126 protein-coding genes and 1 other annotated feature are annotated in these 162959 nt (G+C 49.9%); of the genes, 92 read left to right on the top strand and 34 right to left on the bottom strand.

Annotated features, from left to right (window positions below; all coding sequences use genetic code 11):
* Nucleotides 1-160: 160 nt before the first annotated feature.
* Complete coding sequence (locus tag CFI03_RS30705) at nucleotides 161-916, bottom strand: response regulator transcription factor (RefSeq protein ID WP_248762872.1); 756 nt, start codon at nucleotides 914-916, stop codon at nucleotides 161-163.
* A gap of 260 nt (nucleotides 917-1176) precedes the next feature.
* Between CFI03_RS30705 and CFI03_RS30700 the strand changes: the two genes are divergently transcribed.
* The 20 genes from CFI03_RS30700 to CFI03_RS30605 all read left to right on the top strand — a co-directional run bounded on the left by CFI03_RS30700 (nucleotide 1177) and on the right by CFI03_RS30605 (nucleotide 27215).
* A complete protein-coding gene (locus tag CFI03_RS30700; protein WP_248762870.1) occupies nucleotides 1177-2592 on the top strand; it encodes an extracellular solute-binding protein in 1416 nt (471 codons plus the stop codon).
* 92 nt (nucleotides 2593-2684) lie between these two features.
* The gene (locus CFI03_RS30695; RefSeq protein ID WP_248762867.1) at nucleotides 2685-5576 is read left to right on the top strand and encodes an extracellular solute-binding protein; all 2892 of its coding nucleotides are present in this window, start codon (nucleotides 2685-2687) and stop codon (nucleotides 5574-5576) included.
* A 16-nt stretch (nucleotides 5577-5592) separates the two neighbouring features.
* Nucleotides 5593-6558, top strand: a complete 966-nt coding sequence (locus CFI03_RS30690) for a carbohydrate ABC transporter permease (RefSeq protein ID WP_248762865.1) — start codon at nucleotides 5593-5595, stop codon at nucleotides 6556-6558.
* A gap of 29 nt (nucleotides 6559-6587) precedes the next feature.
* Nucleotides 6588-7433, top strand: a complete 846-nt coding sequence (locus CFI03_RS30685) for a carbohydrate ABC transporter permease (protein ID WP_127490658.1) — start codon at nucleotides 6588-6590, stop codon at nucleotides 7431-7433.
* Between the two features lie 13 nt (nucleotides 7434-7446).
* Nucleotides 7447-8913 (top strand): hypothetical protein, encoded by a 1467-nt coding sequence (locus tag CFI03_RS30680; protein WP_248762864.1) that lies wholly within the window; start codon nucleotides 7447-7449, stop codon nucleotides 8911-8913.
* Nucleotides 8885-9520, top strand: a complete 636-nt coding sequence (locus CFI03_RS30675) for a YIP1 family protein (RefSeq protein WP_041613544.1) — start codon at nucleotides 8885-8887, stop codon at nucleotides 9518-9520. Before CFI03_RS30680 ends, CFI03_RS30675 begins: the two co-directional genes overlap by 29 nt.
* A gap of 16 nt (nucleotides 9521-9536) precedes the next feature.
* Complete coding sequence (locus CFI03_RS30670) at nucleotides 9537-12089, top strand: DUF5696 domain-containing protein (protein ID WP_248762863.1); 2553 nt, start codon at nucleotides 9537-9539, stop codon at nucleotides 12087-12089.
* Entirely contained in the window at nucleotides 12086-13000 is a 915-nt protein-coding gene (locus tag CFI03_RS30665) for a carbohydrate ABC transporter permease (protein ID WP_248762862.1), read from the top strand. The genes CFI03_RS30670 and CFI03_RS30665 overlap by 4 nt, the downstream gene beginning before the upstream one ends.
* Before the next feature lie 22 nt (nucleotides 13001-13022).
* A complete protein-coding gene (locus CFI03_RS30660; RefSeq protein ID WP_397369637.1) occupies nucleotides 13023-13961 on the top strand; it encodes a carbohydrate ABC transporter permease in 939 nt (312 codons plus the stop codon).
* Between the two features lie 130 nt (nucleotides 13962-14091).
* On the top strand, nucleotides 14092-15327 hold the full coding sequence (locus CFI03_RS30655; protein ID WP_248762859.1) for an endo-1,4-beta-xylanase: 1236 nt from the start codon (nucleotides 14092-14094) through the stop codon (nucleotides 15325-15327).
* 100 nt (nucleotides 15328-15427) lie between these two features.
* Nucleotides 15428-16579, top strand: a complete 1152-nt coding sequence (locus tag CFI03_RS30650) for an SGNH/GDSL hydrolase family protein (protein ID WP_248762857.1) — start codon at nucleotides 15428-15430, stop codon at nucleotides 16577-16579.
* 207 nt (nucleotides 16580-16786) lie between these two features.
* Nucleotides 16787-18148, top strand: a complete 1362-nt coding sequence (bioA, locus tag CFI03_RS30645; protein ID WP_248762855.1) for an adenosylmethionine--8-amino-7-oxononanoate transaminase — start codon at nucleotides 16787-16789, stop codon at nucleotides 18146-18148.
* Nucleotides 18145-18900: a dethiobiotin synthase gene (bioD, locus tag CFI03_RS30640; protein WP_248762852.1), complete on the top strand. Its 756-nt coding sequence runs from the start codon at nucleotides 18145-18147 to the stop codon at nucleotides 18898-18900. Before bioA ends, bioD begins: the two co-directional genes overlap by 4 nt.
* Nucleotides 18890-19879: a biotin synthase BioB gene (gene bioB / locus CFI03_RS30635; protein ID WP_248762850.1), complete on the top strand. Its 990-nt coding sequence runs from the start codon at nucleotides 18890-18892 to the stop codon at nucleotides 19877-19879. Before bioD ends, bioB begins: the two co-directional genes overlap by 11 nt.
* A 12-nt stretch (nucleotides 19880-19891) precedes the next feature.
* The gene (bioF, locus tag CFI03_RS30630) at nucleotides 19892-21067 is read left to right on the top strand and encodes an 8-amino-7-oxononanoate synthase (protein ID WP_248762848.1); all 1176 of its coding nucleotides are present in this window, start codon (nucleotides 19892-19894) and stop codon (nucleotides 21065-21067) included.
* Nucleotides 21067-21810, top strand: coding sequence for an alpha/beta fold hydrolase (locus tag CFI03_RS30625; RefSeq protein ID WP_248762877.1), 744 nt, complete (start codon nucleotides 21067-21069; stop codon nucleotides 21808-21810). Before bioF ends, CFI03_RS30625 begins: the two co-directional genes overlap by 1 nt.
* A 49-nt stretch (nucleotides 21811-21859) precedes the next feature.
* Entirely contained in the window at nucleotides 21860-22612 is a 753-nt protein-coding gene (gene bioC, locus CFI03_RS30620; protein ID WP_248762846.1) for a malonyl-ACP O-methyltransferase BioC, read from the top strand.
* A 257-nt stretch (nucleotides 22613-22869) separates the two neighbouring features.
* Nucleotides 22870-23793 carry a sulfate adenylyltransferase subunit CysD gene (gene cysD / locus CFI03_RS30615; protein WP_248762844.1) on the top strand — a complete coding sequence of 308 codons (924 nt, stop codon included), beginning with the start codon at nucleotides 22870-22872 and terminating at the stop codon, nucleotides 23791-23793.
* Nucleotide 23794: 1 nt separating this feature from the next.
* On the top strand, nucleotides 23795-25453 hold the full coding sequence (locus tag CFI03_RS30610) for a GTP-binding protein (RefSeq protein ID WP_248762842.1): 1659 nt from the start codon (nucleotides 23795-23797) through the stop codon (nucleotides 25451-25453).
* Nucleotides 25454-25736: 283 nt separating this feature from the next.
* On the top strand, nucleotides 25737-27215 hold the full coding sequence (locus tag CFI03_RS30605; protein WP_248762840.1) for an Lsa family ABC-F type ribosomal protection protein: 1479 nt from the start codon (nucleotides 25737-25739) through the stop codon (nucleotides 27213-27215).
* 97 nt (nucleotides 27216-27312) lie between these two features.
* On the opposite strand, the gene CFI03_RS30600 is transcribed toward CFI03_RS30605, so the two are convergent.
* Complete coding sequence (locus tag CFI03_RS30600; RefSeq protein WP_248762837.1) at nucleotides 27313-29058, bottom strand: sensor histidine kinase; 1746 nt, start codon at nucleotides 29056-29058, stop codon at nucleotides 27313-27315.
* Complete coding sequence (locus CFI03_RS30595) at nucleotides 29055-30611, bottom strand: helix-turn-helix domain-containing protein (RefSeq protein WP_248762835.1); 1557 nt, start codon at nucleotides 30609-30611, stop codon at nucleotides 29055-29057. The genes CFI03_RS30600 and CFI03_RS30595 overlap by 4 nt, the downstream gene beginning before the upstream one ends.
* A gap of 168 nt (nucleotides 30612-30779) precedes the next feature.
* Between CFI03_RS30595 and CFI03_RS30590 the strand changes: the two genes are divergently transcribed.
* The 3 genes from CFI03_RS30590 to CFI03_RS30580 all read left to right on the top strand — a co-directional run bounded on the left by CFI03_RS30590 (nucleotide 30780) and on the right by CFI03_RS30580 (nucleotide 33968).
* Complete coding sequence (locus tag CFI03_RS30590) at nucleotides 30780-32147, top strand: ABC transporter substrate-binding protein (protein WP_248762833.1); 1368 nt, start codon at nucleotides 30780-30782, stop codon at nucleotides 32145-32147.
* A gap of 90 nt (nucleotides 32148-32237) precedes the next feature.
* The gene (locus CFI03_RS30585) at nucleotides 32238-33149 is read left to right on the top strand and encodes a carbohydrate ABC transporter permease (protein ID WP_248762831.1); all 912 of its coding nucleotides are present in this window, start codon (nucleotides 32238-32240) and stop codon (nucleotides 33147-33149) included.
* The gene (locus tag CFI03_RS30580; RefSeq protein WP_248762829.1) at nucleotides 33150-33968 is read left to right on the top strand and encodes a carbohydrate ABC transporter permease; all 819 of its coding nucleotides are present in this window, start codon (nucleotides 33150-33152) and stop codon (nucleotides 33966-33968) included. It abuts the gene before it with no gap.
* 56 nt (nucleotides 33969-34024) lie between these two features.
* Here the strand turns inward: CFI03_RS30580 and CFI03_RS30575 are convergent, their stop codons facing one another.
* Genes CFI03_RS30575 through CFI03_RS30555 form a run of 5 tightly spaced genes read right to left on the bottom strand, consistent with a single transcriptional unit; the run spans nucleotide 34025 to nucleotide 38868 of the window.
* Nucleotides 34025-34933, bottom strand: a complete 909-nt coding sequence (locus CFI03_RS30575; RefSeq protein WP_248762828.1) for an aldo/keto reductase — start codon at nucleotides 34931-34933, stop codon at nucleotides 34025-34027.
* Between the two features lie 32 nt (nucleotides 34934-34965).
* Nucleotides 34966-35871, bottom strand: a complete 906-nt coding sequence (locus CFI03_RS30570) for an RraA family protein (RefSeq protein ID WP_248762827.1) — start codon at nucleotides 35869-35871, stop codon at nucleotides 34966-34968.
* A 34-nt stretch (nucleotides 35872-35905) separates the two neighbouring features.
* Nucleotides 35906-37291 carry a mandelate racemase/muconate lactonizing enzyme family protein gene (locus CFI03_RS30565; RefSeq protein WP_248762826.1) on the bottom strand — a complete coding sequence of 462 codons (1386 nt, stop codon included), beginning with the start codon at nucleotides 37289-37291 and terminating at the stop codon, nucleotides 35906-35908.
* Between the two features lie 39 nt (nucleotides 37292-37330).
* A complete protein-coding gene (locus tag CFI03_RS30560) occupies nucleotides 37331-38074 on the bottom strand; it encodes an SDR family NAD(P)-dependent oxidoreductase (RefSeq protein ID WP_248762825.1) in 744 nt (247 codons plus the stop codon).
* Entirely contained in the window at nucleotides 38071-38868 is a 798-nt protein-coding gene (locus CFI03_RS30555; RefSeq protein ID WP_248762824.1) for an SDR family NAD(P)-dependent oxidoreductase, read from the bottom strand. The genes CFI03_RS30560 and CFI03_RS30555 overlap by 4 nt, the downstream gene beginning before the upstream one ends.
* A gap of 250 nt (nucleotides 38869-39118) precedes the next feature.
* On the opposite strand from CFI03_RS30555, the gene CFI03_RS30550 reads away from it, so the two are divergent.
* The 8 genes from CFI03_RS30550 (at nucleotide 39119) to CFI03_RS30515 (ending at nucleotide 46840) form a co-directional block, all read left to right on the top strand.
* Nucleotides 39119-39772, top strand: coding sequence for a GntR family transcriptional regulator (locus CFI03_RS30550; protein WP_248762823.1), 654 nt, complete (start codon nucleotides 39119-39121; stop codon nucleotides 39770-39772).
* A 52-nt stretch (nucleotides 39773-39824) separates the two neighbouring features.
* Nucleotides 39825-40973 carry a helix-turn-helix domain-containing protein gene (locus CFI03_RS30545; RefSeq protein WP_248762820.1) on the top strand — a complete coding sequence of 383 codons (1149 nt, stop codon included), beginning with the start codon at nucleotides 39825-39827 and terminating at the stop codon, nucleotides 40971-40973.
* A gap of 58 nt (nucleotides 40974-41031) precedes the next feature.
* Entirely contained in the window at nucleotides 41032-42024 is a 993-nt protein-coding gene (locus CFI03_RS30540; protein WP_127490637.1) for a mannonate dehydratase, read from the top strand.
* Nucleotides 42025-42210: 186 nt separating this feature from the next.
* Nucleotides 42211-43167, top strand: coding sequence for a carbohydrate ABC transporter permease (locus CFI03_RS30535; RefSeq protein ID WP_127490636.1), 957 nt, complete (start codon nucleotides 42211-42213; stop codon nucleotides 43165-43167).
* Nucleotides 43164-44000, top strand: a complete 837-nt coding sequence (locus tag CFI03_RS30530) for a carbohydrate ABC transporter permease (RefSeq protein ID WP_248762818.1) — start codon at nucleotides 43164-43166, stop codon at nucleotides 43998-44000. Before CFI03_RS30535 ends, CFI03_RS30530 begins: the two co-directional genes overlap by 4 nt.
* A 47-nt stretch (nucleotides 44001-44047) precedes the next feature.
* The gene (locus CFI03_RS30525) at nucleotides 44048-45370 is read left to right on the top strand and encodes an ABC transporter substrate-binding protein (protein WP_248762817.1); all 1323 of its coding nucleotides are present in this window, start codon (nucleotides 44048-44050) and stop codon (nucleotides 45368-45370) included.
* A 132-nt stretch (nucleotides 45371-45502) separates the two neighbouring features.
* On the top strand, nucleotides 45503-46072 hold the full coding sequence (locus CFI03_RS30520; RefSeq protein WP_248762816.1) for an SF0329 family protein: 570 nt from the start codon (nucleotides 45503-45505) through the stop codon (nucleotides 46070-46072).
* Between the two features lie 168 nt (nucleotides 46073-46240).
* The gene (locus CFI03_RS30515; protein ID WP_248762815.1) at nucleotides 46241-46840 is read left to right on the top strand and encodes a hypothetical protein; all 600 of its coding nucleotides are present in this window, start codon (nucleotides 46241-46243) and stop codon (nucleotides 46838-46840) included.
* 46 nt (nucleotides 46841-46886) lie between these two features.
* Here the strand turns inward: CFI03_RS30515 and CFI03_RS30510 are convergent, their stop codons facing one another.
* On the bottom strand, nucleotides 46887-47603 hold the full coding sequence (locus tag CFI03_RS30510) for a DUF421 domain-containing protein (protein ID WP_248762814.1): 717 nt from the start codon (nucleotides 47601-47603) through the stop codon (nucleotides 46887-46889).
* Between the two features lie 109 nt (nucleotides 47604-47712).
* On the bottom strand, nucleotides 47713-48645 hold the full coding sequence (locus CFI03_RS30505) for a cation diffusion facilitator family transporter (protein ID WP_248762812.1): 933 nt from the start codon (nucleotides 48643-48645) through the stop codon (nucleotides 47713-47715).
* A gap of 265 nt (nucleotides 48646-48910) precedes the next feature.
* Here CFI03_RS30505 and CFI03_RS30500 point away from each other — a divergent pair, with 265 nt between their 5' ends.
* The 6 genes from CFI03_RS30500 (at nucleotide 48911) to CFI03_RS30475 (ending at nucleotide 56645) form a co-directional block, all read left to right on the top strand.
* Nucleotides 48911-50509: a xylulokinase gene (locus CFI03_RS30500; protein ID WP_248762810.1), complete on the top strand. Its 1599-nt coding sequence runs from the start codon at nucleotides 48911-48913 to the stop codon at nucleotides 50507-50509.
* Nucleotides 50510-50635: 126 nt separating this feature from the next.
* Nucleotides 50636-51733, top strand: coding sequence for a GntR family transcriptional regulator (locus CFI03_RS30495; RefSeq protein ID WP_248762807.1), 1098 nt, complete (start codon nucleotides 50636-50638; stop codon nucleotides 51731-51733).
* 97 nt (nucleotides 51734-51830) lie between these two features.
* Nucleotides 51831-52523 (top strand): L-ribulose-5-phosphate 4-epimerase, encoded by a 693-nt coding sequence (araD, locus tag CFI03_RS30490; protein ID WP_127490761.1) that lies wholly within the window; start codon nucleotides 51831-51833, stop codon nucleotides 52521-52523.
* 198 nt (nucleotides 52524-52721) lie between these two features.
* On the top strand, nucleotides 52722-54332 hold the full coding sequence (locus tag CFI03_RS30485; protein ID WP_248762806.1) for a spore germination protein: 1611 nt from the start codon (nucleotides 52722-52724) through the stop codon (nucleotides 54330-54332).
* 14 nt (nucleotides 54333-54346) lie between these two features.
* Nucleotides 54347-55471, top strand: coding sequence for a GerAB/ArcD/ProY family transporter (locus CFI03_RS30480; RefSeq protein WP_248762805.1), 1125 nt, complete (start codon nucleotides 54347-54349; stop codon nucleotides 55469-55471).
* Complete coding sequence (locus tag CFI03_RS30475) at nucleotides 55458-56645, top strand: Ger(x)C family spore germination protein (RefSeq protein WP_248762804.1); 1188 nt, start codon at nucleotides 55458-55460, stop codon at nucleotides 56643-56645. Before CFI03_RS30480 ends, CFI03_RS30475 begins: the two co-directional genes overlap by 14 nt.
* Here the strand turns inward: CFI03_RS30475 and CFI03_RS30470 are convergent.
* Nucleotides 56632-57165 (bottom strand): hypothetical protein, encoded by a 534-nt coding sequence (locus CFI03_RS30470; protein WP_127490624.1) that lies wholly within the window; start codon nucleotides 57163-57165, stop codon nucleotides 56632-56634. The two genes, CFI03_RS30475 and CFI03_RS30470, sit on opposite strands and share 14 nt — an antisense overlap.
* 154 nt (nucleotides 57166-57319) lie before the next feature.
* Nucleotides 57320-58396 carry a GntR family transcriptional regulator gene (locus CFI03_RS30465; RefSeq protein WP_248762803.1) on the bottom strand — a complete coding sequence of 359 codons (1077 nt, stop codon included), beginning with the start codon at nucleotides 58394-58396 and terminating at the stop codon, nucleotides 57320-57322.
* A gap of 435 nt (nucleotides 58397-58831) precedes the next feature.
* Between CFI03_RS30465 and CFI03_RS30460 the strand changes: the two genes are divergently transcribed.
* The 4 genes from CFI03_RS30460 to CFI03_RS30445 are packed head-to-tail and all read left to right on the top strand — an operon-like array spanning nucleotide 58832 to nucleotide 66063.
* Nucleotides 58832-59749: a glycoside hydrolase family 43 protein gene (locus tag CFI03_RS30460; protein WP_248762801.1), complete on the top strand. Its 918-nt coding sequence runs from the start codon at nucleotides 58832-58834 to the stop codon at nucleotides 59747-59749.
* A 19-nt stretch (nucleotides 59750-59768) separates the two neighbouring features.
* Nucleotides 59769-62381 (top strand): glycoside hydrolase family 38 N-terminal domain-containing protein, encoded by a 2613-nt coding sequence (locus CFI03_RS30455; protein ID WP_248762799.1) that lies wholly within the window; start codon nucleotides 59769-59771, stop codon nucleotides 62379-62381.
* Nucleotides 62347-65385, top strand: coding sequence for an alpha-mannosidase (locus tag CFI03_RS30450; protein WP_248762798.1), 3039 nt, complete (start codon nucleotides 62347-62349; stop codon nucleotides 65383-65385). The genes CFI03_RS30455 and CFI03_RS30450 overlap by 35 nt, the downstream gene beginning before the upstream one ends.
* A gap of 15 nt (nucleotides 65386-65400) precedes the next feature.
* Nucleotides 65401-66063: an SGNH/GDSL hydrolase family protein gene (locus CFI03_RS30445; protein WP_248762797.1), complete on the top strand. Its 663-nt coding sequence runs from the start codon at nucleotides 65401-65403 to the stop codon at nucleotides 66061-66063.
* A gap of 48 nt (nucleotides 66064-66111) precedes the next feature.
* On the opposite strand, the gene CFI03_RS30440 is transcribed toward CFI03_RS30445, so the two are convergent.
* Nucleotides 66112-67077: an MTP-1 family protein gene (locus tag CFI03_RS30440; RefSeq protein ID WP_248762796.1), complete on the bottom strand. Its 966-nt coding sequence runs from the start codon at nucleotides 67075-67077 to the stop codon at nucleotides 66112-66114.
* A gap of 144 nt (nucleotides 67078-67221) precedes the next feature.
* Between CFI03_RS30440 and CFI03_RS30435 the strand changes: the two genes are divergently transcribed.
* From CFI03_RS30435 to CFI03_RS30390, 10 genes are all read left to right on the top strand, one after another.
* Entirely contained in the window at nucleotides 67222-68091 is an 870-nt protein-coding gene (locus CFI03_RS30435; protein ID WP_248762795.1) for a helix-turn-helix domain-containing protein, read from the top strand.
* 397 nt (nucleotides 68092-68488) lie between these two features.
* The gene (locus CFI03_RS30430; RefSeq protein WP_127490616.1) at nucleotides 68489-69403 is read left to right on the top strand and encodes an ABC transporter permease; all 915 of its coding nucleotides are present in this window, start codon (nucleotides 68489-68491) and stop codon (nucleotides 69401-69403) included.
* Between the two features lie 13 nt (nucleotides 69404-69416).
* Complete coding sequence (locus CFI03_RS30425) at nucleotides 69417-70313, top strand: carbohydrate ABC transporter permease (protein WP_248762794.1); 897 nt, start codon at nucleotides 69417-69419, stop codon at nucleotides 70311-70313.
* A 95-nt stretch (nucleotides 70314-70408) separates the two neighbouring features.
* Nucleotides 70409-72064, top strand: coding sequence for an extracellular solute-binding protein (locus tag CFI03_RS30420; protein WP_248762793.1), 1656 nt, complete (start codon nucleotides 70409-70411; stop codon nucleotides 72062-72064).
* A gap of 35 nt (nucleotides 72065-72099) precedes the next feature.
* Nucleotides 72100-72867 (top strand): sugar phosphate isomerase/epimerase family protein, encoded by a 768-nt coding sequence (locus CFI03_RS30415; RefSeq protein ID WP_248762792.1) that lies wholly within the window; start codon nucleotides 72100-72102, stop codon nucleotides 72865-72867.
* Between the two features lie 148 nt (nucleotides 72868-73015).
* Nucleotides 73016-75001: a discoidin domain-containing protein gene (locus CFI03_RS30410; RefSeq protein WP_248762790.1), complete on the top strand. Its 1986-nt coding sequence runs from the start codon at nucleotides 73016-73018 to the stop codon at nucleotides 74999-75001.
* 26 nt (nucleotides 75002-75027) lie between these two features.
* Nucleotides 75028-77037 carry a discoidin domain-containing protein gene (locus tag CFI03_RS30405; protein WP_248762788.1) on the top strand — a complete coding sequence of 670 codons (2010 nt, stop codon included), beginning with the start codon at nucleotides 75028-75030 and terminating at the stop codon, nucleotides 77035-77037.
* A 153-nt stretch (nucleotides 77038-77190) separates the two neighbouring features.
* Complete coding sequence (locus tag CFI03_RS30400) at nucleotides 77191-78072, top strand: nicotianamine synthase family protein (RefSeq protein WP_248762787.1); 882 nt, start codon at nucleotides 77191-77193, stop codon at nucleotides 78070-78072.
* 74 nt (nucleotides 78073-78146) lie between these two features.
* Nucleotides 78147-78722 (top strand): LysE family translocator, encoded by a 576-nt coding sequence (locus tag CFI03_RS30395; protein WP_248762786.1) that lies wholly within the window; start codon nucleotides 78147-78149, stop codon nucleotides 78720-78722.
* Nucleotides 78723-78740: 18 nt separating this feature from the next.
* Nucleotides 78741-79520 carry an AraC family transcriptional regulator gene (locus CFI03_RS30390; RefSeq protein ID WP_248762785.1) on the top strand — a complete coding sequence of 260 codons (780 nt, stop codon included), beginning with the start codon at nucleotides 78741-78743 and terminating at the stop codon, nucleotides 79518-79520.
* A gap of 15 nt (nucleotides 79521-79535) precedes the next feature.
* On the opposite strand, the gene CFI03_RS30385 is transcribed toward CFI03_RS30390, so the two are convergent.
* Nucleotides 79536-80417, bottom strand: coding sequence for a helix-turn-helix transcriptional regulator (locus CFI03_RS30385; protein WP_248762784.1), 882 nt, complete (start codon nucleotides 80415-80417; stop codon nucleotides 79536-79538).
* A 151-nt stretch (nucleotides 80418-80568) separates the two neighbouring features.
* Here CFI03_RS30385 and CFI03_RS30380 point away from each other — a divergent pair, with 151 nt between their 5' ends.
* Nucleotides 80569-81606 (top strand): glycoside hydrolase family 88/105 protein, encoded by a 1038-nt coding sequence (locus tag CFI03_RS30380; RefSeq protein WP_248762783.1) that lies wholly within the window; start codon nucleotides 80569-80571, stop codon nucleotides 81604-81606.
* Between the two features lie 203 nt (nucleotides 81607-81809).
* Here CFI03_RS30380 and CFI03_RS30375 read toward each other — a convergent pair whose 3' ends face one another.
* The 4 genes from CFI03_RS30375 to CFI03_RS30360 are packed head-to-tail and all read right to left on the bottom strand — an operon-like array spanning nucleotide 81810 to nucleotide 87773.
* Nucleotides 81810-82913: a Ger(x)C family spore germination protein gene (locus tag CFI03_RS30375; RefSeq protein WP_248762782.1), complete on the bottom strand. Its 1104-nt coding sequence runs from the start codon at nucleotides 82911-82913 to the stop codon at nucleotides 81810-81812.
* Nucleotide 82914: 1 nt separating this feature from the next.
* Nucleotides 82915-84000, bottom strand: a complete 1086-nt coding sequence (locus CFI03_RS30370; protein ID WP_248762780.1) for a GerAB/ArcD/ProY family transporter — start codon at nucleotides 83998-84000, stop codon at nucleotides 82915-82917.
* Nucleotides 83997-85412: a spore germination protein gene (locus tag CFI03_RS30365; RefSeq protein WP_248762778.1), complete on the bottom strand. Its 1416-nt coding sequence runs from the start codon at nucleotides 85410-85412 to the stop codon at nucleotides 83997-83999. Before CFI03_RS30365 ends, CFI03_RS30370 begins: the two co-directional genes overlap by 4 nt.
* A 57-nt stretch (nucleotides 85413-85469) precedes the next feature.
* The gene (locus CFI03_RS30360; RefSeq protein ID WP_248762776.1) at nucleotides 85470-87773 is read right to left on the bottom strand and encodes a helix-turn-helix domain-containing protein; all 2304 of its coding nucleotides are present in this window, start codon (nucleotides 87771-87773) and stop codon (nucleotides 85470-85472) included.
* 313 nt (nucleotides 87774-88086) lie between these two features.
* On the opposite strand from CFI03_RS30360, the gene CFI03_RS30355 reads away from it, so the two are divergent.
* From CFI03_RS30355 to CFI03_RS30340, 4 genes are all read left to right on the top strand, one after another.
* Complete coding sequence (locus CFI03_RS30355) at nucleotides 88087-89676, top strand: extracellular solute-binding protein (RefSeq protein ID WP_248762774.1); 1590 nt, start codon at nucleotides 88087-88089, stop codon at nucleotides 89674-89676.
* A gap of 78 nt (nucleotides 89677-89754) precedes the next feature.
* Complete coding sequence (locus CFI03_RS30350; protein ID WP_248762772.1) at nucleotides 89755-90654, top strand: ABC transporter permease; 900 nt, start codon at nucleotides 89755-89757, stop codon at nucleotides 90652-90654.
* Between the two features lie 19 nt (nucleotides 90655-90673).
* Entirely contained in the window at nucleotides 90674-91543 is an 870-nt protein-coding gene (locus CFI03_RS30345; RefSeq protein WP_248762771.1) for a carbohydrate ABC transporter permease, read from the top strand.
* 175 nt (nucleotides 91544-91718) lie between these two features.
* Nucleotides 91719-96272, top strand: coding sequence for an Ig-like domain-containing protein (locus CFI03_RS30340; RefSeq protein ID WP_248762770.1), 4554 nt, complete (start codon nucleotides 91719-91721; stop codon nucleotides 96270-96272).
* Nucleotides 96273-96488: 216 nt separating this feature from the next.
* On the opposite strand, the gene CFI03_RS30335 is transcribed toward CFI03_RS30340, so the two are convergent.
* From CFI03_RS30335 to CFI03_RS30325, 3 genes are read right to left on the bottom strand one after another with little or no spacing between them, the layout of a single operon-like run.
* Nucleotides 96489-97469, bottom strand: a complete 981-nt coding sequence (locus CFI03_RS30335) for an alginate lyase family protein (RefSeq protein ID WP_248762769.1) — start codon at nucleotides 97467-97469, stop codon at nucleotides 96489-96491.
* An 18-nt stretch (nucleotides 97470-97487) separates the two neighbouring features.
* Nucleotides 97488-101462 carry a glycoside hydrolase family 2 protein gene (locus CFI03_RS30330; RefSeq protein WP_248762768.1) on the bottom strand — a complete coding sequence of 1325 codons (3975 nt, stop codon included), beginning with the start codon at nucleotides 101460-101462 and terminating at the stop codon, nucleotides 97488-97490.
* Entirely contained in the window at nucleotides 101459-102130 is a 672-nt protein-coding gene (locus CFI03_RS30325; protein ID WP_248762767.1) for a hypothetical protein, read from the bottom strand. The genes CFI03_RS30330 and CFI03_RS30325 overlap by 4 nt, the downstream gene beginning before the upstream one ends.
* 115 nt (nucleotides 102131-102245) lie before the next feature.
* On the opposite strand from CFI03_RS30325, the gene CFI03_RS30320 reads away from it, so the two are divergent.
* On the top strand, nucleotides 102246-103118 hold the full coding sequence (locus CFI03_RS30320) for an AraC family transcriptional regulator (RefSeq protein WP_248762766.1): 873 nt from the start codon (nucleotides 102246-102248) through the stop codon (nucleotides 103116-103118).
* 14 nt (nucleotides 103119-103132) lie between these two features.
* Here CFI03_RS30320 and CFI03_RS30315 read toward each other — a convergent pair whose 3' ends face one another.
* Entirely contained in the window at nucleotides 103133-104002 is an 870-nt protein-coding gene (locus CFI03_RS30315; RefSeq protein WP_248762763.1) for a helix-turn-helix transcriptional regulator, read from the bottom strand.
* A gap of 158 nt (nucleotides 104003-104160) precedes the next feature.
* On the opposite strand from CFI03_RS30315, the gene CFI03_RS30310 reads away from it, so the two are divergent.
* From CFI03_RS30310 to CFI03_RS30295, 4 genes are all read left to right on the top strand, one after another.
* On the top strand, nucleotides 104161-106134 hold the full coding sequence (locus tag CFI03_RS30310; RefSeq protein WP_248762760.1) for a beta-galactosidase trimerization domain-containing protein: 1974 nt from the start codon (nucleotides 104161-104163) through the stop codon (nucleotides 106132-106134).
* Between the two features lie 34 nt (nucleotides 106135-106168).
* Nucleotides 106169-107296 carry a serine hydrolase domain-containing protein gene (locus CFI03_RS30305; RefSeq protein ID WP_248762758.1) on the top strand — a complete coding sequence of 376 codons (1128 nt, stop codon included), beginning with the start codon at nucleotides 106169-106171 and terminating at the stop codon, nucleotides 107294-107296.
* Nucleotides 107297-107432: 136 nt separating this feature from the next.
* Entirely contained in the window at nucleotides 107433-108473 is a 1041-nt protein-coding gene (locus tag CFI03_RS30300; protein ID WP_201002019.1) for an NAD(P)-dependent alcohol dehydrogenase, read from the top strand.
* A gap of 40 nt (nucleotides 108474-108513) precedes the next feature.
* Nucleotides 108514-108909: a MerR family transcriptional regulator gene (locus tag CFI03_RS30295; RefSeq protein ID WP_248762756.1), complete on the top strand. Its 396-nt coding sequence runs from the start codon at nucleotides 108514-108516 to the stop codon at nucleotides 108907-108909.
* Nucleotides 108910-108948: 39 nt separating this feature from the next.
* Here the strand turns inward: CFI03_RS30295 and CFI03_RS30290 are convergent, their stop codons facing one another.
* Nucleotides 108949-109290 (bottom strand): hypothetical protein, encoded by a 342-nt coding sequence (locus CFI03_RS30290; protein ID WP_248762754.1) that lies wholly within the window; start codon nucleotides 109288-109290, stop codon nucleotides 108949-108951.
* Complete coding sequence (locus CFI03_RS30285) at nucleotides 109209-110582, bottom strand: glycosyltransferase family 4 protein (RefSeq protein ID WP_248762752.1); 1374 nt, start codon at nucleotides 110580-110582, stop codon at nucleotides 109209-109211. Before CFI03_RS30285 ends, CFI03_RS30290 begins: the two co-directional genes overlap by 82 nt.
* Before the next feature lie 289 nt (nucleotides 110583-110871).
* On the opposite strand from CFI03_RS30285, the gene CFI03_RS30280 reads away from it, so the two are divergent.
* From CFI03_RS30280 to CFI03_RS30260, 5 genes are read left to right on the top strand one after another with little or no spacing between them, the layout of a single operon-like run.
* Nucleotides 110872-112146 carry a nucleotide sugar dehydrogenase gene (locus CFI03_RS30280; protein WP_248762750.1) on the top strand — a complete coding sequence of 425 codons (1275 nt, stop codon included), beginning with the start codon at nucleotides 110872-110874 and terminating at the stop codon, nucleotides 112144-112146.
* A 12-nt stretch (nucleotides 112147-112158) separates the two neighbouring features.
* Nucleotides 112159-113136: an NAD-dependent epimerase/dehydratase family protein gene (locus CFI03_RS30275; protein ID WP_248762748.1), complete on the top strand. Its 978-nt coding sequence runs from the start codon at nucleotides 112159-112161 to the stop codon at nucleotides 113134-113136.
* An 18-nt stretch (nucleotides 113137-113154) separates the two neighbouring features.
* Complete coding sequence (locus CFI03_RS30270) at nucleotides 113155-114375, top strand: glycosyltransferase family 4 protein (protein WP_248762746.1); 1221 nt, start codon at nucleotides 113155-113157, stop codon at nucleotides 114373-114375.
* Nucleotides 114372-115736 carry a glycosyltransferase family 4 protein gene (locus CFI03_RS30265; protein ID WP_248762744.1) on the top strand — a complete coding sequence of 455 codons (1365 nt, stop codon included), beginning with the start codon at nucleotides 114372-114374 and terminating at the stop codon, nucleotides 115734-115736. The genes CFI03_RS30270 and CFI03_RS30265 overlap by 4 nt, the downstream gene beginning before the upstream one ends.
* A 27-nt stretch (nucleotides 115737-115763) precedes the next feature.
* Nucleotides 115764-116999: a sialidase family protein gene (locus CFI03_RS30260; protein ID WP_248762742.1), complete on the top strand. Its 1236-nt coding sequence runs from the start codon at nucleotides 115764-115766 to the stop codon at nucleotides 116997-116999.
* Between the two features lie 58 nt (nucleotides 117000-117057).
* On the opposite strand, the gene CFI03_RS30255 is transcribed toward CFI03_RS30260, so the two are convergent.
* Genes CFI03_RS30255 through CFI03_RS30245 form a run of 3 tightly spaced genes read right to left on the bottom strand, consistent with a single transcriptional unit; the run spans nucleotide 117058 to nucleotide 118467 of the window.
* Entirely contained in the window at nucleotides 117058-117516 is a 459-nt protein-coding gene (locus CFI03_RS30255) for a hypothetical protein (RefSeq protein WP_248762741.1), read from the bottom strand.
* 29 nt (nucleotides 117517-117545) lie between these two features.
* Nucleotides 117546-117992 carry a hypothetical protein gene (locus CFI03_RS30250; RefSeq protein ID WP_248762739.1) on the bottom strand — a complete coding sequence of 149 codons (447 nt, stop codon included), beginning with the start codon at nucleotides 117990-117992 and terminating at the stop codon, nucleotides 117546-117548.
* 22 nt (nucleotides 117993-118014) lie between these two features.
* On the bottom strand, nucleotides 118015-118467 hold the full coding sequence (locus CFI03_RS30245; protein WP_248762738.1) for a hypothetical protein: 453 nt from the start codon (nucleotides 118465-118467) through the stop codon (nucleotides 118015-118017).
* A 134-nt stretch (nucleotides 118468-118601) separates the two neighbouring features.
* On the opposite strand from CFI03_RS30245, the gene CFI03_RS30240 reads away from it, so the two are divergent.
* Nucleotides 118602-119240: a class I SAM-dependent methyltransferase gene (locus CFI03_RS30240; protein WP_248762737.1), complete on the top strand. Its 639-nt coding sequence runs from the start codon at nucleotides 118602-118604 to the stop codon at nucleotides 119238-119240.
* 57 nt (nucleotides 119241-119297) lie between these two features.
* Here CFI03_RS30240 and CFI03_RS30235 read toward each other — a convergent pair whose 3' ends face one another.
* A complete protein-coding gene (locus CFI03_RS30235; RefSeq protein ID WP_248762736.1) occupies nucleotides 119298-120212 on the bottom strand; it encodes an NAD-dependent epimerase/dehydratase family protein in 915 nt (304 codons plus the stop codon).
* Nucleotides 120213-120574: 362 nt separating this feature from the next.
* Between CFI03_RS30235 and CFI03_RS30230 the strand changes: the two genes are divergently transcribed.
* Nucleotides 120575-124246 (top strand): glycoside hydrolase, encoded by a 3672-nt coding sequence (locus tag CFI03_RS30230; protein WP_248762735.1) that lies wholly within the window; start codon nucleotides 120575-120577, stop codon nucleotides 124244-124246.
* Between the two features lie 255 nt (nucleotides 124247-124501).
* Here the strand turns inward: CFI03_RS30230 and CFI03_RS30225 are convergent, their stop codons facing one another.
* A complete protein-coding gene (locus CFI03_RS30225) occupies nucleotides 124502-124924 on the bottom strand; it encodes a hypothetical protein (protein WP_248762734.1) in 423 nt (140 codons plus the stop codon).
* Between the two features lie 20 nt (nucleotides 124925-124944).
* On the opposite strand from CFI03_RS30225, the gene CFI03_RS30220 reads away from it, so the two are divergent.
* The 5 genes from CFI03_RS30220 (at nucleotide 124945) to mnmH (ending at nucleotide 129379) form a co-directional block, all read left to right on the top strand.
* Nucleotides 124945-125178, top strand: coding sequence for a hypothetical protein (locus CFI03_RS30220; protein WP_248762733.1), 234 nt, complete (start codon nucleotides 124945-124947; stop codon nucleotides 125176-125178).
* 175 nt (nucleotides 125179-125353) lie between these two features.
* Nucleotides 125354-126385 carry a YheC/YheD family endospore coat-associated protein gene (locus CFI03_RS30215; RefSeq protein WP_248762732.1) on the top strand — a complete coding sequence of 344 codons (1032 nt, stop codon included), beginning with the start codon at nucleotides 125354-125356 and terminating at the stop codon, nucleotides 126383-126385.
* A 269-nt stretch (nucleotides 126386-126654) separates the two neighbouring features.
* Nucleotides 126655-127188 carry a GNAT family N-acetyltransferase gene (locus CFI03_RS30210; protein WP_248762731.1) on the top strand — a complete coding sequence of 178 codons (534 nt, stop codon included), beginning with the start codon at nucleotides 126655-126657 and terminating at the stop codon, nucleotides 127186-127188.
* An 81-nt stretch (nucleotides 127189-127269) separates the two neighbouring features.
* Nucleotides 127270-128319, top strand: coding sequence for a selenide, water dikinase SelD (selD, locus tag CFI03_RS30205; protein WP_248762730.1), 1050 nt, complete (start codon nucleotides 127270-127272; stop codon nucleotides 128317-128319).
* Between the two features lie 25 nt (nucleotides 128320-128344).
* Nucleotides 128345-129379 carry a tRNA 2-selenouridine(34) synthase MnmH gene (gene mnmH / locus CFI03_RS30200; protein WP_248762729.1) on the top strand — a complete coding sequence of 345 codons (1035 nt, stop codon included), beginning with the start codon at nucleotides 128345-128347 and terminating at the stop codon, nucleotides 129377-129379.
* A gap of 57 nt (nucleotides 129380-129436) precedes the next feature.
* On the opposite strand, the gene CFI03_RS30195 is transcribed toward mnmH, so the two are convergent.
* Nucleotides 129437-129841, bottom strand: a complete 405-nt coding sequence (locus CFI03_RS30195) for a VOC family protein (RefSeq protein WP_248762728.1) — start codon at nucleotides 129839-129841, stop codon at nucleotides 129437-129439.
* 222 nt (nucleotides 129842-130063) lie between these two features.
* On the opposite strand from CFI03_RS30195, the gene CFI03_RS30190 reads away from it, so the two are divergent.
* On the top strand, nucleotides 130064-130540 hold the full coding sequence (locus CFI03_RS30190) for a hypothetical protein (protein ID WP_248762727.1): 477 nt from the start codon (nucleotides 130064-130066) through the stop codon (nucleotides 130538-130540).
* Between the two features lie 68 nt (nucleotides 130541-130608).
* On the opposite strand, the gene CFI03_RS30185 is transcribed toward CFI03_RS30190, so the two are convergent.
* Nucleotides 130609-131103 carry a pyridoxamine 5'-phosphate oxidase family protein gene (locus tag CFI03_RS30185; protein ID WP_248762726.1) on the bottom strand — a complete coding sequence of 165 codons (495 nt, stop codon included), beginning with the start codon at nucleotides 131101-131103 and terminating at the stop codon, nucleotides 130609-130611.
* A gap of 205 nt (nucleotides 131104-131308) precedes the next feature.
* Nucleotides 131309-131560: a binding site (T-box leader), on the top strand.
* Nucleotides 131561-131621: 61 nt separating this feature from the next.
* Here CFI03_RS30185 and CFI03_RS30180 point away from each other — a divergent pair.
* Nucleotides 131622-133298 (top strand): glutamine--tRNA ligase/YqeY domain fusion protein, encoded by a 1677-nt coding sequence (locus CFI03_RS30180; protein ID WP_248762724.1) that lies wholly within the window; start codon nucleotides 131622-131624, stop codon nucleotides 133296-133298.
* Nucleotides 133299-133469: 171 nt separating this feature from the next.
* Entirely contained in the window at nucleotides 133470-133823 is a 354-nt protein-coding gene (locus CFI03_RS30175) for a hypothetical protein (protein ID WP_248762722.1), read from the top strand.
* Nucleotides 133824-133888: 65 nt separating this feature from the next.
* Here the strand turns inward: CFI03_RS30175 and CFI03_RS30170 are convergent, their stop codons facing one another.
* Nucleotides 133889-134398 (bottom strand): hypothetical protein, encoded by a 510-nt coding sequence (locus CFI03_RS30170; protein ID WP_248762721.1) that lies wholly within the window; start codon nucleotides 134396-134398, stop codon nucleotides 133889-133891.
* A 523-nt stretch (nucleotides 134399-134921) separates the two neighbouring features.
* Between CFI03_RS30170 and CFI03_RS30165 the strand changes: the two genes are divergently transcribed.
* The 7 genes from CFI03_RS30165 (at nucleotide 134922) to CFI03_RS30135 (ending at nucleotide 142469) form a co-directional block, all read left to right on the top strand.
* A complete protein-coding gene (locus tag CFI03_RS30165) occupies nucleotides 134922-135350 on the top strand; it encodes a hypothetical protein (protein ID WP_248762720.1) in 429 nt (142 codons plus the stop codon).
* An 85-nt stretch (nucleotides 135351-135435) separates the two neighbouring features.
* A complete protein-coding gene (locus CFI03_RS30160; RefSeq protein WP_248762719.1) occupies nucleotides 135436-135993 on the top strand; it encodes a VanZ family protein in 558 nt (185 codons plus the stop codon).
* 112 nt (nucleotides 135994-136105) lie between these two features.
* A complete protein-coding gene (locus tag CFI03_RS30155; protein WP_248762718.1) occupies nucleotides 136106-136591 on the top strand; it encodes a hypothetical protein in 486 nt (161 codons plus the stop codon).
* A gap of 49 nt (nucleotides 136592-136640) precedes the next feature.
* A complete protein-coding gene (locus tag CFI03_RS30150) occupies nucleotides 136641-136793 on the top strand; it encodes a hypothetical protein (RefSeq protein ID WP_248762717.1) in 153 nt (50 codons plus the stop codon).
* Between the two features lie 271 nt (nucleotides 136794-137064).
* Nucleotides 137065-138459, top strand: a complete 1395-nt coding sequence (locus CFI03_RS30145) for a glycoside hydrolase family 30 protein (protein WP_248762716.1) — start codon at nucleotides 137065-137067, stop codon at nucleotides 138457-138459.
* Between the two features lie 26 nt (nucleotides 138460-138485).
* Complete coding sequence (locus CFI03_RS30140; RefSeq protein WP_248762714.1) at nucleotides 138486-141245, top strand: beta-galactosidase; 2760 nt, start codon at nucleotides 138486-138488, stop codon at nucleotides 141243-141245.
* A 192-nt stretch (nucleotides 141246-141437) separates the two neighbouring features.
* Nucleotides 141438-142469, top strand: a complete 1032-nt coding sequence (locus tag CFI03_RS30135; protein ID WP_248762712.1) for a LacI family DNA-binding transcriptional regulator — start codon at nucleotides 141438-141440, stop codon at nucleotides 142467-142469.
* 59 nt (nucleotides 142470-142528) lie between these two features.
* On the opposite strand, the gene CFI03_RS30130 is transcribed toward CFI03_RS30135, so the two are convergent.
* Nucleotides 142529-143125, bottom strand: a complete 597-nt coding sequence (locus tag CFI03_RS30130) for a TetR/AcrR family transcriptional regulator (protein ID WP_248762710.1) — start codon at nucleotides 143123-143125, stop codon at nucleotides 142529-142531.
* A 299-nt stretch (nucleotides 143126-143424) separates the two neighbouring features.
* Between CFI03_RS30130 and CFI03_RS30125 the strand changes: the two genes are divergently transcribed.
* From CFI03_RS30125 to CFI03_RS30115, 3 genes are all read left to right on the top strand, one after another.
* The gene (locus CFI03_RS30125) at nucleotides 143425-144855 is read left to right on the top strand and encodes a DHA2 family efflux MFS transporter permease subunit (protein WP_248762876.1); all 1431 of its coding nucleotides are present in this window, start codon (nucleotides 143425-143427) and stop codon (nucleotides 144853-144855) included.
* A 127-nt stretch (nucleotides 144856-144982) separates the two neighbouring features.
* Nucleotides 144983-146533 carry a spore germination protein gene (locus tag CFI03_RS30120; protein WP_481857726.1) on the top strand — a complete coding sequence of 517 codons (1551 nt, stop codon included), beginning with the start codon at nucleotides 144983-144985 and terminating at the stop codon, nucleotides 146531-146533.
* On the top strand, nucleotides 146530-147747 hold the full coding sequence (locus CFI03_RS30115) for a Ger(x)C family spore germination protein (protein WP_248762708.1): 1218 nt from the start codon (nucleotides 146530-146532) through the stop codon (nucleotides 147745-147747). The genes CFI03_RS30120 and CFI03_RS30115 overlap by 4 nt, the downstream gene beginning before the upstream one ends.
* A 6-nt stretch (nucleotides 147748-147753) precedes the next feature.
* Here the strand turns inward: CFI03_RS30115 and CFI03_RS30110 are convergent, their stop codons facing one another.
* Entirely contained in the window at nucleotides 147754-148842 is a 1089-nt protein-coding gene (locus CFI03_RS30110) for a GerAB/ArcD/ProY family transporter (protein ID WP_248762707.1), read from the bottom strand.
* Between the two features lie 206 nt (nucleotides 148843-149048).
* Between CFI03_RS30110 and CFI03_RS30105 the strand changes: the two genes are divergently transcribed.
* The 6 genes from CFI03_RS30105 (at nucleotide 149049) to CFI03_RS30080 (ending at nucleotide 162726) form a co-directional block, all read left to right on the top strand.
* Nucleotides 149049-151328: a helix-turn-helix domain-containing protein gene (locus CFI03_RS30105; protein WP_248762706.1), complete on the top strand. Its 2280-nt coding sequence runs from the start codon at nucleotides 149049-149051 to the stop codon at nucleotides 151326-151328.
* Between the two features lie 341 nt (nucleotides 151329-151669).
* Nucleotides 151670-153310: an extracellular solute-binding protein gene (locus CFI03_RS30100; RefSeq protein ID WP_248762705.1), complete on the top strand. Its 1641-nt coding sequence runs from the start codon at nucleotides 151670-151672 to the stop codon at nucleotides 153308-153310.
* Nucleotides 153311-153382: 72 nt separating this feature from the next.
* Nucleotides 153383-154297: an ABC transporter permease gene (locus tag CFI03_RS30095; RefSeq protein WP_248762704.1), complete on the top strand. Its 915-nt coding sequence runs from the start codon at nucleotides 153383-153385 to the stop codon at nucleotides 154295-154297.
* Nucleotides 154298-154322: 25 nt separating this feature from the next.
* Nucleotides 154323-155222 (top strand): carbohydrate ABC transporter permease, encoded by a 900-nt coding sequence (locus CFI03_RS30090; RefSeq protein WP_201001943.1) that lies wholly within the window; start codon nucleotides 154323-154325, stop codon nucleotides 155220-155222.
* Between the two features lie 20 nt (nucleotides 155223-155242).
* A complete protein-coding gene (locus CFI03_RS30085) occupies nucleotides 155243-157777 on the top strand; it encodes a LamG-like jellyroll fold domain-containing protein (RefSeq protein ID WP_481857725.1) in 2535 nt (844 codons plus the stop codon).
* A 290-nt stretch (nucleotides 157778-158067) separates the two neighbouring features.
* Nucleotides 158068-162726, top strand: coding sequence for a X2-like carbohydrate binding domain-containing protein (locus tag CFI03_RS30080; protein ID WP_248762702.1), 4659 nt, complete (start codon nucleotides 158068-158070; stop codon nucleotides 162724-162726).
* Nucleotides 162727-162959 lie beyond the last annotated feature (233 nt).

Genomic DNA, 162959 nt, shown 5'->3' with positions numbered 1-162959 from the left:
CGTCATTTTCATGACTTATGGGACACCCCCTTTGTTCTGGCTTCAATGAGACCTATGAGAAAAACCGGTCAAAGTCCGGGACTTAAGGATAAGTCCAAAGACATGACCGGTTTCTTATTGTTTGCAAGCGCTTACCGAAATAAAGATTCCTATAAACTCATTAGGCATAGATCGTACTTTGTTTGCGGTACTCATTAGCGCTTGCTCCCGTGTATTCCTTGAATTTCTTATAGAACCAGTCAATTTCCGTGTAGCCTACTTCATTGGCAATCTCGTAGATCCTCATATCCGTTTTCTCCAGAAGGAGCTTTGACTTCTCCATTCGCTGCTGAAGAAGATATTCGTTAAACGACATGTTTTCCTGGTCTTTGAATTTCTGGCCAAGATAGGCACAGTTGAAATGCAGCATGTTCGAGATTTTTTTCAAGGTAATATTTTCATGCATATGCTCCTGGACGTATTGCTTGACGAGATCAATGATGGATGGATTCCGGCTTCTTTTATTCTCGTAACTTAAGGTTAACCGTTTGGAGTGAACGGATTGAAGGTCAAGCTCTTTCTTTACCTTGCACAGGCTGGCAGCCAGATCTTCCGGCTGTACGGGATCCGCTATGTAATCGCTTACTTGAAAGGCCATTGCTTTTCTTAGCAGCTGGAAATCATGACTGCCTCCCAAAAGAATAATAGAGACACGGCTAAGCTCGCGGATTTGTTCGCAGAGCTGCATTCCCGCAGCCTGTGAAGGTTTAAGATCTATAAGAATGAGGTCGAACATCCGAGTGCCAAGAAGAGTTTGAGCGTCAGAGAGAGAATCCGCATAGGCATGAAGCTGGAAGCCATGCTGCTCCCATGGAAGCAGCAATCTGGTTTCCTCTCTCGAAATCTTGTCGGTCTGAACAAGTAATGCTTTATACATAAAGCTGAACCTCGCTTTCCGTAGGATTGTCTCTGACGGATTATGGTTTTTATTATTGTTCATGACCCCAGCAGGTGACAATGTGCATTTCTTTATCCATCATCCATTTGTTTACCTCTTGCAAACAAAGCATCCCGGGAGCCCGCACTATTCCTCGAAACCTATAAATTGACAGGTCATTGACCTATCTGCTGGCAGGTTGTTGACCGGAAATGTAAGCGCTACACTTTTTCCTGTAAACCAATTTAGGGGGGACCAATGTGAGAGTAAGAAAGACGATTATGATGCTTTCGACTTTGATGTTAGCGGCTTCATTAACGGCATGCAGCGGGGGAAGCGGCGGCAACGGTGGCAACAGCGGCAACGGCAATGCAAGCGGGAACGGCAATAATGCCGATGCGACAGCAAGCAATAATGCCACAGCCTCCAATAATGCCGCAGCGTCGAATAATACCGGCAGCGCGGAAGAGGATACTTCGTCTCCGGAGATGGATTTCGACATGGGAGGCAGAACGATCAAGGTCGTCTCCTGGTGGGATATGACCATCGGAGAGGACAATCCGGACAATATCCAGCGCAAGAAGAACCTGGAGGAGCTTGAGAAGAAGCATAACTTCAAGATGGAATTCGTAGCGGTTGATTACGGCGAATACCAGCAAAAAGTTGTCGCATCGCTTCTTGCCGGCGAACCGCTAGGCGATATTGTGAGACTGGGCAAAAACTACACCATTCCTTCCCTGGTTCAGCAAGACCTGTTATGGCCGGTTGACGAATACACGAAAAACACAAAGGTGTTTAATCCAAAGGCTACCGAATTCATGTCGTACAACGGCCGAGGCTACGCCTTCTCCGAGGGGCAAGGCAACCTGATTACCGGTATTTTCTATAACCGTACCCTCCTTAACAAGCTTGGTATCAAGTCTCCTCAGGATTACGTGAACGAGGACAATTGGAACTGGGATACCTTTACTCAAGTAGCGAAAGACGCGAACAAGGATACGAATAATGACGGCAAGCTGGATACATGGGGACTTGCGTCTGCCGGGTTTATGGATCCTGCTCTCGTCTCCAATGAAACAAGCCTGACGAGTGGCGATAAGCAAAATCTGGATGATCCAAAAACCGTTGAAGTCTTTAACTTCCTGTCCAAGCTGGCAACCGAGAAAGTGGCTCGCCCAACCGAAGGCGGGGACTGGACGGAACCGGGGCAATTTTTCCGTCAAGGCAATACGCTTATGTATGCCGGGGCTATGTATGAGATCGGCGGCTTGAAAACGGATATGAAAGACTACGATATCGGTTTTGTACCATTCCCGAAAGGGCCAAGCGCTACCGCGTACCACTCTGCCGAGGGAGCTTTCCAGGCTTTGACCATTCCGAAGAGCGTAGAAAATCCGGATCAGCTGGTATACATCTGGGAGAAAATCAACGATATCGATTCCATCTACGATTACGCGGATCAAGCTTCGCTTGAGAGCAACTTCACAGATGAGAAGGATATCCAGAACGCGCGCGACGCGGGCGCAGGCATGCTGGTGCTTGACAGCGGTACGTTCCCGAAATTCCCTTACTATGAAATGATTGGCGAACTGACTTCAGGAAACTCGGTGTCAACCGTGATCGACAAGTACAAAGCGCAGGCTCAAGCTGCTATTGATGAGGTTTACAAAAAGTAACGTTTAAAGCTAATGCCAACGGTCCCCATTAGAATCATCACAATGGGGACTGTTGCTAAAGCGTAATCTCTTGCCGCAGGAGGGGAGAAAAGTTGAGCAACAAAAAGCGCTACGGAATTGCCATACTGGTTCTACTTGTATTTTTTTTGTCCATATGGGCGTTCTACCCTTCGGGTCAGCCGCATAACGGACGCGCTCAGGCAATGGGCGGATTTCAGGCGGTTACGGATTCCGATAAAGGCGGCTATAACGAGTATTTGAAAAGCTATTCTGCCGATGACAGACCGTCTCAAGTGATCCGAATAGAAGGCGAAAGCTTTTCCGCTGCCGTTGGAGAAGGCTTTAAGGTGGCCGATGGTCCGGAGGGTCTGAGCGGAAAAGCCGTTATGACGCCGGATGCCGGCTCGATAAGCTGGAACGTTCCCGTTGAGCAAGCCGGACTTTACAATATCCGGATTCATTACTACCCGATGGAGGGGAAAAGCTCCGCCATTGAACGCAAGCTCACGATTAATGACGAGCAGCCGTTTTCAGGAGCTGAAGATCTGTTGTTTGACCGGCTATGGGGCAACCGTGATGCCGGGATTCAGAGAGACGACCGGGGAAATGATCTCCGTCCAAGGCAAATCGAGAAGCCGGCTTGGCAGCTCAAATCATTTATGGACAGTGAAGGCTATTATGCGGAACCCTATTTGTTTCACTTCGACAAGGGTGTGCAGAAGCTTACGCTGACGGCTTCGCGGGAGCCGATGGCCATCGACTATATCGAGCTGTATCAGGATCAGGTCGTCAAGTCCTACGAGGATATAAAAAAGGATTATGAAGCGGAAGGCTTAAAGCCCGCGAAGGATCAATATATGATGATTCAGGCAGAGGACGCGGTGCTAAAATCGTCTCCTACGCTATATCCGTTGTCAGACAAATCAAGTCCTTCCGTTATTCCGTACGATGTGTCGAAAATCAGGGTTAACGCAATCGGCGGCGTGAACTGGAAGCTGCCGGGGCAGTGGCTGGAGTGGGATGTGGATGTACAAGAGGATGGATTGTATCAGATCGCATTAAAAAGAAAGCAGGATCAGCTTCGCGGTGTATACAGCACACGCAGTCTGATGATTGACGGGGAATATCCGTTTAAAGAAATGAAGCAGATTCCGTTTAATTTCGATATGGACTGGAAGATGGATGTCATGGGCGGCGATGAGCCCTATTTGTTCCATTTGACCAAAGGCAAGCATAAGCTCCGTCTGTCCGTATCCCTGGGCGAGATCGCTCCGCTGCTCCAGACGATTGAATCAAGCGTCCTGCAGCTTAATGAGATATACAGAAAGATTCTGATCATTACCTCCAACTCGCCTGATCCTTACCGCGATTACCAGCTGGAGAAGCGGATTCCGGAGATGACGGAGGTGTTCAAGACACAAGCGGCTACCATCAAAAGCGTGGCCGATTATCTCGAACAATCGACAGGCGAGCAAAGCGATAAAGTAGCGGTTCTCCATACGATGGTTAATCAGCTTGAAGAGATGGCTGCCAAACCTGAAACGGTTGCTAAACGGCTGGCCGCTTTCAAGATTAATGTCGGAGGACTTGGTACTTGGATATTAAACGTAAGAGTACAGCCGCTTACGCTGGACTATTTAGTTGTATCATCTCCGGAAGCCAAGCTTCCGCGGGCAAGCGCGACCTTCTTCCAAAAGGTTAAGCATGAGCTCGGAGGACTGGTTGCTTCTTACACGGAGGATTACGACAGCATTGGCAATACCAAGCAAAGCGGCAAGTCGATCACGGTATGGATTACGACCGGCCGGGACCAGGCCCAAGTATTAAAGAGCATGATCGATGAGAGCTTCACGCCGGAGTCGAACATATCCGTGAAGCTGAGGCTTGTTCCGGCCAATATTCTGCTTCCCGCAACGCTGGCCGATGAGGGACCGGATGTGGCCATGCAGATTGGGGAAGATGTGCCGGTCAACTATGCGATGAGGAAAGCGGCGGCGGATTTGTCCGTATTCCCCGACTTCAAGGAAGTTGCTTCCAGATTCAACGAAAGCGCATTGGTTCCTTATGAATTCAGCAATGGCACCTATGCCTTGCCGGAGCAGCAGACCTTCCCGATGCTGTTCTACCGGAAAGACGTGCTTGCAGAGCTTGGCTTAACACCGCCTAAAACCTGGCAGGAAGTATACAATATGATCTCCGTGCTGCAGAAGCATAATATGGAATTCTGGCTTCCAATCGATGACGTAAAGAATAATGCGAATCTGACACCGAACGCAACCTTTTCGATGATGCTCTATCAGAATAACGGCAAGTTCTATAGGGATGATGACAAGAAGAGTGCGCTCGATTCGGACATTTCCATGGAAGTTTTTAAGAAATGGACGCAGTTCTATACCAACTATAAGTTTCCGCTGATCGCGGATTTCCCGAACCGGTTCCGTACCGGCGAGATGCCGATTGGGATCGCGGATTATACGACTTACAACAATTTGGCGGTAATGGCGCCCGAGATTAAGGGGCTCTGGGATTTTACGATGGTACCGGGGACGGAAATGCCTGACGGCACGGTAAATCATGAAGTGGCCAGCCATACAACCGCAGTAATGATGCTGGAGAATGCCAAGGATAAGGATGCGTCATGGGAGTTCATGAAATGGTGGACCAGCAAGGAAACGCAAATTGCTTATGGCCGCGAGATGGAAGGACTGCTCGGGGAGGCAGCTCGTTATCCGACTGCCAATATAGAAGCGCTCGAGGAGCTGCCTTGGCCGGTGAAGGATTATCAGAATCTTGAAAGCCAGTGGCAATGGGTAGAGGGGATTCCTCAGGTTCCGGGCGGATATTTCACAGGACGCCATCTGGACAATGCCTTCCGCAAAGTCGTCAACGGCAATGAGAATCCACGCGAGGCATTATCCGATTATCTCTTGTATATCAATGACGAAATCGCGATTAAGAGAAAAGAATTTAAATTACCGAACTAGCTTGGGGGTGAAATCAATGCCTGATCAAACCGTATCCGTTCCTGTGCCTGCGCCCAATCTCGTCCAGCAGCCGGTTAAGGTATCCAGATGGACGCAATTGTTCAAAGAGATTAGGAGAAACAAGCACTATTATATCCTGATGAGCCCGTACATGATTATTTTCACCCTGTTTACGATCATTCCTGTTTTATTCTCGATCTGTCTTAGCTTCTTCTATTTCAATATGCTCGAATTTCCAAGGTTCGTTGGTTGGGATAATTATTCCAGGCTGTTCTTGAATGACGATGTCTTTATGGTTGCCTTGCGCAATACATTCATGTTCGCCGTTATTACAGGACCAATCAGCTATTTCGCCTGCTTTCTGTTTGCATGGATAATCAATGAGTTGTCTCCGAAGATCCGGGCTGTTATGACCTTGATTTTTTACGCGCCATCCATTTCGGGAAATGTCTATTTCATATGGCTGATCGTATTTTCCGGAGACCGGTATGGTTATTTGAACGGTTTCCTGATCAAATTCGGTTTTATTCTGGAACCGATTCAATGGCTTACGAATGAGAAATATATTCTGACCATCGTCATTATCGTTCAGTTATGGCTAAGCCTTGGTACCAGCTTCCTTGCTTTTATCGCGGGGCTTCAGACCATTGACCGGTCTCTGATAGAAGCTGGCACGGTAGATGGAATCCGTAACCGGTGGCAGGAGCTATGGTTCATTACGCTTCCATCCATGAGACCGCAGCTGTTATTCGGCGCAGTTCTTCAAATTACGGCTTCGTTTGCCGTTGCGGATGTTTCCATTGCCTTGGCGGGCTTTCCGAGCGTTAACTACGCAGCGCATACGATCGTCACGCATTTGATGGATTATGGCACGATCCGTTTTGAAATGGGCTATGCATCGGCCATTGCAACCGTTCTCTTCCTGATCATGGTGGGTGCCAACAAGCTGACCCAGAAGCTGCTTAGAAAGGTCGGTGAGTAACGTTGAACAGTTGGACAGCGGTTTTCCGAATGCAAAGAAAGCTTAACCGCTCCTTTACCGTCAGCTTTTTATTATTTCTGCTCCTTGCCGTATTTGGCCTGTTTATGGCCATACCGCTTGTATATGCGATTAACAACGCGTTCAAACCGCTTGATGAGCTGTTTATATTCCCGCCGCGGATTATGGTTAATAATCCTACGCTGGATAACTTTTTCGACTTGTTTGCGTTAATGGGAAATTCCTGGGTTCCGCTGTCGCGCTATATTGCGAATACGCTCGTTATTACGCTTGTAGGAACGTTTGGGCATATCCTGCTCGCGTCGGCGGCAGCCTATCCGCTAGCCAAGCACAAATTCCCGGGTTCCCAGATTATTTTCTCGACGGTCGTTCTGTCCTTGATGTTTTCCGGTACGGTTACGGCCATCCCGAACTATATGATGATGTCATGGCTAGGCTGGATTAATACTCATTTATCGATCATTATTCCTTCCCTTGCGTTCCCGCTCGGACTATTCCTGATGAAGCAGTTCATGGAACAGATCCCGGACGCGCTCGTGGAAGCCGCCAAGATTGACGGAGCCAGCGAGTACCGGATCTATTGGCAAATCGTTATGCCGAATGTGAAGCCGGCCTGGCTAACCCTTATGATTCTGCAATTTCCTATGCTGTGGGGCTCTGACGGAGGCAACTTCATATACAGTGAGAATCTGAAGACCCTTCATTATGCATTAGGCCAAATCGCGCTTGGAGGTATTGCCAGGGCAGGCGTTGGCGCGGCAGTTGCGCTTATTTTAATGGTCGTTCCTATTACGCTCTTCATCCTATCCCAGAGCAGTGTCATCCAGACGATGGCAACTTCAGGGATGAAAGAGTAGAAGGGGGCGAAGCATGATGCGAATACAGAACAAATTGTACCTCCTCCTTGCCTTAACCTTGTTATTAGGCATAGGCACGGGAGGCACTAAGGCGCGGGCTGCGGATGGCGCAGAATCCTATAACTATTCTTACTGGGGATTAACGACCGCGGCTCCGGCAGCTTATCAGGCTAACGTATTGTGGAACGGGGAAAGCATGGGGGCAGGTGCTTTCAAAGATCCAAGCGATTTTCAGGTGACCGGGGATAAACAAATCTATGTATTGGATTCAGGCAATAACCGGGTCGTTGTGCTGGATGACAAGTTTCGTCTCGTGAGGACGGTCAGCTCGTTTGTCCGAAACGGGAAAGAGGAATCCTTCAATAACCCTCAAGGGTTGTTCGTTACCGAAGGCAAAGAGCTTGTTATAGCGGACACCGGCAATAAACGGATTGTTCAACTGGATCAGAACAACAATCTGGTAAAAGTTATTGAGGCTCCCAAATCGGATATGCTGTCCGAGAAATTCGATTTTCAGCCGGTACGGGTTGTTGTCGACAAGGCGCAGCGGATATACGTCATGTCAACCGGCGTTTATGACGGCTTTATGGAATTTAGTCCGGACGGCACGTTTACCTCGTTTGTCGGCGCGAACAGGGTCTCCTTTAATCCAACGGATTATTTATGGAAGATGCTGTCGACCAAAGCGCAGCGAAGCCAAATGGTTATGTTTACGCCGACGGAGTTCACCAATCTGGACATTGACAGGGAAGGTTTTATTTATGCAACGAACGGGCAGGACAGCGGGAATGTCAAAAAGCTGAATGCCCAAGGCAATGATATATTGCGGCGAGAAGGCTACTTTGCTCCCGAGGGCGATATCCGTTACATGAGCGCAACCGGACCATCCCGACTGATCGATATAGACGTTGGCGACAGCGAGATTTATTCCATCCTTGACGGCAAGAGGGGCAGAATTTTCACTTATGACGGAGATGGCCACTTGCTGTATGTTTTTGGCGGGCTTGGCAATCAGATGGGACAATTTAATACCCCGGTAGCCATTGAGCGGCTTGGCGATGAATTCCTCGTACTCGATAAAGCACTTGGCGAGATAACCGTCTTCCAGACAACCGAATACGGCCGCACGCTGAATGAGGCTGTCAGAGCTTATTACAATGGCGACGAGGACAAAGCCTTTACGTTGTATCAAAAGACAATCAGTATGAACGCCAATCTGGAATTTGCTTATGCGGGGATTGGCAAAGCACTGCTTCGTCAAGGCGATTATCATGAAGCCATGAAATATTTCAAGAAGAGCATGGACCAAAAAGGGTATTCCAAGGCATTCCTGCTTTATCGGAAAGAAGTGCTTCGCGAATACTTCCCGGGCATTATGACAGGTATTCTCTTGCTTCTTGTCTGCTGGTTTGGAATAAGCAAATACCGGAAATGGAAAGGAGGGAAAAAGGTTGCCTTTATTAAGCAGAGAGCTGTATAAATATCCGTTATATCTGATTTTGCATCCCTTCAACGGCTTCTGGGAATTGAAATACGAACGCAGCCGGAAGCTGAACCTGATCATTTCCTTTGCGATATTGTTCCTGCTGATTGTCATGAAGATTATGCAGACGCAGTACAGCGGATTTCTTGTCAACATTGTTTATCCGGACAGTATAAACAGTCTGATGGAGAGCTTGTACGTGATCGTACCCGTCTTGTTCTGGTGTATCGCCAATTGGTCGCTGACCACCTTGATGGACGGAGAAGGCAAATTTGTCGATATTTTCACCTCGACTTGCTTTGCCCTGGTTCCGCTTCTGGTTATTCAATTTCCCTGGATAGGCCTGAGCAATCTTATTTCGCTCGAAGAAGTATCCTTTTACCATTTCTTCAGTAATGTGTCCGTGCTTTGGTGTGCCTATCTTCTGTTTGTCGGCAATATGACCGTGCAGCAATATTCGCCGTCAAAGACAATCGGAACAATCATTCTCACCATTGCGGCAATGGCATTTATGGCTTTCTTATGTTTATTGTTTTTTAGTTTGATTCAGCAGATGGTTGCGTTTGTGCAGGTTATACACCAAGAAATCGTGCTCAGGCGTTAGTAAAGGAGGCAAGAAGATGAATAAGGCCAGAATGGCCCTGCTAACCGCATGCTGTCTGGTTGGGATCCTGCTTGCCGGATGCTCGGATTCAGCTTCGGGCAAGCAGGCGGGAGAAGCTGACCAGGCCGCAATGACATTTACGCAGGGAAAGGCTCTGAGCGCTTCCTTCACGGATCCCCTTTTTACTGACATGAAAGGGGTTGCCGAGAATGATCAGCTTCGATTATTCGCGGATGATCAGACTGGCGCTATTGCTATTCTTAATAAGCAAAGCGGAGAGATTTGGCGCAGCAACCCCCCGGGGAGCAGCGAAGACGCCATTGCCGCCGGCGTGAACAAGGATTTATTATCGTCCCAGATCAAGCTGGATTTCTATAATGATTTCGGGCAGCTTAATTCGATTAATTCCTATACGGACAGCGTTGTTAATAAACAGATTAGCATGGAGAAGCTCCCTAATGGGCTCAGCGTTACCTATCAATTCGGCAAGGTGGAGAAAACGCTGGAAGATATGCCGAAGATGATGAGCAAAGAACGCTTTGATGCGGCAAACAAGAAGTTGGATAAAACCGGGCAGCGCGCGTTAAAAATCGCCTATAAAGAAAATAAGGAACAGACCGCCTATGAACGGAATGACAGTGCGTTAAACGGGCTGCAGCTGGACCGGGCGCTGAAAGCCCTGGAAGCCGCAGGTTATACGGAGGAAGATCTGAAGAAGGACATGGAGGAGCTGCATTTCACCCAGGTGAAAACAGCCCCGAGAATATTCGAGGCGACAATCAAATACACCTTGGATGGCAACAGTCTTGTCGCTGCCGTACCGGTGGCCGACATCCATTATCCCGAAGAGTATCCGGTAAACAGCGTTTCTTTTCTAAATTTCTTTGGGGCAGGCGGAACGGGGGACAAGGGCACCATGCTTGTTCCGGATGGCTCTGGCGCGCTTATTCGCTTTAACAGCGGGAAAACCCGCTATCCGTCCTATCAGCAGCTTGTCTACGGCCAAGACAACACGATGGCAAGAACCGAAGATACGTCAAGAGAAGAAGCGGTAAGACTTCCGGTATTCGGTATCATCCGCGAGAACGGCGCTTTTCTAGGCATTATTGAGCAAGGGGAGTCTGTTGCAACGATTAATGCGGATATAAGCGGCAGGCTGAACAGCTATAACTATGTTTACCCGAGCTTTAATGTCATCAACAAAGGTCAAGTAACGCTGGATGCGAACGGCCAGCAGCGCTCGCTTCCGAAGTTTCAGGAAAATCCGATGAAGTCAGACTTTGTTGTCCGGTATGCTTTCCTGAGCGGAGAGGATGCCAGCTATCAAGGAATGGCCAGCTACTATAAAGAGTACTTGGTTAATAATAAGGCTTTGCCCGTTCAGGAGAAAGCGGCAGATGAAGAGAATATCCCGTTCTATCTCCAGCTGGACGGAAGCATTTCGGATAAGAAGCATTTTATGGGCATTCCTTACCGTGCGCTAGAGACACTGACGACCTTCAAGGAAGCCAAGTCTATTATCAATCAAATGAAGCAGCTGGATATTCATAATATTAAGTTGAAATATGCCGGATGGTTTAACGGGGGACTTGATCATAAAGTGCCCAAATCGATTTCGGTAGACGGGGAAATTGGCGGAAGCCAAGGGCTGAAGGATCTGGCATCGTTTGCGGCAGGCAACGGCGTTACCCTTTATCCGGACGTAGCGTTTCTTACAGCCAATACCGGCAATGATTTTAATGAATCCAAATCGGCATCACGAACGCTAAGAGGGGATCCGGCAGCGCTATATCCGGCAGATTTGGCGTTGAACCGGCGAGATAATTCCAAGTCTCCGTCTTATATTGTTTCGCCTCGGCTTGTGGATCGTTTCGTAGATTCGACCTTGAAAGGCATGAATAAGTTTAATGCGAACGGTATCTCGGTCAGGGATCTTGCCGATCAACTAAACAGTGATTACCGGAAGCATAACCAGATCGACAGGACGGAATCCGAAGAGATTTCCAAAGCAGCGATGGCAAAGCTGAAGGATCAGAAGCTGCAAGTGATGGGTAACGGCGGCAACGCCTATGCGCTTCCGTACCTGTCCGATCTCACGAATGCTCCAATGGGCAATAGCGGATTCAAGCTGGAGGATGAACAGATCCCGTTCTATCAGATGGTGATCCGCGGGAGTGTGGAATATACGGGCGCGCCGTATAACCTTTCGAACTATACGAACGACAAGCAATATATTCTGAAGTGCCTGGAATTTGGCTCTAACGTGTATTTCGAATGGATTTACGAACCGAACTATTCCGTTAAGGATACGGATCATAACGAGCTATACGCCGTGAACTATAAGCTGTGGATGGATAAGGCCGCAAGCATGTACCAGGAAGTAAACAAGGTACTGAAAAATGTGAGGAATGAGCCGATTACCGGACATGAGAAGCTGCAGCAAGGCGTGTATAAAACGGTATACGGAAACGGCTTGTATGTCATTGTCAACTATAACCGCTCACAAGTGACGGTAGAAGGCAAAAGCATTGAAGCCGAGAGCTACTTGACGGGTGGTGACCAATCTTGAAACGGATAGCAAAGCTCGGCATGAAGCATCGAACCTATGCGGAGCAAAAGGCGCTGTTAGGCTTTCTATTTGTATTGCCTTGGCTGCTGGGGTTTATCTTGTTCTTTATCATTCCGCTGGTCAACTCTTTCCGTTACAGTCTCAGCAAGATTGAGGCCAATTCATCCGGAATAAAGATCAGCTATATTGGATTCGAGAACTATATTAACGCTTTGACCGTGAATACCAGCTTTAACCGGACATTAACCGAGGCCATCCTTAACATGGTTGTAAACGTGCCGCTGATCGTCATTTTCAGCTTGTTCCTGGCCGTTCTCCTTAATCAGAAGTTTATCGGTCGCTCGATTGCCCGTTCGATTTTCTTCCTGCCGGTCATTTTGGCATCGGGGGTGATCATGACTCTGGAGACGTCCAGTCTCGTGCAAGCCGTTAATGACCAGAACCAGGGTTCGGGCGGCGCCATTCACGCTTTAGGCGCTTACGAGCTGGCAGGGCTTATGATGGACGCAGGCGTCAGCGAGAGCGTCGTTGATTATTTGACCGGCGCCGTAGAGCGAATCTACCAGATCGTCAGTCAATCCGGCGTGCAGATACTGATCTTCCTTGCCGGCATTCAGACGATCTCGCCTCAGCTGTACGAGGCTTCCAAGATGGAAGGGGCAACCGGCTACGAGGCGTTCTGGAAGATTACTTTTCCGATGGTCAGCCCCCTAATTCTTGTCAATATGATTTATACCATTATTGACTCGTTCTCAAGAAACGGGATGACGGATTTGATTAAAGAGACGGGTTTTACCAACTTCGATTTCGGACTTAGCTCGGCCATGGCGTGGTTATATTTTGCCTCTATTATGCTGATCCTGCTCGTCAGCTCCTATATCGTTTCGAAGAAGGTCTTCTACCAAGAATAGAAAGAAGGTGAGCTCATTGATTATGGCCCGATTGTTATCGTTTGAAAGCTGGAAGCGCTGGATTTGGTCATTTGTCAGACTCGTGCTGATTGCCGGACTATCCTTTGTTATCCTGTACCCGATTATTCAAAAAATATCGACAGCGATAAAAGCAAAAACGGATCTTTACTCGCCGATTGTGGTATGGATTCCGGAGCATTATTCGCTCGAGAACTTCAAGAATGCCATCTCCATTATGGATTACTGGAAGACGCTTCTGAATACGTTCACGCTCTCGGCAACAACCACGATTCTGACTGCGATATCCTGCGCTCTGGCGGGCTACGCCTTCGCGAGACTGAAATTCAGAGGCAGCAACCTGCTGTTCGCGGGCGTCATTCTGACGATCATGGTCCCGCCGACAACGATACTGATTCCGATGTACCTGAATTTGAAGGACTTCAGCCTGATGGGGCTTATTCCTCTCATTACGGGAAAATCCGTCAATTTACTGAACTCCTACTGGCCGTTTATCTTAACCTCCATTACGGCGAATTCCTTGAAAGCCGGATTATATATCTTTATTTTCCGGCAGTTTTTCCGGGGCATTCCACGGGAGGTTGAAGAAGCTGCCTATATGGATGGAGCGAGTGTCGGTCAAACGTTCCTGCGCATCATGCTGCCTAACGCGATTCCTTCTATTATTACGGTACTGCTTTTCTCGTTCGTCTGGCAGTGGAACGACAGCTTTTTCACGACCACCTATCTCACCTCGAGCAACGTGATGTCAACGCAGCTGTCGTCCTTGCCTTATAACCTTTCTATTATTCTTGGCAATGACGCGAATGCCAAAGATCCGTTTTATCTTAGCATGGTTCAGGATACAGGCATTTTACTGGCTATTCTGCCTCTTGTTATTCTATATCTGTTCGTACAGCGATATTTTGTTGAAAGTATCGAAAGAACCGGACTCGTCGGATAAAAGGTTTCGATGTCAGTCGAGAACGGGAGTTTTATTTAGAGAGGATAGAACCTACCTCTATACGCGGTCGCTCATCTACCGAGAGGCCGAGGGTAGAGGTTTTCTCATTTCACAAGAAAGCGGGTTGCCAATGTTTCGTATACGCAAAATTGTGCCGGCGGCTATCCTTATAGTCATTGTTCTGATACTGGTGTTGAACAAGTCCGGAGAACCTGGTCAGACTACCGTAGCCAACGTTCAATCAACTGATCAGGCAGCAGCTGCTGCTCCGGAAGAACCGTCGAAGCAGCCGGCTGAAGACGTTGCGCCTTCCGTACAGATGGATATACCTTCGCTGGCGGATACCTTCAAAAATGATTTCGCTATCGGAGCTGCCATTGAGCCAGACCAATTGAATGGATTATCGGCTGATCTTATGAAAAAGCAAATAAATATAATCGTTGCCGAGAATGTGATGAAGCCGGCTTCGATCCAGCCGGCAGAGGGCCAATTCTATTGGGATCAAGCGGATCGGATTGTCGCTTTCGCCAAGGCAAATAACATGGCGGTCCGTTTCCATACGCTTGTATGGCACAGTCAGGTGCCGGACTGGTTCTTCAAAGACGTTGACGGCAAACCGATGACGGATGAGACCGATCCCAAGAAGCGGGAAGCTAATAAGAGGCTGCTGCTGGACCGGCTGGATGCTCATGTCCGGGCTATTGTTGGCCGTTATAAGGATGACATTACATATTGGGATGTCGTGAACGAAGTAATTGAACCAGCGGATCCGGACGGCATGCGAAGCAGCAATTGGTACAAAATCACGGGCACCGACTATATTGCGACTGCCTTCCGCGCTGCAAGAGAGGCTGGCGGTCCCGGGATTAAGCTGTATATTAACGATTATGGAACGGATGATCCGAAGAAGCGGGATCGATTGTACGATCTTGTGAAAGAGATGCTCGGGAAAGGTGTTCCGATTGACGGTGTTGGTCATCAGACGCACATCAGCGTTTATAACCCGTCGGTTACGAACATTGTTGATTCCATGAAAAAATTCAGGGAGCTGGGGCTCGATAACCAGATTACCGAGCTTGATATGAGCGTCTATAACTGGAACGACCGGACCAACTACGGAGCTGCCGTGCCGGAAGATATCCTGCAAAAGCAGGCACAGCGCTACAGGGAGTTATTCGAAGCATTGAAGTCCAATGCCGGACTGGTCAGCGCTGTCGTGTTCTGGGGGATCGCTGATGATCATACCTGGCTAAGCACGTTTCCGGTCACGCGGACCGAAGCGCCGCTTCTGTTTGACAAGCAGCTGCATGCGAAGCCTGCATTCTGGGCCATCGTGGATCCAAGCTATAAAGTGAATCCGTCCTAAATCGCTGACGCAGTACAATCGAACCGATGAGAGGCGAATAACGATGATAGAATCCGCAAATGCTGCAAAAAATGATTTTAGCACGGAGAGTTATCGCCAAATGATTGCCAGATCTTTGCTTGACAAAGGCAATAATAAGAGACTGAAAGCCGCAATCGCAAAGGCGAAGCGAGGCGATGACGTTACCCTGGCTTTTATTGGCGGATCCATCACGCATGGGGCAGGAGCGGAGCCCCTCCATACCGCCTGCTATGCTTACCTGACCTATACCGCTTTTAAAGAAAGGTTTGGCAAAGACGGCGGCGATCACATCCATTTCATCAAAGCGGGATTGGGAGGAACGCCTTCCGAACTGGGAATGATTCGTTATGATCGCGATGTTCGGAGAGATGGCGCGGCTCAGCCCGATATTGTTATCGTCGAGTTTGCGGTCAACGACGCCGACGATGAAACAAATGGGGTTTGTTACGAAAGTCTCGTACTGAAAGCTCTAGCCGCCGACAATGGACCAGCCGTTGCTTTGCTGTTCAGCGTATTCGAGAACGATTGGAATCTGCAGGACCGCCTTTCCCTTGTCGGCAAGCATTACGGGCTGCCCATGGTAAGCATAAAGGATGCGGTGACGGAACAGTTTTACCAATCAAGAGAAGAGGGCCATGTTATCTCCAAGAAGCAATTTTTCAGCGACATTTATCATCCTACCAACGCGGGGCACCGCATCATGGCCGATTGTTTAAGCTGGCTTTTTTATGAAACCGATCGTCATGCTCCAAATGAAGAGGATATCGTTATGAATAAGCCGCCCGTTTACGGCAAAGATTTTGCGCATATTCAATTGCTGGACCGCAGCAATTACCAGGAAATAGCCAGGTTCTCGGAAGGCGGTTTTAATGCATCTGATTCCGAATTGCAGTATGCGGAAATGGATGATCATCCAACCGGCACTCCGCAATTCCCTTACAATTGGATGCACACGCCGGCAACCGGAAGCGAGAGCTTTATTATGACGATTCATAGCAAAAGCCTTTTTCTTATTTATAAAAATTCCGGAAGCGATGATTTCGGAAATGCCGAAATCTGGGTTAATGGAAAGCTTGCGAGAGTGGCCGAATCCCATACAGTCGAGTGGACGCGCTGCCACGCCTTGATTCTGTACCGGGAATCTGAATCCAGCGAGCATACGGTGGAGATCAGAATGGCCGCTGGACATGAGGGCAAGCGATTTACGATTCTGGGTTTCGGATTTATATAATCATAGCCGGAGCTAGGTTTGGCGAATCGAGACAATTTACTCTTTGGAGTAGATTGTCTCTTTTTCATGAATTACGCCAAAGTTACAGGCGTTTACTCCGCCCTTTACTGCAGCTTGACAGTCTGTTAAACTACTCTTCGAGCAATTGTTAACCTAATTTGATGATACTAGGTTAACAATTAAATTTCAACAGGCAGGTGATTTTAAATGTCGTTGCAGTATTATGAACGTCTGTCCAATAAGAATAAGGCATACTTATGGCATCCTTTTACCCAGATGAAAGACTACAATCGTTCAGATCCGCTTATTATCGAGCGTGGGGAAGGTGTTCGGTTGTTTGACGTTCAAGGGAATGCGTATTTCGACGGTTTTTCGTCAGTCTGGCTTAATGTTCACGGGCATAACATACCGGAACTAAATAAGGCCATTACGGATCAGCTGGGACAACTAGCCCATTCTACACTGCTGGGAATGGCGAATGTTCCTGCGATCGAGCTTGCGGAGAAACTCATCCAGCTGGCGCCGAGTGGTTTAAACAAGGTATTTTATTCGGACTCAGGCGCAACCGGTGTTGAAATCGCGATCAAAATGGCCTTTCAATATTGGCATAACCAGGGATGCCACCAGAAAAAGTCTTTTATAACGATGAACCAGGCTTATCACGGAGATACGATTGGGGCGGTAAGCGTTGGCGCAATTCCTTTATATCACGATGTGTTCCGACCTATGCTTTTTCCATCGCATACTATTCCTTATCCTTACGCTTATCGCCATAAAGGCGGAGCTGCGGGCGCTAAGGAAGCTACGTTAACGGCTTTACGCACATTGCTTGAAACGAGAAGCGACGAGATTGCTGCCCTTATCGTAGAACCAATCGTTCAAGGAGCCAGCGGGATCATCGTTATGCCGCCAGGCTGTTTACGCGAAATGGCTTTGCTCTGCAGACAATATGACGTGTTGTTTATAGCCGATGAAGTAGCTACCGGATTCGGCCGTACCGGAGCTATGTTTGCCTGTGATCTAGAAGGCGTGTCGCCGGATCTTATGGTTATCGGCAAAGGATTGACGGGGGGATATCTGCCTGTTGCGGCAACCCTTGCGACTGATGAGATATACGATGCGTTCTATGCCGATTATGAGGAACAAAAAACATTTTTCCATGGTCACTCCTTTACGGGGAATCCGCTGGGCTGTGCAGTGGCGATAGCCAGCCTCAAGCTATTCGAAGAACGTAATCTTCTAACCACCGTACGAACGAACGCCTCATTTGTGGAGAGGAAGCTTCATATGCTTATGGAGCGCCCTCATGTGGGTGAAATACGGCAAAAAGGTCTGATGATTGGGATTGAACTCGTACGCGACAAGGCTTCACGCGAGCCATACGATTGGGCTGACCGGATCGGAGTTCGAGTAACCATGCGTGCCAGAGAATTAGGTCTGCTTACAAGGCCACTTGGCAATGTCGTTGTGTTTATCCCCCCGTTAGCAAGCACGTCTGATGAATTGGATGCCATGCTCGATATTTTGGCGGAATCCATTATTGACGTTACCGAGGGAGATGCGGCATGAGTGTATTTCCCGGAGTATTCTTTACCGGTACGGATACGGGTGTCGGTAAAACATTCGTGATGGCTGCGCTAGCGGCAGCGTTTCGAGCTGAAGGGTTGAATATCGGAGTTTGGAAACCCGTGCAATCTGGCGGACAAATAGGCTCGGGAGAAACGGATGCAGAGCGTCTTATTGAAACATCCGGAGTAATCGAAATGCCGGAGGCTGTAGCCCCTTATTCGTTTAATGAGCCGCTTACTCCATTTTTGGCCGCGAGGCACGAGGGTATAAACCTTGCTTTGAAGGAGATTTACGAGTCCGCGGAGCCGCTTGCGAAGCGTTATAAAGCCTTATTCGTCGAAGGAGCCGGCGGGGTTGCTGTGCCGCTGACAGAAGATGCGCTTATGATTGATCTTATATCCGAGTTGCGAATCCCGGTTATTATTGTAGCTCGTTCAGGTCTTGGCACGATTAATCACACGCTGTTAACGGCCTCATTTTTACGCCAACGAAAGATTCCGATAATTGGAGTTATTATGAACGATGGTAATCTTCGGAATTTACATGAAGATCCAAGCTTAGTGGCGAACGCTGATCTTATAGCGCGTTATGGGGGATTAGAGATACTTGGCCATTTTCCGGCAATGAGCGGGAAATTAGATACTGAAGCATTGATCCGTACGGTGTTAACAAAAATTCAGTTGACTCCGATTAGAAAGGCTATCTTATCTAGAAACTTCGAGAATGGGGGCATTGGGGACGATGGAAAATGACTCGAATTGGAAACTGCTCGCGGACAAAGCCATGCATGGGGAAATGCTGACGCGTGAAGAAGGGCTATCCGTACTTGAGGCCCATGATGATCAGACTCTCTCCTTGATGCATGCTGCATTTCAAGTGAGAAAGCATTTTTATGGCAAGAAAGTAAAGCTGAATATGATCATTAATGCAAAAAGTGGACTATGTCCCGAAGATTGCGGTTACTGCTCCCAATCCATTGTATCCACAGCACCCGTGAAGAAATACGCGATGCTGGATAAAGACACGCTAGTAGACGGTGCACGCGAAGCGATGGTTCGAAAAGCAGGGACGTATTGTATTGTTGCTTCCGGAAAAGGACCTACCGAAAAGGAACTGGAACAAGTCGTATCCGCGGTTAAAGAAATTCGCGATACTATGCCGCTAAAAATTTGCGCATGCCTAGGGATATTAAGAGATGATCAAGCAGAAAGGCTTGCTGAAGCCGGCGTCCACAGGTATAACCATAACTTGAATACGAGCAAAGCCAATTATCCATCGATTACGTCAACCCATACATACGATCAACGTGTAGAAACGGTAGAACAAGTGAAATTAAGCGGCATGTCCCCTTGTTCCGGCGTCATAATCGGTATGGGGGAGACGGATCGGGAAATCGTTGAAATGGCTTTTGCGCTAAATGAACTGGATGCGGATTCCATTCCAATCAATTTCTTAAATGCGATTCCGGGAACTCCACTTGAGAATGCCGGCCGAACGCCGGCTTTGAAAGCTCTAAAGGTACTGGCTTTGTTCCGGTTTATCTGTCCGTCTAAAGAAATACGAGTGGCCGGTGGGCGCGAAGTTAACCTAAGGACATTGCAGCCCTTGTCTTTGTATGCGGCTAATTCGATCTTTGTTGGCGATTATTTGACCACTGCCGGTCAAGAGGTGACGGCTGATCATCAAATGATTGAAGACTTGGGCTTTGAAATTGAGTTAGATGCTTTATAAGGCGTGATTATTATGAAATGGATTGAGGAAGAACTTCATGAAATAGAGAAAACATCTTTAAAGCGCCGTTTGCGGAAGACGGTTCCAATTGTTGATAAGCCGGGATTTATAGCTCGTGGGGGAAGAACTTTACTGAATTTATCCTCTAATGATTATTTGGGACTCGCCCAGCATCCTGGGATTGTCGAGGCGATGCGAGATTCACTTCTCATAGAAGGTGCGGGGGCAGGGGCATCCCGCTTGGTTACCGGCAATCGGAAGCCGTACGCTTTGCTCGAGGAAGCGATTGCCGAATGGCAGAGGTCCGGCAAGGCACTTGTTTTCGCGAACGGATACATGGCCAATATCGGTGTGATTAGCGCAATCGTTAACCGATATGATGCGGTATTTAGCGACCAGCTCAATCATGCCAGCATTGTTGACGGCATCATACTCAGCCGGGCAGAGCATGCAAGATATCGTCATAATGACATGGAGCATTTACGTTATTTATTAAATAAACATCGGAATAAACGACGCAAGCTAATCGTTACGGATTCCGTTTTCTCCATGGATGGTGATCAGGCGCCTTTGCATGAACTCGCTAAACTCAAACAGGAATACAATGCCATATTGATGGTGGATGAAGCACACAGCGGTGGGATTTACGGGCTTTACGGCGAAGGATTAAGCCATGCATTAGGGCTGAAGCATATGGTGGATATTCATGTGGGGACATTCAGCAAAGCGTTCGGCATGTATGGCGCTTACGTATGCGCGAGCGACACGCTCGTTAATCTTTTAGTGAATAAAGCAAGATCTTTCATTTACTCGACGGCATTACCACCCGCTGTCGTAACCGGCATCAGGAAAGCACTGGACTATGTTGTGCGCGAATCTTGGCGCCGAGAACGTCTTTTCGAATTAAGCAGCTCTTTTCGTTCCTCTTTGTGCGAGGCAGGTTTTAAAGTTGGAGACGGTGACTCTCCAATCATCCCTCTGATTCTAGGAGAAAATGATACAGCGCTTCGATTCAGCCATGCGCTTGAAGAAGAGGGGATTGCAGCAGTTGCCATACGTCCCCCAACGGTTCCAAAGGGTACGGCAAGAATTCGATTTTCGTTATCGGCCGCGCTAACACCTATCGAGGTTAGGGACGCTGTCTTAAAGATCTCGAAAGTTGGGCATCAACTGGGGGTTTTAAAGTGATGCAACAAGAGGCAAAGAACACTATTATGTGGCTGACGGGATGGGGAATGCCTAACACCGCTTTTGATCGCCTTAGCGATTTGCTGCCAGAGTTTGAACATCATGCCGCCGATTACAGCAAAGCCGCCTCGGTTGAAGAATTTTTCCAAATCACGGAGAACGCTGCAAAAAATCTCTTGTCCGCAAACTCCGGTAAACTGCTCATCGCGGGTTGGTCGCTAGGGGGGATATTGGCCCTTAAGTTGTCGATTCAAGGGCTAGCGGACGGACTTATTCTTTTCTCGGCAACAGCTAAATTTACGCGGCCAACAGAGCAAACGGATTATGGTTGGGCAGACAGTTATGTGAGACGGATGATCAGGGGAATAGGGAAGGACAGGCAGCTTACGGAAAGAAAGTTTAGACAGCTAGCGTTTACCGAGTTCGAATCGACTCTTTTACACCCGACGGGGACTTGGACAACCACCGCATTAAGCGCCGGACTGGAAGTATTAAGATTAGTTGATTGCTCGACTCAACTGCCGAACATAAGTCAACCTGCTCTTTTGGTGCATGGTACCGAGGATAAGGTGTGTCCTTACAAGGCTGCGGAAGAAATGCTCGCACAACTGCCGTTAGCAACCTTGGTGAGTATTCCAGGCCGAGGACACGCTGCTTTTCTTAAGAATGAGATCTGCTTGGCTGAATCAATTAGGAGTTGGTGGCATGTGCGAGAGAAAAACAGGGATAGGGCGTCAATTTAGCCGCAGCGCAAACGGTTCATACGATGTACACGCCCGCGTACAGCGTAATATGGCCAAGCTGCTTGCTTCATCCCTTAAGCAATGGACAAAAAAAGGAGATAAAGACGAACTTAGTATCCTTGAAATTGGATGCGGCACCGGCAAATTAACCGAGCTGCTCAAGAGAGAATGGCCGAATGCATCGATTATCGCAATTGATATGGCTCCCGCAATGATTAAAGCTGCCGAGGAACGAATTGGCCTTGGCTCAACAAATTCTCGTATTCACTTCTTGCTGGGCGATGCTGAGTTATGGGCAGCGAATGCACCTGCGTCCTCGTTTGATCTGGTTATTTCCAATGCTTGTTTTCAATGGTTTAGCGACCCTAAACGAACTTTGGAACACCTTGAGCGTCTGCTTCGCGCCGATGGTTTATTGGCATTCGCTACGTTTGGACCAAATACGTTTCATGAACTTCATACGTCTTTTGATGAAGCGTACCAGGCACTCGGAACGGAGCCTCAACGTCATGGTCTATCCTTTTTATCCGCGGATCAGTGGAGAGAATATTTAATTGAAGCAGGCTTTTCTGCGATTCGGCAAGAACCGATGGCTTGGAGCGAGAAATATCCTTCGGTCAGAGATTTCCTGTATTCTGTCAAAGCGCAAGGAGCCAGCGCTAGCGAAGCGGCACAATACGGGCGCAACGTGTCGCGTCATCTGTTTTCCGCAATGTACAAAGCCTATGAAAATAGATTCAGCGTGCCAGGAGGAGTAAAGGCGACGTACGATGTTCTTTTTGTGAAGGCAAGCAAGGGATAGGCTGTAACTTCAAAGGGAGTGTCCCATGTCATCGTGACTTTTGGGACAGCTCCCTATTTTTTCGAACACTCGCTTTTTTCTAAAATGGAATCATACAATCTTGGTTGCATGCGGCTGCGTCCCCCTTGTTTAGGAAAACAAGCGTCTCAAAAAAATAAAAGAAAATACTTTATTCCACTTTGCAACAAAGTGAAAATCTGATACGATATAAAATATAGCCTATAGATTTAGTAAGGATTAAAGGGAGGCACTTTTTCATGGACAAATTGATGCTTGATTCCATAGATGCAACAACACATCTGGATCAACTCGAAGCTGAAGCGATTTATATTATTAGAGAAGTAGCGGCGGAATGTGAAAATCCCGTGATGCTGTACTCGATCGGTAAGGATAGCTCCGTGATGCTGCATTTGGCGTTGAAAGCATTTTATCCGGAGAAGCCGCCGTTTCCATTCCTTCATATCGATACAACGTGGAAGTTCAAAGAAATGATTGAATTCCGCGACCGCAAGGCGAAAGAATTCGGAATCAAAATGCTTGTTCACTCCAATCAGGAAGGGATTGAGCAAGGGATCAACCCGTTCGACCACGGTTCCGCCTATACGGATATTATGAAAACCCAAGCCCTGAAGCAAGGCTTGGACAAATACGGATTTACGGCTGCTTTCGGCGGCGGAAGACGCGATGAGGAAAAATCGCGCGCCAAGGAGCGGATTTTCTCATTCCGCAACAAGAATCACGCCTGGGATCCGAAAAATCAGCGGCCGGAAATGTGGAAGCTGTTCAACACCAGAATCAATAAGGGCGAGAGCATTCGCGTATTCCCGATTTCCAACTGGACGGAAAAGGATATCTGGCAATACATTCGCAGAGAGAACATTGATATTGTTCCCCTCTATTTCGCGAAAGAACGGCCTGTCGTCAACCGTGACGGGCAGATGATTATGGTGGATGATGAGCGGATGAAGCTCCAGCCGGGCGAGAAGATTGAAATGGCAAAGATGCGGTTCCGCACGTTAGGCTGCTATCCCCTTACTGGCGGTGCACCGTCAGAAGCAGACACGCTGGATGCAATCATTGAAGAAACGCTTGGTGCGGTATCCTCCGAACGGACAACAAGGGTGATCGACCAGGAAGAAGCGGGAAGCATGGAAAGACGTAAACGGGAGGGCTATTTCTAAGATGAAGAGTCTGCTTAAATTTATTACTTGCGGAAGCGTGGATGACGGTAAATCCACCTTGATTGGACATATGCTTTACGAGGCTAAGCTCTTGTTCGCCGACCAGGAGAGAGCGCTCGAGTTAGACAGCAGGCTGGGAAGCCGCGGCGGCAAAATTGACTACTCCTTGCTTCTCGACGGGCTGCTTGCGGAACGCGAGCAGGGGATTACGATTGATGTGGCTTATCGGTATTTCACGACGGATCACCGTTCGTTCATTGTAGCGGACACGCCGGGGCATGAGGAATACACGCGCAACATGGCCGTAGGCGCATCTTTCGCCGATCTTGCCGTTATTCTGGTGGACGCAACCAAAGGAATTATTACTCAAACCAAGCGCCATACCCGGATATGCGCCCTTATGGGGATTAAGCATCTGGTATTGGCGGTAAACAAAATGGATCTGGTGGATTTCGATACGGATAAATTTGACGCAATCAAAGAAGAATTTGCGCGCATAACCACTGAATTCCGGTTCGAGAGCATTCAGGTGATCCCCGTTTCCGCAACGGAAGGGGATAATATTACGACGAAATCGCCAAATACGCCTTGGTACAAAGGTCTTGCTCTGCTGCCGTATTTGGAGAGTGTTGAAGTACATGCAAGCGATGACGTGAAGCCATTCATGATGCCTATTCAGCGGGTATGCCGTCCGGACCACACCTTCCGCGGATTCCAAGGCCAGATTGAAGCCGGCAGCATCGCAGTTGGCGACGAATTGATTACTTTGCCTAGCCATGAGAAGGCGAAGGTTAAACGAATCCTAGTAACGGACCAAGACCGAAATTCGGCCCATGCGGGGCAACCTGTTACGATTCAATTAGACCGGGAAGTCGACGTATCGCGAGGTTGCGTGTTTACGAAGGACAATGAGCTACAAGAGGCAGACAGCTTCAGCTCAACGATTCTTTGGATGGATGATTCTGTCCTGACGCCGGGCAAAGATGTTCTGGTGAAGGTTGGCACGAAGATTCTTCCCGGCACTGTGACGGGAATTAAACACAAAATTGATATTAATACAGGCAATACGGTTACAGCCGATCATGTAGTGAAGAATGAATTGGCTAGATGCGAATTCTCATTATCGGATAGTATTGTTTTTGACAAGTTTGAAAAAAATAAAAGCATCGGTGGCTTTATACTCATTGATCGCGTAACGAATATGACTTCCGCTTGCGGCGTTATTGACGAAGCTCTTCAAAGCTCTGACAGTGTCAACCGGATCGATACCGAAATTACCAGAGAGGCTCGCGCCCAGCAAAAAGGACAGCAGCCTTTAACGATCTGGCTTAAAGGTTCCGGTCTGGACCATTCGGTACTCGCCAAGGAAATCGAGAAACGTCTCGTGGCAAGAGGTTATCATACGATGCTGATTGATAACCGTTCAGGAGAATCTTTGCGGCAAATCGTAGCCTATGCCACTTTGCTGAACAATGCGGGACTTCTTGCGATAGTACCTGCAGGTTTTACGAACGACAACGACCAAGCCATTGCGCAAGATATCATTGGTCAAGCTTTCCTGCCAATCGAGGTTGCTGCAAATTCTTCCATCGAGGAAGCGGCCAAAGATACCGTGAAGCGTGTTGTGAAGGCTCTCATTCAAGACAGTTATTCCATATAAAAATAAAAAGGAGCGCTGTTAGAGCAGTGCTCCTTTTTATTTGTAATTAGCTTTAACCTTGTTGAACTTTGAAATTCGGTATGCTAAAATTATTATTTTTTATGCGCGATTAGCGGAATAGAAAAGGAGGGGGAACATGAGTACAGACACGGTGGTTACGCATGATTTACTCCGTATAAGTCGGTAAGTATCCATTCCATTTATACGGAGTAAATGAAGGTCGATGGATATGTGCCGACTTTTTATAAAGAAGCAAGTTGTTTATAAAAAGGAGGAACTTACCATGTCAATGATTCATGTACAAAACCTGACATTTTCTTATCCCAGCAGCTTCGATCCTATTTTTGAAGACGTTAGCTTTCAAATCGACACGGATTGGAAGCTTGGATTTATTGGCCGCAACGGTCGAGGCAAGACAACTTTTTTCAATCTGTTATTAGGGAAATACGAATACAGCGGTAATATTGTCTCGTCGGTAGAATTTAATTATTTTCCGTATCCGGTTTCGGACAAAAGCAGACTCACCTACGAAATATTGGAAGAGATTTGTCCTCAAGCGGAGGATTGGCAATTTCTTCGGGAAATATCTTATTTGGAAGTCGATGCTGAAGTGATGTACAGACCGTTCGAAACGTTATCGAATGGGGAACAAACGAAGGTTTTGCTGGCTGCGCTTTTCTTGAACGAAGGGCAATTTCTATTAATCGACGAACCGACCAATCATTTGGATACCCATGCAAGGAAGATGGTTGCCAAATATTTGAAAAGGAAAAAAGGGTTCATATTAATTTCGCATGATAGAAAGTTTTTGGATGGCTGCGTAGACCATATCTTGTCCATAAACAGAGCCGATATAGAGGTTCAAAGCGGTAATTATTCCTCTTGGAAGCTGAATTTCGATAGACAGCAGGAACATGAGGAAAAAACGAATGAGCGTTTACAGAAAGACATTGGAAGGCTGCAGCAATCTTCCAAGCGTTCAGCTAATTGGTCCAATCAAGTGGAAGCCTCCAAAAATGGCACAACGAATTCGGGTTCGAAGTTGGACAAGGGGTTTGTTGGACATAAAGCCGCAAAAATGATGAAACGCGCAAAGAGCCTGGAAGCAAGGCAAAATAAAGCAATCGAAGAGAAGTCTACGCTGCTTAAAAACGTGGAAAAAACGGAGTCTTTGCAATTAGAACCTCTGGAATACAAATCAAAAGAACTGATGCAGTTATCGGACGTGTCCGTTATGTATGATGGTGAATTCGTGAATAAGCCATTAAGTTTTAAGGTGGAAGCGGGAGACCGGATCGTGCTTGATGGCAAAAACGGCAGTGGAAAGAGTAGTATTCTAAAATTAATTTTAGGGGAGCCACTGCAGCATACGGGCACAGTGAACGTTAGCTCCAGCCTCGTCATTTCGTATGTACAGCAGGATACCTCTCATTTAAAGGGAAAGCTGTCCGACTTTATTGAAGAACATCAGATTGACGAACCGATCTTTAAATCCGTTCTGCGAAAGATGGACTTTGACCGGATCCAGTTCGACAAAGATATATCCCACTATTCCGGCGGCCAGAAGAAAAAGCTGCTTATCGCTAAAAGCTTATGCGAGAGAGCCCATTTGTATATTTGGGATGAGCCGCTAAACTTTATCGATGTTTATTCACGCATGCAAATTGAAGAGCTTATTAAAAGCTTTAATCCAACCATGGTTTTTGTTGAGCATGACCGGATCTTCCAAGAGGAAATTGCAACGAAAACGGTAGTCCTATAGTTATGCCTTTAACTTAACGGTTGCCTTGAGACCACAAGACAGCTGCCGACCATTTATCGGCAGCTGTCTTTCTTTTAACGGGATAGAGCCGAGCATACTACTTGCTTACCTTAGGCAGCCGAATGAAGACGCGAGTCCCCTGGCCGACTTCGCTCTCAATCCGTAAGGACGCAAGGCTTCCGAACAGATGCTCCAGCCGCCTCTTCGTATTGCTAAGGCCGATGTGCCTCAGCCCGGGGCTGCTCTTTTTCTCATGCGATTCCCAAATCCTCTGCAGCCGCTCCGGCTCGATGCCGATTCCATCGTCCTCGATGGTGATCATAAGTTGGCTTTCGGATTCACAAGCGGCAATACGAATGGTGCCGGGCTCGTCCTTTGGGCATATGCCATGGAAAATGGCGTTTTCGACAAACGGCTGAATCAGAATGCGCGGCACGAGATAAGGAAGCGATTGCTCTTCCAGCGACCACTCCACCTTGAACATATCGGCGTACCGGTACGATTGAATGTCAATGTAATCCCGCAGCAGAGCGACCTCATTGTGGAGCGGGACAAGCGAATCGTCTCCGCCCGTCTTCACCGCGTCTTGAAGCACGCGAATAAAAGCGGAGACCATGCGGACGATGTCCTCATTCCCTTGTTTTTGGGCCATGTAAATAACGGCATTCAGCGTGTTGTAAACAAAATGCGGATTAAGCTGCGACATTAGCAGCTCCATTTGGAGCTCGCGTTTGTCTTTCTCGTGCTGGATGGATTCCTCGATGTGAGTCCTCAGCTGGCTTGTCATCCGGTTGAACCCGTTCCCTAGCTTTTCTATCTCGTCTCCGGTATCGATCTGCACGGACACCTGCAAATTACCGCTCGATACCGCATTCATCGCATTATACAGCCGCATGACAGGACGGGTAATGCGGAGGATGGCCGGAATCATCAGGGCAAGGATAAGCGAGGTGCTGACAAGCGTGAAGAAGCCAAGCAGGTACAAGACGATCTTGGCGCGGTCGAACAACGATGCCTGCGAGATGAAGGAGGCCAGCCGCCAGCCGGATGTTTCGAACCGGTCGACAAGCAGGTAGCCGTTGTTCACGCGGTATGCGCCTTCCGTGCCCGTACCGTCATCTAGATCTTGAACGAGACGGGCTATTGCTTGCTCGCCGTCATTCGGCTTCACATAGAGCGCGTCCCCGGATTCGCTAAGCCAGGTTAAGTTGCCGAAAGGACTGAAGTCGAGCAGCGACTGAAAGTGGCTGTAGTCGAGATTAACGATGAATTTACCAATCGTCTGTCCGGGCTTCTCGATATCCCGCACCGTCACGACATAGCTAATGATGGTCGTCTCGGATGACGGTTTCTGGTCTGCAAGCATACGGTGGGGCTCGGTGAAGCCGTACTCGGTTCCCGATTGGACGAAATTCAAGTACCACGGCTCCTTCAAGCGTTCGCTGAAATAGCTGTCGTTGCCGGCTGCGTTCCAGAACACTCGTCCGTCCGGCAGCACAAGCGCATAGCTCGTTACCTCCTTGCGCAGCCCTTTGTAACCGTCGACGAACTTGAACGTACTCTGCAAAGCCTTGAACTGATCAAACGTGTCGAGCTGATCGTACGTTTTGTAGAACTCCTGCAGCTGCTCGGCAATGATAAGAGTTAACGTAAATTTCGAAATATCATCGGACATGTAGTCGAGCTGCCGTACCGTCTGGCTCAGCTTCGCTTTGTCCTCCTGCATCATTTGGCCAATCAGGATATGATTATAGTAATAGTAGGTAAAGGCTATGGACAGCAGAAAACTGACGGCGGCGACGATAACGATTCTCCAGAAAATGACGGTGCGAAGCCTGGTCATCGGGCCTGCTCCTTAGCACGGAACTGGTGGGGGAGAACGCCGGTCAGCCGCTTGAACACCTGACTGAAATGCTGGGGGGAACGATAGCCGACCCGAGCGGACACTTCGGCCATTTTGGCGTCCTCGCGCATAAGAATGAATTTAGCCTGCTTAATTCGGTATTCGGTCAAGTAGTCAAGAAAGGTGCGGTTGAGCTCCCGCTTAAATAGCTCATGCAAATACCTAACGCTAATGCCGGTTGCGGCAGCGGCATCCTCGACCCCGATCTCGTCCTGGAAGTGAGCATGGAGGTAACGTATGGCTTGCAGGAGCTTCGGGGACAGACGTTTACGGGCAGTTGATCCCTGCTCGTTCAGCTCGCCGAAAGCATGAAGGAACCGGTTGCGTATATCGGTTACGTGATACAGGGGACCGAACGTTAATGGATCCAGCGGATCCGCCTCGGGAAGTCCCGCTGCCGCAAGCCGTTCGCGATACAGGGTTGTCAGCGCGCGGATGGCTTCGTACAAACCGTTCAAGTTCCATTCCGGCTGCGCGAGACTGTCGAACCATTCGTTGATAACGCTTTCAAAACTGCCGTAATCCTCTTGTGCGATACAGGCCGCCAACGCCTCAAGCCACCGGCGGCTGCCATCCATATTCGCAGGTGCCATACGGATTGGCAGGGGAAGATCATGCGCGCAAGCCATAGTATTGCGGCCGGAAAAAACGGTGTGTCGCGCGGCTTCTTCCAGCTTGCGTATCAAGGCGGGCAAATGCGCCGCATCGGCGTATTCGAACGCGAAATAGAAAGAGACGGTATAACCAAGCCGACCTTCGAACTCCCGCTGCGCAGTCGAGGCGATTCTATGAAAAGCTTCACGCTGCACGGAGACGCTTTTATCGCGCTGCTCAAACAATGCAACCAGCCTGCCGGGTCCATGCGCGAATTCCCCGACTAATTCCCAGTCGGCGGTTGTCTCCGCATGCTTAAAGCCTTCCGTCCATCCTATTGTCCCGCTGGCATCGGGCGACGCTGCGACGGATGGAATTGTCGTGAACGGCACATCTGCTTGCAGGAGCAGCGCGCATAGCGGTGGACGCGCGATGTGAGCGCCCTGCTTGGCAGGTGGACTGCTGGCGAAAAACGCTTCCTTCAGTTGTTCGGATCGGGAGAGCTTGCGCTGCCGCTCATTCATTTCCCAAGCTAGCTTTGCTTTCGCAAGTTCCTGCATAAGCTTGTCTCGATTAACCTCGTGCTTAACAAGGTAGCTCGACACGCAGCCGAGCGATATCGCCTGACGGGCATAATTAAAATCCTCGTATGCGCTCATTACGATGAAGTTGACGCCCCATCCGCGTTCGGCTACCGCCCGAATGAGCTCAAGTCCATCCATAACCGGCATGCGGATATCCACGATCATGATTTGGGGACGATGCTCTTCGCAGAGACGCAGCGCGCTTCGGCCGTTTGTTGCCGCGGCTGCGATCTCATATCCATTCTCTTCCCATGGTATTAGCGTTCGTATATGCTCCAGGGCAATGCGTTCATCATCCACCAATATGATCTTCATCGAAGGGAGCCTCCCATGTCCATATTTGAATCCATTATACTCTACGCAATAAGGGCGGTGAAGCAAAGTGCAGAATCCCGACCAAAAATGCAGTTTTGTTATGTTTACGCTTTCATAGGCACTTGTATATGATGAGAGCGTAACCAAAAACCTAAGGGAGGATTTGGGATGCGTCGTTCGAAATGGGGAAGAGGAATCGTGCAGGCAATGACTGCTTTGACTCTTGTTAGTTTGCTAGCCGCATGTTCAGGCGGAAGCGGCGGCAATAGCGGAGGCAACAACGGCGGAAACGTCAAAACGAGCACACCGGCGGCAGAAACAGAGAATAACGGTGCTGCGGAGGACGGAGGCAACAAGGAGCTTAAAGGGGAGTTCGTGCTCTGGACTTGGGAGCCGGAGCATCCGACGGCGCTGGCGGCTTTTAACGAGAAATATCCGGGGATCAAGGTGAAGAGAGTACAGGTCGAAGCGGCCGATGTTCCGAAGAAGCTGCAGACGACGATCGCCTCGGGCGGCGAGCTGCCGGACGTTATCCGGATCGAGCGCGGGCAGAAGGCAAAGATCTTCAGTATGGATATTTTGCAAGATTTAGAGGCCGACCCTTATAATGCGGACCGCAACGTGTTATTCGAGTATGACGCTCCGGCATTCTCCATGAATGACCATCTGGTCGCTATTCCGGATGATATGAGCGTTGCCGGCGTTGCCTACATCAAGTCGCTCGCCAAGGAGTATCTGGGTACGGACAATCCCGAAGAGATGGAAGCGATGCTGCCGGACTGGGATGCATTTATCGCCAAAGGCGCAGAGGTGCTCGACAAGAGCGGCGGTAAGGTCATGATGTTCCCAAGCCTTGGCGGTGTCTACGATATTCTGAAGGGTCAGCGGGATCAGCCGTACTTCGAGGGCAACAAGTTAAACGTTCAGCTGCTTCAAAGCGTCGTAACGCGGCTTGTCCAGTTCCGCGATGCGGGCATTGTAGACAAGCTCGACCAATGGACGCCGGCCTGGAACGCCTCGTTTGGCGGCGATAAGTACATGTTTACGCCAAGCCCGGTCTGGATGCCGCAATACGTCATCGGACCAAACGACAAGAAGCCTGACCGCTGGGCGTTGATGGTAGCTCCGGATGGAGGTTATATCCGCGGCGGTTCGTCGCACGGCATTCCGAAAGGCGCCAAGAACGCCGAGCTGGCTTGGAAATGGATCGAGTTTACTTCGATGTCGCAGGCAGGCGCGGAAGCGCAGAAGAAGGACGGCGTGTTTACCCATTACAAAGAGGCTTACCAGAATAAACAATTCTCGAATTGGACGTGGGAGAATTTCGGCACCCAGGATATTGGGGAGAAGTTCTTCGTGGACATCTCCGGGGTAACGACCGACGTTGCCGAGAACGTGAACGACCAGGTGCTTGACGAAGCGATGAGCATCGTGCTGCAGACTCTATCGAAGGATAAAAGCTTCGGCGTGGAGCAGGCGATGGACCGGATTCAAAAAGAGCTGAAGGCGAAAGTGCCGGACGTTACGTTCGGTTAACGGCGAGCACGATGCGGAAGAGACGCTGGGAGCGGCCGGGCGGCCGCTCTTTGCGCTTTCCTTGACCTTATAACGATCGGAGTGGGAATAATGGATGTGGTGAAGCGAAAATGGGCGCCGTATCTTTTTCTGTCACCGTATATGCTGTTTTACGCGGCCTTTGGCCTGATTCCAATTTTGTTTTCGTTCTACGTGAGTCTGACGAGCTGGAACGGGATCGGAAAAAAAACGTTCGTTGGGCTGGACAACTATGTTTTTCTGTTTAATCCCGACTCTTACTTCTTCACCTCGGTCGGGAATACGCTGCTGTTCGTGGCCGTATCGCTGCCGCTTCAAATGGCGTTTGGCCTTGCGATTGCTTCACTGCTTTACAGCAAATTCGTCAAGTGGAAAGCCTTTTTCCAGCTTGTCAACTTCCTGCCGTACATCGTCACGCCGGTTGCGGTCGGCCTCATGTTCAACCTGCTGTTCGATTGGCAGGCCGGTTTCGTCAACAAGCTGCTGCTCGAATTCGGTCTCATCGACGAAGGGATCTATTGGCTTGGCGAACCGATGTATGCCCGTATCGTCATTATTCTGATGCTGTTTTGGAAGGGCTTTGGCTACACGATGATTTTTTATCTGGCAGGACTTGCCAACATATCGAAGGATTTGCACGAGGCGGCTGCCGTTGACGGCGCAACCGGCATGAAATCGTTCTGGACCATAACGCTGCCCTTGCTTCGCCCGGTCACAACCTTCGTGGCCATTACGGGAATTATCGGCGGCTTTCAATTGCTCGAGGAACCAATGCTGCTGCTAGGCGGCGCGGGAATGGGCTCGGCGTCTGCCGTCATCGGCGGACCGGAACGATGCTGCCTGACGACCGTCTGGAATATGTATGACACGGCATTCGGCAGCACAACTCGTTACGGACTAGGCGCGGCGATCGCTTACGGACTTTGCGTCATTATTGCCGTGTTCTCGTTTGTTGGCACCAAGTTTTACAGGGAGGAATCCTAAATGAGTACACGATCGCGTACGGTTACTGCGACGGTCGGTATCGCGCTGCTGTCGATCGTCGCCTTGCTGCCGTTTTACATTATGGTTGTTATGGGCACTTACAAGAACGAGGACCTTTTTACGAAGATCGTACTTTATCCGGGCAACTACCTAGCGGAAAACTTCAAGACGGTTGCGGCGAGCCGGTTCGATCTGGCCTACTGGAACAGTTTTGTCGTCTCGGCTGCCAGCACGCTGCTGTCGGTGTTCGTCAGCGCGCTTGCCGGGTTTGCGTTCGCGAAATACGATTTTAAGTTTAAATCGAAAATTTTCGGGGCTGTTCTGCTGACGATGATGATCCCTGGCCAGCTTGGCCTGGTCGCGTACGTGATCGAGATGCGTTATCTGAACCTTTCCGATACGTTGATGCCGCTTATCCTGCCTTGGGTGGCAAACGCGTTTGGCGTGTACTGGATGACGCAGTTCATTCGCGGCGCGGTACCGGTCGAGGTGATCGAGAGCGCGCGCATCGACGGCTGCTCGGATCTCGGAATCTTTTTCCGGATCGTGCTGTCCTTTATTTATCCGGCATTAACAACGCTTTCCCTGCTGGTCTTCCTCTGGTCGTGGAATAATTACCTGCTGCCGTTAATCGTAATTAACAAGCCGGAGATGTACACGATCCCGCTTGGCATCACGACGCTGGGCTCCGCGTACAGAACCGATCTTGCGGCGCAAATCCTTGGACTGTCGATCGGAACGCTGCCGGTGCTTGTTCTATTCGCAATTGGTTCGAAAAGCTTCATTCGGGGGCTGACCGCCGGATCGGTAAAAGGGTAAACGCTGAATATAAAAACGAGCCAATGGAATTTGAATTCCATTGGCTCGTTTATGTTTTATTTCGCGATTTCCGTCCGCCCGATGGCGTCCAATCGTTTCTTTGCTTCCTCGTAGACGTCGCCTGGAAGCGGGCCAAGCTCGGCGTAACGGAGATTTTCCGCCAAGTGGGAAGGATTCTTGGTGCCCACGATCGTTGTCGTCATGGAAGGGTGGGAGAGAGTGAAACGAAGCAGAAACCCTGTCCGCTGCTCGCCATGTTCCAAGAGGTCGTCCAGCTTCGCTTGCTCCCATGCGCTCCAGCGTTCCTCCGAACCTCGCCCGATACCCGGTTCGCCTTGTCCCACGCCGCCGCGGACAATGATGCCTGCTCCGGTGTCCGCGGCTTTTGTCACCCAATCCTCGTGTTCTCGTTCCAGAGCGGAGTAGGGCAGCTGGAACGTATCGAATGCTTCCCAGTCCACGAAGGCCGGTAGATTCGGAAGGTAAGAGGATACGCCGATGTAACGGGCTTTGCCGCTAGCCTGAATTTCCTTCAGTACGTCGACCAGCGCGCCTTCTTCGGCTTGCTGCACCGTAGGTCCATGAAGCTGCAAGACGTCGACATAGTCGGTTTTCATGCGCTTTAAGCTTGTATCGATGTTATGAAGCAGATTATCGCGCGTCCAAATATGGGACGTCTCGTCATGATCGCCGCGGTTCGTGACGCAGCAGCCGCATTTTGTCGCCAGAATAAACTCGCTCCTGCGGTGGCTGATGAAGCGGCCGATTAATTCTTCGCTGCGGCCGTAATCGTAAGAGGTGTCGATCAGATTGATACCCGCATCGAGCACGGTATTCAAGATGAGGCCCGCATCGGCATCCTCGACCGGTCTTCCGTTCCATACGCGGGGTCCGCGTATTTCCATGGCGCCGTAGCTTAATTTCGTAACCTGCAAACCGGTACGGCCTAATATCGCTTTATCCATCAATTAAGCTCCTTTTTTATTCCTATATTACCTTATAACCGGACATCGCTGGAAGGGCCGTTATTTTCATTGCGGCGCGCTTCTTCGAGCTCCTGCTCCCATGTCAAATGCCGGTATGGCACGGCAGCTTTGTCAGTGTCGAACCATTGAATGAAGTCCTGCCACATGGCCGTTGTCCATGCTGCATCGATTTGCGCCGTCGTATAGGTTCTGCTGTTCAAGCGGGCAAAGCCAAACACGTCGCGGACCTGCGATTTTTCCGCATGGGTAGCCGTCAGCTCCGCCAAATGGGCAGGGATGAAGATGACGCCTGCCGGCGTGCCAAGCACAACGTCGCCGGGGAGGCAGACGGCCCGGCCAATGCGGGCGGGAACGTTCATGCCGACCATCGTGACATCTGCTATTGCGGTTGGGTCGCTGCCCCGATAGAAAACATTGATGTTTTCGATTTGCTGAACCTGCTGATTGTCGCGTATACCGCCCCAAATAACGGCGCCTCCGGTTTTCGTACGGGTTGAGATAGCGGTGGACAGGTTTCCTCCCACGTAGGTGCCTTGATAGATTTTATCGAACATATCGATGACGGCGACATCTTCTTCCTCCAGCGAATCGATTACCCATTGGTTAAAAAAGCCTCTGCGATCCTCTTGCTCATGACCGTAATTCAGCAGCGTATCGTGCAGATCCGGACGTTTCGGCACCATAACGGCCGTAACCGCGCGGCCCACCATCACCTTGTTCGGGTGAATGATTTTGAAATCGCCCTCGAATTGATAATGATATCCTCTCGACCACAGGGGGCCCCAAGCCTCCTCGAGCGTGATCCTGCCTAGTCGGGCAAGAACACTGGACGGCACTTTGGGACGGCCGTCCGGGAAGCGCTCGCCTTGCCATAGCGGCGATAACTGAATGGTATCTTCGGCATTATTAAATTTCATATCGGACACCTCGCTTTATTTTTTGTCTTGCTGCTTAGCTCCAAAGTCGGTCGTTGGACCAGTAGCCGTTCCATTCGTCGGTAGGGAGCCAGAGTCCTGGAATTTCAGGGTGCAGATGCAGCGCGATAACCTCGTCGTTAAGCGATTCGATGCCAAGGCCAGGCGCATCGGGCACATGAATGAAGCCGTTCTGGACCAGCGGCTTTGGCAGCTTGCTGACGATCAGATCGTCCCACCAATCGACATCGACGGAATGGTATTCGAGCGCCAGGAAGTTTTCCGTGGCGGCTGCGGCATGCACGGCTGCGAGGCAGGCGATAGGGCTCTCCGCCATATGAATGGCCATCGCGACGCCGTATTCCTGGGCCATGTCGCCGATTTTTTTCGTTTCCAGAATACCGCCCGTCGTCAGCACGTCGGGATGGATGACGGATACGCCGCCGTATTCCAGAAGCGGCTTGAAATTCTCCTTGAGATAGATATCCTCTCCGGTGCAGACCGGAGTCGTCACCGCGCTTGCGAGCTGGGCATATTGATTCGTGTATTGCCACGGAATCATGTCTTCCATCCAAGCCAGGTTGTACTTTTCGATGCGGCGGCCCAGCTTGATGCAATCCTGCAAGCCGATATGCCCGAAATGGTCTACGGCAAGAGGGACCTCGTAGCCGACCACCATGCGAACGTCGGCAACGTATTGCTCCAGCATGTCAAGACCCTTCTCCGTCACATGGATGCCCGTAAACGGATGCGCGATGTTATAAATATCGTAGTGGCGGCTGCGTATTTCCCGCAGCTGGTGCTCGGAGAGGTTCGAATGCTTTCGGGAATACCAGGCTTTGGACAACGCTTTCATATCCTCCAGGAAGCCAAGAGGGGCGCTTAACGTGCCGGGCTCATTAATAATCTGATTGATGCCCAGATCCATCTTAAGGAAGGTGTAGCCCTGCTCCATTCTTTTTTGCAGCGCCAGGCCCATAGCTTTACCCGTATCTTTACCGTCAACGTCGGTGTCGCAATACATGCGGATCTTGTCGCGGAATTTGCCGCCCAGCATTTGATAGATGGGCATGCCGTAAGCTTTGCCGGCAATATCCCAGAGGGCGATCTCGATGCCGCTTACGCCGCCGCCTTGCCGGGAATGTCCGCCGAATTGCTTGATTCTGCGGAACAGCTTGTCGATATTGCACGGATTTTCGCCCAGCAGCCTGCTTTTGAGCTGAAGGGCAAACTGTTTGTCGGCGCCGTCGCGCACTTCGCCGAAGCCAACGATGCCTTGGTTCGTGAACACCTTGATCAGGCTGCAGTGCATGGGAGCGCCTGCGATATCGGCAAAGCGAATGTCGGTAATGCGAAGCTCCGAAGGCTTGGAGTAGGTGTTGACGTGAGCTAACGTGCTATCATAGGTTTCCTGTTGAGTCATGGGCAATGCTCCTTTGCGGGAATATGGGTATTGGGCAGATTACATCAACATGCCGGCACCATCCATGCGGATGGTCGAGCCGGTCATAAACGAACTTTCGTCCGAGGCCACGTAACAGACGAGCGAAGCGATATCCTCAGGCAGTCCGACGCGTCCAAGGGGAAACTTTTTGCGATTTGGTTCCTTATGAGAGGCCTTGAATTTGCCGACGTCGACCGCGCCTGGCGCAATTGTATTAACTGTTATGCCATAACGCGCCAGTTCAATGGCGCTTTCCCTCCCGAGCATTTTGATGCCGCCTTTCGACATGCAGTAGACCACGTCGAAGTCGGTAGGTCTTTTGCCATGCACGGATGAAATATTAATAATGCGGCCGAAATGCCGTTCCTTCATATAAGGGATAACCGCCTGCATGCATTGCCAGTATCCTTTAAGGTTGATGTTCATGACGCGGTCGTATAGCTCCTCCGTATAATCGAACCAGTCAAGATTAAGCTGAAGCGCGGCATTGTTGACCAGAATGTCGATGCCGCCAAGCTCAGCCGCGGCCGTATCGACCATGCGCCCGATCTGCTCCCGTTCCGCGACGTCGGCTTGCACGGTTACGCATTGGCCGCCAAACTCCTCGATCCGGTGCTGCGTATCCTTGGCTCCGGCATCGCTGGAATTGTAGTGAATGGCCACTTTCGCGCCGCGCCTTGCCAGCTCCAAGGCGATACCCTTGCCGATGCCCGTTCCCGCGCCGGTGACAAGTGCCGATTTTCCTGTCAAGCTGTGGCTCATGGCGTTCGCGTCTCCTCCTCGGCCGGCTTGTTCATGCGATGATCCATGTAATGCAGGAGAAAACCGCCGTCCAGCCGTATATCTGCGCCGTTCAAATAGCCGGCTTCATCTCCGGCCAGGAAGAAGGCAAGCTCGGCCAATTCTTTAGTCGTCCCAAGCTTTCCGCCTGGCACCTTGTAGCGGTAATCGTCGTAAAGTCCGGACACCAGGCTGTGGAACGTCATGTCCGAACCTTCGACAGGGCCCATCTCAATTACATTGACTCGGATTCCGGATCGGCCGAGAAACAAGGCCGCTTCATGAGCCAGCATCTTCACCGATCCTTGCGAGGCGCTGTAAGCGAAGGAGGAACCAGTAGGCTTCTCGTTATGAATGGAGCTGACGAAGATGATGCTTCCGAAGCCTCTTGCCGCCATCCGTCTGCCTAGCGCTTGGGTACAGAAGAAGGCCGATTTGGCATTTTTCCTCATGATTTCGACAAACTCCGCTTCTTCGCAGCTTTCGACAGAGGCGGGACTTAACGCACAGCAATTGTGAATCATGACGTCGACTGGGCCAAGCAGCTTCTCGGCTTGATCGAGCATTGTTGATATGTCGCCGCTGCTGCTAAGGTCGGCATGGGTAACAAGCACGTTTGAGCCAGCGGCATTGCAGCTAACGAGCAAGTTGTCCCATTCCTTATCCTCGCGTGAACTATTCAGAATGAGTTTCGCACCATCTTGACTAAACCGTGCGATAAGTCCCTCGGCGGACCAGCTGTCGGCATCCGCGATAAAGACCACTTTCCTCTTCAAATCATGTACACCCCCTCATGAATACTGGACTCTTTTCGGCAGGCGATTTGCTTTACATGACCATCTTACCGACCGATTGAAGCGAAAAGCCATGCCGCAAAATTATGATTTTGTTTGTTTTTTTACGGTTGATTCAGCTTGAAAAAAGTGGGAAATTTTCATCTTGACTTTCCAGTCCGAAGCGACTAGCATCGAATTATCGATTATCGATAATCCGTAAAATTTCCAAATCCCAAGGTGGTGAGAGCACGTGTCCATCGAAACAGCCAGTTCAGAGCAAAGTCCAATCTCTCTTAGCGAGCATGTCTATATCGCCTTAAAGAAAAAAATTATGAAAGGTGAACTGCTGCCCGGACACCGCATGATCGTTTTGGATATCGCCAAACAATTCAACGTCAGCCAAGCTCCCGTCAGGGAAGCGCTCGAGAGGCTGAAGCAGGAAGGTCTCATTGTAGGCAAAATGAATAAAGGCTCGGCCGTTTCTGAGATTACGGCCCAGGAGATACGGGACATTTACGAGCTCCGGCAAATGGTTGAGGGCGAGGCGCTTCGCAGAGCGATGATGGTGCTGGATGAGAAGGATATCGCTTACCTGGAAAGCGTTATTGCCGGCATGCGGGATGCGATCGACAAGGACGATCCTTACCGGCTGGTCGAGCTGGATATGCTCTTTCACGGTTATTTTTATTTGAGGAGCGGCAATGCTCTTCTCTACGACATTTGGAACAGCATCAAAACGAAAGTTATGCGTTTCATTACGGTAACGAACAAGGATCATCCCGGCCATACGCTTTCTGACTCCCATACCGAAATTCTGGATCTCATTAAATCGGGCGACGTTGATCAGACGGAAACGAAGCTGATAAGGGGACTCGATTTCTATAAAAACTATATCGGAGAGTAGCCCTTCAGCCGCATTCTTTTATTCATCCTTTCTCAAGAGAGGAGTGCCGATTATGAAGCAAGGGGTTATGGAACGAGCTCAGACGCTAAACGACCTGCTTCCCGGCGGCAGCTTTGAAGCCGGAGAAATGAAGAGGAGGCTGGAAGAGTGCGGGCTTCACGCTTATTACTCTTATCCGGCTCTAGCCCTGTTTGGCGTTAGCCTCCCGGAGGCGGATTTATGGTCCCGAAGATACGCCGTGGATGAACTCTATGCGGTCATCAAGCGCCATGGACCGGACAACACCGCTATTTTGCCAGATGACAAGGGAAATGTCGGAGTTCTATTTTCCTGGGACGACCGCGAATCCATCATGAAGCTATACGGCAGCATTTGCAAGCAAGAGCATAGCTTTAACCCTCAATTGATCTCGCTAGGCATCAGCAATCCTACTTCGCAATTATCAAGTCTGCATCATGGATACGAACAAGCCCTCTTCGCCATGAAACACCGATTCTATCAAAACCATTCGCAGCCCATTTACTACAGCAGTATTCCCGAGTATGCAACGGACGCCGAATATCCCCGGGATAAGGAAGACGAGCTTCTGCGTCTCTTGACTAACGATTCCATTACCGAACAATCATTAAACCGGCAAGCGGTAGAAAACTTCTACCGGAAGCTCACTCGCAACGGTCCTCTGCCGGTCAAGAAAGTCGTTGACGCGACGCTTCAGCTGCTGGTCAGCCTGCAGCTTCGGGTCAAATACGAGCTTGGACAGTCCCATTTATGCAACACGCCCGATATGACGGCGCTTATGCAGCTGAATACACTGGAAGAAATGACGGATGCCGTTTGCCAGGCGATAAAAGGAATGGGAGGAACGCCTTGCAGCGCCGACAGCCTAAATCGCAACCTAATTAAGAAAGCGGTTACATTGATGGAGGAGGAATACGATAAGGCATCCCTGCATTACGTCGCCGATAAAGTATTTATTACTCCCGCCTATTTAAGCTTTCTATTCAAATCGAAAATGGGAGTCACGTTTATCGAGCATCTGACCCGCATCCGAATAACCCATGCCAAAAAACTGCTCAAGCAGACCCATCTGCGAAACTATGAAGTCGCCGAGCGTGTCGGCTACCAGGACTCTCGTTATTTCAGTCAAATTTTCAAAAAGAAGGTAGGTTTGTCGCCAAGCGAATTCCGGGATGCAAATTAACCAGCTATTCATCATCTCATTGGGGGTTATTTACGATAATGAAGGAGTGTACAAGGTTATGAAACTAGCCGAGTTTTTCACTTCCCATCCGAACCAGCTATGGCATCTGGCGAAGCAGATGGGCGTCGATTACGCCGTTGGCCCGCTGCCGAAGGAAGATAACGGCATGAAGCCTTGGGATTATATGAACCTGCTGCACATGAAGCAGCGTTACGAGAATCACGGAATCCAGCTGCTTGTTATTGAATCGGCACCGCCAACCAATAAGATTAAGCTTGGCTTACCGGGACGAGACGAAGAAATTGAATGGATGGGCCAGCTCATATCGAATATGGGCGCTCTTGGCATCCCGGTCTTATGCTACAATTTCATGGCGCAGTTCAATTGGTTCCGCACGTCGACAACGACGCGTACGCGCGGCGGAGCGCTTGTGTCGAGCTACGATCATTCCTTGATGCAAAGCGCGCCGCTTACGGAAGCGGGGATCGTAACGGAGGATCAATTATGGAACAACCTGCGATATTACTTGGAGAGAATTGTGCCGATTGCCGAGAAGGCGAAGGTCAAGCTGGCTTTGCATCCCGACGATCCGCCTATAAGCCCGATTCGCGGCGTATCGCGCATTCTCCGGAATAGCGAGGCTTTGCAGCGCGCCATTGATCTCGTGCCAAGCGAATACAGCGGAATTACGTTATGCCAAGGCACGCTTGCGACCGCTGGCGAGCATATCCCGGATGTCATCCGCCATTTTGCGAATCGGAACAAGTTATTTTTTGTGCATTTCCGCGACGTCGTGGGCACGCCGGACAAATTCCAGGAGACGTTCCACGATGACGGCAAGACCGATATGTACGAAGCGATGAAAGTGTATTACGAGGTTGGATTCGACGGACCGGCAAGACCGGACCATGTTCCGACAATGGAAGGGGAGGACAATGCGAATCCCGGCTACGAAACGCTTGGACGACTGTATGGCGTAGGGTACATTAAAGGGTTGATGGAGGCGGCTACGGCGGAACGAAGGGCGCTTGCGGGGAATCTGAACGGATAAGCAGGTTTGATAGGGAAGAAGCTATGCATGCTGCGGCTGCATAGCTTTTTTGTGTTCGAAAGAGCTTTTTAAGGTCGCTTAAGAGTGTAAAAAAACAAACCAATTCATAAATCTATCGCATGTACACATGTAAGCGATTTCAATAGAATGAGCCTTATAGATGCTGTGAGGGGGGATGAACATGAAATGAAGGCTGAAGCTATGAATAAGCCGGCAACGGCAACAAAGCTGCGCTTGACGAAGAAGCTCAAAGGAACCAACGATAACAATCTGGCAGGCTACATTTTCATTTCACCTTGGTTAATAGGCTTTTTATTGCTTACCGCATGGCCAATCATCCAGTCTTTTTATTTGTCCTTTACGGAGTATTCGCTGCTCGAGGCTCCGACCTGGACCGGTACGGATAACTACGCCAACATTTTCACTAACGATAACGATTTCAAGACATCGCTGAAAGTCACCTTTATCTTCGTGTTGTTTTCCGTCCCGCTGAAGCTTTTCTTTTCCTTAATGGTCGCGATGATGCTGAATAAAAATGTGAAGGGCATGAATCTGTACCGGACGGCGATCTATTTCCCTTCTCTCATTGGCGGGAGTATTGCCGTAGCGGCACTGTGGCGCAACATGTTTAATCTGAACGGTTATTTCAATCATGTGCTTTCCTGGTTCGGCATTCAAGGCGTCGGGTGGATAACGAATCCGCATACCTCGCTTGGAACTCTGATTCTGCTGAATACATGGCAATTCGGCTCGACGATGGTTATCTTCCTGGCCGGGCTGAAGCAGATTCCGGGCGAGCTTTACGAATCGGCATCGGTTGACGGCGCATCGAAGCTGAGAAAGTTTTTCCACATCACGCTTCCGATGCTGTCGCCGGTCATGTTTTTCAACTTGGTGCTTGGCATTATCGGCTCCTTCCAAATGTTCACCTCCGCGTTTATCGTTACGCAGGGCGGCCCGATCAATTCGACGTATATGTACGCGCTGTTCCTCTACGAGAAGGCGTTTAAGCATTATCAAATGGGATATGCCTCGGCGCTTGCCTGGATTCTGCTCGTTATCGTGGCGCTGATGACCGCCATTAACTTCCTGGTATCGCGCTACTGGGTATTTTACGAGACGGACGGAGGGAAGCAAAAGTGAACAAAGCGCTTAAGAATCATAAGGTTGCCAGCCATGTGCTGCTGATTGCGTTCTCACTCCTGATGCTTTACCCGGTTATCTGGTGGGTGGGCGCTTCGCTCAAAACGACGGCCGAGATGAGCTCGCCATCTATCTGGCCTTCAACGCCGATATGGGAAAATTACACCAAGGGCTGGCAATTCTCCCCTGAATTTACGTTTGGACGTTTCTTCGGAAATACGCTGCTTATGGAGTTCTGGAACGTGCTGGGAGGCGTTCTTACAAGCGCGATCGTCGCTTACGGCTTTGCCCGTCTGAACTTTAAGTTTCGCGGTGCGTTATTCTCCATCCTATTGCTTACGATGATGCTGCCCGGACAAGTGACCATTGTTCCGCAGTACATTCTCTACAATAAGCTTCAGTTCATGGATAGTTACATACCTTTAGTTCTTCCTCATTTCTTCGGCGGCGGCGCATTCTTTATCTTTTTGCTCGTGCAATTCATAAGGGGCATTCCGCGGGAGCTGGACGAAGCGGCCAAGATCGACGGTGCTTCCGTCTACGGTATTTTCTATCGGATTGTTTTACCGCTGATTAAGCCTGCTTTGGTGACCGTGGCGATCTTTACGTTTATATGGAGCTGGGACGATTTCTTCGCGCAAATGCTGTACTTGAATTCGGTTGGCAAGTTTACGGTTGGTCTGGCGCTGCGCATGTACGTGGATCAGTTCGAGATCCAATGGGGCAGGCTGCTTGCGATGTCGCTGCTTTCGGTTATGCCGTCCGTCATTTTGTTTTTCTTCGCGCAGAAGCAGTTCGTCGAAGGGATTGCAACGACGGGATTAAAAGGATAACGGCTTGCGGATCCAAGTTCAAAATACAAGGTAAAGGGGAAAAAAAGATGAAGCGAAACGTATACAAAGGATTCACGTTATTAATGCTTGCCGCCACACTGGGCTTGTCGGCTTGCGGGAACGGCGGCGCGAACAACGGGGAGGCGAATGCTTCGAACGCTGGCGGCAATGGCGCCTCCAATGCTCCGGTGAAGCTCAAAATCATGTGGCAAGGCGCGGATATCCGGCATCAGGCGATGTTGAAAACGCAGGAGGTCTATACGAAATTAAATCCGTCGGTTACCTTCTCGCCCGAATACATGGCATGGGACGATTATTGGAAAAAGCTTCCGACATTGGCCGCTTCCCATTCGCTGCCGGATGTCCTTCATATGGACGGGGCATACATTCAAGAATACGCGACTAGAGGCACGCTGGAGGATTTATCGGATATCGATCTCACAGGCGTCATCGACGATAAAACGCTCGAAAACTTGAAAATCGGCGGCAAGCTTTACGGCATTCCGATCAGCCGCAATGCGCAAGGCATGGCGTTCAACAAGGAAGCCCTCGAGGCTGCCGGCATCGAACTGCCGAAGAAAGACTGGACGTGGGACGAATATTTCGACTTTGCGAGAAATGCCCGCGCCAAGCTTCCGGATGGCGTCTATCCGATCAGCGACACGGATACGTGGGATTTCTACCAGTATTATCAAATGTCATACGGCAAAGGCCGGATTATTCAAGAGGACGGCAAGAAGTTTAATCTGGACAAAGACTTGTTCATGAAATTCTATGGCATCCATGCGGAATTCCGCGAAAAGAAAATCGTTCCTCCTGCGGACATGGTTAGCGCATTTAAGGAAAACGACCCGCAAGCGGACCCGATGGCAAGCGGCAAAGTGATGACGCGGGGCGCAACGGTTGGTTCGGTAGGAGCGCTTGAGCAGTTAATGCCGGGGAAAATAGACGTCGTCAATCTTCCGGTAGGGCCGGAAGGCGGCGGATGGGCGCAGCCGACAATCTTCCTAAGCGTAAGCACCGACGCCAAGCATAAGGATGCGGCGAAGGCTTTCATCAAATGGTTCGTGACGGATCAGGAAGCTGGCAAAACGTATGGCACGAACTTCGGCATTCCGATCTACGACGAGATCTATGCAGCGCTTGAACCTACCTTGCAACCGAAGGAGAAGCTGGGCAAGAAATTATACGATACGTCGATTGATAAAGCCATGCCGTTCTCCCCGGCTGCCGCAGGGTGGACGGAGTGGGTAGACAACTATAAGAAAACGATGGATGCCGTAATGTACGGCCAGAAATCGATTGAAGATGCCTATAACGACATTTCCAAGTCGGGCAACGCGATCGCAGAGAAGCAAGCCGCGAAATAATTATTTTTGAATACGAGTTAACGAAAAGGCGGCTAACCTATCCGGGTTTGCCGCCTTTTCGTTAACATTAGTGGGATTGAGGTGCATATTCCTGTATGATAGACAAGAAGTATTGAAATTTTGGAGGTTTACATGTCCTGGAGCAAAATGAAGCAGCAACTGGAGAGCTTTCTTAGTCCGGCGTTATCGGGGAGGGTGGAATACCGGTCAACCAGCTACCGTTATTTACCCGATAAAGCAGGGCTTTGTTATATAGCCGTAGATAAGAAGAACGTATTTAATATGAATGATGCAACTACATTGATCAGATGGTATCAGACCGAGCAGGAAATCAAGAATGACCCGTTGCTTCAAATTCCGATCAGCAAGGATGAGATTGAAGCCGTCAGAGCGGATACCAAAGGACTTGTTCCGGAGGATCGTCTAAAGGTTATGGCAAGAGGCAGAAAAATCGGCGAGCTAGCAAAGGAGCTTTTGTCGGCGCAGACATCCCTAAGCAAATCGAATTTCGTGGTTATAGCCAATAAATTTTTATCTCTTTCCATTGAAGAGAGCATGGAGAGCAAGGATATCTTATTGAATATCCTTGCGTTGATTGACAGAAGGGTCGGGAAAAAACGGCTTCAAAACATGAGCGATACAATCAAGTTAAAGCATCCCGTCGTTCAGTATTTTTATGAATTGCGACTTGGCGCGATGTGAGTACATGAAGGCATAACAATGGTTTAACCAGTAACCGATTACCGTCTCCTGCGGTGAACGGTTTTTTTTATGGAATCAGAAATAATAAGTGAATAATAAATTTTTAAGATCTTTTTAATACCTGCCTTCTATACTGATTCAAACGTTGAAGAGAGAAGGGGAATGCACATGAAACCTGGTCGTAGCGTATTTGTTCCCGCCGTAGTTGTGGCACTGGCAAGTCTTGCCTTGATCTTCTACGCATTTTTTGGCACAATCCATCAGGGCCCTCCCGTAATAAACCCTGAAGAAAGAGGCAGCGAAGGCTTATTCAAGACCATGGGAACGATCGCTGTCTGGTGCGCCGCCGTTAGTTACGCGTGGCTGCGATTGAAGCGCAAGCGCAAATCGCCGTCTCCTCTTGTGAAGAAGCTGGTCAAGCTATTTGACAAAGCGCATCGACTTGCCGGATACGCCGTAATCGTCTTAATTTCTGCGCATGGCATCTATTTTTTGACGCAATCGAGAATAAAAGACGACACTTATACAGGTATCGCAGGATTTGCGCTGCTGCTTTCGTTAGGGATCTACGGTTTTCTAATCCGCCGAGTAAAGAACAAGCATTTACGAAAAATTCATTTCTTGCTGGCAACCGCCTTTGCCGTTGCGGCGGTTATTCATGCAGGCGGTTCGGCGATTGTCGCGATGCTCAGCACAATCGTGTTCTGGGGATTGGTTTGGTTGATTGAACGAAGGGCAGCCCAGCAGACCGGGAAGAGAGCAGCCTAATCTTTCAGTGAACTCACTGCGGGCAGTTACGCTGTGAGTTCCTGGTTTACATATCTTTTGGACGATCTAGTTGGTCTTGATAAAAATCAAAATACAGTTTCCCATCCGTACCTTTTACAGCGTAAAACACATCGGCAAGAATGTGTCCTTTCTTTTGCACAGCCTTCTCGATCATTTCAGTCTTTATATTTGCTTCATGCAAATGTTCGTAAATAAACTTGCCTTCTTTTATGAGTTCCACAGGAACGTTTATTGGTTTTGGCGGGTATGCTTTTTCAACATTTAGTAAATGCAAATTAAGATGCCGATATTCTTTCTTTCTCAGAACGGAGAGTTTGCCGCTGTTTTCAAGTAAGGCATACTCTACTTCGGCAATGTCGAAAATCTCCTTCTCCCGGAGCATCTCGTTTAAGGAATCCAGTGTTAATTTGTTTTTCTTCATGTTTTCCTGAAGTAATACTCCTCCATCTACGACGACGGATGGTTTTCCAAATAACCATCTCTCCACATTTCTTCCTTTTAAAGATAAAAGACTAAGCAGCCACGAAGTGACAGTAAACACACCTAGTGAAATGACAAGATGGGATAGAACGATCTTCTCGTTAAACGCAATGTTCGCCGCTATGGCGCCTAGGATAATCGCGGTTACGAAATCATGGCTATTCATGTTTGATAATGTTTGTTTGCCAATCAATCTCGTGATGATTAAAAGGAGGATAAAGGAAGAGATACTCCTTATAAAAATGACAAAGTATTCAGACATTTAGCTCCTCCAAAAATTGTATTTAAATTAATTTTTCTTCAAGCGCTTTTATTTATTCAGACACAAAAAAAGACCAGCCTATATGCTGATCTCAAGGTTTGTAGTTTCATTAGGTTAAAGTCAAAAACTGTCGTCCGTATTCGCCATGATGATGAATGGCGGCATGCTCGATTTGGATGGTCGAGTGGACGATGCCGTATTTCTCCTTCAATAATTCGTTCAAGGCAAGCGTAATGCAATACGGCTGGGTATCCGAATGCGCAAGGACATGGGCTGTTAAGGAATAATGGTCCGTCGATATTGCCCACAGATGCATATCATGCACGTCCAATACTCCTGCTATGCTGCTCAAATCCCGGCGTATCGCCTCCAGATCAAATTGCTCCGGCACAGCCTCCATTAGAATAACGTAAGACTCCCGGATAATTTTTGCGCCGCCGATCGCGATAATGCCGCCGATCACCATGCTTATAAGAGGATCGAATATAAGAATGCCAGTGACTTTCATCAGAATGGCGGATACGATTACTCCCGCCGAGCTGAGCGTATCGCCTATGAAATGCCATAAAGCGCTTTTAACATTCAGGTTTTCTTCTTCTTTCGTGCTTCGGTGAAGCAGCAAGGTGAGTACGACATTCACGACTAATCCGATCACCGCAATGCCAAGCATGAGCCCCATATTTACCGGCTCAGGATGGATTAGCCGCTGAACGCCTTCGTACCAGATGAACACGGCTATAGCCACTAGCGCAAGGCCATTCAAGAAGGAGGCCATAATCTCGAAACGCACGAACCCGAAGGTGTATTTGCTGGTAGGCTGCCGTGATGCCATATAGATGGCGAACATGCTTAAGCTAAGCGCGAGCACATCGGATACCATATGCGCCGAATCGGAGAGCAAAGCAAGTGAGCCGGAAAATAAGCCGCCGATTATTTCAATTGCGGTAAAGATTGAGGTTAACGTCAAGGTGAGCCACAGCGTTTTTTTGGATGTGGACTGCTCTTTTACATGCGGAAGATGATGATAATCCCCTTTGTTCATCTCATTCACTCCTTTACTCTAGATTAGAATTATTATAAATAAGTAATGTAGCTTAAGTATATGCCCTCCACAGCCAAATGTTCAAATGAACATTATATGGATAACAGAAGGAATTCTCATTCTCATAAACTTCTTCTCTATTTTCACAAAAACCTTTTCAACTTTCACATGTACATACAAGTTGCGATGATGTTATACTGTCTACAGACAAGTTAGATATGCTGGATATCATACAAATTCATTATTCATAAACGGAGGAACAAACATGAGTCTTGATGTGAGAGAGGCTATTAAGAACGGCAAAACGGTACTTGGAATCGAGCTGGGCTCAACCCGGATTAAAGCAGTTCTCATCGGGGAAGACAATACGCCAATTGCATCGGGCAGCCATGACTGGGAGAACAGCTACCTCCATAATATTTGGACGTACAGCCTGGAGGATATTTGGAAGGGCGTTCAAGACAGCTATCGGAAGATGGCGGACGATGTGAAGGAGCGGTATGGCACGGCTTTGCAGACCATTGGCGCCATTGGTTTTAGCGGGATGATGCATGGCTACATGGTGTTTGATCAGGCCGGCAATCAGCTTGTTCCTTTCCGTACATGGAGAAATAATATAACGGAGCAGGCTTCGGCTGAGCTGAGCGAATTGTTTGATTTCCATATTCCCCAGCGCTGGAGCATTGCCCATCTGTATCAAGCCATTTTGAATCAGGAAGCGCATATTTCCGATATTCATTTCCTGACGACGCTGGCAGGTTACATTCATTGGAAATTAACCGGGCAGAAAAATCTCGGCGTAGGCGAAGCTTCCGGCGTATTTCCAATTGATATCCATACGGGAAGCTTTAGCGAGGTTATGATTAATCAGTTTAATGAGCGGATTGCGGCAAAAGAGCTTCCTTGGAAGCTTGAGGATATTTTGCCTCAAGTATTGGTTGCGGGCGAACATGCGGGAGTACTGACTGAAGAAGGCGCGAAGCTTCTGGACGCGACAGGAGAGCTTCAGGCTGGAATTCCGTTCTGCCCGGCAGAAGGGGACGCCGGAACCGGCATGGTTGCAACGAACAGTATTGCGAAGCGCACGGGCAACGTGTCGGCGGGAACTTCGGTATTTGCGATGGTCGTTCTGGAGAAGGAGCTGTCCAAGGCCTATGATGAAATCGACCTCGTTACGACGCCTACCGGCAATCTGGTTGCCATGGCTCACTCCAATAACTGTTCGTCGGATCTGAATGCATGGGTGGGCTTGTTTGACGAATTTGCCAAGGTTATGGGCCTGGATGTTGACGCCAACAAGCTGTACGGTACGCTATACAATCTAGCACTGCAAGGCGATCCGGACGGCGGCGGACTGCTGGCTTACGGTTACCTCTCGGGCGAGCACATGACGCATTTCGAAGAAGGCCGTCCATTGTTTGTCCGTTCCTCGGAGAGCAACTTCAATCTGGCGAATTTCATGCGCGTTCATCTGTTTACGGCGCTTGGAGCGCTTAAGATCGGCATGGATATTCTTCTCAAGCAAGAAGAAGTTAAGCTTGACCAGATCCTTGGTCATGGCGGCTTGTTCAAAACCGAAGGCGTAGGGCAGAAAATTATGGCAGGCGCCCTGAACGTGCCGGTCTCCGTCATGGAGACGGCCGGCGAAGGCGGAGCATGGGGGATTGCCCTGCTTGCTTCCTATATGATGAACAAAGCAGAGAACGAGACGCTGGAAGACTTCTTGAATAAGAACGTATTCGCAGGCAAAGCCGGCTCGCAGGTTTCCCCTGATCCGAAGGATGTGGAAGGCTTTGAAGTCTTTATGAAACGGTATAAGACGGGACTTTCCATTGAAAGAGCCGCGGTTGAAAATTTGAAATAAGCCGTTATCTGGAGCATGCGGATAGAAAGAACGATTGGAGCCGGGAGTAGTATTTCCTGGCTCCGATTTGTTAATCTATACTCATATCGCAGAATCGTACAGACAAGCTAGCAAAGGGGCAAGTTCATGAAAGAAAAATCATTGCCGAAATACATTCAGCTCAAGAAAGAAATATTGGTATGGCTGGATACGGGGAAGCTGCAGCCCAATGAGCAGATGCCGTCGGAGAACGAAATATCCGAACAGTTCGGACTAAGCCGGCAAACGGTCCGCCAAACGCTTGGGGAGCTTGAGAAGGAAGGCAGGCTGTACCGCCTGCAGGGAAAGGGGACTTTCGTAGCGGATGCGCGGGAAAGCGAGAGCCGCGTGGAAACTCAGACGATAGGTCTCATAACGACTTATATTTCGGATTATATCTTCCCGCATATCGTCCGGGGGACGGAAGCGGCGATTCGCGCCAAAGGCTACCGGCTGCTGCTCTCCAGCACGGACAACGATAAGGGCAGGGAGCGGGAAAGCCTGTCGATGCTAACCAGCCAGCCGCTTAGCGGCTTGATCATCGAACCAACCAAAAGCGCGGAAGGGAACCCGAATCTCGCTTATTTTCTCGCGCTTAATAACCGAAGAATTCCTTACGTGATGATAAACGCCAGATATCCGGAAATCAGCTGTCCTTCTCTTGTTATTGACGATGAAGAAGGCGGCAGTACGGCTGCGCAGCATTTGCTCGAGCTGGGGCATCGGCGGATTGTCGGATTTTTCAAGACGGATGACCAGCAGGGCGTGCTGCGCCTGAAAGGCTTCATGCGCGCGCATCAGCAGGAAGGCTGCCTGCTTCAGCCGGAATTTGTGGTGGCTTACCGGACGGAGGAGAAAGCGGAGAAGCCGATTGCCGAAGCGGCAAGACTTCTGGACCTTCCCGAAGAGGAACGGCCAACGGCTTTTGTCTGCTACAATGACGAGCTGGCTCTGCAGCTGCTTGAGGTTATCCGCCAAGCCGGGTTATCCGTACCGCAGGATATATCCATTGTTGGATTTGACGACTCCCCGCTTGCGACGGCATCCGAAGTGAAGCTGACAACGCTTGTTCATCCGAAGGCGGAAATGGGTGAGGATGCGGCAAGGCTGTTGTTCGAGCTGATCGAGAGCGGCGGCGCCATGATTCCGGAATCCAAAACCTACAAGCCAAGTCTGATTATTAGAGAATCTACCCGCAGGATGTAATGACAAGTCGTACGTTAAGCTAAAATAAATGTAGAAAACATGTACGTACAAGTGTATAATGACAATGAAAATGAGGATCGACGAAAGGATGAGCAGCATGCTGGAGCGGTTAAAGCAAGAGGTATTGGAAGCCAACTTGGATTTGCCCAAGTATGGTCTTGTTACATTTACCTGGGGAAATGTGAGCGGTATCGATCGGGAAAGCGGCCTTGTGGTCATCAAGCCTAGCGGCGTGCCTTACGATAAGCTGAAGCTCGAGGATCTCGTTGTTGTTGATCTTGAGGGGAATAAGGTGGAGGGCGAGCTTAAGCCATCCTCGGATACTCCAACCCATCTCGTCTTATATAAAGCATTTCCGCAGGTTGGCGGAATCGTGCATACGCATTCTCCTTGGGCAACAAGCTGGGCGCAGGCCGGCCGGGGGATTCCCGCGCTGGGAACCACGCATGCCGATTACTTCTACGGCGAAATTCCGGTTACCCGCGCCATGACGCGCGAGGAGATCGAAAGCGCTTATGAGCTCGAGACCGGGAACGTGATTGTCGAAACGTTTAAGGATAAAGATCCCATGATGATTCCAAGCGTGCTTGTGAACAGCCATGCGCCGTTTAACTGGGGCAAAGATCCGCATGAAGCCGTTCATAATGCGGTAGTGGTGGAAGAAGTCGCGAAGATGGCCCTTCATACTTATAATCTTAATCCGGACATTCAGCCGATGGATCAGGCTTTGCTCGACAAGCATTTTCTCCGGAAGCACGGGGCTAATGCCTATTACGGCCAGACCAAATAACGAAGATGAGAGCCCAAGACAATTTTCTTCTGGTTACAGAAGGAATTGTCTTTTTTTGTGCTGACCGTCAATGGGGTCTGAGGGAGTCCTGCTCCTGTATATTTGAAGCCAGATTAGGAATATTATTCTTACATTGCCATTGGCCCTAGTCTGCGTTCCCGAAAGAATGAGTTAGAGTAATCAAAGGAATGATTAAGGATGTTATCCTCTATTAAATCCCATATTCCGGGATGGAGTGTGTTTTTCCAGGCGCTAATTACTCTTGTCGTTCCCCTATTGATATACCGGATTTATAAGGCGCTGACCTCTTTAGCGGATGATAAGCTGGTCTCTTCAGGCGGGGCTGACTCTTCTTCGGACGAAGAGCCGACTCATCCCATTTCCGCAAGTTACGATGCCAATATAGACGAAATCAGGAACACGATTGGGATAAACAGCGACGTTGTGATCCGCGAATTGACGATGGGAGACGCCAAGGTCCGTGCAGCTCTTATATTTGTTAAGGGCATGCAGGAGGATCAATTGCTAAAGATGGAGATTATGAGGATGCTGCGGGATACGGAACCCGATCATCCTCTCCCGATTATTGAGCGATTGCCGACGAATGCGGCACATACGATCTCCACGATGGAGGAGCTTACGAAAGCCGTTTTATTCGGCTATTTGGCGCTCATGATTGACGGTCGCGATGAAGGCTTCCTGATTAATCCGCCTAGCGGACCTGCCCGCGATATAACGGAGCCGGTATCCGAATCTCTGCTGCGCGGATCGCGTATTGGCTTTACGGAAGATATAAACGTAAATACCGCCATGCTGAGAAAGCAAGGCGTGACGGATAAACTGCAAGTCCGAAGCTTTATGGTTGGCCACACGATTCAGAAGGAGCTGGCTATCCTTTATTTGGATCAAATCGTTAACCCGGATTTACTCCGCGAGGTTATCGACCGGATTGAGAGAGTAAAGCTCGATTTTGCCGCGGAGTCCGGTTATATCGAACAAATGATCGAGGATAATTATTTAAGTCCTTTTCAGCAAACCCAAAACACGGAGCGACCCGACCGGGTTATCGCGGCGCTGCTCGAAGGCAGAATCGCGATTTTGCTGGACGGAACGCCATTTGCGCTTATCGTCCCGGTCACCTTCAGCATGCTCCTGCAGTCTCCGGAGGACTATTTCGAACGCTGGATGCCCGGTTCCTTATTGCGTATTCTCCGCTTTCTGGCGGCCTTTATCGCTCTAATGGCGCCATCCTTGTATATTTCATTTATTTCGTTTCATCCGGGTTTAATCCCGACGGAGCTCGCTTTAACGATTATTGAGACGCGGCAGGGCGTTCCGTTCCCGGCTTTGATCGAGGTTATGATTCTGGAGATTTCCATCGAGATATTGAGAGAAGCGGGTATTCGGCTGCCCAAGCCGATTGGACCCGCAATGGGCATCGTTGGCGGACTTGTTATTGGAGAGGCGGCCGTGAAGGCGGGCATCGTAAGTCCTTTTCTCGTTATCGTAGTTGCGGTCACGGCGATTTCATCCTTTTCGATTCCGATGTACAGTGCCGGGATTACGCTTCGGCTTCTCCGGTTCGTGGGTATGCTGTTCGCCTCGATATTGGGCATGTTCGGAACCATTTTGTTCTTCTTGCTGATCTGTTGTCACCTATCCAAATTAAAAAGCTTTGGTGTCCCTTATCTCACCCCGCTAACGCCATTCCGCTGGAGTGACTGGAAGGATTTCTTTGTGCGCGTGCCGATCTTTCTGATGAAGAGGAGACCAAAGTTAATGAAAACGATGCAAAACAAACGCAGGTAGAATCGAGGGAAACTATGTCCGCTTCCAAATCATTTCTTTCGCCGGAAGATAAAATTACGTCTTCGCAGGCGGCGCTGGTGTTAAACAACACGATGTTGGGAGCGGGGATCCTGACATTGCCTAGAAGCGTAAGCGAGACGGTGAAAACGCCGGACAGCTGGATTTCCGTGCTTTTAGGCGGCCTGATTATTATGCTTGTCGTCGTTCTGATGATCAAATTAAGTCTGCGCTTTCCCGGGAAGACTGTGTTTCAGTATACGCAAATCGTGATTGGCCGGTATCCCGGCATTTTATGGTGCCTGTTATTGATTCTGTATTACATTGTAATCGCAGGCTTCGAGATTCGCGCGATGTCGGAGGTGACGGTGTTTTACCTGCTTGAAGGCACGCCGGTATGGGCGATAACGATTCCTTTTATTTGGCTGGGTGCTTATTTGGTCCGGGGAGGCATCAATGCAATCGCCCGGGTAGGTCAGATTGTTTTTCCCATCAGCTTGTTTATTCTGATTGTTTCCTATTTGCTGAGCTTGAGGTTATTTCATCTCTATAATCTAAGACCCGTTCTGGGAGACGAAATCTTTCCGGTAATCATGGGGTTAAAATCAACGATTCTTGTCTATTCGGGGTGCGAGGTTGTAATGACGTTGGTGGCACAATTGGAAAATCCGAAGCAGGCTTTTAAAGCCATGCTTATCGGAATTGGTATTCCGATTGGATTGTATTTCATTACCATTATTATGGTGATCGGTGGGTTGTCCGTCGATTCGGCTGTAACCAGCACATGGCCGACCATCGATCTGATCCGGAGCTTTGAGATTTCCGGATTTCTGTTCGAACGTTTCGAATTTCCGCTTATGGTGATTTGGCTAATGCAGATGTTCTGTAACTACAGCAGCTTCTTTTATAATTCTTCCCTTGGCCTGTCGCAATTGTTTAACCTTCCTTATAAGTCGGTTATCTTTGCGCTTGTGCCCTTTATTTTTCTTGCCACCATGGTTCCCAAGAACATTAATGAAGTGTTTTCGCTTGGAGATAACATCGGATATCTAAGTATCCTTTTATTTATTCTGTTCCCGGTAAGTCTCTCTCTCATTGCGCTAATGCGGTCAAAAGGCGGGATGCAGCATGAGAAGCCGTAAATATCTGGCATTGCTGATTGCTGCTTTCTTTCTGATCACGCAATCCGGCTGTTGGAGCAGTAATGAGATCGAAGACCTCGCTGTATATGCGGGCATGGCGTTAGACGCTGGCAATGAGAATCCGGAAGAAAAGGCATTAGAACAAGAGGGCGGAAGCTATTCCAAAACGAACAAAATAACGGTAACCGTTCAAATTGTGCCGCTCAAGACGGGATCAAAGGATGAAGTGAAGGGTAAGACTTCGCCCTATATGAATATTTCGGGAACCGGCGACTCCATTCTTGAGATTTTTCGCCAATTCTCCCTGCGCTTGAATAAGCCTATTATCGGTCATCACTTGAAAATTATCGTGATCTCCTCGCAACTGCTGCAAGAAAGAAACATTAAGCAGGTGACCAACTTTATGCTACGGGATAACGATATTCGGCCCAGCGTAAAAATCTTTCTAAGCTCGGGCAATGCGCAGCAAGCTTTATCCATAAAAACGCCCGATGAGGTTCCTTCCTTCTATATTAACGATGTGGTGAAGAATCAGTTCCGGACAAGCAAGCTTATGGACGCTGTTCTGCTGACGGATCTGGATGCCATGATGCATTCCAAACAAAGCTTTATCCTTCAGAATATTATTCAGGCCAAAAAACATATCGAATTCTCCGGAGCCGGCATTATCAAAGGGGATACCGGACGCTGGATCGGGAATTTGACGCAGGAAGACGTGGAATGCATCGACTGGCTGACCAACCAAGGGGATAGCGGAACGATCAAAACCTACGACGAGCAAGGTAATCCCATCACTTACGAGATGAAAGCCATGAAAACCCGCATCCGGGTGGAGTCGGATCAAGACAATCAGCTTACCTTCCAAGTCCATGTTGAAACCAAGGGCAGAATCAGCGAGGATTGGGATATGGAGGGGAACCCAGCCTTGAGGTCCTACCAGAAAGAGATAGAGAAGTTGTTCAAGAGCAAGCTGACAAGCATGATCGAACATCTGCTGAGCGCCATGCAGAACCGTTATAAGGTAGATGTAGCCAAGTTCTGCCAAGCTGTGAGGATTCAGAAGCCGGGATTATGGAAAGAGGTCAAGTCCAACTGGGATGAAGCGTTTAGCGCTTCGAAAATCAATTTGGATATCGACCTGCAAATAACGGATTTTGGCTCTACGACAAAATAGATGACAGCGCCGCCTCCCGCGCGGCGTTGTGGGCGAGCCGATGCAGGTGATTGTTTTTCTTATGCTTGCTTATGTATTTAATCTGGAGGTTAATGTCCGGAAATTTGCGATTAAACCTATCCAAGGCGGCTGACAGCTCGTTTCTTGCGGATGCGTTTCGGGTTTGCGGGCGGGTTGGCTGTGCAAGCAAATGGGAGATGCGGATACAGTCGGTGTATACGACGGCGATTTTAGGCGGCTGCTCCAGCTCTGCATAAGCGGCAGTCAGGGTATCCAGGCTGAAAATAATCGCCAATACCTCGCCATAGTTCGAACCGTAATCCTTGGAGATCGGCAACTTTTTGGCGGATAAACCGATCATCCGGTTAAAAACGGTACAACAAGCAGCGCCGTAAGCGTTGTGCGCGGCGAAGCCCGCGTAATCGCAATAAAGGAACATGGTTCCCTTATTGAAGAGGTATTGTCTTAATTGGGGACTCGCATAAGCTTTTTTAACCAGCAGATTATTGCTTAAATCCATGCGCGCATCTCCTATGAATATAGTACGGGGTAAGGGTATTCTAAGGGTATTCGATCAGCATTTACCGATCGTTCTTTTTTTAAACCTTATCACGTCTGCTTGATTGCCGATAAAAAAGACTGCTCCCATATCGGAGAACAGTCTTTTTGCTTTGTTAGACCGGTCTAACGGTATCCCGGATAATCAGACTGGTAGGCAGCATGACCTTTTTGTTCCCATAGGAATTTCCTTCGCTGATTTCAAGCAGCAGCTTGGCGCTTTCGTAACCCAGCACGTCAAAATACTGCTTCACCGTACTTAGAGCGACCTTGGCGAACTTGGAGCTTTCGAAATCGTCAAAGCCCATTAGCGAAATCTGATCCGGAATCCGGATTCCCCGGCTGGTCAGCTGCTCGAGAACTTCAAGGGCGCGTTTGTCGTTCGTGCAAAAGAGGGCCGTAATCTCTCCCTCGTGAATTTGCCGCGCGAGCGTATCGTAATCCAGTTCCTTCTCCAGATAGAGAAGTTTCTTGTTAATGGGCAGGGAAGCGTTAGTCATTGCGTTATTATAGCCGTTGTAACGGTCTACCTCCGGACTGAGGTGGAAATCGTAAGCGGCAAATCCGATCCGCTTATGACCGTTCCGGATTAAATATTCAACGGCTTCATAGGCGCCGTCGTGATTGTTGCAAGTCACGACGTTAACCGGATAACCTGCCGGCGAGCGGTCAAGCATAACGAATGGAATCGATTTCTTCCGAATGTCATTCAGATAGCTTTTCGCCGCAACCGGATCCGAGGAGTAAATAAGAAGCCCCCTGATATCGGATTGGATTAACCGTAAAATAAGCTCGCGTTCCTGTTCGAAATCGTTTTCCACGAATTCAATGATCAATTTGCAGTCATGCTTGCCGAGGAAGGATTGAATGCCCTTCATAATCTGCATATAGGAGCTGTCGTACATTTCAACGCCGGAAATAACAAAGGCAACGAGATTGGAAGCCTTCTCGGCTACGGCGGTTTGGCCGGCGGCCACAAAGCTTCCTTTTCCCCGAACGCGGTAAATCACTCCTTCGTTCACGAGCTCGGATAGCGCCTTTCTAACCGTAATGGAGCTTACATTTAACATCTTGGAAAATTCCGATTCGCTTGGGATGCGGTCATCCTTGGAAATTTCCTGATTCTCGATTTGCGCGAGCACGTAATCCTTCACGATTTGGTACTTCGGTAGTCCTGGCTCTTTTTCACTCATTATTGAGTCACCTCATAACAACATTTCTTTGATTATAACCTAACTTAGGTTATATTGGTATACTAACTTTTCACGGCATAAAAAATATGACGAGCATACTGGCCAGGAATTGATTTGCGGAGTAGGAAGATGCTCCTATTTACACAAAAAAGGTTTGAAAAATTTAGGAGTTCGTATTACTATAGGTTCAAAGATAGTGTGTGAACTTGTCGTGCTTAGCATAATAAGTTAAATGAGAAAACGACAAGAATCGTTGGGAGGTTAGGATAAAGAAGCTAATATTCGGTTTATGTAAGCGCTTAATCAAAAGATTGGTAAATGAAAGTACTATAAATTAACGACAGGAAGTCTGGAAATACAGGACACTTCTACTGTGTTTCTCGCTTCTTCGTATACTTACCTACTACATGGATATCTACTAGGAGGAATATTTTCATGAATAATAACCTAACATCCGGCAATCCCGTATTTCCCGGCTGGTATGCCGATCCTGAAGCAAGAATCTTCGAAGGGCGGTATTGGATTTATCCGACTTATTCGGCTCTTTACGGAGAACAGCTTTATCTGGATGCCTTCCATTCCGACGATCTGGTCAACTGGACCAAGGTTGAACGGGTATTGGACGAGAAGGATTTCCAGTGGGCGCATAAAGCGGTATGGGCGCCTTCGCCAATCGAGAGCAACGGAAAATATTATATCTATTTCTCCGCGAACGATATTCAAAGCAATGATGAGCTTGGAGGCATTGGCGTCGGAGTTGCTGACCGGCCGGAGGGACCGTTCCTCGATGCGATCGGCAAACCTCTAATTGACCGGTTCCACCATGGCGCGCAGCCTATCGATCCGCATGTTTTTCGGGATGAAGACGGTCAGGTATACCTGTACTACGGAGGCTGGGGACATTGCAATGTCGTTCGTCTCGGCGAGGATATGATCAGCCTGCTTCCTTTCGAGGACGGAACCGTCTACCGGGAAGTGACGCCGAAAGACTATGTGGAAGGCCCGTGCATGATCAAGCGGAACGGCCGGTATGTCTTCATGTGGGCGGAAGGCGGATGGGGCGGCCCTCATTATCGGGTAGCTTACGCGCTTGCGGAATCGCCGCTTGGTCCATTCGAGAGAATCGATACCATCTTGCAGCAGGATCCGGAAGTGGCAACCGGGGCAGGACATCACGGATATCTTCAAATCCCGGATACGGACGAATATTATATCGTTTACCATAGACGCCCGTTGACCGAAACGGCTGCGAACCACCGCGTGGTGTGCATCGATAAGCTTACCTTTAATGAAGATAATACGATTCGTCCCGTGAAAATCAGCTTTGAAGGTGTTGCGGCCCGTAAACTTTAATCTGCGGACAGGTGATCAAATGGATCCATCGAAAAAGGCTTATTTCGTAGACGGCTATCATGGCGGAATCAAAGGCCATATGCCATTAGGGTCATGGGCGGATGTAATTCGCCGGCTGGAGCAGAATCCGGATTGGAAGCTTTCCCTGGATATCGAACCGATCTCCTGGGAAGCGCTGCGACGGACGGATCCGCGTTCCTATGACGCAATCAAACAGCATCTGCAAAGCCATGCCGGGCGCGTTGAAATGGTGGCGGGCAGCTACGCCCAGCCCTACGGCTGGGTCATTGGCGGCGAAAGCAATATCCGCCAGCTCATACGCGGCAGAGAAATCATCCGGGAGCATTTTCCCGAGACTGTTGTTGATACCTATGCCTCTCAAGAGCCTTGCTGGAGCAGCAGCTACCCTCAAATTCTCCGTTCGCTTGGCTATAAGCGCGCCGTGCTTAAGAATCCGGGAACGGGCTGGGGCGGCTATGCTTCCGGCATCAATCACGAAACGGTGCTATGGGTTGGCCCGGACGGGACGTCCATCCCTTGCGTGCCAAGATACGAATGCGAGGAGCTTCTAAACTGCTGGGAGTCGGAAGCGGGTTACATGAAGCCTGAATTCGTGGAGAAATGCAAGGCATACGGGATTGCGCATCCGGCAGGCAGCTTCCTTCAGGATCTGGGCTGGATGGCCAGGCCGTGGCTGAATGAGGACTACATTCAATATACGACCTGGCGCGAATACATAGAGGAGATTGCCGCCAAACCGGCGGAAGCCTGGTATTTCACCCAAGAGGATATCCGCTGCACGCTGCCGTGGGGAGAAGGGACGCTTCAGCGGATGTCGCGTGAGGTCCGGGCTGCGGAGCAGGCGGTTGTATCGGCGGAGAAGCTGGCTTCCCTCTCAAGCGTGACGGGGAATTTCGCTTATCCGAAGGAGAAGCTGCGCGAGGCTTGGGATCAGCTCCTGCTGTCCCAGCATCATGATGCCTGGATCTGTGCCACAACAAGAACCGGACGGGAGAAGTGGGCATGGCAGGCAGGAACGCAAAGCTGGCTGGCGGAGGAGATTGCTGGCGATATCCGTTTCCGGGCGATGAGCGGCATGGTTCAGGAACCGCAAGACGAAATTGAGCCTCAAACGTATGGCGTCCGTGTATTTAATACTTCGGGCATTGCCCGCAAAGAACTAACCGAGATCGAGGTTCCGGGAGCCGGAGGAACCGCTTTGATTCGGGTCTTGGACGCCGATGGAAGGGTCGTTCCCAGCCAGCTGGTTCCGACAAGAGTATCTCAGGAGGACGGCAGCGTTTTTGCCGGCAAGCTGCTTTTTGAGGCGGAGACGCCTGCCATGGGTTATCGGGATTATAGGCTTGAATACGTGAAGCGGGAGGACGCGGAAGCTGCCGGCAAGCAGCAAGAGGAAAATGCTGCGTCTGTTCAAATCCATGACGATTATGCCATCCTGACGACCGATTTGTACCGGATCGGAATCGATACCAAGCGCGGCGGAGTAATTACGGAGCTATACGACTTGACGAATAACCGGCCGCTGATCGCTCCTGGCAACCCGTTTAATGAGTTAACCGGTTATTTAATGGAGGAAGCTCGCTGGGCGAGCAGCATGGAATCGCCGGTTGCGTTGAAAGTCGTAGAGAACGGTCCGCTTCGGGTCACCGTCGAGATGAATGGCCAATTTGCGGGTACCGGCTTTGTTATGACTTTATCGGCAGCCAAAGGCCTGCGCAGGATCGATTTCCATGCGCGTTTCCTCTACGAGAGAGACACATGGATTGGCGACCCTTGGGAAATGGCGCCGGAGAACCGCAGTACCGAGCGGCGGAAGTCCCATCATAATACCCGCTATAAGCTGCAGGCGCGTTTTCCGGCTGCTTTTGGCGAGGGAAAGCTGTATAAGAATTCCGCCTTTGACGTAACCGAAAGCCGCCATTCGGATACGCGGTATGAACGTTGGGATGAGATTAAACACAATATCATCCTGAACTGGGTGGATATTTACGATGAGCAGAGCAATCGCGGACTAGCCATATTCTCCGATCATACGACGGATTATTCGCATGGCGATCATGACCCGCTCGCGTTAACGCTGGGCTGGGGCGCGGAAGGCGGTTTCTGGTGGGGGAAACGTCCGCTTCGGGATGCGCAGGAGATGCGGTATGCGATTCTGCCTCATGAAGATCGTTGGGATCGTGCCGGAATTGCGCAAGAGTCCGAACGTTGGACGCAGCCTCTGCAGCCGATGCTTATGCGCTGGTCCAATCGTACGCCGAAATCGCTGTCCTTGCTGCAAGTGTCGGTGCCCTCTATTGAAATCATCTCCTTGCAGCGCGACGGAGAAGACTTGCTTGTCAGGCTGTACAATTCGGGAACGGAAGACTCTGCTTTCTCGTTTCTTATCAAGGCGGAATCGAGCGGCATTTCGGCCGTTGAGCTTGACGGCAAGCACAAGGAAAGATTGCAGCATGGCCAATTGCCTAACGGCGGTTCCGAAGTCGGAATGACATTGCCCCGTCATGGTCTAGCTACGCTTCGGATTTCCGATATTCGTTACAACAAAGACGAAACCATGGGATGTGAAACTGGAATTGAATACGAGAAAAGAAATTCAGTATCAGATTGAGAAGCTGCTGAGGGTTAAGCGGGACTTTATTTATAAGAAATTATCAATCGTTGAATTTACGCACTTTGTTACCGGAGAACGTCTTTCTTATTCCGATATCAGTTCCCAGTCTTTCGAGCCGATAAACGCCGGGGACCGATGGGGGAGCAGTTGGATGTATGCTTGGCTTCGCAGCAGCTTTGTTGCGCCTGTTGGGACGGAAGGCAAGCGGCTGGTTGTGCTCGCGGACTTTGGTTCCGAAGCAACTTTGTACGTGAACGGGATTGTAAGCGGTGCGCTCGATTTGCAGCATCATGATGTGACCATAACCCGTCTTGCTCGCGAAGGGGAGCGCTTCGAGCTTGCCGCCGAAGCTTATGCCGGCCACTCTGGTCATCAGCCGGTATTCGGCGAATCGTATTTGTGCCGGTTCGAGGAGGAAGTTTATCAATTCTTTATCGATCTGGAATGCTTGTGGCAGGTTCTTCAGAATACGGATGCGAACTCCCTTCGGGCAGCCGAAATTAACCGTTGTCTAACGGATGTCATTGCCGTCCTTGATCTCGGGCTTCGGGACCTGGAGCTGATGGAGAACGTTAACGGCTGCCGCAAAATGATGGAGCCGCTTCTCGCTTGCGTAAACGGATCCACTTCTCCGCTGCTGTATTTGATGGGCCAGTCCCATCTTGATATTGCCTGGCTGTGGCCCATAGAGGAGACGAAGCGGAAAATCGCCCGCACGATGTCCAATCAGCTTGCGTTAATGGACGAATATCCGGAATATACGTACACCCAAAGCCAGCCGTATTTATTCCGGATCGTGAAGGAGCTTTATCCGGAGCTCTATTCCCGCATCAAGCAGAGAGTGGCGGAAGGGCGAATCATCCCGGAAGGCGGCATGTGGGTCGAATCGGATACGAATCTGGCAGGCGGGGAGAGCCTGATCCGCCAGTTCCTTCACGGCAAACGGTTCTTCATGGAGGAGTTCGGCAAGGGCAACGAGATGCTGTGGCTGCCCGATGTGTTTGGTTATTCCGGCAATATGCCGCAAATTATGAAGGGCTGCGGGATTCGTTATTTTGCTTCCGTCAAAATGTTCCAGACTTACGAGAATGCCGTTGATCCGTTCCCGTACAACACGTTTATATGGGAAGGAATCGACGGATCGGAGATTCTGACGCATCTTCTGGATTACGGCGATTTCCCGATCCGGGTAAATCCGTCATTTCTGATTGGGCAGTGGAACGACCGGGTGCAAAAGGACGGCATTGCAACCCGGCTTGTCCAATACGGGCATGGAGACGGCGGGGGCGGCGCGAACCGGGATGATCTCGAGTTTCTGCGCAGGCTCGACAATCTGGAAGGCGTACCGCGGACAAGACAAAGCTCGCCGATCGATTATTTCGAAGACCAGCAAGCAAGAGGCATTCCGGATGCGAGATATGTAGGCGAGCTGTATTACCCGGCGCATCGCGGAACCTATACGACGCAAGCGAAGCTGAAGCGGTTGAACCGGAAGACGGAGATCGGATTCCGCGAATACGAGCTTTGGGCCGCTGCCGCACAGCGCCTCCGGACGAAGCCGTATCCCTATGAAAAGATGGATGGCTTGTGGAAGCAGCTTCTGCTGCATCACTTCCATGACATTTTGCCGGGAACTTCCATTCACCGGGTTCACGAAGAAGCGCAGGCGGAGCTGACCAAGCTGTATGAGACGATTTGCGAAATGGCCGACGAGGCCAAAGCAACGCTTGTAGAGTCTGAGCGGGAAGGGGTTACCGTATTTAATCCTCTGTCCTGGAATCGAAGCGAGCTGATTGCGTTGCCCGCGGGGGTTGCGGCGGTTGCGGACCGTTCCGGTCAACCGGTACCCGTGCAATGGCAGGACGGGGTTGGTTATGCCCGGCTTGAGACGCCATCCTTGGGATGGGCGGCTTACACTGCCGTCGGGAAGGAGCAAACAGAACCCGCGCTTACCCATTCAGCGGTGTCTGCCACAACTTCGCGCATGGAAAATGAATTTATGGCGATAGCCTTAAACGGCACGGGAGAAATCACCAGTATCGTAGACAAGCAGACGGGCGTAGAGTGGGCAGCCGATTCCTGCAATACGCTTGCTATGTACCGGGATCAGCCGTCTGCCTTTGACGCGTGGGAGATTGACCGCCGTTACCAGGCTTCCAAGGTTGAATTGGAGGAACAGGCGGAAATAACGGTTACCGCCAATGGCCCGCTTTTTGCCAACGTTCGCGTCCGGCGGAAGCTCAACCAGTCGACGGTTGTGCAGGATATCCGAATGGAAGCGGGAAGCCGAAGGGTTGAATTCCGAACGACGGTTGAATGGCAGGAGAAGAACAAAATGCTGCGCGTTGATTTTCCGGTCCGGCTGCATGCCAATGAGTCGATGCAGGAAATCCAGTTCGGTTACGTTCGCAGACCTAATCATGCTTCAAGACCGCATGATGCGGACCGGTTCGAGGTAAGCCAGCATAAATGGACGGCGCTAGCCGAGACGGGGCGTGGGTTTGCGCTGCTGAACGACTGCAAATACGGAATTGCCGTCAAGGGCAATACGTTAAGCATGACGCTTCTTCGCTCGCCGTCTTATCCGGACGAAACCTCCGATCAAGGAACGCATGAATTTACTTACGGATTCTTGTTCTGGGAAGGAGCCTTTAGGGAAAGCCGGGTAATCCAGGAGGCTTACGAGCTTAATTATCCGGTTAGCGCCTTGAGCGGTGCAGACCGCCATGATCAGCAATCCCTTTTGCGGATCGATCAGCCGGGTGTTCTCGCGGAGACGGTCAAGCTGGCCGAAGACGGGTCCGGAGATTGGATTGTGCGCCTGTACGAGAGCACGGGTTCCGCCGTTTCCTGCGGTATCCGCGCCGGGTTGTCCTATTCCGCCGCGTTTGAGACCGATATGCTGGAAGCTAACCAAGCGGAGCTGCCGGTTGCCGATGAGCTTATTAACCTGCATTTCCGGCCATTTGAAGTCAAGACCATCCGTCTTGCGCAAAAATAAGGAGGTAGCGTATTTATGAAGCTTGAGCAAGGGCAAAGACTGGTTATGATCGGTGACTCGATTACCGATTGCGAGCGTAAATTCCCGCATGGGGAAGGGCTGTTCCAAGGCGTCGGCAAAGGCTATGTCGCGCTTGTGGACGCCTTGCTGCAGACCGCCTATCCGGAACTGTCGGTCCGAGTAACCAATATGGGCATTGGCGGCAATACCGTAAGGGATTTGAAAAGCAGATGGCAAACGGACGTGCTTGATTTGAAGCCGGACTGGCTGACGGTTATGATCGGCATCAATGACGTATGGCGATATTTCGATCAACCCAATATTCCCGAATCGCATGTGCTGCTCGAGGAATATGAGCAGACGCTGGAGGAATTGGTGAAGTCTGCGCAGCCGGAGGTACAGGGGGCTGTCATCATGACGCCTTTCTATCTGGAGCCTAATCCGGAGGACCGGATGCGCAAACGGATGGATGAATACGGCCAGGCTGCAAGAAGAGTGGCGGAGAGAACGGGCGCCGGCTTCATCGATATCCAAGCGGCGTTTGCCCCGCAGTTCGAATACGTGCATCCTACCGCCATCGCTTCCGACCGGGTGCATCCGGGCTTGTCCGGCCATATGATTATTGCGCGGGCCTTGCTTCAAGAGCTTGGCTTTGAATGGGAGCGGATGAAGGGCTGACAAATATGGCGCCTCGGGGAGAGCTCCCCAAGGCGCCTTTAGTTGTTCTTATCTGATTCGGAAGTTTACGATCGCACCCTCGCGTTCAAACGGGTAATCGATGACAATGCGGCCGGACTCCGTATCGCCGATTCCGCTGTATAGATTGACCTTGCCGTCAGGGCGCATTTCGATGCCCGCCGTAAAGGCGCAATCGGTCAGATTAGGCTTCTTGGCTGGCCCCTCCGGGTAGCAAGGGCGGGTGCCGATAATTTTCAGATCGGTAAACTGATTGGTCTGCGGATCGAGCACAAAGGACATATTCATATACGTCCAGATCTCCTGATTGCGGCTATCGGCGGACTTATAGCAAATATGCCCGATTACGCCGATCCTGCCGCTCTCCAGCAGATAAGCTTGATTGCAGCCGCCCCACTCGTCCTTTTGGAATAATCCGGGGATATGAGGCGCATTCTCTATAACCGCGGGCGACAACTCATCCAGGCTGTTGATTACCGTAAAGCCAATGAGGGATTCACTCCCGTATTTTTGACGTACCTCCTCGCTTCGCGGTCTGGAAAATACGCCAATTTTGCTGCCTGAGAGCTGTACGAGACGGATATCCTTCATATAGTCGGGCCCTGTCGTGAAGTAGAGAAGATCGTGAACATCCGTCCCTTTGTAGAAATAACCGTAGAAGGTATCCAGCCGCCCTTGGTTATAACGGACATGAGTTCCGCCCAGTACAAGCTGCTCATTTACGATGCTGACATAAGGGTCTTCCATCTGATAGATCATGGTATCCGGTACTAGCGTCCATTCATCCGGACCGCTCTGTTCGAACAGTCTGACCCAGGAACGCGCCCATTCCTGCCGTTTTTCCACGCGACCGTAGATATAGCGCTTGCCCTGCCATTCAAACGGAATGGAGGGGTTATACACGTCGAAGCCGTCAATGCCCCGGAAGATAAGCTTGGCACTCTCGTAAATTTGTTTGTTGTCTTCGAATAGACGGCGCTGTTCAAGTAAATGCATGACTCGCGTTCTCCTCTCTATGGTTGCTGACAGCCTAATCGTAAAGGATAGGAGACTATAAATCTTGCCTATCCTTCGTATGGATTATGGTATTTTGACCTGGCTTTTTTCGGATGCAAAAGAACAGAAAAGGGGCTGACCGCCATGTTAAAGCTTCTTGCTGCCGACGGTATCGACCCGGATATTCAGGCGCACTATCGGCTCATCACATCGGTACGCGATACGATCGGCTTGCATACGCATGATTTCTTTGAACTGTTTCTTATCCTGCAGGGAAGCGTCGTGCATAAGGTTAACGGCACCCGGCAGCTGCTGCGGGAAAATACGCTTGTCTTTATCCGCGACCGGGATGTTCATTGCTATGAGCAGACAAGCGAGGGGGACTGCCAATTTATTAATCTCTCGTTCTATAAAGAAGTTATTGACGAACTGTTTGCTTTTCTGGGGGCGGGATTTCCGAGCGGGAAGCTGTTCGAGCCGGAATTGCCTCCTACGCTCATGCTGTCCAAGACGGAAAAGGAATACGTGCGTTACCGGCTGGATCAAATTAACTTAACTCCGATTAACCGGAAGCTTGCTGTCAAAGCGGAGGTGAGAGCGCTGCTGACGGATCTCTTTTCCCGTTACATCCGGATTACGGCGGATAAGGCTGCTCCGTACGGCCAGCCGGACTGGTTCCGGAAGCTTTGCCAGGAGATGCGGAATAAGGAGCATTTTACGAAGGGGACCTCCGCGCTGGTTCAATTATCGGGGAAATCCCATGCTTATTTATGCAGGGTGTTCAAACAGCAGCTGAAAATTTCGCCAACCCGGTTTATTAACGATTTGAGACTGTCTTACGCGGAAAATTTGCTGCTTAATACGGATATGGACATCTTGGATATTAGTCTCGAGACCGGCCTCGAGAATGTCAGCTATTTCTATGAACTGTTTAAGAGGAAGCATGGGATGACGCCTTACCGGTTCCGTCAATTCGACAGTCCGGCTGCCGTGCGCGTAACCTGCGAGGGCTAAGAGTCTTATTCGTTAAACGAAACGGGCTTTACGCCTATTTGACACAGTTTGCATACTAACTTATACGAAGTTCCTCTAAAAAATTAGAAAAATGTAGGAGTAAAACTGTATTGACGTTCCAAAAAGTATGTGTTAATTTTAACATAGTATAACAAGGTTGAAGGGGGGAGGTAAGCCGTTCCCTATAATTCCGTTTCCTTTGTGGCACTGCTCCTATCTAGGAATGCTATGCGGTTAGTTCGCTATCCCTTAAAGACGGGAAAGGAAGCGTTCTTGAATAGGCTCAAAAATGAATGCGCTTTCAATTAATGTATTTACCTGCCTTTTCCAGATGTTAGATAGCGGCAGGAGTTAGTTGGTATACTAATTTGAAAATGGCTGTTGAAGGGGTGTTTTTTTGGAAACAACCAATAAAAGCTTGTGGTCGCGGATTAATAGACATCGTTATTTGTATTTGATGGTTTTGCCGGGTTTTCTAACGGTTCTCGTCTTTAACTACTTTCCGATGTACGGCATTCTGATTGCATTCAAAAAATACAGCGTGGTCAAAGGAATTATGGACAGCCCGTGGGTGGGCTTTAAATACTTTAATACGTTCTTCCATGATCCGCTTGCGTTCCGGGTATTAAAAAACACTTTGCTGCTAGGCGTATACACGTTGTTCTGGTCCTTTCCCGCGCCTATCATTCTCGCCTTGCTGTTTAACGAGCTCCGGAACAAGAGGTTCAAAAAAATCGTGCAAACCGTTTCGTATTTTCCCCACTTCATCTCGGTTGTCATTGTCGCCGGCATGATCAAGGAATTTACGGCTAGGGACGGACTTTTCAACGATATCATTTCCTTCTTCGGCGGATCGCCGGTGATGTTTCTCCTGGAGCCTGGGTATTTCAGAACCATCTTTATCTCCTCGGGGATCTGGCAAGGGGTAGGCTTCGGGACCATCATCTATCTGGCCGCATTAAGCGCCATAGATCCTACCTTGTATGACGTAGCGGAAGTGGACGGGGCCAACCGGTGGAAAAAAATCGTACATATTACCTGGCCATCATTAAGATCCACAACGGTTATATTGCTCATATTCGCCGTTGGCGGAATACTCGGGTCTGACTTTCAGAAAATTATATTGCTCTATTCGCCCGAAACCTACAGCGTGGCGGACGTTATCGGCTCCTACGTGTACCGTCAAGGGATACTGGGAGCGCAATACGAGTATACAACGGCAATCGGCTTGTTCATGTCCGTCATATCCTTCGTTATTCTGTATCTGACCAACTGGATCAGCCGCAAAGTGTCGGATACAAGTTTGTTCTAGGAGAGGGTAAGCAATGAAAAAGGTGAGCTTGGGTTCCAGAACGTTTGACGCGGTCAACATTTTTGTCATGCTGTTGATTATGATCGCCATCCTGTATCCGATTCTGAACATTATCGCGACTTCCGTGAGCAGTGCCCGTTATATCTCGTCGGGAAGCGTGTCGGTCTGGCCGAAGGGCTTCAACGTCGAAGCTTATACGACCGTTTTTAAAGATCCATTTATCTTCAAAGGTTATCTGAACTCTATTATTTATGCGGTAGGTTCTACGGGGCTGATGCTGCTGTTTACCTCGTTGATGGCGTATCCCCTTACCGTACAGACCTTTGTCGGGAAGAAGTTTCTTACCATCTTTCTGATGATTACGATGTTTTTCGGCGGCGGCTTGATTCCCACCTATTTGCTAATGCGCAGCATGCACATGCTGGATACGCTGTGGGTCATGATTCTTCCGGGGGCTATCGGTGCTTATAACGTCTTTCTGTTTCGAACCTTCTTTCATAATATACCGGCGGAGTTAAAAGAGTCTGCCTTAATAGACGGGGCCAACGATCTTGTCGTTTTGTTCAAAATTGTATTGCCTTTATCAAAGGCATTGCTCGCAACCTTCGCTTTGTTTGGGCTAGTGGGGAGCTGGAACAGCTGGTTTGAAGCATTGGTCTACTTGCAGGACCAGGATAAATATCCGCTGCAGATGGTGTTAAGAAACTATCTGTTTACCCTGGATACCAATGCCATTGCGGGAAGAGTCGGCGCCGGCAACGTCGCGATCAATCAGCCGGGAGATTCGCTCGATCCGCAGGCGGTACGCATGAGCGTCATCATCATCACGATGTTCCCGATTATGTGCATCTATCCTTTTTTCCAAAAGCATTTCACAAAAGGGGTACTTGTAGGCTCCATTAAAGGGTAGAGAGCGGGAATCCTGCTTGGGAGGTGAAGGGGCGGCAAGCAATCCGCAAGCCTAATGACATGCTGTAAACCAATTATTTACCAGGAGGGGTTTCTATGAAAAGAAAGACAAAAACGATGTCTTTGCTTTTGGCTTCCGCGTTGGCACTGGCAGTAACAGGCTGTACAAACAACAATACAAACAATGCGCCAAACGAGACTTCCAGCACGAATACGGGGACGGGCAAAACGGATAGCAAGCCATTAAGCTTCTCGGTAGCGCTGCCATCCAATGGGGTTGATAACGCCAATAGCATGATGGGGAAAGAATGGCAGAAGGAAATGGAAGCCTACATGGGCAGAAAGGTCAACATTGATTTCAATTACATTCCTTCTTCCGAGTATGACGAGAAGCTGAAACTCATGATTGCGAGCAATGATTTGCCGGATTTCTTCGTTACTCCATTGTTCTACGACACAACCGAAATGGCGGAGCAGGGCCAGATTCTGGAGCTAAGCCAATATAAAGACCTGATGCCCAACTATATGAATTATTTGAGCAAGGTGAAGAACGGGTTGACTCGCGTAACCAACGCCGAAGGCAAGATGTATACCTTCAAAGAAACGTCAACGCCAAGGTTCCCCGCCGATAAAGGCATGCTGATCCAGAATACGTCCTCGTACCGTTATGATATTTTCCAGCAGAACAATATCAAGATTCCCGAGACCTGGGATGACGTCTATCAGGCAGCCAAGAAGCTGAAGGAGCTGTACCCGGATAAATATCCGATCGCAACAAGATGGAACAGCTTGCGTTCCTTGTTCGCAGCCGACCATGTGAAGGATGATATCTATTGGAACGGCAGCAAATACGTGTACGGCGTTCTCGAGGACGGATACAGGGATGCCCTCCAGTTCGCGAACAAGCTGTATGCCGAGAAGCTGCTGGATCCGGAGTATACCATCGATACGGACGATACGTTGAAACGCAAAGCATTAAACGGCGACAACTTCATGTGGCTGACGCAATGGTTCACGACTCCGGCCGAATATACCAGAACGCTTAATGACGGGAAAATATTCGCGGTTACGCTCTATCCGAATAACCCGGATTACGGAACGTCGTGGCAAGAGGTCGCAAACGGCAATACGCCTGATTTGGGCTGGGCCCAGTTCTGTATTAATGCCAAAACGAAAGTGGCGGAAGATCTGATCAAATTCATTGATTATCAATACACGGACAAAATGATGAACCTGATTACCTGGGGAATCGAAGGAACCACGTATACGGTTGGGGCGGACGGCGTGCAGACCTTTACGGATGAATTTAAAAATGCGCCGGATCCATGGCTGGTTGGCGACAAATACGGAATCCGGGCGAGCAAGAACTATAACCCCGGCTTGCAAATGGTTAACGATTCCAAAGCATTCGTAGACTTTGCCGCCACGGATTACACCTACTTTAACGGCAAATACGAAGAGGTTCCGATCGAGAAATCGCCGTACTTAAGAAGTCTGCCGATGCCGCAGAATGACTATGTGCCATCGTCGTACAGCGAGCCAAGCATTCAATTTACGCAAGACGAAAGCCAGAAAATTTCCGAAATCATGAACCCGGTTAAAACCTTTGTTACCGAAGAACAAGCAAAATTCGTTTCCGGCAAAAACAAATTCGACGATTGGTCCAAATTCATCGACAAGCTGAAGAAAATGGGCGATATCGATAAAGTGCTGCAAATTTACAACGATGCCGCGCAACGCGCAACGAAGTAAGGAATGTTATTAAGCACGGAATGGAGTGATCGATTGTGGCTAAACCGGTTGTGGGGCTTCAATTATATACCTTGCGCGATTTAACGGAGCGGGATTTTCTCGGTACTATCCGCCAAGCGGCGCAGCTAGGCTACAAAGCGGTAGAGTTTGCGGGATTTTTCAACACTCCGGCCAAGGAGGTCAAGGCGCTTCTTGCCGAACTTGATTTGCAGGCGCCATCGGCTCATATCGGGTTGAATTTTTCCGAGGATGCCGCTGTCCGTTCCGCGGAGCTCGATAAGCAGATCGAATACGCGAAGGAGCTTGGTCTGCAATACATGGTTGCGCCGTGGGCTCCGCTGCCCGAGAATCCCGAATGGGAAGATGTCCGAAAGCTGGCGGGCATTCTTGAAGAAGCAGGAAGAAAAGTAACCGAGGCGGGAATGACCTTTGGTTACCATAATCACGCTTTCGAGTTTCAATTGGTCAACAGCAAACCGGTTATGGATCATCTGCTGGAGCTTGTTCCGGCGCGGTATCTCGTAGCGGAATTTGACCTCGGCTGGGTTCATGTGGCTGGTTACAAGCCCGTTGATTACGTGCAGAAATACAGCGGACGCGTCCCGCTCGTTCACTTCAAGGATTTCGTGGAGGGGCATACGGATACCGAGGTAGGCAAAGGCTCCGTTGATCTGAAGAGCGTATTGCCGATTGCCGAGGAAGCCGGAATTCAGTACATTTTCGTCGAACAGGAAGTTTTCCCTTCCTCCTCATTGGAGAGCGCGAAGATCAGTCTTGAATTTTTCCGAAAGAACGGCCTTTAAACTTGCATGATTTCATCTTAGATCGTATAGGAGCAGTTTGCGTTCAGCATGCTGCTTCTTTTTTTTCGGGAGGTGATGCGATGACGTAGTTTGCAGTCACAATCATCATGCTGCGCAAACAATGAAATCAAATGGAGGATGATCATGTATGCATGCAAAGCTGCGTAGAACGACCGGAATAGCAGCCTCAATCCTGCTTAGCCTGACTTTATTCCCGGGGACGATGTTGGCAGGCAACGCCGGAAGTAACAGTGGGGCCAGTCAACTTCAAAGCCAGCAGCCTTTTGGGATCCGGGTCGTCGACTCGAAGACCGGACGGGGAATTCCTGCAGTTGAACTGAGGACAACCAACAATATGACCTTCTTTACGGACAGCGCCGGCTATGTTGCCTTCAAAGAAGTGGGGTTAATGAACGAAACCGTATTTTTCCATTTGTCCAGCGACGGCTACAAAGTTCCCCAGGATATGTTCGGTTATTATGGGCAGGCCGTTGAAGTAACGCCGGGAGGAAGCGTTACGCTGACGATGGATAGAGTAAATATCGCAGAGCGGCTGTACCGTCTGACGGGCGAGGGCATTTACCGGGACAGCTTATTGCTTGGCAAAACGCCGCCGATTAATGAACCGCTCTTAAACGGGAAAGTAATGGGCCAGGATTCCGTCCAGACGATCAAATACAAAAATAAATTGTACTGGTTCTGGGGGGACACGGACCGCGTAGCTTATCCGCTCGGGAACTTCCGTGTAACGGGCGCAACCTCGAAGCTTCCGGGACAAGGCGGACTAGATCCGGATGTAGGCGTTGATCTGAGTTACTTCAAGCAAGACGACGGCTTCGTTAAAAGTCTAGTGCCGGCGCTGCCTGACGGCGCGAATATCGCGTGGGTATTTGGACTAATGACCGTTAAGGATGCAAGCGGACAAGAGCGACTGCTGGCTGGCTACAGCACGCATAACCCGGATCTGTCGGCTTTTGGCATTCTTCAATTTAATGATCAGACGGAGCAATTCGAGCAGCTTGTCCAATTCCCGGACAAGAATGATTGGCGACATCCGGGAGGGCAAGCCAGCTACTACGAGGAAAACGGAAAAGGCTATTGGGTATTTACCGAGCACCGGATGCCGAATCTGCGCGTACCGGCGACCTATGATGCGATTAAGGACTACACGAAATACGAAGCCTTTACGCCTCTAAAGCCGGGGACAACGTATAACGGGGCCAATACGCAGCTTGAACGGGACGCTTCGGGCAAGCTGGTCTGGAGCTGGAAGCAAAATACGCCGCCGCTGAAGCAGGACCAGGAGAAAGAGCTTATCAATCTGGGAGTAATAAAGGGCACGGATTCCCGTTATTACCAGCTGAAGGACGCGGATACCGGCGCCGACGTTACGATTGCCGGCAGCTCCGTGGAATGGAATGACTACCGCCAGAAGTATGTTCTGTTCGGCCAGCAAATGGGCGGAACAACATCGGGACTCGGCGAGATGTGGTATGCGGAGGCGCCTGCGCCGCAAGGGCCGTGGACAACGGCCAAAAAAATCATTACGCATAACAACTACACGTTCTATAACCCGGCTCACGATGAGTTTTTCGATAAAGACGGCGGCCGTTATATCTACCTCGAAGCGACTTACACCAACACGTTTACGGACCACGAGCCAACACCGCGCTACAACTACAATCAGATGATGTATAAGCTCGACCTTGCCAATCCTGATCTTGGGCTGACGCCTCCGGCAACGGATTTGGCCAAAGACAAGCCGATAGCCTCCGCTTCAAATGAAAAGAATCAGCCGGCGAAGCTGGCTAATGACGGCAGCACGGAGACGTTCTGGACATCGGCTGCCAAAAGCCCGCAATGGCTGAAGGTTGATCTTGGCGTGCCAAGCAGCATAAACCGCATTGTGTTGAACTGGGGAAGCGCCTACGGGAAAGCGTATCAAATTCAGATTTCAAACGACGGGGTGAAATGGAAGGACGTATACTACACCAAAACCGGCGACGGCGATGTAGACGACATTACAATTGCGGATACGAAGGCCACATATGTCCGAATGTACGCCATACCAAGAGGCGCTAAGCTATCCGTACGCGATTTCGAGGTGTACGGAACCGAGCAGAGCTCAAAATAATCAACTGGAATGGAGGAGATCATGGAATGGGAATGAGATTACGCAAAGCATCCCGAATTGTGGCGGGCGTTCTGCTGGTTGCAGCGATTTTCCCGGGAACCTTCGCAGCGGCCGGTGCGGCAGGGTCAAGCAGTGCCGGTAAGCCGGTACAAAGTCAGGTTTATAATCTGGAGCTGTTCAAAATTCACGTCGTTGACGCGGAAACCGGAAGAGGAATACCGGCCGTGGAGCTGAAGACGACGAACAACATCCGTTACTATACGGACAGCGCCGGCAACGTTGCTTTCGACGAGCCGGGGCTTATGAATCAAACGGTATTTTTTCATATAGCCAGTCATGGCTACGAGGTTCCGGCTGATATGTTTGGCTACCGCGGCCAGGCGGTGGACGTGACGCCTGGCGGAAATGTGACCATTCAGATGAATCGGATCAATCTCGCGGAACGGCTGTACCGGGTAACCGGACAAGGCATTTACAGGGATACCGTCATGCTTGGCGAGACGCCGCCGATTGAAGAACCGCTCCTGAACGGGAAAGTGATGGGCCAGGACTCCGTCCAGACGATTAAGTACAAGAATAAGCTGTACTGGTTCTGGGGCGATACGGATCGGCCTTCTTATCCGCTCGGGAACTTCCGCGTGACCGGAGCTACGTCAAAGCTGCCGGAGCAAGGGCTGGATCTCGACGTTGGCGTCGACCTCGACTATATTACGCGCGAGGACGGCTTCGCCAAAAGTCTTGTACCGCCGCTTCCGGACGGTGCGAATATCGCTTGGATATTCGGCCTGATGACCGTCAAGGACAATAACGGCGAGGAACGGCTGCTTGCCGCTTACAGTACGCATGATCCTAACCCTCGTTCTTTCGGCATTCTGATCTTTAATGACGAAAAGCAAGAGTTCGAGCAGCTGGTCCAATTTCCGGGTACAAGCGATTGGCGTTACGCGGGAATGGGCGGTCAAGGAACGTATTACGAGGATGGCGGCAAAGGCTATTATATTTTCACGCAATACGAGTATCCGAATATTCGGGTAGAGGCGAAAATGGATGCCATTGCGGATTACACCCAATACGAATATTTTACCCCGCTTGCGCCAGGAACGACATATGCCGGGGCGAACACGCAGCTTGAGCGTGACGCTGAAGGCAAGCTGGTCTGGGGCTGGAAGAAAAACACGCAAATGCTTACGCAGGAAAAGGAAAAAGAACTGATTGGATTAGGATTGATCAAGGCGGATGATGAACGTTATTTCCAATTGAAGGATGTCGATTCGGGCGATGAGGTTCAAATTGCCCAAAGCTCCGTCGAATGGAATGAATACCGCCATAGCTACGTCATGATCGGTCAGGAGAAATTCGGCAAGACGTCGCTGCTGGGAGAAATCTGGTTCTCGGAAGCACCCGCGCCTAACGGACCATGGAAATCGGCCAAGAAGATTATTACCCATAACGAATACTCCTTCTATAACCCTTCCCAGCATGAGTATTTCATCAAGGATGGCGGACGTTATCTCTATTTCGAGGCGACCTTCACCAATACGTTTACGAATGCGCCTGCCATGCCGAGTTACAACTATAATCAAATGATGTATAAACTGGATCTTGCCAATCCGGAGCTGAACCTTGCGCCGCCGGAAGGACCGGAGCTGACGGAGCTGGCCCAAGGCAAAGCAATCACCGCTTCCTCTTCGGAGAGCTCGCATCCGGCAGCGGATGCCAATGACGGAAACGGGCAGACCCGCTGGGCTTCAGATTCTTCCGATCCGCAGTGGATTCAGGTCGATCTTGGAATTCCAAGCCCGATCAGCCGCGTCAAGCTGGATTGGGAGGTTGCTTACGGCAAAGCCTACAAGATTCAAGTGTCGGATGACGGCCAGAACTGGACCGATGTATACAGCACAACCTCCGGTGACGGAGGCACAGACATCGTTAACTTTGACGAGACGACAGCCCGTTACGTGCGGATGTACGGAACGCAAAGGGGGACGATGTACGGCTACTCGTTATGGGAGTTCAAGGTGTTCGGACGTAACTAGCGGCTAATAGCAAGGCATCCTGTTACCGTTTATCGGGAATTAGGATGCCTTGTTCTCTTGTCGGAATAAACCGGTTTGTCCCCATTCCCTTCTACATCCCGTGCGATATGAATATATTTCGATTATATGCGGGATGAAGGAGAGTTGCGTAAAATGGAGGGTTATTCTACGGGGACGGCCGCATCTGCGGGCAGCCTGCCAAGATGGCAGGTCGTTGACGACTTTATTGCTTTTATCCGCGAAGCCAACGAGCTTCTTCAGAAGGAAATAGATTTGTCTCCGGCTAATCAAATGGTAACGAGCGTCATTAGCCGTATTTTCGTCCAGCTGCGTTCCCGTTATTTGCCGGAGGAGGTACAAGCCGTTCTGAGCAACGAATATATTCGGACGCATAAGCGGCAACTGCAGGATAAGCTCTCGGAAGCCGAGTTTCTGACGGAGCTCACTGATTCCAGGCAAGCCTGCGACGCTCAGGCTTCCGGATTGGATGCCGTTAGAAATCTCCCGAATTGGCCGGTTTACATAGCGCTGGTGAAGAAGGAACTGGACACTCTTCGCCGCTTCACTGATCCGGATAGCCGGCTGGAGCAAGCTCCCGTTGTGTTTGTCGGCAGCGGACCGATGCCGTTAAGCCCAATTATTTTTTATCTGCTGGGCGATGTGGAGGTTGTCTGCCTGGAGAAGGATGCGCTGGCTTACGAAGCGTCCTGCTTGCTGCTCGAGCATATCGGCCTCGGATCCAAAGTGGAAGTCGTATTGGAGAATGGTGCCAATTACGATTACGGCCCATACAAGCGGATTTTCGTCGCTAGCCTTGTGAGAAACAAGCAGGCCGTACTGGAACAGATAAGCCGCACCGCCTCGGACCCCCTGGTCGCCATGCGTACGGCCGAAGGAATGAAACAAATTATGTATGAAGCGATTGATGAGGAGGTTCTTGAAAACGAAGGGTGGCATATTCTGGGACGGACGCAGCCTGACGAGGGGCTGGTCATCAATTCGACTTTATTTTTGAAGCACAAAGGCTTAGAATAAGCTGCAATAATATACTATAGGCAATTTCCATTCGGATGTAGGATAGGAGAAGAGCGTGAAAGGAGCGGCTTCTCATGGATACTACATCTTTTTTTGTTTATTGTTTGATTGCGACGTTTACACCCGGGCCAACGAATATTCTGATTTTGTCTACCGTTACAAACGCGGGTACCAAAAAGGCGATGATCTTTTCTTACGGGTCGACGATTGGCTTTGGTTTGCTGCTTGTCTGTTCGGCCGCGTTAAGCTCGGTGCTCCTGTCGGTAATGCCTAAGTTTATTACGGTCCTGCAGGTGATCGGAAGCGCCTATATGGTCTACCTCGCGTACCGGATGGTCCGAAGCCGGCATTCGGAATCCGACGTCAACCAAAAGGCTACCTTTCGATTTGGCGTCCTGCTGCAGTTCTTGAATCCCAAGACCGTGCTGTTTGCCTTAACCGTCATCCCGGCGTTTATTTTGCCCACTTACAGAGGGTTTACGGGATTGTCCATTGGTATTGCGGCGATCACCTTAATCGGATTTGGGGCCTTTTTTACATGGGTTCTTTTCGGGACGGTCTTTAAAACGTTTTTGCAGAAGCATCATACGGCTGCTAATCTGATTATGGCTTTATTTTTAGCTTACGCTGCCGTTATGATTTGGGTATAGCTTTGCGAGGTGAGTAAGATGGAGAGGTTTATTTATAAAAAGTCGGCAGGCATTACCGCATTATCGGCTACAATGACGGAGTTTAAATATAAGAAGCATGCCCATCAGGAGTATGCCATCGGCGTTACCTTGCGCGGCATTCAGCGTTATAATCTGGACGGCAGCCTGCAATTATCCCATAAGAACGGCATCATGCTGTTTCATCCGGAGCAGACGCATGACGGAATGGCGCATGACGAGACGGGTCTTGATTACGTCATGCTGTATATTGAACCGCAGCTGCTGCTGGAGGTTATGGAGAAGAAGGAGATTTTGCGTTTCTCGAATCCTATCGTGTATGACCGGGAGCTGGAGTATAGGGTGCTTAATTTGACGAATGCCATCTTAGGCGAAAAGGATGAAGCGTTATGCAGTGAATTATTGCTTGCGCTGACGGATCGCCTTGCCGATTCCGGTCTTTCGCAATACGGAAGCAGAACGGATCATGCCCTGATCCGAAGAGCGAAGGACAGGATTCACGATAACCTGGATCATGTTCTGAAGCTGGATGAGATTTGCATGGAGCTTGGATTATCGAAATATCAGCTTATCCGATTATTTAAGGCGCATACGGGAATATCACCGTATCAATATTTCCTTAACAGCAAGATTGAAAGGGCCAAGCAGCTGATCGAGAGCAGCAAGGATATTTATTCGGCGGTAGCCGCATGCGGGTTCGTGGATTTGACTCATCTGAATAAACATTTCAAGAGCGTTTACGGCACAACGGCGTTTGATTATATCTCGCATTTCCATTAACGGTTAAGCAGCTGCTTAACCGTTATTTTTATGCTGCTCCAGCTTCCGGTAAGCGCGGGGGGGAAGTCCGGACAGCTCCTTGAACATCTTGCCGAAGTGGGAAAAGTTCTCGAAGCCGCAATGCTCGGATATTTGAGTGATGCTCCAGTCGGTTTCCTTCAGCAGCAGCTCGGCTTCCTTGATCCGGGTAATGTTGATGTATTGGCTAAAGCCAAAGCCGGTAACCTCCTTAAAGACGCGGCTAAGATGCCCCTTGCTGATGAAGAACCGCTTGGCGAGGTCATCTAGAAGCAATGGCTCTCTGAAATGCTGGTTGATATGGCGGACAATATCCGTTATTTTCTGCTGAACCGGGGTAAGCTCAAGCTCGATGCCAGGCTGCACCTTGCGTCTCTGAACGTGACGGGCCGTAAACAGCAGCAATTCGACGGCCGTGTTCCGGACATGCAGCTGGTAGCCAGGCGGACATTCGTGCAGCTCGCGAAGCAGGGATTCGAACAAAGCCTCCAATTGCATGCGTTCCTGCAGGTTAAGCTTGATGATGGGATGCGCGGAAGCAAAAGGGGACAGCAGCAGTTCGGTCTCCTCCCGCGATAAACCGTCAAAGAACGGCAGGTCGTAATGCAGGACAATCCGCTCGTGATTGGGCTGGCTTAGCTCGGAAGTCCGGTGGACGTCATTGGTGTTGACGAGGATAAGATCACCCGACTGAATAGGATAAACGGAATCGCGTATAAAAAACTTTCTTTCGCCGCTGTACAAATAAAAGAATTCGTACGAACGATGATAATGGGTAGTGTCCATGGAATGGCAGCCGATTCTCCGGTCGAATTCAATCCATAACGGTTCGCTGATTGAACCGAACCGGAGGATATTGGGAAGCGACGTTATCGTCATATTGAGATGAACTCCTTTCAAGGACATTCGCATCTCATTATATCAATATTTGCGGGGTTTAAGCAGTAATTATGTATAAATGCGGAGAAATCCATGCAAAATTCATGCTACTCTTGGGGTATGAGAGCGATTTCAGACGGAGGTTTGGACGATGAAAAAATTTGAAGTGAACCAAGAGGAAGTATTAGAGCTGATCGACCTTGTCGTACGCCGAACGATGAATATGGATTTTACGTGGAACTGGTCTTGCGGAGTTGCCTTTTACGGCATCAGCAAAGCTTGGGAAGTAACGAAAAATCAGGAATATATCGATTTTCTGGTGAAATGGGTGGAAGAGTATTTGGAGCTGGGGCTTCCGGCCTTAATGGTTAATTCCTGTGCCATGGGACATACGATGCTGACGCTGCATGAAGCGACGGGGGACCAGAAATACCTGGATCTCGCTTTAATGAAAGCCGAATACCTGCGCAAGGACGCGATCCGGTTTGGAGAAGGCGTATTCCAGCATACCGTTTCGTCCAAAAACGATTTTCCCGAGCAGGCGTGGGCGGATACATTGTTTATGGCGGCGTATTTCCTTCTCAGACTTGGCTTCAAGCTGGACAAGAAGGAATATATCGACGATGCGCTTAACCAGTTCTACTGGCATGAAGAATATTTGCAGGATACGAAGACGAATCTGTTCTACCATGCATGGGATAATGTCAGAGGAGATCACCTGTCCGGCATCTATTGGGGCAGAGCGAATGCATGGGCAGCTTACACAATGGCCCAGGCTCATAAAATGCTAAATCCGTTTATGCCGATGTGGATGCAGCTTGGCGGAGCGCTTGGCGATCAGTTAAGCTCTCTCGTGAGGCTGCAATCGCCGGACGGATTATGGCGTACGGTCTTGAATGACGAGACCTCGTACGAGGAGACCTCGGCTTCCGCCGGCATTGCCGCAGCCTTGACGATTTACGCGCATCCGCTGCATCAGAATTATATGGCCAAAGCTTATGAAGGCATCCGCGCCAATATCGATGATGACGGTTCGGTCCGGAATGTATCCGCCGGCACGGCGGTAATGTATTCGGCGGACGACTACAAGGTGATCTCGAGGAAGCGGGTGCAAGGCTGGGGGCAAGGCTTAACGCTGGCTTACCTGGTTGCATTGATTCAGAATACGGAAGTCGTCAGCGCGATTTAATGGATTATTATGAAATAAAGGTCTGCCTTAGGCAGGCCTTTTTGCATTTCGGCTTTAGGTGAGCTCATGACAACAAGCGCAACTAATGACAATGCAAGGTTATAACAGCTTTGCAGATTATCAGATTAATGAGGAACCGTTGGCTGTATATGATGGCTCTCCCCGGGCTGGCGATTTACAACATTTAGGTTTTTAATCCTCTGTCATTTAAGCACACCGGTGCTTGTAATATGGATACGAACCTCCGGCGTTATCTTGGTTTGAGGGTATGTGCTTTTCCAATCCATGCTTTTCCATAGCTTTGAGTGGCTTACTCTCAGTTTACGGCCTATCCCAAAGGCATCGCAATTCGTCTGCAGCAGCGTCTTTGCGATTTTGGCCGCTTGCTTGTTAAGGGATTTCTCCAGCTCATTGCTCAATGAATTGGAGTCGACTGTCCAATCCGTATTTTCGGTATAACTGTCGATATTTCCGTACAGATCAATCCTTATTCTTGCTTCAATGGCCTTGGTTGAAGCATCCACTTTAACCTTGAAGTCCCGTTTCATCTTGCGTACCTCGAAGGAAACGACGCTTTTCTCCAACGGGACATCAAGCCATGCTACCTTGCTCAGCTTGTCTTGCAGCAGCAGCAGCAGGATACTGTCGTTACGCGCCAGGGTAACCCCTGTGAAAGCATCCCCATTGAACAGGCCTGTACTGTCAATGGCCAGAGTATTGTTGCGTATCTTGTGAACCATTGGCAATACGGAGTCTTCCGAAGGATCCGAGACCTGATTCCAAAGGGAGTACAAGGTTTGATTAGGAACAAGGGTAGTTCTTTCCGAGCCTATCACGATTTGTTTGATATCAAAGGCGATCGGGTTGTTCTCTACCTCCGGAACCGATAAAATATCGGAAGCCTGGCCTTTTGCGATTAATACTTTTGTATTCAGGTAGGCTTTGGGCAGGCGGTAAAAAAATTCTAGGAACGGCATAATCCCTTGACTCGCCAGATCATCGCCGATAATAATGACAAATGCCTTATTCGCTTCAATGGTCCCGGGAAGCATACTGTCAATTTTATGGCCGATTTCGGTAATACTGCCTCCTGTCGCTCGCTCTAATTTATCCTTAACATCAAACTGGCCGCCCCCTTTGCTTTCCAGAATAATCGCTTTAACCGTTCCGAGGATCTGACCGCTGTCTTGTTTGTCTATGGCAATCCCGTTTACTAATTTCTTATTGGTTAAATAATGGGCATCCCAGCATCCGGGCATAATCAGCAAGATTACCATACAGCAAGCAGGCATGAGCTTTAGTTTCATGTTATGTCAATCTCCTCTTATAAAAGCTTCGAAACACGATGGACAGTATCCACATTAGAAGGGGAACAGCCGCAATCATCACCAGATAGCAGTATTCCATCCATTTACTGAAGGTTTCGAGGCTTTCGCGCGTGGACAAATAGCTGCCCAACAGTAAAATAAGCGCACCGCTGAGCCTGACCATTCTTTGATAAACGTTTCTTTTTCTTGCCAGGCTTTTACCTGCCAGGCATAAATAAGAAACGATCGTTGCTGACATGGGAATGATCCATATCGTCAGGAAGATTAAATCAAGACGGTCAAAGAGCTGAAAGGATAATCCTTTGAGCAGGAATAGGACGGGTTCCTTAATTTTGGACAAGGCCTCCTGGCTAAAGCCGATTAAGCATATAAAAACAAAATACGCGTAGAACAAGGTAACAAACCAATTGGCAAGCGATATGGTTCTCAAGGTGCCCCGAGGCGTATCCTTAACCTGGGCGCTAAAGAAGAGAATAACCTCAAAGCCAAGCATGGCAAAAAAGGTTTTCTCGCTCCCTTTAGCTATTTGGGCAAAACCCGCTTGACCCACTGGCAATACATTCGAGAAATGCGCATTATTCAAGAAAGTGGCCAGGCTCATGGCTAACAAGACAATGAACAGAACAGAGGCCACTTCATAAAATCTGGCTATGACCCTCAAATCTTCGACAGCGAGGTATATACCGACTCCGAGAATAAGCAGCAGCAGCACCCAGTCCGGGGTCAAGGGCAGCAGCCACACTTTAATGAGCTTGACATACAGGGTGCATGCATATCCCGCAATAACGACAAAAAAGCAGTAGTAAATAACATTGACCACTCTGCCGGCATATTTACCGAAAAAAAGCACGGTCATTTCGCTTAAGGTTATTCCGGGATATGTGCGTATTAAATGCCAATACACCAGAATAATCAGCTGGATGATAAACCCTGAACAAAGCACGGATATCCATGCGTCCGCTCCGGCGGTATTCTGAATGACGGAAGGCAGAGATAACAAGCCAATGCCGATTTGGGTTTTGATAATCAGGAAAAACAATTGTCTGTTCGTAATGGAGATATTCATTGGCGTTTCCACCTTAGAGTAAAGGACTGTTTACGGGAACCGTTCTTTTGAGCATTTTGTTCGGTTTTCCAGACGGGCAGTCTAAGAAATATATCCTTCATGCTATCTTTGCCATGGAACGGACCAAAAGGGGCGAAATAAGGGACGCCCAAGGTCTCGATTTTGCATAAATGGATAAAGATGACCATCATCATGACGGAAATGCCGAAGAACCCGAACAAAGAGGCGGCAAGCATCGTCGGAAAGCCCAATATGCGAAGACTCGTTCCGAATTCGCTTAAGGGAGCGGCGAAGGACGCAATAGCCGTCAGACCAATGACGACTATCATCGTATGGGAGACGAGATGGGCCTCAACGACGGCGGTTCCGATAACCAGACCTCCAACTATCCCGATTGTCTGGGCGATGGGGGACGGGAGCCGGATCGAAGCTTCTTTCAATAATTCGAGAATAATCTGCATGGCCAGCGCTTCTACAATAGGGGGAAACGGAACATAGGTCAGGGAGACCTTAACGGAATATAGAATCCCTGGAGGAAGCACTTCCGAATGAAAGGATACGATTGCGATATAGATTGCGGGCAGACTGATCGCCAGAATAAAGCTGATCATCCGGATAAACCGGAAAAAGGAGCCCGTAATCCATCTGCTGTTATAATCATCCGGCGATTGATAGAAGGAGAAGAATTTGATGGGAATAACCAATACCGTAGGGTTCCCATCGACAAGAATATTGATTTTTCCTTCCAATAAATAAGACACGGCCCGGTCCGTACGCTCCGTGTGCAGCGATTGGGGAAAGGGAGACAAGGGATGCTCTTCAATCATTTCATCGATTTCGCCCGTTGAATAGAGATGGGTAAGATTGATGGATTTCAGACGTTTCTCGCATTCCTCTATGATGTTAGGATCGGCCAGCTTTTCCATATAGACCATGGCAACTTTGGTATTGGTGAGAGTGCCGATGGAGAAATATTTCACCTTGAATTGAGGGCTTTTGACCCGGTAGCGCAGCAAATAAATATTCGTGTTTAGATTCTCAACAAAGCCTTCATGCGAGCCTTTAATGATTTGTTCGGCCGAAGGCTCGTCGATCGAGCGGCTATGAGATTGGGGGACGGCTATCAAATAGGCTTCCGGATGGTTCTCCAACAAGACCACGCAATAACCGTCCAACAAAGATTGGCCGATAAGAGAAATATCCGAGGATTTGAGGATGCCTGACACAGCTTCAAGAGAAGCGATGCCATCCTCAAGCAAAGGCAATACAATGACGGATTGAATAAGCTCTATTTTCGCAAGGGATTCCAAATAAAGAATGGAGCAGGCTTGGTTATGAAAGGCAAAGCGTTCGGTTTTCAAATCCTCGGTCCCGGACAAATATAAATTAATTTCCTCGCTGCATAACGTCATGACATCACCATCTTCATTTCCTAGTTTGGTCTCTATTATGAGCCTTCAACAGGAAAATTATGAAAAATGGTCGAGCAGCTTATCCGCTGCCTGCTGCTGCCGGTATTGCCCGGGAGTAAGACCCGTGCGGGCTTTAAAGACCTTATTGAAGTAGCTGACATTGGCATACCCGATCTCATGGCAAATCTCTTCAATGGACAGATTAACCTGGCCAAGCAGCTCCGTCGCTCTCTTTATGCGCAGCTGAATCAAATAGTCATTAATGGTCATACCCGTGGACTCTTTGAAAATACGGCTTAAGTAAGAGGAGCTGCGTTCCACGTATTCGGCAACGGTATCTACGGAAATATTGTTATTGAAATTCGCATCCATGTAATCGATGGCGAGCTGTAAGGTGACATCCGTCATTTTGGAGCGCTTCTCGCGGTGGAAGTCGATAATTCTGCCGCACATCTCAATTAGACATTTCTCCATATCCTTTAGCGTCTCGGCGCGCGCGATAAGATCGGCATAAGCAGCGCGGCTGCCGAATACGGCGGCAATATCTCCCCGGGATTGGACAAGGGTTTTGACAATCTCGCCGCTCAGCTGGAAGAACAGCTGCTGGATATTGGCCTTGCTCAGCTTTTTCTCCATCGCGGTCCCGGTGATTTCCCGGAGGGTATCATAGCACTCTTCTTTATCCGTCTGAAGCAGTGCCTGCTGCAGCTTAGCCTCCAGGTCATACGGATAGTAATAGGCATCTTCTTCTCCGGTCTGCCAGTCGCCCAAGATCGTATAGGGCAGCACCTCGCCTTTACCGATATAGATTTTCAGGTTCAATACAGCAATCGTATCCTCGTAAGCCAGCCTTACCGATTCCTCTCCCGTGCCTATTCGGCTGACGGCAATCGTAACCGTTAATCCATACCTGGCGAGCATATGCTGCTTCAGCCTCTTGGCATATTCCAGAGGAAATTCGTCATTGTCGGGTGGAACAGCCAATAAAATAACCGTTCTTTTATCATCCTTGGCGAATACCTCGCCGTCGATATCCGCGCCTAATTCATCCATAAACCCGTAACGCAGCAGGTGGAAATGAAAAAGATCGTCCTTTACGGGATAAGGCTCCTCCAGCTCAAGCGTAAGCAAGGCAAACCGGGAGAAATCAATCCGCAGCCCTAGCAGCTCCACGGCTTGCCCGTTTCCTTCGCCGCCTTGGATCAGATCGTTCAGGTATTTTTCTTTAATTGCCGTACGATTGTCGGTGAGCAGGGAATCAACCTTCTTCTTCTCCTTGGCGAGTGTCTCCCAGCTGCGGATCATATGCTCGAACCGCTGCCGGATAAAGCCCGCCTCGTCTCCGGTTGGAAGAGGCTTGATTCCACCATCCCGCTGGTCATGCGCGGCATTCTCAATATAAGAGATGACGCTGTGGAGCGGACGGTACAATCTTCTGGACACGAAAAAGGAGATTGCGATTGCGGCTGTCAGATAAGCCGCGGCTACGCTGACCACGATGACTTTGATACGCCCCATCCCTTGCAGGAGGGCCGACTTCTCCGTGACGTCGATAAACTTCCAGCCTGTCAGTTCGGAGGTTGTGTAGGAGATAATGCGGTCGGAATCATCGATATAGGAGCCGCTTTCCGCGTTTAGACGGCTGAGATTAACGGCCTTCATTAATCGATCCCCGTCGGCCGCATCGGTATAGAGCAGCTCGGAGTTTGCTCCAAGCACGAGAGTGGTGCCTTTTTTATTATGGTAGTGGCTTAAATAATCGTTAAACAGTAGATCCAGCTTCAAGTTGATCACAATAGCGCCGTTGACTTGGCCGATGAGCGGCATTTTTTGAAGCAGGCTGGCCGCGGAATGATCGGGGGAGAAGCCATCCTCTCTGCCGGTAATCCAGACGGAACGGCTTGCCGAAGGCTGCCTCCACGTATCCAGCCAGGACCGGTCCGCGAAGGTGGAGATCGGGGAGGTCCGGATCTCCTGCCGCGAGGTCAGGACAAGCTCTAGCGGAGCGTAATAAATATAGATGGAGTCGATGTAAGGACTGATTTTTTTCTGTTCGGCTACAAAGCCGGTTAAGTCGATTAGGGAGCTGACGCTTAGCTTGCTTCCTTTCATTTGATACAGATACGACTGGGTCGCAATCATGCTTGAAGCGTTATATTTAATGGAGGTTAGTTCTTTGTGGATGAGCTCTTGCTGCTGGGTAAGGACAGATTCGTTGTATGTAATCGCATTTTGAATACTGTTGTCTGCCGAGATGGAATAAGTAACGGATGCAATAAGGACAACCGTGATGACGGCAATAGCGGTTAAGGAAAGAAGCTGCTTCACGAACATGCTGTTCTGCTTGATTGAGCCCGGCATTGTATTCACTCCTTGTCTCGATGATTGCGCTTACATAACGAGGCGCCAAGCAACGGGCGCTATTACGGGGATTATATCACAGTTGCCTCCCTTGGAAAGGAAATGCGCGAAAAACATACAAAAAAGAGAAAAACATAAGGCCTTCCAAACGGAGCAAAAGCGGAAAAACATAAAAGAGAATTGGAATAGAGGATTGAGAACGCCGACGGAGAAGGCTATCGTAAATATTGTAACCGCTCCCATAACCCGGCCGGGAGCCAGAGCCTGGATGCGGTCCATTATACCGAATCAATAGGGGGAGATTGAATTGCAAATGAAACGACAGACAATGGGCAAGGCCGCATTGGCGGCAATCGTGGCTGCGGGATTACTCGCGGGCTGCAGCTCCAATTCGAATAACACGACTAATAATAAAACAACGGATCCGACTGCCAGCCCAAGCGAAAGCGCGCCGACGGAAACGAAAGAAGCAAACGCAAAGCCGATTGAAATTTCATGGGGGATCCATTTCCAGGCTGCGGGCGTCGTGGAGAACACCGAGGTTCAGAAATGGCTGGAACAGAAATTCAACGTCAAGATCAAGCCGGTGAAAGTGACCGATGCCAGTATCGCTTCCGGCGATATTCCGGATATCTTTATGCTGGGTGATCCCGCTAACGTATCGGCTTATCAGAACCAAGGCGTGCTCATGAGCATTGATCTTAATCAATTGAAGGAAAAGATGCCGGAATACTATACCGATATCGAGAAAAACAGCAAGCTGTTCCAGACCGTTACCTTTAATGATCAGCTGTGGGCGATTCCGATGTTTATCGATTTGAAGCCTTATGATCTGGGTATGCTCTGGCGCAAGGATTGGCTGAATAACGTCGGCATTACGAAGGTGCCGGAGACGCTGGACGAATTCGAGCAGGCGGTATACGCGTTTGCGCAGAAGGACCCGGACAAGAACGGCAAAAAAGATACGTACGGCTTGACCGGCACGGCTACCTCGACCTGGTCCTCCGGCTTCTATTCGATCTTTGGGGCGTTTGGCGTGGAGCCAACGATGTGGCATGAGAAAAACGGCGAGATCGTCAATGGCTCGGTTATGCCGGAGACGAAGGAAGCATTGGCGAAGCTGCGGCAGTGGTATGCGGACGGGGTTATTGACCCTGAATTTATTACCGATACGCAGGATTCTTACCGCAAGAAGCTGTACAACAACCGGATCGGCGTTATTGAAGAGCAAATCGCCAAAGGCGCGCTTCCGGAAGGCGGCACCGTAACGGAGATGAAATCCTTAAGTCCAGACTCGGAGCTTGTCTTCTCGAAAAATCCGAAAGGCCCGGGCGGCGACGGATCTTGGGACTGGGGCGTGAAGAGCAATTTTGTCGTGATCGGCAGCAAGGTGAAGGATCAGCCTGAAAAGCTGGAGAAGCTGTACGAAATTCTCCGCGCGGAAAGCAGCGACGAAGAAACGATTAACATGACCAGCCTTGGCGTGAAAGGGACGCATTGGGATTTTGCGGACAGCGGAGCGACTTCGGGCGCTACCAAATTCCTTCCGGCGTTCGAGAAGCAGGAGCAGCGCGACCAGGAAGGAATCCGTCTCTTCTCGCTTGGCAACATTACGACTCAGGCATACCGCGAGAAATATTCCAATCCGAAGCTGAACGAAGCGATCAAAACGTATTCGTCCGCGCCGAACCTGACGGATGCCCTTCTGTTCTCGGTATTGCCGTCCGACGGCAAATACAAGGCGGATCTGACCGCGCTTATGCAGAAGTATTTCGCCCAGATTATTAGCGGTGAAATTCCGCTTGACGACTTCGATAAATTCGTAACGGAATGGAAGGCTAGAGGCGGCGACGAGTTAACCAAAGAAGCCAACGAGCTGTTCCAGGCGCAATTCAAAAATTAACCGGCCGGCTCCGCGGACCCGCAAGGGCTGATGCCAGCTCTTGCGGGCGGACCGGGCAAGGTTGCAAGGAAGTGTGGCATGAAAACTATACGCAGGCACGGAGAGCTGCTCTCGTTATTTCTGTTCTCGTTTCTCTTTTTCTTCATTTTCAAATACGGTCCGCTGTATGGCGTGATCATTGCGTTCAAGGATTTCAAAGTGGTGGACGGCATTTGGGGAAGTCCTTGGGTTGGCCTGCAGCACTTTCAAGAGCTATTCCAGAACAGCGATTTCTACCGTCTCCTTAAAAATACGCTGTTACTTAATTTGTATCTGCTTCTTTTTGCTTTCCCCGCACCGATTATTCTGGCGCTGCTGCTTAACGAAGTCCGGTCGCGCTACTTCCAGCGCTTTATTCAGATGACGATGTATTTGCCCCATTTTGTATCCTGGGTCATCATGTCGGGACTTATCATTTACTTTTTGTCGCCAACGACCGGGATTTTGGCTGAAATCGTGGGGTGGTTTGGGGTAGAGCCTGTCTTCTATATGGGGAAGAAGGAGTATTTCCGCTCCATTGTGGTTATTTCCGCGATTCTGAAGGATCTGGGCTGGGGCTCCATTATTTATTTCGCCGCCTTGACCGGGATCAATCCTGAGCTTCAGGAGTCCGCGATTATCGATGGCGCCAACCGCTGGCAGCGGATGATTAAGATCAATATTCCGTCCATTATGCCTACGATCGCGATTATGTTTATTCTTAGTCTCGGCGGGTTCTTAAGCGCGAATTTCGAACAGATCATCAACCTGCTTAACCCTGTTACGTTCGAAACCGGCGATGTGATCGATACTTATGTCTACCGGGTGGGCCTGCAGCAATTCCAATACAGCTACACGGCGGCGATTGGTCTGTTCAAGTCGCTGGTCGGCCTTCTGCTTATTCTCGGCGCCAATCTGCTTGTACGGAAAATGAGCCGGGGAGAGAGCGGGTTATGGTAGGGACAGGAGGAAGTTTGTCATGAAGGCAAGAAGATGGCAGGAACGTATTGCCCCCGGCATCATTTATTTTGTATTGGCCTCACTCGCGGTAATCGTTGTGTATCCGTTTATCCATGTTATAGCCGTTTCGTTCAGCGGACGAGGGGAGGCGCTCCGCAGCGGGTTCCATTTCTTCCCGAGGGATGTCCAGTGGACGGCCTACCGGGAGCTGCTGAACTACCCGTTTATCTGGTCCGGCTACTCGAATACGATTTTCCGGATGGTCGTGGGTACGGCCCTCACGCTGCTCGTTACCGTCTGCGCGGCTTATCCGCTGTCGCGGCCCGATTTTCCCGTCAAAAGGCTCCTTACTTTGCTTCTGCTCTTCACCATGATTTTTGACGGAGGGATCGTGCCTCATTATTTGCTGATGAAGGATTTGCATTTGCTTAACTCCCTTTGGGTCTACGTGCTGCCTACGGCGGCTAATGCCTTTCAGGTTCTGGTCATGTTATCCTTCTTCCGGTCGCTTCCCGATGCCTTGATTGAAGCAGCCCGGATCGACGGAGCCAGGGATATCGGCATTTTATTCCGCATCGTGCTGCCGCTCTCGATTCCGCCGCTTGTCACGATCGGACTGTGGTCCATGGTTCACCATATTAACGCGTTTATGGACAATTTGCTGTACGTGACCGACCAGTCCAAGTTTGTCCTTCAGCAGGTCGTCCGGCAAATTCTAATCGAAAACAAGGTAGATCCGTTTACGACGGCAACGAATATGATCCCTCCGGCTCCGGAAAGCCTGAAGATGGCATCCGTCATCGTGTGCACGTTGCCCGTGCTTGTCGTATATCCTTTCCTGCTGAAATACTTCGAGAAAGGAACGATGATTGGATCGGTAAAAGGCTAAGCGAAGGGAACCACAAGGTTCCCTTTCTATTTGACCACATTAGAATTTATAAGTTTCAAAGTCAGTTGAAAACTGAAATTCTATTTGGCGATAAAACCTACCGCTAGACGCGGTCGCTCATCTTCGAGAGGCCTCGATAGAGGTTTTCTCAAGCAATAAGGAGGAATAGTTAAGCATGAAGAAGAAAATGCTGATGGTCGTATGGATAATGGCTTTGCTTCTGAGCGGATTTCCCGCAGGCGGCGTGCTCGCGGCAGAATCCCCGGATTCAAGCACAGGTTCCGGCGAAAATGCCGGAGCGTTCTTTTTCGTCTCGCCAAATGGAAGCGATTCCAACTCCGGGACTTTAGAATCGCCTTTTCTTACTCTGGAGAAGGCGAGAGATGCCGTCCGTCAATTAAAGCAAAGCTCGGGACTGCCAGGCGGAGGCGTTACGGTCTATTTAAGAGGCGGCGTTTACAACCGGGCCGGAAGCTTTCAGCTCGAAGAGCAGGATTCGGGTACGGCGGATAAACCGATCACCTATGAGGCTTACCCGGGAGAATCCGTCAGCCTGAGCGGGGGCCGGAACTTGGAGAAGGACTGGTTCGAGCCTGTAACGGGCGAAGCGGTATTGAACCGGATTATCAGCACGGAGGCAAGAACAAAGGTGATGCAAGTAGATTTGAAGGCACATGGCATAACGGATTACGGCGTCCTGAGCCGGCATGGCTATTACAAAGCTAACGATGTCAGCCAGACGCCGCCTATGGAGCTGTATGTGGAAGGCCAGGGCATGACCCTGGCAAGATGGCCGAATAACGGGACGGTACAGATGGGCGATATCGTTGACCCCGGTCCAACCCGCAAGGATGCTGACCTGCAGACGCGGGGCGGCACGTTCAAGTATACTTACGACCGGCCGGCGTTATGGACGCAGGCGGACGATATATGGCTGGACGGCATTTTCGGCTATAGCTGGGAATGGTCCTACAACAAGGTTGCTTCTATAGATACCGTGGGCAAAACGATCACATTGGCTTACGGGGAAATGAGCGGCTTGTTCAAAAACTGGTACCCGGACTTTCATTTTGCCCAGAACCTATTGGAAGAGATTGATATGCCGGGCGAGTACTATATGGACCGGAGCCAAGGCATCCTGTATATCATGCCGACAGCTGCGTTCAAGCAGAAGGCCAATCCGGAGATTACCGTAACGATGCTGAAGACTCCGATGATTAATACGGTCAATACGTCTTTCGTAAATTTTGAGGATTTAAAATTGGAAAATGGCCGCGATTCCGCTGCGGTAATCATGGGCGGCAATCAAGTCCGGATCGTGCATTGCGAAATCCGCAACTTCACCGAAGGCGGCGTGCGCATCAATACCCAAAGCCGGTGGCTTTACGATGACTTTGCCAAGGCTTCCGGGGTGAATCATGCGGTGATCGGCACCCATATCCACCATATCGGAGGAACGGGAGTCATTCTGAACGGAGGCGACAGGCTGACGCTGGAGCCGGGGAATAACGTGGTGGAGAATAGCCATATTCATGATTTTGCCTATTACCATAAAGCTTACAATCCTGCCGTCATCCTGACCGGAGCCGGTAACCGCATATCCCATAACGAGATTCATGACGCTCCGCACCCGGGTGTCCTTATCTTTGGCAACGATCACGTGGTCGAATACAACAACATTTATGACGTATGCAAAACGTTCTCGGATCTTGGCGCAATCTATATGAATCTAGGTGCGTCGCCGCAGGAACGGGGAACCGTTATCCGAAGGAACTATTTCCATAATATCGGGGAAGGCAAGGCCGGCGTGCAAGGTGTTTACCCGGACAACTTTACGATGGGGCTTACGATTGAGGAAAATATTTTTTACCGGATGGGCAATTCCGCGATTCTGAACAATGGCGGCGCCCATATTCGCACCAACAACAATCTCTTTATTGACGCGAAGACGCCTTACGAATATTCGGATATGTACCTGGGCGACGGTCCGGAGCAGCAAATCTCCAAAAATTACATGGGACCGTGGCATGCTTTATTCGACAAGTACAATAACTTCGTTGGCATGCCGCATCTGACCAAATATCCGGAGCTGGCGGATTTCTTCACGGAGAACCGTTATTATCCGGACACCAATACGTTTAAGAATAATGTTATTTACAATCCGACAAAAGCGAGAAGCAGCACGACAAACGCAAACGGCGCTTACGATAAGCTTAATCTGGTGCAATACGCGAACAACTGGGTGACGAACTCGGATCCTGGATTTGTAGACCTGGCCGGCGGGAATTTGAATTTGAAGTCCGACGCGGCGGTATTCCAGCAAATACCGGGCTTTGCGGATATTCCGTTTGGCGAGATGGGACTGACGGAAAAAGCGGGAACCTACCTGGCTCCTGACGTTATTCCTGTCGAAGGCGTGGAGCTGTATGAGGATAACCTTGCGATCGGAATCGGCAAATCTTACGATCTTTATGCGGCGATGCTGCCATGGAATGCGACTAATCCTGCACTGGTGTACACATCAAGCGATCCATCCGTCGTGAAGGTGGATGCAAACGGCAAGCTGAAAGGAGTGAACTTGGGCAGCGCAACGGTTACGGCCGCATCGGCAGACAATCCGCTTCTCCAGGACGAGGTTCAAGTGACCGTTGAGGTCGGAGACGGCATTATGGACGATACGAACTTCGAGAACGGCAGGAATAGCTGGCCAACCGATCCGAACCGCAGCATTGTAGACGTTGGCGGCGGCAATCACATGTATAAGCTGTTCAAAGGCGCCACGGCGCTGAATGATAACGACTTCAGCAATTACGAGCTTGACTTCAAGCTGAAGACGCCGCCGGTTATTCCGGAGCTGGCTACCTTTTACGTATTCGACCGGTTGAATCCAAGCGGCAGCGGAGGAAGAATCGGATACCGGAAGTTTGCGGACGGAACCTCCTCGTGGATTCTCTATAATGGGGCATGGGCAACGATGAAGCAAAATACGTCTGCCGCCCAGGATCTGCTGCCCGATACCGTATACGATATTAAGATTATTGTGAAGGGACAGGAAATCAGCGTTTATGCCAATGGCCAGCTGAAGCTGAAAGCGTCGGATCCGACCTTTAATCCTTCAGGCAAAGTCGGGTTCTATGCCGGCGGCTTTGATTATTTGCTGTTCGACGATATTCAGTTCAAGGTTCCAACGACCGATGTAGCCGGCTTGCTGCTGGATAAAAGCAGCTTGAACATGGTTATTGATGAACAGCAGCAGCTGCAGGTTCAATTCGATCCGTCGGATGCCGCCAATCGCGCCGTTGTCTGGCAATCCGCAAATCCGGATATTGCATCCGTCGACGAGAGCGGCAAGGTAACCGCCTTGGCAAAAGGCGAGACGACAATTACGGTCACCTCCGTTGCCAATCCGCAAGCTTCGGCTTCTATTAAGATAGTCGTCTCCGATATCCTTCTGTACACGGATTTCGATTCAGGAGCGAACAGCTGGCCGGTTGACCCGAACCGGAGCATCGTAACCGTAAACGGCAATAAGATGTACCGCATTGTAGCGGGCGCTTCCGCTCTACATCCGAAGGTATTTACCGATTATGATTTAACCTTCAAGCTGAAGACGCCTGCCGAGATGCCAGCTCAGGGTACCTTCTACGTGTATGACCGATCGGCTTCCGGCACTTCAGGCAAGATCGGATACCGGAAGTTGGCGGATGGCACATCGCAGTGGATTCTATACAATCCGAATTGGACGGTGCTGCAGACGAATAATTTCTCCGGTCAGGATCTGCAGCCTAATTCAGAATACAGCATCCAGGTTCTGGTAGACGGAGCAAGAATTAGAGTGTATGTCAACGGGGAGCTAAGGCTGGACGACACGGATACCAAGCATAATGCATCAGGAACGGTGGGCTTTTATGTCGGGGGCTTCAGCGAGTTCTGGTTCGACGACGTCAAGTTTACGCGGATTGACCGGACTGCTCCGGTAACGGCGGCAGCTATGACTCCATCGCAGCCTGATGGCACCGGAGATTGGTATTCCAAGCCTGTAACCGTTGATCTGAGCGCAATCGACAGCGGAACCGGAGTGACAGGCACGGAATACAGCACCGATGGCGGGGTGACCTGGCTTCCTTATCAGAGCCAGCTAACGTTTAGTGAAGATGGGAGTTACTCGCTGCACTACCGGTCGGTTGACTCGGCCGGAAATCGAGAAGACGACAAATCGATAAGCTTTAAGCTTGATACTAGTAAACCCGAGGCTTCTATAACGGGATTGGAAGAGAAGGCATACGCAAACTCGGAAACGTTGACCTTGTCTTGGGCGGTCACGGATACCGTCTCCGGAGTGGATGAAGGCAAGACAACCGCGCAGCTGGATAGTCAGACACTGCAGCAGGGAGCAGCTATTCCGTTGTATACGCTGGCTGCAGGTTCCCATACGTTTACGGTTTCTGCCATTGACCTGGCAGGGAATACGCGGCAGAGCACGGTGACCTTCACCACCTATGCCGACATCGGTTCGCTGAAAGAGTTACTTGCGCAATTCTATGAGCTCAACTGGATTGATAACCAGGGCATCGCTAATAGCTTAACGATGAAGCTTGAAAACGGCAGCCTGGAAGCTTTTATTAACCATGTGGAGGCGCAAAGCGGCAAGCATATTCAGGCTGAGGCAGCCGCTTATCTTCTGCGGGATGCAGCGTATGTTTTGCAAGGGAATAGCTTAACGGTGTAAGAAGAAAAAGCGGTGCAGGGGCAAGCCTCTGCACCGCTTTTTGTGATTTTGGGTCTGTTCAAGCCAGCTTGGATTACGTACGTTGGATTTTATCCAATAAAATGGTACTGCTAGCAGCATCTCAAGGGCTACGTTGGATTTCGTCCAACGAAATGTGCTTAAAGAAACAAGGTTCTACCCGAGTCGTTAATGACTTTGGTAGAACCTTGTTTCTTTTTACAGCAGCTCCGGGAAAACCCAAGCGTAGGACTGAAAATAACCGCTGCTTTTGTTCCGGTTGCCGATGATCGGGCGGTATGGGGAGACGAATTGATCGTATTCGGGATCTTTGAAAATGTTGGACATCGCTTCATAGAGATCAAGAGGCCAGGTCTGGGAAGAGAGAGGGTCCGGGACGTTCTGGCCTTTCTCGTATGGCCACTCCCCGGCACGGCCGTTGGCATAATAAAGCAGCGTATCTAACGCTTTCTTGATGGTATTGCCGCTAGGGGAGGTCCAGCGGAACAAGTCCTCGCCGGTATAATCCAGCACCTGCTTGGTCGCAGCCGTGAGAGGAGCAAGGGCAAAATAATGGTACCAGATCGAATTGGTTCCTCTTAGCGTTTCTTCCGGGATAAAGCCGGTAAGCGATAGGGAAAAGTCGATATGCTCCTTCAAATGAGCGACCTCCTCCGCAAAACCGGCCTGATCATCCAGGAAACGATAGAGCAATAGCTGGGCGTACAAGCTCCAGCTCCACCAATTGTTCCGGAGCGGGATTCGGTCCCACTCCGGTAATAGAACAGTAGTGATCCAGTGGATAAATGAATCCCGATCCTCCAGGTTCCATCCCTGATAACCTGTTAGCCACTCCGCCGCTTGAAGAAAGCCTGATCCCAAATAAGCGGACACCAGCGGACCGTCTTTGTCCGCGAGCTCCCGGTTAATAGAAGCCCAGCCCTGGAGTAGCTCCACCGCTTTGTCCGCATAGTCCTGTCTGCCAGTAAGGCGGTAAGCAAGTGCGGTTACGTAAGCGGCTTGCGCATCGGCCTCCATGAGTTTTTTCGCGGCCTGGTGACCGGCGGTATCGAAATAAAAGCCGGGAATATGCCAGACGGGAACGGCATGACAGCTGACGGACATACTCTCCTCCGCTAAACGCAGAAGTTCATCCTTAGCTGCAGCGGCGGTTTTGGAAACGAGTTCCTTTTTGCTCATGAGGACGTTCCTCCAATTCTATTTAGGCTCTACTTCGTCGAGAGTCAGCTTGTATTGCAGATGCTTCATCGGAGTGCCGTCCGTATTTTTTAATACCATGCCAATCCTGATATCCTCTTCCGTACCGTCCACAATGGCAATCAGGCGGTTAATTCCGGCTTGGAGGGTAATCTCTTGATCCGGCGCGAGCACCGGGCTGCCGTTTATATAAATCTCGCAGGAGCTGTTGGTTGTAATCTGTAGCCGGCCCTTCTTTACTTCAGACGAAGGGTCCAGCATATAAACAAAGCAGCTGAGAAACCAGCGGTCTCCGTTTGAATTAACAATGCGGAACGTTCCGTCATCGCGGCTCCGCTCTTTTTTCTGCATCCAGCCGTAAAGTCCTTCGCCTAGATTGTTAAGCGAGAACTCGGGATCGATATAGTAGGCTTTCATGGCTTCGAAATCGACATAAGGCCGGCAAGGCATGGCCATGATTTTCTCCACGGCCCATTGACTGCTGCCTTTGACTGCCGACAGGAGACCGTCATCAAACGACGCGCCGAGATTAGCAAGCAATGTCGTATACAAACGAATCGACTTGTCGCTTTCCGGTTCCAGAAGAAGCTGAGAGAGCATAAACAACCCTTGGCCTACCTGCATTTGAAGGAGGTAATGCCCGGTTGGTTGTTCTTTCTCCCGATTCAGTTCAACCAGAGCTAGTCTGCTGTATTCATCCGTATGCTGGCCGATGAAATAATCGTGCCACGCGGTACCTTCCACGCTCTTGCATAGTACATCAGCGCCATCCACCGACAGGCTATGCGAAGCGAGAGGGCGGTTTACGACGTCCCGCGGAGACAAGAACACCTTGTCGTAACCAAACAAATCTACCGGACTAAAGCCTTGAACCGCTGGGTCCGAATTGTCCGCTTCAAGATGATAGGTTGCTTTCTCCCGGACGGTGACATTCCGACTAAGAAGTGCGGCCAGCGTAGCATCTTGCCCGTCTACTGCCGGGAGGATGACCACCTTGCCGCCTTTTTCCGCATATTCCCGCATAGCCGCAGCCGAATTAGGATCTGCGAGCAGATGCGGCTCAATCAGAATAAGGCCATAATCATCGAGCTTTTTAATAACGTCCGTAAGCCGATCAAAAACAAGGCTTATAGTACGCAGGAAAGCCTCCGTTTTTCCTCCCGGCTTTATGAACGCCCCTGCACGAAGGATAATCGTATCCTCGGCGTTCCCCGCATAAGCAAGCAAATTGCGAAGCAAGAGGCAGGCTTGCGGTACCCGGTGGAAGTTCGCCATCAGCTCCAGCTGATTGGCAACAAACAGCCCTTCCTTGCCCCGGTATTCCAGAAGTGGCGACCATAAATCTCCGCCATCCCCGAAATCTCCCGCGCTGCATTCCAGAAGCATCTTGAAGGTGCCTTTAACCGGCTTCTCGAAAGCGGCATGGATAATCGGAAGAGGCCCGTCTTCCCGAAGCTCTTCGTGCCAAAACATGAAATCGTCGTTACCCAGTCCTTGAAGAACGGGATGGCTGTAATCCCCGGAATGAGCTCTCATGAAGTCTTGCCGGGAGATCGCCAAATCTCCAAAGGACAAATGAAGCTGCTCGAGCAGCACAATCCTGCCGCCTTGACCGGCGTACCGGTTAAGCGCCTCCTCAAGCCGTCCATCCGGATCTTCGAGTTTGCTTCCCGCCACGAGGAGATGCTCGGGAGAAAGCTGCAGAATCTGTTCCGCAGTGATGGGCTTGCATTCCGGAATCAATGTACGAATTATAGCGTAGTCCCGCTCGCCGCCTGTATAAACGACGGGCCGGTTGATGACGATGGGCTCCGTCTTATATCGGGAAGGATACAGCTTGAAGCTCAAATCCAGTTCATGCACAGGTACGTTATCATGCAGCAACACGGCATGTAATTGAATAAGAGATTGATCATGAACGGACTCCGGCTTCCATCTTGTCGTTACCGTGGTGCGATTAGCGGGAGCTTGCCGGAACTCGAAAGTATCCTTGTGAATGAGCCGTCCTTCCTGCCGTACTTCGCAGACAACAGTGGTCTGACGGGTATGCAGCGTGTCGTTATATACATCAAAGCTCCGGACAATTGGCTCATCATCAAAAAACGAGCGGTTATATTCGGCCGGAATAAGAGTGGCGGGCTTAAAAGCAGCGGCCAAAATATCAAAAGACGGATTTTTCCGGTACATCGGATACTCCTCCGGAAGAAGGCCGTTATTAAGGGTTAGGGAGTACCGCGGAATCACTTTCAGCTGCGGACCTTCCGCTTCCGAATGAGGCAGCTGAAGCGGGATGTCCCGCTCGGGCATCGCACGCATGAAATAATGGGCAAAGTTGAAGGTGGACAGACCCGATACCCCTTGCCGCCTCGCGTATTCGATAAACAAACGTTCCTTTTCCGCCAGCCCCTTCGTGCATTCCTCCGTATCCTTGTACGCAAGATGGCCAACGTACATGCTGCTGTTCTGAGGGCAAATATACCACCAGCCGCCATGCTCGCCAAAGACGAGAGGCGCCTTTCGGTCCCAACCGTCGATGGTTCCGTCGATGTTGTAATGCCGGGTCTCTACTTCGGTTAATTCTTTGGAGAGAAGACGGTTATCTCCTTCCAGAATAATGGGACGGGTGGAGTCAAGCTCGCGAATGACAGCCATCATAGACGGGATATGCAGCTTGAAGCCGTCGCGCCCGTCCACCCAGCGCATCTCGTTCTGCAGGCTCCACAGGATAACGGAAGGATGATTCCTGTCCCGTTCCACCAATCTTCGGATATGGTTCTTGCAGCTGCCAATAAATTCGGGATGATCGGCCAACATCGATTTGCTGGAGCCGTAAATCGCGGTTTCGTCCACAATGAGCATGCCTTCTTCATCGGCAATGTCCAAATAATAAGCCGGATGCGGTTCCGCATGAAGGCGAACGCAGTTGACGCCGGCTTCCTTGCACATGCGGTACCAGTTCCTTACGTACTCCTTCGTTTGTTGAATCCCGCCTTGGAAATGCCAGGAATCGCCACGCAGGTTAACGGGAATCCCGTTTAAATAAAATCGAGGACCTTCGGTAGTTATTTCGCGAAAACCAAACCGTTCCTCCACCCGGTCCAGTACACGGTTACCGTCTATTAGCACCAGCTCCAGCGCGTAGAGGAAAGGATGATCCGGATTCCACAGCTTGGCATCTGCCCAATGGATAGAGAAAACCGCTTGGCTGGATTGACCCTCATTCGACCATTCAGCCGAAACAGCCTCAGCTGCTATGATAATAGGGGAGGCTGCTTGCGAGCTGCTCTCCCTTACGCGCAGTTCAACTCTGATAGACGAGTCTAGCTGCTCCCTACAGGAATGGCTTATCCCGGTACTTACGTGAAGCCGGCCCTCCCGGACGGATGTGCGGATCGTTACATCCGAGAGCGATAGCAGCGGCCTGCTTACCAAATAAACATCCGCCCATAGGCCTCTCGCTAGAGCGCCAAACCAGGAGCCGACTAACCCGGTAACCTTTTGCTGCCCGGAAGGCAGCGTAACTTTGTCAAAGCTGCCGCACACGACATGCAGCTGGTGGCTGCTTCCCGCCTGGATCCGCTCCGTTACCTCCACGAGAAGCGGGAGATAACCATCCTCCCAGACAGCAACCAGCTGATGATCCAGATAGACGGCGGCTTTTTGCATAATGCCGTCAAACCTGAGGAATAGACGCTCGTTCTTCTCTACGGGCGCCTGAAACACCCGATGGAGCACGCCGGCATCCGCCCGTGCCCATTCCTTCGGATAACCATACCAATCATAGGGAGCATATCCGTGATCGGCTATTTCCCCAAAGCTTTTGCCCGATGCCCGCACGTAAGAAGAACGCCAGCTGGACGGGACCTGTACTTTCCGTTCCTCATAGATAAGCTGCTCGGGAAGAGTCAAGTCAGGTCCATGCTCATACAGAGGCATGAAATCCCATTCGCCATTTAAGCTACACGTTGTTCTCATCGTGCATGCTCCTCGTCATAAGCTTCGCCTTCAAGCTGGAGCAGCAGGGGAATCTCCAGCCAGGCCAGGGATTTGCCGGCGTCTTGATCCCACATGATGAAGTGGGGATCCATTGCGGCTTGCCAATCTGAAGGCGTATTCGCGGTGTCAAGCTTGCCTGCATACGGTGGGGGTTCAATTGTAGCCGGCGATTCGGAATAGAAAAACAATAGATTCTCGTAAAGCGAGATCATACCGTATTTGTCTCCGTCACCGGGGCGCTCTTCCTGGTATTGATAATGGTAGAAAATATAGCTGGCCACTTGCTCCGGCTTCAGCCGCGCGATCCGGGCATAAGGCCGTGGCGAGGGGTGGATTCGTCGCCAATGCTCCGCGCCGACAGGCTGCTGATAATGGAAAATATCCATCATCGGCACCCATCTCCGGGGCGTGTCCGTACCCGGCCATTGCTCAAGTCCGGATTCGCAGCGCTTGAAGAGAGCGTGGGGATCCGCATCCATTAAGGGGCTCTCATAGTAGAGAAAAAGCTTGGATCCATAGTGGAACAAGCTAAGATGGCGAACGACCGTTTCCTTCATCCGTTCTTGAAGCTCGCTTGCAACATCGCGGAAGCAGACGGAAGGATCTACGCCATGGCGGCAGTGCGCCAAATAATGATATCGCTGCATAAGGCACCTCCGGGTTCTATCATCAAGATGCCTTCATTATATAGCCGGACGAATTATTCTCTGTTGTGCTAAGATATAACTAAATTGCGATTCTATCTTTGGGGGAGAGATACAATTGGCATCTCGCATCGAGCATGTAGCGCCGGGGCAAAGCAGCTTTTTTCTCGCATTCCGGGATGAATGGACGGAGGAGCATTTTTTGCGGTTTCATGCCCATCAAGGTCTTGAATTGCTTTTTATTCATGAGGGTCGCGGGGTCGTGGAGGTGGAAGGCAATAGCTACGAGCTTGAAGGGGGTTCGTTGTTCTGCTTTCAGCCGTATCAGCTGCACAAGCTGGAAATTCCGGGTCGGAAGGGTGCCCGCTATATCCGAACCAATCTGACCTTTGATCCCCGGTTTCTCGAGCCTTATCTGGCGCCATTTCCGAAGCTGTTATCCTTTTTCCGTTACTTGACCAGGGGAGCGCTGCCCATGCCTAAGTTCTCCTTTTCGGAAAATCAACTGATGTCCGTCATGGAAGGCCAGGTACAAGCGATGCGGGAAAGCGGGGAGGAGCAGGAGGCTCAAATCTTGCTGCTGATTTCTTTGCTGCGATACCTGCAGCTGTCGGTCATTGCTCAGCCGCAGCTGTCTCCGGAAGAATGGTCCGCAGCCAAAACCGTCCATATCGAAGCGATGATGGATTGGATCGAGCGTCATTTCCGGGAGCCCTTCAGCCTTGAGCTGCTCGCCGAAGAGCTGCATTTGTCCTCTTACTACGTCTCTCATCTATTTAAGCAGTATACGGGAGTTTCGCTGACGGATTACGTGACGGCAAGGCGAATGCGCGAGGCATGCGTGCTTCTCGGAAGCACCGACATGCCGGTGCGGCAGATCGCTGATGAGGTTGGCCGGTTAAGCGCTCCTTATTTCTGCAAGCTGTTCAAAAAGCAAAAAGGAATGACGCCTCTGGACTACCGCTCGGCGCTGCATTATGCCGCCAAGTAGCTGGGCGGCCCGGGTTATACCCGTCCGAATCTGACGGAACGGTATTGCCCTGGAGTCATACCCGCTTGTTTGCGGAACAGCCTTATGAAGTAATTCGTATTCTCGATCCCGACCAGCTGGCCGATTTCGGATACGGAATGCTCGGTGCTTTCAAGCAGCGTTTTAGCCTTTTTGATCTGCAGATTATGCAAATATTGAAGCGGGCTCATCCCCGTATATTTCTTCAGACAGCGGGCGAGATAGTCGAAATGGAAATGCAGGGTCTGCTCCATATGCTTCGCATCAAACGGATGGGTCAGATGCTGCTGCAAATAAGCGATCGTCTGATCGCAGAGCAGCCTGGACCGGGGAGCGAATTGGCTGCTTACCGCTGTCTGCAGTTCAACAAACAATCCGGCTAGCAGCGTCTGGAGCGGCAAGGAGCTTGCAGGCGACAAGGTATGATGGAGCTCCAGCATCTGCTGAAGGAACGGCAAAATGTCGGTGGCGCGTATATTCGTAAATTTCGGTAAGTACATAACCTGCCGATGGGGAGTGAGATCGTCGACGGTCCCTTTGGTGAAAGGAATCGACCACGAGATTTGCCCGCTGTCCATCGTGCGGACCGGAGCGGGATGAGCGAAATGGATCCAGTAGATTTCGGTTACTTCCTCGCATGGCCGATGGCCGATATGCATGCGGTTCGGCTCCAGCACAAGCATGGTGCCTTCCTTAATCTCGTAAGGCACATCGTCTTCGGTCATATACAAGGTTCCTTTCAGAACAAACAGCATGTCGTATACGTTAAACGATCTTGCCACATGCTGCTGTCCCGGCGCCCAGAAGGAATGACCGATCGTCAATAGCTGCGGAAGCGGAGGGATGACAAGTTCCAGGCAAAACATGGTGAAGGCTCCTTTGCGTTGTAATCGCTTACCCGATTGTATCACAGCCGTTATCCGTTAGGTAGAAAATGTGCTATAAAAAGTCGTTAATGAACCTGTCCGGTCAAACGCGGAACTTATATAGTTAAAGGTAAACGAACCGGAAAGGATGACAACTTATGCGTTTTCGCCAGGTCCATCTTGATTTCCATACCTCAGAGGCTATCGCCCCCATTGGTCAACGTTTTGACAAAAAGCAGTTTCAGGAGATGCTGCGGCTAGGCCATGTCGATTCCATTACCGTATTCTCCAAATGCCATCACGGCTGGGCTTACCATCCTTCGGAAGCAAACGAGATCCATCCGGGTCTCAGCTTTGATCTGCTTGCCGCCCAGATCGAGGCTGCGCATGAGATTGACGTCAAAACTCCGGTCTACTTGTCCGCCGGACTTGACGAGAAGCTGGCCAGACGGCATCCGGAATGGCTGATCCGCGACGAGAACGATACGACCGGATGGGTAAAAGGCTTTTTGGAGCCGGGCTATCATCAATTTTGCATGAACTCCCCTTATCTCGATATCCTTCTCGCGCAAATTCGCGAAGTGGTATCGCGTTACGATGCGGACGGCGTATTCCTCGATATTGTTGGCGTACGGAAATGCTATTGCCATAACTGTATCGAGAGCGCAAGGCGGGAAGGCATGGATCCAAGGGATGAGCAAGCCATGCGCCGTTTATGGGAAAGAACGTATGCCAATTATACGGCAAAGGTGAAGGAAACGGTGGAGTCGGTCAAGCCGGGACTGCCGATCTTCCACAATGGCGGACACATTAAGCGGGGACGCCGCGACTTGGCCATGATGAACACCCATTTGGAGCTGGAATCGCTGCCGACGGGCGGCTGGGGTTACGATCATTTCCCTCTGTCGGCCAGATACGCCCAAACTCTTGGCGTTGATTTCCTTGGCATGACGGGGAAATTCCATACGTCCTGGGGAGAATTCGGCGGCTATAAGCATCCGAACGCCCTTCGTTACGAAGCGGCGCTCAGCATAGCCAATGGCGCGAAATGCTCCATCGGGGATCAGCTGCATCCGGACGGTTGTATGGATAAAGCGACGTATGCGCTTATTGGCTCCGTTTATAGCGAGGTAGAGAGCAAGGAAGCCTGGTGCGCGGACACGGCAAATGTCGCCGATGTGGCGCTTCTATCGCTTGAAGCCGCTGGCGTCCATGAGAAAGCGCGGGATGGGTTATCCAAAGGGGCATCCGATGCAGGAGCCGTACGGATGCTGCTTGAGGGTAAAATTCTGTTTGACGTTATCGACAAGGAGCATGATTTCAGCGCCTATAAGGCTTTGATATTGCCGGATTACGTAGCAATTGATGAACCACTGCGGAACAAGCTGGAGGTGTACCTGCGGCAAGGCGGAAAACTCCTAGCCACGGGCTGGTCCGGGCTTGATCCGGCAGGGGAAGCGTTTGCCGTTGACTTCGGAGTACGGTACCTGGGAGTGAACCCTTTCAAACCCGATTACTTCCGTCCGGGTTTTGCGTTAAAGAGTTTAGGAGAGGCCTCCTTCATCTTTTACTCCCAGGGTCAGAAGATTGAGCTTAACGGGGGAACCGAGCTCGGCAGGCGCGAAGATCCGTTCTTTAACCGGGAGGCCTTCACCTTCTGCTCCCATCAGCACACGCCAAGCAGCCACAATAACGGAGGCCCCGGCATGGTGGAGAGCGGCAGCGGAATCTACATCGCCTGGAACGTGTTTGAGGATTACGCGAAGAAAGGCAGCCTGATTCTGAAGGAAGCCGTTCTATACGCGCTCGATCGTCTGCTTCCGGATAAGACGCTTCAAACCAGTCTGCCCGCGCAGGGCATCGTTACCCTTCAGGAGCAGAAGGAACGGAATCGCCTTGTTAATCACCTCCTTTATGCTTCGCCGGTAAGAAGAGGCGACGGGGTGGAAGTCATCGAGGATATTATTCCTCTGTACAATGTTCAGGTTTCGGTTCGGACAGCTCGTCCCGTGAAGCAGGTCTATCTAGCGCCGCAGATTACTCCGCTGCCGTTCAGCAGCAACGATGGCGCAGTTGCTTATACCGTGCCTGAACTGCAATGCCATCAGATGGTTGTTATGGATTACGAATAGAACTTATCTCATAAAGTAGAATGGAAGTGCAACTATGAAAGCTTTGACCGAATTTATCGACCGATTGACCTCCTGGCGCATTCCATGGGCGGAAGTAATGGTCATTCACCGCAACGAAACGGTAATCCGTTATCGCAGCGGTTTCTCCAATCTGGAAGAAGAAACTCCTATTGAAGAAGGACGTATCTTCAACATCTATTCCATGACGAAAATCATGACCTGCGTGGCGGCTCTTAAGCTTGTGGAGCAGGGCAAAATGCTGCTGAACGATCCGTTGTCCGCTTACCTTCCCGAATATGCGGATATGAATGTCCGCAAGCGACTTCCTGGCGGCAAGCTTGAGATCGAAAGAGCAAAGAAACCGATTCTTGTTCGCGATCTGTTTACGATGACGGCCGGCTTCTCTTATGATATCGGGTCTCCTTCCTTGAAGGAGGTTGCGGAGCAAACGAATGGAAGGGTGCCGACTCGAGCCTTTGCGGAGGCATTGTCCAAAGAACCGCTTCTTTTCGAGCCGGGCACCCGCTGGAATTACAGCCTATGTCACGACGTGCTAGCGGCACTTGTCGAGGTTGTGGACGGCCGGCGTTTCGGCGCCTATATCCGGGAGGAGATTACGGGTCCACTGGGTATGAAGGATACGGCGTTTGATCTTTCCGGGGAGCAGCAGAGCCGCCTCCTACCGCAATACGAATACAAGGATGAACAGGGCCGACCGGTCCGCAAAGACGGGAACGGCTACCGGCTTGGAACGGAATACGAGAGCGGCGGCGCGGGACTGCTCTCTACGGTAAGCGACTATGCTTTATTCCTCAATGCCCTCACCAATAAGGGAACAAGCCCGGATGGCGTGCGTATTTTGTCGCCGGCAATGGTTGATCTGATGCGGACGGACCATTTGACCGACCGTATGCGCGTGGATTATAACTGGGAGCAGCTGAAAGGCTACGGCTACGGATTAGGCGTCAGAACGCATGCGTCCAAAGCGCAAAGCGGATCGCTAAGCCCGTTGGGGGAATTTGGCTGGAGCGGTGCCGCAGGCTGCATGGCGATTATGGATCCGGACTCCGGACTGACCGTCATGTATGCTCAGCATCTGCTAAACAATCAGGAGCCTTATATCCATCCTCGGTTAAGAAATATCGTATACGCCAATCTATAAGGTTGTTTAAGAAGGGAGCCGTTCCAGGAGGAGCGGTTCTTTTTGTTTAAGCAAAGGGATTGACTTGGAGTTCACTCCAGCATGTATACTCCGATTGTATTCTTTATTTCATAGATTAAAGGAGCAGAGAAAACCTATGTGTAAATCTCATGTACTCAGTGTTGCAAGCGCAAAAGCGCCTTTCGAAAAAACAACGATTGAACGGAGAGCCCTGCGTCCGGATGACGTTCTAATCGATATTAAATTCAGCGGTATCTGCCACTCCGATATCCATACGGCCTTTGGCGAATGGGGCGAGGCAATCTTCCCGCTTGTTCCCGGGCACGAAATTGCGGGTGTCGTGGAAGCAGTAGGGTCCGAGGTTACGAAGTTTGCCGTTGGCGACCGCGTTGGGGTAGGCTGCTTTGTAGATTCCTGCGGCGAATGCGAATATTGCCTGCAGGGCGAGGAGCAGTTCTGTACGAAAGGCGTGGTCAGCACGTATAACTCCCTCGACTATGACGGGCAGCCGACTTATGGCGGTTACAGCCAGAAGATCGTGGTAACGGAGCGATTTGTTGTCCGTGTTCCGGACAGCCTGGAGCTTGACGCTGCAAGTCCTCTTTTATGCGCGGGTATTACAACGTACTCTCCTTTGAAGCATTGGAATGCGGGCCCGGGTAAAAAGGTTGCCATCGTTGGCATGGGCGGTCTTGGCCATCTGGCCGTGCAATACGCGCATGCCCTTGGAGCGGAAGTAACCGTTCTGAGCCAGTCAATGAACAAGAAGGAAGAGGCCATCGCGTTTGGCGCGGATCATTATTACGCAACAAGCAACCCGGATACGTTCAAAGAGCTGGCCAACCGGTTTGACCTGATCTTGAATACCGTGTCCGCCAATCTGAATGTGGATGCCTATCTGTCCATGCTTCGCGTTGACGGTACGCTGGTTAACGTCGGCGCGCCTTCCGAACCGGATTCCTATCGAGCCTTCTCTCTGATCATGCAGCGCCGAAGCCTTGCCGGCTCGCTTGTTGGCGGCATCCGCGAGACGCAGGAGATGCTTGATTTCTCGGCGGAGCATGGCATTAAGCCGCAAATCGAACGGATCAACGCCGATCAGGTGGATGAAGCTTATCAACGCGTACTCCGCAGCGATGTCCGTTACCGGTTTGTCATCGATATGTCGACGATGTAAACTACTATTATATCGATTATGGATAGGAGGGACATTTCGTATGAGAATGGCCGAGGTCAGCGCCAAGTACGACCTGTCACAGGATACGCTCCGTTATTATGAACGTATTGGATTAATCCCGTCCGTGAACCGCAATAACAGTGGCATCCGGGAGTTTACCGAGGATAATCTCAGATGGGTGGAGTTTATCAAATGCATGAGATACGCCGGTCTCCCGATTGAAGCTTTGATCGAATACGTCAATCTGTGCCAGCAGGGCGATCATACGACGGAGGCGAGGAAAGAGCTGCTAATCGAGCAGCGGGAGCAGCTCCGTCTTCGGATCGACGAAATGACAAGGACGCTGGAGCGGCTGGATTCCAAGATTGAAAATTACGGACAAAACCTGCATCTCAAGGAACAGGAATTATACAAGCCGCAGGAGCGGGAAGAATAGGAAGAGCGGGCCGTTTGCTTATGAACGGCCCGCTCTTTTTTATTGCGATATCGTTTCCTCTGATTCAGGTGCTATTATCGGCGGAATGAGTTGCTTAAGCCTTTGAAAGGTAAAGGTGTCAGGGAGGACGTAGTCTTGGGGCTGAGCTTTCAGAATACGTCTCCAAACTTCTTCATCCGTTTTTGAAAGGATAAAGTTTGGATCGAGAGGAGAAGCAAAGAGAGGCGCGAGGTTTAGCGTTTCAATTGCAGCCGGCACATGCTTCCTTCTTCGTTTATTAAACGGCTTTTTTGCCTTTTTTATCTTTTTAAACCTCTTATTTTTTTTCGATATTTTTTTGTTTTTCGAGCTGTCCGTTTTCTTTTTCTTGACGAAACCCATTTGCGCTCCTCCTCTGGCATTGAGATGGCTTGTTCCCCAAATTGAGCCTCAAAGGAAAGACGCTCCTCCTCATGTTTACTCCGCGCGAACTCATACAGCTCCAGAACCCGTGAGATCATCGTAGACAATGACCAGTGATGATGTCCCCACGCTTTCGCTTGTTCGGCCATCACGCTTAACAGCTCCGGCTCCTCCAGGGCTGTTCGAAGGCATGAATAAAGCTGCTCCGGGTCTCCCAAGCGGGATACCAGCCCGTTCTGAAGATGGGTAACCATTTCCGGAATGCCTCCGGCATCAGAGGTGATGACCGGTTTACCAGCAATTTGAGCTTCAATGATCGCAAACGGCTGATTGTCCTGCATGCTGGGCAACACGACAAAATCAGCTTGCTGCATCATTTCGGGCACGTCCTCCCGGTGTCCCCAGAAAAGAATATGATTCGAGAGGCCAAGCTGATTGGTAAGTTGAATTAATTCCTCGCGCAGGAAACCGTCCCCGACCAGCCAGCATACCCAGTCGGAGCGTACTTCCTTTAGCTTGGCTAAGGCATGAATGAGAGTGGAATGTCCTTTGACGATATCGAAGCGGGCGGGGCATATAAATACCTTTTCGGCAAGGGGTTTAACCGTTTTTGGTTCTCTTAGCATTTTATTTTGAAATTCCGCGATATCAAATCCGTAATGACTGACCGTCACGCGTTCTTCGGGAACGGCAAAATCATTAACCAGCTCGTTTTTTAACCAAAGCGAAGGAGAAATCGTTACATCGCTAACCGTTGCGCCAAGATACTCCCGCAAGGACGAATAATGCCACAAGGGAGAGTTTATATTTTGGTCGGTCAAGCCCAGTTCCTTCAATTTAACAAACCATTCCTTTGTCAGACAGCCATGAATGGTTGTGACTAGGGGGATATGGGCAGGTTTAACGCGGGCTATCGCGTGTGCGCTTACGATATCCTGCGCGTGTATGACATCGTATTCGTTTAGCCCAAAATACAAAGCGGCCGCTTCCATGCACAATCTATCAACCTCTGCTTGTTTGATCCAGGGATCGATATCAAGCAGCATTTGATTCAAATAAAGCTCCGTTTGGTGGGCAATGAGAGGAGCCAGCCGACTTTTCTCTATCGATAAATTTCTGCTTGGAATATAGTAGCCTTGCGCATCCGGCGTTGAGGAAAATATATCAACTTCATGGCCGGCACCTTGTAATCCCTTGACCAGTTGATTGACATAGGTATTTACGCCGCCGGCATGCGGCAGTGCCCACATGCAAGCGATTAAGATTCGCATGTATTGTCCTCCGATTGGTCCGTCGTCCCATTAGTATATGATTCAGCACATGTATTGTTAACGTACACGAACCTATTTCGCTCGCATTTTCGGACGGGCATTTCCCTATTAAACAGCCCCGTAAAATAGAAGGATTTCCAGCAATAATCGCCAAAGCATGGCATTTATCTCTTTTAGTCCGTAAATTCGGGATAAACTACTATTTTCATAGCCTTTAGACGTTAATCCAATGCTTCTCTGATTCATTTGCGTATCATGCTAGAAGATGAATTGAAGGAGTTGAAAGAGATTGGAGCTTGCCCTTAAATATAAAATCGCCATAATTGGCCTGGGGTATGTCGGATTGCCGCTCGCGAAGCTGTTCGTAGAGAAGGGGAATACGGTCTACGGAATCGATACCGATATTCGCAAGATTCAAATGCTGCAGAAACGTCAATCCTATTTATCCGACTATAAGAGAAACGATATACGAGAGCTATTTAGCGGGAAAAACTTTCATGTCAGCCATTCGTTTGAAGTGATAGAGAAGGCGGATGTCATTATTTTGTGCGTTCCGACACCGCTTGACGAGCATATGCAGCCGGACTTGAGATTTGTGGTAAACGCTACCCGCTGCATACTTCCTCATCTGCGAAGAGGGCAGCTTGTAGCCCTCGAGAGCTCCACCTTCCCGGGAACCAGCGAGGAAATCCTGAAGCCGCTTCTCGAGAGCACGGGACTGGAGGTCGGGAAGGATCTTCTGCTAGCTTATTCGCCGGAACGAATCGATCCCGGATCGCATTGGGAGCTCTCGCAAATTCCAAAGGTAGTAGGCGGAGTGAATCCGGCAAGCACCTCGTACGCCAAGGAAGTCTATGGTACGGCATTTGAGAAGGTGGTGGTCGTCTCTTCCCCCCGCGCCGCGGAGATGACGAAGCTGCTGGAAAACTGCCAGCGATTCCTGAACATTTCTTTTATGAACAGTCTTCTTAAGCTATGCGAGGAGCTGGATATCAATCTCTGGGAAGTTATTGAGGCAGCAGGGACAAAACCGTTCGGATTTACCAAATATTATCCCGGTCCTGGAATCGGCGGACATTGCATACCGGTTGATCCCTTGTATTTGCTGTGGAAGGCGAGAGAGCATCAAATCGACATGCCTTTCATCGAGCTGAGCTCGCAAGTAAACGAGAGTATGCCCGCTTATATTGTGGGAAGAGTTTCCAAAACACTGAAGCCTAAAGAGCTGAAAGGTAGCAGTGTGCTGATTATCGGAGTCACGTATAAAAAAGACGTAAACGATATGCGCGAATCCATCGCTTTGCCTATCATTGAACAATTGCTGCAAGAAGGCGTCCAAGTCGGGTTTTTCGATCCCTACGTTAACGAACTTCAAGTGGGAGAAGCAACCCTCCATTCGCTTCCGCTTACTGCCAGGAATATGAAAAATTACGATTGCACCGTCATTCTGACGGATCATTCCAATATTCCATACGAGCTTATTGTCACTCATACCCCTATCGTCTTGGATACGAGAAATGCAACCGGCAAACTTGCGGACCGGAATAACGTGATCCTAATTTAAGGAGGGAATTTCTTGAAGATATTGGTAACAGGCGGGGCAGGGTTCATTGGCTCTCATCTTGTGGAAAGCTTGTTGGCGGCAGGACACACCGTCACGACATTAGACGATTTCTCGAACGGAAGACACGAGTTTCTCGCTCACTTATCCAATCATCCTCGTCATAGGCTTATTGAAGGATCGGTACTAGACCGGAAGTTAGTGAAGAAATGCATGAGTCAAGCGGATACGGTCTATCATCTGGCAGCCGTGCTTGGAGTGAAAAATACGGTAGAAGATCCAATCAAGGTAATCGAAGGCAATATCGACGGGACCCGTAACATTCTTGAACTGGCTTATCCAAGCCGCATGAAGGTTATATTTGCATCGACCTCGGAGATCTACGGGAAGAACGAGAAGCTGCCGTTTAACGAGATGTCGGACCGCGTATACGGCGCGCCTTCCATTCATCGCTGGAGTTACGCAACGGCCAAATCCATTGACGAGCATATGTGCTTTGCGTATGCGGCGAAAGGACTTCCGGTAACGGTGCTCCGTTATTTCAATGCCTACGGACCTAGACAAACAAACTCGCAATATGGAGGGGTCGTAGCCAGATTCATTACCGCCGCATTAAAAGGAGAACCACTTGAGGTATACGGGAGCGGTACGCAGCGGAGATGCTTCACCTTTGTGGACGATACCGTAAGCGGAACGATCGCGGCGCTCAGCCCGGAGGCAGACGGTCTGGCATTTAATGTCGGCTCGACTCATTCCGTGACGATCACTCAGCTTGCGCAGCTGATTATCCAGCTGAGCCGTTCTACGTCGCCGGTTATACTCAAATCCTATGCGGAGGCTTACGGTCCGGGTTACGAGGATATGCCGGCCCGCGAGCCCGACTTGACTCGGGCGGAGACTATACTAGGCTACAGCCCGTCCGTGTCGCTGGAGCAAGGACTTATTAAAACGATTGAGTGGTACCGCCAGCGTATCAGCCGAGAGACAGTCTAGCCGGAGGAGGGAAGCGGAATGAAGATTGCCCTTGTTTCTTATTGGTGTATTCCTTATTCCGGTGGAGTTTCCACGTATACGCTGGCATTAAGGAAGGGACTTGAAGACCTGGGACATGAAGTGGATATTATCTCCCATAACGAAACGGGGATGAAATACCACATTGTAGACAAGGGGAAAACCATCGATAAACCGTTGGTTTCGGCGGCGGTAAAGCGGCAGATCGGTACGAGATACAATATAAAGATGCTTTCCTTTGACGCTTGGCTGGGTGATATGGAAAGCGAGCGCATCGCTTTCCGTCAAGCGTTATCCCATTTCAGATTGAACGATTACGATCTCATCCACGCGCAGGATGTCATATCCGCGATAGGCGCCCATGAAGTGAAACCGACCCATATCCCGCTGCTGTTAACTCTTCACGGAGACCTAGCCGCGGAATGGATGCATCAGGGTGTTGTCTCGAAGCGCTCCTTATCCTGGGAATGGGCGAAAGCGCTTGATCATTACGGAAGACTAGCAGCTGACCGGGTTATCTTTCCTTCCGGGTGGCTTAAGCGGCAATATGACGTCAAACCCGGCCGAACAAATTCCTCGGCAGTGGTTATTCCATATGGCTTCGATACGATGAAATTCCTCCATCAATCCGCCCTTTATACGCCTGCCTTAAATAAAAACGGCTTGAAATTAATCCTATGTCCCGCGCGTCTCGATCCTGTGAAAGGCCATCAAGTGCTGCTGCAAGCTTTGTCTAAGCTAAAGGAAACCCGTTCGGATTGGATTTGCTGGTTGGCGGGGGACGGTCCCATGCGCAGCCAGCTGGAACAATCGGTAAGCCAATTGGGGTTAGGTCAACAGGTAAGCTTTCTTGGTCACCAAAATAACATGGCTCTGCTGCTGCAGGAAGCGGATCTGATTGTTCTGCCAAGCATTCATGACAATTTGCCGTTTGTCGTAATGGAAGCGCAGGTGGCTGGAAAACCCATCATAGCTTCAGACACAGGGGGAATACCCGAAATGATTGACAATGGAAAGACGGGCGTCCTTTTTCCAAACGGGAAGGCGAATCTGTTATGCAGTGGCTTGAATCAACTGCTAAGTGATGAAGACCAACGAAAGAAGTTGGCCAATCAAGCGAGATATCAAGGTCTTCGCAGTTGGTCGTTACAAACGATGATTAACCGGACGATTCTTCTTTACGAGAAAACGATAGCATCGAAGCGTGCTGACAGCCTATGAAAATTCTTATTGCAACGTATTGGCTGATCCCGCATGTAGGCGGGGTATGGGTATATATTCAGGATCTGAAAGCGAGTCTGGAGAAGCTCGGTCATGAAGTAGACATACTAGCGAGACATCCGGACGAGAGCAGCTACTATATCGTGAATACCGGCCGCAGAGTTGAGAAAAAATTGTTTAGACCTTTAATTGAAAAAGAAATAAAAGCAGTGTATGCCTCGCAGCCGATTCCGATCGACCCTTGGATCGTGGACCAGGAAATCGAGTTTTGCTCTTATGCGCTGGCGGCTTCGTATTTGGGCCTTCGGGGTTATGATATCATCCACGCGCAAGACGTCATTTCCTCGCGTGCCTTATGGCAAATCAAGCCGGTTGGCGTTCCTTTGATCAATACGATACACGGGTGCCTCGCTACCGATTTCTGGGTTTCCCTGGAGGGCCGAGCACCTTCCGATTCAATTTGGAAGTATGCTTGCGCCAGAGAATATTATGGGGCTACCTCGAGCGATTTGGCCGTTGTACCGACTAACTGGCTGCATCGGACGCTTGGCAGTTACTTGGTGCCCGGTGACCATATGGAGGTCGTACCTTACGGAATGAACATCGAGCATTTTTTGCAGCGCACAAAAGAAAGAACTTCTTTCAAGCTACCAAAAGACAACTGCAATATTTTATGTCCAGCCCGCCTTGATAAAGTAAAAGGACACAGCAGCTTGTTGGATGCCCTGCACCTGCTCAAACAATCCAGAAACGATTGGAGATGTCTGTTTGTTGGCGACGGCAATCTCCGGGCAGAGCTGGAGATCAAAGCGCTTGAACTCGGCTTATCGCCTTATGTTGTATTTGCGGGAAGCAGGAATGACGTGCCTTCGTTAATGCGGCAATCGGATATCATCGTCCTTCCGAGCCTGAATGACAACCAGCCGTATGCCGTCATGGAAGCTCAGCTTGCGAGCAAGCCGATACTCGTTTCGGATGCCGGAGGTATTCCGGAGATGGTTCAGCACGGTCAGACCGGTCTGATGGCAAGAGCGGGGGATAGCGGCGAGCTGTCGCGCTGCCTGCAATTGTTGATCGAGAACAAGCCGCTTCGCAACCGTTTAGCCAAGAACGGACACAGCTGGGGCCTCAAGCAATGGTCTCTCCCCGCAATGGCAGAACGAATCGAAGAGCTGTATGAACGGCTTCTGAGCAAACAGCATATCCGCAAGGCTTCCCATCCGCCTAAGCATCCCGGTCACCATGGGGCGAAAATATGCACCTATTTCCGGAATGCATATCAGATGGACATTCCTAAGTCTTTTTCAATCGTAGACGACCATATTGTCGGCTCGATCTTGTTTCAAGCCAACCAGTCTTAATAAGTTTTAGAAAGGGAGTGACGATAGATGGCAAATCAGCAAATTACCCCTTCAGGGCCTCAGCAGGAGCCGTCCATTGCGCTTAATAATCTTGACCAATCCACCATCTTGGTAACGACAAACGATTTGCGTTCGGGCAATAATATGACAACGGTCTACCGTTCGATTAACGCAGGGGTATCGTATGCTCAAACCTTACTTTCACCTCCACCGGGATTTGACGCGTCGGGAGATGGCATAGCCGCTTTTGGTTATGCTCAAACCTTTCTGGTCGCCGCTACCGCGCTCACTGTAAACCCTGTGCAAAACTCCTCGATTATCGTTTATCGTTCAACCGACAATGGAGCTACTTTCTCTACTCCTATCATTGTCAATCAGGGCTACGGGACGGCTGTTTATAATGATAAACCCGCGTTAATGATTGATACGGCGAATGGAAGTCCTTATCTAGGGCAGGCGTACATTGCGTATACACGGTACTTTAACAATTTCACCCAATCGGAAACCCTATTTCAGCGATCCCTTGATCAAGGACAGACATGGTCTCCGCCGATTCTGCTGACGAATCAGGTGCAGGGCGTAACAAGCTTTGGGTCCACGATAACGATTGGACCGCAAGGCGATGTGTACGTCGGTTGGATGCAATACGGACCCGGAACGCCGGAGTTTTTAATGCGGAGATCGCTGGACGGGGGGGTGACCTTTGGGCCAATCGTAGTGGTATCCGCCGTCAACCTCGTACCCACGCCTCTTCCGGTTCTAACCTTTGGCTTCCGCGTCTTGACCATTGCTTATATGGCAACGGATATCTCGCCGTTTAACGGTCAAGGTATCGTCTATGCCGTCTGGCAAGACAACCGTACGGGCAGCGCGCATATCTTTATGTCTCGTTCGACGGACAGGGGAAATACCTGGTCAGCTCCAAAACAGATTGACGACAGCCCAGCCGGAACACAGAACTTTTTGCCCAATGCGACGGTTTCCCGCGACACCGGAGCTTTCAAGGCTATGTACTATACGAACCGCGTAACCAGTAATCTCATTGACGTATTTTTGGCCGAGTCGAATGATGCCGGCAATACGTTTCTGCCTAACCGCCGGATTACCAGCGCCTCCTTTAATCCGAATGCGGACCCGTCGCTTGGCCTTCCTACACCCTCCATTGGCGATTACAACGACCTGGAAATCAACGCGGCAGGAACAACTTTCGTTGTATGGATGGATACGCGAACCGGCTCGCAGAATATTTTCGAGGACCGGTAAACAAAGAAGCGGTTGGTTAGCCGGAATCCAGCTAACCAACCACCTCATTGCTGCCTGCTTACAGATACACGGTTCCGTCAAGATGCACGGGGCCGGTCAAGGTAACCGAGTTTTGTCCAACATGCTCTACGGTGAGGGAATATTGCTGGAAGGTACCAACCAGCCCTGCCGTTGCCGTTTCCGTATGCTGGAAGGCCGTCGTGAAATCAAGCGCTACCCAAGGGCCTTCTTGCGCTGTGCCGATAAACGCGGAATCCATGGTCTGGTAAACAACCGGAGCAGGAGCAGAGATGCCGCCTCGCCGGATGCGGAAGAGCAGCTTAGGAACGATATTGAGCAGCAGCAGCTGTGCTTCCCAGCCAACGGATGCTTTGATTTCAATCCGGTTATTGATGTTATTGACCTGGAGAAAAACGGAAGTCAACAAGTATTCGGTACCCGGAGAGATTATAAACGGGAGAGAACCCGTTCCGGCCGCAACTTCTTGATATTGGTAGTCTACAATTGTAACAGTCATGCTATCACCTCCTTTCAAAAGCAAAACCGTCAGGCATAACCGATTGTGATTCCCTTCAATGTAATCGGTCCCGTTATGGTAATCCTGCCGATGCCGGCTGATTCTGCCGTTAGATAATAGGTCTGATATAATCCGTCTGTTCCGGGTTCGGGAGATTCCACGTGATAAAAGGCGGTTGTGGCGGAGGTTGGGGATGTGTTACTGGTCCAGTAGCAGGAGTCAGCGATTTGGGAGACTTCGGGGGAAGCCGGAGTAACGCCGCCGCGCCTTAGCCGGAGTATAATCTTCGGCACGATGGGCAGCTGAGACGCTTCGGCTCTCCAGCAGACGGATGCTTCGATAAAGATTTTACCGTCAGGGCTAGAGCTCTTCAGAAATAGGGATGTCAGCAAGGTTTCTGTACCGAAAGAGATAGGAAGCGGGAGGGAATGAGTGTCCGGCAGTACTCTTATTGAAGCGGAATCTTGAATAGCCATCGTTTTTGTTACCCTCCTCTTTTTATAGGTTAAACGTTCCGCCGATAAGCGTGATCGGCCCGGAGATTGTTGCCATGCCCGTACCCGCGAGCTCTGCTGTCAGGCAGTATTGTTGATAGGTTCCAATGTTCTCTGAACTTGGCAGATCGGTGAACTGCAAAGATAAAGTCTTATCTATCGTTAATATGGGAACGTCATGGCCTAGGGAGACGGAATCGACGACCCAGCAAATTAACTTATGGGCCGATGTAAACCCGCCACGGCGAATTCGAAAAATCATGTTGATATGCTGCGTGTTCTGTAACAGAGGAGTTTCCCAGCCGATTGTTGCATAACCGTTAATCCGGGTTTGATGATCCGCAATAGGAAGAAAGATAGAAGTTAGCAAAATCTCGGTACCCGTAGCTATTGACAACGGCAGCGATCCCGTTCCGACAGAAACCTCCTGCGAAGAAAAATCTATCCAGTCGCTCAAGCTGATCTCCTCCTCGTTTCTGCTTTTCATATATTAGATTCATAGATTTAGAAGATTGCAATGTACAGATATCCCCCGGTAAATATCTGTTATGCGGAATCTAGTTTGATTTCATGGTTACTGGAGGCAAAAAAATGGATGACGAAATTGCCAAGATGGAACGAATGTATGCAACGTCAGTAGACGATGCCATGCCGGATCATTACTATCGCTATCAATATGCGATACGTTTTATCCGCCCTGGCGATATTTTGCTCGATGCAGCCTGCGGTTCAGGTTTCGGTACGCATTATATGGCCGCTCATTCTGCATGTACATTAGCGGTCGGAGTGGATAAGTCTCAGCACGGTTTAGATTGGGCGGTTCATCACTTCTTCTCCCACAAAACCGTTTATTGCCAGACCGATTTATCCGGCACCTTTCACGAGGAGCTCCCGCTGCCAAGCTACGATATCATCATCTGTTTCGAGACCGTCGAGCATATGAAGGATGACCAGTCATTTATCCGGAAGCTGTATCAATGCTTGAATAAAGGCGGGGTGCTGCTTATATCGGCGCCTAACGAGAACGTTATTCCTCATTTAAAGAACCCTTACTTTTTGCATGGGGTAAACCCTCATCATTTTCGTCATTATCGTCCGAAAGAGCTGCGCAATCTGCTTGTTAAGAATGGCTTTCATATCCAGCAAGCCGTAACGCAAGATAACGAGACGTACGAGATTGTGCCCGGAAGAGACGATGGATTTACCATTATTTACGTGGCCACTAAGTGAAGGAAATGAAGCAGAAAGCTAATATGCCGCTGGCTGCAGCGGCTATTAGCTTTCTTGTTATTTCATTGGCACCTGCTGATAGGTTTGGGAGAGTCCTTCAAACAGACTGCTTGCAGGCCGCCAGCCTAGAAGTTGACTGGCTTTTGTATTATCCAGGCAGCTGTCCATAATATCGCCCGGCCGCTGCGGACCGTAATGGATGTCGACATTTTGACCATGGATAAGCTTTATCATATGAACCAGATTGTTAATGGAAGTGCGCAGTCCCGTACTGATATTGACCGTTTCCTGGTCTCCATGATGGATAGCTGCCAAGTTCGCTTGCACAACATCCTGCACATAGATGAAATCCCTGGTTTGATTGCCGCTTCCGTTTACGTGAAGGGGGAGGCCTTGTTTTAACTTATTCATAAAAATGGAAACGACGCCGCCTTCCCCGGTAGCGTTCTGCCGCGGGCCATACACGTTGCTGTAGCGCAATATCGTATAGGGGAGACCGTACATTTTGTGAAACAGCCGGATATAGCTTTCTCCGGCAAGCTTGGACAGTCCGTAATAGGAGATGGGGGCTGTAACGGCATCCTCCAAATTTCTTTCTTTATTGGCATCGCCGTAAACAGCGGAGGTAGAAGAAAAAACAAGCTTGCCGACTTCAGCCTGCCGGCATGCCATCATCAGGCGAATCGTTCCGACAATATTGATCGAAGCATCAAAAGCCGGGTCAGCTACCGAACGCTGGACATCGACCTGCGCGGCCATATGAAATACAATATCCGGCTTGACTTGCTTTATGGTCTGCATAGCCTCATCGCTATTCATATCCAGCTCATGGAGAACCGCTTCAGGATGAACGTTGTGTCTGAAGCCTGTAGATAAATTATCAATGACATGGACAACGGCGCCGCTTTGAACGAGCGCATCTGTCAGGTGGGAGCCGATAAAGCCGGCGCCTCCAGTAACTAAAGCTTTCATTATTCAACTCCTCATTTGACGATATGCTTCATAGTACGTGCAAGCTTCGAGCTCGGAATAAGGTATATATCTCATAGACTGGAGCCAATTTATTCGAAGCGGACACAAAGACAGCAGGAACGCGACTGCTTTTTCCATTTGTTAATTCAACAAGAAAAGCTAGGATTAGACAAAAATAGCGGCTGAAAGACGGGATTTTTAGGAGAAAAGTAGGATGTGGAGCGAAGAGGCAGGAAGTAAAATCGAGAGCGTGGAGCCCTTCATAAAATGACGTGCTCCACCTTTTTGGGGCTTTAAGAAACCGGTTTCATGAAACCGTTTTCTTAATTGTCCAGACCATTTCAATTTAAGGGGGAAGACGATTGAAACCGTTCAAGCTTAAGAAAAGAACCGCGGCAGCGATGCTGGGTACCGTCATCAGCCTTACCTCGCTGGGGAGCCCGATTAATGCGGCAGAGACTGCAAAGACACCGGTCACGTATGATGCCGTCGTAAAAGTCGATGCCTCAACCACCTTCCAGACCATCGATAACTTCGGAGCGTCCGATGCCTGGAGCATGGAGCAGCTCGGGAAGAACTGGACGGAGGAGAACAAGAACAAGGTAGCGGACCTGCTCTTCTCAAGGGACAAGGGGATTGGCCTTACCGCTTGGCGTTTCAATATCGGGGCGGGCTCAACCGAGACGGACAAGACGATCATTACCGATCCTTGGCGCCGCGTCGAATCGTTCAAATCCTCGGAGAACGGCCATTATGACTGGAGCAAGCAGGCCGGTCAGCAATGGTTCCTGCAAGCAGCCAAAGACCGCGGCGTAGATACGCTTATTGGCTTCGTGAACAGCCCGCCGGTATGGATGACGAAGAACGGCCATGCCCAGCCGGATTCCACGGTTGGATCCACGAACCTGAAAGACGGATATGAAGACGAGTTTGCGGCCTTCCTGACGGATGTCATTGAACATTTTAAGGAACAAGGCATTAATTTGAATTATATCAGCCCGATTAATGAACCGACCTGGGATTGGAACAAAGCAGGCCAGGAAGGCAATCGATATAACAACGACGATATTAAGCGGGTCATTCTCGAGCTGTATAAGCAATTGCAGGCCAAAGGGCTTGAGACGCAGATTAGCGCGCCGGATGGCGTAGAGATTACGGCGCTTCTGGATGACGAAGTATTCAAATCCTTCTCGGGCCAAGAAAAGTATAGCGGCGGCTCCAACAGCCTTGGCGTTGGCAAATACCGCGAATATATTAAAGACCTGCTTGGCGATCCGGAGCTTCAGGAAGCGGTTGGCCATCATATCGCTTCTCACTCCTACTGGTCGGATTACAGCAAGACGGGAGATGACCGTTACGGTACGTTAAGAGATTTGCTGTTCTCCAATTTGAACAAATACGACCGCGAAGCGGTTTACTGGATGAGCGAGTATTGCATTCTCGGGGACTACGGTCCCGGCCGTGACCTTGGCATTGATCCGGCGCTTTATATCGCGAAGACGATCCATTTCGACCTGTCGAGAGCAAATGCTTCCGCTTGGCAGTGGTGGACGGCGGTATCCGCGGGAGATTACAAGGACGGCCTGATCTATACCGACTTCCATAACCCGGGCGACGAACAAAATATCCTCACTTCCAAAATGTTCTGGACGCTTGGCAACTACAGTAAATTTATCCGTCCGGGCGCGGAGCGCATCGCGCTTTCCGGCCTTGACGATAACGCGCGTAACGGCGCGCTGCTCGGATCGGCTTACAAGCATGACGGGGAGAATACCGTTACAACGGTGTTCGTCAACGACAGCGCGAAGGAGCAGCATATCAAGGTTGAAGTCAGCGGCATCGACAAGCATGAGGCGGTAAATGTATTGAAGCCTTACGTCACATCGGCAGACAAGGATCTGGAGAGAGGCGCGGACATTCCGGCATCGGCTGACGGCTCGTTTGATGCGGTTATCCCGGCCCGTTCAATCGTGACGCTTAATGGCGATGTCGTAAAAGAAAACAAAAAGCCGGATGCTCCCCAAATCGTAAAGGTAGAGCCGCTCAACAAAGGCCTTAAAGTCGACTTCCAAGCTCCAAAAGGCGCATACCAATACGAAGTGGAATACGGCAGCAAAAATGACAAGAAGGTATTGAAGCTGTCGAATATGTCCACCGATACGGTTATTCTGCAAGGTCTAAAGAACGATCAGCAGTATGATGTAACCATTCGGGCAGGCAACGATAAAGGCTTTGGCCCCGCATCCAAGAAAGCTTACGGCACGCCTCAGCTGCTTGTGCCATCCGGCGTAAAAGCAGCAGGCACGGATGGAGGTTTTATTCTCTCTTACAATACTCAGATTGGCGTGCCTTCTTATCGCGTTCGATATGGCACCGTGTCAGGGAAATACGATAAGCAATATGTGACTGAGGTACCTAACGGCCAGATTCAGATCGACGGACTTGCGAACGGAACGGCGTATTACGGCGTTGTGGAAGCCGTAGACGGCAACAGCTCCAGCAAGCCTACGGCTGAGTTTACGGTAAAGCCGGATATTGCCGCACCGGGCAAGCTGGTTGCGATTCCGGGCAACGGGGAAGCTTTGCTTACGTTTGGTGCTGTTGAAGGGGCTGCCGGCTATACGGTTCAAACCTCGCTGAACAATAATGTCCAGCAGATCAGCAGCAACAAGACCGTATTAACCGGTCTAACGAACGGAGAAGCGGTAACCGTCCGCGTCTCGACGATTGGCAAAGGCGGTAAAGGAACCGGCTACACCGAAACCACGGTAACGCCTGCGAATGGGGAAATCCGGTTTAAGGACGATTTTACAAGCGGCAATCTGGCGGGCTACACGCTGGACGTCAGCAAATGGGTGATGGATGACGGGCTTCTGAAGCATGCTTCCGGCGGCAATAACCGCGGCGAGATTGGCGTAAACAATCTTTCGATCATTGACGGTACCATTACCGCTGTAGCGAAGCATGCGCTCGGCGAAGCGGATTGGGGAATTACGTTCCGCGGCAGCAGCTATTCCAAGGGTTACGTGTTTGGCTTCGAGAACGGCATTCTGTTCCTTCGCAGAGACGGGCAAAACCTGGCCGAAGCCGTACCTTTCTCGCCTAAATTAGGGGAGTACTACAAGATGGAGGTACAGCTCGACGGTCAGCATATTCAGGCCTATCTGGACGGAAATCTGATCTTTGACGTCAAAGATTCGACGTACACGAGCGGACGCGTTGGACTGCATAGCTGGGCGGACGCGCAATTCGCTTACCTGCAGGTTGCCCGTAATCCTGAAAACCTGACAGCCGCTCCGGAAATTTATCAGATCAAGGAAGGGGACGGGCAGGTTGTGCTTCAATTCAGGGAAGTAGACGGAGCGGACAGCTACCTGATCCGTTATGCGCCAAAAAATGGCGGAGCGGCAGCGGAGGTTGCAGCAACACCAGGCTCGTCGGTTGTAACGGGCCTTCAGAACGGCACGGCTTATTCGTTTAAGGCCGTGGCCGTTCGCGGCGGAGTTGCTTCGGAATCCGCACCCATGGATGCGACGCCTAACTCGAATAACAAAGTCGTCTATTATGCGGATGCCGGAGACGGAACTCCTGGCACTCTAGAGGATGGCGAAGTGTTGGGCATTTACCAGTCGCAGGAGGAGCAAGAGTATGGCCTTGATTCGATTACCGGCATGAAGTGGGGCTATGTCGCCGACGACGGAAAGACATGGGCTCAAACCTCCCCGGTAGACGCTTACGAGACGATCCGCCAATACGACGGCAACGAGAACGGCAAAGGAATCGCCTACCGCTTTCAGCTGCCGGAGGGTGCGTACAAAGTGACGGTTGGCTTCTATGATCCATGGAAGGCCAGCGACCGGAATTTGGACCTGACGATTAACGGCGAGACCAAGCTGAGCGATTACGTCATTGGCTCCAGCCGCGAAGCGAAGGTATTCGAGAACATTTCCGCAGTAAACGGCGAGATTATTGTCAAAGCGGTTAAGGACGGCAATTCCAAGCCGATGATTGCCTGGATTAAGATCGAGAAGTAACGTTCACTGTTAGCAAAAAAGCGTGTGCTCCCAAGAGAGAACACGCTTTTTATGCGCCTAGAGTAAACTTTCAATTTGTGTTAACGATGTTTAAGCGTAAGGGAGATTTTTAGGAATTCATTGATTGACTTTGGGTTATAGTGCTAAGGATAGTGTAGCTAAACGAAGAAAGCAGTCCATCCTCAGGTTGAGGAGGGACTGCTTTTCTTCAGTTTAATCATGATATTCCCTATATTTGATATTTCATCTCTGCTATTATGACAATTTTTCAATAACAATCGATGCGCTAACAACCGGCGTACCTCCGCCAATGCTAGCTTGCAAGGTCAGAGCTCCCATATTATCAATCCGGTTTAAAGTCAAGGTACCTCCGGCTGTTAATTGGGCAACGACTTGACCTTGATAAGGATTGTTTCCTGCACTGGAACCGTAATTGCTGCAAAGAACCAAGGTTGGGAGAATAGGTCCCGCAGCGTCCGAGTCAAACCATAGTCCAAAGGCGGAGTTGCCCGGTGTCGGGAAGATTTCCCAACTAATGAGGTAGAAACCGCTCTCCAGGATGTTAATCGTTGATGGCGCAGTAAACGATACGGCAGTTGAATTAATAACTGAATGATTAAAGGTTACGGCTCCGCCTAATCCGCCAGGAGTTGGTGCTGCCGCAACCGTTTGGTCCACTGTGCTGCAGAGGAAGGCAAATGACCTTACTGCAGCAGGACCTTGAGGACCTTGCGGGCCTTGAGGACCCTGAGGGCCTTGAGCACCTTGAGCACCCTGAGCACCCTGAGCACCTTGAGCGCCTTGAGGACCTGCAGGACCTTGAGGACCTTGAGGGCCTGCAGGTCCTTGTGGTCCAGGAGGGCCCGGAGGGCCTACTATTCTACCCATTAAGCTACACACTCCTTATAAATAGTAAGGGTCTTGAAGTTTAGGAGTATAACAATTCTCAATCCCTTTGGTATTCAGGAACAACTTATTCCTGATGCCGTTGCTTCGTGTCAAATCTATTAGTAATTTTTTTATTCGGTTGTATTGTTGTCCATGCATTTTTTTCAATTCTACATACTTTATTTTAATGACTCTCTTAGAAGAATACGGGGGTAAATAGTGAACAAAACAAACCGTTTTGTAGGAATTCTGGTAGCTAATCAAGCGCAAAGGAAATCCGTTCTGAAACAATATCTTCCATACAAGGCAGCTGATTTAAAGCTGTTTTGTTTTACTCCGTCATCTATAGATTGGAACAAAAAAAGAATAACCGGCCTTCACCGATCAAACGGAAAATGGCTGCCAGGTAAATTTCCTTTTCCGCAAGTCTTGTACAATCGTTGCTATGATACAGATCAGGAGATCATTACGCGTTTAGAAGCAGAGATTGGCAGGCATAGATGCTTTAACCAAATTAATCGGTTCGATAAACTTGAGATTTATAATATGCTAAGCAGATGGCTTGCGGATTATTTGCCGGAAACCATTGCCTATGATGAGGAAAAAGCGGTTCAATTACTAGAAAACCATAAAATCATATATCTTAAGCCTTCATGCGGGCATAAAGGTATAGGGGTATATCGCGCCGAGTGGAAAAATGAAGAGGAAATTCATATCGGTCAGCACTATTTTTCGCCTGAAGTCATTGTTAAAGACACCATGCAATTTCTGGATCATATGAACAAGCTGATAGATACTACACCATATATCATCCAAAAGGGTATTCCCATGCAACAAATAAAAAATCGGAATTTCGATATTCGCGCGCTCGTGCAAAAAAATGAAAAGGGATTATGGTCGGTTACGAATCTAATTAGTCGGGTCGCTTATAAAGGCAGCTATAATACAAGCATTTTCGATAATGCTTGTTTATCGCAAGATGTTCTTAAACGATTATTTCCGCCTAAAAAGGTCAACTCGATCATCCGCTCGATTTATGATGTGAGCCTGCGTACAGCTGAAATAATAGATACGGAGAGTAATTATCATATGGGTGAGTTCAGCGTAGATTTTGTTCTCGATAACGATGCCCATCCATGGATTGTTGAATTAAACGGAAAGCCGCAAAAGGATTTGTACAACGGACTCCAAAGCCGTAGTGTTGTATATAGGAGACCCATTGAATACGCCCAATATTTGTGCAAACCTTAATTTCTGACAGTATATTAGGGATTGCTTGGCAAAGTTCCCCGTTGTATCAAAAGTAATTGACAGAATATTCCCTCTGTTATAAAGTGTACCTAATTCATAACGAAATGCGTTGACGAGGACAAGTAAATCCGGGGAAATACCGCTTCAGAGAACTGCCGGTTGGTGCGAGGCAGCAGGGATCCGGGTGGGTGGTAACGCGGAGCAGGCTCCGTCCCTTGCGGGGACGGGGCTTTTTTGCGTTCTACTATTAAAAATCTGGAGGGATTTGAATGTTTCATGCACTTGTATCATCACGCTTAACCTTAAGACCGCTTGAATTGGCAGATGGTGAGTTCATTGAACAATTAGCAGGAGACAAGGATGTAGCGGATACAACGCTCAATATGCCTCATCCCTATCCGGCGGGAGCTGCGGCAACTTTTATCCAAGCGAGGCAAGATGCTGCGGCAAGAGGAGACGGCTTCTCCTTTGCCGTAACCTTGACGGAGTCGGGCGCTTTCCTTGGCGTTGTTGGGCTTCACGTTATTAAGACCCATAATATGGCCGAGATGGGCTATTGGATTGGCAAGCCCTATTGGAGCAACGGATATTGTTCGGAAGCTGCGGGACGGGTTGTGCAATTTGCGTTTGACGAATTGGATTTAAACCGGGTGTATGCGGCCGCAATGACCCGGAATCCGGCATCTTATAGAGTGATGGAGAAGATCGGCATGAAATTCGAAGGGGTATTGCGTAACCATATCCGCAAGGGAGATGCTTACGAGGATTTGAGATACTACGGACTGCTTAGGACGGACCATTAGATTTTATCCGCATAATCCTTTATCATGAATCTATATGCTTAGCTTTATGAAACATTTCTTATATAGAGAGGATACGAGCCAATGCCTGAAACTGAAAAAATCAAACTGACTTCCTACTCCACGAAAGGCGGCTGCGGCTGCAAGATTGGTCCCGGCGACCTGTCGCAAGTTATCCGTTCCCTGCCCGTACCCGTGGCGGATCCGAATCTTCTGGTCGGCATCGATACGAGCGACGATGCAGGCGTGTACAAATTAAGCGACGATCTTGCGCTGGTGCAAACCGTCGATTTCTTTACTCCCATCGTCGACGATCCGTATTCCTTCGGACAAGTAGCCGCTGCCAACGCGATCAGCGATATTTACGCCATGGGCGGCAGACCGCTGACCGCGCTGAACATCGTTGCTTTCCCGATCAAGACGCTGGACAAGCAAGTACTGGCGGATATTTTGCGCGGCGCGGGCGATAAGATGAAGGAAGCGGGCATTACCCTTGTTGGCGGCCATTCCATCGACGATAACGAGCCGAAGTTTGGTCTCGCCGTTACAGGCCTCATCCACCCGGACAAAGTGAGAACCAATGCGGGTTCGGTTCCTGGAGACAAGCTTATTCTGACCAAACCGATTGGCGTAGGCATTCTTACGACCTCCATCAAGAAAGACAAGCTGTCGGATGAAGAGGTTCAGCGCGTGACGGATGTGATGGCTACATTGAACAAGACGGCGGCTGAAACGATGGAGCCGTATCATGTGCATGCATGCACGGACGTTACCGGTTTTGGCCTGATTGGCCACTCGCTTGAAATGGCCAAAGGCAGCGGCGTCGGAATCCGCATTCATGCGAAGGAAGTGCCGGTGCTGCCGCGCGTTAGGGAACTGGCCGAGGAAGGCTTTGTTCCCGGTGGCACCAAGAACAACTTTGCCCATGTGCAGGATTCGATTACCTTCCCGGATACGCTGGATCAGATCGGCCAATGGATTTTATGCGATGCGGTAACGTCCGGAGGATTGCTTATCTCTGTGGAAGGCAGCCAAGCGGAAGAGCTTCTGGGCAAGCTGAAGCAATCCGGCGTGGAAGCGGCTATTATAGGAGAGACGGTTGCCGACCATCCGGGACGTATTGTCGTACTGTAGCTTGATCGAATAAGGAGCGGTTAATTTGTTTCAAGATATCACCATAGAGGAATTGCTGGCATTACGGGATAAAAAAGAAATAGTTATGATTGACGTGCGTTCTCCCTCGGAGTACGCCGATTCCACCATTCCTGGCAGCTTGAATATTCCGCTCTTCGATGATTCGGAGCGGGCGGAAGTAGGCACGATCTACAAGCAGGTCAGCGTCCAGGCCGCCAAGGACCGGGGACTTGAATTGTTTTCGGCCAAGCTGCCGGCGTTCATCAAATCCTTCGAGCAGATCAAAGACTCCAAAGCCGTATTCTGCTGGCGCGGCGGCATGCGAAGCAGGACGACGGCTACGGTGCTGTCGCTGATGGGAATCAGGGCTTACCGGCTGACCGGAGGCTTCCGGACCTACCGGAAATGGATTGTGGATACGCTGGAGCATCTCGAGCTCAAGCCGCAGGCGATTGTGCTGCAGGGCCATACGGGAACCGGAAAAACGGCGATTTTGCGCGAGCTTCAAGGGGAAGGTTATCCTGTTCTTGATCTGGAAGGCATGGCGGGGCATCGAGGCTCGATCTTTGGTCAGGTCGGGCAGAAGGCGAATAATCAGAAGACGTTCGAAGCCTTGCTCGTAACGGATCTGCTGAAGCTGCAAGAAGCTCCATACGTGCTGATGGAGGGAGAGAGCAAAAGGATCGGCAAAGCCGTGCTTCCTCCATTCCTGATCGGGAAGAAAGAAGCCGGGAAGCAGCTCTTTATCCGGCTACCGCTGGAAGAGCGGGTCCGCCATATCGTGGAGGACTACAAGCCGTATGAGAACAAACAGGAACTGATTGCCGCGTTTAAGCAGATCGAGAAGAGGATTCATACGCCGATTGCTGCGCAGATTATGCAGGCTCTCACGGAAGACCAGTTCGAGCTGGCAGTCCGTTTGCTGCTGGAGCATTACTACGATCCGCGTTACGAGCATTCGATGAAGCAATATGAACAGGATAGAGTCGAGATTGAAGCAGGTACGATAGCGGAAGCGGTGCAAAAGGTGAAGGCTTACCTTGCCGCCTCCTCGAAATAAGGATTAAAAAGGAAAGGCCATCCCGCAAGGCAGAAGGGATGGCCTTTTTCATGTACTTTAAGCTTGTGGCGCAGTAGTTGTAATCATCCACCTGATACCGAATTTGTCCTCGATTTGTCCAAATAACGCTCCCCAGAAAGCCGGCTCCAGCGGACGAATCACTTGGCCGTTTACCGCAAGCTTATCGAAGGCATCACGCGCTTCAGCTTCATTGGAATATTCCAGACTTAGATTAATCGCATTCCCTTGTCTGAGCGGCTCAAACACGGAGTCCGACATAAGAAAAGTAATGCCTGCTGCCGTCATGCTGAGATTCACAACCTTGTCCTTCAGCTCTTCATTTGACTCTGCAAGCTGACCGTGAGTGACCACGGACAAAATTTCCCCGCCGAGTGCCTGGACATAAAAATCTGCCTGTGCTTTTGCGTTTTCTGACAGGATATAAGCTGTAAGTTTTGCCATTTAAATAACATCCTTCCATCGCTTGGTTTAGACTGTTTTCTTCAGCCTCTATGAAGACAACGAACGAGGGATGCCCAAATCGACAAGGGATACAAATATTTTTTGAAAAAATTTTTTCCGAGCCGGGTCCTACAAAAGTTAGAACTTACTTGCGCATTGCTCCTAAGGTATGATGCTGGTAATTCATTCTGCTTCAAAGGGCAGGCAAAGGGGAGAAGGGACATGCAACCAGCTTTGGGCCAAGTATTCATGAGGAAAATCATAAGCGCCGGCATAACCGCTTTCTTATTTACCATTATTTTCGCCGTATGGGAGCCGGATTTATTTCACATTCATAATAACCTTTCTTTAGGAGCGAGATTGCATGAGGCCTTTGGAGTTCTGTTCGTATATATGATGTACGCCGGCCCCGTCATTTACGTTTACGGAGCAATGACTTCCCTGCTCAGTGAGATCATTGCACGGTTTGTTGCTCCAAGACGTTGGGTTCAATTGACGGTCTCCGCCGTGTTTCATTGCGTATTTGGGCTTATTTTTTATCAAGTCAGCTTATTGGCGGCGGCTATCTTTTACTTGTCGGATACGATCCTTTCCGTTGTCCGGAAGAAGCCGCTGACTGCGAATCTAACGGTTGCGAGCGTACTTCTTCCTCTAGGCTTGTGGCTCGCGAGTTGGATTTATATTCGCATAACGGGCTAACAAAAAACCTCATGCTTCAAGCCTGCTTCGTGTGAAATCCGAAGCGGGCTTAAGCATGAGGCATCGAATTAATTCATTTCCACCGTTTGATTCAGCTCGGTTCCTTCCGTATTTTTACCCCTTAATCGATTGAATAGAAACTTTACCATCTTAAACTTGTTGCCGGAATCCCAATATTCGGCGGCTTCGGCATCCACCTTAATCAGCACAAGGTTCGGATCGTCATAAGTCGTTTCCAATATTTCCTCGTAAGCTTTATTCCAGAACTCCTTTATTTTGTCGGTGCTGTCCACAAGCTCCGCGACGCCGCGGATAGAGACAAAGGATTTGTCCGCATAAGCAACGTTCACTTGCTTGTTCCGAAGCAGTTCATGAAATTTGTCCGTATCCTTCTTCGTCAGAAACCATAAGCTGCCGTCAAATTCGACATCCTGCGTTTTCATCGGGCGTGACACCAGGCCATCCTCGGACACCGTTGTCAGCATTGCGATTTTGATGTCTTTGATCAGTTCCCTTACCTTCTCGATGGCTTCCCGGTTATTTGTATTTGCATGCATGTCCATCACCCCATCCTAAAGATTATGTATCGATATAGTATTACACAAGGAACGGTCCAGCTAATCAGTCATCCGTCCCGAAAAGCACGATAGGTCAGTTTTTGGCTGTGATTCTTGATGCTCTCCATTACGATGGAGGAGTATAACCGGATAAGAAACGGAATGCCGTTTACAAAATAGGGAATTATTCGTATTATAATAAACAATTATGGAAAACGCGATGAAGAGAAGAGTAAGGGAATAACGTTCTCGAACAGAGAGCTCCGGCAGCTGAGAAGGAGCGGAGGACGATTCCCCGAAACAAGCCTCTGAGCAGCATGACGGATCCTTACGGGTGATGGCATGACGGGAGCTCCCGTTACAGAGCTAGAGTATAACCATTGCATGCAATGCCGTACTCGAAGAGGTTAATGTGGCGACATATTAACAAACTGGGGTGGCACCGCGGAACTTCGTCCCCAAGACAAAACGTCTTGGGGGTGGAGTTTTTTTTGTTTCACAATACCTTATAGGAGGAACTCGGAATGGACAATTCCAAGGAACATTTAGCGGAGCATCACATGTTTAGACTTATTAGCGAGGAGCTTGAACGGAAGCCGTTCAGCAGGGAGATGTGTACGAGATTCCCTCCCGAACCTAACGGTTATCTCCATATCGGGAGTGCTTACGCGATTCTTACGAACGCTATGATTGCTCAACATTTCGGCGGCACTTTTCATCTGAGGTTCGACGATACCAATCCGTTAAAGGAAGATATCGAATACGTTAACGCGATCATCGAGGATATCAAGTGGCTTGGCGTAGATCCGAAAGAACATATCTATTACGGCTCCGATTATGCGGAGCAAATCTATAATGCCGCTATTACCCTCATTAAGAAAGGCAAAGCCTTCGTATGCGATCTGACGCCTGACGAATTAACGGAGTACCGCGGAACCTTAACGGAGCCGGGAAGAAACAATCCTTACCGGGAACGCTCGGCGGAGGAAAATCTGGAGCTTTTCGCAAAGATGAAGCAAGGAGCATTTCCGGCCGGCACTAAAGTATTGCGCGCGAAAATAGATATGGCCTCCCCCAATATCAATCTGCGTGACCCCGTCCTTTACCGTATTATTTATGCCGAGCATTATCGGACAAAACGCGACTGGTGCATCTATCCGATGTACGATTTCGCGCATCCGATGCAAGACGCGATTGAAGGGATTACCTACTCGCTTTGCTCGATTGAGTTCAAGGATCACCGGCCGTTGTACGAATGGGTCCTGAACGAGCTGGAGATGGCTGAGCCTCCGCGGCAAAGAGAATTTGGAAGGCTTAGCTTAACCGGAGTAGTCACTAGCAAGCGGTTCTTAAAACAGCTGGTGGAGGGCGGCTTCGTGGACGGATGGGATGATCCCAGACTGCCTACTCTTCGCGGCTTAAGACGCCGGGGTTATACGCCGGAGAGCATCCATGATTTTATGAAAGAAATCGGGAGTATCCGTAATCAAAGCATCGTAGACATTTCGCTTTTGGATCATTTTGTCCGGCAGGACCTTAAGGAGAAAGCGGCAAGCGTTATGGCTGTTGCGGAGCCTTTAAAGGTCACCATCACGAACTACCCGGAACAGTCGGAGGAAAGGCTGCTGATCGAAAATAACGGGGAAAACGAAGCGCTGGGTAAACGAGAGGTTCCATTCTCCAGAACCATTTATATCGAGCGGGAAGACTTTATGGAGGAGCCGCCGAAAGGTTATCACCGGCTTCGTCCGGGCGGGGAAGTAAGGCTAAAGGGAGCTTATTTTATCCGATGCGAAGAGGTTGTTAAGGATCCTGTTTCCGGTGAAATCATGGAATTGCGATGCACGTACGATCCGCTTACGAAGAGCGGTTCAGGCTTTACCGGGCGTAAAGTGAAGGGGACGATTCATTGGGTCTCGGCGGCGCATTGCATCCGGGCGGATGTTAACTTATACGATAGATTGCTTCTGGACGAGGAGCTGCCAAAGGACGGCGAGGATTGGGCATCCAAAATAAATCCCGAATCCTTGGTTCGAAAACAAGTTCTGATTGAAGCGCATGTTAAGCATGCCGAGCCCGAGCAAAAATTCCAGTTCCTGCGCCATGGGTATTTCTCCGTCGACGCAAAATCCCGTATGGAGGATCAATTGCTGTTTAACCGGGTTGTACCGCTCAAGGACAGCTGGAAAAAGCCGAATTAACTATCGCATACCCCCAAAAATAGGAGATCAGGGCGAATACTATATTATGCTCGATAGCTGTAGAATAATCGCTTATTTTGTTTCCTACTAGTACTAGAGGGCCATCTTAGAAGATGGTCCTTTTCATTTATGCGGAGGAGTATATATTAATAATAAGGAGGCTGTCCGAAGATGAAACATACGGCTGATCGAATACAGAGTTTCTATCAAAAACAGTACAAGCTCTGCTACATACAATCCTTTAATCTGATTCGCTCTGAGCATGAAGCGGGGATGTTGACAGACAATTTGATCATAACGCTTAGTTCGCTTCCGCTTGACCAGGATGGTCCCAAATTAATCATTACGTTTGAGGATGTTAAAGATTTGAAAATAGGCAGCTTCCAGGGAGCTTTCCGTTTGGATATCAAAATCCAGGATATATCATCCGATCAGCTTGAGAATATTAACTTCCGGGTAAAAGAACAAGAGTATGAAGCCTTTGCTTTTGTATGCAGATGCTTTGAATGGGTAAGGACTTATTAAAAGCACCGGTGGTATGGAATCCCGTCCATACCACCGGTGCTTTTTCCATGCGAAGCTTTCCAACCTTATCCGGACAAACCAACTAAAAAGGCGGTCAGGGGTGCAATTGCTCCTTGCGTATTTGCTACAACCATCACCATCAATAACAGAGAAAGGGCAACCGTGGCTATTCCGGATATAAAGTACGTTTTTTCTATGTATCTCCACTTGGAACCCATAGCTTTGGACCTTTTTATTAAGGAGTTCCAAAGGAATAGGCCAAGTGCAACAAAGATGATTAACAAAGCCCCGCAAACGAATGCTTTTGCTGCGTGAAACTCGATACGTGCATTTATTTTCTGCTGAATCATGGCGGGGATACTTTCATTACCTGACCTTATCCACTCTATAAAAGCATAACGCCATTCATCCTTGTAGGATCCTCCATCCGAGATTGCAAATGAATCAATTATGTGGTTTCTTTTAAATTTTGTCCACAATCTGATGCTAAGCCATGCAAAGAGGATGACCAATAGTCCGCCAACAATAACGAGTACCGCATGATACTTCGCATAATTATGGATGACTGCGCTCAAGGCAGGATTAGCTTGCGAGCCTGATTCAATAACCTCAGACTTCCGACATTTGTCGCTACTTTTACTGGACTTAGGTCGAATAAAAGCCGTTTTGCAGCTATACGATTAATCCGTTGATTAAAACCGAAACTATTCGCCTGCTTTCATCGTCTAACAACTAGAATTAATCCCTTATAATGGAATTGATGAATTTAGAGGTGATCGATTATTCAGCTGCAGAGAAGAACGATAGTCAAGCTTGCTGTAATTGTTGTAGTAGTCTTATGGATCATTAGCTTCTTGTCCCCGCAGTTAACGACCCGGAGGTATATGTTGACCAGCTTCCATCTTGGGAGCGTATTTACGTCTAAAATTACCGACAAACATCGCTATGATCATCAATATGGGCATTTATACGATGTGACGAACTTCACAGACAGAGTTACCGGCGGGGGATTGAGCGTAATTTACTTAAAAAAGTTTGGACCGTTCTGGATCGTTTCGAGCGTTGGAACGGGACCTTAATGCAAGGGAGGGGCTTGTCATGAATATAAGCGTAAAGAGCTGGAAGACAAGGCTTATTGCTGCGTTAATTCTCGTGTTAGCAATGTATATCGGTTTCTATGTCTGGATCCTGCAAAGCGTTAAACATACCGTAACTTCGATCTATATGGAAGGGAAAAACGGAATAACGTTAGACGAGTCCTCTGTATCGGATACGGTTAGGGGCAAGTTTTTGAAGTTTGTTGATTTCCCGAATCAAAAGCCCGATGACCGTATTCAAGTTCAATTAAGCACGGGGCATGTCTTTCATACCTTTACCAAAGGGACAGTATGGGTTCAGTACTCGTACGAAGGCGTTGGTCAAGATGATCATGCCTCTATGTACGGGGCATACAGAATTCCAATCAAGATCAAAACCAAGCTTGACCACGGTTCATGGGTAATCGTCGATAAGGAGGAGCAACCGTAGGAATTGCACAAAAAAAATCTAGCGAAATTACGATTGTTAGGCGGAAGGCAGCCGTTAACAAAAATGAAATACTGAGGAGATCGATATGAGATTAGGATTTGATATTCTTATCCTTGCAGTTCCTGCAACGCTGCTTTACATCATTATAAGAATAGGTTTATGGAAAGTGTTTAAAATCAACTTGATTCGAGAGGTTTTTCATGTATCTTTTGTTTTGTATGCATCCTCTGTCGTATTTATGGTGTGGCTTTATTATGCAGCTCAAACCGAATATATTTTGTATAATTATATTCCTTTTAAGACCATCATCGAGTACCTCCGGGATATCCCTTCCAGCACGGCGATAAAAAATATAATAGGAAATATCGTCATTTGCATGCCGTTTGGTTTTTACTATTCCTTTAAGATCAGGGTCATTCCTAAAATCAACATAGCCGTTTATGCTGTCGCTATTCCGCTCATTATTGAATCCGGACAACTGTTCATGTATTTCATTAATCTAGGAATGAGAGCGGTTGATATTGATGACGTAATCTTAAATAGTTCAGGCATTCTATTAGGATATTACATAACGAGAAGTCTTTTTCAAAAGAAAAAGGTTCATCTAGATCTACATGCTACAATCGTACCGTGGAGGAAATAAATAGAGAAGGTCTTCTCATTCTTTAGTTTCTTGCAAGTAAGCAGGAATACTTACCCAGCTGTCGAATAGGAGACATTCGACCTACATTTGAACCAATAGGATGGTTGTGAAATTGAAAGAAATACCTCAAATGACAAACAACGAAAGTCAAAAGTCATACCGCCACTGGATCATAGGCATCTTATTGCTCCTCATTCCCTTTACGGTTGCCGTCTATGCTTATTGGCCCCAGTACTATAGCTTCACGACTACGGGCGAGATCGTCCCGATGGAAGAGATTGATGTCAACGGCAGCGTTAACTTCGTGTACGTCCAAGAAGGCGTCACTCGTAATCGCTATGAAAAGTATTCCGTTGGCCTTCGCGATTCGGAAGCCGAATTTATGAAAGTTGATTCCTCGGCTGAAGACGATCTAAGCGCGATGCTGGATTTCGAAGAAGATAGGCGTAAAGAGACAATCCATTACGCCGTAGATTCGGCTTCCGAGGTGATCTCCTCCCCGATCGAACAAGACCGGCGAGATGAACGGCTTCAGCAGCGAGGGACTAGCCCGAATATTGTACGCGGCGGAAAAAGGACGTTGGCCAGGACTAGTTGACATTGGTGACTATTGGGAGTACTACGTTCGTTATGGATATCCGGATCTTGTGTCGTTGCTGGATCCTGTTAATTTTGAACCGTTACGGTTAGCCGTGCTGCAGCTTATCGGCAAGCTGGAGAAGCATCTCATAGCGGAAGGTGTAACCCTAAACCGCTTTGACTCCGTTGCGGAATTCGAAGTATTTTATACCCATAAATAATGAAGAGCGAGAAGATGAGCGTAACGGTAAAATAGCGGGCAAGCCTAAGTAAAGAGACTGTCCAAAGGGCGGTCTCTTTGCTTCTGAACGAGCCGATAAACAAGTATTGACAGTTTCCGGAAGTCGGGAATATAATTAAAACCAGATTATTGTAAGCCTTTTCAATTGAACTCCATAATCACCAATACCCATCAAAGGGTATTCATTTTTCAGCATTTATGAAACCCGTTTCATGAAATAGGTTTCAGAATAGGCTGGAACAGGAGGACTTATGAGCGGCATTAATGGACACGATAACGGATTTACTAACGAAGGTGCCTTTATTCAGATCAAGCCGGAGAATGGCTATGACGGCTTTGAAGGGTGGGGTACTTCGCTTGCCTGGTGGGGGCATATTGTCGGCCAGTGGAGCAACCGGGATAAGCAGGACGAGATCATGGATCTTATCTTTGATGCGGATAAAGGCCTTGGCTTAAACATAATCCGGTACAACATTGGCGGCGGGGAAAACCCGGCAATCCAGCCTAACACGCTGCGCCCAGGCGGTGATGTTCCGGGATTTCAACCGGAGAAGGGCATATGGAACTGGAATGCAGATGAAGGTCAGCGGAAGGTCTTGCTGGCAGCGATGAAGCGCGGGGCTGATATTGCAGAAGCTTTTTCCAATTCGCCGCCTTATTGGATGACGATAAGCGGTTCCGTTACGGGTGCGGAAGACGGCGGCAATAATTTGCGTGAAGAATGTTATGAACCGTTTGCGGACTATTTGACGGAAGTGGTTAAACACTATAAGGATGTGCACGGCGTTGCCTTCCGGACGCTTAATCCGTTGAATGAACCGATCTCGAACTGGTGGAAAAAGGGCAATATTCAAGAAGGCGCACATTTCTCGCTCGATAAACAAATGGAGATCATCAAGCTAACGGCCCGATCCCTTCAATTAAAAGGCTTAACCGAAACGGCAGTCAGCGCACCCGATGAGAACAGCGTGGATGAAACGCTGGAAATGCTGCACGGTTATGACGAAGAGACGTTTAACAGCTTCTCGCAAATCAATACCCACTCTTATAATGGCGTTCAGCTTGAGGAGATTCGCATGCTGGCGCAGGAGAAGGGGAAGAAGCTGTGGATGTCGGAGTACGGAACCGGGGGTGCCGGACCGCATGATCACGGGGATATGACCAGCGTGATGGAGCTGGCCGAGAGGATCATTACGGATCTGCGGCTGCTGCAGCCCGCAGCTTGGGTGTATTGGCAGGCCGTAGAGGATGAAAGCGCCATGAATAACTGGGGATTTATCCACACCGATTTCAGGCATGGCGACGGTCAATACGAAATGACGAAGCAATATTACGCGATGGCTCAATTCAGCAAGTTTATTCGTCCGGGCAGTCGCATTTTATGGCTGGATGATCGCGATTCTATTGCAGCCTACGATGAAGCCCGCAAACAGCTGACAGTGGTTGCGCATAACCGGGAAGGACAACGACAAATCCGTTATGATCTCGGCCCGTTTGTCCAAGGCGATGCAGCAGCCAAGATATATCGCACATCGGAGCTGGAAAACCTGGTTGAAGCCGAGCTGTCCATTCATAGCAACAAATTTACAGTTAACCTTGAAGCACAGTCCGTAACGACTGTGGTCATAGCCAATGTAACTCTTTAATAGAGAAATAGGGAGGAGCACTTCAGATGCAGGAAACCATCGTACAAACGAATGGACTGCCGCATAAAAATACGGCGGTTCAATATAACGCATTCAGCTACAATATTAACGGAGAGCAAGTGTTCCTGAACAGCGCGGCCATTCATTATTTCCGGATGCCGAAGGAAGAATGGCGCGAGGTGCTTGTGAAGGCGAAGCTGGCCGGCATGAATTGCGTCGATACTTATTTTGCTTGGAACGTTCACGAGCCGGAAGAAGGAAAGTGGAACTTCGAAGGCGATAACGACTGCGGCGCGTTTCTTGATCTATGCCATGAATTGGGCCTGTGGGTCATTGCCCGTCCCGGTCCGTTTATTTGCGCGGAATGGGATTTCGGCGGATTCCCTTACTGGTTGAATAACAAAGAGGATATGAAATTCCGGGCCTTCGATAAGCAATATCTGACCTATGTGGACCTCTACATGGACCGGATTATTCCGATTATCAAGGAGCGCGAAATTAATGCCGGCGGCTCGGTTATTCTCGTGCAGGTGGAGAACGAATACGGTTATCTGGCAAGCGACGAGGTTGCGCGCGACTATATGCTTCATCTAAGAGACGTTATGCTGGACCGGGGCGTAACGGTACCGCTGATCACTTGCGTCGGCGGCGCGGAAGGCACGGTTGAAGGCGCAAACTTCTGGTCGGGTGCGGATCACCATTATAACAATCTGGTGCAAAAGCAGCCGGATACGCCTAAGATCGTAACCGAGTTCTGGACCGGCTGGTTCGAGCATTGGGGTGCGCCTGCGGCTACGCAGAAGACGGCAGCCTTATACGAGAAAAGAATGCTGGAATCGCTGCGGGCCGGATTTACGGGCATCAGCCATTACATGTTCTTTGGCGGCACGAACTTTGGCGGCTACGGCGGCCGTACGGTTGGCGCCAGCGATATTTTCATGGTGACCTCTTACGATTATGATGCACCGCTCAGCGAATACGGGCGCGTCACGGATAAATATAATACCGCCAAACGGATGTCTTACTTTGTCCAAGCAACGGAAAGCGTCCTGTTGAATGCGGTTGAAGGCGACGCGGCGCTGGCAGCTCTTCCGCAAGGGTTCTCAGCACGGGTTCGCGAGAAAGGCAAGGAGCGGATCTGGTTTGTGGAGAGCTCGAAGGATGAGCGGGAAACAACCAGCATGACGCTGCCGGACGGCCGGACCATTCCCGTTACGGTTGGTTCTTCTGCCGTTATTCCTGTAATCGACAGGCTTCAGCTTGAACCGGGCGTTTATTTGACCTGCAATACGTATCTGATCGCCAATGAATTGATCGATGGCCAGCATACGCTTATTGTTTATGCGGAGAACGGGCAACGTTCGTATATCGAGCTGGAATCCGATCAGCCGATTCTGGTTCAGGATGACGGGGTCAGAAGACAACAGATGGTTGGCGACGGAAGAGTTGCTTTTGATCTTTGTCACTTCCACGAGGCGCAGTTCGTTCAGCTGACCGTTGGCGGCAAGCCTTACCGCATTGTGGTCATCAACAAAGACAGCGCGGACCGGGCTTGGCGGATTGCCGGCAAGAACGGCGCGGGCTGGGCGATTGGCTACGCTGATTTCGACCTGCTGGAGGACGGTACATTCCGGGCTGCTCTTCACGACAGCGATGCGGAGCCGATTCACCTGGGCGATTGGGGAGCTCTCCCTGGCGGACAGCTTGCGCCGTACGTGTATTTGCAAGCGCCGGTCCTTGAAGGCTGGAGCTCCGAAGCCTGCGAGCTGTCAGCGGCGCAAGGCCAGGAAGCCTCGCAGCCGAAAGCCTTCTCCGAGCTTGGTCAGCCATATGGCCATTTGCTTTATGAATGCGACATCGATGCCGGCAATGAGAATGCTACGAAGCTAGTGCTCTCGAAGCTGGAGGATACGGCCAGAGTGTACCTGAACGGCAAGCAGCAGGCGCTTGTGCAGAAGGTAGGAGCAGCGGCGGTAGAAGTGCAGCTTACGCCTAACAGCAAGAACCAGCTGCAAATTCTGGTGCAAAATATGGGCCGTCTCAATTTCTCGCCTTATTTGGGCGAAGCGAAGGGGATCGCCGGAGCGGTCTATGCGGACGGACAATCGATTGACCTTCTTGGCGGATGGAAGCATGAAGAGGCAACGGTCCATCTGAATGAAGTCAATTCTATCGCGGGTGGCAGCATGATCAGCAGAACCTTTAGCGTGGAAGCCGGTTTCGACCGCGCGGTTCTGGTAGGCGCGATCAGCGGACGCCTTAGCATTAACGGCAAGGAAATCAAGCTGGAAGGCTATCAGGACTGGTTCCTGCATCACACGCTGGATATCTCGGATTGCATTCAGGAAGGCTCCAATCTGATCGAAATGGCTTACGTTAAATCGCCGCTGCAGCGTCTGGAGCTTCTCGCGTCTTCCTCGAAGAAGGAGCTAAACGGATGGCGCATTGCCGATGTCCGGAAGCTTAACCGTAAGCCGTATGCGGGAGAGACAGGCGTTCCGGTATGGCATACCGTGCAATTCGACAAGCCGGTGCTTCCGGCGGATGTTAACGCCAAGCTGAAGCTGCGTTTAACCGGCATGAGCAAAGGAACGCTGTGGCTGAACGGCATCGACCTTGGCCGTTACTGGCAGGTTGGTCCGCAGGAGGATTATAAAATTCCGATGGCATGGCTGAAGGACCGCAACGAGCTTGTCCTCTTTGACGAGAATGGAGCAAGCCCGTCCAAGGTACGCCTGCTTTATGACCAGGCGTCCAGCAAGCGCTGGATTTCTATTCAATCCTAGTATTCGCCGCAAAATAAAAAGGTTGTGAGCAACCGCTGCTTGGATGATGCGTTCAATTTTTGAATCAATCATATCGGGCAGCGGTTTTTTTAGGAACATTGGCGGATAGCGGCTGCTTAAATCCGTTTCTTTAGCAACCTAACTTTGGTATAATTTCAACTATATTAGATGTTCCAGAGGAGAACCTATCAGATGAAGCAAGTGACTGTGTACGATATAGCGAAGGAAGCCAAGGTGTCCGTTGCGACCGTTTCGCGCGTACTTAACGACACCGCTCCCGTACGTGCCTCAACGAGGGAAAAGATCGAAGCGATCATGCAAAAATATCAGTTCCAGCCGAATGCTAACGCAAGGAGTCTGCTGAAGAAAGAGACGGGAATTATTGGCGTTATTTTACCGGATATTACGAACCCGTTTTTTCCGGAAGTATTCTCAGGCGCGGAGCAGGAGGGCAGGGAGTCCGGCCATACCTTTTTCCTCTGCAATACGATAGGGCTTCACGACAAGGAATCGGAGTTCCTGACCATCATGCAGGAGAAGCGGGTGGACGGCATTCTGTTCATGGGCGGGCGTATTAACCTGAAGGATTGCAGCCCCGCCTTGGTCCAGGAGGTCGTTGAGCATTCGCAGAAAATTCCGATGGTGCTCGTAAACGGCAATTTGAAGGACTCCGGCATTACGCGCGTCGTAACGGACGAGTACGCTGGTACCGTTCTGGCGGTCAAACATCTGCTCGATATCGGCCACAAGAAGATCGGCTTTATCGGCGGGCAGATTCATATGGCAACTACAGCTGTCAAGATCCGGGCTTATAAGAAGACTTTAAAGGACGCGGGCCTTGCCGTTCGTGAGGATTGGATTCTGCCGGACAGCTTCTCCGTTGATTCCGGACGAACGCAAATGGAGGCTTTGCTGCAATTAAAGGACCGGCCGACGGCGGTATGCTGCGTCAATGATTTTACGGCAATCGGCGCGATCAAGGCGGCGGTGGAGCAGGGACTTCGCGTGCCGGAGGATATCTCGATCGTGGGATTCGACGATATTCCGTTGGCGCATCACGTTATTCCCGAGCTGACAACCGTATCGCAGCAGGCGAATAATCTAGGACGGACGGCGGTGCGCGTGCTCCGCGACCTGATGAACAAGGAAAAGGTCAAGAAAGTGTACTCCCTTGAACCGGAGCTTATTGTCAGACAAAGCACTAAGCCCCATGAGGATAAATAAGCAACGTAAAAAATCGCCTTCACCTGTATGTAAGGTTTCCAGGATGAGGGCGATTTATTTCATTCTTTCGGCTCCTGCAGCGTACGGAGCAGGAAGAACTGCTTGGCGAGAAACACCGGGGTATAAGGCATGTCCGCGCGAAGCCAAGATACAATGGTGCCGATCAAGGCAGCGGAGCTGTACCATACCGCGATATCCTTCTGAATATTGGCTTTCGCCACAAAAGAATCATTTCCCCGTTTGTCGATGCCATCCGAGATCAGCTTGGTCAACAACCGCAATAATCGCTCGGTAAAGATCGTCGTGCGGTGAGAGGCCAGAATGATCTTGTAAAATTTCGCATGCTCCGCGATATGCTCAAGCAGCTTTACAAGCATCGTTGTATTGATGACCTCCGGAGAGTCCGATTTTACGGTAGAACGGTCTAGAACCTGGTTAATATCCTCGATCATGTCATCCGCCATTTTTTCCAGCATATCCGGAATGTCCTTATAATGAAGGTAAAAGGTGACGCGGTTGATTGTAGCGCGCTCCGCAAGCTTGTTAACCGAAATTTTCTCGATATCCATTTCCTCGAGCAGATCGATAAAGGCATCTCTAAGCAGCTGGCGCGTCCGCAAAATACGCGGATCCGTCCGGGTTGTTGTTTTATCCATCGTTACTCCCTTCCTTTCCTTTAGTTATTAAATTCCTAGTAGTAAACGACAATTTCGTTTTGACTGTATTATTTTCTTTACAAATACTACATAAATTCAATTTCTGTAAACTAATTTACACTTTTGACTAGAATCGTCGCTTGTAAAAGGGGCGGCTCGAGCTATAATTTAATTTATACAATGTTCACTATACGACACGTTGTAAATTTAGTCTAGAGAGACAAGAAAGAAGGATGGAGCGGTTGAGTAAAGGTTTACAAGCGGACAGTTCTATCAAAAAGGGTCCTATTTTATTTGTTATGATTCTGGGCGCCTTTATTGCGACGCTGAACCAGACGATTATGAGCGTGGCCGGCCCTGAGTTAATGAAAGATTTTAGCATCTCGGCTACTACAGTCCAATGGCTGACGACCGGCTACATGCTGGTTAACGGTATTTTAATTCCGATTACAGCCTTTTTGATGCAAAGATTTACGACGCGGGAATTGTTCCAGACGTCGATGATTTTATTCCTGGCGGGTACGATTGTATCTGCGCTTGCTTCGGATTTTAACGTATTGCTTATTGGGCGCTTGATTCAAGCGGCTGGTGCCGGTATTATTATGCCGCTTCTAATGACCGTTATTTTGACCTTATTCCCGCCCGAGAAGCGGGGAGGCGCAATGGGGATGGTTGGATTCGCCATTATTTTCGCACCGGCGATTGGTCCTACGCTTGCCGGCTGGGTGCTCGAGAACTTTAAATGGGAAATGATGTTTTACGGCATGATTCCGCTCGCCATTATCGTTATCATTTGCGGATTTGTTTTCCTTACGAATGTTTCGGAACGTTCGTATCCGAAAATCGATGTGATTAGCGTTGTCTTGTCCACAATCGGTTTCGGAGCTTTGCTGTACGGCTTCAGCCGCGCGGGCAGCGCGGGATGGGAAAGCGCGGAAGTGCTTATTACGATTATCGGCGGCTTTATCTCTCTGGTGCTGTTCGTATGGCGGCAGCTCATTTCCGAGAATCCGCTGCTTGACCTGCGGGCTTTCAAGTACAATATGTACAGCTTAACAACGTTCATCAACATTGCGATTACGATGATTATGTATGCGGATATGATGCTGCTTCCGCTTTATCTGCAGAACGCGCGCGGCTATACGGCGATGGAATCGGGTCTGCTTCTTCTTCCGGGCGCGCTTATCATGGGCTTCCTGATGCCTGTTACAGGCCGACTGTTTGATAAGTTCGGCGCCAAATGGCTGTCCGTTGCCGGTATGATTATCGTTATCGTGACAACCCTCGGTTTCATTAATCTGACGGATACGACAAGCTACACTTATCTGGTTCTGATGTCGACCGGCCGCCGTATCGGTATGGCCCTTCTGATGATGCCTGTCCAGACAGCGGGTCTTAACCAATTGCCTAACCGTCTGAACGCGCATGGCACGGCGATTTCCAATACGATCAGACAGGTAGCGGGTGCGGTTGGCACATCGCTTCTCGTTACGATCCTGACTACGCAAACCAAATCCCATCTGCAGGATGCGATGGCATCCGGAGCAACCGGGGACCAACAGCAGATGATTACGAATGCGACAATCAGCGGGATGAACGATGCTTATCTGGTTATCGTCGGAATCGGCGTCATTGGTCTCATTCTGACCTTCTTCATTAAACGCGTTGCTCAAGCTTCTGACGAGAAACAGACCAGCGGGACCGCAAAGAAAGTAGCCGTTGAAGGCTAATACGAACTTACAGAGAGAGCTGCCATGAGGCAGCTCTTTTTTGATGGTTTGAAAAAGATTTGGAAAGATTGGATACACTACACAACGAGATGCTTGCTTACATGCTTGGAGGAGGGAAATGCGTTTGATGCGGATAAGAAGTCGACAACAATCTGATCGCTATCATAGTTCTGACCGGTTACAATCGACTGAGCCTCCAATGCAATTAAGCACAAAGCTTTCTATAAACGAGAAGATGGTCAGGGAAACATTTCAACAATGCTCCGATATCATTTTTCGTTCAATCAGCACCAATCCTGCCATTCTAATCGTCTATGCGGATGGATTAATCGATAACAAAACGCTGGAAAACATGGTGTTAGCGCCACTCCTATACGATGAGGTCCCGATATCGGGGCAGATGATTCAAGATAAACTGGTTGCCGTCTCGCAAATTAAAACCGTTTCGAATTTAGGCGACATAATAGATGGCATTCTGAAGGCGAATATTGTTCTCTTGGCTGACGGAGAAAATAAAGCCCTTGTCGCGGATCTTAAAGGATTCGAGAAACGCTCGATTGAAGAACCGGCTGCCGAAATTTCCGTTCGGGGTCCAAGGGATGGTTTTACGGAAACACTGCGTACCAATACCAGTTTAATACGCAGACGAATTCGTAGTCCAAAGCTTAAAATGGAATCCGTTACGATCGGTCAAGTTTCTCAGACCGATGTTGTGATTGTATATATTGAAGGGATAGTTTCGAACGCGATCCTGAAGGAAGTCCGCAGCAGAATCGACCGAATTGTGATGGACGGGGTACTGGAGTCAGGTTTTATCGAAGAATTTATTGAAGATGCGCCGTGGTCTCCGTTCCCGCAAATTCAAAATACCGAGCGGCCCGATATCGTATGCGCAAGCTTGCTCGAAGGGAAAGTCGCAGTCCTTGTCGATAACACCCCTTTCGTGCTCATCGCTCCGATGACGTTTTGGACGGGTTTGCAGGCAGTAGAAGATTATTACGAACGCTCCATATACACAACTTTCATTCGATTCGTCCGGTATTCCTTATTTAATATCGCACTGCTGCTTCCGTCCTTGTACGTGGCGCTCTCAACCTTCCATCAACAGCTTATCCCTACGAACTTGCTTATTAGCATCGCAAATTCAAGGGAAGGCGTCCCGTTCCCCACGTTTGTCGAAGCATTGTTAATGGAGTTCATGTTCGAGGGGCTTCGCGAGGCCGGCATTCGCATGCCCAAGGCCGTAGGTTCGGCCGTCAGCATTGTGGGAGCGCTTGTCATTGGACAAGCTGCCGTACAAGCGGGCATCGTATCCGCTCCTGTCGTCATCATTGTTGCCACGACCGGGATCGCATCGTTTGCCATCCCGCGGTATAATTTCGGAACCGCCTATCGTCTTCTTCGTTTCCCCATGTTGATATTGGCGGGCATGCTGGGCTTATATGGGATAATCAGCGGATTATTCCTTTTGATGATCCATCTTCTTGGCCTGCGGTCGTTTGGAGTTCCGTATTTGAGTCCGGTCGTTCCGAGTGTACCTCAAAGCCTCAAGGATGTATTTATACGTGCGCCGAGGTGGAGTATGACCCGTCGTTCGGTCTTTACATCCGGAGCCAATAAAACCCGGATCCCGAAAGGTCAGCAACCAAGTTCAAAGCGAGGAAATGCAGACGAATGAATAAGTTAAATAAGGCAAGCTTGTTTTTTCTGTTTCTTTCTCTAACATTAGTATCTGGCTGTTGGGATAATTCCGAAGTAAACGAGATTGCGGTTGAGCTTGGGTGGGGGATCGACAAAGCCCCGAATAAGGGAGTCAAGATCAGTGCCCAGGTGATCATCCCGGCCAGAATAGACGGTGGGCAAAATGGTAAAAACGGAGGGGGTAATGACAAGCCGTTTTTTGTCGTCTCGGGCGAAGGCATGAATACGCTGGACGCGGTACAGCAGATGCAGACTAAGCTTTCCAGGTTAGTGTTTCGAGGACATCGGCGTGTCATTGTGATCGGGGAATCCATGGCTAGACAGGGAGTTAAGGATGTATTCGATACTTACACGCGGGATCCGAACCTTAAGCTGAGAACCGATATATTTATTGTCATGGGAGGCACCGCAAACGAATTTTTGAAAACCTCGTACCCGTTGGAAAACATTGCCGCGCTTGGGGTTCTAGGAGAATACGATCAAATAGGAACGCCCGTCGAAATGGGGTTGCTGAACTTTTTGCATGCTGCAACAAGCGAAGGAGCTTCTCCAGCCGTGCCCGCGGTTGCCATTGGCATGGATTCTAAAACAGAGAACCAACCCAATCGGAATACGTCGTCCAATCCGGAAGGATTCCGAATTATAGGAACGGCGGTTTTTAATAAAGATTTGAAATTGGTTGGTTTTTTGAATATGGAGGAAGGCCGGGCAGTGCGATGGGTAACCGGAGATCTAAACAAGTTGACGGTTCCTGCAACGATACCTGATGAAGAAGGCAATGTCAGTATTGTTCTCTTTAAATTGCATAGCAACATTCAGCCGACTGTCCAGAACGGCAAACTGAAATTTCTTGTTACACTAACAGCCAATGGAGCAATCCGTGAAAATAACACCAGGCTGGACCTGACACGGACTAATCATATTAGCCTGGTTCAAAACGCATTGGACAAACATATTGAAGAAACCGTATCGCGAACGATTTCCAAAGTTCAGGAAGAGTATGGAACAGATATATTCGGATTCAGCGATACGATCAAAAGAAAGAATCTGGCATTATGGAGATCGTTAAAGAATGACTGGGAAAAAGAGTTCCGGGAAGCCGAAGTTTCCGTAAAAGCGAACATTACGGTTAGACGGATAGGGGTAACGGGACCCGCATTGCAATTAAAACCGGACGAGGTAATGAAATGAAGAGATTCATTTCGCCAATTGCCGACGCAACAAAGTAACAAGGAGAAGAATCGTTGGCAAGATTAAGAATAACGGCACCCACACATAAGGCACCAATATTTCAAAGTGATGGCGATAAATATGCTCGGCTATGTTTTTGGACATCGTCATTCCGAGAAAAAGTGCAACGGCGCAGGATGGGATGACAAGCGCACGGTAGCTCTTCATATTCATTAATTGTTGAATCCCTCTTACCGCTGCGAACATTTCTATAACGCCCTTTAACAGAGCCGTCATTAATAAATACAGCACGCCAAACATTTGCAGGTTTTCAATGAATTTGCCGATGCTTATTAAACTAAGCAGAGTGTAAAGAGGGTACAGGAAACCTGAGAACATATCTCCAAAAACAAGTACAGCCATCAAATCGAAGATGGTTACCATGATTCCCGACATTAAAGTGGTGAGAATCGTAATTTTCATGACTTTATTTGGCTCTTTGGTCTCCGTCCAGAACATCGCAAGGATAATGGATTCTCCATACGATTGAGTGATGCCCGGCGGGTAAACGGTTTTCCAGACGGGGGCCCAACCGTTTTCTAAAACAGGGAGCAAGTTATGGTAATGCATAACGTTTGAGCTGATTAGAAGAATGACTTCAATCGAAAACAAGAGCAGCACGATGGGGAGAAACATTTCCCCCAGCCGGGATACCCGCGTAATTCCGCCATATACGCAATAGGCAATAATAAAGACAAACACCCCCGAGATGATGATAAGCGGCGTGTTAAATAATAAGGTTGTTGAAACCATGTCCCTGATATCTGCAGTAATCCGTCCAGCGATATATATAAACAAAAGGGGGTATAGAAATGCAATCGGAGTTCCGATCCAACTCCCAAATTGCGCAGGAAACCATTGAACTAGGGTCAGCCCCGGATTCAATCGCATGAGGACCGTGTAGACTAGAACCACAAATACGCCCAGGAAGCTGGATAGCAATACGCCAATCCATGCATCCTTGCCAGCCTGACCGCCAAAGCCAAAAATAATCGTAGTGCCGATTTGAAAAATGAAGGTGATTGCGAACAATTGATAGCCTGTAATTTTATTCATCGTAACCTCGTTATTCAATTGGATGAAATGTTGAACATTCCTTTATTTTTCCAAATTCATCCTTTCTTATTCCGTCCGGGGATCGAATGGAATGGTTTCATTTGCTGCTTAGGGCTGTAGTCTGCTTTTGCCCGGGGTGGTATAATAAAGCAATTATTGAGACTTTTCCCATCCCTTAAGTTAGGCAAGGGCGAAAGGTGGTTGCGATGAAAAGAAGCCGTATGAATCTGCTGATCCAGCATCTCGTCTCCTACTTTCTGGTGCTGCTGTTCCCGCTGCTGATTATTTTGGTCTACTACTATCCGCACTCGACGGCGGTTGTCAAACAGAAGGAGATGGACTGGAATACGCATCTTACGGAGCAGGTAAGAACTTCGATGGATACATTTACCCGTTACGTATACAATTTGCCATTCGAGCTGCTCAAGAACCGGGAGATCAAATTGTACAACGCCGAAGACATTGATTATCAACGCGTGCAAATCGCAAACGAAATGCGGAAATATAATGCCACAGACGGCTTTATCGACAACACCCTGCTTTATATAGAAAGTATGGGTTATTTATTCGCCAAAACAGGAAGCGCTTACAATGTGGGCGATTTCGGCAAACCGGGCATCGGTTATTACTATAAAGACTGGCCTGACATGTTTAATGAACTGAACCAATTGAAGGGGACGTTAGTAAGGCCGGTAGAAGATGTCATTATTCCGGGCAGCAATCATGTACGCATGCTTACCTTTGCCCTTCCGCTTCCGATTGGCGGCTACGAAACGCCGGGTGCGGTGCTCATTATGGTTCGAGAAGATACGATTATCCGGATGCTGAACTCCATGTCGGAGATGTACAGCGGAGATTTCTTTATTTTGGATGGAGAAGGCCGTCCTCTGCTCACTTCCAACAAAGGATCGTACATACCTACAAATGAAGTGCAGAGCTTCCTGACCGGTCTTGATAAAAGCGGCAAGGGAGCGGGCTTTTACGAGAAAGGCGGCAGCTCTTATATTATTTCGCATACCGTTTCCGACAAGAACGGATGGCAGTATGTAAGCGTCTTGCCTGTAACGGAGATGCTGCAGGGCATTCAGACGATTCAGCGCAATACGGTTGTTCTGATTGGCATGATGCTGCTGCTCGAAATTCTCGTTATCTATGTGGCGATCCGACGGAACTATCAGCCGATCAAGCGAATTGTGGACTTTGCCTCCAATTTGTTCGAGCCTGGCGGAAGGAAGCCCATGAATGAATTCGAGATGATCCGTTTTGCGCTTGGCGAACTGGTATCGGTCAACAGCTCCCTTGATGCCAGAGTGAAGCAGACGATGCCGGTGCTTCGGGATCATCTGCTTCTGGAGCTAGTAAGCGGGAAAGCAGGCAATGACGAAGCTTTTATGCGACAGGCGGCTTCATACGGCATTGCATTCCCGCATGAAGCGGTTGCCGTTGCCGTTCTGTCGATCGAATCCCCGAAGAGCGATGAAGGAACGGAGTGCCGGGCAGCGGAATACTTAAGGGCATTGGAAGCTTCGCAGCCAATCGGAGGTACGGGTTATTTTCTGAAGAGCATCTACAGTCACGAAATGATTTACGTTTGCTCTCATGAGGCAGGCTTTGCGATTAAACAATTTCTGGCGGATACCGGAAGGGAGCTGGAAGAGCAGACGGGAGCGAGGGTCTATATCGGCATAGGAACCTCGAGCAAGCCTGACCGGGCAGAAGCTATCCATGTTGCCTACCTGCAGGCGGTACGGGCAACGGAGCATCTTCAGCTGCGCGGTGGCAGCCCGGTTATCGTCTTCGATGAGCTGGAAGCGCCCAAATCCGGCTCCGTATCCTATTACGCGGAGCTGCTTCAATCGCTGGAGCTGGCCATTCTGAAAAATGATTCCGGAGCTGTTCGCTCTATTACGAACCGTATTGTCTCTCAAATGAGCAGCGCGGGAATGCCGCCTCATATGGTCCGAAGCGTTTATATTAACACGGTCAGCGCTTTGCTTAACGGGCTGCAGCGATTTAGCCCGGAGGACGATGTCTTGCTCCGGCTTACGGATACGGCTTACCAGTTCCGGTATACCGTCGATCAAATGGCCGATATTATCCGGGACAGCTGCGAGCGGTTATGCCTCATGATCCAGAACACCTTGCCGCCTGTCCGAAATGCATCCCAAGATGAGGTTACTCGCTTTATCGAGCAAAGGGGATTAAACCCTGACTTTTCCCTTCAGCTGATTGCGGACCATTTTGCGATGTCGCCGTCTAACTTCAGCCATCATTTCAAGAAAACGATGGGTCAGAACTTTAAAGAATACATCGACTTATTCCGCATTCAAACCTCTATTCAGCTTCTAAGGACAACGAACCAGACATTGGACGGCGTTGCCCAGCAGACGGGCTTCTCCAACACATCAAGCTTTATCCGCTGCTTCAAAAAAATCGTAGGCACGACACCCGGGCAATACCGGGAGACGCATAAGCTCATTTCCTAAAATGCTGCACATCTATCGCAGGCAAGCCTGCCGAATCGTTCGGCAGGCTTTGTTGTTGCCCCGGAACTAAAAAGGCCTCTCTTCAACCCGCGGATCGGCCTTCCGAGCATGGCAAGCGGCATTTTTTGAACATCCACAATAATTGAAAGGGCAGAAATAGAAGCGTTTTCAACAACCTGAAGTTAAACGCTTTCAAAAAATGCCAACCTTTCGAAAACTGTCCGTATACGGCATATCGCCATACCGATTAGTGTGGATGTACCGGGCGACGATGCCTCGGTGCAGCGTATCGGCTTCCGATGCGGCTGCCATCTAATTAATTGAATCGAGGGGGCAATTACATGCGGAAAAAAGTAGTCGGCATGATTACCGTCATGCTTGCTGCAACAACCATTATGTCAGCGTGCAGCAGCAATTCGAATTCGGGCGGGAACAATGGCGGAAGCAGTGCGGGCAGCAATCCTACGGCAGACAGCTCCGCCGGCAGCGGCGGCAATAGCGGCAAGAAAGTAAAGCTTACGGCGATTATGACCAAGCACGCTCTGACGAAACCGCTTAAGGATATGGAATGGCTGCAGCAGGTGGAGGAAAAGGCCGGCGTTGAGATTGACTGGCAGGAAATTACGGCCGACTGGGATCAGAAGAAAGGAACGTTGCTGGCAAGCGGAGATGTTCCGGATCTCTTTATTGGTCCTAATGTCATTACGGATGCGGATATGGCGCAATTCCAAGGACTATTCCAGGATCTGTCGGGCATGCTGGATCAGCTGCCTAACGTTCAGGCGATGTTCGATGCGAAGCCGGAAACGAAGAAAATTGCCGAGCAGCAGGACGGCAAAATTTACGGCCTTCCGAAATATCAGCGTTATTGGCCTTCCACGGCTACCCGCCAATACATTAACCAGCAATGGCTGGATAACCTGGGCCTCCAAATGCCAACAACGTGGGATGAGCTGTACGATGTGCTCGTAGCATTCAAAGAGAAGGACGCGAACGGCAACGGAGATCCAAACGACGAGATCCCAATGGACTGGCCGGGCGGAATCGGCGGCTATTTCAACCCGGCTTATATGCTCGGCGGAGAAGGCATAACGCTGACGGACGGCAGCCCGCAAGGGTATTTCGTCGAGGACGGCGTCGTGAAGAACTATTTGGTCGATGATCGATACAAACAGCTGGTTGTTTTCTTGAACAAGCTTTATAAAGCCGGTCTGATCAACCCGGAAGTATTCACGCACGATTACACGAAATACCAGTCCGTTGCCCGGGGCGAAGGGGATACGGCGAAGGTTGGCTTTACGATGGGCTGGGTCGCGTCAGACCGCTTCGGCGAGCAGCTTGCGCCGCAGTACACCTCGATGTCGCCGCTTAAGGCAACGCCTGACAGCAATGTATCGTGGAGCTATGACTACAATTCCTTGAACTATGGGGTTAATCAGCTTGTCGTGTCGGCCAAATCGAAAAACAAAGACGCGGTCATGCGGTTTATTAACGAGCTGTACGCGCCGGATATGGGCATGCAGGTTCTGTTCGGATCCCTTGGACCAAACATTAAGGATAACGGCGACGGAAGCTACAGCGTGCTGCCGCCGGCCGATTCCAAGATGGACCCCGGCACTTGGAAATGGACGTCCACGATGGCGGATAACGGAGCGTTCTATATTCCGGATTCGCTTCAGCTGACGCTAGGCAAGGATATGCAGGAGGTTCTGGAGCAATCGAAGCCGATTGACGCGATTCAAATCGACGTGGACAACGATGTGTTCCCTACCTTTCTTAAATATTCAAGCGCCGATAACAGCACAATGGGTCTGAACAACACCAATGTCATGAACCTGGCCAACACGAATTTCGCGAAATGGGTAACAAAAGGCGGCGTTGAAGAAGAATGGGACAGCTATGTGAAGGAAAGCGAAAAAGCAGGTTTGAAACAAAATCTTGAAATTATGCAGAAATACTACGACGAATATAAGAAGCAATAACTAGCTGCGGAAGCCGGCATGCGGCGCTTATGCGGTATGCCGGTTTCCGGCTGGCAAAGGAGGTTATCGCCGATGCGATTATTAGGAGGAGGACTCCGGGCATTAAGACGGGATTACCAGCTATGGATTATGATCGCGCCCGCTATTGCCGTTGTCCTGATCTTTAACTATATACCGATGTACGGCATTCAGCTTGCTTTCAAGGATTTCGATTTTACGAAAGGCTTGACCGGCGGCGCGTGGAGGGGCATCGATTATTTCAAGCAGTTCATTGACAGCTATCTGTTCACCGATCTGATGCGCAACACGTTCCTCATCAGCTTGGCGACCATTATCGTCGGGTTTCCGGCGCCTATTATTCTAGCGTTGATTCTGAACCAGATCCGCCGCAAGCGATTTAAAAATGTGATGCAGACGACGGTTTATCTGCCGCATTTTATATCGATTATCGTTCTTGTCGGCATGATGAACGTGCTGATGTCGCCGGAGACCGGCGTTGTTGGCCATCTGATGAAGGGGTTGGGGCTTGGCCACATCAATCTGATTGCCTCGACCAATACCTTTATTCCCGTCTATGTCCTGTCGGATATTTGGCAGCATTGCGGCTGGAACAGCATTATTTATTTGGCGGCTTTGTCTACCGTTGATCCGCAGCTCTATGATTCCGCCAAGATTGACGGAGCGAGCAGAATGAAGATGATCCGGTATGTCGATCTTCCGGCGCTTGTTCCTACGATTATTATTTTGTTCATTCTAAGCATGGGCAATATATTAAGCACGGGCTTCGAGAAGATATTCCTGATGCAAAACGCTCTTAACCTGCCGGTCTCGGAGGTTATCGCCACCTATGTCTACAAAATCGGCATTGTGTCCAATCAGTTCAGCTATGCTTCCGCGATCGGTTTGTTTAATACGCTGATCAACTTCGTGTTCCTGTTTGCGATGAATGCCGCTTCCAAAAAAATGTCCAATACAAGCCTGTATTGATTCGGAAAGGAAGGAGGGAGGCCATATGGCGCTCAAGGGCTTGAAAGGGAGTGAACTCGCCTTTCATATCGCGCTTTATGCGTTATGCGCGGTCATTTTTGTCATTATCTTATATCCGCTTTATTTCATCGTGATTGCCTCGTTTAGCGATTCAACGCTTGTGTCGACGGGGAAGGTGCTGTTTTTCCCGAAGGGCACCAGCCTATTTGGGTATAAGGAGATATTCCAGGATAGCCGGGTTTGGACCGGCTACCGGAATACGTTGTTCTACACCTTGTTCGGAACGCTGGTCAACATGCTGTTTACGATGCCGGCCGCATACGTGCTGTCGCGGAAGGAATTTAAAGCGAGACGTCCGATTATGTTTCTCTTCGTCGTCACGATGTTTTTTAACGGCGGTCTGATTCCGACCTACCTGCTCATGAAGGATCTTCATATTACAAACACGTTCTGGGTGTTTATTCTGCCGTTTTGCGTGAATATCTTCTATTTGATTATAGCCCGTACGTTCTTCGAGACCGCGCTGCCGGCGGAGCTTTACGAGGCGGCGGTGATGGACGGCTGCTCGCATTTCATGTATTTTGCCAAGGTCGCTTTGCCATTGTCCAAAGCTTTGATTTCCGTTATCGGGTTATATTACCTGGTCGGACACTGGAATGATTTCTTTACCGGTCTGATTTATATCCGGGACAACAATCTGCAGCCGCTGCAAATCGTGCTAAGGGATATTTTGCTGTCCAACCAGGTATTCCAGAACGGAGCGGGTACGGGCGGCGGCGCGGCATCGGGCGGTTATGCCCAGCGTTATGCAGACCAGATCAAATACGGCGTTATTATCGTTTCGTCCCTGCCGATTCTGATGCTGTACCCGTTCCTGCAAAAATATTTCGAGAAAGGGGTTATGATCGGTTCCGTAAAAGGATGATTCCATAAGGGGAGAGGAGCATGCGCGAATCTATGAAATTAAAAAAGCTTATTATGCTTATGCTGGTTTTGACATTAACCATGCCGCTTACCGCAATGGGAAGCGGAGAGGGTGGCAATAAGCCAGGCTCCGGCGCTGTGCCGGCGGATCCGGCTTTCACTAATGTGTCCGTACACGACCCTTCCATCGTCCGGGACGGAGATACGTATTATGTGTTTGGCTCCCATATCGAAGCGGCCAAGTCTACCGATCTGATGAACTGGAAGACCTTCACCAACGGATATACAACACCTAATAACGTCTTATACGGTAATCTCTCGCAAAATCTTGCCGCTTCCTTCAAATGGGCGGGCGAGAATGACTCCGATAGCAAAGGCGGCTTTTCCGTCTGGGCGCCGGATGTGTTCTGGAATGCCGGCTACCGCAACGCGGACGGTACAACAGGCGCTTATATGCTCTATTATTGCACGTCTTCCACGTATATCCGTTCGGCGATTGGCTTTGCCGTATCCCAAAATATCGAGGGTCCGTATACGTATGTGGATACGCTTGTGTATTCCGGCTTCACGGCCAATGAAGCTTATGATGCCAACAGCGTCATTAACAAAAAGTGGACCAATACCAACATTCCGCAGTTAATCTCGTCAGGCAAGCTGAGCGGTGAGAGCGACAAGTGGTTTAATACGGACGGAACGTTCGCCAATATCGACTACCCGAATGCCATTGACCCGCAGCTGATGTTCGACAAGAGCGGTAAGCTATGGATGTCCTATGGCTCTTGGTCAGGCGGCATCTTCACCCTGCGGATTGATCCGGCGACCGGCAAAGCCATTTATCCGGGCAAGGATTCGGTAACGAAGGACGGCCGGCTGGTAGACCGTTATTTCGGTACCAAGATTGCGGGCGGTTATTACAAATCCGGCGAAGGCCCTTACATGGTCTATAACAAAGAGACGGATTATTATTATTTGTTTGAAACCATCGGATGGCTGGGCGCGGACGGCGGTTACAACATGAGGCTGTACCGTTCGAAAAATCCGCTGGGTCCTTTTACGGATGCGGCGGGCAAAAGCGCGGTGCTTGCGGAAGATACCGACAACTCGGCGGTTGGCAATAAGCTGATGGGCAACTTCCTGTTTAAGCGCGAAGTAGGGGACCCGGGAACCGGAATCGGTTACGGCTATGTATCGCCGGGACATAATTCCTTCTACCAGGATCCAAAGTCAGGCAAAATGTTTCTCGTCTTCCATTCCAGATTCCCGCAAAAAGGCGAGGTTCACGAGGTTCGCGTCCATCAAATGTTTATGAACAAGGACGGCTGGCTCGTAACCGCGCCATACCGGTATTCGGGAGAGTCTCTGGAGAAGGCGAACCGCCAGGATCTGATCGGCGAATATAAGTTTATTAACCACGGTAAAGGAACAACGGCCGATATTGTGGAGTCGAGCTATATTACGCTAAGCAAGAATAACAAAGTGTCGGGTGATGAGGACGGTACATGGAAAACTACCGGCCATAACGATGCCGAGCTGACCTTGGACGGCAAGACGTACAAAGGCGTGTTCGTTAAGGGCTGGGATCCGATGTCCGAATCGTTTGTAATGACTTTTACGGCGATGTCGAGTGACGGGGTTGCGATCTGGGGCAGCAAGCAGGAGGACAAGACGGACTCGCGGATTGTTCAGGATGTGCTGGCGGATTTAATTGTGGGAGATACAAGCCGCGTGATTGCGAATTTGAATCTTCCTTTGGAAGGGGCACGCCATGCCTCAATTTCTTGGACATCCAGTAATCCGGCCGTGGTATCTTCCGAGGGCGTTGTAACCCGGCCGGCTTCCGGCTCGCTTGCGGCGACGGTAACTTTAACGGCGGTTGTTACGAAGGGGACGGTATCGGAAGCAAAAAGCTTCGCTTTAACGGTCCTTCCTTACACGGACGCATTGCTGGTTGCGAAGTACTCGTTCGAAAACAATGTAAGCGACTCGACCGGCAGCTTTGGTGCCGGGTCGGTTACCGGGAACCGGATCGATAATACGGGAGGTACGTTGTCTTATTCGGCAGGCGTGGTTGGTCAGGCCGCCGTGCTCGATGGCAATTCCGGCGTACGGCTGCCTAACAAGCTGATCGACAGCAATCAATATTCGGTATCGCTTTGGGTGAAGCCCGATCAGTTAACGACGTATACGACAACCTTTTTTGGTGCCAAGGATGGTTTTAACTGGGTGAGTCTGGTGCCAAAAGGTCCGGTCCGCGACAATACAATGGTATGGTCCGGAAGCGGCGTCTGGTACGACGGCATTGCGGGACTGACGATTCCAACCGGTGAATGGACGCATCTGGCGTATTCCGTTGATAACGGTACCTTGACCGTCTATGTGAATGGCGTACAGAAATTCAGCGGCTCGAACTTCCCGGACATTTTTACCGGAACGGATTCGGTCTTCAGCCTTGGTGTGAACTGGTGGGATGCACCGTTCAAAGGTCAGCTTGATGAGCTGCAGGTGTTTGAAGGAGCCTTAAATCCGGCTCAAGCAGCGGAATTGGCAAATCAATAGAGCAATGGCAAACGGGACAATGCGGGCTTGGGCTCCGCAGCGTCCCGTTTGCGTTATTTTTCCTTAATCAACCGCCATACAGGTAAAATTGTCCATTAAAAGGCAATTTGTACCCCCGAAATCGGGAATAAGGTACGCTAAACGACCAAGATGTACCTACCTTCCCAAGCGGGGGACCGCTACAATCGGTTGTACGGTAAGCGTTTTCATAATGGGACCGCATTGGAGAGCAACTCTACATAACATGCGGGCAGCGCTGCCGAATAACTTGGGTAAAGGGGATGCAAAGATTGAGCGTTAAAGCAAAACGCCGGAACAGGGCGTGGATGGGGATACTGCTGGTAGTCGCCGTCCTGGCGCAAATCGGCTTCATTCCGCCGCGGACGAACGTTGCGGAGGCGGCCGACAATGGCTTGGCGCAGAAGCCTTACATGGGCTGGAGCAGCTACAGCATGCAGGTGTATGACGGTCCGTCGGGCAACTGGATTTCGGAAGATAAAATTAAGCTGATGTCCGATACGATGCATGAAAAGCTGCAGTCGCATGGCTATGAATACATTAATATCGACGCGGGCTGGAACGGCAGCATGGACGAATACGGACGGCCTGTTCCGAGCACGGAGAAGTACCCGAACGGCTTCGAGAATCTTATCGATTACGTGCATGCCAACGGGCAGAAGGTTGGCATCTATATGATTCCCGGCATTTCGCCGGATGCGGTTCAACGCGACCTGCCGATCTATGGAGCTCCGGGCTGCACAATCGGCGACATCGCCGTGAAACCTTATAAATACGGCGATTATTGGAATCTCGGCTACAAGATCGATTTCAGTAATCCGTGCGCGCAAAAATGGGTCGACTCCGTTGCCGATCTGATTGCGTCGTGGGGCGTCGACTTCGTCAAGTTCGACAGCGTGACGCCGGGCTCCGGCCATAACGACGAGAGCATCGATGCGCGCGGCGACGTTAAAGCGTGGTCCGAGGCGTTAAGCAAGCACGGCATCTGGCTGGAGCTAAGCTGGGCGCTTGATCACAACTACGTGGATTACTGGAAGAAATACGCTAACGGCTGGCGTATCGATTGGGACGTTGAGGCGTACGATCCGAATATCGGCATGACGCAATGGGCCAACATTGCGAGGCTGTTCCCTGGCGCGGCGCTGTGGTGGCGCGACGCCGGACCCGGCGGCTGGAACGACTTCGATTCCCTGAACGTCGGCAACGGCGAAACGTCGGGCTTGACGAAGGATGAACGGCAGACGGCCGCTACGCTGTGGGCCGCTTCGGCAGCGCAATTTTATACCGGGGACGATTTAACCAATCTGGATGATTACGGCTTATCCCTTTATACGAACGATGAGGTAATCGCCGTCAACCAAGCGGGTCATCCGATTCACCCGGTATCGATGGATACCGATCAGCAAGCTTGGTACGCCAATAACGGTGACGGCACGTATACGGTGGCGTTGTTCAATCTGGGCAGCAAAGGCGCGCGGGTTGGCGTGAAATGGAGCGATATCGGCCTTAGCGGCACCGGTTCGATCCGCGACCTGTGGAGCCATAAGGAAATGGGCAGCTCGGCAACCGGCATTGATCCTTTATTCCTCGAGCCGCACGCATCGCGCCTGTTTAAGGTGACGGTGCAAAACGGGACCTCGATCGTTAACGATGACGACACCGGCATGAAATATACGGGAGAATGGACGCGCAACGGCGGCAACGAGCTTGTGCGCGACGCACAGGACTTGTCCGTTGTCATCACGGACTCGCCGGGCTCGGGCAGCGGCTCTTCCGTGGACACGGGCACCGGCGGCGATTCCGGCGCTGGCGACGGTTCGTCGGTTTCGGAAGAGGCTGCGGCTTCCTCCTATACGGTTACGATCAACGATGATGATCCGGCGATTGCTTACGCCAACAAATGGGGTCACAGCACCGGGCGGTCCTTCGGCGATTACATGGGCGACGTGCATTACGGCGAGCCGGACGGTTCCGAGCCGGAGTTAACGTACACGTTCGAGGGTACGGGGATTGAGCTGCTATCGGAGCAAAGCACCAGCAGCGGCAAGATTGATATCTATATCGACGGAAATTTCCATTCGACGGTTGATTCTTACGGCAACGACCAGGTTGGACAGCATTCCGTATTCAGCGTGGCGGATTTGCCGCAAGGCACGCATACGCTGAGGGCAGTCCGGAATGCCGGCGGCCAATATTACTTCCTTTTCGACGCGTTTAAAGTCACGGCGGATACGCTGCTCGGCAGCCCTTCGGCGACAAGCTTCAATAAGGACGCGCCGGCTGATATTACGATTCCGCTGCAACTCGGCGCAAGCTCCTTCACGGGCATCAGCAACGGCACCGCATCCCTGCAGTCGGGTACAGACTATACGGTATCAAGCGGCGTCGTGACAATCAAATCGTCTTATCTGGCGCAGCAGGCATCCGGTCAATCCGCGGCTCTCAGCTTCAAATTCGCGGGAGGAGCCGCACAGACGTTGTCCGTAGCCGTTAGCGGAACTTCTATTAGCCCGGTATCGGCTTCGTTCGATAAACGCCCGGCCGCTCAGGCAGATCTTGCGGTTACGCTGACGCTAGGCGACTCTAACGAGCTGACCGGCGTTAAGAACGGCGCAAATGCTTTGACCGAAGGAACGGATTATGCGGTTGACGGAAATGTTGTCCGTATCGCCAAATCCTATTTGGCATCGCTGCCGGTTGGAGACGCAAGCTTGTCGTTCGAATTCTCGGGCAGCAGCCCAAGAACGCTTTCGCTTACCGTTCTTAATTCGGCTTCGCCCGGCCGTTACGTCTTCGTAAACAACGACGACCCGGGCATCCGTTATACGGGCAGCTGGAACCGCAGCAGCGGCCGCGGTCTCGGCGACTACAAGGATGACGTGCAGTGGACGGAGAATAACGATTCCTTCTTCACGTATACGTTCCAAGGTACGGGGATCGACTACATTACCGAGGTTGACGAGGGTCAAGGCAACGTAGAAATCTACATCGATGGGGTCAGCCAAGGCAATGTAAGCACGTACGAAGCGGGTGCGCACAACGCTCCGCAGCGGACCGTGTATACGGTTCGCGGCTTGACAAACGGCTTCCATACCATTAAAGCCGTGAAGAAATCAGGAAAGTTCATGCTGCTCGACGCGCTGCGCGTGCAGCTGCCGGACCTGATCGATGTCTCCTCGACGGACTTCGCGAAGAACGCGCCGGCTGACGTCAGCGTTAATCTGCTGGCAAGTCCGGACAGCCTGAGCGGCATCTATAACGGGGGAGCGGCGCTTGTTCGCGGCACTGATTACACGATTGAAGATCATGTGTTGACCATCAAGCAACAGTACTTGGCCGCTCAGCCGGTCGGAACAACGAAGCTGACGCTCCGTTTCCGGGGCGATTACGGCGACGACGCGCATGCGTCCGCGGCGGAAGGAGCAGCCTTCTCCTATACGTTTAAAGGCACCGGCATCGAGCTGCTGTCGCCGGTTGGACCAAAGCAAGGCGAGATGGAAGTCTATATAGACGGCGAGCTGAAGAAGACGGTTAACGCTTATGCGGACAGCCGCGACTCGCAAGTAAGCCTGTACAGCGTCTCGGGCTTGACCGCGGGTTCGCATACGATCCGCGTGGTCAATAAGTCCGGTGAGCTGATGCTTGCCGATGCCTTGCGGTTTACCGCTGCGGAAGCAAGCGTGCCGCCGGTATCCGGAGGCGGAGGCAATGCAACTCCGCCGGTTGAGCCTGCAGCGCCTAAAGTTATTCGCACGACGCAGCCGGACGGCACGGTGCGCGATGAGCTGACGCTGGCTGCCACGGAGGCGAAGGCACTGATTGACGCGCGCAAGGCATCGGGAGCAAGCGCCTTGAAGCTGGTGGTGCCGGATTCGAAGGGCCAAGCGGCAGAGACAGCCGTGAAGTTGGATGCGGAAGCGGTCAAACAGCTTGCAGCCAGCGGACTTGATCTGGACATTGACGTGTCCGGCGCGAAGATCCATGTGCCTAATGCCGTATTGAAAAACGTAAACACGGAGGTACACTTCGTTATTTCGCAGGTTAACGAGAAGAAGGCGCAGCTCGAACGCCGCGCCAATCTGTCCACGGTTGTTTCCGCAGCCGTCAAGGACAGCAAGATAACGCTGATCGGCATTCCGGCGGATATTGACACAAACCTGCCTGAAGGAGAGACAACGCTTGTGCTGCCGCTTCCTGCCGGAGATTGGAGCTCCGAAGCGCTTTCGCATATCGGCGTCTTCATCGAGCATAGCGATGGTACGGTAGAATACAAGCAAGGCACTGTTATTGATGTTGAAGGCGGCAAGGGCATTCAATTCAAGAACTCGAAATTCAGCACATTCGCTCTTGTGAAGCTGGGCGAAGCTTCGGGATCGGCTACGGCCGCGTACATGAATGGCTTTGATGGCAATCTGTTTAAGCCGGAGAAGGCGATTACCCGCGCGGAGATGGCGACCATTCTGTCGCGTATTGCGCAGGACGCCACGACGGGAGAAGATAGCCGCGCTTATAGCGACGTCAAGCAAGGGTACTGGGCAGCGGATGCAATCCGCAAAGCTACTGCAGCCGGTTTGATGAACGGTTATACCGACGGTACGTTCCGTCCGGAGAAGGCGATTACGCGTGCCGAGATGGCACAGCTTGCCGTGCGTCTGGCCGGCGGCGGCTTCAAATTAGGCGCAGGCTTCGCGGATACGACCGGTCACTGGGCGGAGCAAGCGGTGAAAGCAGCCGAAGGAGCCGGTTATATCAAGGGTTACGCCGACGGCACGTTTCGTCCGGATCGCACGCTGTCTCGCGCCGAAGCCGTTGTTGTAATTAACCGTTCGCTGGGCATTAGCCCATCCGGCGGCGGAGCTTCTTCGTGGAAGGATGTTCCGGCAAGCTATTGGGCATACGGCGACATTGAAGCGGCATCCATTCAAAAATAAATCATAATATCAAAAGAAGAAGCATCGCTTTCCGTTTTTCGGAAGGCGATGCTTTTTCGCGTAAGAACCGGACTCAAGCAACAAAACAAAGTTGTTTTGCTGGGTGCGCCTTTGCAGGTAAAATTCACCTAAAAGGTAGGAATAGGTTAGTTGAGAGCTCGTATGTTGGATGAAATCCGGCATAGAACAATCGTACAATTTTGCCTGGTTTGACGGGACCTTCTACTATTTTG

The sequence above is a fragment of the Paenibacillus sp. ATY16 genome (assembly GCF_003399985.2).
Lineage (GTDB): Bacteria > Bacillota > Bacilli > Paenibacillales > Paenibacillaceae > Pristimantibacillus > Pristimantibacillus glycanilyticus.
Note: the sequence above shows the minus strand (reverse complement) of the source record. Positions and strands in the feature narration are given on the sequence as shown.

What these genes read in the sequence shown, in the direction of transcription:
- CFI03_RS30705 (WP_248762872.1), bottom strand. Translation starts at nt 916, where the DNA reads ATGTATAAAGCATTACTTGTTCAGACCGACAAGATTTCGAGAGAGGAA.
- CFI03_RS30690 (WP_248762865.1), top strand. Translation starts at nt 5,593, where the DNA reads ATGCCTGATCAAACCGTATCCGTTCCTGTGCCTGCGCCCAATCTCGTC.
- CFI03_RS30685 (WP_127490658.1), top strand. Translation starts at nt 6,588, where the DNA reads ATGCAAAGAAAGCTTAACCGCTCCTTTACCGTCAGCTTTTTATTATTT.
- CFI03_RS30680 (WP_248762864.1), top strand. Translation starts at nt 7,447, where the DNA reads ATGATGCGAATACAGAACAAATTGTACCTCCTCCTTGCCTTAACCTTG.
- CFI03_RS30670 (WP_248762863.1), top strand. Translation starts at nt 9,537, where the DNA reads ATGAATAAGGCCAGAATGGCCCTGCTAACCGCATGCTGTCTGGTTGGG.
- CFI03_RS30660 (WP_397369637.1), top strand. Translation starts at nt 13,023, where the DNA reads ATGGCCCGATTGTTATCGTTTGAAAGCTGGAAGCGCTGGATTTGGTCA.
- CFI03_RS30655 (WP_248762859.1), top strand. Translation starts at nt 14,092, where the DNA reads ATGTTTCGTATACGCAAAATTGTGCCGGCGGCTATCCTTATAGTCATT.
- CFI03_RS30650 (WP_248762857.1), top strand. Translation starts at nt 15,428, where the DNA reads ATGATTGCCAGATCTTTGCTTGACAAAGGCAATAATAAGAGACTGAAA.
- bioA (WP_248762855.1), top strand. Translation starts at nt 16,787, where the DNA reads ATGTCGTTGCAGTATTATGAACGTCTGTCCAATAAGAATAAGGCATAC.
- bioD (WP_248762852.1), top strand. Translation starts at nt 18,145, where the DNA reads ATGAGTGTATTTCCCGGAGTATTCTTTACCGGTACGGATACGGGTGTC.
- bioB (WP_248762850.1), top strand. Translation starts at nt 18,890, where the DNA reads ATGGAAAATGACTCGAATTGGAAACTGCTCGCGGACAAAGCCATGCAT.
- bioF (WP_248762848.1), top strand. Translation starts at nt 19,892, where the DNA reads ATGAAATGGATTGAGGAAGAACTTCATGAAATAGAGAAAACATCTTTA.
- CFI03_RS30625 (WP_248762877.1), top strand. Translation starts at nt 21,067, where the DNA reads ATGCAACAAGAGGCAAAGAACACTATTATGTGGCTGACGGGATGGGGA.
- bioC (WP_248762846.1), top strand. Translation starts at nt 21,860, where the DNA reads ATGGCCAAGCTGCTTGCTTCATCCCTTAAGCAATGGACAAAAAAAGGA.
- cysD (WP_248762844.1), top strand. Translation starts at nt 22,870, where the DNA reads ATGGACAAATTGATGCTTGATTCCATAGATGCAACAACACATCTGGAT.
- CFI03_RS30610 (WP_248762842.1), top strand. Translation starts at nt 23,795, where the DNA reads ATGAAGAGTCTGCTTAAATTTATTACTTGCGGAAGCGTGGATGACGGT.
- CFI03_RS30605 (WP_248762840.1), top strand. Translation starts at nt 25,737, where the DNA reads ATGTCAATGATTCATGTACAAAACCTGACATTTTCTTATCCCAGCAGC.
- CFI03_RS30600 (WP_248762837.1), bottom strand. Translation starts at nt 29,058, where the DNA reads ATGACCAGGCTTCGCACCGTCATTTTCTGGAGAATCGTTATCGTCGCC.
- CFI03_RS30595 (WP_248762835.1), bottom strand. Translation starts at nt 30,611, where the DNA reads ATGAAGATCATATTGGTGGATGATGAACGCATTGCCCTGGAGCATATA.
- CFI03_RS30590 (WP_248762833.1), top strand. Translation starts at nt 30,780, where the DNA reads ATGCGTCGTTCGAAATGGGGAAGAGGAATCGTGCAGGCAATGACTGCT.
- CFI03_RS30585 (WP_248762831.1), top strand. Translation starts at nt 32,238, where the DNA reads ATGGATGTGGTGAAGCGAAAATGGGCGCCGTATCTTTTTCTGTCACCG.
- CFI03_RS30580 (WP_248762829.1), top strand. Translation starts at nt 33,150, where the DNA reads ATGAGTACACGATCGCGTACGGTTACTGCGACGGTCGGTATCGCGCTG.
- CFI03_RS30575 (WP_248762828.1), bottom strand. Translation starts at nt 34,933, where the DNA reads ATGGATAAAGCGATATTAGGCCGTACCGGTTTGCAGGTTACGAAATTA.
- CFI03_RS30570 (WP_248762827.1), bottom strand. Translation starts at nt 35,871, where the DNA reads ATGAAATTTAATAATGCCGAAGATACCATTCAGTTATCGCCGCTATGG.
- CFI03_RS30565 (WP_248762826.1), bottom strand. Translation starts at nt 37,291, where the DNA reads ATGACTCAACAGGAAACCTATGATAGCACGTTAGCTCACGTCAACACC.
- CFI03_RS30560 (WP_248762825.1), bottom strand. Translation starts at nt 38,074, where the DNA reads ATGAGCCACAGCTTGACAGGAAAATCGGCACTTGTCACCGGCGCGGGA.
- CFI03_RS30545 (WP_248762820.1), top strand. Translation starts at nt 39,825, where the DNA reads ATGAAGCAAGGGGTTATGGAACGAGCTCAGACGCTAAACGACCTGCTT.
- CFI03_RS30540 (WP_127490637.1), top strand. Translation starts at nt 41,032, where the DNA reads ATGAAACTAGCCGAGTTTTTCACTTCCCATCCGAACCAGCTATGGCAT.
- CFI03_RS30535 (WP_127490636.1), top strand. Translation starts at nt 42,211, where the DNA reads ATGAAGGCTGAAGCTATGAATAAGCCGGCAACGGCAACAAAGCTGCGC.
- CFI03_RS30525 (WP_248762817.1), top strand. Translation starts at nt 44,048, where the DNA reads ATGAAGCGAAACGTATACAAAGGATTCACGTTATTAATGCTTGCCGCC.
- CFI03_RS30520 (WP_248762816.1), top strand. Translation starts at nt 45,503, where the DNA reads ATGTCCTGGAGCAAAATGAAGCAGCAACTGGAGAGCTTTCTTAGTCCG.
- CFI03_RS30515 (WP_248762815.1), top strand. Translation starts at nt 46,241, where the DNA reads ATGAAACCTGGTCGTAGCGTATTTGTTCCCGCCGTAGTTGTGGCACTG.
- CFI03_RS30510 (WP_248762814.1), bottom strand. Translation starts at nt 47,603, where the DNA reads ATGTCTGAATACTTTGTCATTTTTATAAGGAGTATCTCTTCCTTTATC.
- CFI03_RS30505 (WP_248762812.1), bottom strand. Translation starts at nt 48,645, where the DNA reads ATGAACAAAGGGGATTATCATCATCTTCCGCATGTAAAAGAGCAGTCC.
- CFI03_RS30500 (WP_248762810.1), top strand. Translation starts at nt 48,911, where the DNA reads ATGAGTCTTGATGTGAGAGAGGCTATTAAGAACGGCAAAACGGTACTT.
- CFI03_RS30495 (WP_248762807.1), top strand. Translation starts at nt 50,636, where the DNA reads ATGAAAGAAAAATCATTGCCGAAATACATTCAGCTCAAGAAAGAAATA.
- araD (WP_127490761.1), top strand. Translation starts at nt 51,831, where the DNA reads ATGCTGGAGCGGTTAAAGCAAGAGGTATTGGAAGCCAACTTGGATTTG.
- CFI03_RS30485 (WP_248762806.1), top strand. Translation starts at nt 52,722, where the DNA reads ATGTTATCCTCTATTAAATCCCATATTCCGGGATGGAGTGTGTTTTTC.
- CFI03_RS30480 (WP_248762805.1), top strand. Translation starts at nt 54,347, where the DNA reads ATGTCCGCTTCCAAATCATTTCTTTCGCCGGAAGATAAAATTACGTCT.
- CFI03_RS30475 (WP_248762804.1), top strand. Translation starts at nt 55,458, where the DNA reads ATGAGAAGCCGTAAATATCTGGCATTGCTGATTGCTGCTTTCTTTCTG.
- CFI03_RS30470 (WP_127490624.1), bottom strand. Translation starts at nt 57,165, where the DNA reads ATGGATTTAAGCAATAATCTGCTGGTTAAAAAAGCTTATGCGAGTCCC.
- CFI03_RS30465 (WP_248762803.1), bottom strand. Translation starts at nt 58,396, where the DNA reads ATGAGTGAAAAAGAGCCAGGACTACCGAAGTACCAAATCGTGAAGGAT.
- CFI03_RS30460 (WP_248762801.1), top strand. Translation starts at nt 58,832, where the DNA reads ATGAATAATAACCTAACATCCGGCAATCCCGTATTTCCCGGCTGGTAT.
- CFI03_RS30455 (WP_248762799.1), top strand. Translation starts at nt 59,769, where the DNA reads ATGGATCCATCGAAAAAGGCTTATTTCGTAGACGGCTATCATGGCGGA.
- CFI03_RS30445 (WP_248762797.1), top strand. Translation starts at nt 65,401, where the DNA reads ATGAAGCTTGAGCAAGGGCAAAGACTGGTTATGATCGGTGACTCGATT.
- CFI03_RS30440 (WP_248762796.1), bottom strand. Translation starts at nt 67,077, where the DNA reads ATGCATTTACTTGAACAGCGCCGTCTATTCGAAGACAACAAACAAATT.
- CFI03_RS30435 (WP_248762795.1), top strand. Translation starts at nt 67,222, where the DNA reads ATGTTAAAGCTTCTTGCTGCCGACGGTATCGACCCGGATATTCAGGCG.
- CFI03_RS30425 (WP_248762794.1), top strand. Translation starts at nt 69,417, where the DNA reads ATGAAAAAGGTGAGCTTGGGTTCCAGAACGTTTGACGCGGTCAACATT.
- CFI03_RS30420 (WP_248762793.1), top strand. Translation starts at nt 70,409, where the DNA reads ATGAAAAGAAAGACAAAAACGATGTCTTTGCTTTTGGCTTCCGCGTTG.
- CFI03_RS30410 (WP_248762790.1), top strand. Translation starts at nt 73,016, where the DNA reads ATGCATGCAAAGCTGCGTAGAACGACCGGAATAGCAGCCTCAATCCTG.
- CFI03_RS30405 (WP_248762788.1), top strand. Translation starts at nt 75,028, where the DNA reads ATGGGAATGAGATTACGCAAAGCATCCCGAATTGTGGCGGGCGTTCTG.
- CFI03_RS30400 (WP_248762787.1), top strand. Translation starts at nt 77,191, where the DNA reads ATGGAGGGTTATTCTACGGGGACGGCCGCATCTGCGGGCAGCCTGCCA.
- CFI03_RS30395 (WP_248762786.1), top strand. Translation starts at nt 78,147, where the DNA reads ATGGATACTACATCTTTTTTTGTTTATTGTTTGATTGCGACGTTTACA.
- CFI03_RS30390 (WP_248762785.1), top strand. Translation starts at nt 78,741, where the DNA reads ATGGAGAGGTTTATTTATAAAAAGTCGGCAGGCATTACCGCATTATCG.
- CFI03_RS30385 (WP_248762784.1), bottom strand. Translation starts at nt 80,417, where the DNA reads ATGACGATAACGTCGCTTCCCAATATCCTCCGGTTCGGTTCAATCAGC.
- CFI03_RS30380 (WP_248762783.1), top strand. Translation starts at nt 80,569, where the DNA reads ATGAAAAAATTTGAAGTGAACCAAGAGGAAGTATTAGAGCTGATCGAC.
- CFI03_RS30375 (WP_248762782.1), bottom strand. Translation starts at nt 82,913, where the DNA reads ATGAAACTAAAGCTCATGCCTGCTTGCTGTATGGTAATCTTGCTGATT.
- CFI03_RS30370 (WP_248762780.1), bottom strand. Translation starts at nt 84,000, where the DNA reads ATGAATATCTCCATTACGAACAGACAATTGTTTTTCCTGATTATCAAA.
- CFI03_RS30365 (WP_248762778.1), bottom strand. Translation starts at nt 85,412, where the DNA reads ATGACGTTATGCAGCGAGGAAATTAATTTATATTTGTCCGGGACCGAG.
- CFI03_RS30360 (WP_248762776.1), bottom strand. Translation starts at nt 87,773, where the DNA reads ATGCCGGGCTCAATCAAGCAGAACAGCATGTTCGTGAAGCAGCTTCTT.
- CFI03_RS30355 (WP_248762774.1), top strand. Translation starts at nt 88,087, where the DNA reads ATGAAACGACAGACAATGGGCAAGGCCGCATTGGCGGCAATCGTGGCT.
- CFI03_RS30350 (WP_248762772.1), top strand. Translation starts at nt 89,755, where the DNA reads ATGAAAACTATACGCAGGCACGGAGAGCTGCTCTCGTTATTTCTGTTC.
- CFI03_RS30345 (WP_248762771.1), top strand. Translation starts at nt 90,674, where the DNA reads ATGAAGGCAAGAAGATGGCAGGAACGTATTGCCCCCGGCATCATTTAT.
- CFI03_RS30340 (WP_248762770.1), top strand. Translation starts at nt 91,719, where the DNA reads ATGAAGAAGAAAATGCTGATGGTCGTATGGATAATGGCTTTGCTTCTG.
- CFI03_RS30335 (WP_248762769.1), bottom strand. Translation starts at nt 97,469, where the DNA reads ATGAGCAAAAAGGAACTCGTTTCCAAAACCGCCGCTGCAGCTAAGGAT.
- CFI03_RS30330 (WP_248762768.1), bottom strand. Translation starts at nt 101,462, where the DNA reads ATGAGAACAACGTGTAGCTTAAATGGCGAATGGGATTTCATGCCTCTG.
- CFI03_RS30325 (WP_248762767.1), bottom strand. Translation starts at nt 102,130, where the DNA reads ATGCAGCGATATCATTATTTGGCGCACTGCCGCCATGGCGTAGATCCT.
- CFI03_RS30315 (WP_248762763.1), bottom strand. Translation starts at nt 104,002, where the DNA reads ATGTTTTGCCTGGAACTTGTCATCCCTCCGCTTCCGCAGCTATTGACG.
- CFI03_RS30310 (WP_248762760.1), top strand. Translation starts at nt 104,161, where the DNA reads ATGCGTTTTCGCCAGGTCCATCTTGATTTCCATACCTCAGAGGCTATC.
- CFI03_RS30305 (WP_248762758.1), top strand. Translation starts at nt 106,169, where the DNA reads ATGAAAGCTTTGACCGAATTTATCGACCGATTGACCTCCTGGCGCATT.
- CFI03_RS30300 (WP_201002019.1), top strand. Translation starts at nt 107,433, where the DNA reads ATGTGTAAATCTCATGTACTCAGTGTTGCAAGCGCAAAAGCGCCTTTC.
- CFI03_RS30295 (WP_248762756.1), top strand. Translation starts at nt 108,514, where the DNA reads ATGAGAATGGCCGAGGTCAGCGCCAAGTACGACCTGTCACAGGATACG.
- CFI03_RS30290 (WP_248762754.1), bottom strand. Translation starts at nt 109,290, where the DNA reads ATGGGTTTCGTCAAGAAAAAGAAAACGGACAGCTCGAAAAACAAAAAA.
- CFI03_RS30285 (WP_248762752.1), bottom strand. Translation starts at nt 110,582, where the DNA reads ATGCGAATCTTAATCGCTTGCATGTGGGCACTGCCGCATGCCGGCGGC.
- CFI03_RS30270 (WP_248762746.1), top strand. Translation starts at nt 113,155, where the DNA reads ATGAAGATTGCCCTTGTTTCTTATTGGTGTATTCCTTATTCCGGTGGA.
- CFI03_RS30265 (WP_248762744.1), top strand. Translation starts at nt 114,372, where the DNA reads ATGAAAATTCTTATTGCAACGTATTGGCTGATCCCGCATGTAGGCGGG.
- CFI03_RS30260 (WP_248762742.1), top strand. Translation starts at nt 115,764, where the DNA reads ATGGCAAATCAGCAAATTACCCCTTCAGGGCCTCAGCAGGAGCCGTCC.
- CFI03_RS30255 (WP_248762741.1), bottom strand. Translation starts at nt 117,516, where the DNA reads ATGACTGTTACAATTGTAGACTACCAATATCAAGAAGTTGCGGCCGGA.
- CFI03_RS30250 (WP_248762739.1), bottom strand. Translation starts at nt 117,992, where the DNA reads ATGGCTATTCAAGATTCCGCTTCAATAAGAGTACTGCCGGACACTCAT.
- CFI03_RS30240 (WP_248762737.1), top strand. Translation starts at nt 118,602, where the DNA reads ATGGATGACGAAATTGCCAAGATGGAACGAATGTATGCAACGTCAGTA.
- CFI03_RS30235 (WP_248762736.1), bottom strand. Translation starts at nt 120,212, where the DNA reads ATGAAAGCTTTAGTTACTGGAGGCGCCGGCTTTATCGGCTCCCACCTG.
- CFI03_RS30220 (WP_248762733.1), top strand. Translation starts at nt 124,945, where the DNA reads ATGACCTTACTGCAGCAGGACCTTGAGGACCTTGCGGGCCTTGAGGAC.
- CFI03_RS30210 (WP_248762731.1), top strand. Translation starts at nt 126,655, where the DNA reads ATGTTTCATGCACTTGTATCATCACGCTTAACCTTAAGACCGCTTGAA.
- selD (WP_248762730.1), top strand. Translation starts at nt 127,270, where the DNA reads ATGCCTGAAACTGAAAAAATCAAACTGACTTCCTACTCCACGAAAGGC.
- CFI03_RS30195 (WP_248762728.1), bottom strand. Translation starts at nt 129,841, where the DNA reads ATGGCAAAACTTACAGCTTATATCCTGTCAGAAAACGCAAAAGCACAG.
- CFI03_RS30190 (WP_248762727.1), top strand. Translation starts at nt 130,064, where the DNA reads ATGCAACCAGCTTTGGGCCAAGTATTCATGAGGAAAATCATAAGCGCC.
- CFI03_RS30185 (WP_248762726.1), bottom strand. Translation starts at nt 131,103, where the DNA reads ATGGACATGCATGCAAATACAAATAACCGGGAAGCCATCGAGAAGGTA.
- CFI03_RS30180 (WP_248762724.1), top strand. Translation starts at nt 131,622, where the DNA reads ATGGACAATTCCAAGGAACATTTAGCGGAGCATCACATGTTTAGACTT.
- CFI03_RS30175 (WP_248762722.1), top strand. Translation starts at nt 133,470, where the DNA reads ATGAAACATACGGCTGATCGAATACAGAGTTTCTATCAAAAACAGTAC.
- CFI03_RS30165 (WP_248762720.1), top strand. Translation starts at nt 134,922, where the DNA reads ATGAATATAAGCGTAAAGAGCTGGAAGACAAGGCTTATTGCTGCGTTA.
- CFI03_RS30160 (WP_248762719.1), top strand. Translation starts at nt 135,436, where the DNA reads ATGAGATTAGGATTTGATATTCTTATCCTTGCAGTTCCTGCAACGCTG.
- CFI03_RS30145 (WP_248762716.1), top strand. Translation starts at nt 137,065, where the DNA reads ATGAGCGGCATTAATGGACACGATAACGGATTTACTAACGAAGGTGCC.
- CFI03_RS30140 (WP_248762714.1), top strand. Translation starts at nt 138,486, where the DNA reads ATGCAGGAAACCATCGTACAAACGAATGGACTGCCGCATAAAAATACG.
- CFI03_RS30135 (WP_248762712.1), top strand. Translation starts at nt 141,438, where the DNA reads ATGAAGCAAGTGACTGTGTACGATATAGCGAAGGAAGCCAAGGTGTCC.
- CFI03_RS30130 (WP_248762710.1), bottom strand. Translation starts at nt 143,125, where the DNA reads ATGGATAAAACAACAACCCGGACGGATCCGCGTATTTTGCGGACGCGC.
- CFI03_RS30125 (WP_248762876.1), top strand. Translation starts at nt 143,425, where the DNA reads ATGATTCTGGGCGCCTTTATTGCGACGCTGAACCAGACGATTATGAGC.
- CFI03_RS30120 (WP_481857726.1), top strand. Translation starts at nt 144,983, where the DNA reads ATGCGGATAAGAAGTCGACAACAATCTGATCGCTATCATAGTTCTGAC.
- CFI03_RS30115 (WP_248762708.1), top strand. Translation starts at nt 146,530, where the DNA reads ATGAATAAGTTAAATAAGGCAAGCTTGTTTTTTCTGTTTCTTTCTCTA.
- CFI03_RS30110 (WP_248762707.1), bottom strand. Translation starts at nt 148,842, where the DNA reads ATGAATAAAATTACAGGCTATCAATTGTTCGCAATCACCTTCATTTTT.
- CFI03_RS30105 (WP_248762706.1), top strand. Translation starts at nt 149,049, where the DNA reads ATGAAAAGAAGCCGTATGAATCTGCTGATCCAGCATCTCGTCTCCTAC.
- CFI03_RS30100 (WP_248762705.1), top strand. Translation starts at nt 151,670, where the DNA reads ATGCGGAAAAAAGTAGTCGGCATGATTACCGTCATGCTTGCTGCAACA.
- CFI03_RS30095 (WP_248762704.1), top strand. Translation starts at nt 153,383, where the DNA reads ATGCGATTATTAGGAGGAGGACTCCGGGCATTAAGACGGGATTACCAG.
- CFI03_RS30090 (WP_201001943.1), top strand. Translation starts at nt 154,323, where the DNA reads ATGGCGCTCAAGGGCTTGAAAGGGAGTGAACTCGCCTTTCATATCGCG.
- CFI03_RS30085 (WP_481857725.1), top strand. Translation starts at nt 155,243, where the DNA reads ATGCGCGAATCTATGAAATTAAAAAAGCTTATTATGCTTATGCTGGTT.